Origin of the sequence: Muribaculum gordoncarteri (assembly GCF_004803695.1) — a bacterium.
Classification (GTDB): Bacteria; Bacteroidota; Bacteroidia; order Bacteroidales; family Muribaculaceae; genus Muribaculum; species Muribaculum gordoncarteri.
The window spans coordinates 1,960,829-2,191,514 of record NZ_CP039393.1; the positions used below are offsets into that span (position 1 = coordinate 1,960,829).

Consider the following 230,686-nt stretch of genomic DNA (forward strand, 5'->3'; position numbering starts at 1 on the left):
TTTATATTGTTGCATAATTTTTATTTAACAGCAAATAAGCAGCCCGCATTCATTAAGCGGCATAATCAAATGAAAGCACCGTCACCTGAACAGGATTGGCAACCTGCTCCCCGACTGTCCAAGGCGCCTGCCATTATGTTTCCTCAAATATTCTACTTATATTTGCAGAAATAAAAATAACCGCGAATGAAAGAGAAGTCCGACACGACGGCAAAGAATACCGTTAAACGAGCACATTCGTTCAAGACCAATCCACGTTTCAGGCTGTCGTTCATCAATGAAAATACATTCAACGAGGTATGGACAGTTAAAATGTCGCAGCGCAAAGTGGTGCTGGCATTGATTCTGTTACTTTCCGCGATAGGCTGCATGGTGGCGACACTCATAATATTCACTCCTATACGCACGCTGCTCCCCGGCTACCTGAAAGAGTCGCAACGGCAGGAGAACATATTCAACTCAATGCGCATCGACTCGCTTTCAACCGAAGTGAGCATACACAACGCCTACATCAGCAATCTTGAGCGAATACTCAACGACCGCATCGAAGAGGTGTCGCCGACCCACTATAACGATACAATATCCCCTGCCCCTACCGACTCGCTCATCGGAGCCACATCGGCCGAGAAGCAGTTTGTAAGACAATTTGAGGAGCGAGAGAAGTTCAACCTCAATGTGCTGTCGCCCATAGCGGCCGAAGGCGTGACATTCTTCACGCCGGTAAACGGAGCCACGATAATGTCACCCGACAACGACCGTCCGGCCGAAATAACGCTGATTGTGCCACGTAACGCGCCTGTGTCGTCGATTTACAACGGCTCGGTTGTCGACTGCTATTACACCGTAGGCCAAGGATACACATATATAATACAGCATCCCAACGGATTCATGTCGAAATATTCGGGCCTCGGCTCGGCTTTTGCCGACAAAGGACAGCACGTTGACACCGGCTCGGCGATAGGGCTTACCGGGAACAGCGCCAACTCGACGCAGAATCTCGTGACATTTGAACTTTGGAACAAGGGCACCCGGCTCAATCCCCGGGAATACATACCGTTTTGACAAATTTAAAATCCTACATTTTCATAATCGTAGAATTTCAGCTAAATTTGCATACTCATTATTATATATAGTAATCACAACGTGACACCCAAGAAACAAATAGCCGTATTAGGCAGCACAGGCTCGATAGGCGTGCAGACTCTCGACATAATATCGGAGTATCCCGACCGATTCAGAGCTTGCCTTCTCGTAGCCGGCAACAATGTCGACTTGCTTATAAAACAGGCCATAAAATATAGACCCGATCTTGCGATAATAGCAAACGAAAACCTCTATTCCCGATTACATGACGCGCTCAAGGACTACGGAATAGCCACCGCAAGCGGAGCCAAAGCCATAGCCGAAGCCATGTCACTGCCTCAAATCGACACCGTAGTGACTGCAACAGTGGGATACAGCGGACTCGAACCCACACTCCACGCAATTGAGGCAGGAAAGCAGATAGCCCTCGCCAACAAGGAAACACTCGTTGTGGCGGGAGAGCTTGTAACCGAGAAGCTGAAATCGTCATCATCAAAAGTCATACCCGTCGACTCGGAACACTCGGCGATATATCAGTGCCTCGTAGGCGAGAACAGAGAATCGATACGCCGATTGCTCATAACAGCGTCGGGCGGTCCGTTCCGCACCAAGACAATCGAAGAGCTTCAGAACGTTACTGTGTCCGATGCATTGTCACATCCCAATTGGTCAATGGGAGCAAAAATCACCGTAGATTCGGCGACTATGCTCAACAAGGCATTTGAGATAATCGAGGCTCACTGGCTCTTTGGCATATCGCCCGACAAGATCGAGGCCGTTGTTCATCCGCAATCGATAGTACACTCGATGGTCGAATTTGTCGACGGTTCGGTAAAGGCCCAGCTCGGATTACCCGACATGCACCTTCCAATACGTTATGCACTTGGTGAGGCCCACCGCCTGCCCACATCACAACGAGGATTACAGCTGAGCGACTACTCCCGACTGGAATTCTTCGCTCCCGACACTGAAAAATTCCCGATGATAAACCTTGCATATTACGCACTTGAACGCGGAGGCAACGTAGCGTGCATAATCAATGCCGCCAACGAAATAGCCGTAGCGGCATTCCTGAAACAACGCATAAGATTCGTCGACATTCCGTCGATAATCGAATCGTCACTTTCATCAATGCCCTACATAGCATCACCGAGCTATGAAGATTATGTCAACACAAATAGCGCGACAAGGCTCTACGCCGAATCACTGATACACTAATCCTACCCATCTACAATTTATAAACGACAATGGAAACATTTCTCATAAAAGCCGCCCAACTCATAGCCGCATTCGCCTTATTGGTAATCATCCATGAGTTTGGCCACTACATATTCGCCCGAATGTTCGGCATCAAGGTCGAAAAATTCTATCTGTTTTTCGACCCTTGGTTCTCGCTGTTCAAATACAAGCCCAAGAAAAAAACAACAAAAACCGACCCTAACGGCGAAGAGCGTGCCACATGGCGCGACACCGAGTACGGCATAGGATGGCTTCCCCTCGGCGGTTACGTGAAAATCGCAGGCATGATCGACGAGTCGATGGACAAGGAGCAACTCGCTCAGGAACCCAAATCGTGGGAATTCCGCTCAAAACCGGCCTATCAACGACTGCTCGTTATGGTGGCCGGCGTGCTGATGAACTTCATTCTTGCAATCATCATCTATGCAGGCATCGCATGGTATTGGGGCGAGAAATACATTCCCCTCGACAAGGCCTACGAAGGTATGGACTACGCCGAAGCGGCTCAGGAAATCGGATTCCGCAACGGCGACATACCCCTCTTCGCCGACGGAGAGAAGCTTGAAGTCGCCAAGGGCAACTATCTGCTTGAAATGGCCGAAGCCAAAACCGTGACCGTACTGCGCAACCACAAGGACACCGTCGACATAGCCATTCCCGAGAATTTCATTCTTCGCCTTAATGATGAAGAGCGCTTTCTCACCTACCGACTGCCGGTGTACATAGGCGACATAGTCAACGGTGAGCCGGCTAAGGAAGCCGGATTACAAAAAGGCGACCGAATAGTAAGTGTAGCCGGTGCTCCCACGTTGGCCTACACCGAGTTCACAGCCGAATTGCAGAAAAACGCCGGTAAGGACATAACGATGGGCATAATCCGCGACGGCAAGCCGATGGATGTAGCCATAACCCCCACTTCAGGTGGCAAAATAGGTATTCAGCTGAAACCGATAACCGACATATATCCGGTTGTCACACGCCATTACACATTCCTTCAGTCCATACCCAAGGGATGGGAAATCGGCACCAACCGCCTGTCGTCCTACGTAAGCTCGATGAAATATGTAGCCACAGCCGAGGGAGCCAAGAGCCTCGGAGGATTCGGCGCGATAGGCAGCCTCTTCCCCGACAAGTGGAACTGGCTGTCGTTCTGGGAGATAACGGCATTTCTGTCGGTAGCTCTCGCCTTCATGAACATTCTCCCCATTCCGGCTCTCGACGGCGGTCACATCATGTTTCTCATCTACGAAATCGTGTCGCGCCGCAAGCCGAGCGAAAAGTTCATGGAGTATGCCCAGATATGCGGCATGGCGTTCCTGCTGGTGCTCCTGCTCTATGCCAACGGCAACGACCTCTACCGATTCATTTTCAAATAAGCCCTATACATTACAATAACCATACAACATCATGTCATATCCTGTAATAACACTTCGACGAGGCAAGGAGCAATCGCTTGAACGACTGCATCCCTGGGTATTTTCAGGTGCCATAGCCAAGCAACCCGACGACATCGAAGAGGGCGACATCGTTAGTGTCGTCACAGGCGACGGCCGACAGATAGGCGTAGGCCACTATCAAATAGGAAGCATCGCAGTGAGAATCCTGGCATGGGGCGATGCCGAAATCGATGACAGGTTCTATGCCGAGCGCCTCAACGAAGCGTTCAAGATGCGCAAGACCCTCAACCTGATTCGACATGACAACAACGCCTACCGTCTTGTGCACGGCGAAGGCGACTTCCTGCCGGGACTCGTCGTGGATGTGTACGGCGACACTGCCGTGTTGCAGGCCCATTCACCGGGAATGCACTTTGCGCGTGACATAATAGCCCGCAATCTTGTGGAGCTTCCCGATGCCGGAATAAAGAATGTCTACTATAAGTCGGAGACCACCCTGCCCTACAAGGCACATCTTGACCCTCAGAACGATTACATAATCGGCAACTACTCGACCAATATTGCCGTTGAGAACGGACTTAAATTCCATGTCGACTGGCTTAAGGGACAAAAGACGGGCTTCTTCGTTGACCAGCGCGACAACCGCAAGCTGCTTGAAATGTATTCCCGAGGCCGCAATGTACTCAACATGTTCTGCTACACCGGCGGCTTCTCGGTCTATGCCCTGCGCGGCGAGGCCAATCTCGTACACTCGGTCGACAGTTCGGCCAAGGCCGTTGCGCTGACTGAAGCCAATGTGAAAATCAACTTCCCCACCGAAACGCGTCACAAAGCTTTTGCCGAAGATGCCTTCAAGTTCCTCGGCAACATGACCGACGACTATGACCTGATCATACTCGACCCGCCGGCATTTGCCAAGCACCGCAGTGCATTGAAAAACGCGCTCATAGGCTACCGCAAGTTAAATGCCAAGGCTTTTGAGAAGATCAAGCCCGGAGGCATCCTGTTCACATTCTCCTGCTCACAGGCCGTGAGCCGCGAGCAATTCCGACTGGCGGTGTTCTCGGCGGCAGCCCAGAGTCGACGCAAGGTGCGCATTCTGCATCAGCTGACTCAGCCGGCCGACCATCCGGTCAACATCTACCATCCCGAAGGCGAGTATCTGAAGGGACTGATACTTTATGTCGAATAACAAATCAATATCCAATATGTCAAAATTCACCAACATCACCACGGCTGCGGCCTTGGCACTGACAATAACATCATCAGCTATGGCAAAGGATTCATCGGACTTCGACTACGTAGTCGACCGTTTTGCCGACATCGAGGTTCTGCGTTACAAAGTTCCCGATTTTGAAAATCTGTCGTTACAGCAGAAGTTGCTCATATATCACCTCACCGAGGCGGCTATTGCAGGTCGTGACATCCTGTGGGACCAGAACGGCAAGTACAATCTTGAGATTCGCAAGCTTATCGAGTCGGCCTACACTAATTACAAAGGCGACCGCAACGACCCGCAGTTCAAGGCCCTTGAAAAGTATCTGAAGCAAATATCGTTTGCCAACGGACTCCATCACCACTACTCGATGGACAAGTTCTCGCCCGAGTTCTCGCGCGAGTTCCTGTTGAGCAACATCACCAATAAGCCCGCCAACATCGACACGCTCCTTTCGGTGATATTCGACCCGACGGTTATGCCTAAGAAGGTAAATCAGGCCGAAGGTCAGGATCTCATAGTAACTTCGTCGACCAACATCTACGAAGGCGTGACACAGCCCGAAGTCGAGGCCTATTATGCAGCGTTGAAGGATACTACCGACCTCACACCCATATCCTACGGATTGAATACGCGCAAGACCAAGGTCAACGGCAAGGTTGTCGAGCAGCCCTACAAGGTGGGCGGCCTCTACTCACCCGCCATCGAACGCATTGTTAGCGAGCTTAACAAAGCAGCCGAATATGCCGAAAATCCTGCACAGAAAGCCTACATCAAGAAGCTTGTAGAGTTCTACACAACAGGCGACCTGAAGGCATTTGACGACTATTCGATCATGTGGGCCGAGGAAACCGATTCACAAGTCGACTTCATCAACGGATTCATCGAAACCTACGACGATCCCCTCGGCATGACCGGCTCTTGGGAGTCAATCGTCAACTTCAAGAACAACGAGGCCTCGGCCCGCACCGAAACCCTGAGCAAAAATGCACAATGGTTTGAAAGTCACAGCCCCATCGACCCCCGATTCCGCAAAGAGGAGGTTAAGGGCGTATCGGCCAAGGTGATTACCGCCGCAATTCTTGCCGGCGACTCCTATCCCGCAACTCCTATCGGCATCAACCTCCCCAATGCCAACTGGATTCGTGCAGCTCACGGCTCTAAGTCGGTTACACTTGAAAACATAACCCAAGCCTACGATGAAGCGTCACATGGCGACGGATTCAACGAAGAGTTCGTGATTGACGAGCCTACACGCAAGCTTCTCGATGACTATCTGTTCATAACCGACAACCTCCACACCGACCTTCACGAGTGCCTCGGACACGGTTCGGGACGAATACTCCCCGGTGTAGACCCCGATGCATTGAAGGCCCACGGCTCAACCCTTGAGGAAGCGCGCGCCGACCTTTTTGCACTATATTATCTTGCCGATCCCAAATTGATTGAGCTTGGTCTTCTTGACAGCCCCGACGCTTACAAGGCTGAGTACTACAAGTATATGCTTAACGGCCTCATGACACAGCTTATGCGAATCGAGCCGGGTAAGGATGTAGAAGAGGCTCACATGCGCAACCGCAAACTGATTGCCGAATGGGTACTTGAGCACGGCAAGGCTGACAACGTAGTAGAGTATGTGACTATCGACGGAAAGACCTACATCCGCATCAACGACTACAAGCGCATGCGTGAGCTGATAGGTCAGCTTCTCGGTGAAATTCAGCGCATAAAGAGCGAAGGCGACTACGAAGCAGGACGCAATCTCGTTGAGAAATATGCAGTCAAAGTCGATCCGAAGATTCATGACGAAGTTCTCAAGCGTTACGCTCACCTCAGCATTGCACCCTACAAGGGCTTTGTCAACCCCGTCTACAACCTCGTCAAAGATGCCAACGGCAATGTCACCGATGTCACCATCACATACGGCGAAGGTTATCTGCCCCAGATGCTGCGTTACTCAAAGGATTATTCAACCCTTTCCAAGTAAATAACATCAACCCCATAAAAAATAGCGAGCCTGTGATGCATCACAGGCTCGCTATTTTTGCATAACCTCAACCGATTTCCACCCCGGTTGACAAGCCAATTTGATTATTTCACTGGACATTCACCGGTTATAACATGATATTTTCCTTATAACAGCACGCCATTTACAGGTAACAACCTGATACGCTTAGACTTAATCGTTAAATCGGTATTAAAATATTCAAATAAACCATCACCATTTTTTATTCTATTTACAAATAGGGAAGATTTTGCGCCTCCCTATTTACAATTAGGGAAATTTTTGGGCATTTCTATTTACAATTAGGGAAGATTTTTAGGTGATTGGAGTTGAATTTCAGTCAGAATTATGCTTGAGGATAATGTTGGCAACAGTACCCCACACCGATTTCATATAGCCTGTCGAAACTTATAGGCTATATATTTTATCGGTGTGAGCTAATTGCAGGAGTTAGAGTTTTTCTTTCAGGAAGTGGCCGGTGTAGCTTGCGTCACATGCCATAATCTCCTCGGGAGTGCCGGCTGCAACGATGTTGCCTCCAAGCTCGCCGCCCTCAGGACCTATGTCGATTACATGGTCGGCACACTTCACTACATCGAGGTTATGCTCGATTATAATAACGGTGTGACCTTGTGCAATGAGTCGGTTAAACGAGTCCATCAACGTGTTTATGTCGTGGAAATGCAATCCGGTTGTAGGCTCGTCGAAAATAAACATGGTAGGTTCGGGTTTCTCCTGAGCGAGGAAATAAGCGAGCTTAACACGCTGGTTCTCTCCACCCGACAATGTCGACGACGATTGTCCGAGCTTAATATATCCAAGACCGACATCCTGCAGAGGCTTCAACCGTCGCACAATCTTGCGACATATCGAGTCACTCGACTCACCGAAGAACTCCACAGCCTGATTTACGGTCATGTTAAGCACATCGTTGATGTTTTTGCCGTTGTAGGTTATTTCAAGCACATCGCTCTTAAAGCGTTGGCCGTGACATGCCTCACAGGGAATAACGATGTCGGCCATAAACTGCATCTCAATCGTAATCGTGCCTTCGCCCTTACACTCCTCGCAACGGCCGCCCTCGGCGTTAAACGAGAAATATCCGGGAGTGAATCCCATCTGCTTGGCTCCCTGCTGCTCCGAGAATAGTCGGCGCACTTCGTCGAAAGCCTTAAGATAGGTTGCAGGATTACTGCGTGACGATTTTCCTATAGGATTCTGGTCGACAAACTCCACGGCCGAAATGCGGTTAAGGTCGCCACCAAGTGCGCGATGCAATCCTGGAGCGTCACACGGGTTGCCCAGATGACGCACCATTGCACGGTAGAGAATGTCACGCACAAGCGTCGACTTTCCCGATCCGCTCACGCCGGTAACAACCGTCATCACACCCAGCGGAAATTTCACATCGATATTCTTGAGGTTGTGCTCCCTGGCACCCGTCACCTCAATGTAGTCGCGCCACTTGCGGCGAAGAGCAGGCACGGGTATCGACAGCTCGCCGTTAAGATAACGCACCGTATAGGAGTCGGTGGCGGTCATGAGCTTGTCGACATCACCCTGATATATTATCTCGCCACCGTGTCGCCCCGCCTCGGGACCCACATCGATAAGATAGTCGGCGGCACGCATTATCTCCTCATCGTGCTCCACGACCACCACTGTGTTGCCGAGCTGCTGCAACTTACGCAGCACGCCAATCAGCTTCATCGTGTCACGCGAGTGAAGTCCTATGCTCGGCTCGTCGAGAATGTAGAGCGAGCCCACAAGACTGCTTCCGAGCGATGTAGCAAGATTTATGCGCTGGCTCTCACCGCCCGACAATGTCGACGAAAGACGGTCGAGAGTCAGGTAACCCAACCCCACATCACACAGGAACCCGATGCGATTGTTTATCTCCACAAGCAATCGCGACGAAACGAGCTTGTCGTTATCGTCAAGCTTAAGAGCAGCAAACCACTCCTTCAAGTCGGTGACAGGCATCTTCACCAACTCCGAAATCGTGGCACCGCCCACCTTTACATATTCACTCTCCTTGCGAAGCCTCGATCCGTTACACTCGGGACAACGGGTCTTGCCGCGGTAACGTGCCAGCATGACACGATACTGTATCTTGTACTGGTTCTCCTCGACCATCTTGAAGAATCCGTCGATGCCCTTGAACCGTCCGTTACCGTGCCACAGCACATCCAGTTCGGACTGCGTAAGGTCGCAATAGGGGCGATGAATCGGGAAACCGATGTGGGGAGCCAGATGTATCAGCTCACGCTTCCACTCGCCCATCTTGTCGCCTCGCCAGCACATAACGGCATCGTCGTAAACCGACAATGACGGGTCGGGCACAACCAGATTGGGGTCAATGCCTATCACCCTTCCGAATCCCTCACACCGGGGACAAGCTCCATAAGGGTTGTTGAAGTTGAACATCAGCTCCGAAGGCTCGCGGAACACAATACCGTCGGCCTCAAATCGCTTGGAGAAGTCATGTCGGTGCAATCCGTCGGTTCCCCACACGAGAAGACTCATCTCGTCGTGTCCTTCAAAAAACGCCGTTTCCACCGAGTCGGCAAGTCGGCTCAGCTCATCACCCTCGTAGGCCACCGACAGACGGTCGACAAGAAGATCATAGCCCGAAGCCGTTTCAGGCAGATTGTCATCGGCGAGAAGATGCTCAATGTCAATGAACTCCCCGTCCTTGACAAGGCGCGAATATCCGCCTTTAAGCAGTACCTCAAGCTGAGTTCTGAATCGGCGCTTTTCAGGAAGCGTGACAGGAGTTATCACCGCCATGCGCGTGCCTTCGGGATAGCTGCGCGCCACGGCTATTACATCCTCCACGGTGTGCTTCTTCACAAGCTCGCCGGTGACAGGAGAGTAGGTCTTGCCTACGCGGCCAAACAACAATCGGATGTAATCGTATATTTCAGTCGAAGTTCCCACGGTCGATCGGGGATTTCGCGTATTTACCTTCTGCTCAATGGCTATGGCCGGAGGAAGCCCCTTTATAAAATCGGTTTCGGGCTTGGCCATCTTTCCGAGGAACTGTCGGGCATAAGCCGACAGGCTCTCGACATAACGGCGCTGCCCCTCGGCATAGAGCGTGTCAAAAGCCAACGACGACTTTCCCGAACCCGAAAGTCCGGTGATTACAACCAGCTTGTTGCGCGGTATCTCGATGTCGATGTTCTTAAGGTTGTTGACGCGTGCGCCCTTTACAAGAATATTACGTTCAGCCATTCTAAGAATGTGTTGTTTAAATTCAGTTAATCAGGATTGAACTTGCAAAGTTACACATAATATGACAAATTGAAGCATAAGGCCGCCACCGCATCACTACAAAAAATTTTAAGAGGGCTTAAATTTCGTTTTTTAACGGCCAAGCATTATCTTTGTATCTCTATTAGGTAAAAAAGATGACTGACGACATAATAAAGGCGTGCGAATTCCTGGAGCGTGGCAAAATCATACTATATCCCACTGACACGGTGTGGGGTATCGGTTGTGACGCCACCGACAGCTATGCGGTAAAACGCATCTACGAAATAAAGCACCGTTCCGACAGCAAGGCACTCATCGTGCTGAGCGACTCCATCGACAACATAGCCGACTATCTGGCCCCGCTAAGCAAGGAAACGGAACTGCTGCTTAACGACAGCTCACGCCCCACAACCGTGGTGACAAAAGCCTACATCGGTCTTGCTCCCGAGCTGCTCGCCGAGGACGGTACCGTGGGCGTAAGAATCACCCACGAGGAGTTCTCGTCGCAGCTGTGTCGACACTTCGGCCGTCCCATAGTGTCAACCTCGGCCAATGTAAGCGGCTACCCCACTCCCGCCACATTTGACGAGATAAGCGATGTGATAAAGGATACGGTCGACTATATATGCACATCGCGACGCGATGAAACCGAGGCCCGTCAGCCGTCAAGAGTCATCAAAGTAGAGGACAACGGAAATATCACAATACTACGACCTTGAAAGCGTCAGGTAACAATGTGGTCAGCGACAACGCTACCCTGTCGAGCAATCGGCGCACTCCGAATTTTCCCTATCGGAGCAATGTAGCCTACCGTCGGCTGAAGCGCGTTGTCGATATAGCAGTTGCATTGCCGTCCGCAGTGATAACACTTCCGCTCACAGTCGTGCTATGCGTCATCATAAGCCTGAACAGCAACGGCTCGCCGCTATTCAGGCAGCAACGCATAGGACTCGGCGCCAAACCATTTGTGCTCTATAAATTACGCACAATGGAGAAGGATGCCGAAATCGACGGGCCGTCACTGTCGGTGAAAAACGACCCGCGTGTAACCTCGGTGGGACGATTCCTGCGCAAGTATCATCTCGACGAGATACCGCAGTTCTGGAACATACTGAAGGGCGACATGTCGCTCGTGGGGCCGCGTCCCGAACGCGAATACTATCTGCGCCAACTGCGCATAGCCGAGCCCGACAGCAATCGCCTGCACGTGATGAAACCGGGAATCACATCGGCCGGAATGGTAAACTACGGATATGCATCCGACATCGAAAGCATGGTAGAGCGACTGCATCACGACCTGCAATATCTCGAAAACGCTTCGATGGGTCTTGACTTCAAGATAATGATGAAATCAATAAAAACAATTTTCAACGGAAAAGGCATCTGATGAAACAGTACATAAATAATTTGTCACACTCGTTCAGCTCGATGTTTCTCTCGCTTGTCATGTGGCGCGAGAAGCACGTAAAGGAGAGGACTTTTGTGATGATTCTTGCTTTTTTCACAGGAATACTGTGCGGATTCGCAGCCTTGATTTTCAAGTGGCTGATCCATTACATATCAAGTACCCTGCTGTTGAACATCGACACAACGGGTGCCAACTACATGTACCTTATATATCCGCTCGTGGGCATAGTCATCGTGAGCCTCTACGTGCGTTATGTGGTGCGTGACCACATTTCCCACGGAGTAACGCGTGTGCTCTACGCCATCTCCCAAAACAAGAGCCGACTGAAGGCCCACAACTGCTACACCTCGGTAGTGGCCAGCTCCATAACCATAGGCTTTGGCGGTTCGGTGGGAGCCGAGGGCCCCATCGTCTACACCGGCGCGGCCATTGGCTCCAATCTGGGTCAGGCGTTCCGTCTGTCACCGCGACTGCTCATGCTGCTGGTGGGATGCGGCGCAGCGGCCGGTCTGTCGGGCATTTTCAAGGCTCCGCTTGCAGGTGCGCTGTTCACCCTCGAGGTGCTCATGATCGACCTCACCACGGTGTCGGTGATGCCGCTCCTCATCTCATCCATCACCGCCGCAACGGTAGCCTACGTGTTTACGGGATATGATGTAGAGTTCTTCTTCACACAGAGCGAGTACTTCCTGCCGGCACGCATACCCTACGCCGTTGCGCTCGGAGTGCTGTGCGGATTTGTGTCGCTCTACTTCATCAGGGTCATCAACATGATGGAGGGCTTCTACAGCTCCATAAAGAACACTTGGATACGTGCCGTGACAGGCGGTGCCATACTCGCCATACTCATTTTCATATTCCCGCCTCTCTACGGCGAGGGTTACGATGTAATCACATTGATGATCAACGGCGATGCAGGTTCGGCGCTCAACGGCTCTTTCTTCTACAACGACCGCAACACGGCATGGGTAATTTCGCTATATGTGCTCGGCCTCACGCTCGCCAAGGCATTTGCCACTTCGTCGACCAACGGTGCCGGCGGTGTGGGCGGAACATTCGCTCCCGCACTGCACGTAGGTTCAATGGCCGGATTCTGTTTTGCGTTCACATTGAACCAATTGGGATTTGACATAGACCTGTCGGTAAAGAATTTCGCCCTCATGGGCATGGCCGGCGTTATGTCGGGCGTTATGCATGCACCGCTCATGTCGATATTCCTTACCGCCGAGCTCACCGGAGGCTATGAACTCTTCCTGCCGCTGCTCATTGTGTCAACAATATCCTACGGAACCATAAAGATATTCGAGCCCTACAGCATCTACGCCATTCGACTGGCCAAGCGCGGCGAACTGCTCACCCACCACAAGGACAAGTCGGTGCTGCGACTGCTCAAGATAAACTCAGTAATAGAGAACGACTTCATGCCGGTGACGCCCGACATGAATCTGAAATCGATGGTAGAGGTAATCAGCAAGTCCAACCGAAACCTGTTTCCGGTACTCGACGACCAGCAAAAGCTCGTGGGAGTCGTGCTGCTTGACGACATACGCAACATCATGTTCCGTCCCGACCTCTACAAGCGCATGTTCGTGTCCAAATTCATGTCAATGCCTCCGGCCACAATACGCATCGGCGACGCAATGGAAGAGGTAATGAAGACCTTTGACCGCACGGGAGCATGGAATCTGCCGGTAGTCGACGAGGAGGACCGCTACGTGGGTTTCGTGTCTAAATCAAAGATTTTCAACTCTTATCGCCGGGTGCTTCGTCACTACTCGGAGGATTGACAGTATCGTCAAGCGCAAACTGCGACACGCTGTAGCGTGACGTGAAGAAGCTTTGAGGCGATACCATGCGGGATATTCCGTAGGACACACCCGACACGATGGCAACCGGCAATATCAACGAATAGTTGCCCGTCAACTCCAAGGTAAGGAATATTGCAGTCATAGGAGCATGAATCGCTCCGGCCATGATTCCGGCCATGCCGAAGAATGCAAAGTCGCCGGTGTCGAGCCTGAGGTCAAGCGCGGTATTCATCACAAGGGCGAAAAACAGTCCGGCCATACACCCGGCAAAAAGCGTGGGGGCAAACTCACCGCCCACACCACCACCGCTGTTGGTGGCCGATGTGGCAAAACATTTGGCCAGAAGCACCGCTCCCACAAACGCCACCACTCCCCAAGGCGAAGAATCGACCTTATAAAAGAAAAGGCTGCCGTCGACCACTGAATGAAGATTGCCGTTAAGAACGCTTGAAATGGTGGTATAGCCTTCGCCGAAAAGAGGCGGCAGCAAGAATACGAGCACCGACACCGACACTCCCGCAATCAGGTTTTTGAGCCAAGGATTGTTCATGTTCTTGAAAAAGCGGTCGAACTTCTTCATGACTTCGGAATAATAGAGCGAATACAATCCGCAAAAGAGTCCAAGCAACAGCACATAAGGCATCATCGACATGTTGAACGGAAGAGGATGTGCATAATTGATGTCGAGCATACCGCCGTCGAGAATCAATGAAGTAATAGCAGCTGTGAGGCATGAAAGCAGAAGCGCCATCACCGATACGGTAGTCATGCCGAGCCCAAGCACCTCAAGCGTAAACAACATTCCACCCACAGGAGCCTTGAAAATGCCGGCTATACCGGCTCCCGCTCCGCATCCCACCATAATGAGCAGGTATTGGGGCGACACCCTGAACGCCTGACCGATATTGCTGCCTATGGCAGCCCCCGTATAGGCGATTGGGCCCTCCGAACCGGCCGAACCGCCAAGTCCGAGGGTAATTGAGCTTCCCACAATAGAATCATACATGAGCCTCGGCTTCATCCTCGCCTGTCGTGCCTTTATAGCATCCCTGATACGTGCCGTGCCATGCTCAAGATCATCATGGGAGATGTAACGCATATAAAGTGCGGCAAGAAATATACCGGTGAGCGGGAGAATGAGAAACGTGTAGTTGCTCTCGGTGACTTTGAATCCAGATAAGGCATAGCGCGAAATTAAGTCGATAATGCTCTTCATCAGATATGCGGCAAATCCCGAAACGAGTCCTATGACAAAAGCGACAATGAACAAAAATGTCACTTCAGGAATATAACGCTCACGCCAACTCTTAAGCGAATAGGTCATATCATGCAATTTCCGGTCGATATTTTCTCTGATTCCGCTCATCACATACTGCTATCTTCATTGAATATAAAACAACGATTGCCTGTGCAATGTTTTCATCGCCACGTAGATGCTGTGGCCGGTGTGTCATGGTACAAAAGGGGCTGCACCGTAGATTACGACGCAGCCCCTCGTTATAAGGTTGTCGAAGACGACGATTAATGATTCCTGATGTAGTCCACGATCCATGCACCCACTTCACGTGTACCGTAACGGCGGCCCGACTCGTTGATGTCGGGGGTGGTTACGCCCTTCTCAAGCGACGCGCCCACGGCTTCACGTATAATAGCGCCCTCGTTTTTGAGATCGAAGTACTCAAACAGCATTGCCACCGACAATATCTGGGCAAGCGGATTGGCGATATCCATTCCCTTAGCCTGAGGCCATGAACCATGGATAGGCTCAAACACCGGAGTACTCTCACCTGTCGAAGCCGAGGGAAGGAGTCCCATCGAGCCGGTGATAACCGAACCCTCATCGGTGAGAATGTCGCCGAACGTATTCTCGGTAACCATGACATCGAAGAATCGCGGATCCTGGATAATGCGCATTGCGGCGTTGTCGACATACATGAAGTCGGTAGTCACCTCGGGATATTGCGGAGCCATCTCCTGCGCGATTTTGCGCCAAAGACGCGACGACGCAAGCACATTGGCCTTGTCGACCACCGTAAGATGACGACGACGCTTCATCGCGTAGTCAAATGCCACACGGAGTATGCGCTCAATCTCATGACGGCTGTAGGCGTTGGTGTCGTAAGCCTTGTCGTCGTCCTGATACTTTTCGCCGAAGTACATTCCGCCGGTAAGCTCGCGGATGCACACGAAGTCGGCGCCCTCCACTATCTCGGGACGCAAAGGCGACTTGTGAAGGAGCGAACTGAACGTTTCCACGGGACGGATATTGGCATAGAGGCCGAGCTTCTTCCTCATGGCAAGGAGTCCCTGCTCGGGGCGCACCTTAGCTGTAGGGTCGTTGTCGTACTTCAAGTCGCCTACAGCCGAGAAGAGCACAGCATCGGCACTCTTGCACAATTTATAGGTTTCCTCAGGAAACGGGTCGCCTACACTCTCTATTGCGGCCGCACCCACAACTCCGTACTGGAAATCAACACTGTGGCCAAACTTTTGGCACACTGCGGCCATAACATCAACACCCTGAATTGAAATCTCGGGGCCTATGCCGTCGCCCGGCAATACTGCTATATTGAAATTCATCTTTATTTATGTCGTGTGATTAATAGTTGTCGCGTTTGCTCTCCCATGCCACGATGTCGTCCTTGCGTGTCAACAGATAGTCGATGTCGTCAAGGCCGTGCATGAGGCAATGCTTCTTATATCCGTTTATCTCGAATGATTCGGAATTTCCGGTCGACAGATTGGTTATGGTCTGCGCCGGGAGATCGACTTTCACCTCGGCCTTGGGGTCGGCATTTACGGTATTGAACAACTCATTCAGGAAAGCCTCGCTCACCACTACGGGTAACACGAAGTTGTTCAACTCATTGTTCTTGTGAATGTCGGCGAAAAAGCTCGACACCACTACGCGGAATCCGTAGTCGTGGATGGCCCATGCCGCATGTTCACGGCTCGAACCGCAACCGAAGTTCTTTCCTGCAAGAAGAATACGGCCCGAATAGATGGGGTTGTTCAGGGGAAATCCGGCAATGGGATTGCCCTCAGAGTCAAATCGCCAGTCGCGGAACAGATTATCGCCGAAGCCCTCGCGCGATGTAACCTTAAGGAAACGTGCCGGAATTATCTGGTCGGTATCTATATTTTCCATCGGCAGTGGAACGCAGGTGGAAGTGATGACATCAAATTTCTCTTTCATAGCTCTTCCTCATTATTAAAGTTTGCGGGGATCGGTGATAACTCCTGTGATTGCCGCAGCGGCTGCCACAAGCGGTCCGGCGAGTACTGTTCGCGCACCGGGGCCCTGACGACCTTCAAAGTTTCGGTTGGAGGTCGACACGGCAAGTTTTCCTGCGGGCACCTTGTCGTCGTTCATTGCAAGGCAAGCCGAGCATCCGGGCTCGCGCAACTCAAATCCGGCATCGGCAAGCACGCGGTCGAGTCCTTCAGCCTTTATCTGCTTGAGCACAGACCATGAACCGGGCACGAGCCACGCCGTAACGTTGTCGGCCTTGCGGCGACCCTTTACTATTGATGCGAAAGCGCGGAAATCCTCAACGCGGCCGTTGGTACAGCTGCCGAGGAACACGTAATCGACCGGCACACCCTCCATCTTCTGTCCCACCTTGAACTCCATGTAGTCAAGCGACTTATTGTAGGAGAGCAGTCCGGCTTCGTCGTCACCGTCGTAGGCCGGAATCGTTTCCGAAATTCCCATGCCCATTCCGGGATTGGTACCGAAGGTTATGCGGGGCTCTATATCGGCGGCATCAAACACCACTTCATTGTCAAATGCGGCATCGTCGTCGCTGCGCAACGTGCGCCAATAGGCCACGGCCTTGTCCCAGGCCTCGCCCTTAGGAGCATATTCGCGCCCCTTTATATACTCGAATGTAGTGTCGTCGGGGGCTATCATGCCGCCACGGGCACCCATCTCGATCGAGAGGTTGCACAATGTCATGCGACCCTCCATCGACAGGTTGCGCACTGCCTCGCCGGCATATTCCACAAAATAACCTGTGGCACCGCCGGTGGTCATCTTCGAGATGATGTAGAGGGCCATGTCCTTTGCAGTCACCCCGTCACGAAGCTTTCCGTTGACGGTTATTCGCATTGTCTTGGGCTTGGGCTGAAGGATGCACTGCGAGGCAAGCACCATCTCCACCTCGCTTGTTCCGATGCCGAATGCCACGGCTCCAAATGCGCCGTGGGTCGATGTGTGGCTGTCGCCGCACACTATAGTGTAGCCGGGAAGCGTAAGTCCGTTCTCCGGGCCTATCACATGTATGATTCCATTCTTGGGATGACAGAGTCCGAACAATGTTAGCCCGAATTCATCGGCATTACGCAAAAGAGTTTCAACCTGCTTGCGCGAAACGGGGTCGGCAATGGGCTGATCCTGGTGCATAGTGGGCACATTGTGGTCGGGCGAGCATATCGTACGCTCGGGTCGGAACACCTTCAATCCACGACGGCGAAGTCCGTCAAATGCCTGCGGTGTCGTCACTTCATGACAGTAGTGCCTGTCGATATAAAGCTGTGTCGAGCCACCTTCAATGACATTCACCGCATGGGCGTCCCAAACCTTGTCAAATAAAGTACGGGCCATATATCAGTCGTTATTGTGATTCGTTTTTATCAGTGTACAATTTTGTTTATCGCGTCGATGAAGGCCTCGGCACTTGCTGCTATGATGTCGGTGTTGGCCGAGAATCCGTAGTAGCTTACGCCCTCGTGCTCCACCGTCATGTGCACCTTGCCTATATCGTTGCTGCCCTTGTTGATTGCCTGAATGAGGAACTCCTTGACGAGCATGCGGCGATGTATTATCTGCTTTATGGCGGTTATGGCGGCGTCAACGGGGCCGTTGCCCGAGGCACAAGCCTCAAACTTTTCACCGGCGATGTCCAATCCCACCGAAGCAACCGACTTGACACCAACGCCCGATGTAACCTGAAGGAAGTCGAGCTTCAGTCGGTGAGAAGCCTTGTGGTGTTCGCCGGCAAGCATCATCACATCGTCGTCGTTGATCTCCTTCTTGCGGTCGGCCAGGCGAAGGAATCCTTCGTAAGCCTTGTCGAGCGCCTCCTTGCTAAGCTCGATGCCGAGCACGTGCAGGCGGTGCTTCAAAGCGGCACGACCCGAACGCGCTGTAAGCACGATTGAGTTCTCGTCGACTCCCACTTCCTTGGGATCGATGATTTCATAGCTCTCGCGATTCTTGAGCACGCCGTCCTGATGGATGCCCGAGCTGTGGGCAAATGCGTTGCGTCCCACGATAGCCTTGTTGGGCTGAACAGGCATGTTCATCAAGCTTGACACCATGCGGCTTATGCCACACAGCTTGGTGGTGTTGATGTTGGTCGTTATGTCGAGCTCCTTGTGGGAACGGAATATCATTGCCACCTCCTCAAGCGAAGTGTTGCCGGCGCGTTCGCCGATACCGTTAATGGTAACCTCGGCCTGACGGGCGCCGTTGGTTATACCCGATATGGTGTTGGCGGTAGCCATGCCCAGGTCGTTGTGACAGTGGGTGGCGATGGTGACGCGGTGAATGCCGTCGACATGCTCCATGAGATACTTGATCTTCTCGCCAAACTCCCACGGCAGGCAGTAACCCGTAGTGTCGGGAATGTTGACCACGGTCGCTCCGGCCTTTATGACGGCCTCGACAACACGTGCAAGATACTCGTTATCGGTGCGTCCGGCATCCTCGGCATAGAACTGGACATCCTCGACAAAGCGCTTGGCATACTTGACACAACCTATGGCACGTTCAAGTATCTCTTCGCGATTGGAGTTGAATTTATATTTAATGTGGTAATCCGATGTTCCGATTCCGGTGTGAATGCGCTTGCGCTTGGCATACTGCAACGCATCGGCTGCGACCTTTATGTCGTTCTCAACCGCACGTGTCAGCGCACATATAGTGGGCCATGTCACCGATTTTGAAATTTCAACCACCGAATTGAAGTCACCCGGACTCGATACAGGGAAACCGGCTTCAATTACATCCACGCCAAGCTCCTCAAGGGCCTTGGCAACCTCGATTTTCTCGACAGTGTTCAATTGACATCCCGGCACTTGCTCTCCGTCACGCAAAGTAGTGTCGAAGATAAACAGTCTATCGCTCATATATTAATTCTTGTTTTATTCTGAAAAAGTTTTGCAAAATTAGCACCATTATGCGACATAATCAAGCAAATACCGAACATTCGCACCATTTCCGCTATAAATTGCAATATTTAATGTCATTTTCCTTACGATTTGTTCACGGCAGCGTTATTTTAGCCAACGCAGCATATCCTTGAACGAAACCTTGCGGCCATACATCAATATGCCTATGCGGTAAATGCGTGACGCGAGGTAGACAAGGAGCAGCGCGGTGCCATAGAGCAATCCGAGGCTCAGCACAATCTGCCATGCGGGAACTTCGTAGGGCAGCCTTATCATCATCACAATCGGCGATGTAAACGGAATGAGCGAGCACACAACTCCGAGCTGACCGTCGGGGTTCTCCATGCACGACTGCCCCACAACCATTGCGATTATTATTATCATCATCACCGGCATGGTGTACTGATTGGCGTCGCTCTGCTGGTCGACAGCCGAGCCGAATGCGGCAAACAGCGATGCGTAGAGCAAGTATCCGCCAATGAAGTAGAGGACGAAGATGCCTATCAGTCTTACCCAGTTCACACCCATTATAGCCTGGATTATCTCGGAGGCTTCGCCCTGAGGCACATCAGGTATAGCACCGGCCGTCATGTCGGTAGCCGAGAACGCGCTTCCTATGCCAAGCACAAGCGACACGATGCTCACAAGCACAACCCACACTGCTATCTGGGTCAATCCCACCAATGCCACACCGAGTATCTTGCCGAGCATCAACTCTATTGGACGGCATGAGCTTACGATCACCTCAACGATGCGGTTGGTCTTCTCCTCAACCACCGAACCCATGATCATGGCTCCGTACATGAGTACAAACATATAGGTCATGAAGGCCAGTATCAGTCCCGTAATCAACGCTATCTCGCTCGATGACACCGACTCCTCGCCGTCCTCGTTCCAAGTGTGGCTCTTGACATTAACATTGACCTTGCAGGCCGATATTATATTGTTGAGCTCGGGTATGTTGTACGATGCTATGCGGTTGTCGGTCATGCTTGCGTTAAGACACTCCTCGATGCGCTCGGAGAGCGACATCTTTATGGGCTTCTCGGAGTAGACATTGACCGTAGTCATTGAATCGACATTGGCCGGAATCACAAGGAAAGCGTATATGTCGCCGTCGGCCTTGTCAAACTCACCCTTCATCGACCCGATTTCCATGTCGGGCATCACCTTGAAAGTGTAGTCCTCGTTGTCCTCAAACACGTTGCCATACTGTCCGCTGCGGTCAACTACCGCCACAAGCCGGGCATCCGACTTGTTGAACTCGGAAAGTATTATGGGGACGGCCATGAAAGCTATCATTATTATGGGAACGAGTATTGTCGTCACGATAAACGACTTCTTTGCAACAATCGACAAATACTCATGTTGCATCACTAAAAACAATCTATTTCTGTCCATCGCCTTGTGTTACTGTTTCGATAAAAATTTCATTCATTGTGGGTAATAGCTCGTCGAAGCCGAGAAGCGTGTATTCACGGTTGAGCTGGTCGACCACCTCACGCATAGTCACTCCGGGCTTTAGGCGTATCACGGCCACACTGCCCGACATGGGGTGCTTCTCTATCGACTCCAGGCTGTAGAGGCTCTCATTGGGAGCAAGTACAGGCTCGGCGATATGCAACGTAAACAGATTTTTCTTAAACTGCTGGCGTATTTCATGTACATTGCCCTGAAGCACCACCTTGGCGTTGTTGATAAGCGTTATGTCGTCACACACCTCCTCAACCGATGCCATGTTGTGGGTCGAGAAGAGTATAGTGGCGCCGTCGCGGTGCAGATTAAGAATCTCACGCTTCAGCTGCTCGGTGTTGACCGGGTCAAATCCCGAGAAGGGCTCGTCGAGAATCAGCAACCGGGGCGAGTGTACAACCGTGGAGATGAACTGCACCTTCTGGGCCATACCCTTGGACAATGTTTCAATCTTGCGGTTGCTCCACTCGGTAAGCTCAAAGCGTTCAAGCCAACGGAGGGCCGATGTGCGGGCATCGTTCTTCGACATGCCCTTCAGTCGTCCGAGATACACAATCTGGTCGAGCACCTTCATCTTCTTGTAAAGGCCTCGCTCCTCGGGCAGATAACCGATGTGACGCACTTCCGAAGCGGTCAACGGCTTTCCGGCAAGATATACTTCCCCGCTGTCGGGGCGGGTTATGTGGTTTAAAATTCGTATCAACGATGTCTTTCCTGCACCGTTGGGGCCAAGCAGTCCGTAGACTTGACCTTCGCCAACATCAAGTGTGACATGATCAAGAGCGCGATGACCGTCATACTGCTTGACCACATCCTTTACTTCAATAAAATTCATATTATCTATAACAAAATTACTTTTTTAATTCAAGACAGCTCCAACGCTCAAGCACTGTGTGACCCACATATTCCAGGCCATGCTTGCGGGCCTCGTCAAGCACGATCGCAATGTCGTCCTCATAGAATCCGCTCAGCAGCATCGTGCCGTCTTCCTTCAGGCGGGAGGCGTAGACTTGGAGGTCGCCCACGATTATGTTGCGGTTGATATTTGCAAGAAACAGGTCGACAGGCTCCACACCGGCGAGAGCCGAAGCATCGCCGAGCACTACATTGATTTCAGGGTGATGGTTCAACGACACGTTTTCGACGGCATTGACATGAGCAAACTCATCAATCTCTATAGCCGTCACTGGGCCGGCTCCGCGCATGGCGGCGAGAATGGCAAGGATGCCTGTGCCGGTGCCCATGTCGATTACCGAACGCCCCTCAAGAGGCAACTCGAGAAGACGGCGTATTATCAACGTGGTGGTCTGATGATGTCCCGTGCCGAAAGCCATTTTGGGGTCGATTACAATGTCATAGGGCATTGACGGGATATCGGCGTGAAACGAACTGTGGATCACGCACTTTCCATCGACAGTTATAGGCTTGAAATAGTTCTTTTCCCACTCCTGGTTCCAGTCACGCCCCTCAACGGTTTCACATTTCACCGTGACCGATGTGTCAAACGGCAGCTCGGCCGTCACTTCGTCAAGCACTTTCCTGTCAAAATCCTCAAGCTTTATGTAAGCGGTCATTCCGCACTCGTCGGGTACAAAGCTCTCATAACCATGTTCACACAACAACGCCGCCATGACATCGGTCATGGTTTCGTTACAAGGCGACATGTCGATGCGTACCTCGGTGTAATCATTCATTGCAAGTCAAAAATTTTTCCTGATTGATAATATTGGTGTCTATTTCTTGTGAAAGAATCGATATATCTTATGTATCTGCTTCCCGGCCTGAAATGCAAGCAGTGCATAGTCGAGCACTGAAAAGCCCGTCGACAGTTTCTTGAACAGATTTCCCGTTGATGACGTCATGGCCGCACTGCGGGTGTACATCTGCGAGGTCTTCGACATTATGCGTTCCTTCTCAACCTCGATTCTCACGTGATTGAGCGCACGCTGATAGCGCAACTCTTCGAGCGAGAAGCCCTGCCAGCCTTCGGTTTCGTTGTTGATATTCAAATTAGACTTCATGGCTTTTCAATCTCTTTGTTTTTAAAATCGGTGGGTGGAGTGAGAAACAGTCGCGACAGGAACCGCGCGATGGGATTGACAAACAGCGTGGTGCGCAGTAAAACAGCCACAACGCCAAGCAGTATATAGAATCCGCCGACAATCAAGAAGCACCAGGCGATGGGCAGCACCGACGCAAGCAGATAAACCACGGCTATCGAACAGAAAAACAGCGCACAGGCCGCAAGGATGAGAAGCACCACCGCCAGCACTCCGCTCGAGAGCAGCACCGTGGTCTTTTCGGTCGATATAAGCTTCAGGTTCTCGGCATATAGTCGGGCCAGCCTCATGGCATTGGCCAGTGTCGTCTTCAATTCTTCATTTTTATCGCCCATAATCAATAGTTGAAATTACATAGAGCGACATCGGCACACCTTGTCAGACGAGCCGATGCCGCTTATAAATTATTGAAATCTCGGCACTTCTATGACGGTTAGTCGTCAAGGTCGCGCGTAAGCTGTTCTACAAGTTCGTCTACATCGCTTTCGCTGCATATTATACCCTTGCTGCGAAGGAGTTCAACGATGCGCTTGCGCAGGTCGGCACCCTTTTCGGGAGCAAAAAGCAATGCGGCTCCGGCGCCTACAATGGCTCCGCCGAGAAATGCATATAGTATTCCAAGATTGTTGTTCATTGTTCTATTCAGTAAAGTATGTTATTAATTACTTGCCAATTTCTTCAACGATTTCGTCAGCGAGTTCTTCCATCTTGCTCTTGTGAAGCTTGATGCCCTTGCTCTTCAGGAACTCCATGATGTTGTCGCGTGTGGTGTCACCTTTTTCGGGAGCGAGAAGTAATCCTACTGTTGCACCGGCGATTGCACCGCCTATTACTGCTAAAACGATGTGTAATGGTTTCATTTTATTGATTATTTATTTGTTGATAATAGTATAACTATAGTAGTAACACTTAAAACCGAAAAAAGTAGCATCGACAGGTAAAAATTTTTACCCGAGTGTCACAGCAGTCCGTCAAAGTAGTCGTTGAAAAATTCCAGCTGATAGTCGGTAAGCTCGTTCCAGTACTTGCTGTCGTGTACTCCCGGACTGTCGATGAAGTGGTGCTTCACTCCGGCCTTTTTCAACGCTTTATGAAACTCCTCGTTGACTTCAAAGAAGAAGTCGTCGATTCCGCATGATATGATGATTGCCAGATTGGCCTTGGCGAAGTCGTCGATGTGGTTGGGCAATGCGTATTGCTCCCACCGCTCGGGAAACTTCGACTTCGGCCCTATGGCGTCATTCATGTTCCAGTTGTTGGGGAACGGTCTTATGTCGACTCCCCCGCTAAGGCTGCCCACGGCTCCGAATGTGTCGGGGTGACGCATCGCCAGCCACAATGCACCCTGGCCGCCCATGCTGTAGCCGGTTATCGCGCGCTTGTCACGTGACGGCAGCGTGGGGAAATTATCGTCGATATACTTCACGAGCTCCTTGGCGGTGAACGTTTCATATTGAAGGGCCGGATTCACGGGGCTGTCCCAATACCAGCTGTTCTCTCCGCTCGGAATCACGATTATCATGTCACGCTCATCGGCTATGCGCTTGATTTCGGGCTTTACACCGAGCCAGTTGTCACAGCCTCCGCCCCACCCGTGCAGCAGATACACCACGGGATGACGGCCTTCGGAGTCGGGTGTGATTACATTTACATCCACGTTTTTACCCATGACACGGCTCGGCACGCTCACCTTGCGCAATGTCGACGCACACATTCCGGGAATTATGGTCAGTAATAACAGAAGGGTCAGATATTTCCTCATTGTTTAAGATTGGTTTATTGCAAATTTAAATATAATATTCCACACTATACCAATAATTATACGTAAGTTTGTACAAAATTTTAATGGTATATGGCCACAAGCTTCCTCCAGATTGACAATCTCACTAAAAGTTACGGCGACAGGATGCTGTTTGACGGCGTCACGTTTGGCGTATATGAAGGCGACAAGATAGGCGTTATCGCAAAAAACGGAACGGGAAAATCGACACTGCTCAACATCATAGCCGGCATTGAAAGCGCCGACTCGGGCGATGTCACATTCCGCAACGGACTCAAGGTGGGTATTCTGGAGCAGACGCCGCGCTTCGCTCCCGGATCGTCGATTATGGACGCATGCCTGCTCGGCGACAACGCGATGTGTCACGCAATCGCCGAATACGAAACCGCTCTGCTGTCGGGCGACAACGACAGGCTCAACGAGGCAATACACGACATGGACGCCGCATCGGCATGGGACTACGAGGACAAGATGAAGCAGCTCCTCGGCCAACTGAATCTGCACGACATAACGGCGTCGACCGACAATCTTTCGGGCGGACAGGCCAAGAGAGTGGCTCTCGCCCGCGTGATTCTCGGCGAACCCGATCTTATAATCCTCGACGAGCCCACCAACCACCTCGACATCGAGATAATCGAGTGGCTTGAAAACTATCTGACACGCTCACGCGTGACATTGCTGATGGTGACCCACGACCGCTATTTCCTCGACCGTGTGTGCAACAAGATAATCGAAATCGACCGTCAGCAGATATTCACCTACGAAGGCAACTACGACTACTACCTGCGACGCCGACAGGAACGCATCGATGCCATAACATCGGAGATGGCAAAGGTGAAAAACACCCTGCGCAAGGAGCAGGAGTGGATGCGCCGACAGCCTCAGGCACGCGCCGGCAAGGCCAAGTATCGAATCGACGCATTCTACGACCTGAAGAAGCGCTCGCATGTCGACCTGTCGGACGACAACGTTGAGCTTAACGTGAAGTCATCCTACATCGGCTCGAAGATATTTGAGGCAAGGGGCATAAACAAGCGGTTTGGCGACAAGGTGATTCTCGATGATTTCAACTACACATTCGCACGTTACGAAAAGCTTGGAATAATAGGCCACAACGGAGCCGGAAAATCGACATTCATCAAGATGCTGCAAGGCATAGTGCCGGCCGACAGCGGCGAGTGGAACGTTGGCGAAACCGTGCGATTCGGCTACTACAGCCAGGAGGGCATCGAGTTTGACGACAACAAGCGCGTCATCGACGCCATCACCGAGATAGCCGAGGACATCGTGGTGAACGGCGATGTGCGTTACACCCCGATGCAGTTTCTCACCCACTTCCTCTTCTCGCCTACCGACCAGCAGAAGTATATCCACACCCTCAGCGGCGGCGAACGCGCCCGCCTTCACCTTGCGGCTGTGTTGATGAGGTCGCCCAACTTCCTGATACTCGACGAGCCTACCAACGACCTCGACATCATGACCCTCGGTATCCTCGAGGATTACCTCGCCAAGTTCAAGGGATGCCTGATCGTAGTGAGTCACGACCGATTCTTCCTCGACAGCATAGTCGACCACCTATTTGTGTTTGAAGGCGACGGTGCAATCAAGGACTTCCCCGGAGGCTACACCGACTATCGCACATGGCTCAATGCACAGCCCAAGCCTCAGGCCGAGGCCGAAAAGCAGGCAGCCAAAACTGTGCGCGAACGCCCCCGACGCAGCTCCGACAACCGCATGAGCTACAAGGAGATGCGCGAGTTTGAGGCTTTAACCGATGAAATAGAAAAGCTTAACACCGAGAAGGCTGCGCTCGACGCAGTGTTCAACAGCGGCGAGGTGGTCGACGACATTATTGAAAAGTCGGCACGATATGAAGAGATAAAGGCTTTGCTCGATGAGAAGGAGATGCGCTGGCTCGAACTCTCGGAGAAGGATCAGTAACGTGACGCATCAATGACGGCCGCGCCGTTCACGCAGTATCACATAAAGAATTACCGGGGCTCCCACAAGCGGCGTGACGGCGTTTATGGGAAGTATTGTGCTTTCAGGCAACACGCACACAAGATTGCACCCGAGTGCCACGATTGCGCCTGAAATCAAGGTGGCCGGCATCAGCACCCGGTGATTGTCGGTGCGGAATACCAATCGGGCTATGTGAGGCACGGCAAGGCCGATGAATGATATAGGCCCGCAATAGGCGGTGATGACGGCTGTAAGCAATCCGGTGGCAAGTAAAAGGAGGTTGCGCACACGACGCATGCTTATGCCGAGATTACGCGCATAGTTGGAGCCAAGGAGTATTATGTTCAACGGTTTTATGAGCAGGAGAGCCATCACTATGCCCGCCAGCGTCATCAGGGCGAACAGCGGCAACCGACTCAACGACACACCGTTGAAATTGCCCATTCCCCACATCACATAGCTGTGCACACCGTCGGCCGACGACATGTAGTTGAGCAGCGATATTACCGACGAGGTCATGTAGCCCACCATTATACCGGTTATGAGCAGCATCAGGTCGTTCTTAAGCCATGATGAGAACAGAAGCAGAAGCCCCATGATGAGCATACTGCCAGCAAATGCCGCCGCCATGACCGCAACGTAACCGCCCACCGAATAGCCGCCGGCACTTATCGTTCCGCCAAGAAACAGCATCACGATTGCAACTCCGAGGCTTGCGCCCGAATTGATACCGAGAATCGACGGGCCGGCAAGCGGATTGCGGAATGCTGTCTGCAGCATAAGTCCCGACACGGCCAGTCCGGCACCGGCAAGAAGCGCTGTGACAGCCTGTGGCAACCTGCTGCCCGTTACAATGAATCGCGCGGCACCATAATCACCGTCATGCCCCAGAAGTATATCCGTGACATCGGCTGCCGATATTGCCACCGAACCGAAGTAAAGGTTCATCACAAACAGCAGCAGAAGAGTGACAGTGAGTATTATAAACCGCATGACATCGTCTATTTTATGATTGAGAAATAGTGAGGCCAATCAGGATTGGTCAGCGACAGTTCGGGATGAATCACGCGCATCAGGTCGTTAAGCAGCCAGTGAGGATGAAACGGAACCTCCTCATAGTAGTGGCTGTAGTTGGTGTTACATCCATAGACCACTCCGCGTTTCCACGGCTCAAACTGCGAGTATATCGCATCGTCGGCGCTCAGCGAAGCGAGCGTCATGTCATCGGCCTGATTGTAACGAAGTATCCAGATGTCGGCATCCTGAGCGCCGGCAAGCACCTGCTCGGGCGACAGTGCGATGCTGCCCGACCGATTCTCATTGACTGAAAATGGATTGGCACCACCGGCATCGTTGAGGTAATGCGTCACGATGGAATTTACGCCCGGCACATACCACGCCTGGCCATACTTCTTGTCCATCATGACCTTGGGTCGGTGAGCAATAGAGTCAACCGCGCTCTTCAATGAGTTGTAGCTGTGTTCGGTTTCGTTGAACAGCTTTTCGGCTTCGTCGTAACGGCCGTAAAGCATTCCGTAGAACTTCATCCACTCGGCGCGACCGAGCGGAGTCGTTTCCATGTAGTCGGCACACTCGATCAAGGGTATTCCGAGCTGTTCAATCTTCCCGTAACCTCCCGAATTTTCGTAAGGCGACAACAATATCGCCTGGGGATGCAGCTCGATAATGCGTTCGATGTTGGGCGACATTCCGCTGCCGCAATCGGCGATAATGCCCGAGTCGATGCGCTCGGCAAGCCGCGGCGTATAGATGTACTGGGCGTCACACACGCCCGTTATGGCGTCGTCGGCTCCCAACTCGCTTATGAGGCTGCTGTGAACCGATGAATACACAAGCGAACTCTCAAGAGGTGTGCGCACGACAGTCCCCTCGGGCAGGTCGGAAGGCATCTCCATGTCCGAAGGCACCAGTATATATGTGTGCAACACCTTGGTGGTGTCCCACGGGTTACGCACCACAGCCACCGTGTAGTCGCCGGCATCCTTCAGCGTTATGTTTTCGGCATAACGTAACGGCACATCGGGCAACGCCTCAACAATGACATTCTTGCCTCCGCCGCTACAAGCGGCAAGAAGCAAGAATGAAAAACAATATAAAAACTTTAATAATCCGGTCATCAATTATCAGTTGAAGAATACGGCAGCCTTGGGATTCTGGCCTCCGCAATCAAATTTCTCTACAAAAGTACCATCTTTTTTGAAACGGTACACATTTCCGTTGCTTTTGTTGTAGAAAGTGGTAGCGATGTAGATGTCACCGTTTCCGGGATTAACCGAAATCATCGAGATACTTGTCGACAAAAGTTCGGCGGGAGCATCCTTCAAGAACGATGTGCTGTTCATAGTTCCGGTCTTCACGTTATAGGACGAGAAGGTGTTGACAGTCGACAACACATCGGGCCAGTTTGAGTAGTCGGTGCGTGAGTCAAGCAGGTAGACAACGCCGTCATTTGCAGCCATTTCAGTTGCATAACCGATGCGCGACACCTTGTTGCCGTTTTTCGGGTCAATCATCTGAAGCACATAGCTTTCAGCCGAGTAGTCCCATGAAATGAGGAACACCTTGTCATCTTCCTCAACCAGCTGGTTGGGATTCTGCGTCACCTCGATGCTCTCCTTTACTTTGAAGGTGTTAAGATCGATGACAATGACATTGTTCAGGTAGATGAAATTGCCGTCGACTATCTCGTAGGAGTTTGACACATAGAGCATGTCGTCACACACTGCCATGTTCTCAAGATTCTTGCCTATATTGGTGAGCTTGGACTCAATCTTCATGGTCGATGCGTTTATCTTGGCAACGATACCTCCATAGAACGAAGCGTATATGTAACCGTCCTCGGCGGCTATGGAGCGCACACCGCCCTTCAGCTCCGGATCGGCCGAGAACATTGTGCGGCCATCCTCGACGCAAGCGGCATTAACTCTCGAAAGATAGTTGGAGCCGTGTACGGCTATGAACACCTTGCCTTCATACTCTATCATGGCTTGTCCTGTATCGCCAAGACGGGCACCGTTCTGCTTGTAAAATATGTCGTCGATTATTTCACCGTCGTGATTGGGAGCGTAGAACTCAATTCCCGAGTTGTTCTCCGACTGAGTGCCCTGATTCATGATATAGGCGCGTGACTTCGGAAGCACGAGCTTCGAGCCGTCATCGTTCCAATCGTCGTCATCGTCACTGCTGCAAGAAGTAAATGCGGTTGCCATTGCAAGCACACCGAGCATACTCAAAAATAATTTTTTTGCTTTCATAAGGTTATTACGTTAAGTTGATTGTTATACTCTATCAAAATTTGAACGTACCTGTCACGCGCCATGACCGTCCGGGCATGGGATAGTACTTTATGACATCATATTGCTTGTCGGTGAGGTTTATTATTTCGCCCTGCAGGTCAAGGCTGTACCCGCGGAAGAGGAATTCATGCGACACGGTGAGGGTGTGCTCGGCATATCCGTCAATCTTATTCACGGGAATGTTCTGCGACAGGCAGTAACGCTTGCCCACCCCCACTATCGAATAGCCCACATCGACCCAGGGCATGTCGATGACAGCCGACACATTGCCGCTGTGCCTGGGAGTATAAGGCAGCTGATGCTTGTAGCTCTTTGAGTCGGGATCGGTAAGGTCGACAGCCTTCTGGAACGTGTAGGCTCCCGAAAGCGTCAGCTGCACCTTGCGGCTTAACGAGAATGCCGAAGCGAGCGTGATGTCGACTCCCGTCACATGCACCTTGCCGTAGTTGGCCATTGTCCATGCATAGGTTGTGGGGAAGGCAACAATCTTGTCGGTTACGTTATTGAAATATCCGTCGACGGTAAACGAGAGATAATCCATGAACGATGCCGGCAGAATGCTCCATGTCACACCTATATTATATTCATCGGCCTTCTCGGGACGCAGCTTGCGATTGCCGAGGCGATAGTAGTAGAGGTCGTTGAACGTGGGGGTGCGGAACGTGCTCTTGTACATTGCCCTGAAATAGAGCTGCTCGTCACGCCAAGGCTGCACACTCACCGACACTCCGGGCGAGAGCCGGCTCAGGTCGTCGGGCTTTTTACCCGATTTAACCCTTTCGTTGATGTAGGTTCCGAGCAACACTCCGTTGACGGTGAGCCCATTGCGGCGGTAACGCACATTGAGCGCGGTCAGTGAGGTGTAACGCGTAGGAAACGGACATTCGGGCATAGTGCTGTGGAGAGTGTTTATGGCGGCATCCTGTGCCAATGCAATCTGAAGGGGCTGCACGGGACGATACACGGCCGAAGCCGTCACGTAGTACTCGTTCTGGCGATGTGTCGCCGAATATACTCCGTCGGAATACTGCGGTCCGAGGTCACGGTCGCGGTTCCATCCGTAATTATACTTGGCCTGAGCCTGAAAGTTCCACTTGTCGGAAAACTCCTTTCGGTATTTCACCTGAACGAATGCGTTCTTGTCCCACAACGTTTCATCGGAAACGGGATTATACAATGTCACGGGCCCGGGCAATCCTCGCTTGGAGTAATAGTAGTAACCCTTTACCTGCAAGTTGCTGCTGTCGGCAAATGTGTGATACAGATTGCCTTCGCCGTGCCATGATGTTATCGCTGAATTGTTGCGTCGCTCCTCGGTGACATACTTTCCGTTGACAAGCCTGAAGGGATAGTTGCCGTCGGCTCTCATGTAATCGCCTTCGAGCGAAGTGACGGTGTTTTCGCCCAACTTCTGCCACCAACGCACTGCGGGAGTAATGTAGCCGAACGAGCCGCCCTTTATCTTCACCTGAAATGCCGACTTGTCGTCGCCGTCAAATACGGGCCGCTGGGTAACGATGCTCAGCACTCCGGCCGAAGCATAGAGCTTCGCGGGCTGTAGCAGATCCTCGTTCTGCCCGATGGCGAGCGACAGCATCGACACATTGTCGAGCGAAAAACGCCCTATGTCAATCTGTCCCGCCTGACAATTGCTTACAGGCGCTCCGTCGTAACTCACTCCGGTGTGGGCCGCACCCATGTTACGCACCGACACCGTCTTCAATCCTCCCACTCCGCCATAGTCACGCACATTGGCACCGGCAAAGCGTCGCACGGCGTCGGCCATGTTCTGGACACCCAGCCGGGTAAGCTCCGTTCCTGAAAGCGTCTGCACGGGGGCCGCCGTAGAAACCTTTATGGGAGAGCGTCGCGCCTCTATGACAACATCGTCAATGCGCTGCATCGTTATGGAGTCATCGGACACCGGTGCAACAGTAGCCTCCGCATTCAACGAATGCAGAACCATGCACACAAACAACGGCATGAAACACCGTGACTTCTTTAAGGTCAATTGCATTAAAAAGATAAATATGTGTTCTCTCGTCCTCGAAAGAGAATCATTACACAATGTGCAATTGGCAGGTCTTCGGACTTATTCCTGTCATCGGACGCCTTCCCAAAGCCGAAATAAGAGCTTCAGTGGCTCAAGATACCGATGCATTGCCGGAAATTACCGCAGCGGGACTGTCCGGGATTCTCACCCGTGTTCCCTTTTTATCGCAGCGCGCAGACAACGCGACAGCGAACCAATGCGAGCGCAAATTTATAACTTTTCCGCTAACTGTGCAAAAAAATCAAGGGCATCGAATTAATTCAACACCCTTGATTTCAAATAATTTATGGATTTACAGCCACTTATGCAAGCGAAGCTATAACCGATTTTATGTCCTGAGCCAGAGCATCGGCCTTCTCCATGGTCGACGCCTCGGAATAGATGCGTATTATAGGTTCGGTATTGGACTTGCGCAGATGAACCCAGCTGTCGGGGAAGTCAATCTTCACACCGTCGATGTCGGTTATCGTTTCGGAAGCGTAACGCTTCTTTACAGCCTCGAGTATTGCGTCGACATCAATGTCGGGGGTAAGCTGTATCTTATTCTTTGCTATGGCATATTCGGGATAGGTAGCCTTGAGCTCCGATACCTTCTTGCCGCTCTTGGCCAGCAGAGTGAGGAACAGAGCCACACCCACCAGTGCGTCACGGCCATAGTGGGATGCGGGATATATGACTCCGCCGTTACCTTCACCGCCTATCACGGCTCCGGTTTCCTTCATCTTTGTCACTACATTGACCTCGCCCACAGCAGCGGCCGAATATTCACAGCCGTGTCGACGGGTGACATCACGCAATGCGCGTGACGAGCTGAGGTTGGAAACAGTCGAGCCGGGAGTGTGGCTAAGCACATAGTCGGCCACGGCAACGAGAGTGTACTCCTCGACAAACATCTCACCGTTTTCCATCACGATTGCAAGACGGTCGACATCAGGATCGACAACAAAGCCTACATCGGCCTTACCGTCACGCATGAGGTCGGCAATCTGAGTGAGGTTTTCAGGGATGGGCTCGGGAGTGTGAGCAAACTTTCCTGTAGCCTCGCAATTCAGCTCAATGATGTTCTTCACACCGAGGACACGAAGCAACTGCGGAATAACGATGCCGCCCACCGAGTTGACAGCGTCGACAGCCACCGTGAAGTCGGCCTTGGCAATAGCATCGACATCAACGAGGTCAAGCGCAAGCACCGAGTCAATGTGACGACGATTGTAGGTTTCATTGCTATATACATGACCGAGAGCATCCACTTCGGCAAACGAATAGCCGTCGGCCTCGGCAATTGCAAGCACCTCCTTGCCCTGAGCGTCATTCAGGAACTCACCGTTCTCATTCAACAGCTTGAGGGCATTCCACTGCTTGGGGTTGTGCGAAGCGGTTATGATGATACCTCCGCAGGCCTTCTCCATGACTACGGCAAGCTCGGTGGTAGGGGTTGATGCAAGTCCGATGTTGACTACATCGAAGCCCATGCCGGTAAGAGTTGCTGTCACGAGGTCGCTGACCATCGGGCCTGAAAGGCGTGCGTCACGGCCAACAACTATCGTGCGTGACTTGCGAGTAGTGCTACCGCTTATGAAACGTGCGTAAGCAGCCGTAAACTTCACAATGTCGAGCGGACTCAAACCTTCGCCGGGACGGCCGCCGATTGTTCCGCGTATACCTGAAATTGATTTGATTAGCGACATGATTATATGTTTAGATTCAAAAAAGCGTTTACTATGCGTTAAATCTTGCTCTTGTAGTAGCGCACATTATAGAGATAAGGAATCACCGAAGCAATCTCATCGGTCAAGCCGTAGGCCGAACGCACAACGATGTTCACCTCGCAGCCGTAGCCGAGATAGTTCAAAGGCATCTGAAGCGCCTGCCCCCATGCCGACGAGCTTGAAGTGTGGAAATTGAGATAGCGGAACGATGCGTTGTTGTTGACATTCTCGGAGTTGTTCAACTCCTTTTCTAACTCGCCCGTGGCGGCATAAGTGTGAAGATTGTAACGCATAAAGCGGAAATATACCAGGTCGTCGGCCTTGGCACGGTTTTTCATGTCACCGCGATTGATAACCTGCATATACACCGAGCCGTCCTCGTCCATACGATAATAAGGAGCGTCCTTACCCACCTCAAACACTGAATCGGCAGGAACCGATCCAACTACGCGCTGATCGGCAAGAAATGCATTTATTGACTTGGTTTCTTTGTTAAGTCCGTCGGAATAGCTTTCATGATCGCTACATCCTATTGCCGAGAGGGCTATGAGCACTCCTGAAAACAATGAGATGAAAAAATTGCGAGTTATTTTCATATTTATTTCAAATTATATATAGTTTCAATTAAATCAATCGTGCAAATATCGGTCGTTTTCGGCAAGTGACGACATGAACACCTCAACCGCCTCATCGAGAGTGCCTTCAAACTCCCCTCCCGCGGCATTGACATGGCCTCCGCCGTTGAAATACTTCTCACACAGCTTGTTGACAGGGAAATCGCCCTTGCTGCGTGACGACACCTTTATATAACGCTTGTCGTCGCGCAAGAACACCGAGTAGGTCACCTCGGGTATAGCCAAAGGCACGTTTACAAGTCCCTCGGTGTCTCCCTTCTGATAGTCATAGTCGTCAAGCTCCTTCTGGGTCAATGTAATCAGCGCGGCCTTATGCTCGGGGAATATCTGCATCTTCGTTCCCACGGCATATCCGTTAAGGCGCAATGTCGACACTGTCTTGGTGTCCATTACACGCTTGTATATATCGTCCTTGTTGATTCCTTTGCGGATAAGCTCGGCAATCACCACATAGAGGTCGGGGTCGTTGGAGTTATAGGAGAAGTTGCCTGTGTCGGTCATCATGCCCGTATAGATGCACATCGCAGCCTTGCGGTCAATGAGGTTGAACAGCTCAAGACGGCACAAAAGCCTGAACATCAGGATGGCAGTCGACGACTGGTCGGGATGCGATATTATGACATCGGCAAAATCCTCGGGGTCCTGGTGATGGTCCACAAGCACTTTAGGAGCCGATGATGACGCAAGATCGTCGCGCATGTGGTCGACACGATACAACGAGTTGAAGTCGAGGCAGAATATAAGGTCGGCATCGCACAGCAACTGGCGTGCGAAGTCGGTATATTTTGAATAGGGCACAATATCCTTTGCTCCGGGAAGGAAGCGCAGAATCTGCGGCGGAATATCGGGCGTGACAACACGTGCCTCCTTGCCGATGGCCGCGAGAACGTGCATAAGTCCGAGCGACGAACCGATAGCGTCGCCGTCGGGCGACATGTGACATGTAATCACTATGCGTTCACTGCGGCCAAGCAGCTCACGCACAGCCTTAACCTTGGATTCTTGAATTATTTGTCGTAACATGCAAGAATGGCTTTCATAATTTTAAGGTGCAAATATACTCAAAACACTCGACATACACCACCAAAATTATACAAATACCGACTATTGTCAAGTGAATGTAAGTTAAACAATCGACATCAGCGCCGCTCCGAATAACTCTTTAGGCATTTTTAGTTAATGAAAAGGTTGATAATCTGATATTTTTTTGCGAAATTTGCAGTCAAAATGTATTTTCATACTTGAAACATATATATTATTAATTTATAACAACTTACTAATGAAGAAGAGTGCACTTCAAAAAGCTCGTGCGGCCTATCAGCCCAAGTTGCCGATAGTGCTCACCGGTGCGGTTAAGGCCGTAGAAGGCAAAGCCACAAATTCAGTTGCTGATCAGGAGGATATCCAAAAACTGTTTCCCAACACTTACGGTCTACCCGAAATACATTTCGAGAAAGGTCCTGCTGTAAAGTCAGCACCCATCAACGTAGGTGTAATTCTGTCAGGAGGTCAGGCTCCCGGCGGACACAATGTAATCAGCGGTCTTTTTGACGGAATAAAGAAGGTGAATCGCGACAGCCGTCTTTACGGATTCCTTATGGGTCCCGGCGGATTTGTTGATCACAAATACATGGAACTGACTGCATCATACATTGATGAATACCGCAACACCGGAGGATTTGACATCATCGGTTCAGGTCGTACAAAGCTTGAAACAAAGGCACAGTTTGACAAGGGTCTTGAAATTCTCAAGGAGCTCAACATCAAGGCACTCGTAATCATAGGCGGTGACGACTCCAACACCAACGCCGCCATCCTTGCCGAATACTACAAGTCGATCAACGCAGGCGTTCAGGTAATCGGTTGCCCCAAGACTATCGACGGTGACCTGAAGAACGAGATGATCGAAACCTCATTCGGTTTCGACACCGCAACCAAGGTTTACAGCGAAGTAATCGGTAACATCCAGCGCGACTGCAACTCATCGAAGAAATACTGGCACTTCATCAAACTGATGGGCCGCTCGGCAAGTCACATCGCCCTTGAGTGCGCACTCCAGTGCCAACCCAATGTGTGCATCATCTCGGAAGAGGTTGAAGCCAAGAAGGAAACCCTCAACGACATCGTAAACTCAATAGCCGACGTGGTAGCAGCACGTGCCGCCAACGGCAACAACTTCGGTAGTGTCCTCATACCCGAAGGTCTTATCGAGTTCATCCCCGCAATGAAGGCTCTTATCGCCGAACTCAACGACCTCCTCGCCGACAACGCCGAAGAGTTTGCCAAGATCGACCGTCAGAATCAGCTCAGCTGGATTGTTGACCGTCTGTCAAGCGAAAACGCATCTATATTCAACTCACTTCCCGAAGGCGTTGCCCGTCAGCTCTGCCTCGACCGCGACCCCCACGGCAACGTACAGGTATCGCTCATCGAAACCGAGAAGCTGCTCGGCGAAATGGTAGGCCGTCGCCTGAACGAGATGAAGGCCGAAGGACGTTACGTAGGCAAATTCGCTTCGATGTTCCACTTCTTCGGATATGAAGGCCGTTGCGCCGATCCTTCAAACTTCGACGCCGACTACTGCTACGCACTCGGATTCAACGCCGCTTGCCTCATCAACGCAGGAGTCACCGGTTACATGTCGAGCGTGCGCGGACTCACCAAGCCCTCGGTACAGTGGACAACAGGCGGTATACCCATCACCATGATGATGAACATGGAGCGCCGTCACGGTGCCATGAAGCCCGTTATACAGAAGGCTCTCGTAAGACTTGACGGAGCACCCTTCCTCAAGTATGCCGCTCAGCGTGACACTTGGGCAATCAACACCGACTTCATCTACCCCGGCCCCATCCAGTACTTCGGTCCGGCTGAAGTGTGCGACCAGCCCTCACTCACCCTTCGTTACGAGCACGAAAACCGCTAAACCCGTTGTGAGGTGACGCACACAAGTCACCCGCAGCGACAACGCATAAAACCCGACTCACAGCTTGCAGAGATCGCCCTCGGGGGAGCAATTCCGCTCTCGGGCGATCTCTTTTTATGTGCACATGACAATCTAATAGATGTTAAAACCGGTCGGACAGGGCCAAACATTTTCACAGCCCGGGGGTTTATATGGTAAATAATTAAACAACAACTATACCCGACTATGAATTTTATCTGGTTTATACTTATCGGCATCGTTGCCGGAGCTCTTGCCGGCAAGCTGATGCGAGGCGGCGGCTTCGGATGGATTCTGAATCTGCTGCTCGGTATTGCAGGCGGTGTACTTGGCGGATGGCTGTTCGGACTGTTCGGCATACATACCGACAGCATTATAGGAAGCCTCATCACCTCGACCGTAGGCGCCATTGTGGTGCTATGGATTGCGTCGCTCGTCAACCGAAGCATAAACAAGTGACGCCAATCCATGTTTTAACATTAAAATATAATTTATTATGAAGAATTGTCATCTATTTTTCACAGGCCTCATTCTCGGCGCCTTGACCGGTATTTACGCTGAGCGGTATTCACGCACAACCTCACGCGGACGCAAGATACGCCGAGAGGTTAACCGCACCTTGCGAGACCTATACGGTGACGCACGCGAGCGCATCGGCCGCGTAAAGGAATCGGTCGAAGACAAAGTCGACGAAATAGCCGACGCAGCAAAATAGCAGCTTTTTTATTTATGCAAATAGAGCGCGAAAGGCCTCCTCGACTTTAGCAACCTCGACTATCTTAATTTTAAGTCGGGAAGTGTCGAAGCCTTTCATATTGTTCTTAGGCACAAGAATTGTGCTGAAACCCAACTTTTCCGCCTCAAGCACTCGCTGTTCTATGCGAGTGATGGGGCGGATTTCTCCTGAAAGGCCCACCTCACCCGACATGCACACATCGCGCGGCACGGCCATGTCGACATTGGACGACAGAATCGCGCATATAACGCTCAAGTCGAGAGCCGGATCGTTGACCTTGAGTCCTCCCGCGATATTGAGAAACACATCCTTTTGGGCAAGCTTGAACCCCACCCTCTTTTCCAACACCGCAAGCAGCATGTTCATGCGCTTTGAATCAAATCCCGTAACCGAGCGCTGAGGAGTTCCGTAGGCGGCTGTCGACACCAGTGCCTGGGCCTCGATGAGAAACGGCCTGACACCCTCAAGCGTAACGCCGATGGCCATGCCCGAAAGTTCGCCGTCGTCAGATGACTGCGACAGGAGCAGCTCCGAAGGATTGGACACCTCGCGCAATCCGCGCTGCACCATCTCATATATGCCAAGCTCCGAAGTCGAGCCGAAACGATTTTTTATCGATCGCAATATACGGTACATGTAGTGACGGTCGCCCTCAAACTGAAGCACGGCATCGACAATGTGCTCCAACACCTTGGGCCCCGCAATGGAGCCCTCCTTATTTATATGTCCTATAAGAATCACCGGCGTGCCCGAAGACTTGGCGTAACGCAGCAGCTGAGCGGCACACTCCCTTACCTGACTCACACTGCCCGCCGACGACTCGATGACATCGGAAGCAATAGTCTGTATAGAATCGACCACCACCAATTCAGGTTCTACCTGCTTGATGTGACCGAGAATGTTTTCAAGCGATGTGTCACACACAATGTAGCAGTTGTCGCTGAGCCGCCCTATGCGGTCGGCTCTCATCTTAAGCTGACTCGCACTCTCCTCGCCCGACACGTAAAGGATGCGCTTGCCGCGTATCGACAGAATGTTCTGCAATACAAGCGTCGACTTGCCTATGCCCGGCTCACCGCCGATAAGCACTATCGAACCTGCCACAAGACCGCCGCCAAGCACCCTGTTGAGCTCCTCGCTGGGCATGTGTAGCCGCGTTTCCTGCCGTGTTTCTATCTGCGATATTGGCAGGGGAACAGCCTTGTTGTCACGCTCAAATGTCGCGCTCTTGCTACCCTTGACATTCACCCGCTCCTCTATCATGGTGTTCCACTCGCCGCAACCGGGGCATCGGCCTATCCACTTGGGCGACTCGTTGCCGCAGTTACTGCAATACCACATAGACTTTACCTTATTAGCCATACTCCTTAACAATAAAAAATCAATAAATACGACGACGGAACTCGGCTACGGTCACAGCCGCAGCCATTCCCACGTTAAGCGACTCACTTGTCACCGCTCCGGGAGGGAACGACGGAATGGTGAGCCTCGACGAAACAAGTCGCTCGACATCGGGCGATATGCCCTGGCCTTCGTTGCCGAACACTATCATGCCGCAACCCGACAGCTCGGAGCTGTAGATGTCGTCACCGTCAAGGAAAGTGCCAAACACCGGCACACCGTCAATCCGTCCAAGCAGATCGACAATCGACTCATAGCACACCTTCACCCTTGAAATGGCCCCCATGGTAGCCTGTACCACCTTGGGATTGTAGACATCGACAGTGTCGTGGCTGCATACAATCTGGCGAATGCCAAACCAATCGGCGATGCGCATTATGGTGCCGAGATTGCCCGGATCCTGAACGCGGTCAAGCACTATCGTGAGATTGTGCCTGAACTCCGACTCGTCCAGCTCATTGCTCGGGATGTCGTAGACGGCCATCACCTCGGGCGGAGTGGAGAGGTGACTCATGCGCTCCATGTCGGCACGCTTCACCGTCACCGGCTCCACGGCGCCGATTTCGGCATGATGACGCTCAATCCATGCCGATGTGGCAAATAGATAACGACATGAAAAATTGTGCAGCGTGTCGAGCACGCATTTAGTGCCTTCAGCCACAAACAGTCCGTTGTCGCGACGCGCCCGGGCGTTGTCAAGCGATGCAACAAGTTTGCGAAGATTGTTGGTGAGTTCGACCATGATAAATTAAAATTTCACACACGAAATTAGGCAAAAGTGCATATTCCGGCAAATTCTTGTTTAAAAAACATTTATAAATGTGTTTTTAAATATAAAAGGCTCCGACAACAGCCAAAATTATGTTATCTTTGTAAAGTTATTCTAAAGATACTTGTAAATTCCACGTTCAACTGATGCGTCATCGCTCATCCGCGACCAAACGCATGAGGCGATTTCGTTATTTCTACGAGTCTTTTTAGATTGTGTCTCTAATTATTATTTCTACTTTTTATCACCATTTTTATTACTCATGGAAGCAAAAACGAAACCAGACCTCGGATTTTGGAAATTATGGAATTTAAGCTTCGGGTTTTTCGGCGTACAGATAGCCTACGCGTTGCAAAGCGCAAACATATCGCGAATATTCGCCACTCTTGGAGCCGACCCTCATGAACTAAGTTACTTTTGGATTCTGCCGCCTTTGGCAGGCTTGATAATTCAGCCCATCGTGGGCACACTCAGCGACCGCACATGGAACCGTTTCGGTCGCCGTCTTCCCTACCTCTTGTTTGGAGCAATACTCGCCGTAATCGTCATGGCACTGCTTCCCAATGCCGGAAGCTTCCACTTCGCCGTGGCCGGCGCACTCATCTTCGGAGCATTCGCATTGATGTTCCTCGACCTGTCGATCAACATATCCATGCAGCCGTTCAAGATGCTCGTAGGAGACATGGTCAACGAGAAGCAGAAGGGCCTCGCCTACTCCATACAGAGCTTCCTGTGTAACGCAGGCTCGGTTGTAGGCTTCGTGTTCCCCTTCGTGCTGGCATGGATAGGCATAAGCAACACTGCCGAAGGCAATCAGGTGCCCGACTCAGTGACCTACTCATTCTATCTCGGCGCGGCCATCCTCATAGCCTGCGTCATCTACACCTTCTGCAAGGTGAAGGAGATGCCTCCCAAGGAGTATGCAGCCTACCACGGCATCACCAAGGAGCAGGACAATGAAAAGAGCAACTTCCTGCAGCTGCTTGTAAAAGCTCCCAAGGTGTTCTGGACAGTGGGTCTTGTACAATTCTTCTGCTGGGCCGCATTCATGTATATGTGGACCTACAACACCGGCGGTGTAGCCGAGCAGGCTTTCGGCTGGGACGCTTCGCAGGGCACCAAGGTAGCCAACTACCAGGAGGCTGCCAACTGGAACGGAATCCTGTTTGCAGTCCAGGCAATCGGTTCGGTAGTTTGGGCCGCCATACTTCCCAGCTTCAAAAATCGCCGCTTTGCCTACTGCCTCAGCCTCGTAATCGGTGGCATAGGATTCATCTCAACCCTCTGCTTACATGACAAATGGATGCTCTTCATCAGCTACTTCCTCGTGGGAACAGCCTGGGCCGCAATGCTCGCAATGCCTTTCACCATCCTCACCAACTCCATCTCGGGCAAGCACATGGGTGCATATCTCGGCCTGTTCAACGGCACGATAACCATACCCCAGATTGTAGCCGCAGCCCTCGGAGGTGCCGTGTTCGGACTACTTGGCGGTCAGCATCAGCTCAACATGATAGTGCTTGCAGGCGTACTGCTTATAGTAGGAGCCGTGTGTGTATTCTTCATCAAGGAAACCTACGCCGAGAAGCATGAACTGGAAACCGATCCTTACATCGACGAAAACGCCGAAATATAAAAATATGCAATCCCGTTGATTGCACAGTGTAAATTTATCAGTAGCCGCGGATTGGTCATAAGCCAATCCGCGGTTTCGTTTATTATCTAAAAGGAAAGAGGCGGCCATGCAAGCGACGGCTACATGAACATACTCAAAAGTCTATAAAAGAAAACGGTGCAGCTTCGTTGACCGAAGCCGCACCGATATTCGTCTTTGCTGATTAGCCGACAGGATTTATGCCTTTTCGTCGGGAGTTACGTTGATGAACTGGCGTCCATTCTTACCCTCGGTGAAGAGAACAACACCGTCAACAAGCGCATAGATTGTGTGGTCCTTACCCATACCCACATTAAGACCGGGGTGATGAACAGTACCGCGCTGACGCTTGATGATGTTACCTGCCTTAGCGTGCTGACCGCCAAAAATCTTAACGCCGAGTCGTTTGCTTTCCGACTCACGTCCGTTCTTAGAACTACCTACACCTTTTTTATGTGCCATTTCTTTAAGATTTTAATGGGTTAAGCTACTAATTCTTTAATCACAATCTTGGTGAAGTACTGGCGATGTCCGTTAAGACGGCGATAGCCTTTGCGTCTTTTCTTCTTGAAGACAAGTACCTTGTCACCCTTTACGAGAGGCTCAGCCACTTCGCAAACAACCTTTGCTCCTTCAACGGTAGGAGCACCAACTTTAACGTTACCGTCGGCTTCGCAGAGGAGAACGCGGTCAAACTCTACTGAGTCGCCCTGCTTCTTGTCCTCGCCGAGATAGTGAACATACAAGAACTTACCGGCTTCGGCCTTAAACTGCTGTCCTTGAATTTCTACAATAGCGTACATCTGTTTATAAAAAATATTACAGGTTAACTCCGTCAGGCGAGCAATCATGCATGATTGGCTTCTTTATTCCGGGCCTGCGCGGAAAAATAGCGCACAAAGTTACTACTTATTTTTCAATAATGCAACACCTTCAATGCACTCTATCAGGATTTTTCGCAATAAATTCCTTCCACGAGCGAGGGCCGCGTGCAATCTCGGGCTTTCCCGACTCATAGAAGTGGCACAATGCGGCTCCGAGCGCATCGGTGGCATCGAGCTCGGGAAGCAGGTTCTCGGCAGGGATGTTGAGGATGCGCCTCAGCATATCCTGCACCTGCTCCTTGGCGGCGGCACCGTTGCCGGTTATGGCCATCTTGATTTTTCGCGGCTCATACTCGGTTATGGATATGTCGCGGCTTATCGCGGCGGCCATGGCCACACCCTGGGCGCGGCCAAGCTTGAGCATCGACTGAACGTTTTTGCCGAAGAAAGGGGCCTCGATTGCCATCTCGTCGGGGAGATACTGCTCGATTATGCCCGTGACACGGTTGAATATGTGGCCAAGCCTCAGATAGTGACTGTCAAACTTGTTAAGCTTTATGACACCCATCGCTATCATGGCCGGCTTGGAGCCCTTGACGCCGAGGATTCCGTAGCCCATAACATTGGTGCCAGGGTCTATACCTATTATAATACGGTCCCACTCGGCAAGTGATTCGTTACGCTGCATCGTCACACAAGTTCCTCCATGAATGTGGTGAAATGAACCATGCGCTCGCCCCATCGCTTGGCGGCAGCGGAAAGAAGCTCGGGAGCGACAGCGTTGTCCCAATGCCGTGCCGCATCATCGTCGGCAAACCGAAGCTGAACGGCATAACCCGCACCGGCCTCAATCTCGACAAGCAGTCGCATAACCATCGACGACACATAGCCCGTCGACTTGACGGCAGCAGCCACATAACAATCGCGAGCCCACCCTTCAAATTCCGATTTGAGAGCGGGCTCCACGTAAAAGGTGGTGTTTACTATCATTGCAGATTGTTTATAAATCCGGTTGCAAACATGACAATCGTGTAGATGATGTTTACAGCCAAGCCCACTCCGACACCTATCAAAGTCCACTTCTTGGCATCGGCCGAAGCCTTATAGGCCTCATCGTAACGGCCGGCATTCCAAAGGCTGTTGACATTGGAGGCCTTCACGATACCCACGATACCGAAGGGCAGACAGCAGCAGAGCGTACACAGAATCGACTCCACGAGCCAGTTCTTGGGAGGAACGCCCATCGACATGGGATTGTCGCCGGCTGCATACTGAGGCTGCTGGTAGGGCTGCTGATATTGGGGTTCGCACGGAGGCACGGGAGGCATCGAGCCCTCAGCCTGGCATGCCGAGCTATAATCAACAGGAGGTACCGGAGGCATGGCTCCGCCGAGAGCGCAACGAATCTCCTCGATGCTGTCGGCGCGCTTCCAGTCGGCCATTCCGTCACACCACACAAGGTCATCTCCCTTCAACCCGCGAGCAACAAGCTGGTCAACCTCATAGGGTCCGACGGGCTTTTCATTTTCTACAACGTAATATCTCATAATTAAATTATTAATGTAATTTCAACTAATCGGCACATGTCAGCGCCTTGCCGCGAGCCTCTACTTTACGCTGCTTCAGGAATCGGGGCAGGAAAGCGAAGTGCCTCATCAGCGTGGGGAAGAAGCCGTAGTAATAGCACATTATCCTGAATCGCTCCATGAGCGAAGCCTTGCGATTGGCCGTGGTGACTCCCTCGCTCAGATAATCTATTATCACCGCAGGCACGTAGACATTGCGCCGCGAGCGCTGAAGGCACCTTATGCACCACTCGTAATCTGACGAGAACCTGTATTTCAGGTCATAGTCCTGAGCAAGCTTTCGCAACACTACAAATGCCTGATGACACACAACCATTCCCGTAGCAAAACTCTGCAGCGTCAACTCATCAGGCGCCGTGAGATGACGCGGAGCTATGAACCGACGCTCCGAATCGACAAGGTCAGTCTGCCCGTAGACGATTCCGGGATAGTCGTTGTCCATTATCGCCGAAGCGAGCTTCTCAAGCGTATCGGACGAGTGAAAAGCATCGCCCGCATTGAGAAATATCAGATAATCTCCCCGCGCCACTGCCATTGCCTTATTCATCGCATCATATATGCCCTTGTCGGGACTTGAGTAGATGCGAGCCTGAGGTATTCCTGCATCAATGGCCAGCTTGAGAGTCTTGTCCTTGGACACTCCGTCCATTATTATATACTCAAACAGCTTGCACGATTGTCCCGCTACACTTTCGAGAGTGGCAGGCAACGTAGAAGCGGCATTGTAAGTGACGGTTATGATTGAAAATAATGGAGCCATAATACAGCATAACGTGCTTTCGGTTCAGAAAGCAAATATAGCATAAAAATCGAATTCCATCAAAATATTTTCAGTATCTTTGCATCAAAATAAAATAAAACCAATAAACATGAAGCGTAAGATAGCGTTTTTCATCACTTTAATCTACTTTTCCATACTCAGTGCATCGGCACAAATAGTCAATCCCGTAAAGTGGACCTCGTCAATTGAAATGACCGACGGCGTTCACGGCACGATTGTGCTGTCGGCTAAAATCAACTCCGGCTGGCACATGTACTCCCACGACGTCGACCCCGACATAGGCCCCACCCCGCTGTCAATACAGTGGGACAAGCTCGACGGCGTGAAGCTCGACGGCGACTTCAAGGCCGACAAAGCGGTTCACACCGAATTTGACGAACTGTTTGGCGCCAACCTGAGCTGGTGGACCGAAAGCGTAGTCCTGCGCCAGCCCTTCACCGCCACAGCGGCCAAATTTGCAATCGAGGCAACGATACGCTACTCGGCCTGCAACAATGAAAACTGCATCCCGCCCACAAAGGAAACTGTGATATTGAGCGGAACAGCCAAGCTCCCCGCCGCACAGCCCGCGGTTGAGGAAAAAGCTGCACCCGACACCATAGAAACCGCCACTCTTGACGAGGTAATCGCCGACGACGAGGTGAAACCCGAAGTCGATGCCGACCGCCTGTGGGCGCCCGTCACCTACAGCGACTCCGACACCCACGACGACTATTCGTCGACATCGCTTTGGTACATATTCTTCGCATGCTTCATCGGCGGATTCGTGGCCCTGCTCACCCCCTGTGTATGGCCCATGATTCCCCTCACGGTAAGCTTCTTCCTCAAGAAGGGCAAATCAAGAGCCCGCTCGGTAACCGACGCATTTGTCTACGGACTCTCAATCATCGTCATCTACCTGCTGCTCGGCCTGCTCATAACTGCCATATTCGGCGCAAGCTCGCTCAACGCGCTCTCGACAAGCGCCACCTGCAACATCATCTTCTTCCTGCTGCTCGTAGTGTTTGCAATATCGTTCTTCGGAGCATTCGACATAAAACTCCCCGCTTCGTGGGCCAACAAGATGGACAGCTCGGCCGAGCGCACAACCGGCCTGCTGAGCATATTCTTCATGGCGTTCACCCTCACTCTGGTGTCATTCTCCTGCACAGGCCCCATCATCGGCACACTGCTCGTGGAGGCCGCAAGCACAGGCGACAAGCTCGGCCCGGCCGTAGGCATGTTCGGCTTCTCGCTCGCACTGGCAATACCCTTCTGCCTGTTTGCAATGTTCCCGTCACTGCTCCAGAGCGCACCCCGTTCGGGAGGATGGATGAACACCGTCAAGGTGGTGCTCGGCTTCATCGAACTTGCCCTTTCGCTCAAGTTCCTCTCGGTAGCCGACCTCGCCTACGGATGGCACATCCTCGACCGTGAAACATTCCTCGCCCTGTGGATTGTAATCTTCGCGCTGCTCGGAATGTATCTCCTCGGCAAGTTCAACTTCTCACACTACGGCCCCGCCAACTCAAGCATAGGCACCGTGCGATTCTTCCTCGCCATGGCATCGCTGTCGTTCAGCGTCTACCTCGTGCCCGGACTTTGGGGCGCACCCCTGAAGGGCGTCAGCGCATTCGTGCCGCCACTCTACACCCAGGACTTCAACCTCTACGGAGGCGGATTCACCGAATATGACGACTACGACGAGGGCATGGCCGCCGCCCGCAAGGAGGGCAAGCCCGTGCTTATCGACTTCTCGGGCTACGGCTGCGTGAATTGCCGCAAGATGGAAGGCAAGGTGCTCGACGACACCAATGTACACGCCATGATCGAAAACAACTTCGTGGTGATAAAGCTGATGGTCGACGAGAAAAAGAGCCTGCCCGAACCCGTCTACGTTGAAGAGAACGGAAAGAAAGTGCGCCTCGACACCTACGGCGATCGTTGGAGCTATCTGCAACGTTATAAATTCAACGCCAATGCACAGCCCTACTACGTTATCCTCAACGATGACGGAGAGTTGATTTCAGGCCCGTTCTCCTACGACGAAAACATCCCCAAATTCACCATGTTCCTTGAAAAAGGCATCAAAAACTACAAGGAATGAGGCAGTTGGAAATTATTGACAAATTTTTCATACAATAATAGCCGTAATTAGAATAAAACATTTAACTTTGCAACGTAAAGCAATAAACTAATTCGTATAATAATCTAAAATTTTAATTATCATGGCTTACGTAATCACTGATAAATGTGTAGCTTGCGGAACTTGTCTTCCCGTTTGCCCCGTTGAAGCAATCTCTGAAGGTGACATCTACCACATCGATCCCGACACTTGCATCGAATGCGGCAGCTGCGCTGAAGTTTGCCCCAGCGAAGCAATCGTTCCCGGAGAATAATAAACTGCACATATTACCGGAATACAAAAGCGGAATCGTCAACAGGCGGTTCCGCTTTTACGTTTCATAGCGTCAAGCGTGTGACATGCTCAATTATAGAAAGTTTACACGTTTTTTGTCTGAATTTTTTTGCGACATGGAGCGATTATGCTTATCTTTGCAGATGTAAAATGCCCATGAAAGGGCGCAACATAACCGAACTTTTAATTTATTCACTTAAATATCAACAAAACAATGGTAAGTTACAAAGATCTTGGCTTGGTCAACACCCGTGAGATGTTTGCTAAGGCTATCAAGGGTGGCTACGCAGTACCCGCTTTCAACTTCAACAACATGGAGCAGCTTCAGGCTATCATCAAGGCTGCTGCCGAAGATAAGTCACCTGTAATCCTTCAGGTATCAAAGGGTGCTCGCAACTACGCCAACCCCATTCTTCTTCGTTACATGGCACAAGGCGCTGTTGAATACGCCAAGACCCTCGGTTGGGAACATCCCCAAATCGTGCTTCACCTCGACCACGGTGACAGCTTCGAGCTCTGCAAGGACTGTATCGAACACGGCTTCTCGTCAGTGATGATTGACGGTTCTCACCTCCCCTACGAGGAAAATGTCGCCCTCACCAAGAAGGTAGTTGACTACGCTCACCAATATGATGTAACTGTAGAAGGCGAGCTCGGCGTACTTGCCGGTGTTGAAGATGAGGTATCATCTGACCACCACACCTACACCGACCCCGAAGAAGTTATCGACTTCGCTACCCGCACAGGTTGCGACAGCCTCGCTATCTCAATCGGTACTTCACACGGTGCCTACAAGTTCAAGCCCGAGCAGTGCACCCGCAACGCCGACGGCAAGCTCGTTCCCCCGCCCTTGGCATTTGACGTGCTCGACGCCGTTATGGAGAAGCTCCCCGGATTCCCCATCGTTCTTCACGGATCTTCATCAGTTCCCCAGGATGAGGTTGACACCATCAACAAGTATGGCGGCAAGCTTCCCGATGCAATCGGTATCCCCGAAGAAGAGCTCCGCAAGGCTTCAAAGAGCGCTGTTTGCAAGATCAACATCGACTCCGACAGCCGTCTTGCTATGACTGCAGCTGTTCGCAAGACTCTCTTCGAGCACCCCGAAGAATTTGACCCCCGCAAGTACCTCGGCCCGGCTCGCGACAACATGGAGAAGCTCTACAAGCACAAAATCGAAGCCGTTCTCGGCAGCAAGGACAAAGCTCTCTAATAGACCGCAATCCTTATGACATAGCCGGCTCCGCAGTTGATTCCGCGGAGCCGGTTTATTTTTACACCTATCGCTCAGGGTGACTTTGCAATGATAAGAGCCGGCTCTAAATCATGACATAAAAACTACGACATAATTATTCACGATTGTTTTGCATGACTTTTGCCATGTTTTTTGTAACTTTGCAAGTTGACCGACAACAATTAACATCTTGCCACCAATCACTGATATGACTGAAGAGGAACTAACCATATTACCTGAAGAAAAGCGCGAAACCGTTGAAACAAGCTATTCCGGCGACGACATCAAGACTCTCGACTGGAAGGAGCACATACGCCTGCGACCGGGAATGTACATCGGAAAACTCGGCGACGGCTCGCAAAACGACGACGGCATCTACGTGCTTCTTAAAGAAGTGCTCGACAATGCCATCGATGAATACATGATGGGATTTGGCAAGCAAATCGACATCGAAGTCAGTGAATACACGGTGGGGGTGCGTGACTACGGACGAGGCATTCCCCTCGACAAGGTGGTCGATGTGTCATCGAAAATGAACACCGGAGCAAAGTATGACTCCAAGGCGTTCAAGAAGTCGGTAGGACTTAACGGTGTCGGCATCAAGGCGGTAAACGCCCTGTCGACCGACTTCTACATCAAGAGCGTGCGCGACGGCAAGTCGATAGCCATCGAATACTCCTGCGGTGAAATAGTCAGCGACTCGGGCATAATGCCGAGCGACGAACCCAACGGAACTTTCGTGCGCTTCACCCCCGACAACTCAATATTCCGCGACTACCGTTACCGTGAAGAGTATGTTGTCCCCCTGGTAAAGAACTACACATTCCTCAACACCGGACTTTCGATATATCTCAACGGCAAGCGTTACTTCTCGCGCAACGGATTGCTCGACCTACTGAAAGAGAACCTCACCACCGAGCCGCTATACCCCATAATACACCTTAAAGGCAACGACATCGAGGCGGTGATAACCCACACCAAGCAGATAGGTGAAGAGTACTACTCATTTGTCAACGGACAGCACACGACTCAGGGCGGAACCCACCTGTCGGCTTTCCGCGAGGCTGTGTCACGCACCATCAAGGAGTACTTCGGCAAAAACTTTGAGTACTCCGACATTCGCAACGGCATCGTCGCCGCTATATCGATTAAAGTCGAGGAGCCGGTATTTGAATCACAGACCAAAACCAAGCTCGGCTCGCGTGACATGGGACCCGAAGGGCCTACGGTGGCAAAGTTCATCGGCGACTTCATCAAGAAAGAGCTCGACAACTACCTCCACATCAACCTCGACACCGCCGACATTCTGCAGAAGAAGATTCTCGAAAACGAGAAGGAGCGCAAGGCAATGGCCGGCGTCACCAAGGCCGTGAGGGAAAAAGCCAAGAAAATAGCGATCCACAACAAGAAGCTTCTCGACTGTCGCGTGCACCTGAGCGACCCCAAAGGCGACGAGGACAAGAAGGAAGCCTCATCGATATTCATCACCGAGGGTGACTCGGCTGCCGGTTCAATCACCAAGATACGCGATGTTGAAACCCAGGCCGTGTTCTCGCTCCGAGGCAAGCCGCTCAACACCTATGGAATGCCGCTTGTCGATGTCTACAAGAACGATGAGTTTGCGCTTCTTCGCGCAGCCTTGAACATCGAGGACAGCATCGACGACCTGCGTTACAACAAAGTAATCATAGCCACCGATGCCGATGTCGACGGAATGCACATACGCCTGTTGCTGCTCACCTACATCCTGCAATTCTTCCCCGACCTGATAAAGAAAGGCCATGTCTACGTGCTGCAGACCCCCTTGTTCCGTGTACGCAACAAGAAGACCACCCGCCGCGCAGGCACCCGCCAGTCAAAAAAGTCAGGCAAGGAATCAACCGATGACACGTATTATTGTTATACTGATGAAGAGCGTGTTACAGCCATCAACAAGCTTGGGGCAAATGCCGAGATAACACGATTCAAGGGCCTTGGTGAAATCTCGCCCGAGGAATTCCGCGGATTCATCGGTCCCGACATGCGACTCGACCGCGTGACGCTCCGCAAAGAGGATGCGGTGGCTGAGCTCCTTGAGTTTTACATGGGTAAGAACACTGTTGAACGACAAAACTTTATTATTGACAATCTCGTAGTTGAAGATGACTCCCAAATATCTTGAACGAATAGCCATATATCCGGGAACTTTCGACCCGTTTACTATAGGCCACAAATCGATAGTCGAACGTGGACTCACACTGTTTGACAAGATCATAATCGCAGTAGGAATCAACGACGCCAAGCGTTGCTATCGGCCCACCGAAGCTCGCGTGCGTCACATCGAAAAAGTAATGGCCGACGAGCCGCGCGTGGAAGTGATAAGCTACGACAGGCTCACAGCCGACGTGGCGCGTGACTGCGGAGCGCAATTCATTCTGCGAGGAGTGAGAACGGTTGCCGACTACGAGTATGAGCGCAACCTCGCCTATGCCAACCGACAGATTTCGGGAGTGGAAACAGTACTGCTCTACACCCTGCCCGAACTGCAATACGTAAGCTCCACAATGGTGCGCGACCTCGACCGCTACGGCTACGACATAAGCCAGTTTGTCCCCGACTCCGACCAACTAAGACAATAAGAAATACATTTATGAAATACCTGCTACTATTCGTTTCAGCACTCATCCTCGCCTCGTCAGGCATCAAGGCACAACAGAAATTTGAACTGACACCCGAGCGAAAGCTGCAATATGCCCAAGGGATAATCAACAACTACTATGTTGACAAAGTGGATGCCGACACGCTTGTCGACGAAGCAATCCGTGCAATGCTCAACACACTCGACCCCCACTCGGCCTACTCGACACCCGAGGAAACACGCGAGTTGAACGAGCCCCTCAACGGCAACTTCAGCGGCGTGGGAATACAGTTTAACATGGCAACCGACACCCTGTATGTGATACAGACCGTGGCCGGCGGCCCGTCGGAGCGTGTCGGCCTGTTGCCCGGCGACCGCATAATCGAGGTCAACGACACACTCATAGCAGGAGTGAAGATGAAAAACAACGATGTCATGCGACGCTTGCGCGGCCCCAAGGGCACCGTGGTCAACGTTGCTGTGAAACGTACCGGCGTGCCCGAGCTCATCTACTTCAACATAACGCGCGACGACATTCCCATCTACAGCGTCGATGCCGCCTACATGGCCGACCCCACCACCGGCTACATACGCATATCACGCTTTGCCGCCGAAACTCCCGAGGAGTTCCGCAAAGCCATGAACGACTTGCGCAAGCAGGGCATGAAGAATCTCATCATCGACCTTCAGGACAATGGAGGCGGTTATCTTAATGCAGCCCAGGAGCTGGCCGCGCAATTCCTGAAAAAGGGCGATCTTATAGTTTACACCGAGGCTCCGCGCACTCCGAGCTACACCTACGTGGCCGAGCGTAACGGCGACTTCCTCGATGGCCGCATCGTAGTGCTCGTCAACCAGTATTCGGCATCGGCAAGCGAGATTCTCGCCGGTGCGCTGCAGGATCACGACCGTGCGGTAGTCGTAGGCCGACGCACATTCGGCAAGGGCCTCGTACAGCGTCCCTTCCCATTCCCCGACGGCTCGATGATTCGCCTCACGGTGTCACGCTACTACACTCCGTCGGGTCGATGCATCCAGAAGCCCTACGTGAAGGGCGACATCGACGACTACATCGAGGACATCAAGCACCGATACGATGCCGGCGAACTGATGCACTCCGATTCGATACACTTCCCCGACTCGCTCCGTTACACCACATTGCGCAACAAGCGTGTCGTATATGGCGGTGGTGGAATCATGCCTGACCGCTTCTCTCCTCTCGACACCACATGGTACACCCCCTACTATCGTGACATCCTCGCAAAGGGTGCGCTCTACCAGTATGTATTGGGCTATGTCGACACTCACCGCCAGCAGCTAAAAGCCGAGTATCCCACCGAGAAGGATTTTGCCGAACGATTTGAGGTGACATCCGAAATAATGAACGGCCTCATTGAACAGGGCAAGAAAACCGATGTTGAATATAATGAAGAGCAATATAAACAGAGCGAAAACTACATGCGCACTGTGCTGAAAGCACTCATTGCTCGTGACATATACGAAAACGGCTCCTATTACCGGATTGCCAACGACCTCAACCCCATCTATCACGAAGGATTGAAAGTCATAAATTCACCCGACGAGTACAAAAAACTCCTCGGTGACTGACAACGGCAAAACGAGGTTGCCTAAAAACAAGATTAAGCATGAAAGAGAACATAATAAGCACCGAAACTTCTGAAAAGACCGTACTCGTGGGCCTCATAACCCCTCAGCAGAATGAGGCTAAGGCCAAGGAGTATCTCGACGAACTCGCTTTTCTCGCCGACACGGCGGGAGCGATCACCGAAAAGACATTCCTGCAGCGACTCGATTACCCCAACCCGCGCACCTATGTGGGAAAGGGAAAGCTTGACGAGATAAAGCAATATGTCGACGAAAACGAAATAGGACTCGTGATATTCGACGACGACCTCACCACCAAGCAGGTCGCCAACCTCGAGCGCGAGCTTCAGGTGAAGATTCTCGACCGCACGAGCTTGATTCTCGACATATTTGCAAAACGCGCACAAACCGCCAACGCAAAGACCCAGGTCGAACTCGCGCAATACCAGTATCTGCTGCCCCGACTCACCCGAATGTGGACTCACCTCGAACGCCAGCGCGGAGGTATCGGCATGAGAGGCCCCGGTGAAACGCAGATAGAAACCGACCGCCGTATAATCCTCGACAAAATATCACGCCTGAAAGCCGAGCTTGAAAGCATCGACAAGCAGAAGTCGATACAGCGCAAGAATCGCGGAAAACTTACCCGCATAGCATTGGTAGGCTATACCAACGTGGGCAAGTCGACATTGATGAACCTGCTCAGCAAGAGCGATGTATTTGCAGAGAACAAGCTTTTTGCCACTCTCGACACCACCGTGCGCAAGGTCATCATCGACAATCTCCCCTTCCTGCTCACCGACACCGTAGGATTCATCCGCAAGCTTCCCACCCATCTTGTCAACTCCTTCAAGTCGACCCTCGACGAGGTGCGTGACGCCGACATACTCGTCCATGTAGTCGACATAAGCCATCCGCAATTTGAGGAGCAGATCGACATCGTGAACAAGACACTCGCCGAGATATGCGGCAAGGACAGCGACAAGAAGATGATTGTGGTGTTCAACAAAATCGATGCATTCACCTACAAGCCAAAGGATGACGACGACCTCACCCCGCGCACTCGCGAAAACATCTCGCTCGACGAACTGAAAGCTACATGGATGGCCAAAATGAACGACGAATGCGTGTTCATCTCGGCCAAGGAGCAAATCAACATCGATGAACTGAAAAACAAGATTTACGAGAAAGCCAAGGAGGTGCACATAACGCGCTTCCCCTACAACGACTTCCTCTTCCAGAAATACGACGAAGGCGACGACCCGGGCTACAGCGAGCCGTCGACCTATAAGTAAACGACCACGTTTTATGTCAAACCATTGATTATCGATAATGGAATATCGCAATCTTCTTGAATATGAAATAGCACAGCTTGAAGCTTCGGGATGCACTGCCACTAATTGGAACACCGTAAGTGTAAAGGACGGATTCAATCCGTCATGCTATATCAGGGTGAATTTCTCGGGAAATGTCAAGTTGGGCAACACCCGGGATCTGTTTGTGCGCAACGGTGTTCCGGTAAGGAGCGGAATATACGACGCGACAATCCATAATTGTGAGATAGGCGACAATGTACACATAAGCAAAATTGGAGAAGCCATTGCCAATTACCGTATAGGCGACAACTGCTACATCGCCAATGTGAATGCTATGTTTGCCACCGGAGCGTCATCGTTTGGCAACGGATGCGAAGTGAATGTGATGAGCGAAACCGGTGCACGCAGTCTATATATATATGAGAGCCTCACCTCCCAGATAGCCTACCTGACGGTCATGTACCGCCACAACGAGGCATTCACTACCCGCATCAAGGCATTTGCGAAGGAGTATTCCGATCGACAGCGATGTGCCACCGGCCTTATCGAAAGCAATGTAACAATAGCGGGATGCGGAACGATAGCCGACACTATAGTGCGCACCGGCGCCTGCATCGAAGGAGCCACACGCCTTGTCGACGGCACGGTAGGCCGTGACTGCAAGGTGGGCGACAACGTGATAGCGTCGCACTTCATAATGGCGTCACAGGCAAGAGTCGACAGCGGCTCCACCATTGAGCGCGTATTTGTGGGACAAGCCTCGTCGCTCGCCAACGGATTCATAGCCCATGATTCGCTATTCTTTGCCAACTGCGCATGTGAATGTGGCGAGGCATGCGCTGTATTCGCCGGCCCACACACCGTGTCGATGCACAAATCGACCCTGCTTATAGGCGGAATGTTCTCGTTCTTCAACGCAGGTTCGGGAACCAATGAAAGCAATCACCTATATAAGCTCGGACCGGTGCATCACGGCATTATGGAGCGCGGATGCAAAACCGCAAGTAACGCCTACATCACCTGGCCGGCCCACATAGGCCCCTTCACCCTCGTGGCGGGCAGCCACACCTCCCATCCCGACACAACGGAGCTTCCCTACTCCTATCTCATGGAGCGCAAAGGCAAAAGCCTGTTGATTCCGGCCGCCAACCTGAAGACATCGGGCACCATACGCGACATCCTTAAATGGGGTAAGCGCGACCGCCGAAGCAGTGACATCGAGCGGCTCGACCTGATAAACTACGACGCACTCAACCCGCTCATAACATGGCGCGTATATCAGGCCATAAACACTCTCGACCGTTGTGAGGCAGACCCCGAATATCCGCTTACCCGAAATTTTACGATTGAGTATCACGCACTGCGCCGAGGTCGCGAACTATATGCCCTCGCCGCCGACTACTTCATGGGTGAATCGGTGGTAAACAAGCTGTTGTCGCTCGATTTCGACTCAGCCGTTCCCGTTGAGCAGCAGCTGAAGCCCGAATACTCGGGACTTGACCAGTGGATCGACCTTGCCGGATTGATTGTTCCGCGTAAAAAGGTGGGATTCATCATCGACGACATCGTGAACGGCACGATTAACTCGCTTGAAGGCATTGTTGAAAGGCTTAAAATGTTGTATGACAACTACGAGGCCATGAAGTGGAGCTTCGTAGTCAACAATCTGAGCAAGTGTTACAGCAAGAAGCTTGAAACCATGACATTGCATGATTTCATCGCTATAGCCAAGAGATGGAGCGAAAGCATTGCCGCCATATCCAAGTTCCGCAACCATGACGCAATGAAAGACTATTCCGAAAGCATGAAAGTGGGATTTGGTGTCGACAGCGACGGACAAAATGTAGAGGCCGACTTCATTGCCGTGAGAGGCCTGCCCGAACAGGACCCCAACGTGGACGAGATGAACCGCCACTACGACATTGCTCTCAAAAATGCCACAACGGCAATAAAGCGATTGGAAAAGGCTCTTGGTATTTAATCCAAAAACATTACCTTTGCATTAAATTACTAAACAAACAATAACTCACCGATGAACAAACTACTTTCGATTGCCCTTGTCGCAATACTCACGGCCATGGCCGCCGGTTGCGATTCAGGCTTGAAATGGAATGTAAACGGCTCAATCGAAGGAGCCGATTCAAAGACAATGATATTGCAGGCTTCCGACAACGGTCGTTGGTACACTCTCGACTCAATCACCACCGACAAAAGCGGAAATTTCAAATATTCTCACGACCCGATCGGCTATCCCGACATCTTCCGCCTCGTACTCGACGGCAAAAGCATATACTTCCCCATCGACAGCGTGGAAACCGTCAACATCACCTCGACTGCCGACGCTTTTGACTCCGACTACGAGCTGTCAGGCTCCACCGCCGCCGAGATGCTTATGGCCGTCGACAACCGCATCCGCAATTCGGCGTCGGTCAACGGCAAGACATCGGTAGCCAATGACTCAGTACTTAAGCGTGAGCTTGCCGGAATGCTTCTCGGCGATCCCGCAGGAATTGTGTCCTATTACATCATCTGCAAGAAAGTCAACGGACAGTATCTCTTTGACCCCGCCAATCCTCGCGACAACCGCATAGTGGGAGCCGTGGCCAACGCTTTCGACCAGTTCCGTCCCAACGACCCGCGCACCCGCTATCTCCGTCAGGTGTTCCTCGCCAACCGCCAGCTTGTCAGCCCGGCCGGCATCGACACAATGCTTGTCAACGAGATTAAGCTCTTTGACATAACCCTGACCGACAACAAGGGAAAGCCCCACAATCTTGAGGAGGTGACAAAGAACAACAAAGTGGTAGTGCTCAACTTCACCATCTACAGCGCCGAAGGCTCACCCGCCTTCAACCTCGACCTCGCAAAGGTGTATGAAAAGCGTCACAACCAGGGTCTTGAAATATATCAGGTAGCCGTTGACAACGACGAGTTCCAGTGGAAGCAATCGGCACGTAACCTCCCTTGGATCACCGTCTACAATCCCCCGTCGACAGGCTCGCAGATATTGCTTAACTACAACGTAAGCACTCTCCCCACAACCTACATCATCGCCAACGGCGAGCTTGTAGAACGCGTCGACGACATAACCAAGCTCGACTCGGCTGTTGCGCCCTATCTGTAACAAGCTTCGATGACAAAGAACCTCGTCATTTTCACATCCTCTTTCCCCTATTGGACGCCGACCGAGAGTTCTTTCATCATGCCCGAGCTTGACGCTCTTAGAAGTAAATTTGACAACATCATAATAGACCCGGAACGTGCGTCCGGGACTATTTGCAATTATGCGGAGGCGCTTCACGGCATCACTGTCGACGACAGCATGTCACGCCTGCCCTACTCCCGTCACCGGCTGCTCAAAGCGTCACATCTGCTTAACCCGAAGGTCATGTCACTCACGTTATCCGACCTGTCGACCTACAGTAATATCAACCAACTCGCTTCGGGAGTAAGCTTCAACATAAATGCAGTGTGTTTTGCCGGCTGCATAAAGCGGCTTATGAAGCGCCATGCCCTGCGACCCGACAACACGCTGTTCTACACCTTTTGGTTTGACCACATCACATCGGCGCTTGCGTTACTTTGCAACAAGCTTCCGCTTAACATCATCACCCGTGTACACGGTGTTGACCTCTATGACTTCCGCGTCACCTACCGGTCGGCAAAGTTGCGTGACTTCACAATGTCACGCCTGCTCAAGGTATATTGTGCAAGCGACACCGCACGCCGATACCTCATTGAACGGCATCCGTCACATTCGGCCAAGATAGCCATGTCACGCCTTGGATCGCCTGCCATACTGACCGACTCGCCCACCCCGGCAGGCAACGGCAACGACATTACCTTCTTCTCATGCAGCCGAATCGCAGCTGAAAAGCGTGTACACCTGAACTACAGGCTTATACGCACACTCGCTCTCAGTCGTCCCGACATGAATTTCCGTTGGATGCACATCGGCACCGGCGACAAACTCGCCTCACTGCTCAACGAAGTGACGCACCAATGTCCCGCCAATCTTAACGTGACAATAGAAAGCGACCGCATCGACAATGAAAACGTGCATCAGTTCTATCACGACAACCGTGTCGACTGGTTCATGCTCATGAGCGAAACTGAAGGCGGAGTGCCAGTAAGCATCTGCGAAGCCATGTCACACGGCGTTCCCGTAATAGCCGCGTCATCAGGGGCCATTCCCGAAATAGTCGACTCCTCGACGGGGGTATTGTTGTCGCACGACCCCGACGACAACGAATTTCTCACGGCTATCAACCGATTCATCAGCGACCGCGAAGCTGCAGGAAAGTTGCGCGTCAATGCGCGTGAACGTTGGCGCAACAGTTTCAACTCGCAGCAACTGCGTGACAGTTTTGCATCCGAAATATCACAACTACTGCCATGACAATGCGTCCCGAAGTATCAGTAATAACGGTCACATACAACCAGGCCGGAACGATAGCCCGCACTCTCGACTCAATACTTGCTCAGGAGTGTGACTTCGACTATGAAATCGTTATAGGCGAAGATTGCTCGACCGACGACACTCTTGACATCTGCCGCCGATATGCCGCCGCACATCCCGACAAAATCAGGCTGCTGCACAATACCGTCAACAAGGGCGTCATCGACAACTACTTCGACTGCATCATGGAGTGTCGCGGTAAATACATAGCCGACTGTCCCGGCGACGACTACTGGATTGACCGTCACAAGCTGCAAAAACATCGTGACATACTTGCCGCCGACCCCGATGTCACACTGGTGCATACGGCGTGGAACCGCCTGGACCACGCTACCGGCAACGTAACGCCGGCCGATGCCGATAACGCCAACGCCCGTTACCATAACCCCATAGCCGACGGTCGCTCGCTGCTCATCCCGCTGTTATGTCACACTCACCCTCCCGTGATTCATCTCGCCACGGCAATGTATCGCGCCGATACTATACGTAACGCTCTCATGACCGAGCCGCATCTTTTCCGCGACAAATCCTATCCTTGCGAGGACCTGCAGATAATGACCGCACTCGCAGCCTCAGGAAAAATCGGCTACCTGCCCGATGTCACGCTCAACTACAGCGTTGGCCACAGGTCACTCTCCAATCCGCTTGGATTCAAGAAGCAGCTTGACTATCAACTCGGCATATTCAAGCTGACATTAAAGCTGGCCGACCGTTACGCAATCGACCGCTCCCTCCTTCGTCCATTCATCGACGAAAGACTTCGCTACATGGCAACATTGTCATTCAACAGCCTCGACCGACCGCTGATGGATGCAATAATCGCATTGATGAAAGAGCATGAGGTGACATCCACCGTCAAAACAAACTTAATCAAGCTGTTGAGCCGAAATGTCATCCTATGGAAGGCAAGTGTAAAACTAAACGGACTGACACATCGCCATGAACAGTGAATCAAGGATGACAATCGTTGTTCCCGTACTAAATCGTGAGGCAACGTTACAGCGCACACTCGACTCGATATCGGGCCAGACAGCGCGTCCATTAAGCGTCATCATTGTCGATAACGGCTCAACCGACAATAGCCGTGACATAGCCTCGCGCTGGATGAGCCGTCACAAAGCATCCGACTTCGACATAACGCTGCTCGACATGCACGAAAAGGGAGTTTCAAAAGCCCGCAATCTCGGTCTTAGGGAGGCTGTCACGCCCTACATAATGTTTTTCGACTCCGACGACACAATGTCACCTCACCATGTCGAGGATATAATGACGGAGTTTGCAGCCGACCCTACACTCGATATCGTAGGGCGTGACGTGAGGCTCCACACTATTAACGGTAGCACTCGCACACTTCCCTTTGCCGACTCCGACCTGCTGTTTCAGCACATATTCTACAGCATCCTATCGACACAACGTTACGCCTTGCGGACATCACTGCTGCGCAAAGCCGGAGGCTGGAACGAAGATGCAACCGTGTGGACCGACTACGAGCTCGGCCTAAGGCTCATCGTGGAGAATCCCAAAGTAAAACGAATCGACCGAGAGCCTGCAGTGGATGTGTATCAGCAACCCGACTCAATCACCACCGACAGCTATTCAAAGAGGGACAAGGAGCTGATGAAGTCGTTCCTGATATGCAATGAAAAGCTCTCGGGCAACATGCCGTTGCGCGACCTGAAGATGCTCGACCTGAAAGGCATTGTCCTCGCCGGCAACCTCACCCGCGCCAAATCGCCCGAGGGACGACGATTGCTGGTTGAGATACTCGACTTCGCCAACGGCCCGTTTGAGAAAATCGAGCGATACGCATGCTATCTCTACACAGCACTTGGAGGTCGCGGCATACACCGCATAGCATATTTCCGTCACTCTCTTAAAAAATGTTTAAAATCACACCGCACTTGCCCCCTATCAAAATAATCACTATCTTTGCAAAGTAAACATTACACAAGAATTTATCTATAAGGGTCTCGCCTAACGGTTGAGATTCTTTAATTTTTTACTCAACTCTAAAATTGTTTTTACCATGGCCATCACCTACATGACTCGTGAAGGATACAAAAAGAAAATGGATGAAATCGCTTATCTTGAAACAGTTAAGCGACCCGAAATATCACGTGCTATAGCCGAGGCTCGCGACAAAGGCGACTTGTCAGAAAATGCCGAGTACGATGCAGCCAAGGAGGCTCAGGGAATGCTTGAAATGAAAATTTCACAGCTCAAGGATCTCGTTGCCAACGCTCGCATCATCGACGACAGCAAGCTGAACAATGAAGTGGTTCAAATTCTGAATAAAGTAAAAATCAAGAATATCGCCAACGGCATGGTTGTCGAATACACAATCGTAGCCGACAGCGAAGCCAATCTCAAGGAGAAGAAAATAGCGTCAAGCACTCCCATCGCACAGGGTCTTCTCGGCCACAAGATAGGCGAAGTGGTTGAAATACGCGTACCCTCGGGATTGATGAAGTTTGAAATTGTTGAAATATCATTCTAACAGATTATGGCATCGATATTCTCACGCATCGTAGCAGGCGAAATACCCTCCTACAAAGTTGCCGAGGATGACAAGCACTACGCTTTTCTCGACATTTCACCCGTAGCTCCCGGTCACACCCTGGTCATCCCCAAGAAGGAGGTTGACTACCTGTTTGACCTCGCCGACGACGAGTATGAATCGTTACAGCTCTTTGCCAAACGCGTTGCCGCTGCAATGAAATCAGCCCTCCCTTGCAAGCGCATAGGCGTGGCCGTAATGGGACTTGAGGTTCCTCACGCCCACATACACCTTGTGCCCATCAACAAGGAGAGCGACATGAACTTCTTCAAGGAGAAGCTCTCGCTCGACCCCAAGGACATGGCCGACATTGCCCAAAGCATTGCCAAAGCATTTAAATAACAATGAAATATCTTGTAATAGGTACAGGAGGAGTAGGCGGCAGCATTGCCGCTTTTCTTGCACTATCGGGGTGCGATGTCAGCTGCATAGCACGAGGTGAAGCACTTGAATCGATAAAAAAGCGCGGACTAATATTCCACTCCTCGCTGAAGGGCGAACACGCAATTCCCATAAAGGCATTCAGCGCCGAGGAGTACAACGACAAAGCCGATGTGATATTCGTAACCGTCAAGGGCTACTCCATCGACAGCATAGCGCCGGTAATAAGCCGCGCCTCATCGCCCGAAACGGTAGTGATACCGCTGCTCAATGTCTACGGCACGGGGCCGCGCATTGCCGCTCTGTCGCCCGACGCCAACGTGCTCGACGGATGCATCTACATCGTGGGCTTCAAGTCGGGCATCGGCGAAATAACCCAGATGGGCGACATATTCCACATCGTCTACGGCGTTCCCGAAGGACACTCGGTTGCGCCCGAAATTCTCGACCGAATCAACAGCGACCTGCGCCGTGCAGGAATAAAGGTGACGCTAAGTGACAACATCGACCGTGACACCTTTATCAAATGGTCGTTTATCTCGGCAATGGCGCTCACCGGAGCCTATTACGACATACCCATGGGCCCGATACAGCATCCCGGAAAGGAGCGTGACACATTCATCGGCCTGTCGCGTGAGAGCGCATTGATGGGAAGCAAGCTTGGAATCGACTTCGGATGCGACCTCGTGGAGCATCATCTCGAAGTGATCGACAGCCTCAACCCCGAAAGCACCGCCTCGCTGCAAAAAGACCTGAAAGCATGTCACGAAAGCGAAATCAAGGGACAGCTCTTTGACTTCATCGACCTTGCCCGTCGCCTCGGCATCGACACGCCGGTCTACGACACCGTCGCCAGCCACTTCCGGGAATTTGATGGTCACAGACTAAATACTCAGACAACATAGTATATCAGATTTTTACATTTGATGTTTTTGCCTGTCTATTAAGCTGATTATGTGAGAATTTTGTTATATCTTTGTACTTGAATCATAAACAAGGAGATAAAACTATGGCAATGACAATTAAAACATCCCCCGAACTTTGGGGCGAAGATGCACGAATCTTCACCGAGGAAGCGGAGCGCAATGGCAAATTGCCCACGCCAAAACTCTCAGAATCACAGCGTAAGGTACTTTATACCATGTTGAATAGCGCCAAGGACATTATATTCCCTCCCCGCAAAGGCTGACAATGGCAGAATATAGTTTCGTAGATAACACCTTCATGGTGCCTTATACCAAAGAGGTTGCAGATTACTGTGACCCTTTTTTTATGTGGCGATGACGACCTTGACGATTTTTTCAGTCACGATGTTTTTCTCTACGAGGAAGAACTCCTCGGCAAAACATATTGTTGGATAAATCGAGAGAATCAGCGTGAAATTGTGGCGATTGCAACTCTCTCCTACGACGGCATAAAGACCTATACCCTCGATAATCCATCCCGGAATGCTCTACAACGCAAGATACCTCAGCCCAAACGGCACCGCAGTTATCCTGCGGTATTGATTGGCCGCCTTGGTGTGAACAAAGCATTTCAGGGACAAGGATTGAATACGGGCACTCAACTTATGAATGCCCTCAAATACTGGTTTGTGGATGAGAATAACAAGGCGGCTTGTCGGTATATGATTGTGGATGCCTACAACACTGATTCAACTATCCATTATTATCTAAAGAATGGATTTAAACCACTATATAAGTCAGAACAGAGCGAGAAAGAGGCTTTCGGAATATCTGAAGACGATGTCCTGAGGAGCCGTGTCATGTTTTTCGACTTGAAGATGAAATGCAAATAAAAAATTTTCACATATCTCCACATTTAATTGTAGGAGTGAAAATTAAGTTGTATCTTTGCAGCAATGTGCGCACGCTTACATCGTGTTAATCATGCGCCAGAATTAATTAACTTATTTATTAACCCATTAAATGAACGAAGAATTAAAGAATTCGCCAATCGAAGATTTCGATTGGGACGCCTACGAAAACGGCGAAAACAACGGTGGCAAGAGCCGCGAAGAACTCACCAAGACCTACGATGAGTCGCTTAACACCGTTAAAGACAAAGAGGTAATCGAAGGTACCATCATCGCCCTCAACAAGCGCGAAGCGGTGGTTAACATCGGCTACAAAAGCGACGGTATCATCCCCGTCAATGAATTCCGCTACAATCCCGACATCAAGGTTGGCGATGTAGTTGAGGTTTTCATCGAAAACCAGGAGGACAAAAAGGGTCAGCTCATCCTCTCTCACCGCAAAGCCCGCATGTCACGCTCATGGGAGCGCGTAAATCAGGCTCTCGAAAATGACGAAATTATCAAGGGTTACATCAAGTGCCGCACCAAGGGTGGTATGATTGTCGATGTATTCGGCATCGAAGCCTTCCTCCCCGGTTCACAGATTGATGTAAAGCCCATCCGCGATTACGATATCTTCGTTGGTAAGACTATGGAATTCAAGGTTGTAAAGATCAACCAGGAATTCAAGAATGTTGTCGTTTCTCACAAGGCTCTTATCGAAGCCGAGCTCGAGCAGCAGAAGAAGGACATCATCTCCAAGCTCGAAAGAGGTCAGGTGCTCAAGGGTGTCGTTAAGAACATCACCACTTACGGTGTATTCATCGACCTCGGAGGCGTTGACGGTCTTATCCACATCACCGACCTTTCTTGGGGCCGCGTAAGCCATCCCGAAGAAGTGGTTAAACTCGATCAGGAACTCGATGTAGTAATACTTGACTTCGACGACGAGCGCAAGCGCATCGCCCTCGGTCTTAAGCAGCTCCAGCCCCATCCATGGGATGCTCTTGACGCTGACCTCAAGGTTGGTGACAAGGTTAAGGGTAAAGTTGTCGTTATGGCCGACTACGGCGCATTCGTTGAAATCGCCCCCGGTGTCGAAGGTCTTATCCACGTATCGGAAATGTCTTGGTCACAGCACCTCCGTTCAGCTCAGGACTTCATGAAGGTTGGCGACGAGGTTGAAGCAGTCATCCTCACACTCGACCGCGAAGAGCGTAAGATGTCACTCGGCATCAAGCAGCTCAAGAACGATCCCTGGGAGAACATCGAGGTTAAGTATCCTATCGGCAGCAAGCACACTGCCAAGGTGCGTAACTTCACCAACTTCGGCGTATTCGTTGAAATCGAGGAAGGCGTTGACGGTCTTATCCACATCAGCGACCTCTCTTGGACCAAGAAGATCAAGCATCCGTCGGAATTCACTCAGGTTGGCTCAGACATCGATGTTCAGGTTCTCGAAATCGACAAGGACAACCGTCGCCTCAGCCTCGGTCACAAGCAGCTCGAAGAGAATCCCTGGGATGTTCTCGAAACAGTGTTCACTGTAGGCAGCATCCACCCCGGAACCATCATCGAAATGCAGGACAAGGGCGGTGTAGTAGCACTTCCCTACGGAGTTGAAGGCTTTGCCACTCCCAAGCACCTCGTTAAGGAAGACGGAACTCAGGCACAGGTTGACGAGAAGCTCGACTTCAAGGTAATCGAGTTCAACAAGGACAACAAGCGCATATTCCTTTCTCACAGCCGCATATTTGAAGATGAGGCTAAGGCTGAGAAGAACGAAGCCCGCAAGGCTCGCCGTCAGGCCAAGAAGGAAGAGCAGCCCGCCCTTAACACTCCCATCGAGCGCACAACTCTCGGTGACCTCGAAGAACTTGCCGCTCTTAAGGAGAAGCTCTCAGGCAAGAAATAATCAAAGGATTAAAATAACATATCCTATAACGGGAGGCATGATGCTCAGGCATTATGCCTCCTTATTTATACAACCCGTAAAAACAACCCTACAATGGATATAACATCGACACTGCAGGACTATCATCTGCTCGGCCTCGTAATAGGAATATGCACATTCCTGGTCATAGGACTATTCCATCCCGTAGTAGTGAAATGCGAATACCGTTACGGCACATCATGCTGGTGGTGGTTTCTGCTATTGGGCTGCGCATGCACCATTCTGTCGCTGATCGTAAGCGACATCCTCGGCTCTACAATACTCGGAGTGGTGGGATTTTCTTCGTTCTGGACGATAAAGGAGATATTCGAGCAGCAGGAGCGTGTAAGGAAAGGCTGGTTTCCACGTAATCCAAAGCGCCGCTACCCATGGGATAACGACGCTTCGGTATAAGGTCAGGATTAATGTCACCAGCCGCCGCTGGCACCGCCGCCGCCGGTCATACCGCCGCCAAACGAACCGCCGGAGAAGCCTCCGCCGCCACCGCCGAATCCACGGCCACCGCCTCCTACAATCACCACCGGCGGCACCACTACCTTGGGGATGCTGTAGGGTATCTCGTTACGGTTGCCGCAGCTACGGCAGATGTACTCCTTGACACCCTGCCCCTCACGCCTCTCGGTGGGGCGTATTACGATGCGCTGACTGCGCATCGAGCAGGCGCGCGCACCGCATCGCGGACACACCGTATAGCTTGACGCACTGTTGATATAGGGCAATATGTCGGTTTCACCGCAGTGGTCACACAGCCACACATCGTAGTCGACCGAATTGATCTGCTCCTCGATGTCCTGCTGATGGGTGAGGTACTTGTTGTCGTTAGCTTCGTCGATACGATGCATCTTGTTGTGACAATTGGGGCAATTACGGTGACGCAATCTCAATCCGCGCATCGTGAGCCACAATATAAGATAGGATATGGCAGGCAATCCAAGACCGGCAAACACAAGTATAAGCGCGGGCATCTTCATCTTGCTGAGCACCTGATAGCGCTCGTATCGGTCAAGACGCCTCGTCTTGAACATCTCGTAAAGAAACCATACAAACAGCACCACGGCAAGTATGGCACCTATTGCAAGCCATCCCTTGAACAAATCGGCACCGCCGTTACCGCCGGCACCCTCATCATTACCGTACTTCGACATCAGCTCCTCGGTGGCTCCCGGGGTCGAGGTGATTCTCGCAATCTCGGTGAGCGAGGCTATCGTTCCGTTATCGTAATCGCCGTTACGGAAATGCGGAGCCATTATGTTGCGTATTATACGGCCGGCGAGAATGTCGGGCAACACACCCTCCATGCCATATCCAGTGCGTATCACGGCCTTTCGGTCGTCCTTGGCTATAAGCACGAGCATTCCGTTGTCATTGTCCTTCTTGCCTATACCCCACTTCGTAAACAGCTCGGTAGCAAATTCGTCGGGATCGCCGTCGACCGAGTTCACGGCCACCACCACAACCTCCGACGAGGTGTCACGCCACAACCGTGAAAGCGTGGAGTCAAGAGTGGCGACAGCCGCAGGCGAAAGCACGTTATCGGGATTGCTCACGTAACGCGTGCGGTTTGCGACATGCACGTTGGGTATCTCATCAACCTTGTAGGCTCCGGCAAGTCCCGACAGCACAGTCGCCACAAGGCATAACATCAATATTGCATAACGTTTCATTTCATTCTATATCTTAAATCATTAACCATAATAGGAGAGACATTGTTTACTTCACACCGCCGGCAGGCTCATGCCGTAGAGCTTACGGTAGAGGTCGAGAGCGTAGACATCGGTCATTCCCGAAATGTGGTCGAGCACGGCCTGAATCTTTCCGAACAGCGTAGGAGCCTCTATGTCATACTGCTCGGGCACCTTGCTCAACAGGAGCGACGAGTAGTTAAGCTCGGGATAACGCACGGCATGTATGAGCTTCTCCATCAGGAACGTTATGATGCGGTTACCGGCAAGTTCCACATCGACAACATCGCTCGCCCTGTATATCTTATCCCAGGCAAGCGCCGAGCAACGCCTGTAGCCCTCGCGCTCGTGAAGCGCGATGTTGTCAAGCAACGAGCCTTCAAATTCGCCGGCAAGTATGGCAGGTTCATTGTCGACAAACGTGCGGGCACACTGCTTTACAAGAGTGCCTATGACACATGAGCGAAGGTAACCTATCTTCTCGTTGGGATCCTCCACTTTATCCATCACATCGATCATGTGACGGCGCTTCTCTTCATCGAAAAATCCGAGAAACAGCCTGATCACCTCATCGGTGCCTACCACACGCAGCTTGTGGGCATCCTCGATGTCCATAACCTGATAGCAGATGTCGTCGGCCGCCTCCACGATGTAGACAAGCGGATGCCGTGCATAGCTCACCGCTCCGCAACCGGCATCGTTACGCATCTCAAGGCCAAGCTCTTCGGCTATGCGCTTGAATGTGTCAATCTCGGTGGAGAAGAAGCCGAATTTGCTCTTGCCTCCGGCCAGACGCGACTCATAGGGGTACTTCACAACCGAAGCAAGCATCGAATAGGTCATGGCAAAGCCGCCCTTGCGCCGGCCCTTGAACTGGTGGGTGAGCAACCTGAAAGAGTTGGCGTTACCTTCAAAGTTGATAAGGTCGGCCCACTGCGCCTCGGTCAGTTCGTTGCGTATCTCCGCTCCGGCCCCTTCGCTGAAAAATGTCGAAATGGCCTTCTCGCCCGAATGTCCGAAAGGAGGATTTCCAAGGTCATGGGCAAGACAGGCGGCCGACACAATCTCACCCATTGCCTCAAGCTTGTCACACCAAGGCTCGTCGCGATACTTCAGCCGGAGTTCACGGCTTATCTCGTTGGCAAGCGAGCGTCCCACCGACGCCACCTCCATGGAGTGGGTCAAACGGTTGTGAACGAATATGCTTCCCGGCAGGGGAAACACCTGTGTCTTATTCTGCAGGCGCCTGAACGGCGACGAGAAGACCAACCGGTCAAAATCGCGCTGAAAGTCACTGCGCGAACCGCTCTTGGGGTCATGATAATCCTCAAGTCCCAAACGCTTGTCATTGATGAGCCTGTCCCAATGCATCATATCACTGTCTTGTCATAAAATTTAAATCTAAGTTACCAAAAGTAATCCATTTTACAACAAAAATCGACTGTAAAACAATCATTTTTGCCATTGTAACACTCATCTCCTATAAATACCTATAAATATATGTGTGTCCTGATAGCTTTGTAAATTATTTTTAGTATCTTTGTGCGATTTTTTGTATTAGAAAAACTGACTAACATTTTTATGGCACAACCAATTAAGAAAACCATCGAGCTTGGTGATGGACGCACCATCACACTTGAAACAGGCAAGCTGGCCAAGCAAGCCGATGGAGCGGTAGAATTACGCATGGGCAATACAATGCTCCTTGCTACAGTAGTGTCGGCAAAGGAAGCCGGCGAAGGGGTCGACTTCATGCCCCTACAAGTGGAGTACAAAGAGAAATTTTCATCCAACGGCCGTTTCCCCGGCGGCTTCCTGAAGCGTGAAGGTCGCGCATCCGATTACGAGATCCTTACAGCTCGTCTTGTTGACCGTGTACTCCGTCCTCTTTTCCCCGACAATTATCATGCCGATACATTTGTCAACATCATCATGTTCTCGGCCGACGGAGTTGATATGCCCGACGCACTGGCCGGACTTGCAGCATCGGCAGCCCTTGCAGTAAGCGACATACCCTTCAACGGTCCTATTTCGGAAGTCAGAGTTGCACGCATCGACGGTGAATTTGTAATCAACCCCACATTCGAGCAGCTTGAAAAGGCCGATATGGAGCTCATGGTTGGTGCTACCTACGATAACATCATGATGGTTGAAGGCGAAATGAACGAAGTTTCAGAAGCCGACCTTCTTGCAGCCCTCAAGGCAGCTCATGACGCTATAAAAGTTCAGTGCAAGGCCCAGATGGAACTTGCCGAGGCCGTAGGCTCGACCGTTAAGCGCGAATATTGCCACGAAACCAACGATGAAGACCTCCGCAAGGATGTTCAAGAAAAGTGCTACGACAAGGCTTATGCCATTGCCAAGGCAGGCAGCGCCGACAAGCACCGGCGTAACGACTCATTCGATGCGATATGCGATGAATACATCGAATCAATACCCGAGGAAGAGCGCGAAGAGAAGGCTCCTCTCGTAAAGCGTTACTATCACGATGTTGAGCGCGAGGCTGTGCGCCGTTGCATCCTCGACGAAGGCATCCGTCTTGACGGACGCAAGACAACCGAAATCCGTCCCATCTGGATTGAAACCGACTACGTTCCCGGCCCTCACGGATCGGCAGTGTTCACCCGTGGTGAAACACAGGCTCTCGCTACCGTGACACTCGGCACCAAGCTCGACGAGAAGATTCTCGACGATGTGCTCAACCAGGGCAAGGAGCGCTTCCTCCTCCACTACAACTTCCCCCCCTTCTCTACAGGTGAGGCTAAGCCCGTGCGTGGCGTAGGCCGTCGTGAAGTAGGTCACGGCAATCTCGCTCACCGTGCATTGAAGAGAATGTTCCCCGACAACTTCCCCTATGTATGCCGCATCGTGAGCGACATCCTTGAGTCAAACGGCTCGTCGTCAATGGCCACCGTTTGCGCCGGTACACTTGCTCTGCTCGATGCCGGTGTCAAGATGAAGAAGCCCGTCAGCGGTATTGCAATGGGTCTTATAACCGACACCGACGGTGCTAAATATGCCGTGCTTTCCGATATTCTCGGTGACGAGGACCACCTTGGCGACATGGACTTCAAGGTAACAGGTACTCGTGACGGTATCACCGCAACCCAGATGGACATCAAGGTCGACGGACTATCCTACGAAGTTCTTGAGAAGGCTCTTCTTCAGGCTCGCGAAGGCCGCATGCACATCCTCGACAAGATCCAGGAAGCAATCGCCGAACCTCGCGCCGATTACAAGCCCCAGGTACCGCGCATAGTCACCATGACAATACCCAAGGACCTCATCGGTGCCGTAATAGGCCCGGGCGGAAAGATTATCCAGGGTATCCAGGAAGCAAGTGGTGCTACTGTTTCAATCGACGAAATAGACAACGAAGGCTACATCGAAGTTGCCGCCAACAACAAGGAAGCCATGGACAAGGCTCTTGAGATGATCAACGCAATCGTTGAGCTTCCCGAGGAGGGCAAGGTCTACACCGGTAAGGTACGTTCGATACTCGACTTCGGTGCATTCGTTGAATTCATGCCCAACCGCGACGGACTGCTCCACATTTCGGAAATAAGCTGGGAACGCCTTGAAAACATGGAGGCTTCAGGCCTGCATGAAGGTGACACCGTAGAGGTGAAGCTTATCGAAATCGACAAGAAGACCGGAAAGTACCGCCTGTCGATGCGTGCCCTTCAGCCCAAGCCCGAAGGCTACGTAGAGCCTCAGCGCGCACCCCGCGGACCCCGCAACAACAACGAGCGCGGCCCTCGTCGTGACGGCGATCGCCAGCAGCGTAACGACCGTGGTCCCCGTCGTAACAACAACCACCGCGAAGATTAATTTGCCATAACATAAAGTTAACTATAGCAGAAAGCGCTGTATCGGAATCGATGCAGCGCTTTTTCTATGCCGTCATCCGTCGTAACGCAACGACAGAAACGGCACATCCGGTCACGGCTGCGGCAAGGCCGAGCAGCAGCGACACATCGGTAAGAAACATCGTCAGCATAACGACAAGCATTGACACCGTCACCACCGCCATTGCAGCGTAACGCAATCTCAATCCGTATCTGACACGACACACCGTCATCACCGTCACGCAATAAACGGCATACCACAGGAAATAGGCTTTCCCGAGGGATTCAATACCCCACATTTCATAAAAGAGCGTATTCAACACCAAGTAGACGACAGCACTCACCGACTCACACACCACGTAGGCTTTTCCGTCACCTCGGGCAAGCATCACATAACCCATGCACCAGCTCACGCAGCGCAGCACGGTTCCCGCCATGGCCCATGTGACATACGGCAATATGGATTCAAACTCGGAGGAGTAAAGCATCTCCACAATCAATCCGCGAAACACGATGAACATCGACACACACGGCATCGCAATCCATGACAACGTGACGATTTCGTGGTTGGCATATACGCCCAGTGAACGTAGCGATCCGGCACGTGACGCAAGCCGAGGATAGTACTCCATGGCAACACCCACAAGCAGCAGTCCTATATATTTGTTGACAAGAGTGAATCCCGCCTGATAGAATCCGGCATCATCCACACCGCCCCGGTTATTGACATAGACGATGAAGATGTACTGCGACAACAATGTCACGAAGGCGGCTACCGTCATCCATGCTCCGAGGCAAATGAAGCTGCACCCCTTTGCAACGGTTTCACGCAATGTCACACCGCCGCTCGCAGCACCGGCTCCCTTATATCGCAACAGAAGTGCTGCGACAAGCGTCGACAGCGCATACACTCCGATCGACGGCACGATTGAATCAATTCCGAGAAAATAGAACAGCGGTACCGAGAGCAGCAATCCACCCACCGCTCCGGCAAGTGACGCTGCGGCCAACCGCCCCAACAGGCGCGAGCCTTGCAATATGGCCAACTCGCCGCCTGTGACCGAGCTGAAGAGCATGACCACCGACAGCCACACAAAACCGCCTGAATGAGCATCATCACCGAATGTAACGCGGCTCAACAATGGCGACAATGCAAGCGTGAGCAATGAACCGAAAAGACCGAGAACGGCAGCCCATCGCCTCACGACACCAATGATGCGGTGACGCATCGAAATGTCGTCGGCCCCGGCAATGTCACGCACCGATGAGTCACGCACATTCAATTGCGTGAGCGCCGACATAAGTTCTATAAATGAATTGTAGATACCTAACAGCCCTACACCTGCGGCTCCTATCCAAAGGGCCACAAGCTTGATGCGTACTACCGAACAGAGCAAAATCAAGACACGCGTTCCGCTGAGAAGCGTCATCGCACGCATCACCGATGCCGTCAACGGCCTCCGTGACCTTACTCCGGTTACTGCGTCACGCGCAATCATCTAACCCAAGCCGTGGGATTAAGTTTCTGCTTCTCCTGACGCAGCTCGAAGTGCAGAATTGAGCGATTTCCATCGTCGGGGTCGGAATAGATCGTACCTATGGTCTGTCCCTGCTTCAGTGCGTCACCTTTCTTGACATTGATGTTGCTCAGGTTGGCATATATGGTAAGGTATTTGCCGTGACGCACCATCACGATGGTGTTGTAACCGAGAAGACGGAACACTTCCGAAACAGTGCCATCAAACACCGCACGCGCAGTTCCTCCTGCCGGCACCTCTATGTCGATGCCGCCGTTGTCGGTAGTGACATGGGGCAAATCGGGATGCTTGTGCCTTCCGAACGGACGCACGATCTTATACTTTCCGTTGACCGGGAACAGAAGCCGGCCCTTATTGCTCTCGAAACTTCCGGTAAGCTTACGGCTTGTTTCAGCCATGGCGTAATTTGTTGCAGGCTTCGCTGCGGTTGATGCCGGCTTAGGTTGGGCGACAGCCTTGCGTTCAGGCTGCTCGGCCTTAGCCGGAGCCGCCTTGGCCTCCTGCTCTTTCTGTTGTTGCTTCTTGCGGGCATTCTCCTCGGCAAGCAGACGCTCCTGCTCCTTACGCTTCTCTTCGGCCTGACGACGTTTCTCCTCCTCGGCCTGACGGCGCTGCTCTTCGGCAATCAGTCGGTCAAGCTCGTTATCGAGGGCACGCGCCTGAGCCTCCTTCTGTCGCAGCACTTTCTTCAGCGATGCACCCTCCTTCTTCAGTTTGGCGACAAGAGCCGATGTTTCATTCTGCTTTTTCTCAAGGTCGTTTCGGGCGACATTCATCCGGGTAAGCATTCCCGATTTCACGCCCTGAAGGCGAGTGAGCTCGTCACGTTGCTTCTCAAGCCGGGCCTGCACCGCCTTTATCTCATCGTTACGGCGCTTACGCCACTTTGAAAATTCGCCCAAATAACGGAATCGCCTATAAGCCTGAGTGAACGACTCGGCCGAAAAGATGAAGGCAAGCTTATCCATCGATCCCTGCTGCGAATTTCGTATGCGCGTCACCGAACGCGCATAGCTGTCGCGTAGAGCATTAAGCTTGCCGTCAAGAGTGACGATCGAGTCATTTATATGTTTCATCGCGCTGTCGATAGAATCAATCTGATGATTTATCGACGCTATCGAGTCGTTCTGCTGACGAATCTCGGCCCCAAGAGTGTTCAGCGCATTCAACGTGCGTGATGTGGCCTTTGCATTTTCATCGAGTTGTTGCGAAGTCTTCTTTATGGCCTGAGCGTTGGCTTTCTGCTCCTGCTTGACGCTTGACACACTGCGTGTGCGCTTCCGGGCCGCCGACATGTCGACCGCCGAGAGAAGCATGACTATTATCATTAAGAAAACACTTCCGATTCTACAGCACTGCTTCATGACTAATCCTGAGCTACATTATTTATTACATCGGCCGCCTTGATGCGCTTATATCCGCGAGGCACCGTCCACTCCGATTCAATACCCTCATTCCATCGAGCATTATCCCACTTCCATGTAATCGACGCCTCTATCTTCTGCTTGGGATTGACAACCTTGATGTCGACATCGGGCGACACGGCGCCCACACCCTCGACATCGACAGGAGCCGAGTATCCGCATGAAGCGGTCAAATAACCGTTATTGTATCCCGCTACGAGATATTCAAGGAAATTGTCGGCGCACACACGGTAACCGTAGCTTGCCGGTGCTAAAGACGGAGCAAGCATTATGCTCCACGCATCACCTTCGATGAACTGCAATACCAGGTTGCGGGTATCGCGCGACAATGTGGAACCGCCGAGAACAAACGGACGCCCCATTATCAAATCCTGCACATTGCCCACGCTGAACTTAAATACGCGCGACACTTCAGCAAGGCTTTCCGACATATACACCTTCTTGGGCTTCACCACCACATGAACCGAGTCGACGGTGAGGTAGATGCGTCCCACCTCAAAGCCGAGCATGCGCAGCGATATGTCGATCGACTCGTCGTGAATCATCTTAGCCCGTCCCGATATGGAGAAACGCTGAGGCGATGACAACACGAAGCTGACCGGCACCGTGACATCGCTCCAATTGCCATAACCGTCGACAAGTGCGTCATAACGCTGAGTCAACGTGGCATTTTCAGGTAACGGCTCACCGGGCTTCAGACTTCGCTTTGAAGAGTGACAACCCGAGAATACAAGCAATGATATTATTGATAATGTGATGAAATGTGACAGCTTCATAATTGATGATTATTCATAGAAATAGGTCTTGTGCTTGACTTTGCGCTGCAGCAACTCGTTATCGGGGTCGAGGGCAAGAGCCTTCTCCCAGAACTCAAGAGCTTTCTGCGGCTCCCCGTTCATGAAGTATATGTCGCCGGCATGGTGATACAGCTCCTCCGAGGGATCCTCACTGTTGGCAATCGCCTTGTCGATATAGGCCATCGCCTCGGTGTAGTTCTTCTTGCGGAACATCACCCAAGCATAGGTGTCAAGCGAAGTAGCGTCGTCGGGACGCTCCTTTATGGTTCTCGCGCTCATCTCCTCGGCCTTGTCAAGGTCACGACCTTCGACGGCAAGGTAGTAGGCGCAGTTATTAAGTGCGAGCAGATTGTCGGGGTCGATGGATATAGCCTTGTCATAGTAGACAAACGCAGAATCACGGTCGCCCTTGGCGTAATACACATCGCCCATCGACGACATAATCTGCGAAACGGCTTCATAATCGACCGAATCGGTAAGCTCCATGGACTTGTTGAGATTGGAGAGGGCTTTGTCATACTCCTTCATGAGGTTGTAATCGGTTCCGAGCATCAAGTGTATCATCGCGCTTGACGGATGGTAGCGCAATGCCGTTTCACCCTTCTCAGCCGACTTTGCATAGTCGTCGGCCTGCATGTAGAGGCTCAAAAGCGTGCGCCAACGATCCTCGGAACTCGGATCGATGTCAAGTGCATAGCCAAGTTGCTCGGCCGCACCGGCATAATCCTCGATTGCAATAAGATAGGAGCAGTAGAGGTCGTGAATGTCAACCTCATGGGGATGCTGGTCGAGCAGTGTTGCAAAGAGCTCCTGAATGCGTCCCTGCTGGCTGGGGTCGTCATACAGCTCCCTGATATAGCCGGTGAGGAGTTCAAGCTTGGCATCAAGCTCAAGGCTTTCACGGCTCAAGGCACGGAACACCTCTTTGTCGTAGTTGACGCTGTCGCCTATTGACTTATAGAAGTTGGCACGTGAGTAGTAGGCAAGTCCCGATGTGGAATCCAGGTCACACGCCTTATCGAAATAGGTCAATGCCGAATCGTTGTCGGAGAACATGGCAAACACATTTCCGGCAAACACGTTGTTCTCAACGCTGTGAGGCGCCGACTTCAGCAATGAATATACCTCCTTGTAGATGGATGCAGTGTCCTGCGATGAGAGAAAAGCCCTGATTTTGCTTGTGGTAAGCGGAATGTTCTTTCCCTGTGTCTTCTCTATACGGTCGTACACACCTATGGCCCTGGCGATTTTGGACGAATCGCCCGAAGAGGCAAGAGCCTCGGCCAACTTATAGGAAATCTCCATCTTGTGGGGATATATCGAGTCGAGTGTAGTCCACACCTTCAGTGCCTCGTCACGCGAGCCAAGACGGTCGTTTATGCTTCCGTATACAAAATTGCTGTAGAAATCGGCCGGAGCCTCGTTGAAGTGTCGCTTCATCAGGTCGTAACCATTCTTAAACATGGTTGAATCATCGCCTGAGGTCATAACGGTGTAATAGCCGAGGAAAAATCCCACATCGCTGTTTGACGGATCCAGTTGATAGGCCCGTGACAACAGGTCATAGTAGGCATCCTCCTTGTCGATGGCATGTTGGCGCAAAGCCTCCATAAATATATAGTCGGCTTTCAATTCATCGGAATTAGGCGTGACATCGGCCTTTTTCCCCGCAGTCACAAACAGCGGCACGACAATGGCCGCCAACGCAACCGACAATGTTATTTTACGAAACGACAGCTTCATATTCCCAATCACTCTAATCAGTTAATCCCCGTGTGTCCGAAAGCACCATCTCCGCGTGTAGTCTGGTCGAGTCGTTCAACCGGCTCCCACTCCACGCGTGTGTACTCCTTTATTACCATCTGGCATATACGCTCACCGTCGTTAATCACAAACGGTTCGTCGGAAAGATTGATGACAATCGCGCCTATCTCGCCACGGTAGTCCGAATCGACGGTTCCGGGAGTATTTACAAGAGAAATGCCCTTTTTAAGAGCCAGTCCCGAACGAGGTCGCATCTGGCACTCGTAACCGTGAGGCAGCTGGATATACAATCCGGTAGGAATCAACGCCCTCTGCATAGGCTGCAGCGTCACCGGCTCTTTCAAGCATGCTCTAACATCCATTCCGGCCGACGAGGGCGTTTCGTAGGCGGGCAACTCAAGACCCGACCTGTTGATTATCTTCACCTTGATTCTCTCCATGATTCTCAATAAATAAATTGTTATGCGAAAATAGTTAAAAAGCTCCACTTTTCGGGCACTTTCAATCCATTTTTTAATAGAACGCCCGAGCAGTCACATTAGTTTAAAATAAGCAAAGCGCGAGATCGCCATTGAAAGGCGATCCCGCGTATGCTCTTCAAATAGTCTACAGCACCGGTAGTGTTTACTTTTCGCTTACCTTGTTGTAGCGTGCGTTCAAGCCCTTTATAACCTCATCGGTTATGTCGAGAGCAGGATTGAAATATACGCCGGCATTCTTGAACAGAATAGCGTCGTAACCCTTCTTGGCATTGTAATCCTTGATGAAGGCTTCAATCGAGTCATTGAGCTGAACCTGCTGCTGAATCATCTCCTGCTCGGCTTCGCGCTGAAGGCTTGCAAGATAGTTTTCGGCCTCGGCCTGCTTCTTGTTGAACGACTCTACATCGGCCTTATAGCTTGCCTCGCTGAGATAGCCGTTGTTGTTGACCTTCTGCTGGATTGACGAACCGAGCTTCTGGAGTTCAGCACCGCGAGTGCGCTGAGCGTTGTCGATTTTGCTGAACGAACGCAACTGAGCTTCCTTGAAATCCTTAGCCAGATTGTAGTGAGCCGCAATCGAATCGCCGTCAATGTAACGGATATTGAGAGTTACGGCAGGAGCGCTTTCTACTTTCGTTTCAGTTTTTGTAGCATCGGCAGAGCCATTATCGGAACACGACACGGCAAGAACCGCCAAAATAAGCATTAGTGACTTGGCACAAAGTGCAAAATTCTTCATTTTAAATATTGTAAGGATGTTTTTTGTTGTTGAGTAATCATTTTTTCTTCTCATCACGCAACGCACATGTCACATTTTTGTCGCGCAACGCCGGGACGTCGTGCACATGACCGGAAGGAAACCGGCCACCTTTGACAAAAAACACCTTGACGCCGAGGAGCAAAACAGCCAAAGTGACAAAAATCACAGATATTACTACGATTCTCACTGTGTAATTACGTTTTTACAGTGCAAATATAAGAAAGGAATCAGAATTTTGGTAATATCTAAATTTTATTTTGTAACTTAGAGTGCGAAATGTAAAGATTTTAACATTTTTACACATTGCAACGAGGTTTGAATACCCAATAATTAACTACATCAGTATAAATTTTTCGATTATGACAATCAAGGATCTCCAACCGGCTCTCATCTGGTCCATATTCGATGAGATAACCAAAGTTCCCCGTCCCTCTAAGAAGGAAGGAAAGATACGCGAATATCTGCTTGAGTTCGCTAAAAAGCACAATATACAGGCCAAGACCGACAAGGTGGGCAATGTCGTTATGAGCAAGCCCGCAACTCCGGGACACGAAAACGCCCCCACAGTAATACTCCAGGGTCACATGGACATGGTGTGCGAGTCAAACGACAAGAACTTCGACTTTGAAAACAACCCCATCACCACTATTATAGACGGAGAGTGGCTGCACGCCGACGGAACCACACTCGGAGCCGACAACGGTATAGGCATGGCCGCCTCTCTTGCTGTCATGGCCGACAACTCGCTTGAGCACGGCCCCATCGAGGCACTGTTTACAGTCGACGAGGAAACCGGAATGACCGGAGCCAACAATCTCGGCGAAAACATGATGAACGGCTCGATACTCCTCAACCTCGACTCGGAGGATGACGGTGAGATATTCATCGGTTGCGCAGGAGGCATCGACACTACCATCACATTTGAGTACAAGCGTGAGATGGCCCCCGCCGACTGCCATTGGTTCCACATCGACATAGCCAACCTCAGCGGCGGTCACTCGGGAGGCGACATCCATGAAGGACGCGCCAACTCCAACAAGCTTCTTGCTCGTTTCCTCTTCAACATCTCGAAGGAGAAGCCCATCGTGCTTAGCGAAATCAGCGGCGGCAACCTGCGTAACGCCATTCCGCGTGCAGCCCATGCAATCGTGGGTGTGCATTCGTCACGCAAAGAGGACATCATTGTGGCATTCAACCACTACGTTGCCGATGTAGAGAACGAATACAAGGCTACCGACCCCAACATGTCGCTCACAATCAAGTCAATCGACAAGCCTGAATATGCCATCGATTCCGACACAACTACCCGTCTTATACGTGCGCTCTATGCATGTCCCCACGGTGTCATATCAATGAGCCACGACCTCGAAGGTCTTGTTGAAACTTCAACCAACCTTGCATCGGTAAAGATGCAGCCCGACTCCACCATCCTCATTACAACAAGCCAGCGCAGCTCGGTTGAGTCACGCAAACTGGACATCGCCAACCAGCTTGAGGCTCTCTTCCTGCTTGCCGGAGCAAAGGTAACTCACGGTGACGGATATCCCGGATGGGCTCCCAACATGGACTCTACAATAATGAAGATAGCAAGCGACGCATACGAGGAACTCTACGGTGTAAAGCCTGCCATCAAGGCAATCCATGCAGGACTTGAATGCGGACTATTCCTCACCAAGTATCCGCATCTCGACATGGTGTCGTTCGGTCCCACCCTGCGCGGTGTTCACTCTCCGTCGGAGAAGATGCACATCCCGGCAGTTGAACGCTTCTGGAATCAGCTTACACTCATATTGAAGAAAGTAGCCGAACTGAACGGCTAACGCATACGACACACCGACAACGCCACGCGTGAACATCAACACCCGTGGCGTTGTTTTATCCCCTAAAAAATCATCCCATGAAATGTATGCTTGAAAAATATTTTTTGTCACTTACAAGAGCCTTGCTGATTCTCACACTTGTCACATCGTGCTCACGCTCCCATGCGCGAAGCACCGTACAGGCACAAAGCAGCGATTCCGCAACAGTAAAGGAAGAGGTGGAGATCATCGATCCAACCGTAATACATCGCCTCACCGATGACGACTACAAGCAAGCCGCCCACGAACTCGGAATAGATGTAGCATCGATAAAAGCGGTAATCGAAATCGAAGCCGGACAGACACATCAGGGATTTTACAAGCCGAATCAGCCGATAATCAACTTCGACCTTACAATGTTCAAGAAGTGGGCTGCGCGTCACGGAATAAAGCTCGGCAAATACTCAAGAAGCAACGCCGTTGTCTTCGCCCGTCCCAACGCCAAAAAGTACGGCTCCTACCAGGCCGCGCAATACGAGCGCCTGAAGTCGGCGCTTTCAATCGATTCCATCGCGGCAATCGAGGGAACATTCTGGGGCATGTTCCAGATAGGAGGATTCAACTGGAAGAAATGCGGCACAGAATCGCCCGTGGACTTCGCCCGCCGAATGTCGACATCGGAGAAAGAGCAGCTTGAACTGTTTGTCAACTTCCTGAAGTCAAACAATCTCGTCAAATACCTTAAAGCCAAAAACTGGGCCGGATTTGCGTTACGTTACAACGGCCCCTCCTACGCCAAGCGCGGCTATCACACCCGCCTTGCAAAAGCCTACAGCAAGTATAAAAAACAATCAAAAAAGTAATATCCGGTGTGCGACAATATCGTCGCCAATTCGATATTTTGTGTATATTTGCGATGTTGTTAAACCTCTAATTTCATTATTGCAATGAACAAAGCCAAACTATACCTTTCGATGGCATTCTGCATTATTGTGGGAATCGCGGTAATAGCGGGTGCATTCATAGCCATACCATATTATAATGTATGGCAACAAGAGATGTCGGGTCGTGCCGAGTTTGCAAAAGCCGAGCAGAACCGCAAAATCAAGATAGAAGAGGCCAAGGCCAACCTTGAAGCCGAGAAGCTCAACGCACAAGCCGAAATAGAGCGTGCCAAGGGAGCCGCCGAAGCCATAAGAATAGAAAACGGCAGCCTCACCCCTACCTATATCCAATATCTCTGGGTAAGGCAGCAGAACGACCTCAACGACAAGACTGTAATATACGTTCCCACCGAATCCAATCTGCCCATTCTCGAGTCGGAGCGTCTTGCACGCTGACGACCGCGTTACATTCTAAGGCAAGAAACGTTTAAGTTCATCGAGTGACATCGCCCTACGCTCGGCATAGAGGCGACGCTGCTCATTGTCGACATCGCCCACGACGAAGTAACGGCTGTCGGGATGCGATATAATCAATCCGGTTGTAGAGGCGGCAGGCGACATGGCGCCGCTCTCGGTCAATGTTATGCCCATATCGGAATATCGGAGCACGCGGTCGGTGAGGAAAATCAACGATTGATCGGGCAGTGACGGATAGCCGATTGCCGGGCGTATGCCTTTGTAGTACTGTTGAAGCACGTGACGCTCGCTGAGCGACTCGTCGGGAGCGTATCCCCACAACTCCACCCTTACCTTTCGGTGCATGACCTCGGTAGCCGCTTCGACAAGTCGGTCGGCAACGGTCTGATAGAGTATGGCGCGGTAGTCGTCGCCTTCGTTCCTGTAACCTTCGATTATGCGTTCAATGTCACGCCCCACCGTAACGGCAAACATTCCCATGCTGTCGCGCAACTTGCCGTCACTCTCTACAGGCGCAATGTAATCGGACAACGCAATGCAGTGACCGTCACGCTCCGAGGGTCGTTGCTGACGCAATGTAGCTATGCGCAACGTTTCTCCATTATGATTGAACAGGATGTCGTCATCACCATCGGATGCGGCCTCGACAAATGCCACCTTCGCCTTGATGCCGCCCACGATGTCACGCTGAAGCCTGTCGAGCACGCGACCAGCCTCCTTAAGCAACTGCATGGCTTCAGCCGCCTTGTTGACCTTATCGGTAGGAACCGACGCCAGCCACTGTGCGCGACAATGGTCGCAACCTTTTATATCCATGACCGATGCCAATGAAGCATCGATCTTCCAAGCCGAGAGGAAAGCTCTCCAATTTATAAACTCACGCGCCTCGGCAATGTCGATGTTCAGCTCATGAACACCGGGGTGAGCTACGGAATAGCAAGGATAGGACAACCGGGGACGCCTTGAACGGGCCACGCTTAAAGGCAACAGCCCTGCACCACCCGAATGTGCTCGACGCAACTCAGCCTGAGAGTCACGCAACCGGGCCACTTCCGCTTCATCACCGAGTCGACGGACGGCAGCCGGCATCATTGCAGCGTCACGTGTGTATAGCACAGGGCCGCTGTAGCACGGAGCAATCTTCACGGCAGTGTGCAGCTCCGATGTTGTGGCACCGCCGATAAGCAACGGTATCTTCATTCCCTTGCTCTCCATGAGGCACGCAACATTGCACATCTCCTCAAGTGACGGAGTGATCAATCCGCTGAGACCGATGAAGTCGGCATTTTCCGCTATCGCTTTGTCAACAATATCCTCGGCGGGCACCATAACGCCCATGTCGATGATATCGTAGCCGTTGCAGTTCATGATGACGCCAACGATGTTCTTGCCTATGTCATGAACATCGCCTTTCACTGTCGCAATCACCATCTTGCCGGCCTTGGAGCTCTCCTTGCCGCGACGCTCACGCTCGATGAAAGGGGTGAGCCATGCCACGGCCTGCTTCATTGTACGGGCGCTCTTGACCACTTGCGGCAGGAACATCTTTCCTGCGCCAAACATCTCACCAACGCTGTTCATTCCCGCCATAAGAGGGCCTTCAATCACCTTCACGGCCGAGCCGAGCATCGTCATTGCATCGGACAGGTTACGCTCCATTCCGTCGACAACGCCTTTTACGAGCATGCGCTCCACACGCTTGTCGGGCGTGAGCGACTGCTCCTCGCTTGAAGAATCGGCAGCAACCGTCACGTTGCCCGACTTTATCTTTTCGGCAATAGTCACGAGGCTTTCGGTCGCATCGTGTCTGCGATTCAACAGCACATCGTCGATAGCCTCACGAAGCTCATCGGGAATGTCGTCGACAGGCATGATGGCTGCCGCGTTCACGATGGCCATGTCCATACCCTTGGCTATGGCGTGGTACAGGAAAAGTGCGTGCATGGCCTCACGCACGCTGTTGTTGCCACGGAATGAGAATGACAAGTTGCTCACGCCTCCGCTCACTTTGGCTCCCGGCAGATTGGTCTTTATCCACTCCACGGCCCTTATGAAATCGAGAGCGTAATCGGCATGCTCCTCGATGCCGGTAGCAACGGCGAGGACATTGGGGTCAAAGACGATGTCACATCCCTTGAAGCCCACCTTCCCGGTGAGCAGTCGGTAGGCACGGTCGCACACTTCGATGCGTCGCTCAAAGGTATCGGCCTGACCTTTCTCGTCAAAGGCCATGACGACCACAGCCGCGCCCATCTCCTTTATGTCACGCGCCTTCTTAATAAAGCTATCCTCACCCTCCTTAAGGCTGATGGAGTTTACAATGGGCCGCCCCTGCACACACTTCAGTCCGCCGATGACTACGTTCCAGTCGGAAGAGTCAATCATCACCGGCACACGTGCCACATCGGGCTCAACCCCTATGCGTGAAAGGAACAATGTCATACATGCCCGGGCATCGAGCATGGCATCGTCCATGTTTATATCGATTATCTGGGCTCCCGCATCGACCTGGTTACGGGCAATGTCGATTGCCTCGTCAATGTTGCCCTCCTTTATCAATCGCAGGAACTTGCGGCTGCCGGCAACGTTACAACGCTCGCCCACGTTAACGAAGTTAAGCCGAGGGGTGACACATAACGGCTCAAGACCTGCAAGTGTCATCTCGGGTTCAACCTCGGGGACGATGCGCGGAGCATATTGCTTGCACAGCTCGGCGAGCGCCTTAATGTGCTGCGGCGTGGTGCCGCAACATCCGCCAACGATATTCACCCAACGGCGTTGGAGCATGACACGCATTTTGTCGACCATCATTGATGGAGTTTCGTCATACTCTCCCATCTCATTAGGCAGTCCGGCATTGGGATAGACGCTTACAGCGTAAGGATAGGGCAGCAAAGCCTCGACATACTTCATCATGGCATCGGCACCAAAACCGCAATTAAGTCCAATCGACATCGGCTCGCCAAATGACATGGAAGCAACGATTGCCTCCAGAGTCTGTCCCGACAGGGTTCGGCCCGACTCGGTAAGTGTCACCGACAGCATCAAAGGCACTCTCACTCCTACAATCTCCATGGCCCTTCGAGCCGCCCATATCGCAGCCTTGGCATTAAGGCCGTCATATATAGTTTCGATGAGCAGAGCGTCGACACCTCCTTCAATCAGCGCCTTCATCTGCTCAATATATGTTTCGGTCAACAGATCCCAGTCGACAACGCCGGCCGAGGGGTCGTCGATACCCTGCCCCATCGTAAGCGACTTGCTCGTTGGGCCTACGCTTCCGGCCACCCAACGCATCGCACCGGGATGCTGCGTCATGTATTCATCGGCAGCCTCACGCGCAATTTTCGCCGCGGCATGATTAAGCGCCGTCACATCATGCTGAAGACCGTAATCGCCAAGCGACACGGCATTGGCATTGAACGAGTCGGTTTCTATAATCATAGCCCCCGCCTCAAGGTATTTGCAGTGAATATCCTTAATCACATCGGGGCGCGTCAGCACAAGCGCGTCATTGCAGCCCTTCAACAGGGCATCGGAAGCGGCGTAACGTTCACCCCTGAAATCATTTTCCGACAAGCCGTAACGCTGAATCATCGTACCCATGGCACCATCCAGCACCAACACTTCACGGCCCGCGGCCTCCATCAACTTAACGGAGCTCTCCTTATAAGACAAAGACTCTATTCCTAACATTGTAACAAGACTTTATAGGCGTAAAATTACGCATAAAAACATTCACGGCAAAAATTCATTTGCGCTTACGCGAGAAAAACGAGCGCATAATCTCGGCACACTCCTCCTCCATGACTCCCGAAACGACCACCGACTTAGGGTGAAACGGAGTGCGTGACGTGAATGTGGTGAACCCTCGCTTTGTGTCGGGGGCACCGTAGACAATACGCTTCAGCTGACTCCAGCCTATCGCTCCGGCACACATAATGCAAGGTTCGACCGTGACATAGAGCGTGCAGTCGTCAAGATATTTCCCGCCCAGATAATTGGCGGCAGCCGTGATGGCCTGCATCTCGGCATGGGCCGTGACATCGTTCAACTTTTCGGTGAGATTGTGACCTCGTCCTATTATGCGACCCTTGCTCACCACAACGGCGCCAATGGGCACCTCATCCTCCTCGTAAGCCCTGCGAGCCTCGTCAATAGCCACTTTCATGAAATGGCGATCCTCATCATTTTCAATCATAATAAATCGAGGGACATGCCCTCATAAGCAATTATAGTGTTTGGAAATATCTCTTTGGCCTCTTCAAGATGCTTCGCCTCGTCAATGTAACGCTTGGAAAAGTGTCCGAGCACAAGGCGGTTGGCGCCTGCAAGCCGAGCTATTCGCGCAGCCTCGGCAGCAGTAGAGTGACCTCTTGTGCGAGCCTTGTCGGCATATTCGTCGGTATATGTCGCCTCGTGGTAGATAGTGTCGACACCTTCCACCGCAGCCGCTACGCGCTCATCGTAGACAGTGTCGGAACAGTAGGCGTAACTTACCGCAGCATCGGCCGGCAATGTGAGCCACTCATTGGGTATCACACGGCCGTCATCAGTAACGAAGTCGGCACCGCCCTTTATGGCCTGATATTGGCGTATCGGCACATTATAGAACCGCACCATGTCGCCTCGCAGATGACGCGGCTTTGGCTTCTCGGCAAACACAAATCCCGAGCATGGCACGCGGTGATATAGCGGGAATGACCTCACGACAAGCGAGTCATTCTCAAAAATCACCTCATTGCCTCGCGGATTGATGACATTATAGTGAATCGTGAATGGAGTTTCACGACAGAAAAAGTCAAGCATGGTCTTGAAAATCTCGACACCCTCCTTGAATGTATGTATCGTTATGTCGCCTCCCTCACGCCCGGTAAGCGCCAGTGTCGACACAAGGCCGGGTAATCCGAGGCAATGGTCGCCGTGCAGATGCGAGATGAAGATGTGGGACAGCCGCGAGAATTTAAGGCGTTGACGACGCATCGACAACTGAGCCCCCTCGCCACAATCGATCATAAACAGATTGTCGCGAAAGTCCAGCACCTGACAACTCGGCAGATGTCGCAAGGTGGGTGTCGCGGAACCGCATCCTAAATAATTTATTTGAAATTTTGCCATATCCGCAAAGTTAATGCTTTTATTGAAAAATAGAGCCTGAGCCTTGACATTTCATTACAGCCCTTAATAATGAATTTTTATATACAAATGTAAAAAAGCAACAGCTTAGATGGCTCATTTTGCCGTATTCTGGCCCATATTAACATTATTAAGGTTAATTTACGATAAAAAGTTAACCTTTGGTTTGGATATAAATGAATTATAAATTATTTTTGAATCAGTTTTTTCATAGGATTAGATTTTTAAGGTTTACAAGCGGTGCGGTCGTCGTGAGATGATCGCATCGATCTTTTTATAGGGTAGCTCCGACATCAGAACGGCTTGCGATACTTGTCGGGGTTGGTATCGTCGAGAATGCTCAGATAGGACGCATAACGCGACTGCGAAATGTAGTGATCATCAAGCGCTTTCAGCACCGCACATCCCGGCTCGTGGGTGTGAGTACAGTTGCCGTACTTGCAATCGGCCGAAATCTTGAATATCTCGGGGAAAAAGTGGGCAATCTCATGCTTGTCAAAGTCAATGGTACCGAATCCCTTTATGCCCGGAGTATCGATAATCCATCCCCCTTCAGGGAGCGGAAACATCTCGGAAAACGTGGTGGTGTGCATACCCGTATCGTGCATGTCGGAAATAGAACCTGTCCTCAAGTCAAGGTCGGGCAACAACGCATTTATTATCGTAGATTTCCCCACTCCCGAATTTCCCGAAAACAGCGATATCTTATCCTTCAAACGCTCTCTCAATTCAGTCATGCCTTCACCGGTAAGAGCCGAAATTTCCAATACATCATATCCTATCGTGCGATATAACGATGCCACGGCCTCGCAATACTCCTTATCTTCGTCATCGGTGAGCAAGTCCACCTTATTTATAAGCAACACGGCAGGCACCCTATAGGCCTCGGCCGTAGCAAGGAAACGGTCGATAAATGTTGTAGAAGTAACCGGATGAGCCAATGTAACGACAAGAAAGGCACAATCAAGATTGGCCGCTATTATGTGCGACTCCTTGGAGAGGTTGCTTGCACGCCTTATTATATAGTTTTTACGCGGTTGTATGGCAGTTATGAAAGCGTTACCGTCGGGATTGACCGATATTGTCACACGGTCGCCCACAGCTACAGGATTGGTAGTGCGAATTCCCTTCAGACGGAAATTCCCCTTTATCTTACAATTGACATCCTCGCCGTTATCGGCGTGAACCACATACCAACTTCCGGTATTCTTTATAACCAAGCCGTCCATATAAAAATATTAAAGTCTATTCACCTATTACCGTAGCGACAATTTTGCGGGAACCTCCGTAATCGCGAAACTCACACAGGTATATGCCCTGCCATGTACCGAGATTCAACCGCCCGTCGGTAATGGGAATCGTAAGTGACGCTCCCACCATCACCGACTTGGCATGAGCCGGCATGTCGTCATCGCCTTCAAGAGTGTGAAGATAATAAGGAGCATTCTCGGGCACGAGCCTGTTGAAAATCTCGTTCAAGTCGTGACGCACATCGGGGTCGGCGTTCTCATTCAGGGCAAGCGCCGCCGAAGTGTGCTTTACGAGCAGATTCAACAATCCTTTCCTGGGCAGGACCGGGAGCTGACGCAATATATCGCCCGTCACGAGATGGATTCCGCGACGCCGCGGAGCAAGAGCAAATTCTGTTTGTTCAATCATAATGTCGCAAAGGTAACAAAATTTCCAACTGCTACCAAAAACGCGTCATAGCGATTGATAGTTCGACTCATGTATATTCAAATTTGCAATATTTACACTATCGAAAACTTTTATGAGTGAAATTTGTTAATAAGTTGAGTTATAAATTGCAAAATATATGTAATTTTGTAGCTATTATTGAGAAATATCATTATGTCTAACATTAAAATAACCCAACAATGAACATTGACACTATTGGCACAAATGCCGGTTCCGTATGGAATGCACTTAATGAAGCTGATGCTCTTGGCTTGAAGCAGATTAAGAAGATAACCAAGCTGAAAGACAAAGAGCTTTATGCAGCCTTAGGATGGCTCGCACGTGAAGGTAAAATCCTCATCGCCGAGGGCGAAGACGAGAAAGACCTTATTGTTTCACTTGCTCAATAATGAATTTATATCCATTATAAACCCTTATCAGGAAGGCGATTGACCGTAAGGGCAAATCGCCTTCTTTTACACCACCTCTCCCAGATCGATTATATTGTAATTTGCAATGTCATCACTTATGTTAAATCACTTTAAATTTGGCACATAGTCCAATTTTGCAAGCGATTTTGATTAACTTTGTCCGTTTTTTTTCACATCTCAAATTTTATTACAATAATAACAACATTATGAACATTGCTAAATCGATTTTAAACTTTGCCTTGCTCGCATGTTGTGTGCTTTTTACAGGATGCAACAGCGATGACGATTCTCCTCTCACATTTTACGGAGATGAGTACTCGGTAAGAGTGGGGGTAAACGAGGGTATTCCGTTTACGGGCGGAACCAACGATCTGTCGGTAAAGGTAGCCAATCCCTACCTTCTTGAAGCATCCATAAGCCAGCTTAAAGGTCTTGTGGTAACCGGCAAGGCTGTAGGACGCACCTCCATCGCCGTAAGCGACAACGGAGTCACTCCACCCGTCAACAAGACACTAAAAGTGAATGTAGTGCCGATGAATCTTGCATTCGTCGTAACGGACAACCAGAGCGGTATTTCAATCTTCAACGCAGGAAACGGCATATTCCTTGCCAAGGAAGGCTCAAACTATAATTTCTATGTAGTAGAGCGCAACTCTTCACTTGACAAGATACACGCCAAAGGCACCTACAGCTTCTCGGTAGAAAGCGGCCGTCCCTACATCACAATGAACTTCCTGGACAAGGGCCAGTCAATGAGCGTAAAATTCTCGCTTGACTCAACTCCGCTCGGACTGTTGAGCATTCTGCAGCGTTATCTCGATCCTGAAACACTGAAGGACTTCAAGAATGACAACGCATCAAGCGACGGCCAGTACCTTATGATGTCGGATGTTACAGCATCTTCAAAATACATCAGGGCAGCATTCTCACCCGTTTACGTGTTGCCTCCGAGTGTATTCGGCATATAAACCACAACCTAAACTGATTCTACAGGCAAGGCGGTTCACAGTCTTTGCCTGTAGAACCTGACAACTACGAGGGATTTTATTTTTTGGACTATTTATCTTGTCTTTTATGGTGCTATTTACCAAGCCTATAACATCCGGGCGCAATTTAATCATGCTGCTCGTTTTGTTTTCACTTACATTTGAGAGTTGCAAAAAAACAGAAACGACACTTCCTGTCGTGGCTGTCGAGCCATCGCAGGAAGACGATGTTGAAATATACGGAGAATATGTGGGTCGTGTGCGTGCACAACAATTCGTAGAAGTAAGAGCGCGTGTCGAAGGTTATCTTGAACGAATGCTCTTTGAGGAAGGCACATACGTAAACAAGAACCAGGTGCTGTTCATTATCAACCAGGACCAGTACAAGGCCAAGGTTGACAAAGCACGGGCACAGTTGAAAAAGGATGAGTCGCAAGAGCAGAAAGCCAAGCGCGACCTCGACCGAATAAGACCGCTCTATGAGCAGAATGCAGCAAGCCAGCTCGACCTCGACAATGCAATAGCCGCCTACGAAACGGCCAAGGCATCGGTGTCGATGAGCAAGGCCGACCTCGCCCAGGCCGAACTTGAACTTGGCTACACGACAGTGCGCTCGCCACTGTCGGGACACATCAGCGAACGTAACGCCGACTTAGGTACACTTGTAGGCCCCGGCGGAAAATCGCTTCTCGCAACCATAGTAAAGAGCGACACCGTGCTTATCGACTTCAGCATGACCGCACTCGACTACCTTAAGAGCAAGGAGCGCAACGTTGACCTTGGCCAACAGGATGCGTCACGCTCATGGCAGCCCTACGTAACAATAACGCTTGCCGACAACACCGTGTATCTGCACAAAGGGCTTGTGGATTTCGCAGAACCGCAGGTCGATCCCAACACCGGAACATTCTCGGTGAGAGCCGAGATGCCCAATCCCGAACGCGCAATCCTGCCGGGACAGTTCACCAAAGTAAAGCTGCTGCTCGATGTACGCGAGCACGCCACCGTTGTGCCCCGCAAGGCGGTGACGATTGAAAAGGGCGGAGCCTACGTGTATGTGATGCGTCGCGACTCGACAGTGGAGAAACGCTTCATCGAGGTAGGCCCCGAATTTGAAAACAATGTAGTGGTAGAACGCGGTGTTGTTCCCAACGAAAACATCGTGACAGAGGGCCATCACAAGCTGTCGCCGGGCATGAAGGTGCGTGTAGGCACCGTTCCCGCCGAACATCAGGCCGCAACAAAAAACAACGATTCACTTCCCACAGCCACCGAATAACAAAAGCCTATGAAAGTAAGCTTCTTTATTGACCGACCTGTCTTTTCGATGGTTCTGTCAATCCTGATTGTAATAATAGGAGTGATAGGATTGACAATGCTTCCCATCGACCAATATCCGCAAATCACGCCTCCCGTGGTTAAGATAAGCGCGTCATATCCCGGGGCAAGCGCACTGACGGTGTCACAGGCCGTGGCCACACCTATCGAACAGGAACTCAACGGTACGCCGGGAATGCTCTACATGGAGTCGTCAAGCTCCAACTCGGGAGGCTTCTCGGCAACAGTGACATTTGACATCTCAGCCAATCCCGACCTTGCCGCCGTAGAGATACAGAACCGCATAAAGCTCGCCGAATCGCGACTCCCGACCGAAGTCGTGCAAAACGGCATATCGGTCGAGAAACAGGCCGCAAGCCAGCTGCTTACGCTGTGCCTCACCTCGACCGACCCTAAATTTGATGAGATATACCTGAGTAACTTCGCGACACTCAACGTAGTCGACCTGCTGCGACGCATTCCCGGTGTGGGACGAGTTTCCAACATCGGCAGCCGATACTATGCAATGCAGATATGGGTACAGCCCGACAAGCTCGCCAACCTCGGCATCACAGTTGCCGACCTGCAAAAGGCGCTTAAGGACCAGAACCGCGAGTCGGCCGCCGGAGTGCTTGGACAGCAGCCCGTTACAGGACTTGATGTGACAATCCCCATCACCACGCAGGGACGACTTTCGTCGGTGAGCCAGTTTGAAGAGATCGTGGTGAGAGCCAATCCCGACGGTTCGATCATACGCCTCCGCGATGTGGCCCGCATATCGCTTGAAGCGCAGTCCTACAATACCGAGAGCGGAATAAACGGCGAAAACGCCGCTGTGCTTGCCGTGTACATGCTTCCCGGAGCCAATGCCATGGAGGTTGCTGACAAGGTAAAAGCCGCCATGGTCGACATAAGCAAGAACTTCCCTGACGGATTGAGCTACAGAATACCCTTCGACATGACCACCTACATTTCCGAGTCAATCCATGAAGTGTACAAGACGCTCTTCGAGGCTCTCGCACTGGTTATATTTGTCGTGTTCCTGTCGCTGCAAAGCTGGCGAGCCACGCTTATTCCCCTTATAGCCGTGCCCATATCGCTGATCGGAACATTCGGCTTCATGCTCATATTCGGCTTCTCGCTCAACATCCTTACCCTGCTCGGTCTTGTACTCGCCATAGGTATAGTGGTGGACGACGCCATAGTGGTGGTCGAGAATGTCGAACGCATAATGGACGAGGAGCATCTGCCGCCCTACGAAGCCACACAGAAGGCGATGAAGAGCCTCACAAGCCCCATCATCGCTACCTCTCTGGTTCTGGCTGCCGTATTTGTCCCGGTAAGCTTCCTCGGCGGAATCACGGGACAGCTCTATCGTCAGTTCACCGTAACCATCGTGGTGTCGGTGCTCCTTTCAGCCGTGGTGGCATTGACGCTAAGCCCCGTTATGTGCTCGCTAATACTTAAGCCCAGTACGCCCAACGAGAAGAAGAACATCGTATTCCGCAAAATCAACCAATGGATAAGCACCGGAAACAACCGTTACATCCAGATAATATGCCAGACACTGCGCAACAAGAAGCGCGTTATGGCGGCATTCGGTGTAATGATTGCGTTGATTTTTCTCATAAACCGGCTCATGCCTACGAGCTTCCTCCCCATTGAGGACCAGGGTTACTTCAAGGTAGAGCTTGAACTTCCCGAAGGTGCGACACTCGAAAGGACACGCCAGGTAACCGAGCGTGCAGTGAGCTACCTGATGGCCAATCCGGCAGTAGAGTACGTGCAAAGTGTGGCCGGAAGCAGCTCACAAGTGGGCACAAGCCAGGCACGCAGCGAACTGACCGTGATACTGAAGCCTTGGGAAGAACGTGACGATGAAACAATCGACGACATAATGGAGGTGGTGAAACATGACCTCGCCGAATATCCCGAATGTAAAGCCTATCTGTCGCGTCCGCCGGTAATTCCCGGACTCGGAACCTCGGGCGGATTTGAGATGCAGCTTGAAGCGAGAAGCGACGCCACCTTTGACGACCTTGTCAACGCCACCGACACCCTACTCTACTATGCGTCACAGCATAAGGAGATTACGGGTCTGTCATCGTCGCTTCAAGCCGACATTCCGCAACTCTACTTCGATGTCGACCGCGACAAGGTGAAGTTTGCAGGCGTTCCGCTCGCCGATGTATTCGCAACGATGAAAGCCTATACAGGCTCGGTCTATGTCAACGACTTCAATATGTTTAACCGCATATACCGCGTCTACATCCAGGCCGAAGCCCCCTACCGCGAGCATCGCGAAAACATAAACATGTTCTATGTAAGAGGCAGCGGCGACTCCATGGTTCCGCTCACCTCGCTAGGCAACACATCCTACACCACAGGTCCCGGCAGCATAAAGCGATTCAACATGTTTAACAGTGCCGTAATCAGGGGTGAAGCGTCGAAAGGACACAGCTCGGGACAGGCCATGGAGATTCTCGAAGAGATTGCCCGCGAACACCTTCCCGAGAACATAGGCGTTGAATGGAGCGGACTATCCTATCAGGAGAAACAGGCCGGAGGCAAGACCGGACTTGTGCTGTCGCTTGTATTTCTTTTCGTATTCCTTTTCCTTGCAGCCCTTTACGAGAGCTGGACGGTGCCGGTAGCCGTGTTGCTGTCACTGCCCGTAGCTGCATTGGGCGCCTATCTCGGAGAGTGGATGTGCGGCCTTGAAAACGACATATATTTCCAGATAGGTCTTGTAATGCTAATGGGTATGGCCGCCAAGAACGCAATCCTTATCGTAGAGTTTGCCAAAGAGCAGACCGACAAGGGCGACGATGCCTACGAAGCGGCACTCTTCGCCTCAAAGCTGCGATTCCGCCCCATCCTCATGACTTCGCTGGCGTTCATTCTCGGAATGTTGCCGATGGTCATCGCCTCGGGTCCCGGATCGGCCAGCCGACAGGCCATAGGCACGGGCGTGTTCTTCGGAATGATATCTGCCGTCGTATTCGGCATCCTGCTTGTGCCCTTCTTCTTCGTAATCGTATATCGCTCAGTCGCCAAGTTCAAGGTGATACGCCGAGGCATAAAATTACCTTCGTTCAAAAAATGATTCACTGTATATGAAATCCAAATTGCTACTTTCGATAATCGTCGTGACACTTATGAGCTCATGCAAGCTCGGACATAAGTTCTCACAACCCGACCTCTACCTGCCGCAGAGCATCGACACGATGCAGGTCGAGGAGGCGTCGATCGCCGACATGCAGTGGTGGCAGATATACACCGACACCACCCTGCAAGCCTTGATAAACAAGACTCTTGAAAACAACAAGGACCTCAAGATAGCCGCCGCACGCATCGCCCAGATGGCGGCCATGAAGCGCATCGACAACGCCAACATGCTGCCACAGCTCAACGGCAACATCTACGCACAAAAAGAGGCGCTGAATTATGGCGGCGACCACTACAAGAACGATCCCGAAGCGGGCATAAAGGCCACAATAACATGGGAGGCCGACCTGTGGGGCAATCTGCGATGGACGCGCGACAAAGGCATAGCGCAATACCTTGAAAGCGTGGAAAACCGCCGGGCCCTGACGGTGAGCATCATTGCACAGGTAGCGCAATCCTACTTCGAGCTCGTGGCTCTTGACAACGAGCTTGCAATCGTGCGCCGCACACTCAATGCACGAAAGGAGGGCGTGAGGCTTGCAAAACTGCGCTTTGAGGGCGGATTGACTTCGGAAACGCCCTATCAACAGGCGCAGGTGGAGTATGCCAAAACCGCCACCCATATTCCCGTGCTTGAGCGCGACATCACCCTTAAAGAGAATGAGATAGCCTTTCTTGCCGGAGAGTATCCCCGTCACATCGACCGAGTGCGTGAACCGAGCACGATACTTCTCCCCGAATCGCTTCCGATAGGCCTGCCGTCGACGCTGCTTGAACGCCGTCCCGACATACGCGCCGCCGAGCAGAAGCTTATAGCCGCCAACGCCGCAGTGGGAGTGGCATACACCAATATGTTTCCCCGGCTTTCGCTAACGGCCACCGGCGGAGTCGAGAGCGATGATTTCAGCAATCTGTTCAAATCGCCCATGTACTACCTCAGCTCCAATCTGCTTGGTCCGATACTTGACATGGGACGCCGACGCAGCGCCTACAAAGCTCAGATTGCCGCATACGAGCAAGAGTGCTACAGCTACGAGAAGTCGGTGCTCACCGCATTTAAGGAGGCTCGTAACGCAATCGTCGACTTCAACAAGGTCAAGGAGATTCATGAGTCGATGGTGCAGCTTGAACGCTCGGCCAAAACCACAATGGACATAGCTCAGCTGCAATACATCAACGGAGTGATCGGCTACATCGATGTGCTCGATGCCCAACGTAGCTACTTTGACGCCCAAATAGGTCTTAGCAATGCCGTGTGCAGCAAGCAACTTGCGCTCGTACAGCTATATAAGGCTCTCGGCGGAGGATGGTAACAACACATAGAAACAACGAGTGGGATTGTTCCATTAAGGATTCAATCCCACTCGTCATTTTTTTATTAACTTCGTTAAGGAAGTGAATTACCAACCGTTGTAGTGGATGTTTTCGGGTTTCCACTTGTCCTTGGGATGGTGTTCACCGGCGGGGTATCCCATCGGCACTACCGCAAGAGGCATTATAGAAGCCGGCATTCCAAGAACTTTACGCACCGCATCGATGCGGCTTTCATCGGGATAAACAGCGGTCCAAACGGCACCTACACCAAGGGCATTGGCTGCGATGAGCATGTTTTCGGTAGCAGCCGAAACATCCTGAATCCAGAATGCCTGTCCGTCACCTTCGAGTGCCTTGTCCAGGTCGCCGCAAGGAATGATGGCAAGCGGTGCGTGCTTGAGCATCTTGGCGTAAGGAAGACCTTCGGCAAGGCTGTCGAGAATTTCACGCTTATCAATAACTAGGGATACTCAGTTAATTGCCAACTAATTGTTTGCCAAAGTCGTAGATATTTTGTAACTTTACAATGAACCCCCGATGGACCCATCACGGGCTTATTCGGGGGTAATTCTTAAAATAATTGTACGTGAAGTTACGAAAAATATCCGAGATTACGGCCACGTTGCCGTTTACCGAGTTCGATTTCATGCAAAAATATCGCGAGAGTTTTGCCGTAAGCGAGCTCGGGCGCATCCATGCGCAATTGCCATTGAAAGAACTGGCAGAGAAAATCCGTTCGCATTTTCCCAAAACGCATCCTCAGGGCAACACTCCGATGTTCCCGCCGGAGGGAGAGGTGGCGCTGATGTTTCTCAAGCCATATACCGGACAGTCGGATGACGGCCTGATCGAGATGCTCAACGGCAGTATACACATACAGATGTTCTGCGGGGTGCTCATAGATCCGGCCAACCCCATAAAGAACGGCAAGATAGTCAGTGCTATCCGTCAGCGTATAGCCGGAGCTCTTGATATCAAAGAACTACAGAAATTGCTGTATGACAAGTGGGGCGGTTTGTTAAAAGACAAGAACCTGTGCCTGACCGACGCCACCTGTTACGAGAGCCATCTGCGATTCCCGACAGATGTAAAGCTGTTGTGGGAATGCTGCGAGTGGATTCAATCACTTATAAAAAAGACCTGCAAGGCGTTGAAGGAACGGTTGCCACGCAACAAGTATCGTGATATTGACCGCGACAGACTCACCTATGCCAAGCATCGCAAGCACACCAGGGCGGCAACCGCCAAACTCCGCCGTCGATTGCTCGGCCTGCTTTCCAAACAGATAGGTCAATGGAACAGAATCTGCAAGATACACACCGTTGACATCACGCTCACCGCAGAGCAAAGCAAGCGTCTCAGTGCATTAAAAGAGGTGTATCGCCAGCAGAGCGCACTTGCTCAGAAAAAGGAGGTGAAACACCGTATCGTCAGCATAGACCGTCCGTACATCCGTCCTATTGTCAGAGGCAAGGAGAACAAGCGAGTGGAGTTCGGAGTCAAGGTCAACAACATCCAGATTGACGGAATTTCATTCATCGAACACCATTCCTTCGAAGCCTTCAACGAGGGCGTGAGATTACAGGAGTGTATTGAATATCAACAGGAACTGACCGGTATCAAAGTGACCAGGGTAGGGGCAGACACCATCTATGCCAACAACGACAACCGGCGGTATTGCACCGAAAACGGCATGACGACCTGTTTTGTCCGCAAAGGCCCGAAGCCCAAGGATGAAGATGCTGACATAAGCACAGCCCGACGAATAATCGGGACACTGCGCTCTACCGCCATGGAGGGCAGTTTCGGTAATCAGAAACAACACTACAGCGTTGGCCGGATAGCGGCACGCAACTCCCGCAGCGAAACCCTGCTGCTCTTTTTCGGCATCCACATGGCAAACGCCGCAACACTTGCCGCCCGACAACTCGCCATCGAAGAAAAAGAGAAGCAGTTACAAAAACAGCGAGCGTGAAAAATCATACTGTCATCTCATCTCCGAAGCACATCGGAGGCGAATCAGTGTATCCCTATTTGTCCGAAATGTCATATTTTATCGCCGAGAATTGAAAATTTGCCCTCATAATCAAAACAGCACCGCCATAGGGCGACCACGCTCCATTTTCAGCTTGATAAATCAAGCCATTAACTGAATATCCCTAACTACAAACGCCCACGGCTGACGATTGACAGCGGTGGGAGCCGACATTGCCGCACGCAGAATCATGTCGACAGTGTCCTTTGCAATCGCACGCGAAGCATCGTACTGGCGCACACTCGTGCGGGTATATATGGCGTCAAGAGCCTGATTGGATTCAACAACGGGAGCTTTCTCGCTTGATGTCGAATTGTTACAACTTGTAGTGGTCAACATTGTTGCAATTGTTAAGATGGCAATAGCCAATTTAGTTAATTTCATAATTTATCTTGTTATTTATAATGATGATGATTGCTAATTTGTTCACAGGCCATAAATTTAACGAATTTATCTTTAATACCCAATTTAATACCGAGAATCATGATTTATGAGTAAATTTGCATCAATATTCTCAGACAAAGAAATGGCAACACGCAGAAAAAGCAACAACAATACACGACGAAAGAAAAAATCGGGAAAAAACGGTCTTAGCAGAACGACAAAGTCATATTTCGCTTCACTGTGCACCCTTGTACTGGTGCTCATCGCATTGGTGTCGAAAAGTTTCTCGGGATGCAAGACACTAAACGGAGGATTCCTGTCGCACGGGCACATCCCCGACCTTGAACGGGTAGTGACGGCCAAGGGTACACCCGAACAGATTGTTAGCTACGAGGGCATGACGATTTCCTATAATCCGGCAAAGCATGTACCCAACTGGGTGGCATGGGAGCTGACCGCCGATGAAACCCGGGGCAAGGAACCTCGTGCTCAGAACTTTCAGGCTGACGAATCGGTAGCGGGATGCGCCGATCCTTGGGACTACTCCTATTCGGGATATGACCGCGGACACATGGCCCCGGCAAGCGACATGAAGTGGAGTCGAAATGCCATGAAGGAGTCATTTTACATGACCAACATCTGTCCGCAGGTGAAATCGTTTAATTCGGGCACATGGAAGCGACTTGAGGAGAAGTGCCGCACATGGGCGCAATGCGACAGCGCAATTGTAATCATAGCCGGCCCCGTATTGACCGACAGCATTACCGAATCGATAGGCGACAACCGGGTGGCTGTGCCAAAGCGTTTTTTCAAGATAATAGCGTCGCCCTATGCCAACCCTCCGCGAGGCATAGCGTTTATCCTCAACAACGGCAAGAACAAGGGCGGACTGCAGGAAGCCGCCGTGAGCATCGACAGCGTGGAATCGCTCACCGGTCATGACTTCTTCAGCACCCTGCCCGACGACATCGAGCGGCTTGTGGAGTCGCAATGCCGTTTCCACTATTGGAGTACACTAAAACCCACCGAAAAATGACAATTCACGACAATAACGACACGATATGCGCCATATCAACTCCTCACGGGGTTGGTGGCATAGCCGTAATACGCATAAGCGGCCGCGATGCCATAGCCGTAGTTGACCGACTGTGGAAAGGCCGCCGGCTGTCGGAATCGGCAAGTCACACCGCCCACCTTGGCACAATAGTCGACGACAATAGCGAGATTCTCGATCAAGCCGTGGCCACGGTGTTTCGCGGCCCCAACTCATTTACGGGTGAGGATGTTGTCGAGCTGTCGGTCCACGGTTCAAAATGGATACAGCGCGAAACGATAAATCTGCTTGTACGCACGGGATGCCGCATAGCCGATGCCGGCGAATTCACACGCCGTGCATTCGCTTCAGGCCGGCTCGACCTTGCCGAGGCTGAAGCCGTGGCTGATGTCATTGCATCGTCGTCGCGTGCGGCCCATCGGGTGGCGATGCGACAGATGCGCGGCGACTTCTCGGGCCGATTGAATTCACTGCGTGAGCAATTGCTGGAACTGGCTTCACTTCTTGAACTTGAGCTTGACTTCTCGGAGGAGGATGTAGAGTTTGCATCGCGTCGGAAGCTGCTCGACCTCGCCGACGAAATTCACAGTGTGGTAACGCGCCTTGCCGCAACATTTGCTACCGGCTCGGCACTGAAGGAGGGTATTCCGGTGTCGATTGTGGGTGCCACAAATGTTGGCAAATCAACGCTGCTCAACCGATTGCTGCACGACGATCGGGCAATCGTGAGCGACATACACGGAACGACCCGTGATGTAATCGAAGACACGATGGAGATAGGCGGCGTGCTGTTTCGCCTAATCGATACGGCAGGTCTTCGTTCGACCACTGACACAATAGAGGCATTGGGCATCGAACGCACCATCAACAAGCTGAAGAATGCATCGATAATATTGTGGATGGTCGATGCGACCGCCGGACAAGAGAACGCAGCGAAATCATGGGCTGAAATAGAATCACATCTATCGCCCGAACAACACCTCATAGCGGTGGTAAACAAGATTGACGCCGGCAACATAGACATAACTTCGCTTCTGCCCGAAGGGACCACGGTAATAAAGCTGTCGGCACGAAACGGCGAAGGCATATCGGCTCTCGAACAAGCCCTGGTGAATGCATCGGGCACAGGCGACCTGTCGCACAACGACATCATGGTGACAAATGCCCGCCACTATGAGGCTCTGACTCACGCCGCCAATGCCATAGCCCGCGCAATCGACGGACTAAAAGCCGGCCTGTCAGGCGACTTCATCGCCCAAGACATACGCGAAACCCTCCACTACCTCGGCGAAATCACCGGCACCATCACCACCCCCGACATCCTCGCCACCATCTTCTCCCGCTTCTGCATCGGAAAATGACGTAATTGTCACAATCCGTCACAATCCGTCACAATCCATTAGTACAGCGTGCTTTACGGCACGCTTTTTTCATGCCCTTACTGATGGATTCTAACGGATTCTGACCCCTTTTTCGCCCATTTTTGTATCCCGGTTGTATTTCGTCATCGACCGGGACCGAAAGCGCGAGATAAGTGATGGAGGATTTACACGTCAGTACACGTCGATACACGCCCATACACGCTTTTGGCGAAATAATTGGCGAAATAACCACTTATATAAAGCCAGTATGAGCAGTAACATTCAAATTGAAAAAGTCTGTCAGTGGTGCGGAAAAAACTTCATTGCCCGGACTACTCAGACTGCGTACTGTTCCAAACGATGCGCTGAACATGCCTATAAGGATAGAAAGCGCAAAGAGAAAATGGAACTGTGCAAAGAAGAGGTGCGTCGAGTTCAGACCGGGATGAAAGAAATTGACGAGAAAGAATTTCTCACTCCCCGTCAGGCAGCTCAGTATCTTGGTCTTTGCTATAAGACCTTTTACATCTATATCAATAAAGGTGTAATCAAGGCATGGAAACTCAACCGTAAGACCCTTGTCAAGCGAAGCGATATTGACACTCTATTCGCTGCGACGGAACGGACAACCATTGCACGAGAGGAAACTCCAATTTCTGAGTTTTACACTACACAGGAAGTTCTTGACAAATATCAGGTATCTAACGGCTGGTTTTGGAAAGTCTGTAAAGAAAAGAAAATCCCCAAGACCGTGTATCGTGGGAAAAACATGTGGAGCAAAGCCCATGTTGACCGGGCATTTGCAAAGAAACCAACTCCGGAGGGAATCACAGAGTGGTACACTGTTGCTGAAATCCAAGAGAAATTCGGGATGACACTATCAGCCATATACAACCTTGCTTCCAAGGAAGGAATTCCGAAAACTAAAGTCGGTAAAGAAGTACGCTATTCAAAGAATCATTTTGATGTGGCTAAAGGTGTGGCGGAACCTGAACCTCCGGCTGAATACACGATAGCAGAGGCTATGGTAAAGTTTGGCATGACCAGAGACCAGCTCTATCACTATGTCAAAACCTATAAGATAACCCGTACCAAGAGAGGCAAGTTTACCTATCTCTCCCGCAAAGAACTGGATGATTTGCTTGCGCCACCTACGATTTAGCCGAATCCGGCTATAGTGGCGCGATGGTGGCTGATTCCACCATGCAAACACTACCGAACTTTGCGTCAAACTTTTAACTCTTTCAAGATACAATGAATACCTGCACTAAAGTTTTCCTTCGTAAAAAGGAAATATCGGGCGACCGCATATCGCTCTACCTCGACTTCTATCCCCCAATCCGAAATCCTCACACCAACAGGCTCAGCCGCCGTGAGGGTCTGGGAATATATCTCTAGGGGCATCCGGCAAATGCCCGTGAACGAGAGTTCAACGCCTCCATGATGGAAAAGGCGGAGGCTATCCGTTGCCGTCGCTTCGAGCAGTTGCTCAACGAGCAGTTTGATTTTCTCGACAAGGAGAAACTGCGTATGGACTTCCTCGCCTACTTCAAGCAGAAGTGCCGTCAGAAATATCAGAAATGGGATTGCTTCTGCGCCATTTCACTATCTATTGTAAGGGCAAATGCACTTTCGGCGACCTTACTGTGGATTTCTGCAATGGCTTCCGCACATATCTTCTCTCCGCCCAGCGTCAGCGCAACAATGGCAAAGGGCCAATATCCCACAATTCTGCTGCGGGCTACTGGTCAACATTCCGCGCTCTGCTGAAAATCACCTATCAGGAGAAATATATCCGCGAAAATCTCAATGACTTTCTGGAAAAGATTGAGTGGAAGGAGGTCAAGAAGGAGTTTCTTACACTCGCAGAAGTCAAGCAGCTTGTCGCCACTCCCTGCAAGATACCCGTACTCAAACAAGCTGTGCTGTTCAGTTGCATGACAGGGCTACGAATCAGCGACATCCTGCAACTCTCATGGAAACATATCCAGATGGGTCAGGACGGAGGCTATCTAATCCGTCTCTGCACCGAGAAAACGGAAGAAGAAACGAATCTCCCAATCAGTGATGAAACACTGGCTCTGTGCGGAGAGCGTTCAGAAGGCCTTGTTTTCAATGGTCTGAAACGCCACATGGTCAACCATCCTCTGAAAGAGTGGATAAAGTCCGCGGGATTAACCCGACGCATCACTTTCCATGTGAGAAGACATATCAAATTTTCTTTCTTGCTAAAATTCAAGCACTTGCAAATTTTTGCAGCTTGACAGGTAACGATTTAGAAACCAGCGAAATTCTGTGTTTCACTTCGTTTTGCAGTAATTCAAAAGAACGCTTTTCCTAAATGCAAAGGTAATATTATTTTTTGAATAATAAACCTTTGCAGATAGTCAAATTCAATAAAATCGGCTATGGTTGCTTGAATTTATATTTAAGTCCATACTCTTCAAGTTTACTGTATAGTGCCGACCTGCTTATTCCCAACAGTTCGGCGGCAAGGCTCCGATTGCCGTTCGCTTGTTTCAACGCACGCATTATCCGTTCCTTATCCTCTGCATCATTGCGCAGGGCGAAACTGACGGGTGAGGTCGGTTTCGTCACGGCAAGTTCCAGATGCTCTTTCGTTACAACACCTTCTTGCGCCTGCAATACCGCACCCATGATTTTCTGCCGAAGTTCCCGCACGTTGCCCGGCCATGTGTGGATCAGCAATGCTTTACGGGCTTCGGGACTGAATCCGCCCACATTACACTCCAGTTCCTTGTTGGCAATCTCACGGAAGAACTCTGCCAACGGCATAATGTCTTCCTGACAGTCACGCAACGACGGCACGCTTATCACGAAGTCGTGCAGACGGTAGAGTAAATCCTGCCGGAAACGCTTTTCACTCACTGCCGCCTCCAGATCCTCGTTGGTGGCGGCGATGATGCGGACATTGAAACTTCTGTCCGAATTGTCACCGACCGGGCGATAACGTCTCTCTTGTATGGCACGGAGCAACATCTGTTGGGTTTCCAACGCGAGGTTGCCCACCTCGTCCAGAAACAACGTGCCACCTTCCGCTTCATGGAAATACCCTTTCTTGGTGCTGTCTGCACCTGTAAACGCTCCCTTGACGTGTCCGAAGAATGCCGACGGCGCAAGTTCTTTTGAGAGTGAACCGCAGTCAACCGCCACGAAGGGTTTGCCCGCACGTTTGCTCTTGTCGTGTAGGTAATGGGCGATATGCTCCTTGCCCGTGCCGTTCTCTCCGAATATCATCACACTCATATCGGTAGCGGCTACCAACCTTATGCGATGCATGATTTTCTGAAAGGCGGAACCTTCACGGACGAACACGGGCATACGGCGGTGTCCCATCTGACGCTCCTTCTGTATGGAACGGAGAAGTGGAATGAGTTTGTCCTCTATCAGTTTTTTAGGTATATAGTCTATCGAACCGAGTTTCATGCTCTCCACGGCAGTATGTACTTCGGCATAGTCGGTCATGATGATGAACGGCTGCATCTTTCCTTCCTTGCGCATCCAACGCAGCATGTCTATACCGTTGCCGTCAGGCAGGCGCAGGTCGGCAACTACTATGTCATTATCCGTTGCCTGTTGCAGATGTTTCTTCGCTGTCGATAGGTGGTAAGCTTTCACGGTATGGTAGCCCTCCCGTGCCAGCAGGTTGCAGACATATTCGCAATACACGATGTTGTCCTCCACCACGATTATTCTGGTCTTATCCATTTTCGTATTTTCTCCTTTCCTCTTTTGCCAGCCGGATTATTTCCGCGCCCTTATTCAATACTGCGGTAACAGCATGGCTTAACTCACTTTCTTCCGGTATAGCCTTTCCATGAAGCAATCCGTAAAGTTCCCTCAGCGGTTGGTCGGCACGGAGTACCTCCCACGAGCTACGCAAGTGGTGTGTCAAGGCATCAAGTTCTTGCAGGTCGTTTCGCGTTGCCGCATCCTGCATCAAGCGCATTTCCTTTTCAGTTTCCGTTATCAGTTTCTCCAGCATGACGGCCTCATTGCCGTATGACAGCAAGGTGGATAAGTCCGGCTTTCCGTCCAGAGTTTCTTTTATGCCGCACTTGTCCGAGACCTCCATCAGCTCCGATATGGAGAACGGCTTGAACAGGCATCCGGCAAAGCCTTTTGCCAAAAGTTCCTCCGCATCGCAACTGCCCGAAGCGGTTGCCACGACCACGGGGATTATCTATGAATTGCCCACGTTGGACGAACGCAGAAGTTCCAGCAACTCGAAACCGTTTATACCGGGCATATTCAAATCTGTCAGCAGCAGATTATATTCTTTCCGGCGTAGCATCTCCATCAGTTCCGCCGCATCGGTGCAAGTATCGCAGTGTATTCCCTCTTGGGCGTACATCTCTTTCTGCATCAGGAGCAACACCTCGTCATTGTCGATGGCGATGACATTGAGGTTTCTGTCTTTTCTGTGAATATACGTCTGTATTACTTGCTCCGGCACATCATCAGCTTTTTGCATCGGTATTTCCACCATGAAACGGCTTCCTTTCCCTTTTTCACTGTTCAGTCTGATTTTTCCATGAAGCATCGTCACGATATTATGAACGATGGCAAGTCCAAGTCCGAAACCGTCCTTTGCGGCGGCATTTGAGAGGCGTTCAAATGCGTCGAACACATGGTGCTGTTCCTCTTCGGTCATGCCCGTACCGGTGTCCTCGACGGTCAGTGTCAACACTCCGTTGGTATAGTCGGAAGTCAGTGACACACCACCTTTCTCTGTGAACTTGATGGCGTTTGACAGCAGGTTGTTACCGATTTGAACTATTCGCTCTTTGTCGGTCAATACAACAGCATCATTCCCGTTCTTCATGGTCAAGGACAGTCCCTTGTTCATGGCAACGGACATGAACTCCGTTTCAAGGATGTGCGTGATTGCTGAAATTCTGCAAGGTTGCATTTTGGGCTGTTCCTTGCCGTTATCCAAGCGGAAGAAGTCCAGCAGAGTGTTGAGCATAGCCCGCATACGGTCGGAGGATTGTTGTATGCTTTGAAGGAAATGCACATTGTTCCCATTGCTGCACTCTTTTTGCAACAGTTCGGCATAGCCTGTTATTGCCGTCAGCGGTGTACGCAACTCGTGGGTAATAGTATATACCGCTTTCTTTCGGGAGGTTATGAGTACCTCATTTTGTTGCACGGACTGTTCCAATTGCCCTATCAAATCCGTTGTCTGGCGTTTGTATCGTTTGATGCTCTTTGCATCATGGTGTATGATGATATAAGAAATGACCAACAGCAAAAGGACAAATCCCATCAAGCCGCCTATCTGCATAAATGATTTTTCACGCATGGCGGTTATCTCGGCTTCCCTGCTTTGTAAATCAGATTGTACCTTCTTTTCGATTTGGCAAATCAATCCTCGCAGTTGTCTGTTAAGTTCGGCATTACGAGCCGCAAGACTGTCGGCTTGTTCCGACAACCGACGGCTTTGTGCTTTCTGTTCGCTGACCATGTTTCTATCGGGAGAACGAAGCGTAGTCGTTGTTGTCAATGGCTTCGTTTTCTCTTTTTTACCGAATATGCCCAAGAATCCTTTGCGCTTCGGTTTCTTGGGCTGTTCCTGCACAATCTTCTGCACAATCACCGGTTCTTGGCTGGCTATCTTCCTGTTGATGGATTGTTGCTCATCCATTAACCGGACAATCTGGAATATCTGCCGTTCCTTATACTCCAAAAGACTGCGCACGCTGTCAACACGCTCAATTTTGTGAGTTACATTGAAACTGCATAATATACTGTCCAATGCAATACGTTGGGCATGGTAATTCTCCAAATCTGTTTCGTCCCAATCCAATATAGTTTCTCCCAACAAAGAGAACTCTATCAGTCGGATATGAATACGGTTTACATCCTTCCTGAATTCATTTATACGTCGATTGCCAACCTCCAATGCTTCCACTTCCTGCCATTCATGATGCCAAGTGTAGGCAATACATCCGATTAACAATGCAATAAGTGTATAGCCGAAAGCGACCGCTTTCTGAAGATGTTTCACTGTATGTTTACATCTATGATATTGACAGAAAAAAATTAATTATTTTGTTTTTCCAATTTTTGCAAATCCATTTGCATAGTTTCCTATAATATTGTGATTATCATCACAAATATATCCATTGAAGTAATATCCTATGAGTATTTTATTTTCGGTGAAAATATAGCCATTGGAATAGTTTCCAATCATTTTACCCTGGGTGTTAAATACATATCCATTTCGATAGGTAATCAGAGAAGTTTTATATGAGCATGAGTATAAGCATAAAACACTCAGAGTTAGCAACAATGTCCTCATATCATTTTTGAATTAGTATCTGAATCTTGATGTATCTATTCCTTTTATCTCCTTTTTCTTATATCCGCCAAAACAATAACTGAAATGCAAAGTAAATGAACGTGAATAAAATCCGCTGTTCATATCCAAGTGTTGCCCCTTAAAGCGGACTTTTGTTGCAGGCATTCCTGTATCAAATATGTCATTGCAACGGGCTGATAAACTCAATTTGTCATTTGCAAAATTCCATTTTAATCCGGCAGTGAGATTAAAAATAGATTCTATATCAAATGTCCCTTGTATGACAGGAGTCTGTACATTCCCTATCAACTCGAAAGATAAATTCTTGTTTACTTTAAACGTGTTATCCAATGTGCCGCTAAATACCCATTTCCTCCGATTGAAAGGAATGTCGAAAAAATCATCACAGCGTTGGTGCATTTGCATTCCGACTAAGGAGAATCGGGAATCCAGCCAGTTTCCTGCTTTAAAGGGTACTATGATATTTGCTCCCCATAGCTGCATATAGTTCCAGTTTGTATTTTTATAGATCAGTGCCAGCCTGTCGGTAGATTGATAGGCGGCTTGTGTGAAATAATCCGATGTATGCGTGAAAAACAGACTGAAAATATACTTCTTCATGAAGATATAACTTCCATTCAGATTATAATTCGTCATCGGCTTCAAATTCGGTGTACCCCACAATTCTGTATATCCATTAAGATAACTGACGGAAGACTGCATATCCCAATAACTTGGATAGGTTTTATCCGTAGATAATGACAATTGAAACAGATGTTCCGGTGTTTTAAAATAGGTCAATGATGCTTGTGGAAAGACTGCCCATTTATGATAATTGCCAATCGTATAATACTCTCCTGTAGCAGAAACGGATAAAGATGTACCTGTTGCATAGTTTTTGCTCAACGACACATAAAAACTGGCAGTTTGTTCTCTCAGATTGGAATATGTATTTTGTGTTTGAATGTCACCTGTCACTTTATCGTAAGTTTGGAAATCAAGATCTTTGGCAAATCGATAGGAAACTCCATAACCCAAATTCCATCCTTTGGATAAAGAGTGTTTCCCGTCTACATAAATAGAATAGCGGTCTATCTTTTGTCCGCCAACCATAGAGAAACTACTCTGATTTCCATTTTGATAATCAGTATGTAAACATTGATTATTATTGGAAGTATAATAGGTATAGTCACCTCCTATTTCAAGACCGAATCCTGAATGATATTGCAATGTGACATTGTGCATTTGATTGTCAATATATTTATCAACATTACCGGTTTGGTAATTGCCTGATGTCCGGCTGTTATTATATTGGTCAGGGGTATAACTACCTGTGTAGGCAATATTGATATTGTTTTTATCGTTGAAATTATATTCAAAAGCGGCTCTAAGGTCATGCTTCCAATACTTGCTGCGCAACTGTTCATTTTGTGTGATAGAATGGAGTTCTTCTTTTAGCGTATGCTTGGAATCAAGGTCTATGTACTCCATTTTTTTTACGTTATTTACTCCATACATTACATCAAAAGCCATTTTAGGAGTTGACAACCGAAAGTTCCCGTTCATTCCCCCGTCATTGAAGTATTGGTTTTTATAGTCAGCACTTATCTCACCCTGAAAAGAGTAGTCGTTTGAACGCTTTAAAACAACATTAATAGCCGCGCCCCGTACATGATATTCAGGAGGCGCACTGTACATCACTTCCACTTTTTCCACACGATTAACCGGAGTATTGCGCAAAATCGTTTCAAGTTGTCCGGCATCCATTGTTGTTGGTTTGCCATTTAGAATAATCGTCAGTTTCCCGGCTCCTGCCAAAGTCAGTATTCCTCTCTCTTCTTGTACTCCCGGTATCTTTGTCAATGCTTCATAAGCATTGTTTACAAGTTGATTTTGGGTAAGGACAGCAAGATTATACCCTAAAAGTCCATTCTTCACTTTAACAAAAGGACGTTCTGCCTTTATAATAATTTCATCCAAAGCATAGTCTTTAGGTTGAAGTTGAATAGTTCCGACATCATTTCCCTTACCTGCCATTTGTTTGGTTTCATATAAAATGTGTTGTATTATCAAACGGTATTCTTCCTGTTGGCTATTAAAAACGAATATACCGTCAGTATTAGAGATGGATGCGGCTATATAGGTCGAATCCATCGCTTGCAGAATAATAGTCGCTCCGTCTATCGGTAGTTGTTCGGCATCTATTATTTTACCGCTAATCATTTGCCCATAAACAGTCGTTTGGGAGCAAACGAACGATAGGAAGAAAAATGTAAGTACTTTAATTTTGCGTAACTGCATCATACGAATTCAGTTGATTACAAGAAATCTATCAATCCAATATGTATTTCGGAATGGATACAAAGCTTATTATTCCTCTTATTCGATAGTCTGTATCAGGAACGGTCAATATCATAGTCATATCTATGGGAGCAGGTGATTTGGTCAAAGCATTGTTTATAAGCCTTTCCCAATCGACGCCTAAGTAGGCTTGAATGACTTGTAGCACGTACGAAGAACTGGCTTCTTCGCCATACAGTTCTATTTGGAAATCATAGAACTTCGACGCAGTAGTTCCAGCATCAGCGGGATTGTGTTTGTATAAGCGTAAGTTGGGAATAGCGTATTTAGTGGGTGCCGCACCTGTGTCGGCATTCTGCGTGATGAAGAACTCGTAACCGCTGTCTTTTAGTATAGGCTTGTTATATATGTTATCTTGGTCGAACAGATAGTAGTCCTGAGCTTGATTGTTCACTAAAAAGAGTGTGGTGCCTGCCGGCAATATCGGGTAGTTGCTGTCATTGATAACGTATGCAAGGTAGCAATCTGTTACTTTCACTTCAATAGTTTCTTTATCTCCTGTCACATTGTCTATAATGGACAGCATGGTACTTCCTTTCTGTTTTCCGAACAAAGAGACAACACCTCCCGGCTTGTCTGCATATAACTTGCCATTATAAGTGGCTTGCAAAATATTTTCATCTTCTATCGCCAAACTAATATCCCCACTACCATTTGTTATGTAGATGCTGTTAGTTTCTTGTCCTAATCTTACCTCATAGTAAGTATCTCCAAGACAGAACGGAGTAATCGCTTCATTTTCGTTATTATCATCACTGCAACTTGTCAGTGACCATATGCTTAGCAGCAATGCTATATGCCAGAATTTAAGTTGGTTCATATTACTTTTTTTGGTTGTTATAATCAGTGCAAAGTTACGGGCATTAAACGAAACAACTCTCAAACTAAGTTGAGAGTTGCACAGAAGGGTATTTTTTCGGAGATGCTATTTCTCTCCAAAAGTAATCTCCTTGCGAATACGGCTAAGATATGTTGGCGTTATTTGCAGATAAGATGCCAATTCTTTAAGTGTGATGTTTTGCAGTATATCAGGGCAACACCTTAATAAATGGATATAATGTTCCTTTGCAGACAGACGATACATATTCAGAAAACTATCGTATGCCTGAATGAAAAATCCGTCCGATATAGCACTATGCAGCTTAGGTTCTTTCTCGAATAGTTCATCCACAATGTTTCGGTTACATACATAAACTTCAGAATCCTTTGCCGCTATAATATCTGCTGCAACAGGAGTATTCATCACCAGACTTGAATAATCACCTATCGGAGTATCACAAAATGAAAATCCGGTAATATGAATATTACCCTCTGAGTCTATCACAGAATACTTGAAATATCCGTGTTTAATGAATCCCCATACACATTTTGTGGTTTCTCCACGATGAAGAAAATATTCACCTTTTTTGTATGAGCGTAACTTACCCTCTTTGGTGCATAGTTCGCGCCAAAAGTTCAAATCAATTTTATCTATATAGAGATTGAATTTATCCATATAATAGTCTGTATGACATCTATTTGCAAAGGTAGTGATTTTATTTCAAACTATCTATAACATAACATGTAAATGAAGCCATTCAGACTACAATTCACTCTAAATGGCTTCTTGGGACTATTAAAATTTTACATTTTCATTCCTATCGGTCGGTTCTCATCCTTGACATACAGCCCCGGACGCACGATTGTGACATGGTCGGCAATGAAATTGCCCGTGGGAATTCGTTCACTTGCCGGACTGCTTATCAAAGGAGCATTATGCCATGGAATCGTCCCATCTTTGTTGCCACTTAGCCTCCATCTCCCTCGAAAGCTCCACAATCTCCCGGCTCAGTTTCACGAGGTCGATGGTACACTTCTCCAGCTTGTAGAGCAACACCATCGCCTTTTTCTCCGAAAAGTGGATGCGCAGCTCTTTAACGACCTGATTGTAGTTCGTGCCTATGCAGCGGAACTGGACATGGAAATCCGACAGCTTGGTGTAGTAGTCCAGCATCGTCTTGTCCACCTTCAGCACCTTGAACTTCTGTCCGAAGAAGTGCGCTTTTAGAAAGACTGCTTTCGCATACACGTTCGATTCCTCGTACATCGTCAGGAACCTGTTCCATTCCACATCGTCGAAGCGCACCATCACGCAGTGCGTCTTCGGGTTCAACTTGGGATTTCTCCCGTACTTAGTCTTCTTTTTCATACTTCTTAATTCTTTTAATTTTATGGCTTGTCTATTGCTTAATCTTTGATTAAAGAACCCCGAAATTATCCGACTGCGGAGGATAATTCTGCCCACGGCGGTGAAGGCATTTTCAGTTACTTAGAATTATTCGGGTAACTGAAAATATACCTTATCTAATTTTATTGTTTATAACTGTGCTGATATACAGTGTTATACAAAATTGATGGTGTACTCGTGGTGTACTAATTAGTTGGAGAAATCAAAAAACGGATGTCCGATTTTGGGATATTTAAGGGTTGTTAGTTATATTTAATTCGATTCTTTTTCTCATAGTCGCAGTAGATTTGAGGCTCTGAACGGCTGTTCATTGAGAAAAAATCGCTAATTTTGCAGTCGGATTGACACAGGTCATTCCACTACATTTTGGAAACGAAGCATTATGTTTATCTTATGGTAGGAAACCTGAGAAACTTTCAACCGAGCAGAGAAAGCATAGTGGTTCTCACGCATATAGCGTGGGCTGCTACTGTTATATCTGCTCACAGGCTTTCTCAGGGCCTCCTATCAAGACGTGACATAGTTGCTCACGCTTCTTGTAGGGTAAATTATTAACCGAATGATTATGCGTAAAGTAATACTATCTTCGTTGTTTCTTATTCCTCTTTTGGGATATTCTCAAACAGAAATTCCGGATAGCATAGAGGGAAAAGAACTTAATGAGGTCGTTGTGGAGGCTTCTAATCAGCGGACTTCATCAACATCTTCCACTTACATTCCGATGTCGCGGCAAAAGAATACAGCTTCGGATGCTATATCGCTGTTGAGTCAGATGGCAATACCCCAGCTCAATGTTGACCCTGCAAGTCAAAATGTAAAGACTGTTTCGGGTCAGGCCGTTTCAATATTTATAGACTATGTCGCTGCCTCTGCTCAAGATTTGAGCGGAATGCGCACAACTGATGTAAAGAAGGTCGAATATCTCATTTATCCCACTGACCCGCGATTCAGAGGGGCGCAATATGTCATAAATTTCGTAATGCAGAAATATGAATGGGGTGGCTATACAAAACTTAGTGCAGACAAATGGTTTGGCGTCAATCGCTCGGAGGCCTCGGTTTATTCAAAATTTTCCTACAAGCGAATGACCTTTGACCTCTATGCGGATGAAATTTATCTGACAAACCGACACACAGGGACACAGTCAACCGAAACTTTTCGTTTCCCGGATTTATATGGTAAGGGGCCGCAGACCGTTGAGAGAGTTTCCATTCCCGCTGCTCTCCGTTACCGAAACAATAGCAATGACATAACGTTTCGTGCATTATATAATACAGACAAGACACAAATCTCCAATACGCTGTCGTTGGCATTCACCTCTATACCGCGTAATGATGCCACAACATCACTGACATATGCAAATGATTTCTTACCCGGTTCGACAGCTAAGTCAGTCGCCTCAAGCAATAACTTCAGTCTTAATTATAATTTTGAGATTTATCGCTCCTTCGGCGAGAAATTGGGTATGAACATAGAATCACGTTATAATTACGACCATAACACATCAAATTCGGATTACACAGACAATGATTTCCGTATTATCAATGATGCGAAAGAGGATATGCACTATGTGAGTGCCACGCCATGCCTCGTATGGAATCCCAATAATCATAACAGTTTGATGCCGTATATGCACGCTGAATATTCGACAACCAAAATAAATTATTTTGGGAATTCGCCGTCGCATCAGGATTACGACATCTGGGGATATATGGCAGGCGTGAAATACACTTATCAGCAAAGCCAATGGTCTGCGGGCGGTCTTGTGGGCTGGGTATATGCTGACGTAGATCTATCAGGCACACGAATAAAAGACAATTATCCACAAGGAAACGTTTTCGGCACATATTCTCCCAACGATAAGAATCAGGTTGAAATCACATACGCTTTTGGCAAGCAGGTTCCCGATACTTACCAAAAGAGCCCTAATATGCTTCAGCAGGATGAATTGATGTGGTATGCCGGAACTCCCGGACTTGACAACTATTGGAATCATAGGGCCGATGCTACATATACATGGCTTCCGAACAATAAATGGCAACTTTCTCTGAATGGGGCTTATTTCATAGCAGACAACCGTGTAACCTCTATTTATACTCCCACAGCTCCGAATGGCACGATGTTGCGGCAATATCTCAACGATGGTAATTTCAGCTGGACTACGGTAACGGCAAACGCCACTGCTAAATTTCTCGGAGGCAAACTAATTGCACGGGTTAGTCCCATGTACACGCACTATTCCACGACAGGCGAATACGCGCAAAAGATGGACGGACTACAATGCACGGCACAACTCACATGGTATTTCGGCAATTTTTACCTTTTTGGATGGTATACCACTCCACGGAAAGACCTCAGCCAGACATCCGGAATAAAGGATAGGACACCATCACGATACCAGCTTCAAATTGGATATGGCAAAGGGGCTTGGAGAGCATCTGCGACAGCTTACAATTTTCTTCGTTCAAGCTGGGAATCATCCCGTGAGACACTAACCAGCCAATACTATCAGTTTGACAGACGCACATATGGAACAGCGCAGCATATGCGTTTCCAATTCTCTGTAACTTATACTTTCGGATACGGTAAAAAGATACAACGGGGTAATGAAGTCAGTGGCTCTGGTACTGGACAGAGTGCAATTCTTAAATGAAGGAGCTGATTTGAATTAACCATTATAGAGCCACTGAGAAAATTTGACTGTTCTCAGTGGCTCTTGTAATGTGTACGGTTGTTTATCTTATTCCGAAGCCTCGCTTTATGGTCTGTGTCAGCCGTTGCCATTGGTCTTTGAGCCATTGGAATATCCGGGTGCCATTGACATGGAGATGGAATTTGTTGTCCGTGGGGTCTCGCTTGATTTGTACCTTTGCCCCCGAAGCGTCCACCTCTCTCCGCTGGAACGGATAATAGAGTGTCGTGCCTGACTTTAAGACATATTCATTCATTGAGAGAAGCCCCTTTATGGAGTTGTCATTCAATCCCACGTCCTGACATTCCTCTATCGCCGGAAGCATGGCAACCGCATCGGGAAAGAACTTGACGAAGTTACCAATCTTCCATTCATAGCTGCGGACGGTGTCTGCCTCATGTTCTTTCTGCCGTCTCAGGCTATCCGATAGATTGGATATCTCACGGTGTAAATCCCGCTCCCGCGCCTCTGCACGGTCTTTCATCTCGCTGATTTCATTATCCTTTCTGACAATCTCGGCTTCAAGTCTCTTGGTCTTGCTCCCGGTGAATATATTGGCGATGTTGCTGCCGAGTTCCTTGCGTTGCGCATCCCGCTCGGCTTTCGCCTCGTCGCGCTCACGGATGGCGTTTCGGGCTTCTTTTCTCGCCTCATCAGTCTGTGCCTCGTATGCCTTTTTCTCGGCGGTCAGCCTGTCGGTATCCTCTGCAAGTCCTTTCCGTTGCTCCGCAAGTCTGACGGATTCCTCCGACAGTCCAGCGTTGGTGTCGGCAAGCGATTTGTTTTCGGCGGCGAGAGAAGAATTAGCCTCGGTCAACCGAGTGTTTTCGGAATAAAGTTCGTTGTTCTGCTGCCGTATTTCCTCGTTGACCTGCGTGAGCATTTTCTTCCGGGTGTCAAGGGCGGTTGTCCGGCACTCAAGGCTCTCCACCTTGCTCTCAAGAGATTTTTTCTCTTTGTCGAGCTTTCTTTTCTCAATGGAGAGATTGCCGATGTCTTCTTCAAGACCTTTCTTCTTCACCATGCAGTCGCGGTAATATTCGTGCTGCCCGATGTGGCGCGCCTCGGAACCACGGATACCACGCTCCAGACCGTATTTCGCCATAGCCTCGGCATAGATGTCCTGATAGCGGCTCATCTTTCCGCGCTCCATTATGTCGTCGGCGCACAGCCTCGGACGGTTGGCGGCTTTTGTGCGGTAACGCTTCTTTGCTGTCGCCTCCCTCGCTTTCTTCTTTCTCTCGGCGGTCACTATCGGAACGACGGCGATGTGAAGATGCGGAGTGCGCTCGTCCATGTGCAGTGCGGCTCCGACAACATTGTCGCCGCCGAATGTGTCGCGCGCCCACTTTATGTTGTCGGCAATCCACTCGTCGAGCTTGCCGCTGTCGATGATTTTCTGCATACCTTCGTTGTCGGAGGTCATAACCAAGTTGAGGCACCGAACCTGCCTGTCGGAGATTTTGCGGGTAATCCCTGCATTGGATATACGGTGTTCGACAGCCGCCGCAAGCCCGGTTATCCCGTCGGGATATTCGACCAGATTGTAGCGGTTGAGATGCGTCCTCGCCAGGTCCGCGTTTTCGGGATGGGCGGTGCGCTCGATATGCTTGGCTATCGAGTTCAGTGACGAGTTCGCCTTGATGATGTGTAACACTGCGTAGCTCATAGGCGGACGAGTTTAAGTTGCGGAGCAATCGGAGTGTACGGCTTTCTGTTAAGCCGTTCCGGGGTTTCCAAAGGGGTTGACCTCTTTGGCATATTGGGGACATTTTCAGCGTATCGGAACGATATGCGGCTCGGAAAATTCCCTAATATGCTAAGGAATTTCCGGATGGCGTAATTTCCGTGCCGCCACTGCACGGATGGTACTGCACTGCCATAGCAGTGATGCACCGCTATAACCACTGCACTGAATGCAATGGTTTCTTCAATGAAAAAAGAATGTTTCACGGGATTTCAGTTTTGGATTTACCCCCTGGCACTTTCGGCATTTTGGCATAAAGGGGATGCCTCGGCATATCCGTCAGAAATGCCAAAGTGCCAAAAATGCCAAGGGGTGGATAGGTTATAACTTGGTGTAATTTCCGTGGGTGTTGCGGATGAAAAGCACTCCCTTTCTGTCTCTGAGAAACCTCTTGAAACTGCGCTCAGGCATACCGCATTTCCCGGCGATCGCCACACCCTCTGCGGTAGTGAAGCCGTCGGGAAGCTCCGAGAGAACCGAGAGCTGCATCTCAGTCAGGGCATCCTCGCTGATGATGCCCTGCACCTTTGAGGCACTTATGCGAAAATACTCCGCAAGACGTATCGCCCTCTCCACCGTATCCACCTCTATCATTTTCTTTTCACTGCCGCACGCCCAGTCGGAGAGGGCCAGCAAGAGAGAAAAGCGGATAGCGTAGATTTCGAGTTTGCTTGCTATGGAGGTAAGGGTATCGCTGCCGTCAGCGTTGCAACGGTCGGTCTGCTCGTTCTGCCACTGATAGAGGCGGTCAAGAGCGTCCGATGAAAAAGGAACATCCTCGGATATTATTTCACCGTCTGCATCCACCTTGGGAACAATGTCGATAAGCCGGGAAAGGATGCCGCGCCACTCTGCCGCGATGTCAAAAGAAGGCATCCGGCAGCACCGGTTCCATTTAGGCTTCGTCTGGTCGGACGGGAATACATAGAGTATGCGCTCCATGAATCCGTTGGCGTTGCGGTTCCCGGCGGCAAGGTCGGTCAAAACCTTCGGCTGGATAGTTCCGATTACGCAAAGGAACGGATTGCGGATAAACACGCCGCTCTGACTGCCTTTGCGGTCGGACATGGCAACCTTGTGGTTGAACACCGACATCCAGAACTCCGATTCAGAGCCGTTGTTGTAGCGGTTGAAGTTCTTGACCCATCCGGCAAGCTCGTCATACATCAGAATCAGTCCACGACAGTTTTCCGACAATATGCGGTGAACCGCCTCGTTGGTCACATCCTGCATCATGAAGCGGATGCGGTGCGGCTCGACGGGATTGAGGTCGTAGCCGTTTGGAACACGTTCTTTCGGCGGCAGCTCCATCGCAGCATTGTAGCGTTTCAACGCCTCTGCGAACTGTGCCGCTTTCTCCGCGTCGTGGTCGATGAGCGGTTGCATGACATAACTCAGCGGATGGCTCTTGCACACTCCGGGACATCCGACAAGGGCAACGAAAAGAATAGCATATTCTTTCCATCCTGCCATAGCCTCGGCGTGATGGGTGTTGCCTATTACCGCCGCCATTGCCGAAAGCATCGCTCCAGCCATGTAGTCAACAGGGAAACCGAGAGTGGCGTTTGCCTCCTTGATGATTTCCTGTAATCTTGACGGCAGGACATCAATCGGGAACTGATTGGTTTTCTTGCTGTTGTCTGTGTCTGCAATCAAGCACTCGGAGGTTGACGGAGGTACAGACTGACTGTTCAGTCGGTCAGGAGCATGATTTGTCACTTCCTCATTTTCGTGACAAGTCACTTGTGTATCTGTGATTGCAGGTGTATCACTGACATCATTGGCTTTCTTTTTGACGGAGGTTTTCTTCTCATTGCCTTTTGGCTTTGAGGCTGCCTTTACTGATGATTCGGTTTCTTTTTTCATCGGCTACCTCCTTTCTTCTTCGGTCTGTCTTCCGCATTCAGCACGCCTACGGCTTTGCCGTTGACAAGTCTGCTTTCAGCCCAGCTCAGCAACTCTGATTCCTTGAAGTGAAGCTTATTGTTGAATTTCCAGTGCGGTATGGTGCCGTTGCTCGTTTCCTTGTAGAGCTGCCCGATTTTCATGGGATAGCCGTTTTCGTTCAGGAACTCGAGTGCTTCGGTCACTTTCAGCCCATCGGGATCCCGCTTTTTTGATTTTGCGGAAGCGTTGGTGAGTGTCGCCAGCACTCCCGATTCAGCAAGGCAGTCCTTGACCGCGTCTTTCAGGAGGCGCTTCAGAACCTCGATGAAAGGAAGATTCAGGTAATCTGTAATTGTGTTCATTTGGATAGGGGGATTAGTGGTTTGGGGATTTGTCTTCTTCTCACACATCAGTTTTCGGATGATAAGTGATATGCCGTATGTTCAACATACTCTTGGTGGGTGTCGTCAGGTCATAGTGATAGCGTCTGTCAGCCCGATGACTACACCCGGAGGATTAAAGGCTGGCGGACACTGCAAAATTAATATCGGACTTGCGTCCTTCTGATGTGCGTAAAGGCGAATATCATTGAAATGTCGACGGACTATATGTTTTGGTTGCCCTTCCGGACGGGCAATAAAAAAGCGGGGCCGCGCCGATATGTCTTTCTAACATGCCTTTGGCGAGGTCTCGTTATTATGTTTTCAGTCCTTTCCTGATATGTCTCCGATTAATGAATAATCGCCCTTGTCGCAAGGGGTGTGGCAGGGGTGCGTCAACCGTCACCGCCCTGCCGGGTCGGTGCTTCGCGTTGCCGCGAGGGGTCATGGCTACTGCCACCTAACCGCTTTGATATTTTTCCAACAAAAGAAAAAACGGAATTGTTCAGCGATGTCCGGTTTATTCCGGCGATTGCCGATGTGTGTCTTTCTTTCCTGACGGATATGATTCCGTCACGGCTGCGAAGTTACGAAACGGTTTCGATATATGCAAGTTTTTTGAACCCCGGAGGGCCAATCTGCGTCATGAAGCCGTTTTTGAGAGCCTCAATGAAAGCAATATCCACGAAATTAAATGGCATTTATTCGGTTGCAGACTTGCTGCACATGGTCAAGTCCATAAAGCAAAGAATGGCTGTCAATTCCCATCCACATAAACAGCTTATGAAGATTCTGATAAGCATTGAGGATATATGAGGTTCCGATTTGAGGCTGTCTTCTCGCAAAACAGATAGGTTCATGGTGTGCTATTCGGTTTCGGAGGATATTGATACCGTCAAGTTCATTGAACATATAAGCATTGTTGTATTGCACCTCTGCCGATGAACGAGGCTTGTTAGGGAATATTCGGAGAAGAATCTGCCCTGTGGCACGATACTGAGGATTGGCAAACATATATTTCCAGACTCCGAACTCCATTTCTGCAAGAAGTTTATGATGAGTGTATTCGCCAGTCCTGTTCAGACGGTTGAAAGCCTTGGTGATTATTCGCGCACTATCCCGGCAACTGGAAATATCGAATATGCCTCCCGCCAATACGGAATCACGTAGCCAGTTCTCTCCGAACCGGGTTGTTAGCTCGCGGTCAATGGCATTTCTTAACGCCACCTCGAAACAACTCAATAAAGTAAACACTTCCTGTGAAAGATGAAGATTCAACCGATAAAGCGACATGGCTTTTCGGGTGTCATTATCGCAGGCAGCAACATATCTGTTGAGCCTTTCCGGGGACAATATATTCTGAAAATCGGCGAATTTCACTTGCTTTACAATCTTTTATGAGCCAGAATTTGTTTTAATCAAAAGAAAGCACTACTTTTGCAGTGTTGATTCCCGGTAGCCCCTGACTCGTCAAGCTATCGGGTTTAGTTTTTTTGTATCTGCAAAGATAATCATTTTCATCGGATTGGGCAACAGAGAGAAAAAGGACACCGGGTATCCCTCCCGATGTCCAACCACTAATCCGCGTCAGGATGAAACAATAACATGATGACTGCGAATCTTGATGCAAAGGTAGTGTTTTTCAGCCGTATGCACAACTCTATAACAACAGAAAGCGCCAAAGCACCGGAAATGCCATGGGCTATTTTGCCGTTTCCGTGTCAAACGCGACTTTTCCGAGTTTGTTTATGGCTTTCTGCTTCCGCTGGTCGATCACATGCAGATATTTCTCCGTCATCTTTATGCTGGCGTGTCCGAGAAGAGAGGATACTGTCTTTATGTCGGTTCCGGCATTCAGAAGATTTACGGCGAAACTGTGCCGGGCGCAGTGCCATGTGATGCTCTTCTTTATTCCGGCGTTCTTCACCCATCGGGCGAGATGTTTTCTCGCCGTACCCTTGTGGGGCAGATCGAATATTCTCTCCCTCGGGTTGTCATCATCCTTAGGCTGTCCTATCAGCTTTATAAGCTCATCGTTGAGCGGCGTCACGACTGCGGCATGTGCGCTGCGTCCCGCGCTTTTCTTCTGGTTGAACCTCATCACCATGCTCTCGTAATCGACATTGGCGAATGTCAGTTCTGAAACATCGCAGTACCGCAGTCCGGTGAAACAGCAGAAGATGAATGCCCGCTGCACCTCACGGTGTTCGCCGTCATATCGGAACGCCGCGAGGGTGTTTATCTCTTTCGGTGTGAGAATCTCCTTCAGCATAATGTTTGTGTCGTACACGATGCGGATTCCACGGCAGGGATTCTTTTTTATCAGTTCTTCATCAACCGCATCGGCAAGCACCTTCTTGAACCAGTGGTAATTCTTTCGCGGCCCCTCTCCGGTGCATTTCTTCCGGAGATAGTTGGTGAATCCGAGAACCATGTCCGGAGTGACGGCATCCATCGGCAGGACATCCTTGTATTTTGAGAACTGTGGAGTTAGCTCAAGATACTCGATGAAGCGTGTCAGAGAATATTTGTAAGACCTGCGGACTGGCAGTGTGAACGCTTCGTTGTCCCGGTGTTGCCGGAAGTACTTGAGGAAGTTACTCTCCTTCTCCCTTTTCAGGCGGTAACCCTTTCGGTCTTCAAGCATCTCCTGCTCTTTCTCAAACCGTATCTTCTCGGCGAGGGCGATGGTGTTCTTGTTCTGCTGCCGTTCCTGAGCCGAGCGGGGATGAACCCACACATACAGATTAAGAGCCTCCTTCTTGCGCAGGTGCTGCACCTTGTATTTAAGTTTTCCTTTCATCGCCCCGGATTCATACACGACATGGTTGCCGTCATCGTCATAGACGGGCGATTCGCTACGGCCGAGATAATACTCCAGCCATAGACTCGCGCGTCCGTCTGACATCTCCCTCTGGATGAGCTTGGGATTTTGTTTCTGTTTATTTGGCAGTCTGCCCATAATGAATTAATTTTGTGTTTGTGGAGCAAAGGTAATAACAGGTTGTGAGACACGAAAATCACCCACAACATCTATTAACAATCGAAATGGGCAAATGGTGTACTTATGGTGTACTAAATGCGAAAAAAGATACAATCAGAAGAAACTGAATAGAAAGCCTGATTTATCTAATATACTGATAGTCACTGATAATAGTTATAACGGATTATATCGGTTTTCCCTATGAAAAGACATACCTTGCTGTGTCTTTGAGGACACAAAAATCCTCCGCCTGTCGGATTTGTTTCCGGGTGTACTCACTCATCTTGGGTATCGGTTAAGCCGATGAAGTGTATTCACCAGCCCAACCGACTTTCTGTAATCCCGTCAGAGCTTGCGCCACTGCTCGATGTCGTTCCGATAGGTGTCGAGGTGCAGGCGGACGAGGTTTTCAATCAGCCCCGATGCGCTCATGCCCTTTCCTCCGAGGAAGCGGACAACCCTGTCGAGTTCGTCACGCACCGTCTCGCTGACGAACACGGGCTTGCGGTTGACAAGTTTCGGGACTTTCAGGTAGGTGGCGCGGTACTCCTCCAACGACAACCTGCGCTGCTTGCTGCTGACACGCTTCTGCAGCATTGCCGTTTTCTCGACCGCCTCACTTGACGGTTCATCCGCCATAGCGGTCTCCGTTTCCTCCGTAACGGTATTGCCGGGCAGTTCCAGCTCATCCGGCTCCAGACCGATACGTCTGTAGATGTCATTCATCGACTTGGGAGTGTAGGATTCCCTGCGTCCCATCTTTTCCACGATTTCACGAGCCTGCTGCTCTGTAATGTTTGGTTCTCTCTTCATTGTAAAAAACAAATTGATTAAGTTATTAACTGTGGTCTTGGTAAACACCTTGACCGATTATCGGGAGCAAAGTAAGGTGCTTTAATACAGTCAGTCAAGCACTTGGATTCTCTTAGGCAATTTTGTGTGGTTTTGCATTATGGCGGTTGATAAAGCGGTGAGGACTTCACCGTTTTGCCGGATGTATATGCCCGAAAGGGCAAAGACTCAATTGTAGGCGAATTTGAATTAAGTCCTTATTTTTCCCCTTGCCACCTTTCTATTTTTTAGAATTAAGAGGATAACCGCTGCCTCCAGCCAATGCCAACCTCTACCACCCTGTGCCACTTGCTGCCAGACCTGATTGAAACCATTGCCGGATGCCGGATTATGTATTTCTTTGCAGGAGAAGGAATGATAGCCGCCAAAGGGAAGTCAGCATCCCGGACAATGACTGCCGTATCAGCGCAACACGCTTCCACTTTCGGGGAACCTATTGTCAGGTAACAGATTATATATTCCTTTGCGGCAAAAGAAACAGTAACAACTAAAAGAAAGACAATATGGAAATCGTATCAATCGAGAGAAAGACCTTCGAGGAACTGGTCGCCAAGTTCGACCGCTTCGTCAGCCGTATGGATGCCATCTGCCATCGTCACGGCGAAAAGAAAATGAGCGAGTGGATGGACAATCAGGACGTGTGCCGGATGCTCAACATCAGCCCCCGAACCTTGCAGACGCTTCGGGACAACGGCACGTTGGCTTATTCGCAGATAAACCACAAGACCTATTACCGTCCCGAAGACGTGCAACGCATCGTTTCCATCGTGGAGGACAGGCGAAAAGAAGCAAAGTTCAAAGGCAGAACAATCTGATAACCGAATAGAGTAATAACAATAATTCCACTAAATCCAAAGTAATATGAACGAACTGATTAACAAAGACAACGAGTGGATAATCCACTTCTTGGGCAGCCTTGACCGTCTGCTGGACAACGTAGAGCATCTGACCGCAAACTACCGCCCGACACTGAACGGGGAGCGTTTCTTCACAGACAAGGAAGTGTCGGCACGGTTGAAAGTGAGCCGCCGGACGCTTCAGGACTACCGCAACGAGGGACGTATAGCCTACATTCAGTTGGGCGGCAAAATCCTCTACCGTGAATCCGACATCGAAAGGATGCTGGCTGACGGCTACCAATCCGCCTACCGACTGAAGGCAACCTGATTTTCTTGAAGGAGCGCAGTTTGCCGTCTGCCCTATGTTTGCGGCAGCAATGGAACTTCGGCAAAAAGACAAAAGGAACGGCTTACAGATGAAGCATCAATGTTTAGCTTCGTCTGTAAGCCGTTCCTCTATTTCTTCTGATTTCCCGCCAGTCGCTTGTTTCCGTTGCCGGATGCCTTTCAAGCGTGTGGATGGCAGTGGCAAGGTTTTCGGGCGGAATACGCTCAAACCCGTTTGAGGAAGATTCTGCCTGAAACGGCTCTGCCGCCTGACCTTGCCAATGCCGTCAAAGCCACACGCTACCTTTGCATCCGAGCATCGGGAACAGGTGGCTGACGGGATGAACCTCAACTATACCATAGGTTACTGCCCTTACCGCAAGAGAAGAACAATGTTGTCGGACTTCCTTTCTTGGAGGCGCAGATTTCATTTATTACGAACCGTCTGAACTGAAAACTTTCTTTACTGCATATCCTGAATGCAATGGCTATAATCATTTCAAGGTTATACACATCATAGCTGATGCCGTCAGTTTGCTTGATATACTTCATTGTATAAGTTTCACTCAATTCCTTGTTCTTGTAGATTGCCCGTATCGCCTTGCGGATGTCGCACGAGAACACCCCAAACAGGTCGGCTATCTCAAACTGGGTCATCCACACGGGGGCAGTTGGTACGGTGACCACCCCCGTTTCACTGATTGTTATTATTCCTCTGTTCATAATTCATCTATTTTATAATGGTTATTTACTATTCTCTTTCTTTTCGCCAGCCGATATTTTCTTTCTCCGCTCCATCAGTTTGTCCATATCCTTGGAGATTTTATCGTCTGTTATCCGTGCATATCCCTGTGTCGTCCTGATATTGGAGTGTCCCATCATCTTGGCGATGCTCTCAATGGGTATGTCCGCTGAAATCAGGAAAGTGCCGAAGCTGTGCCGACTTTGATGATAGGTCAAGTTATCCTCTTTTCCTATGGTTATTCCCAACTCGTGAACCTCAAACCATAGGGCATCACGGTTGGGAAGAGGAAACACGGGCTTCTCATCATCAGTTGTGTTATACAGCGACAATATCTGTTCCGCTATGGGATGTAAGGGTATGAACGCCTCCACTTTTGTCTTCTTGCGGTTGATGCGGATGTAGCGTCTGCCCTCCGCATTCGTCCCGATATGATGGGGATGCAGCAGTTGTATGTCTGCATACGCCAGTCCAGTCAGGGTCGAGAAGATGAAAGCCCGTCTTGCCAGTTCCATCCGCTTGTCATACATCGGTGTGGAAAGTATCTTCTTGAACTCATCACGGCTGATGTACCTGTGTCTTGCCTCAGGTTTCGTTTCATATTCCAAATCCTCGCAGGGGTTCACACGGATAATCTCCTTATCGACTGCAAGGTACAATAATCGGTTCAGCCAACGCAGACAATGGTTTGTTTGGGAAACTCCGAAGTTCTTGCATTTCTTCAAATGGGCTTTGTAGGACTTGCCGAAATCCTCCGTCACTTCTTCAAGAGGAATGTCCTTTTTCCCGGTTGACGCTATAAAGTCCGTCAGGTATTTCTGGTAGTACATTGAAGCCCGATAGGAAGAAGTGGAATCAATCTCTTCGGAATGTTTCTTCAACCGCTCACGTTCCCATTCTCCCATTTGCAATAAGGTAGTCGGATGAATGTTGTTCAAGGATATGTGGTTTTTCAGCATTTCGGCACTGACCACGCCTTGCGATTTCAGTATCTCGGTGTAGGCTTCTTCCGTCAGACGCAGATATTCCCGTAAACGGTTGTTCTCCCTGATAATCTTTATCTCATTCTTCCTGCCGTTCCAGTCTTCTGGGCGGCAATAGATACCTGTGCTTATGACTGTCTGCTTGCCGTCAATGGTTATACGGCAAAGTACGGCGGTCGTACCGTCAGTCTTGACTTTGCTGCGGTTGATATAGGGCAATAGTGAAAAAGTGCTTCGCATATTGTTGTTGGGTTTATAGGGTGAGTTTGAAATCTTGGGTCGCTTCTATGAACTTGTCCATGTCCTCGAACAGTTTTTTCGGACTGACACGGGCATATACCTGAGTGGTGGAAATATCGGAGTGTCCCAGCATCCGACTGATGGTCTCGATAGGCACACCCGCTTCGAGCGTGATTAACGAGGCGAAACTATGCCTTGCCTGATGATAGCACAAATCATCCTTGATACCCGCCAGTGCAGCTAACGCCTTCATGTGCCTTCTGAGATTTGACCAGCGCAGTAAAGGAAACAGGGTGTCCCTTTCCTCACTGTGATACTTCTCAATCAGAACAATCGCTTCCGGCAACAGTTTTACACTGGCACGAAGTTCGTTTTTCTTTCTCCGATACTTCAACCACAAAGCCCCGTCCTCATCCGTACATAGGTTCTCACGAGTAATTGAGACAACATCTGCATAACAGACCCCGGTGTAACACCCGAAGAGAAACATATCCCTTGCCAATATGTGGGATTTACGGTAAGCAGGTATTTCCACATCACGGATTTTTTCAAACGATTCACGGCTCAATGCCCGTGGGGTTTTATCTGACTGCTTAGGCAGGGTGAAATGCTGGAAGTGGCTCCTGTCTGCATAACCTTCCTTATAAGCCAGACGGCATATCTTCTTCAAGATAGCAAGATGATGGCGGACGGTATCTATCGCATATCCCTTGTTTTCCATGGCGAATGTCTGATAGTCGTGGATGAATTGTTCTGTAAGCTGCCCGAATGCCAAATCCTTGACCTTGTACTGATGCTCGATGAACTCGCCAAGTGTCAGGCGCATATAGTGATAGCCGGGATAAGTCCCTTTCGCACGGTCAATGCCAATACGGGCTTTTAGGTCGTCACAGACAACGTCCGTCATTCGCATGAGGGTCATTTGTGTTTCCATGCTGCCTTGAAAATGATTCTTCACATCGGTGGCATCGAAATCTACTTTACGGCTCACAAGATTGTCAAAGGCGTTGTTCACCGCCAACAGCAACTTCTCTATTTTGGCATTGGTTTCCACCGCCTCCCTGCTCTTGCCGTTCAGACGGCTTTCACGGGGATTCCACAATTCGGGTGTGCAGGACAGCTTGCAACCGAACTGCGCCATCGTGCGATTCACGGTGATACGTCCCATGATGGGAGCCTTGCCCGACTTGTCCAGTCCGCTCTTTTTGAGGTAGAGCAACACCTTGAATTTCACTACTTTCATACGCTTATATTTTTAAGTGCAAATTTACTTGCCATATAAGCGTCCCTTGATATGCAAAACACTGTGTATGAGTGCAAACAAAACGGTGAGGATTTCTTTTTATCGCTTTCCGTTACCTGTTCCCGTTTCGGTAACTGCCCGGCTAACGGTTTGGTAACTGAACAACCTCAATATTCCGTTGTGGTTTGCATTTTCTCAACTTGGCAGAATACTGAAATGTCGCTTATTTCTAACGGTTTACGTTTAATTTTTACCTGTTCGCTGTCGCTTGCTTTGCCGTGTATATTCCACACGATGCGCCACAGCTTCGCCACGCTCCTTGCCGCCAACGGCATCGACATCCTCACAATAAGCAAGATGCTCACCCATAAGAGCGTCAAAAATACACAGATCTACGCGAAAGTCGTGGATGAACGGGCAAGAGAGGCAGCCAACGTAATATCGTTGAAATAAGCGGATTACTACGGAATTATAACTGATATACTGATGAAGTCAATGTTTGTTGGAATAAGAATTATTTCGTAAATTTACCACCATGAAAAAATACTGTCAATTCTTCGGGCATTATAAATGGGGCGATTTAGGACAAACGTTCCATGATAGAGATTATTATAGATATATCTTTAACATTATTTTTCATCAAGCTGAATATCGAGTTAAACGAGATATATCAGATTGCTTTTATGATAAAGTTGATGATTTTGCCTTTTGTGGGTCATATGAAAAGTGGGATAAATCAGGCGCATTAAGTACGACATATTTATTTGCTATTATAGTAGATAAAAAGGTCGGAGTGATTGATCAGAATATGAATCAATTAATAGCTCCTGAATATGAGGAATTGATTACACCTATAGAATCTGATGGCATCTTTGTCCTCAAAGATAGTAACAAAAACTGGGGTGCAATTAACGCTATAACAGGACAAATTATTATCGAATTTGGTAAATACCCTTATATTTGGGGCTTTGACCATAATCATACACTCGTTTGTTATGATTATGAATCAGACAATACTGAAAATACCAAACGATTTATAATTGATAATCAAGGCAGAATAATAAAATCATCAACTAAGTATTTCACAATTTTCCCATTTTATAACAATGGCAGCAAATTCATAGTGGTGAAAACTAAAAAAGATGATTTATCTGGTTGTATGATAATTAATAGAAATATTAATCTGCTCGACAAAGAGAATCCCAATCATTGGTATCATCCGGATTTGGAAACTGTCAAGCCTCCGCTCAATTATTCACAAAACTACTATGGAGCTGTTCCGTATGATAAAATGGACGCATATGAAGATGACCCTGACGCTCTATGGAATACCGATTAGTATTATTATGGAGATCAGCCAGCAGCAATATGGATCAGCCCTTGCCCGTATAGAAGAATTGTTGCCTCTTGTATCTGATGATACTCCGTCAGACAACCCCGATGTCGTTGAACTAATTAAAGTTTCCGAGATTGTAAGGGAATATGAGCTAAAACATTATCTCATCGGAGGATTCGAGCAAGAATAACCTTCACGAATTTATTTTGAGTGCCATTCCATTGATTTGGAGTGGCACTTAATTTTTCCGGTGAACATCATTGGGGTTGTGTTCGTTATAAAAACTGATGAAATTTTTACAATAATTAAACACTGAATGAAAAACGGACACCTCCCCGACCACTGGCAGATATGGCTCTGGATAGGCATAGCTGCCCTGATTCTCGCCGCAGTTGCCCGCCAATATGCAATCGACATCAGAGGAATGAGTGGCTTTAACGCCAATCTTATCTTCCTCGGTGTTTTTGTTGTATTCGCTCTGCTGTATCTCGCTTTCCAAGAGTTTATTTCCCGTACTCTTGGCACGGCATTAGTAAAATGTTTTGAAAAGCTGTTCAAATGGCTTGGCTTCAAACAACGTGAGCCGGAAAAGATTGAACCTGTATCCATCCCGGAAGAAATCACTGACGCACCTCCGGCTCCGGTCCCGATTCAACAACCACAATCGCCTATCACACCCGAGACGGCACCACAGAACGGTATAGTCAAGATTGAGACTCCGACACCGAAGAAAATCGTCATTGACTACGAGGGTCGGCGTGAGGAAGCAAAGAAACGTCAAGAGGACAGAGCCTATGAAAAAGAGGCGAATGTAATTCTCTATGTCGGTTATACGATGTCTCCATTCGTTGACAAGGATGTCGTAGAGAAGATTATCAATATCGTGACTGAGTTTATCCATACCTCCGGCGTACCTGATTTCTCTGAGGACATGGCAATTCGACTCCCGGCTGAACTTACCACATCCGACATGATGCACTTTGGCTGGAACATAGCCAAACCTTTCAATAAGTATAATCTGCACACTGCACATTTTCTTAAACAGGCGTTCCCCTATACATTTAAGGATGTCGAAGTATGCACCATCGAGAGAAAACTGACCTGTAACGGCGCTCAGGGCAGAATAAAAATTGATAAAAATGTTGGCAGCTTCAAAATCCCTGATGAAAAGGCAGAGGTGGAAACGCCCACCGAAGATGTAACTGTAAAGACGGTTTCAGAAAAACAGCAATCCAAGCCTAAAAAGACATCCAAATCCACCAAAAAGCCCAAGAAAGCAATGAGCGCGATGAGCGCAATGGAGGCGGCAATGATGGACATGGGAATTGCACCATACAACCCTGGTGATGAAATAGTTGAAGAGCCTGACAGATATGGCTATGACACCGGGTGGTGATATGGTGGACTGACGGTGGGAATGGTACAGATTCCGGTGCTCAATTCCACCATTTAAACACTTCCGTACTTTACTGGCGAATTCACATTAAAGTGGGTTCGCCAGCTTATATGTTGAACAATGTAATCACATTCGATGAACTGCCGGGTGCAGTGTCATCGCTGGTCAGCCTCGTAAGAGAACTGGCCGATGAGGTGAGGGAGCTTCGCGCTCAACTCGCCTCCGAGAGAAACAACCCTAAGTCAAACGCAAAATTCATAGGCATCGAAAAAGCCTGTGAAATTCTCGGAAAGGCAAAGTCCACAATCTATCGCCTCGCCAAAGAAGGAAAACTGCCGGCCTACAAAGTTCCGGGCGAAAAAGAGTGGCGCTTCGTCGAAAGCGAACTCGTGACCCATGTAACGGAGAACAAGCGTCAGTCATCCGTCCTCTCCTTTGCCGAGATGGAAGCGGAGATCAGCCGTGGCACTCGTGGCAAATCAACTTATCGCCGTTAGCCTATGGAGAAATCTGTTGACCCGATGCTCGTACTCGGCAAGGCAGTTGATATGAGTGTAAAAGTCCGGGGCGGGGATTTTCCGCTTGGCGCATTGCCGATGAAAATTCAGAGAATCGTCAGGGAGGCTAATGACTGTTACGGATATCCGGTGGATTATCTTGCAGGGGCTATGCTTGTGGCTGTCGGTCTCGGTATCGGCAACACCCATTTCGCCCGGCTCAAAGGGAAATGGGATGAGAGTGCCATACTTTTCATGGCTCTTGTCGGAAGGCCGGGCGCCTGCAAGTCGCATCCGTTGAATTTCGCAATCAGACCGTTCACCGAGCTGGACGGTGTGGCAACACGCGCTTATGTCAAGGCGTGTGAGGAATACGAGCGTCAGCGCGAGTTACCGATAAAGGAACGCTCAGAGCCGCATCCCGTCGCCCCTGTATGCAAACGGTTCCTGATTTCAGATGCGACACCCGAAGCGATGTTGCTTATCCACTCGCAGAATCTGCGCGGCATCTGTATGTGGAATGATGAACTCGCGGGCTGGTTCAAGAACTTCAACCGATACAACAAAGGTTCTGATGAAGAATACTGGCTAAAGCTGTTCAACGCAAATCCATCATTCTCTGACCGCAAAGGAGTGAAGAATTCGGTATATATCAGCCGCCCTTTCATCTCGGTGGTGGGGACTATCCAGAACGGTATTCTCAACGAACTTGCGCAGGGAAGCCGCACATCAAACGGTTTTATCGACCGCTTGCTGTTTGTCATGCCCCACAATCAGGACAAACAGCCGTGGAGCGACAAAGAGCCAACTTTCGATATAGAAGCGGAATGGGCGGAGATAATAGAAAGGCTCGTCGCTATTCCATACGAAACGGATACAGACGGAAATGTCATAGCTAACATCCTACCCTTTGCGCCGGATGCGAAGACAAGACTCTACGAATGGCAGCGTCGGAACACTGAGGAATGTAACCGGGAGGAATGTGACGCACTTAAAGGCGTTTACAACAAATTCGATTTCCATGCCATACGTTTCTGCCTGATATTGCAGATGGCGCGTTGGGCCTGCGGTGAGGCCGACAGAACGGTTATAGATCTCCTTTCGGTGGAAAATGCCATATCGCTCGTGGATTATTTCAAGGCGACCGCCAGAAAAGTACATGGCATCATCAGCGAAATGTCGCTGACCGAGCAGCAGAGAGCCATCATCGCTGCGCTTCCCGACTGTTTCACGACCGAAGAAGGGATAGCCGTGGCGAGGGAGAACGGTATGCCGGGACGCACGTTTCAGGACTTTCTCAAACGGTCTGTTTCGTTAGGCACATATTTCCAGCGTGAGAAACATGGGCATTATTCCAAACTCTGACATCTGCGCTTTCTGCATTTTCCGCATTTTGAGCCGACAAAATGCGGGTTGCGCAGAAAATGCAAGCAAAATCTTTGAGAATCTATGAACGCACACCGATTCATTCTCCAGCCCTATAAGGGAGTTGGTAGCCGACATTGTTGCCCTGCCTGTCATAAAAAGCGTTGCTTTAGCCGATATATCGATACCGAGAAACAAATCTCGTTTCCTGATGATGTTGGCAGATGCGACCATGAGCAGAGCTGCGGCTACCACCTGACACCGAAGGAATATTTTGAGCATAATCCGGAGGCTAAGCCCTTGCACTCTGATTTCACAGCTCCGTCAGCATGGCGAGCCAAGCCGACCGAGCAGCGAAAGCCGACATCGTTCATCGCGGCAGAGACTGTTGCACAGACTCTGCACGGCTATGAGAAGAACAATCTCTATCTGTTCCTCCGCTCCAAGTTCGGAGCCGAGGACGCTCTCCGGCTGATGAAAGATTATCGCGTCGGCACCTCGAAGCACTGGCCGGGGTCATGCGTATTTTGGCAGACCGACATCAAAGGCTGTGTACGCACTGGGAAAGTCATGCTCTACGATGCCGACAACGGCAAACGTGTAAAGCACCCGTTCAACCATGTTACATGGGTTCACTCGCTGTTGAAGTTGCCCGATTTCAATCTGCGTCAGTGCTTTTTCGGTGAACATCTGTTGCCGATGAACAGAGGCAAGCCGGTTGCCATTGTCGAGAGCGAAAAGACGGCACTTGTGGCAGCTTATTATCTGCCCGAATATGTGTGGCTCGCTTCCGGCGGTAAAAACGGTTGCTTCAATTCCGATGCTCTCCGTGTTCTCCGAGGCCGTCAGGTAATTCTGTATCCCGACATCGGCGCGACCGACCAATGGCGACATAAACTGAGTTTGCTCCGCGATCTCGGTATCGAGACAAGTATCTTCAACTACCTTGAAGAAGTTGCCACCGATGACGAGCGAACAGCCGGACTTGACATAGCAGACTACCTCCTGCAAATCGAGCCTGACCAAGCTGTGCTGCAATCTATGATACGCCGAAATCCGATTTTGCAGAAACTCATTGATGACCTGCAACTCACTCTCGTGTCAGTCGAACGGTATGACCCGGATACTGATGCTATTCACAAACCCTCAAACACTGAAAAACAATGATTGCGAAAAAATCTCCGTCAACAACCGCATCCAAGTCAACCAAGTTGACAGATGCGACCAAATCCAAAGTATCAACTCTTAATCCCGATTTTATTATGGAATCAGATAACTCTATCAACTCCACTTCCACAGTTAACAGCGACAACACTGTTAACTGTACCTCTCCTACCAACGCTGACAATCTGTTTGGCAACGAGCAGGCAGCAACCGAGGCAACAGCCATAATTGCCACAACAGAGCCGCCGAAGCAACAGCGAATCGGCAAGCAACAGCGCAAATCGGACTTCGCCGAGTTCAAGGCAACCTATCTTGTGCCGTCAAAGCTGTCAAAGCGTCATCCGGTAAACATCGATGACAGCGTATGGGAGAAGCTTGAACGCATCGCCCGCATCCTCGGTGACCGCGACACTACTGTCGGCAGCTATATCAACGCCATCCTGGTCGAGCATTTAACAGTATATGCCAACGACATCGAAATCTGGCGTAAACTATGAAAAATTACTATCTGACATCTCATAGGTCTAACGACATTCCGACCCATAGACCGTTCGGTAGTCCGACCTTTCCACCTAAGGTACGTTGGTACCTCAGTACCTACTTCAGTACTAAATAACGTTAGTATTAAACCGACCGCAGGGAGTGGTTATCGTCAGCGCACAACTAATTCACGTCAGTGGGTTAGTTGGGGATGCAAGGGTATGTTTCGGGAGGTAAAAAATTCCCCACCCGAAACCCCTCGCATCCCGAAGGAGGCTCTCTGTTCCCTGCGGTCACCATCCCCAACCCAACGAATGAGAAAGTTCAATCAGGACGCTCCCGGTGTGAAACTCCGTGGGCGACCAAAGAAAGAATCCAGTGATAAGAGAGACCGAAAAGTCTCCGTGAATTTTACCGATGCGGAGGAGCGTGAGGTGAAAGCCAAAGCTGCGGCTGCCGGTGTCAGCATTGCCGAGCTGCTTAGAATTTGCGTCTTCCGGCTCTCCGTTGTCGGTCGCCTCACCGATTTTGAACGCGAGGCGATACGCGAACTGATGTATCAAGGCAAGAATCTAAACGCTCAGGTCAAGGCGTGTCAGGCTAACGCATGGCCCTCGACAAAGCGAAAGGCAGAGACCTGTCTCGATGGAATTTTAGCCACACTCGGCAAGTTGAAAACATCAAATTCCTCATTGTTATGATAGCAAAAATACTCGCAAAAGGAGCCGCAGCCGATATTGTTGGCTACGTCATGCGTGAGTTTCACGACAAGGAACAGTTCACCCCCGACACTTGGCGAGTGATAGATTCCGATGGAATTCTCGGCAACGATTACCGCCGAATTGTGGACAGTTTCGACATCGGAGCGAGTCTCAACAAGAGAATCAGCAAGCCCATCGGACACATAGCCGTGAGTTTCGACAAAGCGGATTTGCCCCGTCTCACCGATGAGTTCATGGTGCAGCTGGCGAAAGAATATATGGAAAGGATGGGCATCCGGGACACGCAATATCTGATAGTTCGTCATCTCGAGACCGGCTCTCCGCACTTTCATATCGTCTATAATCGCGTCAATCTCCACGGTAAAGCCATCGATGAAAGTAACAATTTCGACAAAAGCCGTGATGCGACCAAGGCTATCAAACTGAAATACGGACTGACTTTTTCGCCGAAAAAGAAGCTGTATGAGGATGCTATTGCCGAGATGAAGCCTAAGATTCAGGCGGCGATGTACCGTTGCAAATCGTGGGACGAGTTCCGTCGACGCCTCAGTCCAGCCGGGATAACAGTCGAATTTTACAACGACCGCGATACCGGAAAACCGCAGGGCATACGGTTCTCCGACGGCGAATTTACCTTCAACGGCTCGAAAATTGACCGCGCTTTTTCATACAAGCGTCTCGACAAATTCTTTGCCAAGAATGCCGGAATAAAAGAGACACAGCCTCAGCAAACGGCACCGATTTCTGTAACGGCAAAAGTTAAGGAATCGCCTGTGGCGAATATCGTAGAGAGCATAATCGAAACCGGATGTCAGGCTTTGGGCGGACTGTTCCAAGTCGGGCCCGGCTATGATCCCGAGGAAGAAGCTTTTATCCACAGAATGAAAAAGAAACCCAAAAAGAAGAAAGGAAGATCACTATAATGGCAGACATGTATTCCATCGTCAAGAAACAGGATGAGAAGATTGACGGCCTTCTCAAAATTGCGAAAGAGAACAAGGATTTGCTCACTGACATTGATACCCGGCTGGCATCAGCTCCTGAGCAGACGTTAGCCGAACCTGCGGTGCCCGACAAAATTCAAGTCGAGCTGCCTTCGAGCATCGCCACTAACGAGTCGGTGAAAAAGCTCGTTGAGGCCGCACTCGCCAAGCAGAAAATTGATGCACTCAAAAGCCTTGACTTCTCGCATTTCCCGAAAGAACTGGCGGAGGCTTTCGCCAAAGCCTTCAAGGACGGTCTCGACAAGAATGTGAAGAATGCACTTCACGACGGCATCCGGAATGAGTTCACAAACCAGATAACCGGACTAAATGAATCGGCAAAACGGCTTACAGACCGAATGTATAGCATCGTCAATGGCGCTATATGGGCGGCAATTCCCAAATGGGTGTATGCCGTTGCCGGAGCCTTATTGCTTATCACAGTCGGTCTCGGCATCTGGTGCTATAATCTCAACAAGGAGAACGATCATCTTCAGAAAGTCGAGTGGCTATATCGTTACGAGCGTGTGAGCTACGACGCCGACGGCATCCGCAACATGATGCTCCGAGAAGAGGCGATGATGGTCGGCAACCGTCAGGAGCAGGATAGCATCAAAGAGATGACAATCCGACTTGAACGCCGAAAGAATGCCGACCGCACCCATGTTTATTTCCGACCGTCTGACCCATGGACTCCAGAGTCCAACAATCACCTTTGGTAAACTTCAAACTTCACAAACCCCATGAAAGCAAACTTTTTCATCCCCATCTCGGCAGGTGCTCAGATGAGTATCAAGGCCTTCTACTATGACTTCTGTCAGTACATGGTAGAGAACTATTCTGCAACTCCCGACCAGCTCATGCTCGACTGGAACTGCGTCGGCGCAACCGCACGATACCACGGACAGAACCGAGCATTCGAGTTCCGCCTGTGGGAACATTCTGACGGACATCTCGGAATCCCCGACATGACCGTCATCGTTTCCGTGTTCTATATCTCCGGACTCTTGGCGAATCCACAGGCAGAAGCCGATGCCGTATCTTTATGGTTACGCGATGCGGCAAAAGCTAACGGATTCCGCCACATCGCCGACGAGAGCCACGGCCCCACGGACGCACCGAATCAGGTACCCGGATGCAAAATCGCTTGTTTAACCCTTTAACACCCACTCCACCCATGCAAGAAATCAAATCCACAACCCGCGACGCCATCGTGGACTTCTTCCTCGACTTCCGCGCCAATGAGCGCAAAGCCAAGCTTGCTTGAGCTTTGCCGAATGCAGCCGAGATTGGCTGAAAGCACTTCCGTTCCTATATCTCCGAAGTGTTCGGAGCCAACCCCGATGATGCCACACTCGACTGGAATTCCGTCGGAGCCTGCATCCACCACTTCGGCGAGGACCGCACTATACAGTTTCGCCTATGGGAACGTTCAGAAGGTCATCTCGGAATCCCTGACATGACCCTCATAATCATCCGCATCAGTTTCCGAGGCGCACAAAATGTCATTCGCGCCGAAATGACCGCGTAGCAGCGGCGAGTCTGGACCGAGCCAACATTTCATCCACTGGCTGAAACAGACCGCCAAGTCGCACGGGTTGGCTCGGACAAGCCATCGCCTCTGCTTCGCGGTCCTCCACTTCGCCGACGAAGACAGCCTGCATCCGCCTCTAACTATCCATATCCCTCCCATAACCCTTTGACTGCCGCCCCGACAAGACCCTCTCTTGCCGGGGCGGCTCATTATGTCTTGTGGCATTATGTCATTATGTCATGTTATGTTTCTCGGCTCATTCGATTGCAATGTCAGAACTTTTTTGTAATTTTGTAATTGATGATTAAAGTCTGAAAACAAGCTTATACACTTCATTAATAATTTATAACTTATAGCATTCATCATTGGCTGGCAACCTTCAGATTTGTGCTAATTAACATCTCTTTTTATAATGATTTTCCTCTCCCATAATTGGAAAGACAAACCTGTTGTTGAGCAAGTAGCACTTCGACTCAGAAAAATATTTGGACAAAACAATGTTTTCTACGATTCTTGGTCAATACAGCCCGGCGATGGTATCATAGACAAAATGAATGAAGGACTATCAAATTGCCAATACTTCTTTTTCTTTGTCTCTGCAAATAGTGTGTCAAGTAGTATGGTGAAAATGGAGTGGCAAAATGCAATCTTTAAAGCTGCTCAAAATGCCATAAAATTTATCCCTATCCGTATGGATAACTCTCCTATGCCGATATTACTAACCCAAAGTCTCTATATTGATCTATATTCTCAAGGAATAGAGGTTGCGGTTAGACAGATTGTTGATGTTATCCAAGGGAATAACACATATCAGACTCCAACAACTCAATTCCACAATCTTGTTGCAGAAAAACAACATATAGGGAACAAATTAAGAATAACATGTAGAGCATTGCATTTTCTAGAACCTATCTCTTCCTTTTTGTTTTGCACTTTGAATGACACCAAAGATGTCACAGTTGAAGTTCTAAATGAAACAATGCATATAGGCGGTGATCAAAACGGTGTTCCTCTAAACTCTGGATTAAAGGTGAATACTTTTATGAGAGGTGTTGAGCATGGCACAACACCAGACATGCCGTTTATTGTAGAATTTGATATATCTAAAGTCCCTGATTTCGACATTATAATGGTAATGCATAAATCTAGTCATGAAAGATTCGATGCCATACCGTTAAAGATCATTAGATAGGACAGAATGGCGGATGTGTTGACACCGGAACAAAGAAGCCAGAATATGGCGGCTATCAAGGGGAAGGATACGAAGCCAGAGATGATTGTGCGGAAATATCTTTTCTCTCGAGGTCTGCGGTTCCGTGTTCAAGTCAGAAGGTTGCCGGGCACTCCGGATATTGTTCTGCCAAAGTACAAGACAGTCATTTTCGTCAACGGATGCTTCTGGCATGGGCATGAGAGATGCAAGTATTTCCGGCTGCCAAAGTCCAATGTCGGGTTCTGGGAAGAGAAGATAGAGCGCAATGTTGCCCGCGATGCCCGCAACGAAGCGGAGCGAAAGCCCTTGGATGGCGCGTTGTCCAGGTATGGGAGTGCGAAATCAAGACCGTTGCACAGCGAGAGGAATATCTCAAACGCCTTTATGACCGCATTGTCAATCCGGCCCAATCATACCTTATCGGATCCAACATGGATGAACTATCCATAGCTGCCGAGCCTGAATCAGAGCGAATTTATGGAGACAACAACCATTCTTAACCTTGGTGTGTCTGTTTTTTGCCCATGACGATTATTAACTTTGTCAACGAAAGCCGAAGTCTCGAATAATTTTCGTAACTTTGTAATATAAACCGCGCTTGCGCTGACAAAGACCTCATCGACGAAAGTCGCTTTGCCTTAGGCAAAGATTCTATGTAAGTAATAACTTATATACATCATATTAAGGAGCTTCCTTGTGGCCGCAAAGGGTTTGGTCGCCCGTCAGCCTACATAGAAGTTCTTTCTACTTCGGGTAATGCACTACATATTACAACCAGGATTTAAATCAACCAATGGACAAATAGAAATACTCGATTCTGATTCCCTTTGTTATATTGTGAAAAATAATAGCAAGGGGGCTACTGGAGTCCGAACAATTTCACGATCACTATTAAACGAATATGTAGACTATTTTGAAAAATACCCAAGCAATACAGCCGCACAAGCAAGAGAAGATCTCGCCGGCAGAACTAATATTGATAAATTTGAATACGGTTATACCTCCACCCTGACCACAATGGCAAAAATGGTGACTGGAGAACTATTATGCTCATCAGACAAAGCCATAGCTGCGGCTTCATTTAATCCAGTTAAGCGAATTGATGAACCGCTGCAAATTATCTATTACGGTGCACCGGGAACTGGAAAGTCGTTCACCATCGACAATAAGACCGACGATGGGAACTCGGTGCGCACTACGTTCCACCCTGACAGCGACTATGCTTCATTTGTAGGTGCGTATAAGCCGACGATGGAGAACGTACCTATTAACTCTATTAACGGTGAGTCCGTTCAGTTTGCCACAGGCAAAAACGGGCATCCTGGTACGGAAAAGAAAATCGTCTATAAATATGTGCCACAAGCTTTCTTGAAAGCATACGTGGCAGCATGGAACGACCTGACCAAGCCTTATTTCCTCATTATCGAGGAAATAAATCGTGGCAACTGCGCTCAGATTTTCGGCGACCTTTTCCAACTGCTTGACCGTAACAATGCTGGCAGCTCATCGTATGCCATTCATGCAGACGAAGACATAACGCAGTTCCTCAGTGGCGATGATAAAGGTTTTGCTTCTCTTTCTGACGACCAGAAAGATACTATCCGTGCTTTTGTTTTGCACAAAGATAACGGCAAAACACAAGCTCTCGGTCAAGACATTCTCGACGGCAAACTTCTACTCCTTCCGCCCAATCTCTATATCTGGGCAACGATGAACACAAGCGATCAGTCGCTTTTCCCCATCGACTCCGCTTTCAAACGTCGTTGGAATTGGAAGTATATGCCCATTGAGTACCACCCAATCGATAAGAAAACGCAACAGCCAATAGACTGGAATTTCCAAATTGGAGACAACATCTATTCATGGGGGCAGTTCCTTAGCAAAATCAATCCAGAAATATATACGCTTACTGAATCGTCGGACAAGCAGATGGGATATTTCTTTGCCAAGGCTGATAATGCCACCGGTATTATTTCGGAAGACGTATTCTTGAACAAGGTATTGTTCTATCTTTGGACAGACGTGTTTAAGGATTTTGATGTGTCGAGCGAGCTTTTCAAGAATAAGGATAAAAATCGCTCATTCATTTTTACTGACTTCTTCGATAAAGACCAACCACACGCGCTTGCCAACTTAATGGCCAACTTCAAACTCGATATTGTAGATGTTGACATTAACTCAATTAAGGACGAAGATTCTTCAGAAGGAGAAGCCTTGGAAAATAGTCAAAGTCAGCGTGATTTATCTCGCTACTCCATAAATGGTGAGGGTAAGAATAACAAGCGTCAGACCGTACTGCGCTCACTGCGAAAGTACGTTGAAGCTAACCCCTCGCTTACCGCCGCCGAAGTAATCGACAAATGGAATAGGGTGAATCCTCAAATCCCTTATTTCATTCTTTCGGCATCAGAGTATGAAGCTAGAATTGCGGATTTACCCAACCAACGCGACCGTTTTTGGTCTGTCGCAACCGGAGATGGAGAGAAGGTTTATATTACGAATCAGTGGAATGCAAACCGTATCAATGAGCTTATGCGTCTGGTCAACAGTTCTGACCTTGGCTTAAATATAGAAAAAGTGCCAGAATGAAACTTCTGATTGAGGAATACCAGTATGATGTGTCTGATGTAGCAGATGTTCTTGACGGGCTTTTCACCCTTCAGGACGTTGAGCAACGTGTATCAGTCAGTTACGTTGGGTATTACTATAATCCTCATGAAAGAGTCAAGGACGTAGTTTTCATTCTCCCCAAAGTTCTTATTGACGAACAGGGAAAGGTGTTCGGTGAATATGAGCCTCAAAACCTTATTCATCTCGATGAAGCAAAGATTGACGAGAGACACCGAAAGTTTCTCTATGAATTTGCCGTGTGGATTCACCGGGCAATCGTGGTCTATAATGAATCGCACGAAAAAAATGAGATTGTACTCCATCGACAGATAGAGGACGAGGGCAAAGGAACACACAAGAAAAAAAGCAACACACTTCTTGATGTTATCTTGTCGCTAATCCGCTTCAACAAGGAAAATCAGCAGTTCTTCACTTTTATACTTAAGAACCTGCACTCCGGCTTTAACAAAATAAATTGGGGTAAGACCATCGCCCGAACTACCGCCATTGTTCAAGACAGCACCCCGACGTACCTTAACCCGGTAAACAAAAAACGTCAGGTGAATTTCGACGAAGAACTCATTGTGATTTTCTTCTCTATTCTGCAATACATATCTGACACATACGGTTTCCGCTCCAATATTAACTTCGGATTCAAGCTCATCACTGGAGCTATGTTCAAACGATACCTCGATGGCTTCGGGCGTACACGCCTACGTCAGATAAAATATAAGTATTTCTCTGATACCGCCATTAAGCTGTGGGATTTATGTTATGCCTTCTTCGATAAGACATACAAAATTCGTGTCAATACATCGCAAAGTGAATATTTGCTTGTAAAATCCTTCCACATCGTATTTGAGGCGATGATTGACGAACTTATCGGTGATACAAACATACCGCGCGGATTGAAAGAACAGGACGACGGCAAGCTCGTAGACCATTTCTATACTTACGACGGACTACTAATCGATGATAAAGCCGACGATGATATTTATTACATCGGCGACTCCAAATATTATAAAATCGGCAACTCGCTCGGTAAGGAATCCATCTATAAACAACGCACTTACGCACGTAATGTTATCCAATGGAATCTCGATATATGGCTCAATGGCAATCCAAACATGGCTGACCCGTTTGAGCGCATTCAGCTTTTTGATGAAGTTACTGAGGGCTACAATGTAATCCCCAATTTCTTCATTTCTGCTTCTATCGACAAGAAAACATTGTCGTATGAAGACTATACCGAGCCGCATCCCAATCAGCCGCCTGTCAGCCGTCAGTTCAAAAACCGACTATATGACCGCGACACGCTGCTGCTCTCGCATTACGATGTCAACTTCCTATTTGTGCTCGCACTTTATGCCCGAAATAATGCCGGGGCAAAAGCCACATGGCGGCACAGCGTCCGCGACAAGTTCCGTCGCGCCGTGCAGGATATGCTCAAAGAAAAGTTTGAGTTTTACGCATTGGCAGCACACCCTGATGTCAATGCCTCGGCCTACTTCAAAGCGCACTTTCAAGAAACCCTCGGCAAGACTTTCCGACCATACGAGAATCAGAATCTTTTCTCACTTGCGTTAGACAAATCATATCCTGAAGACAACAAACGACTTCGGGCATTGCTCGGCGAAAACTTTTATGTTGTTCCTGTCGAACTCGGTAAAGACCCGACCGTTCAGTTAGAAAAAGAGCGAAAAGATAAAGGTATAGTAAATAGTCCTGATGGTATGGGTAAATTCCTTACCTGTCTTGTGCGCAAGGAAGAAACTGGAGAAGACGGTCGAAAAAATGTCGCAAAACTTTATCAACTGTTCTACAACCATGAGGCAGAGGGTGCTACTTATGTTATGCTTAATATGCCAGGAGGTGACATTTCCGAAGCCAAGTACCTTTTGCCTCTTATCGACAACACAATCGACGGATATTATGACATTGAGCGCATCTCGTTCGGTACACGCACAAAGGTAATGAAGGACGGGCAATCAATCCCGAATTACCCCACCCTCCGTATAAAGATTGGTGCATATCATCCACTCGAACGCCGTTGCACGGAAGGCATCGTTCCCCGCATGGCAAATCAAATTTGGACACTCCAGTACCTCAAAGAGCACATCTTTAATAAGAACAGTACCTACACCACTGACGAAGATGTTCATTTCGCCCGAGAACCAGAGACTTCTTACGGACTTAAAGAACAGGAGGAATGGGATTGTATTGAAGGATTATAATCATGAAAAGGCACTATGAAAGTATATATACTTGGAAGAAATAATGATGACAAAGGGTCGCAGTTGGAAGAACTGACACGTCAATTATTAGAATATCAAGGATTCTCTAATATCGCAAAGGACACGCAACACTCCGGGGCAAATGAAATTGATGTAAGAGCTGAAAAGAAAGATTACGTAGGAATTCGTGACATAAAAACACCTGTTATATGTGAATGCAAAGCATATAACAGGCCGATTGATATGACCGATTGGCTTAAATTTATTGGAAAACTATACATTGAACGAAAAAAAGGCCACGAAGCAAAACATACTATAGGATTGATGATATCCCTATTTGGAGCAAATGGTTGTGTTCAAGGTTCATTTAGGGATGATTTTGCAGATGACGAAAGGATTCAACTGATTACTAACGACGAACTATATTACATCCTTTCTAAGTTATATTCCATAAATAAGGCAACCACAGTAAAAGAGCACCTTAACCACAATCACAAAATTCAATGTTGGGATATTGATATTGCGTATTTTGAAAAGAAGTGCTATCTCATTGTCTCGTTAGACAATTCCAAATATACTATTTGTAATACCTCTGGCGAACTTATGAAAAGACATGAGGTTGAAGAAATAGTACCCTTGATTAATACATGGACCAGTTTTAGTCAAGAAATGTATGAGGATGTCTGGTCTAATGAAGAAACAACGGCTCTATTGAGGATTATTGAGAGCAGTATGTTAACTGGTTTGTTTTCACTCGGTAATCTCAGCCTTGATGATGTTCAAAAACACATCATTTATTCTGATAGTAAAGAATCTGTTCCCAAGGAACAATTAAAAGAAGCAGCATTACATTCGAGATATATCTCTATTGAGGATAATAATACATTGTCTTTGACAGAGATAGATGACGTCATTCCATTTATTAACCATGTCTACAAGATAGGAATGCAAGTAGACCTTTTCTCTTCTGAAAAATTCCAGAACATGATAGACCTGAAGTTAATGGAGCAAATCAAACTTGTTCAATATGGTCTTGATTTGGACAACCAAGAAAGAGATGATTGTATGTTTTTGATAAAACATTCTCCTTCCGCATTATTATACACGATTAATGCAGATGAATTCCTTCATTCATATAAAACAATTGCGACAACTAATCCTGATATAAAGAGGCTGATGCACAATCATTTCTTTCGACAACTGGTAAAATTGTTTGAGGAAGACTTCTCCAATCCAGTATTCAGCTCTATGATGAGAAATAAATTCTCAATAGCAGAATTTAACAACCGTACTACAATATGTTTACAAACAAAAGAAGACAAACGACAAATTTCTTTTGAGCAGAAACTTTTATTAGTACCGATGCAGGGATTTCAACAGCCTATACTATTGTCCCATATTTTAGAGAAATAGTTATATTATGGCGAAGAAGTTTGAGATACGAAATAGCACGGCGGAGTTCCTGATCTTTCAGATTGAGGGTAAGGAAGATGGAGTGCAGGTTGTGTACCATAATGAATCTGTGTGGTGTACGCAGAAGGCTATGGCGCAGTTGTTTGACTGCTCTTCTGACAACATCGGACTTCATCTGAAAAATATTTACGAGACCGGCGAATTGCTTCAGGAGGCAACTACCGAGAATTTCTCGGTAGTTCAAACCGAGGGTGAGCGTCAGGTGAACCGGAAGCTAAAGTTCTACAATCTTGATGCCATCATAAGTGTTGGTTATCGGGTAAACAGTATACGTGCCACGCAGTTCAGGCAGTGGTGTACGTTTGTTTTGCGTCAGTTTGCCATCCGTGGATATGTGATTGACAAGAAGCGTATGGAGAACGGTTCGTTTATTGGCGAGGACTATTTCGAGCATTTGTTGGCTGAGATACGAGAGATTCGCCTCAGCGAGCGACGTTTCTATCAGAAGCTGACGGATATTTATGCTACTGCCATCGACTACAACCGAGATGCGCCGACCACCCGACTGTTCTTTAAGAAGGTGCAAAATAAGATGCACTATGCAGTTCATGGTCATACTGCCGCTGAACTGATAATTGACCGGGCTAATGCCGAAAAGGAGCATATGGGTCTCACAACATGGGAGAATGCTCCCAAGGGGAAGATTGTTAAGCCGGATGTCAGCATCGCCAAAAATTATCTCAAAGAGAGTGAACTGGAGGATATGGGACGAATTGTCAACTCTTTCCTTGACTTGGCGGAAGATATGGCTAAACGTCATATTCCTATGACAATGGAGGACTGGGCTAAGCGTATTGATAAGTTTCTTGATCTTACCGACCGTCCCGTTCTGACGGATACCGGACATGTATCGGCCGAACAAGCTAAAGAATACGCTGAAACTGAGTTTGAGAAATATCGCGTCATTCAGGACAAGCTCTTTCAATCTGACTTTGACCGCTTCAACGATGGCAATCTTATCCCTTTAGACATAGAATAACAATTCCATGACATACGAAGAGAAATATCAGGAGCTTGTTGAGTTATCACACAGCGATAATCCAATGATAAGAGAACAAGCGGATGCGTGGCTTGTCAGTATCGGTCTGCAAGATGCGGCAGAACTGAAGGTGTCCGCATATTTGCTTGATTTGGTAATCAGTAATGTCAAAGGCGAGATTTCTCGTGATGAAGTGAGTCAAAGATTAAGGGAGCATTATGGGGATAATTTATATGATGAATCCCAAAACTTGCTTGATGGAGGTTATGAGATTTTACCACCCGATTCTCCGAAGATAAAAGAGATAGAGGATTACAACCGTAAACTCCGTCCGGCTTTGTATGCAGAACTTGATAAAAAGAGGAATAGAAGAAAGTTATAATGAAAGCATTGACATATACGAAGCCGGGACGGTTTGCGCTGATTGAGAAACCGAAGCCGGAGATTTTGAACCCAAAGGATGCCGTGGTGAGGGTTACTCTTTCAAGTATCTGCTCGTCAGACCTTCATATTCTGCATGGGGCTGTGCCTCAGGCGGAGGTCGGCATTACTGTGGGACATGAATTAGTTGGCGTCGTTGAGGCTGTCGGTTCGGATGTCTCCAAGGTAAAGCCGGGAGACAGAGTTGCCGTGAATGTCGAGACTTTTTGTGGTGATTGCTTCTATTGCAAACGTGGATACGTGAACAACTGCACATCCGGTGGATGGATGCTTGGTTGCCGCATCAATGGCGGTCAGGCGGAATATGTCCGTGTGCCGTATGCCGATAATGGCCTTACTCCGATTCCCGACAACGTGAGCGATGAACAGGCTCTGTTTGTCGGCGACATCCTCGCTACCGGTTATTGGGCTGCCACGATTTCCGAAATCTCCGAGGAAGACACTGTACTTATCATCGGTGCCGGACCGACGGGATTATGCACATTGGAATGTGTTCAGCTGTATAATCCACAAAGGATAGTAGTTTGCGAAGCCGATGAGAGCCGTCGAAGATTTGTACGCCAGCATTATCCGGATGTCAAGGTAATTGAGCCGACAGAATGCCTTGAAGTACTTAAGTCATTGACAGAGGATCGAGGGGCCGACCGCGTCATTGAAGTTGCCGGTGGCGAGGAGTCGTTTGAACTCGCATGGCGGTGCGCCCGTCCCAATGCCATCGTTACGATTGGCGCACTCTACGAAACGGAACAGATATTGCCCCTTCCGTGGATGTATGGCAAGAACCTGACGTTCAAGACCGGCGGTGTCGATGCCTGCGACTGCGACAAAATCATGCAGCTGATTTCCGAAGGCAAGATTGACACCACCCATCTGATAACCCACCGCTTTCCCCTAAGCCGCATTCAAGAAGCCTACGACCTCTTCGCCAACCGCTCCGACAACGTCATCAAAACCGCCATCCATCCGGATTGAAGAGCATAGTCAAAAACTTTATAAACAGAAAGACGACGGCGTCTCGTTAGCAGACAAGACGCCATCGAGAAGGTAAATACTTAGTTCGATTCGATCTGCCTTTGAATCTTGTGTCGTACCTCATCGAAAGACAGAGGCATAAAGTTATTGTTGTCTACCCCGACATCAAGTTGTGTCGGGAAGAGGTACTGAAGGCGTCCGGCGTCAATCCCGGTGTTCGATGGGCGGGTATGCACATGACCGAACAGTTGCCATACATCGTTATGATAGCCACCATCAAAGCACAGATAAGGAAAGTGATTCAGATAGATTTTCTTTTTGCCGACCTGAATGCACATTGACATTGCAACGTGCTCGAACCTGTCTATGAATCCTTGCCGGATATTCTTGAGGTCATGATTACCGAGAACGAGATAGATTCTGCCGTTTAGACGGTCAAGAATCTTATTCCACTCTTCAGCTCCACCGAGACAGAAGTCTCCGAGATGGAAGACTATATCATCAGGCTCAACCACATTGTTCCAGTTAGTGATGATTGTTTCGTTCATCTGCCCTACAGTCTTGAAAGGGCGATTGCAATATCGCAGTATGTTGGTATGATTGAAATGTGTATCGGAAGTGAAAAACAACCGGTCACCGTCAAATTTGAAATTCATTGTCATTTATTTCTATTACAGCATCCCGGCGGAAATCGGCCTGTTCACCATGAAAGGTGTAACCAAGCTGATTACAGATGCACCGGGTATTGCCGATGGTTTTGTTTATGTTTCGATGCGAATGGCCATATATCCAGTATTCGATACGGCTACTGGCAATAAAGTCGCCAAGTTCGGATGTAAAGGCTCCATTTATCGGGCTACCCTTGAACTCGTTTGCCATAAGCTCGAACGACGGTACATGGTGAGTGGCGACTATGATGTGCTTGGCCTGACTTTCCGCCACACTTCTCTCGATAAACTCACGGCAACGCTCATGCTCCTGATTGAAACGCTGGGCCGAGAGACGGAACTGTCCGTTTCTGATACGATGAAAGTCAGTTACTCCGCGTTCGGTCTGATACTCATCATAAGGATGAATCTTTGCCCAAAGAGTCGATGCGATGAGATCGATGTTGGGAGCCAACTGAATCACACAGTTATAGCAAGTTTTTACATTCGGACATATTTCTTGCTGCCAGCCTTCGTGAAGGTCGTTGATGTCGAAACTCTTGTATAACTCGTGGTTGCCGGGAATTACGATAGTCTGATGGAAAGACTCTGCACACCAGTCCCAGAAGGGATGATGTGCGTAATTGTCATCTCCCAGATAGCCGATATCTCCGGCTAATAATAGAACATCGCCGACAGTTATAAGCGGATTCTCTTTCAGCCAACGGCTGTTTTCATGAAACTCCAAGTGGAGGTCAGATGCGTATTGTATTTTCATATTTCCTTATTGCTGAGTTGTTAAGCGAGAGGACTTACCTTCTCAAGCTTATTCCATTTAGTGTTTGCGACTATTTCCTTGATAACAACCTTGCCGACTTCGTCCGCATAAGGGAGTTTCATCTGGCTACCGATGTCATCGCCCTGCATATATCGATACGCATAAGGGGTAATCTCTACGTAGTCGGTTTCCTTCAAGATTCCGAGAATATGATCGACTTCTCCCAATTCAACCGAGATTCCGGCATCAGACAATCCTATGACAGCTCGAAAGCAATCATCAAGATTCCAATAGCTACCGGTGCCGACATAAAAATGCCATTGACCATTGGTATATGTAGGGTACAAGTGAACTCTCGCATACACCACATCAAAGCCGTGATAAGGTGAGACATCGGACTTCCATCTTCTGAAATCATCCTCAGAATCAAGATTATATTCTCTTGCCTCGTGCCCTTTGCTTGAATGCCTGAAGACTTCGACATCATCTCCCGACATCTTGCCATATACAGCTTCGTATGCTATACGCCAATAGTGCATATAACGTCTGAGGGTCATCTCAGAGAACAGAGTAGGCTCGACCTGATTCTCGTATAAGTTGATTACCCGAGGTATATCGATTCCGTCATAGCTATTGTCAGGAATCAAAGAGTTCAGGACTGACCTCTTTATCAACCCTTCTCTCCGGTAGTAACTCAAATATTTCTCAACATACGAATTATATTGTTCGGGCGCAGACAAGATGTTGTCAACGAGTCCGGCAACATACTTCTCGATTTTTGAGAATATTTCGGCGAGTTCATCCTCATAGAAACAATGGCGGGAATTACAATCCTCCTTGTCACAAAATACATGGTGGTCATAAGTGTCTCCGGTGATATAGAGATAATGGCGATTCTTATAGGTTGATACCGACAACCTATACCACTCCCATCTTTTACCCTTGACCTCAAACCAAAGACTTCTCCTCTCATCATCGCCCATAGGAGCCAGACGACTCATCGAGCCATGTATGCTGCGTATGATATCGGCACACTTCCCCGAAACGACGGTCACATCAAGACCGCGACTGTCGGGGAGGTAGAGGATGTCTGACTGAGTCAGAGCATTCTGGCGATATAATTTCTTTTGATCATTAAACTTCATTTTCATTCGGGTTATGCGTCCTAAGACGCGATTATTGAAATGTGCGTCCGCAGCTAATCGCGACGGAGAAGGTTATATCGGTTTGGACACAAAAAAACGACTGTCGGGAAGCTTGGTAAGGACTTTCCGACAGTCGTTATATCTCAGTAGTCTGTATTTGTAGACTAACTTATGTCAGTTGGGTTACTGAAACGAAACGGTCGGACAGCTCCGCAATATGATGTGCCTGTTGTTGACGGCATAAGCACACATGCATTGCGTTCAAAGCCTTTTAAGCTTTGAATACCTTTGATGATTAGTATGTTGCAATGCTGTCTTGCCATTTGTCTCTTTTTTTGTGGCCGCAAAGTTAATACTTTTTCACAAATCCACCAAAAAAATTTTTCACAAGCGACAGAAGTATGATATACTATACTTTATTCGACCAATTTCAATACCAACTATAACAGAATGGTCGAAAGTATGATTTATTATACTTTCATTTGGCAGTTTCAGAAATTCTCCTTATTTTTGCGAAAAAGTTTATTATGTCAGACTATGAAACTGATGGATATAATGAAACAGCGTAGGGAAACGCTTTCCCTCACCCAACAGGATCTTGCTGAAATGTCGCAAGTGGGTCTTGCTACAATCAAGGATATTGAGCGTGGCAAGGGTAATCCTGCACTTAGCACCGTGAAGAAAATTCTTGATGTTCTTGGCATTGAGATTGAATATCGTATAAGGCACACCGTATGAAACAGCTTGAAGTATATTTCAATGAAATAAAAGCCGGCATATTGACGGAGAAGCATCCGGGAATCGGATATTCTTTCCAATATTGTAAAGATTATCTTGACTCTCCCATGCCCCCGATTTCTGCGACGCTACCCAAAAGAACAGATGCTTTTTATTCTGAGTACTTGTTTCCTTTCTTCTCTAATATGATTCCGGAGGGAGCAAACCGCCGTGTGATTTGCCGCTCGTTGAAAATTGATGAACAGGATTTTTTCGGACTGCTTGAAGCGATGGCCGACAGAGATTTTATAGGAGCCGTTAATGTAAGGAGGATTACCAATGATTGAAATAAAGAACTGTCCTTCTTCTCTTGCTGAGGGATTTAACACTTATAGCCCGAAATACGCCAAATTACTATTTGGTAAAACAAAAGTGAATCCGGTACTTGGATTTGACATTGACGAGTTCCGGAATGTCGGCGAGATTGCGGATGCCATGCACCGCATATCGGTTTCAGGCGTTCAGGAAAAATTTCCGGCTATTATAAATGCAGATGCAATCAATATAGCAGGCGACAATGAGCGTTCTACGCATATATTGAAACCCGCGCCCTGGGACAAGACTCTTCGTGACCGCAAGATGATTCCTGCCAACGAACATCTTACTATGCAGATTGCCTCACAGATTTACGGAATACAGACCGCAGCAAATGGTCTTTGTTTTACGCCCAAAGGACAACCGGTATATATTACACGCCGTTTCGACATCCTCCCCGACGGGTCAAAACTCCCGATGGAAGATTTCGCCTCGATAATAGGCAAGAATGAACAGACCGCCGGACTCCAGTTCAAATACAACGGTTGCTATGAGGATATTGCCAAAGCGATTAGGGCAAATGTCGCCGCGTGGATGGTTGATATGGAGAGATTCTTTGAACTCGTGGTTTTCAATTACATTTATGCGAATGGCGATGATCACCTTAAAAATTTCTCGTTGATTCTGAATGGGCACGATTACCGTCTGGCTCCTGCTTACGATCTAATCAATACAAGTTTACATGTCAATGGCGATGACTTCGGTCTTGACAGCGGACTGTCATCTGATATAGAAAAGAGCGACGTTTACGATAGAACCGGTCATCCCTGCCGTCTGGATTTTGAGAAATTCGGAGACAAAATTGGCCTGGTAAAAAAACGTATTGATAGAATCCTAAACAAATACACCGCTTTACCAGAAGGTGCAAAGCGACTTGTTGACCATAGTTTTCTCACCGACAAACTGAAACGCAATTATGTCCGCATCGTAAACGAGCGAATAAACCGTTTCAACAGATTTTCAGAATAATATCAATTTAGCCCATACAAAAATGTCAAAAGCAAAACTAAAAAAATATATGTCGGCTCTATCAAAAGAACAGGTTGTCGATATTATGTTCCAGTTATACGATGCGAGCAAGGAAGCGAACGCATGGCTTGAGTTTTATATGGAACCCAATAGCGATGCCGAGCTTGAAAAATACAAGAAGGCAATACGCAACCAATTCTTTGGCCGCAATGACTGGCCTAAAGATCCGAGTTTCAGAGAATGCAATAAACTGATAACCTCATTCAAGAAACTTGTACCTGCCCCACATGCCATTGCCGACCTGATGCTCTACTATGTGGAACAAGGATGCAGCTTGACTGCACAATTTGGCGATTACGACAATCCGTTTTATACCGCTCTTGAAAACAATTTCAACAAAGCGGTCAAATTCATATCTTCCAACGGACTGATGCCCGAATACTCGCCACGCATGAAAAAGATGATTAAGTCTGTGGAGTGTTGTGGATATGGCTTTCCAGATACATTGTGGGACATCTACTACGAATACGCAGAGGATTGATTAAATTCTTTTTAAGGCCTGGATTCTTCAATTGAGTAGAACGAGAGTTACACTTTTTCAAACGAATAACCGAGGGATTGCTACACTTTTTCAAACGAATCGATAATGACCTCGTATCGGCCGTTTGCACATCTTAGTTAAAACAGCTATATTTGCGGGTACAAAAACACAGGCCTGGGAGGGTCTGAAAATGCGATTTTCAGAAGGTAAAAACAGAGCATTTTCGGGCTTTTGTATCCGAAGGATTGCAAACCGTTGAGCGACAGAATGTTCTACGCACTGCGTCGGCAAATAGACAACATCTGGTTATCAACAACTTACCCATTACAAGTAACAAAAATAACATCATTTTTGATGCATTTTTGTTGCGCTGGTTGTTGCTGATTTTGGAAGAGTTTTTCTGGGCAAGAAAAAAAATCTAATATTTAATGCTAAACATAGTTTTCATCCAAATTTAAGTATCTCACGCTTGTAAAAGTACAATTTACAGTGCTTTTACTTGTGATTATCGACATTTTCGGCATAAGCATAGGCATAAGCATAGGCATAAACATAAACATAAACATAAACATAAGCATAGGCACAAACACAAGCACAAATATCCGAAAGCACATAAAAATTTGAGAAATTTTTTCACTACGCAAATAGGCTGCATTCAGCATGTATAACTTTGCAGTGTCAATCTTCAGCTCATTGATTGAAGGAAGATAAACAAAGGAAGCATGGGTGAGCGGTCGAAACCAGCCCTCTGCTAAGGGGCCGAGCCTCTTTAAGGCTCCGAAAGTTCGAATCTTTCTGCTTCCGCATCCATGGACACTTGGCAGACATGGTGTATGCGCAGGACTGAAAATCCTGAGAATGTGGTTCGAGTCCACAAGTGTCCACGAATATATGCAGGTATAGCTCAGTTGGTAGAGCGTCGGTCTCCAAAACCGAAAGTCGAGGGTTCAAGTCCTTCTGCCTGTGCCAATATACTACAATGCGTAGCAATCACCGATTCAAAATCACTTAATGATTAAGGCTTCCGTAGGACCCTAAAAGTGTTCACGGAAGCCTTCTTTATTGATATATCAACAGTATCTTTAGCCGTTCGCCAACCTGTTCCAGAATATCACCCATATCCTCTATGGAAGCATCTCCTTTTTGATGTATCATTCTAATGGCCTTAGCTACGAGCTCATACGTTTCTTCGATTATCGGGGATTCGGTTATAGAGTAATCAGAATCCTCATATCGGTAATACTTGTTGTCATACACCTCTATCGGGGCATTGTAGCCCAATTTGTCTGATCGCATCACTTGAATGTCAGCCTGAACGGTTCTCACTGAAACGCCTCCGGTTATACCCTCCATTTCGTAAAGGGCTTCCGAGCAAGCTTCGACAAGATCATCCAAAGTCCATCTCCGATACTTGTTTCTCAAGCATCGGTCGATTGTTTTGTATCTTAATAACGCATTCTTGTTTATTGGCATGGTAATTATAAAATTCAATCATATATGAAAATTTTTACGTTGTGCCATGCCGTGACAATAAGGAGCATGTGGCCATGACAGGGCACAAAAAAATCGGAAAGCTTTCAGAGCTTCCCGACTATCTCCTTATCGTCTAATGCATTGTCAGACTTCAGATGCAACTGCAATATCGCCGAAACCGCCCCTCAAGCAAGCTATAAAAGCCCTTAAATCGAAAGCTATAGCAACTTACGCTGCAGCTGCTGTAGCTACGGCGGCGCCAACTTGACGATATGTTATGTTGCAACATCGGCATTATTTGAATTTTATTTTTCAGAATTTGGATGCAAAGTTAACGGTTTTTCAGCGCTACGACAAATCCCAAGCTGAAATCAATGACAAAATTATAATCAAGCTACGCATCCTATCTGCGTAGCCTATTGAAAGTTTCAATATTTTGTCACAATTCCTCCAAGACAATCCTGATGGAAATTGTTCCATCAATCCTCAAAATTTATAGCCCAAAGAAATTTCTTTATGACAGAAAGCAACAACATGAAGCGGTTTTATGTTAAACGAATAGACAAGTTCATATATTCGTTTTCTACGAATGATTCTGAGCACAACTAATAATCAAAACAAGAAATGAATCTATTATATTACCCGTATATAAATCTACCTGATACAGAATGGACTATCCGCACCTTGCTCTATCACGACAATGTAAGCGCTATTGTGCCGGCTCAATACTTTCATGAACCTGAGCGATATGAACCCTTCATGAGAGAGGCGGTTCAAAATGAGCTGATTACTCCGGTTAACCCCATGAATGTTCTTGATAATCCGTGGGAGGTTTCAAGAATGTTTGACGAGTACCTGAATCAGAACAAAAGCATATTGAAACGGCGAAGATTACCAATTCAAAGAAACGGAATCAGTCACATCCATGCGGGAAAATACTCATTCAGAGAAAATGGGATTCACATGCACGACGACAAACTTAACGATGGCGTTTTCTATAACCTAATTCAGATGGGATTAGCTGAACAGATCGATGATTATTGGTATGGTGTGGAGCCTAAAACCGCCTATGAACTTATGACTTTTCTTACTTCAGTAGTTGCCTGCAAAATAGATTATCAACCGGTCACAGATCGGATAACCGGCAAATGTTTTTCTACAATATATGCACAAAACAAAGATGTTGAATTACGGACAAGACAATACAAAAGAGATTTAATACTCAAAGAAATGATACCATATCCTAAACAAATAGATTTGACACATCTTAGACGATTTAAGGACAGGCATCATGATTTACTTACCGCATTCAGCAATAAGGTAGAGCAAATAGCTCTAAATCCGACAATTACCCCTGAATCACCACTATTCACAATGGTACTTGACGAAATGAAGGCTGCTAAAGAAGAGCTATCAGCACGAATGAACGAAAGCCATCTTGGGGACATCGTTTTTGGCACAATATGCGGAACCATAGCAGCAGGATTGGGATTCTTGGCCTCACCCGTATTAGGTGCGATTCCGGGACTGTTAAATGCCATATACTCAGCATGTCGAATTGAGCGCCCGGAAAGCACAATCGATCAAACGGGATTAAAATATCTGGCCTTAGTTGACAAAAGATTAAGGCGGAAATCTCGATAATCCCATCCGCCATCAATTTTAGCCCCCGTTCCCTACTCGATTCCGGGTCAAACGGAAATGTTCGCAATTCTATTGCTCATCTCAGAATTATTGACTACATTTGTATCATAATATTAGCAGTATTATGATACAAAATATTAATAATAACAATATATTATCTGTATTAAAAAGTTTTACTCTTGATAATTCAGATGATATAGCCAGAGAAGTTGCTGAAAATTTCCGTAAAAGGCGCGTTGAAAAAAACATTACACGACAACACATTTCCGAGCTGTCGGGAGTGCCTTTGTCTACCGTCGCCCGATTTGAGCAAAAGGGGCTTATTGCCTTTGAATCGCTTGTAAAGTTGGCGATGGCTTTGGGATATGCTTCAGATGTCCGCAATCTATTCGGCAAATCCAAATTTGACACAATGGAAGAGCTTGACATGATTCGCAGCAAAAGTGGCAACAAAAGGGCATACGTTAAAAATAAGAAGAAATGAGAAAAACCGAAAAGCTTAAAGTAATGTTTCGCGGACAGACGGTGGGCACATTGTCGCTTACGCCCGACAATCGTCTGAATGTCTTCGAGTACGACAAATCATGGATTGCCGACGGTTTTAGCATATCTCCACTTGAACTGCCGCTAAAGCCGGGTGTATTCATCGCCAAGCCCCAGCCGTTTTACGGTAATTTCGGCATTTTTGAGGATAGCCTTCCCGACGGATACGGCCGCTATCTTCTTCACAAGGCATTGCTGCGAAAAGGGGTCAACGATTCCGATTTGTCATCATTGGACCGGCTCGCAATTGTAGGCGACAACGGCATGGGCGCACTCACCTATTCACCTTCAATTAATATTGAACCTAAGGAACCTATAACCGATTTCGACCGACTTCAACAAACGGCCCTCGAAGTGCTCAAAGAGCAACAGGATAGCGATGCCGGACTGTTGCTCTACAATAGCGGAAACAGCGGTGGCGCTCGCCCGAAAGCGGTATTTTCGGATTCCGAAGGGCACTGGATTATCAAATTCAGACATACATACGACCCGACAGATAAAGGGCTTCAAGAGTATCGATATAACAAAATCGCTCAAAAATGCGGAATTATAGTACCTGATTTCCGCCTCGTTAACGGACGATATTTCGCATCTCGACGGTTCGACATCGACAGTGAAGGAAATCGCCTTCACACTGCAACAGCAGGAGGACTGTTGTGCATATCACTTCGTGAACCGTTTATGGATTACTCAAATCTTCTTGCACTTACCGGCTACCTGACTCAAAACCGTGAAGATGTGGAGCAAATGTATCGCCGTATGCTGTTCAATTATCTCACCGACAATAAAGACGATCATTGCAAGAATTTCAGTTTTTATGTGGCCAAGGATTCCGATACAAAAGCATGGCAATGGCGGCTTGCACCGGCCTACGACCTCACGCTATGCACCGAAGGATATAACGGCGAGCACGCAACCTCAGTCAACGGCACAGGCCAGCCACGATTGTCAGATTTTATCGCAGTTGGCACAAAAATCAAGCTACCGGAGCCCCGATGCCGTGAAATTATAGATGAAGTTCATTCCTGCTGTCGCGACTTAATTCGCTACAACATACCAACATAGCGAAATAGCCCATCCGGCACATCAATTGAATCCAATTTTAATTAATACTATCATGATACTTGATTCAGACACAAATGTCATCTATTTTTCAGAACTCGTACTTAATATACTCGGTGGTTTAGGAATAGTAACCCGAATTCGTGAAAATAACATTTCTGTTAAATTCATTCCTGCCACAGTAGATATATGGGCTCGCGATTATATGCCGATACAGATTGACGATCAAAAGTTTATCGGTTATGAATATTGCCCCGATTACCTCTACCCCAATTTTTCCTCAAGGATAACCAATCAAGCAAGAGTCTGTGACAAAATGGGATTTGATACTTTTGCAAGCGGCCTGATTATTGACGGAGGGAATGTTGTCAAGACATCAAAAGGCATTATTATGGTTGATAAAGTCTTTAATGAAAACAGTCATTTATCACGGATAGAACTTATCAACCAACTTGAAACAGCCTTTCAATCCGAAATCATATTCCTTCCATGGGATCGCAGCGAATATTATGGCCATGCCGACGGCATTGTCAGAGAAATATTCGACGGGACTGTCCTGTTAACCAACTACCATCGTTATTCTAAGAAATATTCCTTACAATTTGAACAAATTCTTAGTAGATATTTCGATGTAAAAATACTCGACTTTAATGTCGAGAAGCAACATAAGCATAATTGGTGCTATATCAATTTTCTTCGTATCGGCAATACAATATTTCTGCCGCAACTCACACCAATGCGCCCTTCTATAAATAGAGAATGCACCGGTGATGATGTTACCGCCGACAAAACCGAATATATACCTTCAGAAAAAATCGTCGAAGAAGATGCACAAGCCGTAGAACAATTCCGATATTATATGCCTGATTGTCAGATAATCCCCATATCATGTCCTCAGATTGTCAAAGAAGGCGGCGCACTAAACTGTATTTCATGGAATATAAAAGCTCCTAAACTGCCTTAAATCTATATTCATTGTCAAACACAGCTTTAGCCATATCCGCAGTAGATGTCTTAAGGTTAACTCTGTCAATTTCAGGCAGGCGTTTTATCCATTCCTCAATCTTGTCTTCACGTGTCTTACCATTTGGAACAGTTATCCACCTTGGAAGTTTCGTTATATTTTTTCCAAATGAATCGTCACACTCAACAATATGCGGATAAGAATCCGGTGTAGGATTAAATGCGTCAAAATGATCCCAAAGAGTATACACACATTTCAACGGACCGATTATAGGTTGCGCACCGGCCTTATGTTCGCATATTCCTCGAATCAGAATTCCGCCAAACACAATGTCATCACTTTTAAAGCTCAAATCCACACCACTTTGGTGGAAAAACCATTGTCCGCCATTTTCAAAAATCCTAGGATAGGCTATTACATCGGGATGCGTTGGAGAAAATAAATAAAATTCAATCTCGGTAATTTCATATAGCCTTTCGTTCTTGGCGATTAGCACATGGTTCAATAATATATCTGCAATTGACTGAAAAAACGCTCCGTAATCTTCGGGTTCATTGAAGCCAAGCAAATCCAGTTTGTCTTTTAGCTGTTCAATATAATTCTTCATAATCAGTTTTTATTGCAAATATAAGAAATCTTCGGCATTATACCCGCCTATTCTGCATGGCCTTCTTGGGGCAGGAGCGCACACATTTTCCACACTCAATACATTTGTCATGGTCTACTATCGGGTAGCCGTCGTCACCTTGCGTTATGGCACCCACCGGGCAAATACGTATTAGCGGACACACATGATCATGCGGACACAGCTTTCTATCAACTTCTATCATTGGTTTATAATGGTTTGAGGTTTGATTTTCATTATCTTCAACGGGCATGAAACGACACATTTGCCACATTTTATACAGTCGGCATTAAGGTAGCCCACCGCTTCTCCCCGGCTGTCGTAGGGAGTGAGCTGCATAGGGCACACTCTCGCGCAACTCTTGCACTTCATCTGACACGACGCATCCACATTAACGCTTGTGAAAGCCTTTGGCAACGGAGTCTTCTTCGGCGTAACCCATGATGAAAGAGTACCCATCGGACAGAACGAACACCATGTGCGCGGCGCATAGATAAACGACAATGTAACTCCTACAATCGTGGTGACAAGAATGATGGTCCAGAAAACTCGTCCTATGGCGTTCCAGTCGCCCCAAGCAAAATACATCTGCACGCCAAACATGGTGAAGATAAAAAGCACCATGAAAATACGGAATTGCCGAGTGCGAACAAATGCTGGGATAGGCTTGTGGGGTGAATATTTAGCCAGCAGCCTGTCATACATATTCCCTCTGGGACAGGCGTTTCCACACCACCATCGACCGCGACTCACCGCGAAAGCCACCGGAGCGATCATGCACACCAACGCCAACAATCCTATCACCGGATAGAAATATCCTATCGCAAGATATGCCAACAATATCCAATATAATGAATACCCTTTAGTCGGGAAATATCGGTGAAATCTCTTCTTTTTCGTGATTACTTCTGTTTTCATGTTGCAAAATTACTGCCGCCGCGATAGACCGACAACAGATTTTGGCTATCTTTGCATTGAATTTATCTATCATGACACTACAGCAGCTAAAATACATCATCGCCATCGACCGCCATCGCAGCTTTGCGAAAGCAGCCGCCGAACTCGACATCACACAACCCACATTGAGTGCCCTGCTCCTAAAACTGGAAGAGGAGCTCGGTGTAAAAATATTCGAGCGAAGCAATCGAAGCGTTGTCCCCACCTCCATTGGCCGGATTATACTTCTTCAGGCACAGACAGCAATAAGCGAAGCCGACCGAATCGAAGAAATTGTCGCCGAACAAAAAGGAGCGGTTTCCGGGCCGTTATCAATCGGCATAGGGCCAACGATAGCACCTTACCTAATGCCTTGGTTCATTAAGAAATATACCGATGCCCATTCCGAAGTCAAACTCTCCATAAACGAGATGAAAGGTGATGCCATAATTGAGGCTCTCCGCTTTGGCAATATTGACATAGGAATAGCCATGAGCGGCCACGCCGTGACAGGAGTCAAGGAAATACCGCTATATACCGAGTCGTTCTTCGTATATATGGCCAAAGACTGCCTCATGAAGCAGCCGGCATTCAATCCGGCCGATCTCGTTCACGAAAAGATGTGGATCATGAAGGAATCACAATGTATGCGCGAAAGCACGTTCAGCTTCTGCAAGGCACGCAGTATCGGACGACACATCTATGAAGCCGGAAGCATCGAAACCCTTATACGCATCGTCGACATCAACGGCGGTTTTACTATAATCCCGGAAATGCACCTCCCCTTTCTGTCGGAATCGCAAAGGGAGAATGTGCGACCTATCGAAGGCCGATTTGTTTCAAAGCGAAGTATTTCGATATACCTTAGAGCTGATTTCATTCGCCTGAACATGCTGAAAAGCGTCATTCACGCATTACAGTCGATCATCCCCAAAAAGATGATCAGTCCTGAATTGTCGCAACTCTCCACCACATAATCCGCTATATATCAATAGTTCAAATTCTCAAAAAGCATCTACATCATCCAATTTGCAACATAATCTCGAGCTAAAAAATAAGCCGACAAAAAATAAATTTGCTCAATAATTAAGTTTTTGGCATCTTTGCATTGTGGATTTGTATTAGACGATAAAATTTCATTTCCTAATACAACCCTAAAATAGGGATACTCAGTTAATTGCCAACTAATTGTTTGCCAAAGTCGTAGATATTTTGTAACTTTACAATGAACCCCCGATGGACCCATCACGGGCTTATTCGGGGGTAATTCTTAAAATAATTGTACGTGAAGTTACGAAAAATATCCGAGATTACGGCCACGTTGCCGTTTACCGAGTTCGATTTCATGCAAAAATATCGCGAGAGTTTTGCCGTAAGCGAGCTCGGGCGCATCCATGCGCAATTGCCATTGAAAGAACTGGCAGAGAAAATCCGTTCGCATTTTCCCAAAACGCATCCTCAGGGCAACACTCCGATGTTCCCGCCGGAGGGAGAGGTGGCGCTGATGTTTCTCAAGCCATATACCGGACAGTCGGATGACGGCCTGATCGAGATGCTCAACGGCAGTATACACATACAGATGTTCTGCGGGGTGCTCATAGATCCGGCCAACCCCATAAAGAACGGCAAGATAGTCAGTGCTATCCGTCAGCGTATAGCCGGAGCTCTTGATATCAAAGAACTACAGAAATTGCTGTATGACAAGTGGGGCGGTTTGTTAAAAGACAAGAACCTGTGCCTGACCGACGCCACCTGTTACGAGAGCCATCTGCGATTCCCGACAGATGTAAAGCTGTTGTGGGAATGCTGCGAGTGGATTCAATCACTTATAAAAAAGACCTGCAAGGCGTTGAAGGAACGGTTGCCACGCAACAAGTATCGTGATATTGACCGCGACAGACTCACCTATGCCAAGCATCGCAAGCACACCAGGGCGGCAACCGCCAAACTCCGCCGTCGATTGCTCGGCCTGCTTTCCAAACAGATAGGTCAATGGAACAGAATCTGCAAGATACACACCGTTGACATCACGCTCACCGCAGAGCAAAGCAAGCGTCTCAGTGCATTAAAAGAGGTGTATCGCCAGCAGAGCGCACTTGCTCAGAAAAAGGAGGTGAAACACCGTATCGTCAGCATAGACCGTCCGTACATCCGTCCTATTGTCAGAGGCAAGGAGAACAAGCGAGTGGAGTTCGGAGTCAAGGTCAACAACATCCAGATTGACGGAATTTCATTCATCGAACACCATTCCTTCGAAGCCTTCAACGAGGGCGTGAGATTACAGGAGTGTATTGAATATCAACAGGAACTGACCGGTATCAAAGTGACCAGGGTAGGGGCAGACACCATCTATGCCAACAACGACAACCGGCGGTATTGCACCGAAAACGGCATGACGACCTGTTTTGTCCGCAAAGGCCCGAAGCCCAAGGATGAAGATGCTGACATAAGCACAGCCCGACGAATAATCGGGACACTGCGCTCTACCGCCATGGAGGGCAGTTTCGGTAATCAGAAACAACACTACAGCGTTGGCCGGATAGCGGCACGCAACTCCCGCAGCGAAACCCTGCTGCTCTTTTTCGGCATCCACATGGCAAACGCCGCAACACTTGCCGCCCGACAACTCGCCATCGAAGAAAAAGAGAAGCAGTTACAAAAACAGCGAGCGTGAAAAATCATACTGTCATCTCATCTCCGAAGCACATCGGAGGCGAATCAGTGTATCCCTATTTGTCCGAAATGTCATATTTTATCGCCGAGAATTGAAAATTTGCCCTCATAATCAAAACAGCACCGCCATAGGGCGACCACGCTCCATTTTCAGCTTGATAAATCAAGCCATTAACTGAATATCCCTAAAATAATAAATCTGACATAAAATACAAGACAAAACGAAAAACACACAATATATATAGTCCGGCCCATGTCACAGTTGGCATGGGCCGGACTACTTTTTCAACCCACCGAAACCTAAATGCACCCCTCATCAGGCCCATAAAGCGATTTTGATTGAAAAACCGCTCCACAAAGATTAAATTTTATACTCCTTTATAGGAAATATTCACTAATTTTGTAAAATAGTAATTATGCTTCTTAGTGTCTTCGTTATTATGTGGAAAAAGTCTTGCCATGACAATGAATAATTTCGGGGATACCTATATATTATTTATTAACTTTATTAACAACCAAGTATCCTAATGAACTTTAACACTTTCATCAACTGCTCCCTTGTGGGATTGGCGCTCACCACGTCAGTGGCCGCCTTCTCGGCAACAACCAAGCAATCCAAGGAAGTGCGTGCCATCATCGACAAGGTTAACACCTATTGGCAGAGCAACAACGCTCCCGAGGTAAGAGCCTTTTGGGACAATGCCGCCTATCACACCGGCAACATGGAGGCCTACTTCCTCACAGGAAATGACGCCTACCGTGAATACTCCGAAAAGTGGGCCGAGCACAACCAATGGAAAGGCGCCAAGAGCAACGACCGCGCCAACTGGAAATATAGCTATGGCGAAAGCGATGACTACGTACTCTTTGGCGACTGGCAGATATGCTTCCAGACTTATGCCGACCTCTACAACATCCTGCCCGACGACAAGCGCATTCGCCGCGCACGTGAAGTTATGGAATATGAAATGTCGACACCAAAACACGACTACTGGTGGTGGGCCGACGGACTCTACATGGTTATGCCTGTAATGACCAAACTTCACAAAATCACAGGAAACAAGCAATACCTCGACAAACTTTATGAATACATCACTTATAGCGACAGCATAATGTTTGACCCCGAGGAGAATCTATACTACCGCGACGGTAAATACGTATATCCCAAGCACAAAAGCGCCAATGGCAAAAAGGACTTTTGGGCTCGAGGCGACGGATGGGTTCTCGCCGGACTCGCAAAGGTGCTTAAAGACCTGCCTGCCGAATATGAACACCGAAAATTCTTTGAGGACAGATACCGCAACATGGCCGACGCCGTTGTCAAGTCGCAGCGTCCCGAAGGCTACTGGTCGCGCTCAATGCTCGACGAAGAGCACGCCCCCGGATACGAAACAAGCGGTACGGCATTCTTTACCTACGGCCTGCTGTGGGGCATCAACAACGGTTATCTGAATGATCCTAAATACCTCGATGCTGCTCAGAAAGGCTGGAACTACCTAAAGAATGTAGCCCTGCAGAAGGACGGCCGAGTTGGTTACGTTCAGCCCATCGGCGAAAAAGCAATCCCCGGACAGGTAGTCGACTCCAAATCAACAGCCAACTTCGGTGTAGGTGCATTCCTCCTCGCCGCATGTGAATATGTACGTTTCCTTGAAAAGGAGAGCAACGAAGACCGAGCCTACTGGGTCGACCTGCTCTATAAGATGGCAGCTCCCGTGCTAAGCAACATGGCCGAAGGCAACCTACAGAAAAACATGATTGTCGAGGTAAGCCCCAACTGGGACGGACGCAACAAGGGCGTAACCTACATGGAAACATTCGGACGCCTCATGGCCGGCATTGCTCCCTGGCTTTCCCTACCCGACGATGAAACCGACGAAGGCATGAAGCGTAAGCAGCTCCGCGACTGGGCTCTTAAAAGCTATCGCAATGCCGTTGACCCCGAGAGCCCCGACTACCTGTTGTGGCGAGGTCACGGTCAGGCGCTTGTCGACGCAGCTTATATAGCCGAAAGCTTTCTTCGCGGTTACGATGCACTGTGGGTGCCTCTTGACGACACCACCAAGAGCCGCTACATCGAGGAGTTCTCACAGTTGCGCCGTGTCGACCCTCCCTACACCAACTGGCTGCTGTTCTCATCAACCATCGAGGGACTGCTCGCAAAGGCCGGAGCGCAATACGATGAATATCGCGTAAACTCAGCCATCCGCAAAGTCGAAGAGTGGTACACCGGCGACGGATGGTATGCCGACGGACCCGAATTTGCATTCGACTACTACAGCAGCTATGTGTTCCACCCCATGTACCTTGAAACCCTTCAGGCTCTCAAGGACTCAAAGGCCTACACCCGCATCCACTACAGCAACTACTATAACCGCGCTCTCCGCCGTGCTCAGAAATACAGCATCGTGCTTGAACGACTCATTTCACCCGAAGGTACGTTCCCTGTATTCGGACGCTCAATCCCTTACCGCATGGCCACAATGCAGCCTCTCGCCCTCATGGCTTGGTACGAAAAGCTTCCCGCCGGACTCACCAACGGACAAGTGCGCTCGGCTCTTACCGCTGTAATGCACCGCATGTTTGACGACAAGGAAAACTTCAACGAAGGCGGCTTCCTCACCATTGGATTTGCAGGCCGCCAGCCCAATATCGCCGACTGGTACACCAACAACGGCAGCCTCTACATGACATCACTGTCATTCCTTCCTCTTGGCCTTCCTGCCACTCACCCTTTCTGGACCGATGCGCAACAACCATGGACAAGCCAGAAAGCGTGGTCAGGACAGCCCTTCCCCAAGGATCATCACTGGGGAGAAACCGAGAAATTCAAAGATTTATTTTAACACCGATTTTTTATAGACCAATATATTATGGTAAATTTTTCACTTGAAGGAAAAGTGGCGTTAGTAACCGGAGCCGCTTATGGAATTGGACTCGCAATCGCTCAGGCATTTGCTGAAGCCGGAGCTAAAATAGTATATAACTGCTCACGCCGTGAAACACTTGAACGCGGAGCTGCCGCCTACAAGGAGCTTGGCATCGACGCCAAGGGCTATCTTTGTGATGTAACCGACGAGGAATCGGTAAAGGCTATGGTAGCCGACATCGAAGCCACCGTAGGCACAATCGACATCCTTGTCAACAATGCCGGTATAATCAAGCGCATACCTATGGAAGAGATGGCCGCCGACGAGTTCCGTCGTGTGATTGATGTCGACCTCGTTGGACCGTTCATCTGCTCAAAGGCCGTCATTCCCGGCATGAAAAAGAAAGGACACGGCAAAATCATCAACATCTGCTCAATGATGAGCGAGCTCGGCCGCGAAACAGTATCGGCCTATGCAGCAGCAAAGGGCGGATTGAAGATGCTCACCCGCAACATAGCATCGGAATATGGCGAATTCAACATCCAGTGCAACGGTATCGGTCCGGGCTACATCGCAACAGAGCAGACCGCTCCCCTGCGTGAACGCCAGCCCGACGGAAGCCGCCACCCCTTCGACTCATTCATTATCGCAAAGACTCCGGCAGCTCGCTGGGGAACTCCCGACGACCTCAAGGGTCCGGCCGTATTCCTCGCTTCCGACGCTTCCGACTTCGTCAACGGACATGTACTTTATGTCGACGGAGGCATCCTTGCTTACATCGGTAAACAGCCCAAGTAATGAATGCATTAACAAAGATATTCAGCTGCCTCGCAATAGGCGTGGCAGCTGTAGGGTGCAGCAACTCAACCAAGAGCATCACAGTCACCAATCAGCTCGACATCGACCGCTTTGACGAAATCACCGCCGTCGACATGGCCTCACTGAACCTTCCCGCAGGCGAGAGCTTCGTGATTGTCGATTCCGAAGGCAATGAAGTGCCCTATCAGCTCACCTACGACAACCTGCTCATATTCCCGGCAACCGTAGCCGCCAACAGCAGCTCCGACTATACCCTTCGTCCCGGCACTCCCGCTCCCGTCGACACCCTCGTCTACGGTCGCCTGTTTCCCGAGCGCAAGGACGATATGGCCTGGGAGAACGACAAGAGCGCCTATCGTGCCTACGGCCCGGCCCTGCAAGCAAGCGGAGAACGCGCCTTCGGCTACGACATCTGGACAAAGTCGGTCGAAACCCCGATTCTCGAGCACCGTTACTATGAGGACCGCGTGAATCGCGTTTCATTCCATGTCGACCACGGCAACGGAATGGATGTCTATGCCGTCGGTCCCACTCTTGGAGGAGGCACAGCCGCTCTCCTTGTCGACAACGACAGCATCGTCTATCCCTACTGTTTCAAGGAGTGGGAAGTCCTCGACAACGGCCCGCTGCGCTTCACCACCCGTCTTGTCTACAACCCGTTGACAGTGGCAAGCGACACCAATGTAGTTGAAACCCGCGTCATTAGCCTTGATCGTGGTTCACACCTCAACCGCACGACTGTCAGCTACTCGGGACTCTCCGCTAAAGGCCGTGTGGCTCCCGGCATAGTCGTTCATCGACAGAACCCCGACGGCTACTCGATCGACGCCGAAAACCACTACATGGCCTATGCCGACTCTACCGACAATGCCGCCAACGGCAACGGCGTGATATTCGTTGGCGTAATGGTTCCAGGCGAATTCGACGACATGATCAACAAGCCGCTCAACGCCCCCGTAGGCGATGCCGTAGGCCATCTTCTCGCACCGGTGGAATACACCCCCGACTCCCCCTTCACCTACTACTGGGGTTCAGGATGGAGCAAAGGCGATGTAGCCACTATGGACGAGTGGGAGGAGGAACTGAAAAGCGCCTATCGCAAGTCGCAAAGCCCGTTGAAAGTCACCGTAAAATAAATTCGCAGAGCAATGGAAGAAGTTTTCAAATATATAATCGGACTTGGTGCTGCGGTGATGATGCCTATAATCTTCACCGTGCTCGGATTGTGCATCGGCATCAAGTTCGGCGACGCTCTTAAAAGCGGCCTTAAGGTGGGTGTAGGATTCGTGGGACTGTCGGTAATCACCGCCCTGCTCACATCGAGCCTCGGCCCGGCTCTCGACACGGTAGTCAGCATCTACGATCTGCAGCTGCATGTATTCGACATGGGCTGGCCCGCTGCCGCAGCCGTTGCCTACAACACGGCCGTGGGAGCATTCATCATCCCCGTGTGCCTCGGAGTCAACCTGTTGATGCTCTTCACCAAGACTACACGCACGGTCAACATTGACCTCTGGAACTACTGGCACTTCGCATTCATCGGAGCAGTTGTCTACTTTGCATCCGGATCGCTTGCATGGGGATTCTTCGCCGCCATTATATGCTATGCCATCACGCTTATAATAGCCGACATGACCGCCAAGAAATTCCAGGATTTCTACGAGGGCATGGACGGCATTTCGATTCCTCAGCCATTCTGCGGAGGATTCGCCCCCTTTGCATGGATTATCAACAAGGGTCTTGACCGAATTCCGGGCTTCGACAAGCTGAATGTCGATGCCGAAGGCCTGAAGAAAAAATTCGGTCTTCTCGGCGAACCCCTCTTCCTCGGAGTGATTGTAGGAATAGCCATCGGCTGCCTTACTTGCAATTCATGGGCCGAAATAGTCGACCGCATACCTTACATACTCGGACTCGGAATCAAGATGGGTGCCGTTATGGAACTCATTCCTCGTGTCACTGTGCTTTTCATCGAGGGACTGAAGCCCATAAGCGATGCTACGCGCAGCCTCATCGCACGCAAGTTCCGCGGAGCCGAGGGATTGAACATCGGCATGAGCCCGGCGCTCGTCATCGGTCACCCCACCACCCTTGTGGTGTCGTTGCTCTTGATTCCCGTCACCATCGCGCTTGCGGTATTCCTGCCCGGCAACCAGTTCCTTCCCCTCGCCTCGCTTGCGGGAATGTTCTACGTGTTCCCCCTCGTTCTCCCCTTCACCCGCGGTAATGTCGTAAAGACATTCATCATCGGTCTTGTAGTCATCGTCATCGGTCTGTACATGGTCACCAATCTGGCTTCATGGTTCACGCTTGCAGCCAAGGATGTATATGTCGCCACAGGCGACAGTGCCGTAGCGATACCGCAGGGATTTGAGGGTGGAAGCCTTGATTTTGCATCAAGTCCGCTCGCTTGGATAATATTCCAATGCTGTCAATCGTTAAAATGGATAGGTGCCGGAATCCTTGTCATCTTCACGATGGGGCTTATGTGGTACAACCGAGTGCTCATAATCCGCAACCAGCGTGCAATGATTAAGGACAATTCCGAGCGCATTGAAACGACCGAATAATATAACTTACATTATATAATATATTAAGAAACGAAAAAAAGTCATTAGCTATGAGTAAAATAGTTACATTAGGCGAAATCATGCTCCGTCTGTCGCCCGAAGGCAACAGCCGGTTTGTTCAAGTCGACTCATTCGATGTCATTTGGGGTGGAGGTGAGGCAAATGTCGCAGTCAGCTGCGCCAATTACGGCCACAACGCATACTTTGTCAGCAAACTTCCCAAGCACGAAATAGGACAGGCTGCCGTAAACGCACTCCGCCGCTACGGCGTGAACACCGACTTTATTGCACGCGGAGGCGACCGCGTGGGCATCTACTACTGCGAAACAGGAGCCTCGATGCGTCCGTCAAAGGTCATCTACGACCGCGCTCACTCGGCAATCGCCGAAGCAAAGCCCGAAGACTTCGACTTTGACGCTATTATGGAAGGTGCCGACTGGTTCCACTGGAGCGGAATCACACCGGCCATAAGCGATGCTGCAGCCGAGCTTACTCGCCTTGCCTGCGAAGCGGCCAAGCGTCACGGTGTAACTGTATCGGTCGACCTCAATTTCCGCAAGAAGCTGTGGACTACCGAAAAAGCTCAACAGGTAATGCGTCCGTTGATGAAATATGTCGATGTGTGCATCGGCAATGAAGAGGATGCCGAACTATGCCTCGGATTCAAGCCCGATGCCGATGTCGAAGCCGGTGAAACTTCAGCCGAAGGCTATCGCGGCATCTTCCGCGCAATGGCCGAAGAGTTCGGATTTAAATATGTCGTGTCGACTCTCCGCGAATCATTCTCGGCAACCCATAACGGTTGGAAGGCTATGATCTACAACGGCACCGACTTCTACGAGTCGCGTCGCTACGACATCAACCCCATCGTTGACCGCGTAGGTGGCGGCGATTCATTCTCAGGCGGCCTTATTCACGGTCTTCTCACCATGTCGACCCAAGGTGAGGCGCTCGAGTTTGCGGTAGCCGCATCGGCACTTAAGCATACAGTTCCCGGCGACTTCAACCTCGTCAGCATAGCCGAAGTGGAGGCTCTTGCCGGAGGAAACGCCAACGGACGAGTACAGCGATAGTATTATTCATTTAACAATAACCCGATAATACGAAAATTACTGATTATATGGCACGTTTTGATAAAATAGATGTATTGGCCAAGATGCGCATAACCGGCATCGTACCCGTGTTCTACCACTCCAATCCCGAGATTGCCAAGCAGGTGGTAAAAGCCTGCTACGACGGTGGAGTGAGGGCATTCGAGTTCACCAACCGTGGTGACTTCGCCCACGAGGTATTTGCCGAAGTTGTCAAGTATGCAGCCAAGGAGTGTCCTGAACTCGCCGTAGGTGTGGGTTCAGTGGTTGACCCCGCTACCGCCGCACTCTATCTGCAGCTTGGAGCCTGCTTCGTCGTTGGCCCGCTCTTCAATCCCGAAGTGGCACGCGTCTGCAACCGCCGTTCAGTACCCTACACCCCCGGATGCGGAACCGTGTCGGAGGTAGGTGCTGCCCAGGAGTGCGGATGCGACCTCTGCAAGGTATTCCCCGGCGATGTCCTCGGCCCGAAATTCGTTAAGGGACTCACCGCCCCCATGCCCTGGTCAAAGCTCATGGTAACAGGAGGCGTCGAGCCTACACGCGAAAACATCTCGGCTTGGTTTGCCGCAGGTGTCTACTGCGTGGGAATGGGTTCTAAGCTGTTCCCCAAGGACAAGATAGCAGCTGCCGACTGGCAATACATATCCGACAAGTGCGCTGAAGCGATTGGATATGCCGCTGAATGTCGCACCAAATAACTACATTACAAAACAACCCAAAACTCAACTGCTATGAAATCTTTATTCATGTCAGCTCTGATTGCAGCTTCAATTGCCTTTGGAGCAAGCGCACAGTCGACAAGCTATACCATTTTGAGAGCATGTCATCCCGATGATGTCAAGAACTACGACACCAACCAGCTTCGCTCTCACTTCACTATGCCCAAGGTCATGGAAAATGATAAGATAAACCTTACCTACTCAATGTATGACCGACTCATTTTCGGTGGCGTGGTTCCCGTTGCAAAGACGGTGACACTTGAAACTATCGACCCGCTGAAGGCCGAATACTTCCTTGAACGCCGCGAACTCGGAGTCATCAACACCGGCGGCCCCGGCATAGTAAGTGTTGACGGCAAGGACTATGAGCTCAACTTCAAGGATGCCCTCTATGTGGGCCGTGGCAACAAGAATGTCACTTTCCGCAGCAAGGACGCGGCCAATCCTGCTCGATTCTACATCAACTCGACTCCGGCCCACAAAGCCTATAAGACCCAGCTCATAACGATCGACGGTCGCAAAGGCTCCATAAAGGCCAACTCTTTTGCAGCAGGTTCGATGGAGGAGAGCAACGACCGCGTAATCAATCAGCTCATCGTTGCCAATGTGCTTGAGGAAGGCCCCTGTCAGCTTCAGATGGGACTTACCGAACTCAAGCCCGGTAGCGTTTGGAACACCATGCCGGCTCACACTCACGACCGCCGCGTGGAAGCCTACTTCTACTTCAACGTTCCCGAAGGTAACGCAATCTGTCATCTGATGGGCGAGCCTCAGGAGAACCGACTCATCTGGCTCCACAATGAGCAGGCCGTAATGTCGCCCGAATGGTCGATACACGCCGCTGCCGGAACGAGCAACTACATGTTTATTTGGGGTATGGGTGGTGAAAACCTCGACTATGGCGACATGGACAAGGTCACCTACCTCGAAATGCGTTAGGCTTTTATAGCGTTTCAACTATTTATAGTGGGGAGGCTGTGTCTTAATTGAGGCACAGCCTCCTTCTGCTTTCGGGCATATCGGCATACTCCCGGTCGGTGCCGCGCAAAAGAATTAGGCTGCGTCGCAAATTCACAATTACGACGCAGCCTTCATCTAATTCCGCTCAGTAAAAAACTATTCTTCAATCAATCTCAAAAATAAAAAGCGGTGACATTAATTTTGGGTAGATACTAAAATATCATATACATCTCTTCATGTAATCTCTTATTTCAAGACAAGCGTGTCGATAATGGTTTTCGACAGTGCGAGCCGACAGCTTCAACCGGCAGGCGATTTCGTTGCATGTCATGAGCCCGAAACGCTTCATCCTGTAGGCGGCTCTTCTCTGCGGCGACAACCGAGCTATGATGTCACGCTCAAGCGATGCGATATCTTTCGCTATCGCGAGGCAATCGGCCGATTCGGTTTCCCGCGACGACACATTATAATACATGTAGTCGTAACACTCCTGCCTTACTTGATGGCGACGCAGATAGTCACATATCAGGTTCCTGGCGATTTTATACATGAAGAACTTTATTGTCGCTTCATTTATAAGCATCCTGTAATCGAGAATCCGCAAGAACACATCCTGAGTCAAGTCCTCGGCTTCCGCTCTGTTGTTTATGGCCGAGTGTATGTAACGCAATATCCCGTCACGATGACCCACGTATGCCTTGGCAATCACATCATCCGATGAATCACTCCGAAAACACTGGCATTCGGGCATTACACCGGCGATGTTGTTTGTTTCCATTGGTCTTGCGATTTAGATTACAATCGCAAAGATATTACAATAATCACAATCTATGCATTTTTCCTGTAGCCTAAGCATCTCACTATATTATCTTAGACATAATGCAATATTCACTGCTGATTATAAGCGCATTAATTTACATGATACACTTTGACTCAAATTATTTGAGCCGTATGTTACATCGATTCCTGCTTGACTGTGTTACATTTGCCCTACAATAAGGCCCTATTCCCTGTTGTTTTTACCTATGCTCTTTACGTATTCGCTCGGCGATATGGAAGTGGCTCTTTTAAAATAGCGGAAAAACGATGCACGTGAACTGAATCCGCATTTGGCGGCGAGTGCGCTCAATGTGTACTTTTCACTTTCAGGTTCACTCACGAGTCTTTTAAACTCCTCTATGCGGTAATTGTTGATGTAGTCGTAATAATTGGTGTTGAGATACTGGTTGAACATGTAGGACAGTGCCGGAGGTGTCGTGTTGACAAGCGAGGCAAGTCCGGCAAGTTTCAGGTCGGGGTCGGTATACGCCTTTGACTTGCGCATGATCTCCTCTACGTTTTTAAGCAACTGACGGCACTCGTCATCGCTCATGTTGAAGTTACGGTATTTGCGTTCAACCTGCACATTGTCGGCCTGAGCATCACTGCCTGCGTCATTATCCTTACGCTCTTTGCGATGCTTCAGCTTCACCCTTATTACCGCTGCCGCGCCAAAAATCGATAGCGCAATCACAATCACCCACAGCCATGCGCTGTTGTCACGCGCCACAAATATATCAAGCGTCACTTCGCTTTTCTCTTCATTGGGGTATCGCAACACAAGTGTGTGATGTCCGCTTCCAAGGTCGGTACACAATATTGAATGCTGCCCCTCGACTACACTCCATGTCTTGGCATTGTCAAGCTTGTATTGGAACACCTCATCGCCGGGGTGTGAGTAATTGAACCCTGACACCTTCACGGCAAGATTCACCTCTCCCACATTGTCAAGGCGCATCTCGTAGCTGTTGTCACCCGTTCTATCCAATTGCCCGAATGAGTCAATCCCGTTGACCGAGGCATCGGTTATCGCAATCATGTAGGGACGCTGACGCTCCGTTACATTGTCTATGTCAACAGTGACGAGTCCCTGTGAGCTGCACAGCCACAACCGGCCATCGTCATCCATGTCGCTTCCCGAGTGAAAGAACGTTTGACTGAGCAGTCCGTCATTGAAGTTGTAGGAGTAAAACACCTTGTTTCCGTCCCATCGATAAAGTCCGTTGGTCGTTATGAGCCATATCCAGCCCTCCTTGTCGATGAGCATGTCCATATCCTTGTTGTCAAGCGGCACCGGAGTTGTCAGCGTTCCGAAATTCTTTATCTCCGTATCCGACCCAAACAGCTTGTTCTTGTCATATATAAACAGCAATCGGCCGTCGCCTGTTTCGCATATCCTCCTCACCCTTGTGTTATGGATGAACTTGTCGGGCAGAATGTCACCTACAAGTTGCCGTGACTCGGCATCCCACAGGCACAGCCCCTTCTCGCCGCATATCCACCCTCGCCCGGTCGAGTCAAAGAATATTCCGAATATGTTGCCTTCGGGCAGCTTCGAGTTCAGTCGGTTGTAATATACGTTGTTTCCGTCACGCTCATGTCGGAACAATCCGTTGGAAGTGCATATCCACAGGTCGCCGTCACGGTCGATTTCAAAGTCAAATATATGGCCGTTCTTGAATGTATCGTCATAACCCGGCTCAAAGTCGCTTAATGTCAACCGCTCGGGGTCAAACACATACAACCCGCCTCCGTAGGTACCTATCAGATACTTTCCGTCATAACGAATGCTCGACACAACCATAGGCGATCTCATGTCCGATGCATAGTAACGCTTGAACGTGCCGTTGTCCTCGTCTATAAAGCAGAATCCGTCACGAAATCCTATCAGCCTGCGGCTTCCGTCGGCAAGAATCGTTCGCGTAAGCACTCCCTCGGTATCAAGATGCGGCGGATAGGCGTATGTTTCAAATAAAGAGTTACTATACATCGTAAAGTCTACACCGAGCTGATAGAAACCGAGCCACATCTGCCCCTCGCGGTCACGTAACGCCGAATATACCGAATTGGAGCGTATGCTCTTGCCGTGACTACCCGACATGTCGTAGCTGTCGACAACCGCCCCGCTCTCCATGTCTACCACCTGAAGTCCGTTTCCGTCGGTAGCCACATATAGCCGATTTCCGTCGCCAAACATGTCCATTACCACGTTTGACCCCACATCGGCATAGCCCGACAGCGCGTCACGCTTAAGGTCGTAACGCCAAAGTCCTTGATTGCGGGTTCCGAGATAGAGCATGTCGTCACGTTTATATATCGCGCTGTATGTCATGTTGGAATCTCCGAGCTTCTCAGCCTTGAAACCGTCGTCCATGTCAAGCGAATAAACGCCTTGGTCAGTAGCCACGTAAAGCCTGCGTGAGCCATCATCGACAGTCATGTCATTGACCTTGTTGGCCGATGACAACACATTGCTCTCTATTGCTATATTGCACAGCTTGCCGTTACGCATCATGAACAGCCCCTCCTCTCCTCCTATGTAGAAGTTGCCGTTTCCATCATTGGCAAAGGCATTTACCGACTTAGTGATGTGATTCTCGCCATATCTTACAAGCTCCGTCGAATTTTTGTCAAGACGCCATAAGCCGCCACCGGTACCCACCCAAAGGCAGTTGCCGTCGGTTTCACCTATCGCCCCTATCCACTTGGCGCTCTCCTCATCGCCGGTAATCGGGAAGTGACGCATATTTACGCCGTCAAATCGTTCAAGTATCGAAGTCGTGCCAAACCATATATACCCGAGCGAGTCCTTGTAGATAACGCTCACCGTGGCATCACGAAGCCCGTCACCTTGAGTGATCGACCTCATCATGCGGTCATGCGAGTTGGCCCGTGCGATCAACGGCATGACAAGCATGACGGCCAAGACCGCTATGCGGCTCACCCACATCGCCAACAGGCTTCTCGATATATAGTCGGTAGTCAATTTCATTAAACTATATTGCACACTATGCCGATGACACTGCGTCATCATCACGCTCATTGCGCCTAATCGTAAAGTTATAATGAGATTTTCAAATGACATAATTTATAACGCTCTTTTTATCAAAAAGTGATAAATTTGTATTTAACAATTATTATCACTCGATGGACTGAGTATATTCATCACTTCATTCGTATTAATCCATAGAATCACATCACCATGCGCAAAACAATAACCACAATCATCATCACATTATTGTCGCTCTTCTGTGCTTCGGCCGTTCACGCCATTAAGCATCCGTCGTTGCTATTCACTCCCGAAAGGGTGGCTGCCGCCCGCAAGGCGATGAAAAACGACACCGTTCTGGCCAACGGATGGAAAAGCATAAAGGCCGAGGCCGACAATCAACGGCTGAAAGGCGACCTACGCCGTCTGGAATACCTCGCCCTCGCCTACATGATGACCGACAGCTCCAAATACGCCGACAAGATAAAGGAGATACTGCTGAACACCGCCAAGGTCAAGTCATGGGGCGACCGTGAAATGCTTGCCCGTAATCCGGCCTGGCGCAGCGAATTGCAGATGGCTCACAAGAGCTTCCAAGTCGCTGTGGCCTATGATGTCATATACAATAAGCTCACTCCCGCCGAGCGCATGGAGATAGCCCGAGGCATGTACGATCTCGCAATCGAGCCTTTGCTCGGCGACTGGATACTTGAACCCACTCGCATTCACTCTCTCAACTCAATGGGCCACAACTGGTGGACATCCTGCGCGGGAATGGGCGGCCTGCTCGCACTGTCCGTATCCAACGAGTTGCCCGAAGCCCGCAAGGGCGCCGAGGCCCTGATTGAGGTGCTTCCCGAATGGTTTGACTTTGCAGGCGATGTCCTGCAACGCAAGCCCAAGACATTCGACGAGTCGGGAGGAATGTACGAGAGCATCAACTACGCAAGCTTCGGCGTATGTGAAGCACTGCTGTTTCGCATGGCTTGGCTCAACTCCCATCCCGGAGCGAAAATCGACGACATTCCACACATTCATCTTATATCCGATTTCTTCGTCAACGTGTGCTATCCGCGCTCGGGACAGCTCTACAGCATCAATTTCGGCGACAGCCACAAAAACGTTACCGGCGAAAGCTCGATGATACTTGCCTATCAAATGGGCGATGAAAATCCCAATACGTTATGGTACATCAACCAGATCGAGCCGGGACAACACCGCGAAGGATATCCGCGCAACACTCCCATGGGATTTCTCTACACTCCTGACCTCTCCAAGGCACCGTCAACGCCTAATCTTTCCAACTCCCGCCTGTGGAAGGATTTCGGATGGGCTACCATGCGCGATTCATGGCACAAGAACGCAACCATGCTTGCCGTAAAGTCGGGCATGACTTGGAATCACTCCCATGCCGACGCCAATTCCCTGATCCTCTTCCACAAGGGTGTCGACATAATCAAGGATGCGGGCAACTGCAGCTACGCGAAACCACAGTATCGAAATTACTTCTTCCAAAGTGACGCCCACAATGTCGTAAAATTCAACGGCGAGGGTCAGTCGCGTCACCAGCAGTATCACGGCACCATGCTTCCCGGAAGCATGAGCAACCTGCTCGACGGAGGCAATATAAAATATGTGCTCGCCGACGGCACCGTCCCCATGTCGCAATGGATGATTCGCAACTTCCGTCACTTCCTCTGGATCGACAATGTCATCTACGTTATCGACGACCTGTTGAGTCACGAGCCGGGAAAATTTGAGTGGATATGGCATCCTGGAGGCGATGCCGTGAAGCGAGGATTTGACCTTGAGATAACCAACGGCAACTCATCGGCACTGATTCGCCCGCTTTATCCCCGTCAGCTGGCCTACAGCGACTTCGTTCATGACTATCCCGACGATCTCTATTGGGAAGTACACGAAGCGCCCGCCGAAAATATGCAGGACACCGAAAAGTACTGGTCATTCCACCTGCCGGGCATTACCGACCGAGTGAAAGGCGTAACGGCTATAATACTTAAAGACAGCGTCACCCAAGAGGAGCTTCCCGTCATCACTCGCCGTGAAGGCAAGGACTGGATAGGCCTTCAGGTGAAGCACAACGGCAAAGTGACCGACCTCTACATCAATCAGCTTGCCGACGGACGACTTATGCATCTCAACTCCTGGATCGAGGCCGACGGATGGTCGACCGATGCCTATATGCTGGCTGTCAGCTATCCCGAAGGCTCAAATCCTGCCGATGCCAAGGAGATTTTCATCGGCCACGGAAGCGCGTTACGCCGCAACGGCGATGTCTACTTTTCATCGCTGTCGAAGCTGAACCTCATAGCCGACGAAAACGACGGCAAACTCGACATTCAGGTCACGGGCCAGCCCCGCATCAACCTAAAGTTGAAGTCGTCGCCCTCGTCGCTGACTGTCAACGGCATCAACACCCCGGTAAAGAAGACCGGCAACCTCGTAAATATAAAGTTATACAATAAAAAATAACATCGACATGAACCACCTACGCTCTATCTTGACTACCCTGTTAGGCTCTTTGGCCTTTATTGCCGGCGCCGAGTTGAATGTATATCCCACCGGCTCTCCCAACATGCCCCACAACGACGACTTCACGGTGAAGGTGAGGACAATAGGCGGCGAGTGGCACGACCTCTTTGAGTACAAGGTTCAGGTCGACATGGACAATCCTCAGGATGCGTCGATGGTACAGTTTGACATGGACGAGCCTGTGGAGGTTATGGTCAAAAAAAAACAACGGCATCTTCTCGCAAGTCGACATCCGTCCGCTGCGTAACGCCATAACCTGCGACCGCAAGGGCAACACCGTGACATTCCGCATCGACGAGCCTAAATACCTTTCGGTCGAATTTGACGGCGACAGACTTCACAACCTGCACCTCTTTGCCAATCCCGTAATGACCGAAACCTACACCGAGTCAAGCGACAATGTACTCTACTTCGGTCCGGGCGTACATCGTCCTGGCGACCTGCCCAACAATCAGATAAGGATACACTCCAACACCACGGTGTTTCTCGCTCCCGGAGCGGTGATAAGAGCGAAGTTACTCATTGACAACGCCGAGAATGTCAGGATAATAGGTCGCGGAGTGCTCGACCATCCCATCCGGGGAATCGAAGTTACCAACTCGCGCAACGTTGAAATCGACGGCGTAACGGTTGTGAATCCCGACCACTACACGGTGTTTGGCGGAGGCAGCTCCGACATACGCATACGCAACCTCAAGTCGTTCAGCATCAAGGGCTGGAGCGACGGCATCGACATGATGTGTTGCAGCAATGTCGACATCGACAACGTGTTCATGCGCAACAGCGACGACTGCATAGCCCTCTACAACCACAGGTGGGACTGGAAAGGCGGCTCATCCAACATCACGGTGAAAAACTCGGTGCTGTGGGCCGACATAGCCCATCCCATCAACATAGGAAGTCACGGCGACCCCGACAATGAAGCCGGCGAGGTGATTGAGCATCTGCGCTTCAACAACATCGACATTCTTGAACACGACGAGGACGACCCGCCCTATCGCGGTGCGATGTGCATCGTTGTGGGCGACAACAACATTGCACGTGACATAACGTTTGACGACATCCGCGTCGAAAGCATCCAGGAGGGTATGCTATTTCACCTTGAAGTGCAGTTCAACCCCAAGTACAACAAGACTCCCGGCCGTAAAATCGAGAATGTAACGTTCCGCAACATAACCTACAACGGCTACGGCGAGGCGAAGTCGGAGATATTGGGCTACAGCGCCGAGCGTGATGTTACCGATGTGACATTTGACAACGTATCGGTCAACGGCGAGAAAGTCACAAGCCTTAAGGACTTCGTAACCAACAGCTTCATCAGTGACATCAAATTCAAATAATCCTCAGCTCACGCAACGCCAATGTCACCATCACATCACCATCACCGAATCTTGACAGTGACAATCATCGCGCTCGCGGCATTGTTGTGCCCGGCATCGTCTAATGCCGATGACTATGTGTCACGCGTGTGGGTTGCCGACCAAGGCGACGGAACCTACATCAATCCCATAATCCACGCCGTCGAGGGGCCCAAGTTCTACAAGCGAAACGGCTACTACTATATTCTCGCACCGGCTGGAGGTGTGGATAAGGGATGGCAGATTGCCCTGCGGTCACGCTCGCCTTTCGGCCCCTACGAAATGCGCCGCGTCATGGAGCAAGGCGACACCGACATCAACGGCCCGCATCAGGGCGGACTTGTCGACACCAACTCCGGCCAATCTTGGTTCATCCACTTCCAGGACAAAGGACTCTACGGACGCGTGCTTCACCTTAATCCCGTCACATGGGTCGACGACTGGCCCGTCATAGGCTCCGACAGCGACAATGACGGATGCGGAAATCCCGTAAGCCGATACAGCAAGCCCGATGTCGGGCGCACCTATCCCGTAACTACTCCCGCCGAAAGCGACGACTTCAACTCAACCCGGCTCGGGCTGCAGTGGGAGTGGCACGCCAACTATCAGCCCGAATTCGGATTCCCGACACCCTACGGTTACATGCGAGTCTACGGACACGAACTTTCGGAAAATTTCGTCAGTCTGTGGGAAGTTCCCAATCTGCTGCTTCAGAAATTTCCCGCCGAAGAGTTTACCGTGACGGCCAAAGTGAAGATATCGAGCAAAGCCGACGGCCAGCAATCGGGACTTATCGTGATGGGACACGACTACTGCACCCTCGGACTGGAAAAGAACGGTGAGAAATTTGACTTGGTGCAGACCGTGTGTCACGACGCCGAACAGGGAGGAGCCGAAACACGTACACTCGTCACCGACATGTCACCGTCACGCCGATACGAAGCCGGCCTACACCCCAACTATGAGCGTGACATCTACCTCCGGGTGCGGATGGACAAGGGAGGCAAATGCACATTCAGCTATAGCCTCGACGGCCTGAAATTCATCGACACCAAAATTCCGTTTACGGCGCGACAAGGCAAATGGATAGGCGCCAAAACAGGCATATTCAGCATTCAGCCCAATGGAGTCGACCGTGGATGGATCGACATTGACAGCTTTATCATTGACCGAAACTAATAAGAAACCTTTTAATCACAATGACACTACCAAAACTACAATCTTTCGCAATCGTTTCGATGTTCGCCTTTTGCAGCTGCGCATCGTCAGGCGTAACGGCATCGTCGGAACCCGATGTCGACAACGACCTTGATTTCTGCGACCGTCACGTGCGCGCATCTCTTAACGATTTGAAAAACGAAGCAGGCTACATCGATTACTCGATGATGCCGCGCAACATCGCTGCGGGCGACACCACCTGGCATTGCCGCAAATCATCACCCGAAGAGTGGTGCAGCGGATTCTGGCCCGGCGTACTGTGGTATGCCTACGAAGCGACCGGTGACTCCGCCCTGCTCACCGAAGCCGACCGCTTCACCCTCAGGCTCGACACCATAATCAACAGCCGCCCCTACGACCACGACATCGGCTTCCTGATTCAGTGCAGCTACGGCAACGGCTACCGCCTCACCCGAAAGCCCGAATACAAGGAAGCGCTGGTCAACGCCGCCGACTCGCTTGCAACCCTGTTCAACCCCAAAGCCGGCACTCTGCTGTCATGGCCGAGAAACATCGACATGTTTGGCGGCCACAACACGATAATCGACAACATGATCAATCTCGAGCTGCTGTTTCACGCAGCCGCCGAAGCCCACAGGCCCTATCTCTATGACATTGCCGTGAAGCATGCCGAAACTACAATGAAGCACCATTTCCGCCCCGACTACACATCCTATCACGTAGCTGTCTACGACCCTGAGTCCGGTGAATTCCTGCGTGGATGCACCCACCAGGGCCTTGCCGACGACTCCATGTGGGCAAGAGGACAAGCCTGGGCTATCTACGGCTACACAATGGTGTACCGTGAAACCGGCGACACGAAATTCCTTGACTTCGCACAAAAAGTGACCGATGTCTACCTCGACCGCCTGCCCGAGGACAAGATTCCCTACTGGGACTTCAACGACCCCTCGATTCCTGAAACACCACGTGACGCTTCGGCTGCGGCAATCGTGGCGTCGGCACTGATCGAACTAAGCACAATGGTCGACGGCGAGAAGAGCGTCACCTATCTCGATTCGGCCAAGAAAATGCTCATGTCACTTGCATCTGACTCCTACCGGGCGCCCGACAACGTTCCCGCCTTCCTGATGCACTCGGTTGGCAACATGCCCGCAGGAAGCGAAATCGACTACTCAATAATATATGCCGACTACTACTATATCGAGGCATTGAACCGCCTGAAAAAGCTTGAAACTCCCCTGTTGTCCTGAAATAATCATCCCGAAACATAATCAAAGTAGAGAGTCATGTCATATTGCCGTTGACATGACTCTTTTTGATTTCAATTACATAGCAAACCTTTCACATTAATAGCAAAATGTCAAAATGCTATTCAAAAACACAATTAATTAATTTTAATTAAGGAATTAACACCCACAAAGCCACAAACAGCTATGCACCACCCGTTAACCCGACGCAGACACTCGCCCACTACAGTTAAATTAGTTATATTTTTAACAATAATCACACTAAATCAGTTAATATCATTTAAAAATAGGGGGGGTCGTTAATTATTTTAAATTTTATTTTGCTACATTTGCTTCGTCTTTATGGAATATTGTTGCACAACATCAATTTATACTAACAATTTGCTAATCACATTTAATTAACCCATTACTCAAACTCAAAGTATGAAAAAGTTATTTTTAATGCTTGTGGCAGTTATTACTATGGTGAATGCGTCGGCTCAGGACATGCGCACCATCCAAGGTACTGTCGTTTACGCAGGCGATAACGAACCTCTTGTAGGTGCTACCGTTATCCCTGCAGGAGGAGGAAGCGGTGTCGCAACCGATCTGGACGGAAAGTTTATACTCCGCATTCCCGCTTCTGTAACTAAAATCAATGTTTCCTATGTGGGAATGGTGACCCGCCAGGTCGATGTGTCGTCATCGCCCATGACGATTGCGCTGCAAAATTCCGACAATCAGCTCAACGAAGTGGTAGTCACCGCATTCGGTGTGAAGAAAGAGCGTAAAGGACTCGGATATGCAGTGCAGGACCTCAATGCCGAAGACCTAAACACCGACGGAACCACATCGCTTGCAAGTGCTATGCAGGGTAAGCTCACCGGTGTCGACATCCGTCCATCTTCAGGCGCTCCCGGTGCATCAAGCCAGATTATCATACGTGGTGCCCGCTCATTCGACGGCAACAACCAGCCGCTCTATGTAGTCGACGGAATGCCCATCGAATCGACCCCCGACTACGGCACAGGCAACTCCGTGACAGGTGCCAACATCGCCGACCGTTCGATCGACATCAACCCCGAGGACATCGAGTCAATCAACGTGCTTAAGGGTCAGGCCGCTTCGGCTCTCTACGGTATACGCGCATCCAACGGTGTGATCGTCATCACCACAAAGCGCGGACGACTCAACTCAAGCCGCCCCACCATTACCGTTTCCACCAACCTCTCGGCCGAAGTTGTGTCACGCAAGTTTGAGCGTCAGTCGGTATATGCACAGGGTAACTACCTCGAAGCCTACAACCCCGGAAGCTCTATGACATGGGGTCCCAAGATTACCGACCTTCCCAACGATCCCGTCTACGGAGGCAACAGCCAGGGACACTCGGGCATGTACCGTAACCCCAAGCGTGAGCAGGCCGGACTCGACGGATGGACTACTCCCGAAATCTACGACAACGTAGGTGACTTCTTCAACACCGGATTCACCGAAAACACTAATTTCAGCATAAGCCAGCGAACCGACCGCGCAAGCTACTCATTCGGTCTTAACAACTCCTATCAGGACGGTATCATACCCTCAACCGGCATGACCCGATGGAGCGCACGCGGACTCGTCGACTGGATAATCAGCAATGAGTGGAAGACAGGTTTCTCAGGCAACTATGCATCTACCAAAATCACCTCGGCCCCCGGAGCCAACGACGGTATCATGAACGTTGTCTACTCAGCTCCGTCGGAGTACAATCTCGCAGGAATTCCCTTCCACGCTCCCGGTCAGCCTTCAAGCCAGATTTCGTTCCGCTCAACCAACTTCAACAATCCCTACTGGTGGGCCGAGAACAACCAATATCTCCAGCACACCAACCGATTCTTCGGTAATGCCTATGTAGAGTATCACCCCACAATCAACTGGGGCGAGAACTATGAGCTTTGGTTCCGCGAACAGGCAGGTATCGACTCCTACACCTCCAACTACAGCGATGTAATGGAAGTGGGTTCGGCAAGTAACGCCAACGGTTCAATCGACAACTACGGAGTTTCACGCAACGTGTTCAACAACCTTTTCACAGCCAACTTCACAGCTCGCTGGGGCGAAGACTGGGACTTCGACGCAATGCTCGGTAACGAAATCAACCAGAACGACTCACGCTACTGGAGCTATTCAGGCACCAACTTCAACTTCTACGGAATGCCTGTAATCGGCAACGCTACAAGCTTCCAGAGCAGTGAATACAACTTCAAGACACGCACAGTGGGCTTCTTCGGCAGCTTAAGCCTCGCTTGGAAGCAGATGCTCTTCCTCACGGTCACCGGCCGTAACGACTACGTGTCGACAATGCCCCGCAACAACCGCTCATTCTTCTACCCCTCAGTGTCACTTGGATGGGTATTCACCGAACTTGACGCACTCAAAGGCAACGACCTCTTCACATTCGGAAAGCTGCGCCTCTCCTACGCACAGGTTGGTCAGGCAGGAAGCTACTACGAAAACTTCTACTACACACCCAGCTATAGTTCGGGCATGTATGCCTACAACCCCGTTACCTACCCGATAAAGGGTGTATCGGCCTACGTTCCCTACTACGTGCTCTACGATCCCGACCTCAAGCCCCAGAACACCGAGAACATTGAAGGAGGTTTCGACCTGCGCATGTTCAACGACCGTGTTCGTCTTGAATACACCGTATCCTACCAGAATGTAACCGACCAGATTTTCTCGGTGCCCACCGCAGGTTCTACAGGTTACCAGTACCTGATGACCAACGCCGGAAAGATGCGCACATGGTCCCACGAAATCGGTCTTAACGTGGCTGTGCTCCAGCACCGTGACTACGACCTCAACCTCGGTGTAAACTTCACCGCAGTCGACAACAAGGTTGTGGAACTTGCCGAAGGCGTAGAGTCGATCATGCTCGGCGGATTTGTTGAGCCTCAGGTTCGCGCACAGGCAGGCAACACCTACCCCAACATCTACGGTTACGCATTCAAGCGTGACGAAGCCACCGGAAAGCTCCTCCTCAGCGAAGGTCTTCCCCAGGGCACTTCCGACAGCCAGGACCTCGGCAACTGCTCGCCCGACTTTGTAATGGGCTTCAACCTCGGCGGCCGCTACAAGAGAGTTTCACTCTCAACCACATGGAGCTGGCAGCAGGGCGGAAAGATGTATCACGGAACCAACATGACGCTCAACTACTTCGGTGCCACCAAGGAGTCAATCCCCTTCCACGAAGGCACAATGGTTGTCGACGGCATCGATGAAGCCACAGGACAGCCCAACACCGTGGAGGTGCTCAAGCAGGACTACTACCAGGCCTACTATGATGTAACCGAATCAGGCGTATATGACATGAGCTTCCTCAAGCTTAGAGATGTCACCCTCACCTACAAGTTGCCCAAGATCGGCAAATTTGACATCGATGTATTCGGATTTGCACGCAACGTACTCATCTGGGCCAAGCTTCCCAACTTCGACCCCGAGGCATCGCAAGGCAACAGCAACATGGGCGGTTACTTTGAACGCTTCTCAGTTCCCAACACCACCTCTATAGGCGGTGGACTCAAAGTGACATTCTAATATTCACAATGTATAAACTTGATTAATAACACAAGACAATGCTTAAGAAATTTCTATATATGGCTTTACTCGGCGCTGTAATGACCTCATGCTCCGAGAACCTGATGGATGAAATCAACAAGGACGAGTCCAATCCGCCGGCATCGAGCGTTAACGCCAAGTTTCAGATAACCGACGCAATCGTCGGAACTGGCTATTCGACTTGGGGCGGTGCCTACGCATGGTATGTGGCCTCTTTCACCGAACAAATATTCGGAACAGGCAACAACCAGCTCATGAAAGCCGAACTGCGCATGCGCTCCGAAACAGCTGCAAGCTCGACCTACAACAACGAGTGGAATGCCACCTACGGCAACCTCATGAACATCAAGCAGATAATCGAGAAATGTGAAGAAGGCGGCGTCAACAGCGGCCAACTCGACCTCAAGGGAATGGCACAGGTGCTGTGGACACTTAGCTTCGAGGCTCTTACCGACCTGCACGGCGACATACCCTACTCTGAAGCTCTCGGAGGAAGCCGTCAGCCCAAGCTCGACTCACAGGAGAGCATCTACACCGACCTGCTGAAGAGAATCGACGACGCAATCGCCAACATCAAGGCTGCCGAAGCGGCCGGAATGAACAATGCCGCCGGACAGGACTTGCTTTACGGAGGCAACCTGACCAAGTGGAAAGGCTTTGCCTACGCCGTGAAAGCGCGTCTGCTCCTCAACACGCTCTACCGCAATCAGTCGGTGCTTCCCGATGTGCTTGCCGCCGCCAACGAAGCCTTGTCGGCCGGATTTGACGGAGCTGAACTCACGATATTCAACGGCGTGGACTGCGACAACTCATGGACGGCCTACAACTGGAGCCGCTACTACAGCGGTGCCTGCGGAACAGTGGCCGAACTGATGGCCGAGCGTAACGACCCGCGATATGATGTATATGCTTGCGACCTGTTTGGAACAGGCATTGAGTATGCACCTGCAGGCGACGATGTACTCGCCAAGAGCACCGAAACCGTAGGATTCCCCACATGGCTTGAAAACGGAGCCGCTACACTGCACCTGCTGAGCAAGAGTGAATTGTACTTCATCGTCGCCGAAGCAAAGGCCCGACTCGGACAGGACGCTTCAGCCGAACTCGCCGAAGCTGTAACCGCCTCATTTGAGGATTACGCGCTGAGCGACGGCGGCATGATCGGATTTGACCCCTCGTCGGCTGCCGACTACATCGCTTCAATCGGCTCGGCCTCACTCGCCGAAATCATGGTGCAGAAATACATTGCACAGGCACGTGACGAGCAGATTCAGACCTACAACGACATCCGTCGCTGCAAGGCTCTCGGTCAGGAATTCATTACATTGCAAAATCCCAATAACACCTCGGGAGGACAAAACCAATGGCCGCTCCGTCTGCCCTACGGCAACAGCGATGTGGTTTCCAATCCCAACGTATCCGCGGCATTTGGCAGCGGAAATGAGGCCGGCAACTATCTATTCACTGAAAATGTATGGCTTTTCGGTGGTTCTCGATAACCTGCCACCGATGTCGTAACTATTCATTTCATACTAAATAGATTAGACGACGAAAGCCATTTGATGTGAATCAAGTGGCTTTCTTGTATCCGAGAGGCATCAATCCCCGTGATTGTATGCAGGCATTAAAAGGGGGGGCTCAACTCTAAACCGCCCCTTGCTTATTATTTCTCGCTTTGGAGTATCTTCTTAACCTTCTCCGACGCCATTATCATGGCATCCTGAAGTCTTATTATCTCTTCACGATGGATTTTGTTTAACTGAAGTTCTACAAGATCCTCGATTACCTTCTTCACCTCTTCAAGCGAATACTCGGCAAGATTTATCTCCTCTTTGGCCAAAGCCCTCTCGAGCAATGATTTCTCTTTTTTATGTCCCATAATTATTATAATGATAGATTTGAACTATCGTTATAACAATAATCGCGGTGACCTGTTATCGTGGCATCCCGTTTTTTATTCCATTTTAACACATCATCGACCCGCGGCATCACCCACTCCTTAATAAAAAGCAACTCTTTCACATATAATTCTGAACATAAACCGTCGCCCGGTCGTTTCATTTCAAATAATTAACTCAAAAAATTATGAATAATCTTACAAAATCTATTTTTGGCCTATGTGCCATGTGTGGCGCGCTTGCCATGTCGTCATGTTCCGACAACAATCCGTACATAGGTTCTTGGGTGGCTAACAATCAAAGCGACATAACATCGCAGTTCCCCTCGGCCACAAGCGTGACATCGGTAATGTCTATCGACTTTGCCGACAATGAGCAGAAGACCGACGGTGTTGTCAACATATCCAATATATATGACATAAACGAAACTACAGCATCGGCCGACAGCGTCTACAATATACAATTGAAAGCGACAGCCTCAATCTCAGGCACATGGACACCCGATGTAGACGATAGTGACGACCTGCTGCTGACATTTGACAACTCTTCACTGAAGATCGACATCGACCGCGACGGCATGACGGTGGTTCAGGACAACGGTAACGCTCCATCGGCAGCATGTCTTGACTCGATTGTCAACACCGCCGTGACAAGGTGGAGCCGTGAACTGACTCGTGCTTTCCGCGAGGAGCTATCACGCTATTCTGTGATCAACGACATTGAGGCCAAGAACGAAGGCAAGATGCTCGAATTTGAGATTCAATCTCCCGAAACCGAAGTGTACTTCCGCAGGGTTGAGCCTTGATGATTGACGCCGACACCGATTAACATATTTTTTTCACACTTCAAAACTTTTATCGGAAAATCGGCGTTATATCAATGAACGTTACAATTATTTATTTATGAATGGGAAAATGCGATTGTTAATGGCGATACTTATTGTCTATCCCTTGAGCATTGCAGCTCAGGGGATAGACGATATTATCAAGTCTTTGAAAAATGTTGAATGTTACGAATCAACCATGAAATATCAGGTGCTCATGTCGCTTCAGGCCGATGTGTCCTACACCGTGAAGCTCAACTCCATGAACGCTCCCGGCGACTCGCTCGCGCCATGTGACTACCTTATCAACTGGACGCTTGCCACTCCCGACGGCGAAAGCACCGGTTTCTCGGCCTATTATGACGGTAACGCCTACAACTTCCGTGGCGACCGACTGCTGGAATATCACTACGAGTGGGACTCTATTCCGTTCCGCCCGCGCGGACGCTCGGCTGCCGCCCTCCCCGGTGTGCAGCGCTCGGCCCAGTTCACGACTCTGCTGCCTCAGTTTATCGCCGAGGAGCTGCAGACCATCGTCACAAGCCCCGACTACACCTACTCGTTCCACACCGACACCGTTGTGGCCGACCGCCGTTGCAACGCTCTCGAAGCTGTAATGACAATGGGAGGCGAGGTGTATAAGGAAATTACCTATGCGTTTGACCCCGTAACCTCAATGCCCCTATACTCCGAAATCGAGAACAATCCCGGCGCACTTGCCGAGCAGACCCTCATTTCCGACTACTCCTACGCGGCCGACAAGGCACCTTGCGCCGAGATAAGCGAAGAAGGACTTCGCGAGATGTACCCCGAGATATTTGAGAAGTACCGCGAAAGCAACTACGCCATCGAGAATCTTCCGCAGCAGCGGTTGCCGGCATTCTCGCTGCCTACCACAACAGGCGAGCGCTACTCAAGGCTGCTCGGCGACAAGTTCCGCACACCCACCATCATCGTGCTCATCGACCCGGCGTCGACATTTGCCCGCGCCACGGTCAACGACATCCGCAAAGGTGTCGAGGCACTCCCCTACAATGCCGATGTCATCTGGGCATTCGTGAGCAATAACGCCGACACTATCGACGAAATCATCCCGCAGCCGCTCATGGGAGAGCACATACTCATGAGTGCCAAGTCGCTCGCACGCGATTGTGGAGTGAGCTCCTACCCCGTTTCAATAATCGTGGGTACCGACGGCGTTGTCAACGATGTGATACTCGGATACAACAATGACCTCACTTCGGTTGTTATACAAAAGATGGCTCTTGCAGCAAAGAGCCGCTAACATTGTATAACCTAATATAATAACTAAATGGAAACCGTATATTTTAAAGGTAACGCCTGCCACACCGGCGGCAATATGCCTTCGGTAGGTGACAAGGCACCTGAATTTTCAGTAGTCGACCCCGAACTCAAGGAGCTGCACATAAGCGACTTTCCCGGAAAGAAAATCGTATTGAACATATTCCCCAGCCTCGACACTCCCGTGTGCGCTACAAGCGTAAGGAAGTTCAACGAAAAGGCTGCCGAAAAGAAGGACGCGATAGTGCTCTGCGTATCTATGGACCTGCCCTTCGCAGCCCAGCGCTTCTGCACTGTTGAGAACATAAAGAACGTTATACCGGCATCGGCATTCCGTTCGCCCGAATTTGCCAAGGAGTACGGCGTAGAGCTCGTCGACGGTCCCCTGAAAGGTCTTTTGGCCCGCGCCGTGGTCATCATCGATGAAAACGGAAAGGTAATCTACCGTCAGCTCGTCGATGAGATAACCAACGAGCCCGATTACGAAGCCGCATTGAAGATGTTATAAATCATTCTCCTCTCCCATTATCCGAAATTCAAGTATATGGAGCCGCAGCCTGCTGTCAGGGTTGCGGCTCTATTTATTTGTAACGGTTAATGATGTCGACAATGTCACGCGCATCATCGGTCGATGTGCACCACGGGCTTATAGGCAGGCTCACTACATGGTCGGCAAGGTACTCGGCCACGGGACACTCGGCATCTATGACTCCCCGATAGCACGGTTGCCTGTGAGGCGGCACGGGATAATGCACCATAGTCCCCACTCCGTGAGCGGCCATGTAATCGATGAAACGCTGCCTTCTGTCTTCCACCGTCACCACATATTGGTGATAGACATGTCCGTGACATGAGGCGTCGGCCGGCGTCACCATGTCGTTGCGCATCGTGTCGTAGATTGCCGCAAGCTCGCGACGGCGGTCGATCTCCTCTCCGAGTCGGCTGAGCTTTACCGACAGCATCGCCGCCTGTATCGTGTCAAGGCGGCAATTGAACCCCGCATAGCGGTTCATGTCACGCGCCGTCATGCCGTAGTTGCGCAGAGCGGCTACCACCGAGGCGAGTTCATCGTCATCGGTCGTAACGACACCTCCGTCGCCAAGCGCTCCGAGATTCTTGGTAGGATAGAAGCTGAACGCCGCGGCATCGCCAAGCGAACCCGTCACGCGGCCGTCGACACTTGCGCCTATGGCCTGCGCATTGTCCTCTATTATCTTAAGGCCATGTCGCGCTGCAATGTCACGCATCGCCGCGTCGTAGCATGGACGGCCATAGAGATGCACTGTCACTACAGCCTTGGTGCGTGATGTCACGCTGCGCTCTATCAATCGGGAGTCAAGGTTCATGGTCACGCGGTCGGGCTCCACAGGCACCGGTACAAGCCCGTTATGCGTTATGGCAAGCACGGTCGCTATGTAGGTGTTGGCCGGATATATCACTTCGTCACCGGGCGACATGACGCCCATCTCAATATAGCCGCGCAATATGAGCCTCAGGGCATCAAGTCCGTTGCTCACCCCCACGGCATGTCGCACTCCGCAATAAGCCGCCAATTCCGATTCAAACCGCTCAACCTCATCGCCGCCGATGTAACGCCCGCCGTCGATGACACGGGCACACGCCTCCTTCAGCTGCGCAGCATAACGCTCGTTGACCCTTCCAAGATCGAGAAACGGATATCGCAATCCACCGTCCATCATCGCAATCCCCTGAATCTCAAATATTCGTCATAGTCACGTATATACTCATCCTCCGAGTACAGCTCCGATGACACGACAAGACATAACGATTCGACATTGAACTCGCCGAGCCAAAGGCCCGCCGGCATATATAGAGCACGCCTCGGGGAGTCGAGCGTGTAGACAGCCTTGTCGACACCGTCGTCAAGACTCACCGTCACGCTGCCATTCAATGCCACAAGCACGTGACGGGCCGTGCGGTGGGAGTGGCAGCCACGCACCGCTCCTGCCGGCACATTATATATATAATAAACTTCCTTGATTTCAAACGGCACCTCGGTCATCGACCTGATATACGACAGGCAGCCCCGGGAGTCGCTTGCGGTGGGAACTTCTATAAATCTTACATCATTCAATCCCATTATCGATCATTTTTTTATAATCGATGCAATTTAACGATTTTTCTCATGAAATACATTCACTGATAATCAAAAAAAATGTCCCCCAAACCTTAAATTTGGAGGACATTTTTTCATTGAGTCATTGCCTGCGATATTTTTAGTCGTCGGAATCGTCATTCAGATCAGCACAGACCCTTGTCTTGGCCATGCTTCAATACAGCTTCACAGATAAAATCGGTAATGCTGTCGACCTGTTGCAGAACCGCGTGGACAGTCGCAGGAGCGTTAAAGCCATAGCGCTTTACAGTAGACTTCTTACGGCCGGCACCGGGACGCCGCCCGCCTCTTTTCTTTGCAGATTCTTCCATAATTTCGCCTAAAACTAATAGCACAATTAACTTAATGTAAGTGTCTTTCTATGTTTAAACCAGAAAACATTTGCAAATCTACAAAAAAACTTATTTAACACGACATTTTTTAATATTTTTTTCTATCTCATTCATGGTCAATATGAAAACACGCAAATATTATCCCGTATTGTTAACCTTATTTAACATAGATGGCGCGTTTTCAGCCCCGCTTTCACCATTTTTGGGTCAAGGATTATAAAGGTCCTTATTGTAAAATTGCATGATTCCCGATATGTGTTCGAGAGCCTGCCGGGCGGGACCGTCGGGGTCAAGCTCGGCGGCCTTGTAGTAATCGTTTATTGCCTCGCGCCTCCTCCCGAGCTTCCAGTTGAGCCTGGCTCGTTCAAGATAGCAGGCGACATTGCATAAATCGGCCTCAATCGCATCATTCAACCCAACAATAGCGGCCTCAAATTCGTTCTTATCAATAAGATGTCGTATTTCCGAAGGGATTTCCATCGCCATAAAATTTTTGCTTTAACTTATAAACGAATGAAACGCCTTTTTATTTTCGCAGCGCTCCTTTTATCAGCCATGCTCACTTGGAACCTCAATGCGTCTGACCGATACACATTGCTCGACCTCATGGGCAGTGCCAAGCCCTATCCCGCACCCGACTCACTGCTCACCCACCCCGATTCGCTCCAAGCGGTAATGATAAATCATGTGGGACGACACGGTGCCCGATTCCCGGCAAGCGATGAAAGAGCGATGACACTGCTCGACATACTGCAGAAAGCTGAAAAGGCCGGCACTATAACCCCGACAGGGCGCATGCTGCTCGAGCTCACCTACAATGTGGTCATGTATAGCACCGGACGCTGGGGAACCCTCGACCCGCTCGGAATGGCCGAGCAGCGAGGCATTGCAAGCCGAATGCGCGAAACCTATCCGCAGCTGTTTGACGACGGCACCGTGACGGCAATTTCTTCCTACGTGCCGCGATGCATCATGAGCATGTATTCATTCACCCATGAGCTGGCATCGATCAACAACCACATCGACATATCGACCAACTCGGGACGCGTCAACTCGCCGCTCATGCGTCCGTTTGACCTCAACAAGGAGTATGTCGACTATCGCAAGGATGGCTCCTGGAAACCCGTCTACGACAGCTACTTCGACAGTCATGCTCCGGCCAATCCCATAATCAGGGCCATAGGAGCCGACTATCCTATCGACCGCAAGCAGGCGCAGGAACTGTCAATGACCGAGTACGGGCTGCTTGCCGGATTGAGGGCAATGAGCATCGACGGGCACATAACGGCCTTTTTCAGCATCGAGGAGCTCAACGCGCTGTGGGCGTGCAACAATCTGAAGCAATATCTGCAACGCACGGCGTCGTCACTGACGACACTCCCCGCCTCGATAGCGTCAAAGTTGCTCGACAACCTCATCACCACGACCGACGACTTCATTGCCGGGCGCAACGATTCGATTAAAGTGATGTTGCGGTTTGGACACGCCGAAACCATGATGCCGCTGCTGTCGCTTATGCGTCTTCCGGGATGCTACTACGTGACCGACGACATGGAGAGCGTTGCGCAGCACTGGCACAACTTCCACGTTGTACCCATGGCCTCCAATCTGCAGATCATCGTGTTCCGCTCCACTTCGGGCCGCTACTACGTGCGCTTCGACCTCAACGAATGTCCCGTGCCACTGCTTCCCGACGACAGCCGCATCTACATCCCTTGGGATGAGGCAAAGGCCCGACTCAAATACTGCCTCACCGGTCAGGAGTAGCAAGGCGTTGCGCTATGTGTCGTCTGAACAGGTATAACACCACTACTCCCGTCAGGGCGAAACCCGCGCCTATCAATGACGAATAGCGCACTCCCGCACCCGAATCGACAGGAAATCCGCCAAAGAGAGCGCCCAAGGCGTTACCGAGATTAAACGCTATCTGCACCATGGCTCCGCCCATAAGCTCTCCGCCGGGCGAATACTTGATGAGCAGCAACTGCATGGGCGGCGACACGGCAAACAACGCTGCCGCCGAAAGACACACCATAGGCACGCTCACCCAGCGACACTGTGCCCACAGGAACAGTGACATTAGTGCTACAAAAATCACAATCTCGATGTAATAGGACATGCGCGGCGGCGTAAAGCGGTCGCTCAAGGCTCCGCCATAGTAAGTGCCGATGCACATGCTCGCTCCCACAAGCAGCATAAGCACCGGAATGAACCCCATGCTCAGTCCCGTGACATCGGTAATCAACGGCGTGACATAGCTGTACATACTGAACACACCGGCATTGCCGAGCATCGTTGCCGCAATGAGCAACCAGGGTTCACGCTTCTTAAGGAATCGGAACTGGCCTTTTATATTGGTGGGAGGCAACGGTGCCATGCGGGGCACCATAAGCCACAGGCCCAGCAGCGTTATCACGCCCCAGCCCACTACAAACATGAATATGTAACGCCATGAAAGAGTGTTGCCTATCAGACTGCCAAACGGCACGCCAAGCAGATTGGCGACAGTCATTCCCATACACATAAGCGCCACGGCCGATGTAGCGCGGTTAACGCCCACAAGCCGGCTCGCCACCAACGCGCCGGTGCCGAAATAAGCACCGTGAGGCAACCCCGATATAAATCGCATGATTAAAGCCACAGTATAGTCGCTCGACAACGTAAAGCCGAGATTGCCCGCAATGTAGACAACCATCAACATTAACAATATACGCTTCAACGGCCAGTTGCGGGTAAACAGTACAATCAACGGAGCACCGACGCACACACCCAAGGCATACGCCGAAATAAGGTGTCCGGCCGAAGCTATCGACACGCCGAACTGAGCCGCCAGCTCGGGCAGAATGCTCATCATGACATACTCCGTTATGCCGAGCCCGAATGTTCCCAGCGCAAGGGCAAACAATCCTTTCTTCATAGGTTGAACAACAAATCAAATGAAAATCGCCTGCAAAGTTAGCGATTTAAATCCAATCCGCCATTTCCTTAATCACTTAACTCATATTCTTTAGGAATAATTTGAGTTATAGCCTCATCTATAAGACAAAGCTTTCTAACAGTCCAATTGTTAAATTCACTCGCTTCTTCAACCAACTCCTTAAATCCTTCAATTTCTTCCGGCATTCTAAAACCCATCCTTAACCCAGTAAATATCAACAGTTTGCCTAACTGGAAAAAGTCATTGAAATATTGAGAGTCAACTTTATTCATAAACATAATCACATTACCACATATTGCCCTATAATTATGCAGAAATGCATTATTAGGGCCATAATAATGGCCGACTCCAACCAGATTTATTTTAGCTTTAGTTTTCCACTCATTTTCATTTTCAAATCCCAGCCAATCTTCAACAAAAGGCATTTCTCCATCATGATAGGATGAAAATTCATTAGCAGCCAAGAGCAACAGTGTATTTACTGATAGACTTTGTGGATTTTTGATATCCATAAGCTTAACATTTTCACAATATGGCATTATATATTTATATTGTTCAGGGAATGAAATATTAAATGCCATTTCAGAAAAATATTTTATATAAATATCCGAAAAATACAAAAATGGGTATAAATTTATAACTGCGAAAAAATGCTCGTAGTCTTTATTAGCTACATGATTTAAAGCGGCTGATATAAATAGGAATTTAGCAATACTGTGTTTTATATCTAACACATCTTCAGGTGTTAATTGTCGGATATCTCGTCTTAACATCGACAATTGTTCAATGGTTTCTCTTACACTGCGATTATAATTCTCTCTAATCCATTCCGCGTCTTTTTCATTCAAGCTCATACCTTCCGATAACATAACAGCAGCTTTTAAAATTTCAAAATAAAGCTTTGCTTCACGAATTTTTATGCTATCTCCTATTTGTTCGGAATTTGCAGTTTTATACAAAATCTCCAGTATTTGAGATGAGTATTTATATAACAGCTTTCCTTCATGTATTAGCATCCACACCTCAATAGAAGGATTGATATCATTCCCTTTCCATTGCTTTGATAATATTAACTCTTCTAAGTCATTTACTAAAACAGAGTTTCCCCACTCAGCAAAACCATAATCAACAATTAAATTGCCTGTCTTAGAATCCCTAATGCCAATTTTATTTTCGCTATTTTTTGCCATTATAGGTTGCCATGGATTGCGTAGATTCTTTATACTATCATCAGCATAGTTTAATATCAATTGATCCTCAGCAACAAGCATAGGCTTATATCCAAGTTGCAAAACTACCAATATGGCCAATATTTCTCCATTTATAACTAAAGGCCATTGAAATTTCCGATATTTCTCTTTACCTTTCTTAATCCATAATAATTTATATAATGCAATTATTGCCACAATCAAAGCGGTAAACCTTATTGCGACATCCAATTTGGGATTTGGGTAAATAAACCAAGCATCTAACGCCAATACCAATAGTACACCTAAATATACACAATACGGTTTTGTGAATTTAGGCTTAATATAGACAGTAAGTAATGCGATCGGGATTAAAAACAGTCCCCATGCCGAGCTCTCCGATTTAAGATAACCATTAAAACCTTCAACTGGAAATATACAATAGAAAAACACTATTGTCAGCATTATCGTCAAACATAACATAGGAACACTCAGATTCAAAGCTTCATTGCGTTTACGAGATCCTATTAAGCCGTAAACAAGAGCACCCAATAGCACATAGTAACACACAAAAGCCATCCAATTTCCGGTATCCATCACTATGTGATATGCCTTATAAAAGCTTTCTGCAGATAGAACAATCGAACCAAATGCCAACAACAGCGTCAATCCACAATAGATAAATGTTTTCTTCCATCCCGAAAAAGCGTTATTCACAGCCATTGAACCGCAAAAGACCGTCAAGATTATTGACGACAGATTGGCAAATGATTTCAAGGCTTCAATACCGCCATTATATATACCATTGAATATCATTGCCCCCACATCATGCGTTAGATAAAGGAACGCAAATATAAGAAAAGGAATCGACAGAATCATACTAATCATCCTCTTCATCGACATCTCGGCGATTTGCTTCTCTTTTTCAGCCGATATTCGACGATTCTCCAATTCCGCTTTTTCCTTTTCCCACTCCTCAGTTCTTGTACGTATACGTTCGGCCACTACTTTAGCAAGCGAATCGTGCACAAGCTCGACATAGTCTTCTCCGTTTACAGGAGCACATTTGATAAGACGCTCCTTTTCCAACGCCATGCGATAATCGGCAAAATCAGCCTTTTCAAGCTCCGATGAAGTGGTCTTTATCCTAACGCGACGGCCTCTTGAGTCCACAAGCGCGTTCTCAATCGCCTCCTGTGTCTTCTCCGGAACGCCACACCGTTCAATAGTCCGCACATAATAATCGGCCACGAGATTTGACAGGTTCTCGCCCGACAACAAATCAACAGCTCTGTCATTTTCACTAATGGATGTCGCCACTATCGAAAGTAACATAGCAGAAACAATTGGCAGATTACGTTCAGTTTTGTCAAGTTCCTCAACCGACCGTCCTGTTATGAATGACAAAATCTTTTTCTTTTCTCCATCAGGAACATTAGAAAGCAACGACATTACTTCCCAAGCCTCATCGATTGTCAGCGGCTTAAGATTGTATCGGTTATTCTTTATCGCAGGTATGAAATATCGCTGTACTCCCCAATAATCCAGATCGCCGATGTATTCATTGCGCATAGCCAACAACACCTTGAAGTTCTTCTGCTCCGAAATAACAGGGAACTTCTCCTTATCAGGCAACTTGGCACGTACACGGTCAACAATTCGGGCCGGGCACGAATTCTCTTCAAGTCCGCTGAACCACCGGAAAAAGCTATCGGTCCATTCAGGATTTATCGGTCGAGTTATAACCTCTTCAAACTGGTCAAATATAATAATGGGCTTTAATGGAATGCCGTAAAAATCAAATGAATAATTACGCAACAGCCACCACGCGTTATTGTAAAGCTGAAGATTGCGGTCGAGCGTGTTTAACATCTCATCATTACTTGATGCGACAACCCTAAGCGGCAAATCCTTGTGATCCGATGAATAATCTATAAGTGCTTTTATACTTGTAAGTTTTTCGCCTTTAACCTTGTCATCTTTAAGTTTCTGCTTATTATATGGATTGATCGCCTCCGCGATTGAATCGCACAACAATTTATTAAAGTCGGGCGACTTACTTTCAAATAATTTATCGGTAATAACTATAGGCACAGGGATGAATCCTGCGCTTTTTAGCTTGGGCAACAATCCCGCACTTATCAACGAGCTTTTTCCCTCACCCGATTCAGAATGAAGCACCACAATGTCATTGCGCTTCAACATTGACAATATATCGTCGATAGCTTGAGAGCGACCCTTGAAAATAGCCGCATCTTTTTCAGTATAGGAAGCCAATCCTATGAATGATGTATTTTTCATAGCAATTATTTACAAATTTCAATATCGTTATCACTAAAATCGGGATTTAACACCTTCATGTTTATATGGTAGAAAACCGCGCTTATATCCGGGAAGTTCTTTGCCATCTCTTCGATTAATTTTGTATCCAAAGGACTGCCATTTTTCCAGACCCTGCCGTCAATTACCAACGGGAGGGAAAATACAGCGTCTTCAGGCAACGATTTAATTCTTTTAGCAGCCTCTATGACCTCGACTTTTACATGAGAATCCTCAAAAACCTTGCTCCAAAAATTCTCGGTAACCACAGGGATGTATAACTTGGACTTATAAATCGCCTTTATGTAGCGATTCACATAGTTTTCGCCATATTTTATCGCCTCCTTGTCGAAAAACACATTATTCAATTTGCGGCTGAGTACGTTGTATATCCTCTCCGCGATGTCATAGTCCTCGCCTGCGTATGAAATGAAAGCGTCATAACTTTCGCAATCAGCCTTCGATTCAGTGCTAATCATTTTGTCACGATCCTTAATTCGAGAGGTTATCTCAGCCAAAATTTCATCAACAGCCTGATCGGTATCAAAATGATAACATTGCAGGAAATCGAAGAATCCCACATTTGAATCAGTGTGGCTTAACCAATACTTCTGCACTTCACCTGCTTGATTCTGAAAGGGGAACCACAAAAAGCGAAAAATCCAGTCGGGCAAATGACTTCCCAAGACCATAAGTCGCCCCGGCTTTTCAGCAAGATAGTTATAAAGATTGTTACATGAATAATCGCCACCTTGTATATTGTGCAGGAACTCAAGCAACGAATCCTCGTCACACACCCACTTCCAGCCATCGGCCGCTTTGCCGAATATATGGTAAACCGTATTTCCGAGCGACGAAATGTCATCCTTATTACGCCCCTGGCTCACACTCGCCGGACTATAATAAAACGAATTGTAGTTTACTCCACGGACACTTAATGCATTCTCTATAAGCGAGAACGGCGATGTGGTGATTATCAATCGCGGTTTCATTGCAGCAAGAAAATCGAGAACCGATTCCCTTAACCGCAATCTGCCGTTATCGCGTACCTCATCCACTATTTCCCGAAATTCATCTTTAAACCTAACAGCATCCATCGAGGCTTTGGCTCGCGTAAATATATAATAAATTTCAGCTGAAGATTCGCATTTTACATTACGTAATTCGGGAATCTCCTCACACAACTGTTGCACGACATAGGACAACAGCGTGACATCTCCGTCAGGAGTTTCAACTATAAAAGCATCATCCCCGATTAAAGGGACAATTGAATTACTATTGGTTACAACCGACTTTATGTTACGCTCCTGAGCTCGAGAAAATGGCATAAGGTTATATGATTGGTATTTTTACAAAAATAATAATTCTTTATTATTCTCGCAAATACCAATAACCGCATAATCAATGCCGATGCTGATTTGAGGCGTTGAGGGAGTTGGGGTTACATGAGTTCCTTGACCAGGAGGTAGAGGAGGGCGGCGAGGACGCCGCCAAGAAGCGGGCCTACGATGGGTACCCAGCTGTAGCTCCACTGGCTGGAGCCCTTGCCCTTTATCGGCAATATAGCGTGGGCGATGCGCGGCCCCAGGTCACGTGCCGGATTGATGGCGTAACCCGTCGTGCCGCCGAGCGACATACCAATCACCACAACGAGCAGGGCCACAGGTAACGCGCCCACACTGCCGAGTCCCACCTCCGAGGAGTTCTCCTTGTCGCCCATAAACAGAATAACGAGCACAAGAATGAACGTACCCACGATTTCGCATATCATGTTACGACGATAATTCTTTATGGCAGGAATGGTGGCAAACACACCGAGCTTGGTTTCGGCCTCAGCCGTGGCATCGAAGTGATCCTTATAAAATACGTAGACAATAACGGCTCCAAGTATTCCGCCGGCAATCTGCGACACGATGTAGGGCAGCACATACTCCCACGGGAACTTACCCGCAGCGGCAAGCCCCAACGTAACGGCCGGATTAAGATGCGCTCCGGTATAAGGCCCGGCGATGAGCACACCGCACATAACGGCAAGACCCCATGCAAGCGTCACCACCACCCATCCGGCTCCCTCGCCCTTGGACTTGCGCAGCGACACACACGCCACCACGCCGCAACCAAGTAACACGAGAACGAATGTGCCTATGAACTCAAAAAGGCATTGGACTAAAAGCGAAACTTTCATGACTACACTACTTTATCGGATATTCGGTAAGTACCCGGTTCACGGCGTTGTGCCATCCCTCGATTTCACTCGCCACCTTGGCAAGATCGCCCGACGGAGAGAACACCTTCTCAACCTGCCACTGAGAGCGCACTTCGTCAAGGTCACTCCAATATCCCACGGCGAGTCCGGCAAGATAGGCCGCACCAAGCGCGGTGGTTTCGGTGATGCGCGGACGCATGACATCGGTATTCAATATGTCGCTCTGGAACTGCATCAGCAGATTGTTGCGTGACGCTCCGCCGTCGACCTTCAGATTGGCGATGGGCAGTTCGGCGTCACGTTCCATCGCCTTCACTATGTCATAGGTCTGATAGGCAATTCCCTCAAGAGCGGCACGTGCTATGTGGGCGGTCGTGGTTCCTCGGCTGATGCCCGATATGGCGCCACGGGCATACTGATCCCAATATGGCGCGCCAAGTCCGGTGAGTGCCGGCACGAAATACACCCCGTCGGTGTCGGGCACCGACTCGGCAAGTGCCTCCACCTCGGCCGACGATGTTATGCACTTCAATGAGTCGCGCAGCCACTGGATCACCGAACCGCCGACAAATATCGACCCCTCGAGAGCGTAGGTCACCTTGTCGCCAAGCTTCCACGCAATGGTGGTGAGCAGCTTGTTTTTCGACTCTATGGGACGCTCACCGCTGTTCATCAACAGGAAGCATCCCGTGCCGTAGGTGTTCTTAACCGAACCGGGTTCAATACACATCTGTCCGAACAGTGCGGCCTGCTGGTCGCCGGCACTTCCCGATATGGGCACATGGTGGGCAAAGAGGGTCGATGTAGTGTGACCGTACACCTCGCTCGACGACTTCACTTCGGGCATCATCGACAACGGAATGCCAAACATATCAAGCAGTTCCTTGTCCCACTCGAGAGTGTGGATGTTGAAGAGCATCGTGCGTGACGCATTGCTGACATCGGTCACGTGAATATCGCCGCGGGTCAATCGCCACATGAGCCATGTTTCGACGGTACCAAACATCAGCTTACCCTCGTCGGCACGCTTGCGCGCTCCGGGAACATTGTCGAGAATCCACTTGATTTTCGTCGCGCTGAAGTAGGCGTCAAGTATCAGTCCGGTCTTGCTACGTATCATCTCCACCACTCCCTCGCGGCGAAGCTGGTCGCAATACTCCGAAGTGCGCCTGTCCTGCCACACGATTGCGTTATATATCGGCTCCTCGGTGTCACGGTCCCACACGATTGTGGTTTCGCGCTGGTTGGTTATGCCTATCGCGGCTATGTTCTTTCCGTTTATGTCGATCTTCGATATAGCCTCGGCTATTACCGAAGCCTGCGAAGCCCATATCTGATGAGGATTGTGCTCAACCCATCCCGAGCGGGGAAATATCTGTTCAAATTCACGTTGCGCCACAGAGCATATCGAACCCTTGCGGTCAAATACGATGGCACGCGAGCTGCTTGTGCCTTGGTCGAGCGACAGGATGTATTGTTGTTCCATAATTTTTCATTAACCCCTCACTATCGAGAGCTGATTTAAAGTAACTATGATTCAGGGAAGGACACAACACCTTCCTTATAGTTAGGAACAACCCATAACCATTAAAGGTTCCGTCACATAATGTAGTTAAGACCCTTAATACACATTTAATAACATCAATACCGACTTATTGAACAATCAGCCCTTTAACTCCGACAGCTCAGTCGAGGTCGGAGTACACTTTGCGTCGGCGAAGGTAGTAGTCGACAACTATGTCAGGCGACTTGGGCAGCAGGTCGACATCGGGGTGGCTCGTGTAGTTGGCGCGCATCTTCCGGAAGTCGCGATGAGCGCGCAACACGGCCGAAGCATCGGCAAAGTCAAGCGACACGACAAACTTCACCCACGCAAGCGCATCATACAGCCGACGCACCAGCAGACGCTTCTTTCGCGACGAGTCGGGCAGATTCTTGTGCAGGAGCAACAGGTTGTTGCGGAAATTAAGATAGGTCTTGCGCGGATTGGAGGGCGGCAACGTACCGCCGCCGAGATGAAACACGACGCTTTGCGGAATCACCACCACGGCATATCCAGCAAGCTTTATGCGCCAGCACAGGTCAATCTCCTCCATGTGGGCGAAGAAGTCCTTGTCAAGACCGCCCACCTTGACATACAGCTCACTGCGCACCATCAACGCCGCACCCGAGGCCCAAAACACGGGAATCACCATGTCATACTGGCCCGAATCGCGCTCAACGGTGTCGAATATGCGACCGCGGCAATAGGGATAGCCGTTACGGTCAAGGAATCCGCCGCATGCTCCGGCATATTCAAATGACTTGTGATCGGCATAAGAACGAATCTTGGGCTGACAGGCACCCACATCGGGGTGCGCCTCCATGTAGTCATAGAGCGGATTGAGCCAACCCGTGGCAGGCGCGACATCGCTGTTGAGCAGCACCGTATAGCGATAATCGGTGGCCGCTATGGCCCGGTTGTAACCCTCGGCAAACCCATAGTTACGGTCAAGCTTCACCACAATGACGTCGGGAAACGACCGCTCAAGCAGCTCGAGCGAACCGTCGTCACTGCCGTTGTCGGCCACGATCACATCGGCAATTGTGTCATCGGTGGCCGAAATCACCTGCGGAAGATACTTGGCGAGCATCTTCTCGCCGTTCCAGTTAAGTATTATTACAGCTACGGGCTTTTCCATTAGTCACAATGTTCATCGGTTGAAGGATACTGCACGGGATATTTCCATCGCTTGTGGGTCCACAGCCATATCGACGGATTGCGCTCTATCGTCTGCTGAAGCAACCGGGCGTAGACATCGGTAATGGCAAACTGCGGCATCGAGTCGGGATTGTCGGTTATAAGCCGCAGCGTGAGCTTGTAGTGTCCTCGGCTCGGCTTTTCGACATCCCAGTAGAAGGCCACAAGATTGAGGCGGCGCACAATCGTTTCGGTGCCCGTTATCATGGCAGTAGGATGATTCAGGAACTTGACCACGTGCGTGACATCGCCGGCACTCGGTTTCTGGTCGCTCATGAATCCCGTGACGCTCAACACGCCGTCACGCTTCAACAGCAGCAGGTCGCGAAACACCATGCGCTTGTCAAACGACACCGAGCCGAAACGGCTGCGAAGCTTCAGAAAATAAGCGTCAAACCACTTGTTGGTCAACGGTCGGTAGACCTGGGCGTACACCACTCCGTTGGTGGGGTTGTTACGTGCCCACAGGGTTATCGAGGTACCCCACTCCCAGTTGCCGCAATGCGAGAAATACACTGCCACCGAACGCCCCTGCTCCACGTAACGGTCAATCTGCTCGACACCCTCGATTACAGTGTGTCGGCGCATCTCGTCGTCAGTTATGTGGTTCATCTTTATAGTTTCAAAGAAGTAGTCGGCGAAATTCCGGAAAAACTGCCGGCATATAGCCTTGTGCTCCTCAGGGCTCTTATCGGGAAACGAGTCGGCAATGTTTTTCAACGCCACCTTGCGGCGATAACCCACCACATGATAGAGCAACACAAACAGAATGTCGCTCAACACATAGAGCATCCCGAACGGCAGGCGTGATATGCCGCCAAACAGCCATCCCAACGGTTTATATTGCCAATATTTCATAATTCAATGCGTCCTTTCATCATGTCACCATTGTCGATTACCTCACCGAGCATCACCGGCACCACCTTGTTGGCATATTCGGCAACCGGCTTCACCTCCACCTTCAGATAGTTGTCGGTGAACCCCGTCATGGGACGGCGCGGACGCTGATGCTCAAGCAGCACCGGGCGCACCGTTCCGCTGAAACGCGAAGCGAAGTCGGCAAGCTTATGCTCCGAGATGCGCAGCATCACATTGGTGCGGCGATGCTTCACCTCCTGCGGTACCACGTAGTCGATGTCGAGCGCACGTGTACCGGGACGCTCCGAATAGGGAAACACATGCAGACGCGAAATGTCGAGCGACTCCACATAGTCGCGCGAACGCTCAAAGAGTTCGTCGGTTTCGCCACGCGCCCCCACAATCAGGTCGACACCAATGAAAGCGTGAGGCATCACCTCGCGTATTCGCTCGACGCGATGGCGAAACAGCGCCGTGTCGTAGTGACGGCGCATAAGCCGCAGCACCTCGTCGGAGCCCGCCTGAAGCGGTATGTGGAAGTGCGGCATGAACCTCCGTGACGAGGCCACCCACTCAATCATCTCGTCGGTAAGCAGGTTGGGCTCTATCGACGAGATGCGGTAACGCTCTATGCCGTCAACATTGTCAAGCGCCTTTATAAGATCGAAGAACGTGTCGTCACGTCCCTTGCCGAAGTCGCCTATGTTTACACCCGTCAGCACAATCTCCCGTCCGCCTTCCTCGGCCACCTGCCGGGCCTGGTCGACGATGGATTCGATAGTGCCCGAGCGGCTGCGGCCGCGGGCCTTGGGTATTGTGCAGTAGCTGCACCAATAGTCGCATCCGTCCTGCACCTTCAGGAAGTAACGCGTGCGGTCGCCGCGCGAACACGAGGGATCAAACTTGCGTATATCGGTAAGCGGAGTTATGTAGGATTCGGTACGGCGGTTTTCAAGCCAGCGGTCAAGATAATCGAGAAGCTCAAGCTTGCGGTCGGTTCCGGCAACGATGTCTACGCCGTGAATGGCCGCAATTTCATCGCTTTTGAGCTGGGCATAGCATCCCGTAACCACGATTACAGCCTCGGGATAGAGCCGCGCGAAACGATTGATGGCCTGTCGGCACTTCTTGTCGGCCACATCGGTTACACTGCATGTATTAACCACAACTATGTCGGGAGTTTCGCCCGACTGCACCCTGCGTATGCCCTTCTCTGAAAACATTCGGGCGACACTGGATGTCTCGGAAAAATTGAGCTTACATCCGAAAGTGTGAAACAAAGCGGTGCTATTGCCAAATGTCGAATTGTCAATCATGGTGCAAACTTAGCAATTTTTATCCTGTTATCGCTTTTAATCAAACTATTTTTATGCCGTATTTGTACTATTATAAGCATATTTTGTACTATTTTTGCGAAAAAGACAGATTAAAAACCGGATTAATGAGCACTTCTGAAACCCTAACCGAGATTTATGCACGCAGTTTCCGTGACAACTGGACATTGCCTGCTTTGACCGACTACAGCACCGATAAGACCGACACCTATGCCCAGATGGCCAAGGGAATCGCACGCATGCATCTGATGTATGAGATGACAGGCGTGAAAAAGGGCGACAAGATAGCCCTTATCGGCAAGAACTCTCCCGGGTGGATAACCGTGTTCATGGCCACCATCACCTACGGCGCAACCATAGTGCCCGTGCTTCAGGACTTCAATCCCGTCGACGCACAGCACATCATAAATCACTCCGAGTCTATTCTGCTGTTTGTCGACAACAACATCTGGGAGTCATTCGAGTTTGAGAAGATGCCCAAGGTAAAGGGTGTGATATCGCTCACCGACGGGAAGATACTCGCCGAGCATCCGCTCAACGAGCGCAAAATCGAGCGTGAGCTGAAAAACCTGACCCGCAAATTCAAGAAGCGCTATAAAAAAGGATTCTCCTCCGACGATGTGAACTACCCCATCATGAACGACGACGATATAGCCGTGCTCAACTACACTTCGGGAACCACCGGATTTTCCAAGGGTGTCATGCTCACCTATCGCAACCTGTGGGGCAACGTGACATTCGGCATCCACTCCCGGCTCCATTTCCAGGGCTCGCGATGCCTCTCATTCCTGCCGCTCGCCCATGCCTACGGATGTGCATTCGACATGCTTGTGCCGCTCGCCACCGGAACCCACATAACCGTTTTCGGCAAGATACCCTCTCCCAACCTGCTGCTTAAGGCACTCTCGCAAGTGCGCCCCAATCTCGTAATCTGCGTCCCGCTGATTCTCGAAAAGATATACCGCAAGCAGATTCTCCCCATGATTACCAAGAAAGCCATGCGGTGGGTGCTCGCCATCCCCGGCATCGACAAGGCCTTCTACTCAATCATACGCCGCAAGCTCGTCGAAGCCTTCGGTGGCGAGTTTGAGGAAATAATCGTGGGCGGCGCGCCGCTCAACCCCGAGGTCGAGGAATTCCTTAGCCGCATAAAATTTCCATTCACTGTGGGATACGGCATGACCGAATGCGGGCCTCTGATCAGCTACACCCCGTGGCGACAGTTTATAGTAGGCTCATCGGGACGAACTCTCCCCGGACTCATGCTAAGCAAAATCGAAAGCCCCGACCCCGAGAACATTCCGGGCGAGATATGCGTAAGAGGAGTAAACGTGATGAAGGGCTACTACAAGAATCCCGAAGCGACGGCCGCAGTGCTCGACGAGGAAGGATGGCTCCACACCGGCGATATGGGCACACGCTCCGAAGATGCCACGATATTCATAAAAGGCCGCTATAAGACCATGATTCTGTCATCCAACGGACAGAACATATATCCCGAAGAGATCGAGGCAAAGCTCAACAACATGCCCTTCGTGTCGGAGAGTCTTGTCGTGGAGCGCAACAAGCGTCTTGTGGCACTCGTGTATCCCGACTATGAAATGATGGACCAGTACGGACTGACTTTGGAAGAGCTTCCAAAGGAGATGGACAACATACTCGTTGAGCTAAACAAGCTCGTGGCACCCTACGAAAAAGTCGACCGCATACAGCTCATAGCCAACGAATTTGAGAAGACACCCAAACGCTCGATAAAGAGGTATCTCTACAACGCATAAGATAAATAACAATAAGAGCCGCTCTTAGGGCGGCTCTTATTGTTATCTGCTTTCGGTCGGCCCCGACTTGTCGGCCTCGGCAGGCTGCGATTCATCGGTTTCGGGTGCCGGATTACTTATGTAACGCTCGTAGTAGGTCATTATAAGGGCAGTTACCGGCAGTGCTATAATCATGCCTATTATCCCCAGCAGACTGCCCCACACCGACAACGACAACAGTATTATGGCAGGATTCAGCCCCATCTCCTTTCCCATGATGTGGGGAGTTATCACGTAGTCGCATATACACTGGCTCACCACATAGACCAGCAGACACTTGCCCATCTCGGGCAGAAACTCCACCGAACCGCCGAGCGAATATACAAAGCAGATGGCGGCGACCGGAATGAGCGTCACATACTGAAAATAGGGTATCATGTACAATATCCCCACTATTATACCCATAGGAATGGCAAGCGGGAGCCCCACGATTGAAAACCCGATGCAGTAGAACACGGCGGCACACATAGCCACAACTCCCTGACCGCGGAAATAGTGGTTCATGCTGTTCTCAACGTCACGCACCACAACCATTGTGCGCGGACGATACTTGTGAGGTATGATAAGCTTGAACCCGCGCGAAATCTCAGGATAGTCGATGAGAATGAAGAGGATGTAGATCAGCGTCAGCAACCACGACAGAATCTCCATGACTACGCCTATCGACTCCTCAAGCAGCGACGACCCCTTGCTAAGCAACGCCTCGATGTGAGTGCCGTCGAGCATTCCGCTGATATTGTCGGGGTTGAAGTACTTGTTTATGAAGTCCACCACCGTTACGTAGAACTTGGGAAGCTTCACCTCGCCCGACGACACGCTCTTCAGTATGTCGCCCAGCGTGTTCAGCTCCTTAATCACCGACGGCAGGAATATGTAGACCACCAAGGCTATGACCACCGTCACATCGACGAGCGTGAGTATCGACGGGATTACACGCCCCTTGGTGCGGGTGAGCCGGCGGTTCATGTCGACTATGGGTTGAAGTATATAGGCGATGAAGCACGCAACAAAAAATGGCAGCAGCACATTGCTGAGATAACGCACCAGATATATGAGCGCCGCAGCTATGGCAAGACCGATTACAAGCCGCATGATGCGGTCGACGGTCCAATATCGGGATGAAACTTTTGATGGCATAAATAAATAGTCGCGTTAAATTATGTTATTTAAACAATTCCGCTCTCGCCACTGTTCACTTTCAAGGTTGCTTCAGTAATAATGGATGCCATTACCCCAAATGTGACAATTACTTCCAATATAATTATGTGAAAGTTTGGATAGTATTGAAATTATCCCATCTTTTACAGTCCAAAAACGAGCAAACCCTTTTGTACATTGGCGTGAAGCCATGTGCAAAAGGGTCTATATATGTAGCACTGGAATGGGGTTATCTATATTTAACCTTTTTTAATATTAGCAATAATCTGTTTGATTTTCTGACGAGTAACAATCTCGGTGTCGAGTCTGAAGCCGGCTTTGGCATGTAGGTCATCGGTAAGATCATCCCGTGTGAAGTTAGGCTTGTAGCCTTCTCCCTTGACTATGTTCATAGTCATTGACCGTAGTTTCTCAATTATAGCGGAGGATGTGTATTTATAGTTCAGTTCCTTTTCCATTATTCTGAAGAGCAGTAGTGTGATAAAGCAGACAATGAAGTGGGCCCTTATGTGTTCCGCCGTCCAGACGAAGACGGGTCGACCCTTGAAGTCAGTCTTGATGACCCTGAAGGCATCCTCCGACTCCCAGCGGTTATGGTTCAGTTCGATGATTTTCGTCACATTGTCAGACAGATCCGTACATATCGCATAGAAGCCGTCATATTTTTCTTCTTCTGATATGGCGTCAAGATTCAGGGAGACGGTTCTGAATACCGCAACCTCGCCGTCTTCTGTGGCGTAGGTCTCGGAAAGGAACCTGTCAGGGCTCTTATAAGATTTGGTCAATGTCCTGTTTCCACGTGCATTGCTGTCAGCCTTGTCAATCTCGCGTTGACGCAGGAATCGGAGGTAGTCGCGGTATTTGTATGAAAATGTCACAATCAATCTTTGAGAGAACTTTGTCTTTTCATTGACAATCCAACGCTCGCGATAAAAAGTGCGGTCTCCGTAATAACGGGCAGTATCGGCATCAGTCAGGTCAAACTCCAGTTCATCCTCGTCTGCATCCCGGTACCGCTTGTCTTTTTGTACCGTGTCGGACTTTACAAGTTTCCATCCTGTCGGTTCCAGACACCAGTCCCTGAGATTATCCTCCAGTTTCTTTATTGACTGCACCGTTATGAATGATCTTTCTGCTGTGGAGTTATATGACCGGTTGCCTTCAGAAGAGAGACCTCCGTCTGTACAGACTACAATCTTGCTGACCCCCATCTTCTCAACTATAATCTTTTCAGTTGGAATCAAGGTAGTCTGTTCGTTGGCATTGCCGGGATTGATGCACATCGCAACCGGCATGCCGGAGTTGTCGATGAACATACCCATCTGTACGATGGGGTTCGGTCGATGTTCCTTGGAGACTCCGTACTTGCGTATACGTTCATGAACGTTCCCTTTTTTGTCTGTCACATAGTCCGGATCGGCAGATTCTCTCTCGAAAAAATAGTTGGTGCAGTCATAGTACATGACGGTCGTATCCCGTTCGACAACCTTTGACGAATTAAGGAAAAGTCTCTTCTGGATGTATTCACCGTGTCTGTCCAGGATATCCAGACTCCTGTAGATATGCTGTTTTTCTATATCAAAAGGCTCGATATAGCTTCCGCTCCTGCGATAATTACCTAGTTTTGAAGCCGGTCTCAAAAGCCGTTCGTAGACCATCAGCTCCAGAACTTTGTTGAAATCGAAGTCGAACTTATGTTTACGTGAGATTGCCTCGCATATCCTGTCCATCCCGACCTTATGGTACAGCCGTTTAAGAAACAGATATCCGCTCTCGCAACTCTGAGCCTCGCCTTTTTCAATAAGCTTTGTGGGCGACAGACGTGATATTATCACCTGCCGGCCCTCCTTCTCCTGTGCCGTAAGCCTGGCGATATATCCCCTGGCCCATTCAACAGGATCTCTGTCTCCGCATCTCTGACGAACTTCCTCAAGCGTTCCAAGGCGCTCATGGATTCTTGAGGTACTTTTGCCGTTCTTGTCCCTGTATGCCTTCTGTACATAAAGGATGGAAGTCTTTTTTGTCTTGGTTATTTTCAGCTTCATATTATGCCGCCCTGCCGTTGATTGCTACACGGTGCTACAAAGATAGTAATAAAATTTGACACGTGCAAGCGTGCCAGCAAAAAAGATTCATGAAAATGCAACTGTCAAACTACCGAACTTGGGAAGCTTCACCTCGCCCGACGACACGCTCTTCAGTATGTCGCCCAGCGTGTTCAGCTCCTTAATCACCGACGGCAGGAATATGTAGACCACCAAGGCTATGACCACCGTCACATCGACGAGCGTGAGTATCGACGGGATTACACGCCCCTTGGTGCGGGTGAGCCGGCGGTTCATGTCGACTATGGGTTGAAGTATATAGGCGATGAAGCACGCAACAAAAAATGGCAGCAGCACATTGCTGAGATAACGCACCAGATATATGAGCGCCGCAGCTATGGCAAGACCGATTACAAGCCGCATGATGCGGTCGACGGTCCAATATCGGGATGAAACTTTTGATGGCATAAATAAATAGTCGCGTTAAATTATGTTATTTAAACAATTCCGCTCTCGCCACTGTTCACTTTCAAGGTTGCTTCAGTAATAATGGATGCCATTACCCCAAATGTGACAATTACTTCCAATATAATTATGTGAAAGTTTGGATAGTATTGAAATTATCCCATCTTTTACAGTCCAAAAACGAGCAAACCCTTTTGTACATTGGCGTGAAGCCATGTGCAAAAGGGTCTATATATGTAGCACTGGAATGGGGTTATCTATATTTAACCTTTTTTAATATTAGCAATAATCTGTTTGATTTTCTGACGAGTAACAATCTCGGTGTCGAGTCTGAAGCCGGCTTTGGCATGTAGGTCATCGGTAAGATCATCCCGTGTGAAGTTAGGCTTGTAGCCTTCTCCCTTGACTATGTTCATAGTCATTGACCGTAGTTTCTCAATTATAGCGGAGGATGTGTATTTATAGTTCAGTTCCTTTTCCATTATTCTGAAGAGCAGTAGTGTGATAAAGCAGACAATGAAGTGGGCCCTTATGTGTTCCGCCGTCCAGACGAAGACGGGTCGACCCTTGAAGTCAGTCTTGATGACCCTGAAGGCATCCTCCGACTCCCAGCGGTTATGGTTCAGTTCGATGATTTTCGTCACATTGTCAGACAGATCCGTACATATCGCATAGAAGCCGTCATATTTTTCTTCTTCTGATATGGCGTCAAGATTCAGGGAGACGGTTCTGAATACCGCAACCTCGCCGTCTTCTGTGGCGTAGGTCTCGGAAAGGAACCTGTCAGGGCTCTTATAAGATTTGGTCAATGTCCTGTTTCCACGTGCATTGCTGTCAGCCTTGTCAATCTCGCGTTGACGCAGGAATCGGAGGTAGTCGCGGTATTTGTATGAAAATGTCACAATCAATCTTTGAGAGAACTTTGTCTTTTCATTGACAATCCAACGCTCGCGATAAAAAGTGCGGTCTCCGTAATAACGGGCAGTATCGGCATCAGTCAGGTCAAACTCCAGTTCATCCTCGTCTGCATCCCGGTACCGCTTGTCTTTTTGTACCGTGTCGGACTTTACAAGTTTCCATCCTGTCGGTTCCAGACACCAGTCCCTGAGATTATCCTCCAGTTTCTTTATTGACTGCACCGTTATGAATGATCTTTCTGCTGTGGAGTTATATGACCGGTTGCCTTCAGAAGAGAGACCTCCGTCTGTACAGACTACAATCTTGCTGACCCCCATCTTCTCAACTATAATCTTTTCAGTTGGAATCAAGGTAGTCTGTTCGTTGGCATTGCCGGGATTGATGCACATCGCAACCGGCATGCCGGAGTTGTCGATGAACATACCCATCTGTACGATGGGGTTCGGTCGATGTTCCTTGGAGACTCCGTACTTGCGTATACGTTCATGAACGTTCCCTTTTTTGTCTGTCACATAGTCCGGATCGGCAGATTCTCTCTCGAAAAAATAGTTGGTGCAGTCATAGTACATGACGGTCGTATCCCGTTCGACAACCTTTGACGAATTAAGGAAAAGTCTCTTCTGGATGTATTCACCGTGTCTGTCCAGGATATCCAGACTCCTGTAGATATGCTGTTTTTCTATATCAAAAGGCTCGATATAGCTTCCGCTCCTGCGATAATTACCTAGTTTTGAAGCCGGTCTCAAAAGCCGTTCGTAGACCATCAGCTCCAGAACTTTGTTGAAATCGAAGTCGAACTTATGTTTACGTGAGATTGCCTCGCATATCCTGTCCATCCCGACCTTATGGTACAGCCGTTTAAGAAACAGATATCCGCTCTCGCAACTCTGAGCCTCGCCTTTTTCAATAAGCTTTGTGGGCGACAGACGTGATATTATCACCTGCCGGCCCTCCTTCTCCTGTGCCGTAAGCCTGGCGATATATTCCCTGGCCCATTCAACAGGATCTCTGTCTCCGCATCTCTGACGAACTTCCTCAAGCGTTCCAAGGCGCTCATGGATTCTTGAGGTACTTTTGCCGTTCTTGTCCCTGTATGCCTTCTGTACATAAAGGATGGAAGTCTTTTTTGTCTTGGTTATTTTCAGCTTCATATTATGCCGCCCTGCCGTTGATTGCTACACGGTGCTACAAAGATAGTAATAAAATTTGACACGTGCAAGCGTGCCAGCAAAAAAGATTCATGAAAATGCAACTGTCAAACTACCGAGCACATTGCTGAGATAACGCACCAGATATATGAGCGCCGCAGCTATGGCAAGACCGATTACAAGCCGCATGATGCGGTCGACGGTCCAATATCGGGATGAAACTTTTGATGGCATAAATAAATAGTCGCGTTAAATTATGTTATTTAAACAATTCCGCTCTCGCCACTGTTCACTTTCAAGGTTGCTTCAGTAATAATGGATGCCATTACCCCAAATGTGACAATTACTTCCAATATAATTATGTGAAAGTTTGGATAGTATTGAAATTATTACGTAAATTTGCAGTCGATTTTTTGCATAGGTGTGCCCATACGGCAAAAATACCGGCAAAACACTATAAACATTTACAATGATAACAATTACATTTCCTGACAAGAGCTCAAGGCAGTATGAAGCCGGCACGACTCCGCTGCAGATTGCCGAAAGCATAAGCCCGCGCTTGGCCCAAGACATTCTTGCGGCCACAGTCAACGGTGAAGAGTGGGACATAAGCCGTCCCATCAACGATGACGCCGAAATAAAACTCTTCAAGTGGGATGACCCGGAAGGCAAGCACGCTTTCTGGCACAGTTCGGCCCACCTTCTCGCCGAAGCTCTCCAAGAGCTTTACCCGGGCGTGAAGTTCGGTATAGGACCTGCCATTGAAAACGGATTCTACTACGACATCGACCCCAACGGTCACACCATAACAGCCGCCGACTTCCCCAAAATCGAAGCCAAGATGATTGAGCTCGCTCAAAAGAAAGAGCCTATTGTCAGAGCCGACATAGCCAAAGCCGATGCGATGAAAATGTTTGGCGACCGCAACGAGGAGTACAAGTGCGAGCTTATCAGCGAACTTGAGGACGGCCACATAACCACCTACACCCAGGGTGCGTTCACCGACCTGTGCCGCGGTCCCCACCTTCCCAACACCGCCCCCATCAAGGCTGTGAAGATAACTTCGCTTGCCGGCGCTTACTGGCGCGGCGACGAAAAGCGCAACCAGCTCGTGCGCGTCTATGGCATAACATTCCCCAAGAAGAAGATGCTCGACGAGTATCTCGTGCTCATGGAAGAGGCCAAGAAGCGCGACCACCGCAAGCTCGGCAAGGAGATGGAGCTATTTGCCTTCTCGTCAAACGTTGGTGCCGGACTTCCCCTCTGGCTTCCCAAGGGTGCCGCTCTCCGCGACCGTCTTGAGCAGTTCCTGCGCAAGATTCAGAAGCAGTACGGCTACCTGCAGGTAATCACACCCCACATAGGCAACAAGATGCTCTACGTGACCTCAGGTCATTATGCAAAATACGGCAAGGACTCATTCCAGCCCATCCACACTCCCGAGGAGGGCGAAGAGTACCTGCTCAAACCGATGAACTGCCCTCACCACTGCGAGATATTCAAGGCGTTCCCCCGCTCCTATCGCGAGCTCCCCTTGCGACTCGCCGAATTCGGAACGGTCTACCGTTACGAGCAGAGCGGTGAGCTTCACGGACTCACCCGTGTGCGCGGATTTACTCAGGACGACGCACACATATTCTGCGCCCCCGAGCAGATCAAGGATGAGTTCCTTAAGGTTATGGATATCATATTCTACATCTTCAAGGCTCTCAAATTTGACAACTACGAGGCTCAGATTTCACTTCGCGACCCCAAGAACAAGGAGAAATACATCGGTTCCGACGAGAACTGGCACCTTGCCGAGCAGGCCATCATCGAAGCTTGCGCCGAAAAAGGGCTGAAAGCCCGCACCGAACTTGGCGAGGCAGCCTTCTACGGCCCGAAGCTCGACTTCATGGTCAAGGACGCAATAGGCCGCCGTTGGCAGCTTGGAACAATTCAGGTCGACTACAACCTTCCCGAACGCTTCCAGCTCGAATACACCGGAGCCGACAACCAGAAGCATCGCCCCGTGATGATTCACCGCGCACCCTTCGGTTCGATGGAACGCTTCGTGGCCGTGCTCCTCGAGCACACCGCCGGACGATTCCCCTTGTGGCTCGCCCCCGACCAGGCTGTGGTGCTCCCCATCAGCGAGAAGTTCAACGACTACGCCTATCAGGTTGCAAAGGAGCTTAACGCCGCCGATGTAAGGGCAATTGTCGACGACCGCAACGAGAAAATCGGAAAGAAAATCCGCGACAACGAGCTTAAAAGAATACCTTATCTGCTCATTGTTGGTGAAAAAGAAGCACAAAATGGTGAAATTTCCGTAAGAAAACAAGGCGAAGGCGATAAAGGTACGATGAAAATTGCTACCTTTGCAGAATATTTGACCGACGAAGTCAACAATATGGTAAATCAATAAAACTACTGAATGGATAACAAACCTGGAAATCAGCCGCATCGCGGCACCCCGCAGCGTAAAGGAATGCCTCAAAAAGAGAAAGACCCTTATGCAATCAATGAACGCATCAGAGCCCGTGAGGTACGCCTCGTCGGCGACAATGTGGAACCGGGAATATACTCCATTCAGGAGGCTCTCCGTCTGGCCGAGGAAGAAGGTCTTGACCTAATCGAGATTTCGGCAAGCGCCAATCCCCCCGTGTGCAAGATTCTGGACTATCAGAAATTCCTCTACCAGCAGAAGAAACGCCTTAAAGAGCAAAAAGCCAAGTCAACCAAGGTGGTTGTGAAGGAAATCCGATTCGGACCCCAGACCGACGACCACGACTACAACTTCAAGCTCAAGCACGCTATGGAATTCCTCAAGGAGGGAGCCAAAGTAAAGGCCTACGTATTTTTCCGCGGACGCTCAATCCTTTTCAAGGAACAAGGCGAAGTGTTGCTGCTTAAGTTTGCAACCGCCCTTGAGGACTTGGGTAAGCTTGAGCAAATGCCGGTGCTTGAAGGCAAGAGAATGACTATCATGATTTCGCCCAAGAAAAAGTAATCGCAACCAATCAAAGCCGATTCAGAAATATTATATAAACTCGAATTAATTAAAAATTAAAGAAATGCCTAAGGTAAAGACTAATTCCGGTGCCAAAAAGAGGTTCGCCCTTACCGGAACAGGAAAAATCAAAAGAAAACATGCCTTCAAAAGTCACATCCTGACCAAGAAGACTAAGAAACAAAAAAGAAACCTCACCCACTTCTCTACAGTAGCTAAGGCTGACATCCACAATGTCAAGGAGCTGCTCGCAATGTAGTAGGCAGAGGACTCCGATGAGTTTCACCGTTTTTAATTCGTGATTTCTATAATCGTTATTATTAACCGAATGCACAGCTAAAAACCAAAGAGCAATTAAGCCGCTGACATTCAAAAAACATTTTACAAGATGCCAAGATCAGTAAATCATGTTGCTTCAAGAGCACGCCGAAAGAAAATCTTAAAACTCACCCGCGGATACTTCGGTTGCCGCAAGAACGTTTGGACCGTAGCCAAGAACACTTGGGAAAAGGGTCTTACCTACGCTTACCGCGACCGCAAGGACAAGAAGCGCAACTTCCGCGCTCTCTGGATTCAGCGTATCAACGCTGCCGCCCGTCAGGAGAACCTCTCCTACTCTAAGTTGATGGGACTTATCCACAAAGCAGGTATCGAGATCAACCGCAAAGTGCTTGCCGACCTCGCCCTCAACAACCCCGCAGCTTTCAAGGCTGTAGTTGACAAGGTGAAGAACGCATAAATAATTGCGACATCTTATAGAGTCAGGACATCATCCCGCCATCGGGACGGTGTCCTGACTTCTTTTTAAGACTCTCTGAATGACACGCATATCACGCACATCGTATCACAACGACTACTATTAGCCCCGTTTTGCTTGCAAATAATAATTATTGTACTTAAATTTGCATCAAACCATAAAAATCACAAATAATAACCGACAATAAACCAACATTAATTACATGGCAGTAAAATTCTACAAATCGGAAAATCAAGTACCCCTGGAAATGCACAAGGTGAGAGTGGTACAGAAACTCAACCTCTTGCCGGTAGAGAAGCGACTTCAGGCAATCCAAGGGGCCGGAAACAATACATTCCTTCTTCAAAACAAGGACATATACATGGACATGCTCACCGACAGCGGTGTAAACGCGATGTCGGACGAGCAGACGGCAGCAATGTTCACGGCCGACGACTCCTACGCGGGAAGCGAAACATTCAACCGCCTGCGCCGCGCGGTCAAGGAGGTGTTCGGAACCGAATATCTGTTGCCCGCCCATCAGGGACGAGCATGCGAGAACATTCTGGCCGAAGCATTCGTGAAGCCCGGCTCGGTGGCAATCATGAACTTCCACTTCACCACAACCAAGGCCCACATAACGCGCTGCGGAGGCGAAGTAGTCGAAGTGGTCGACAGCAAAGGTCTGCAGCCCCAGAGCGACGACCCGTTCAAGGGCAACTTCAATCTCGATGTGCTCAAGGAAACCATCGAGCAGTACGGCCCTGAGAATGTGGCATTCGTGCGCGTAGAGGCCGGCACAAACCTCATAGGCGGACAGCCCGTATCGCTCGAGAACATGCTTGCCGTGGCCGATGTGTGTCACAAATACGGCGTAATGAGCGTGCTCGACGCCTCGCTGCTTCAGGACAACGTGTACTTCATGAAGACCCGCGAAGCCCAGTGCAAGTACATGACAACAAAGCAGATATACCATCTGCTCGCCGACAAGATGGACATAATCTACTTCTCAAGCCGAAAACTTGGATTCGGCCGAGGCGGTGCCATCACCAGCCACAATGAGAGCCTCATGAAAAGCCTCATGGAGTTCATTCCCCTCTACGAAGGCTTCCTCACCTACGGCGGTATGGATGTAAGGTCGATCGAGGCCGTGGCCGTTGGCCTTTACGAATCGCTCGACATGGACTACATAAGCCAGGGTCCCGAGTTCATCCAGTACCTCGTAAAAGAGCTCGACGACTACGGAGTGCCCGTAATCAAGCCCGCCGGCGGACTTGGAGCCCACCTCAACTGCTCGGAGATACTGCCCGAGTTGCCCCACAACCAATATCCTGCGGCAGCCGTTGCAGCCGCGCTGTACATAGCCGGCGGTATCCGAGGCATGGAGCGCGGAACAGTGTCGGAGCAGCGCGAGCCCGACGGCTCGGAGCGTTATGCCGAGCTTGAGCTGCTGCGCCTCGCCATGCCGCGCCGAGTGTTCACGCTCAGCCAGGTGAAATACTGTGCCGACCGCGTAAAATGGGTTTGGGACAACCGCGACCTCATAGGCGGTCTGCAATGGACCGAAGAGCCCAAGGTGCTGCGATTCTTCTTCGGCCGCATGAAAGAGATAGGCCACTGGCAGGAGGACCTCGCCGAAAAATTCCGAATGGACTTCGGCGACAGCCTGTAACAATCCATCCACACACAGCAAGAGGCAGCTCATTCCGAGCTGCCTCTTGTCGCATACCGGCGGCATATTGCAAAATAAAAGGCGGAATGTCGACCGACAATCCGCCTGTGGTATCAATTTTAATTATGGGCCGTCCTTAGTGGGGCGACAGGCTCCAATGCTGTTTTTAGCGATAGTCCTTCAATGTCTGCTGCAAGCGCTGACGGGCGAAGAAGATGCGGCTCTTAACCGTTCCGAGGGGAAGATTCATCTTTTCGGCGATTTCATTGTACTTGTAGCCGGCAACGTGCATTGAGAAGGGAATGCGGTAGTCATCGCTGAATGAGTTGATGGCTGCAGTGATCTCCTTTGCGGCAACCGAACCTTCGGGAGTTTCAAAACCCGAATCCTGCGGAAGGTTGAGGTGATAGAGATCCTCGGTCTGATCCATGATTGTAGCCGAGCGAACGACCTTGCGGTAGTTGTTGATGAAGATGTTACGCATGATGGTGAACACCCATCCCTTGAAGTTTACATTGTCCACATACTTGTCCTCGTTGTCGAGAGCCTTCAAAGTAGTGTCCTGAAGAAGATCGTAAGCATCGTCACGGTTGGAAGTGAGGATATACGCAAAATTCAGTAGATTGCTTTGCAATCCGAGAAGCTTAGCTTGAAAATTAGTAGAACCCATAATTGATAATTTTTGATGTTGATGTTGTTTGATACATTTGCTACACAAACGTGTTACAAATCGATTACGATGCAAATATACGCAATATTTTTAATATGCAAGAATTTTGTGAAATATTTTTTAGTTAAAATGATAGATTTAACATTTTAGCACATTCATATCATTGATTATTAATATTTTATGATTTTATATGCCATGTTTCACTCTTGTTACATTGCATTACACATCCTGTCACACACCCCTAAATTCATGCCAAATGCCTGATAAGCACATAATTGTAACACGTTTGCAACATCTTAAAATTTCGTTACATCGGTGAACTTCCCGACAACATAGATGTTGCAATAAATAATGCGACATATAATAATGAGAAAGATAGAGTGTTCATAACCTAAATATATTTAGTATCTTTGTGTCGTATAAGTTTCAGTTCCAAATGAATTCACAGGAGAAACAAAGCTTGCTCGACAAGCGCTATCTACGCATGGCAAGAATCTGGTCGGAAAATTCCTATTGTCAGCGTCGCAAGGTAGGAGCCCTTTTAGTAAAGGACCAAATGATAATCTCGGACGGGTACAACGGCACTCCGGCCGGATTTGAAAACGTGTGCGAGGACGAAAACGGAGTCACAAAACCCTACGTGCTCCACGCCGAAGCCAACGCCATCACCAAGGTGGCCCGCATAGGCAACAGCAGCGAAGGCTCCACCCTCTACATCACAGCCTCGCCGTGTCTTGAATGTTCCAAGCTCATAATCCAGGCCGGCATCAAGCGCGTGGTCTACAACGACCTCTACCGCATACAGGACGGACTCGAGATACTGCGCCGCGCCGGAGTCGAATGTATCCACATAGCTGAAATAGATTGACGACACACCCACATTGATATATGAAGAATAGCAAAAACACAATCGCATGGATTCCGATAGTCATAGCCCTGTCGCTCATCGGGGGTATATGGCTGGGACTGCACTTCAGCACCAAGGTTTCGCACACATCGGGACAGCGGAAGCTCGACAACATACTCGGACTCATTGAAAGCGACTATGTCGACGAGGTCGACATAGACTCCATAATCGAATTGACCATACCCAAGCTCATGGCCAACCTCGACCCCCACTCTACCTATATTCCCGCGTCGGAACTTCAGGCAGTCAATGAGGACCTCGACGGCTCGTTCAGCGGCATAGGCGTGTCATTCACCATGCTCACCGACACCGTCACCATTAACGAGGTAATACCCGGCGGCCCCTCCGAGAAGGTGGGAATCATGCCCGGCGACCGCGTCATCACAATCAATGACTCGCTTGTAGCCGGTCAGGGAATCGTCAACACCGACATCGTGAAGATGCTTCGAGGCGAGAAAGGCACCACCGTTAATCTCGGCATAAAGCGCAACAACAGCAAAAATCTCCTTACATTTGAGGTTACGCGCGGCGACATTCCCGTGAATACGGTCGACGCCGCCTATCTCATAAATCCCACCACCGGATATGTCAAGGTCAACAAATTCGGACGCACCACCTACAGCGAGTTCTTCACCTCGCTCGTGAAGCTCAAGGCGGCCGGAGCACGCAACTTCATCCTCGACCTGCGAGGCAACGGCGGCGGATTCATGGAGATGGCGATAATGATGGCCAATGAATTCCTCCCGGCCAACAGCCCCATCGTCTACACCCGCGGACGCAACGACGACGATGAAAGCCGCGTGTTCAGCGACGGCACAGGATCGTTTATCGACTCCGAACTCGTAGTGCTCATCGACGAGTACTCGGCAAGCGCGAGCGAAATCTTCGCCGGAGCCATGCAGGACAACGACCGCGCACTCATCGTGGGCCGACGCTCATTCGGAAAGGGACTCGTACAACGACAGACAACGCTGCCCGACAGCAGCGCTATACGACTCACCGTGTCACGCTACCACACACCCTCGGGACGCTGCATCCAGAAGGACTACCAGCTCGGCAAGCGAGGCACCTATGAGCAGGAGATTCTCGACCGCTACGACCACGGCGAATTCTACAACTCCGACAGCATCAAGTTTAACAAGGATCTACAGTACACCACCGCAGGCGGCCGCACCGTCTACGGAGGCGGAGGCATAATGCCCGACTTCTTCGTGCCCAACGACACGGCCGGCATATCAAGCTACTACATCAACGTGCTCAACGCCGGACTGCTGCAACGATTTGCCTTCGAGTACAGCGACCGCTACCGCGAACGACTGAGCGCGGCCAAAAACGTAAACGAAATACTCGCCCTGCTCCCGCCCGACGACGAGCTGCTGCAGCTCTTTGTAAGCTATGCCGCACAGAACGGCATCCCGGCTCGATGGTACTACATCAACATTTCCCAAGGATTGATTGTTAATTACCTGAAGGCTTTGATTGCAAGCGACATTATCGGTCGACAAGCCTACTACGAGGTTGCCAACACAATCGACCCGGCATTCATCCAGGCGGTAACGCATCTCGAACAAGGCGACGCGGCGGTTCCGATAACAGCTCAAGGCAAAGTCAACTGACACAACACCCAAAAGCTGATTACGATGAAAAAGGAAGAAATACGCAGCCGCATAAAGGCTCACAAGGCACTTCTGTCGGAGCAAGAGCGTCGACAGGCTGCCGAGGCTGCATTCTCGATGCTTGAAAAGTCGGTAGCGTTCATGATGGCCGACAAGATATTGATGTACCACTCCCTGCCCGATGAGCTGTCGACAATCGACTTCATCGACAAGTGGCACACCCGCAAGCACTTCTTCCTGCCGCGTGTCAACGGAGTCAACCTCGATGTGCTGCCCTACGACCGCACCCGACTCCAATACGGCGCATTCCACATCGAAGAGCCCACAGGCGACGACATCGAAAACATCGACAACATCGAGCTGATAATCGTGCCCGGAATCGCCTACGACAACCGGGGCAACCGCGTGGGTCGCGGCAAAGGCTATTACGACCGCCTGCTGAGCCGCACCAAAGCCACCAAGATAGGCATAGGCTACGACTTCCAGCTCGTCGATGAAATCGACAGCGAGCCCCATGACATCACGATGGATATCGTGATCACCGACTCACGCATCATAAACATCAAATCACGCAACAAGCACAACGGCTGAACAAAATGGCACTGATATATTCCAACACTAAACTCTGCGATGTAATCAACAATGAGCCTTCGGTGATTCCCGTAATCAACCGATTCGGAATATATCTCGGCACGGGCGACAGCTCGATCGAGGCCGTGTGCCGCAATCACGGGCTCGACACCGAGTTTTTCCTCACCATCCTCAACACCTTCATCAACGAGAGCTACTTCCCCGAGGAAACGCTCATGTCGTTCAGCGCCCATGAGATAATCAGCTATCTGATAAAGACCAACAACTACTACACCAAGTTTCAGCTCCCCAACATACAGCGACATTTCAAGCTGCTGCTCTCGTCGAGCGACGGCAACAACAATAATCTCGAACTGATGCTGCGATTTTTCGAGGGGCTGAAAAACGACATAGTAAAACGCATCGACAACGACACCGCACAATGGTTTCCGGCAATCATCGCAATGGAAAACGGACAAGCCCCCTCGACGCCCTTGTGTCTTGACGACGAAAGCACCACGATAGAGGATAAACTGAGCGACCTCAAAAACATGTTTATCATGCACCTATCGGGCCAATACGACCTCAACCTTTGCTATGGCGTGATCGTTGCCATCATCACGCTTGAGAAGGACATCCGACAGAACAACAGGATACGCAACCGCATCCTGCTGCCCATAAGCCGCTCACTTCTTTCTCAATTAGACAAATAGCCGGTCATGACGGTCAACATAGTACTCGACAGCACTTTATGCGCATTGGGGCTGAAGTACATTCTCAGCGAATACTTCGACATCAACGCCAACATAATCGCCGACAACTCGACACCTGAAGCCGGCGACACTTCGTCGGTGCTCTACATCGTCACTCCGGCCCGCTACTGCGCCAATCTCGACTTCTTCATAGCACGCCGCTCGCGCTGCATCGTCACCGGTACGGCCGAGGGAATGCTCGACCCGGCAGCCGATGAATCGCAGATTGTCGACCGTCTGCGCCAACTGCTTAAAAGTCACGACAATTCACAGTCGGGCCAGGCAGCCACGCTGTCGCAGCGCGAAGTGGAGGTGTTGCGGCTTGTAGCGCTCGGACTGATAAACAAGGAGATCGCCGACCGGCTGAACATCAGCTTCAACACCGTGCTGTCGCATCGCAAGAACATCACCGCCAAGCTCGGCATAAAGAGTGTGCCCGGACTCAGCGTATATGCCATGATGAACGGCTATATAAGCGAGGCCGACCTCAACAACAAAACCAATCAGTCACGTTAAGCAAAAATATGTTAACACGTTGGCTCTATTATGCCAACTGTCGTAACTTTGCAAGCCAAACAAGTCTATAAATGATCTCGATAAACAACCTGTCAGTTGAATTCAGCGCCAAGAGCCTCTTTGACAACATCAGCTATGTCATCAACAAGAAGGACAAGATAGCCCTCGTGGGCAAGAACGGCGCCGGAAAGTCAACGATGCTCAAGATAATAGCCGGACTTCAGCACCCCACATCGGGTTCGGTGGCGGTTCCACAAGGCGTGACCATAGGTTATCTGCCTCAGCACATGACCATCTCCGACTCCTTGACCGTAATCGAGGAGGTGCGCAAGGCTTTCTCCTCGATCGACGAGATGCACGCGCGTTTCGACCGGCTTAACGAACAGCTTGCCTCGCGCACCGACTACGACAGCCCCGAGTACCAGAAGCTGATCGACAACATCACCACCCTCACCGAGCACATCGCCATGGCCGAAAGCGAAAACTGCGAGGCCGAAATGGAGAAGACCCTCATAGGACTCGGATTCAAGCGAAGCGACTTCAATCGCCCCACGGCCGAGTTCAGCGGCGGATGGCGTATGCGCATCGAGCTGGCCAAGCTGCTGCTTACGCGTCCCGATGTGCTGCTGCTCGACGAGCCCACCAACCACCTCGACATAGAATCGATCCAATGGCTTGAAAACTTCCTGATAACCAAAGCCAACGCGGTAGTACTCGTGTCGCACGACCGTGCGTTCATCGACAATGTTACCAACCGCACAATCGAGATTTCGCTTGGAAAGATTTATGACTACTCGGTCAACTACTCAAAGTATGTGGTGCTGCGTCAGGAGCGGCTCGAACAGCAGCGACGCGCCTACATGAACCAGCAGAAGCAGATTCAGGACACCGAAGAGTTCATCGAGCGTTTCCGCTACAAGGCCACCAAGTCGGTGCAGGTACAGAGCCGCATCAAGCAGCTGGCCAAGATTGAACGCATCGAGGTCGACGAGGTCGACACATCGCACCTCAACCTGCGATTCCCGCCTGCTCCCCGCTCGGGCGACTACCCCGTCATAGCCGACAACGTGGGCAAGGCCTATGGCGACCATCAGGTGTTTGACCACGCCACATTCACCATCAAGCGCGGCGAAAAAGTGGCCTTTGTGGGCAAAAACGGCGAAGGCAAGTCGACGCTCGTCAAGTGCATCATGAACGAGATTCCCTATACCGGCTCGCTGAAGATAGGCCACAATGTCAAGATAGGATACTTCGCCCAGAACCAGGCTCAGCTGCTCGACGGCGAGATCACCGTATTCGACACTATCGACCGCGTTGCCGTAGGCGACATACGCACCAAGATTCGCGACATCCTCGGCGCGTTCATGTTTGGCGGCGAGGCATCCGACAAGAAGGTCAAGGTGCTGTCAGGCGGCGAGAAGACCCGACTCGCAATGATACGCCTGCTCCTTGAGCCGGTCAACCTGCTCATTCTCGACGAGCCCACCAACCACCTCGACATGGGTACAAAGGACATCCTAAAGCAAGCCATAAAGGAGTTCAACGGCACGGTAATCGTTGTGAGCCACGACCGAGAATTTCTCGACGGGCTTGTCGAAAAAGTATATGAGTTCGGCGACGGCAAGGTCAAGGAGTGCCTTGGCGGAATCTATGAGTTCCTTGAAAAGAAAAAGCTGTCGTCGCTCAACGAGCTTGAGAAGTCGCAGCCGGCCACCCGTCAGGAGAGCGCAAAGGCTCCTGCTGCATCCGACAAGAAGGAGCGTACGCCCGAAGCCCCGGCCGATGAGAAGGCTGTGCGCAAGCTGAGCTATGCCGAGCAGCGCGAACGCGACAAGATGCTGAAACGCGCCGAGCGCAAAGTAAAGGACGCCGAGGAGGAGATAGCCCGAATCGAGCAGGAAATAGCCGATGTCGAAGCCCGCATATCGACCGGCGAGGTAGAGCCCGAGATATTCGACACCCACGCCGCGCTAAACAAGAAACTCGACAACGCCATGAGCCTGTGGGAACTTGCCACAATCGAGCTTGAGGATTTCAAGAAATCCTAAGACCCTTTCCACTCATGCCTGTTAAAGCGGTCTTCATTACCCGACCGCCCTACTCTATACGCTTCATGGCTGCCATGAGGCGTTTTTTTGTCAACAATCGATGAATATGCGCCCGATGCCCCTCCCTTGACCGCTGCGGCGGGGCGATTGGTCGTTGTGGCACCTGACTGCCCGGCACGAGGGTTTTGCACCGCACGAGGGGTCTTCTCGACCTTATCGGCAGCCGCTTGCCGCTCCATTGCGGCGAGGCGCTCAGCCTTCTTGCGCGCACGGTAACGGCGCTGATGCTCGCGGGCTATGCGACGACGCCTGATTGTGGGATAAATGATCATAAACAACGAGCGCACAAGGTCGTCCTTGATAGTGCCTATCAAATCGCTGTGGTTATGATTCTGGTAGTAATCAATCCAGTAGTATATCTCGCTGTGATAGTACACCGGTATCTGATTGATGGCATCGACCCAAAGTTGGTCAAACTTCAGCTTGTAGACTCTCTTGCTTTTCTTGGTTTCGTTGTTTTCCATGACATTATCTTTTTCTGCAAAGATAATGCGCCGAAGCGCCCGATTTCACCCCATAATGTCGCGAAGCCATTTAACATAAACAACAATTTGCAACGTACGGTACGTTAAAATGCGCTAATATCATCATACTAATCAATCACATTCAAAAATAAAATGTTATAGGATATATATAAAATATGGCATCTGCCAACGGTATTAATGATCAATGACACATGACATATCCCAAATATACATCATAACTAAAACTTAAAATTTCACTAAAATGGTCGACAAAGATTTCCGCTATGGCGATGCCAAGACTGACACATTCGGCTCAGATGCCATGTTACAACCCTCTCCGGTAGAAAAGATTCCTGACGGACCCACAACTCCCGAGATAGCTTATCAGATGGTAAAGGACGAAACATTCGCCCAAACCCAACCGCGTCTTAACCTTGCAACATTCGTAACCACCTATATGGACGAATATGCAACCAAGCTCATGAACGAGGCTATCAACATCAACTATATCGATGAAACCGAATATCCTCGTGTAGCCGTAATCAACGGCAAGTGTATAAACATAGTAGCCAACCTGTGGAACTCTCCCGAACAGTCCAAGTGGAAAACAGGAGCCGTAGCCATAGGTTCTTCCGAAGCTTGTATGCTCGGCGGTATCGCAGCATGGATTCGCTGGCGTGAGCGTCGTCAAAAAGAGGGCAAGCCGTTTGACAAGCCTAATTTCGTAATATCGACAGGCTATCAGATAGTATGGGAAAAATTTGCCCAGCTTTGGCAGATTGAAATGCGTACAGTGCCTTTGACTCTTGAAAAGACCACTCTCGACCCCGAAGCAGCAATTAAGCTTTGTGACGAAAACACCATCTGCGTAGTTCCTATCCAAGGTGTCACCTGGACCGGCCTTAATGACGATGTAGAAGCTCTCGACGCAGCTCTTGACGCTTATAACGCAAAGACCGGCTACGACATTCCTATTCATGTCGACGCCGCTTCAGGAGGCTTCATACTTCCGTTCCTTAACCCCGAAAAGAAGTGGGACTTCCGTCTTAAGTGGGTTCTGTCAATCAGTACTTCAGGCCACAAGTTCGGCCTCGTATACCCGGGTCTTGGTTGGGTAGTATGGAAGGACAAGCAGTATCTTCCCGACGTGATGTCATTCAGTGTCAACTATCTTGGAGCCGAAATACGCCAGGTGGGCTTGAATTTCTCTCGTCCGGCCGCCCAGATTCTCGGACAGTACTATCAGTTCATCCGCTTGGGCTTTGAAGGCTACAAGAATGTACAGTACAACTCGCTTTCAGTGTGCAAGTATATCCATGAGCAGATAGCACAGCGTGCTCCGTTTGTCAACTATTCACCTGATGTTCCCAATCCTTTGTTCGCATGGTTGATGAAGCCTGAATATCAGAAGACCGCCAAGTGGACCCTCTTTGACCTTCAGGACAAGCTTGCTCAGAAGGGATGGATGGTACCTGCTTATACAATGCCTGCCAATATCGAAAACATCGTAGTAATGAGAGTTGTGTGCAAGCAGGGCTTCAGCCGCGACATGGCCGACCAGCTTATTGCCGACATAGACTTCGCCGTCAATGAGCTCAACGCTTTGGAATACCCGACTCCAACACGTATAGCCATGGAGAAGAATGTTCCATTGACGGCCAAGACATTCAACCACACAGGACGTCCGGCACCAGCCGCTAAATAACTAATTCATTCAAGCCGCCGGTGACTATGGTTCATTCGACATGGTCACCGGCAACTTGATTAAAGCACATCCCCCGATTATGAACAAGACTATAACAGTTGCCCAAATCAGGCAGGCGGCACAAGAGGCCTTCGACGAGAGTCGCAATCTAAAAGGCGGAGCCAATGCCGATTATATTCCATATCTGGCCAACATAGACTCCAATCTGTTTGGGCTGAGCATAACGCTGCTCGATGGCCAGGTCATAAACATAGGCGATACCGATTACAAGTTTGGCATCGAATCAATATCAAAGGTTCCTACAGCCATACTCGCCATGCAGCAGCACGGCACGGCAACTGTACTTAAAATGATTGGAGCCGATGCCACCGGACTTCCGTTCAATTCGATATTCGCAATTCTGCTTGAAAACGACCATCCGTCGACACCTCTCGTCAACGCCGGGGCTATAACCGCCTGCTCGATGATCACCCCAAAAGGCGACTCTGACGCCAAGTGGAAAGCAATCGTCGACAACATAACCAAGCTATGCGGCTCAGCGCCCCAACTTATCGACGAGCTCTACAAGAGCGAAAGCGACACCAACTTCAACAATCGCGCAATAGCGTGGCTGCTCAAAAACTACAATCGAATATATGACGATGTACCCATGAGCCTCGACCTATACACGCGTCAATGTTCACTTGGAGTCACGACTTCACAGCTATCGGTCATGGCGGCCACAATCGCCAACAACGGATGCAATCCATTGACAGGCGACAAGGTTTTCGACCCCGACATCACTCCCAAAGTAACTTCCCTCATAGCCACCGTAGGTTTCTACGAACACACCGGCGACTGGCTTTATACCTCAGGATTGCCGGCTAAAAGCGGAGTGGGTGGCGGAGTGCTCGGAGTGTTGCCCGGCATAATGGGAATAGCCGCATTCGCTCCACCGCTTGACAGCGCAGGAAACTCCGTGAAGGCTCAGGCTGCAATAAAGTCATTTGCCAACAAACTCGGTCTTGGAATATTCAACGGCAATAACATCACTATTCAAAAATGACAACCTAACAATTAATTATATTCAATATGGCTAACTCTAATATTAAAGCGGTCGCTAAACTCGGCGTAGGCACCCTGATCATGTTGAATGTCGTAGCCGTAGTGTCACTTCGAGGACTTCCCGCCGAAGCTGAGTACGGCATCAGTTCCGCATTCTATTATCTTTTTGCCGCATTTGTATTTCTGATTCCTGTTTCATTGGTATCTGCCGAGCTGGCGGCGATGTTCCCCTATCAGCAAGGCGGTATGTTCCGCTGGGTGGGAGAGGCATTCGGCGAGAAGCTCGGATTTCTCGGCATCTGGCTGCAATGGATCGAAAACACCATCTGGTATCCTACCGTATTGACATTCGGAGCTGTGGCTCTGGCTTTCATCGGCATGAACCATGGCGCTGACTCTGTGCTTGCATCCAATAAGATTTACTCGCTCGTTGTTGTGCTTGCCATCTACTGGCTTGCCACATTCATATCGCTGAAAGGCATGGGATGGGTAGGAAAAATTTCCAAGATAGGAGGTATGGTAGGCACCATAATACCTGTAATCATCCTCACCATTCTCGGAGTGATATACTTGTGTGTGGGCGGTACTCCTCAAATGAATCTTCACGGCAACTTCATCCCCGACCTCTCAAAGTTTGACAACATCGTCCTTGCTGCATCAATATTCCTGTTTTATGCCGGCATGGAGCTGTCGGGCGTACACGTACGCGAGATTAAAAATCCTACCGTCAACTATCCTAAGGCCGTGTTCCTCGGAGCATTGATCACCGTGCTTATATTCATATTCGGTACATACGCCCTCGGACTTATCATCCCGGCAAAGGACATCAACCTTGTACAAAGCCTTCTTGTAGGATTTGACAACTACTTCAGCTATTTCCACATCAGTTGGCTTTCGCCCGTCATGGCAATAGCCCTCGTGTTTGGAGTGCTCGCAGGTGTTCTGACATGGGTTTCCGGACCATCCAAAGGTATACTTGCCGTAGGTAAGGCCGGTTATCTGCCCCCATTCTTCCAGAAGACAAATAAGAACGGCATTCAGCGCAACATCCTTCTCATTCAGGGAGGCGCAGTAACCCTATTGTCGCTGCTGTTTGTTGTCATGCCGTCGGTTGAAAGCTTCTACCAGATTCTGTCACAGTTGACCGTGCTCCTTTACCTTATAGCCTATCTGCTTATGTTTGCAGCCGCCATATATCTTCGCTACTCGATGAAAAAGGCGAAGCGCCCCTTCCGCATAGGCAATCACGGCAACTGGCTCATGTGGCTGGTAGGTGGCATTGGATTTGCAGGTTCACTCCTTGCATTCGTACTCAGCTTCTTGCCTCCGGGCCAGGTTGCCATAGGTTCAAATACGATTTGGTACTCGGTACTTATCGGCGGAGTAGTCATATTTGTTGTAGCACCGTTTATCATTCTGCGATTCCGCAAACCGTCATGGGTGGCAAAGGGATCTGACTTCGTGCCTTTCCATTGGCAGACCGACCCTGCTTCACAAGCCCGACTCGCCGAAGCCGAAGCTCAGTTCGAAGCATCAGAGGGAATCGCCGCGCCTACTGCAAAGCCTGCTGCTGATCCAACAGCAGAGCCCGACAAGACTTCAACAAAGTCATAAAACAATGAAATCACAGCAAGATACCGATGGATTCATCCATCGGCATCTTGCCTTTATTTATAAAAAGCTCTCCTTGATATGCAATTCAAAACAGGTACAGGCTCAACAGTTTCGGTGATGACGGCAATAGCCTTGTGGTCGCTGTCGCTCGGAGTTGACCTGCCGGGATTGGCGGTGACACCGATGCTTGACAGGTTGGATTCAATTTTCCCCAATGCCTCGGAACTTGAAGTACAGCTGCTTACCGTACTTCCCAATTTACTTATAATCCCCTTTGTGCTGCTTTCAGGACGGCTGTCGATGTCCAATCACAAGACCATTGTGATTACTACCGGTGTAGCTCTCTATGTCCTGTCGGCAATACTCTATATATTCTCCAACACAATGACCGAGCTGATAATCATCAGCGCGTTGCTCGGTTGTGCCTGCGGATTGATACTGCCATTCTCCACCGGACTTATAGCCAACGTGTTTACCGGCAGCTACCGAGTCACTCAGATGGGCATAGTGTCGGGTATCGGCAACGGAGCACTTGTAGTGGCTACCTTCATCGTGGGCCTCATAGCATCGATCGACTGGCACATGCCGTTTCTCGTCTATCTGTTGCCGGCCATATCGCTGTTTCTGCTCCCCTGGATCTACAAAGCTGCCGACAAGACCCCGGCTGCAACTATCGAGCCTGCACCTGTTGACGCGACCGATCCCCACAAAAACGAAGACAGCAAGAAATGGGACGGATTCTATATCATGCCCACTATAAAGCTGCTTGGAAGTTACTTCTTCTTCATCTATGTAATGAGTGTAATTCCCTACTACGGCCCTTACCTGATGACCCCTGACAAGCTAAGCACCACACAGATAGGTACGGTGATAGCCCTGCTCTATCTCGCAATGTTCCTTTCAGGTATATCGCTGATAAAGACACTGCGAATCGTGCGTGACAACACTTACTGGATTGCTTGCGCCACGATAAGCATAGGAATGCTCGCTTTCATTCTCGTACACTCGTTTGAGCTATACTGCCTCGGCGCACTGCTGGTAGGATTCGGAGTGGGCACACTTCAGCCTGTGATATACGACAAGGCCACCGAGATTGTCGACTCGCCCCGACGCATGACAATGGCTATGGCGGTGATTCTTACAGCCAACTATCTGGCCATATCGCTGCTGCCCATAATCAACGACTTCTTCGCACGGCTTTTCGGATGCAAGAGCAGCCTGATATTCCCGTTCCTATTCGCACTCGTGCTCATCGTAGCAGCAACCGGAGTAGCATTCTACAACCGCCGCGGCTTCATCTTCGGCATCCGCAACTCTTACTACAGCTAACCCCAAGCCCACCCCAAAACCGGACACTCCAAAGCGTAATATTTATCCTAAAATGCATATATTGAAGATATTCCGTGCGCAAGGTTTATGCCGAGATACCGCCCCCGGGTGGAATATTCGCTAACGCCGGTGGGGCGGAGCCTGATGCCCATAATCGGTGACATGATCAACTGGGCGCTATCAAACTTCGCCACAATTACGGCACGAACGAAGAAGCCCCTAAGATAAGGTTAGAAGAGAAAGGACTGTCGGTGACATGGCGAAATTGGCAAAAGATAGGTTTCGGCAACGGTGCGGAGCTAAAAAGGCGATTTTCCAGGCTCAATCTTTTGCAAGATAACAAAATTCAGCTACTTTTGCAGATAGCATAGCATCAATACATTCTCATATTTCAAAGCAGAACAAAAGCCATGATAAAATATAACAATACAGGCATCGTTTACGTATTATCCAATCGGGCAATGCCGGGTTTAGTAAAAATCGGTATGACCACACGCCCCGAGCTGGACGCACGCCTTAAGGAACTTTACACAACGGGAGTTCCTGTACCGTTTGATGTTGAATATGCCTGCGAAGTCAAGGCTTCCAATTGTGCCAAGATAGAGAAAGCTCTCCACACGGCATTTGAACCCAACCGCATAAATGCTAACCGTGAATTTTTCCAGATAAAAAAGGAACAAGCTATCGCGATACTTGAAATATTCAACGAGAAGGATGTCACGACCGAAGTAAGCGATGAAATGGACAACAATCTCAATCCCGACGATATAGCATCCAAGATCAAAGCTACTAAGCATCGTCCGCCTCTGAATTTCAGCCAGATGGGCATACCCGTAGGCAGTACCCTCACCTACAATGCCGATCCTTCAATAGCAGTAACCGTGATTGGGGACAAACGGATTGAATATCTCGGAGAAGAGATGTCGCTTACAGCCGTTACATCAAAACTATTGAACATCACATACGGCGTTCAACCTACACCGCGATGGAGCTTTAACGGCACTAATCTACAAGAAATCTACGACACCACCTACCCCATAGAAGAATAATTTTATCTAACTGGATGACAACAACTTATAGGTAAATCGTCCAAAAGCACACATATAAACATCAGAGAATTATCGACAAAAAGCGACATATATTGCTAAAGTATTATGTATAATTTGCATGATACTCACTTTTCTCATTTTGTATAGAGTACCACCATGTGAAGTGGTTGTTTCCATTTTGGGGAATCCTCGAAGTAATGGCCGGTGCATAAGCCGAATACCAGATAAATCAGTTTCTCAACGAATGTCGAATAGAACAAGTCGTTCTGCACAAAATCTAGCACCTTTCGTATGCCTCCTTCGTCTTTCACGCCTTGCAAACCGCCACCGCTG

200 protein-coding genes, 3 tRNA genes, 6 pseudogenes and 1 riboswitch (1 of these 210 only partly in view) are annotated in these 230,686 nt (G+C 49.5%); of the genes and pseudogenes, 119 read left to right on the forward strand and 90 right to left on the reverse strand.

Annotation, left to right across the window (positions count from 1 at the left end; translation table 11 throughout):
* Positions 1-186: 186 nt before the first annotated feature.
* The 5 genes from E7746_RS08705 to E7746_RS08725 all read left to right on the forward strand — a co-directional run bounded on the left by E7746_RS08705 (position 187) and on the right by E7746_RS08725 (position 6,922).
* Complete coding sequence (locus E7746_RS08705; protein ID WP_136410556.1) at positions 187-1,062, forward strand: murein hydrolase activator EnvC family protein; 876 nt, start codon at positions 187-189, stop codon at positions 1,060-1,062.
* An 81-nt stretch (positions 1,063-1,143) separates the two neighbouring features.
* Positions 1,144-2,301 carry a 1-deoxy-D-xylulose-5-phosphate reductoisomerase gene (locus E7746_RS08710; protein WP_136410557.1) on the forward strand — a complete coding sequence of 386 codons (1,158 nt, stop codon included), beginning with the start codon at positions 1,144-1,146 and terminating at the stop codon, positions 2,299-2,301.
* Positions 2,302-2,330: 29 nt separating this feature from the next.
* A complete protein-coding gene (gene rseP, locus E7746_RS08715) occupies positions 2,331-3,698 on the forward strand; it encodes an RIP metalloprotease RseP (protein WP_136410558.1) in 1,368 nt (455 codons plus the stop codon).
* 31 nt (positions 3,699-3,729) lie between these two features.
* Positions 3,730-4,911, forward strand: coding sequence for a class I SAM-dependent rRNA methyltransferase (locus E7746_RS08720; RefSeq protein ID WP_123396449.1), 1,182 nt, complete (start codon positions 3,730-3,732; stop codon positions 4,909-4,911).
* Between the two features lie 16 nt (positions 4,912-4,927).
* Entirely contained in the window at positions 4,928-6,922 is a 1,995-nt protein-coding gene (locus E7746_RS08725) for a dipeptidyl-peptidase 3 family protein (RefSeq protein WP_370271128.1), read from the forward strand.
* A 468-nt stretch (positions 6,923-7,390) separates the two neighbouring features.
* On the opposite strand, the gene uvrA is transcribed toward E7746_RS08725, so the two are convergent.
* A complete protein-coding gene (gene uvrA, locus E7746_RS08730; protein ID WP_136410559.1) occupies positions 7,391-10,177 on the reverse strand; it encodes an excinuclease ABC subunit UvrA in 2,787 nt (928 codons plus the stop codon).
* Positions 10,178-10,353: 176 nt separating this feature from the next.
* Between uvrA and E7746_RS08735 the strand changes: the two genes are divergently transcribed.
* Genes E7746_RS08735 through E7746_RS08745 form a run of 3 tightly spaced genes read left to right on the forward strand, consistent with a single transcriptional unit; the run spans position 10,354 to position 13,393 of the window.
* The gene (locus E7746_RS08735; protein WP_136410560.1) at positions 10,354-10,917 is read left to right on the forward strand and encodes an L-threonylcarbamoyladenylate synthase; all 564 of its coding nucleotides are present in this window, start codon (positions 10,354-10,356) and stop codon (positions 10,915-10,917) included.
* Entirely contained in the window at positions 10,914-11,585 is a 672-nt protein-coding gene (locus E7746_RS08740) for a sugar transferase (RefSeq protein WP_123396446.1), read from the forward strand. Before E7746_RS08735 ends, E7746_RS08740 begins: the two co-directional genes overlap by 4 nt.
* A complete protein-coding gene (locus E7746_RS08745; protein ID WP_123396445.1) occupies positions 11,585-13,393 on the forward strand; it encodes a chloride channel protein in 1,809 nt (602 codons plus the stop codon). The genes E7746_RS08740 and E7746_RS08745 overlap by 1 nt, the downstream gene beginning before the upstream one ends.
* Here the strand turns inward: E7746_RS08745 and E7746_RS08750 are convergent.
* The 13 genes from E7746_RS08750 to E7746_RS08810 all read right to left on the reverse strand — a co-directional run bounded on the left by E7746_RS08750 (position 13,350) and on the right by E7746_RS08810 (position 24,883).
* Complete coding sequence (locus tag E7746_RS08750; RefSeq protein ID WP_168184343.1) at positions 13,350-14,738, reverse strand: chloride channel protein; 1,389 nt, start codon at positions 14,736-14,738, stop codon at positions 13,350-13,352. The two genes, E7746_RS08745 and E7746_RS08750, sit on opposite strands and share 44 nt — an antisense overlap.
* Positions 14,739-14,935: 197 nt before the next feature.
* A complete protein-coding gene (gene leuB, locus E7746_RS08755; RefSeq protein ID WP_123396443.1) occupies positions 14,936-15,994 on the reverse strand; it encodes a 3-isopropylmalate dehydrogenase in 1,059 nt (352 codons plus the stop codon).
* Positions 15,995-16,013: 19 nt separating this feature from the next.
* Complete coding sequence (gene leuD, locus E7746_RS08760) at positions 16,014-16,610, reverse strand: 3-isopropylmalate dehydratase small subunit (protein WP_136410561.1); 597 nt, start codon at positions 16,608-16,610, stop codon at positions 16,014-16,016.
* A 15-nt stretch (positions 16,611-16,625) separates the two neighbouring features.
* Positions 16,626-18,020: a 3-isopropylmalate dehydratase large subunit gene (gene leuC / locus E7746_RS08765; RefSeq protein ID WP_123396441.1), complete on the reverse strand. Its 1,395-nt coding sequence runs from the start codon at positions 18,018-18,020 to the stop codon at positions 16,626-16,628.
* Positions 18,021-18,049: 29 nt separating this feature from the next.
* On the reverse strand, positions 18,050-19,546 hold the full coding sequence (locus E7746_RS08770; RefSeq protein WP_123396440.1) for a 2-isopropylmalate synthase: 1,497 nt from the start codon (positions 19,544-19,546) through the stop codon (positions 18,050-18,052).
* A 147-nt stretch (positions 19,547-19,693) separates the two neighbouring features.
* Entirely contained in the window at positions 19,694-20,989 is a 1,296-nt protein-coding gene (locus tag E7746_RS08775; protein WP_123396439.1) for an ABC transporter permease, read from the reverse strand.
* On the reverse strand, positions 20,976-21,896 hold the full coding sequence (locus tag E7746_RS08780) for an ABC transporter ATP-binding protein (RefSeq protein ID WP_136410562.1): 921 nt from the start codon (positions 21,894-21,896) through the stop codon (positions 20,976-20,978). The genes E7746_RS08775 and E7746_RS08780 overlap by 14 nt, the downstream gene beginning before the upstream one ends.
* Before the next feature lie 16 nt (positions 21,897-21,912).
* Complete coding sequence (gene prmA / locus E7746_RS08785; RefSeq protein ID WP_136410563.1) at positions 21,913-22,755, reverse strand: 50S ribosomal protein L11 methyltransferase; 843 nt, start codon at positions 22,753-22,755, stop codon at positions 21,913-21,915.
* Between the two features lie 39 nt (positions 22,756-22,794).
* Positions 22,795-23,082, reverse strand: a complete 288-nt coding sequence (locus E7746_RS08790; protein ID WP_136410564.1) for a hypothetical protein — start codon at positions 23,080-23,082, stop codon at positions 22,795-22,797.
* Positions 23,079-23,456 (reverse strand): phage holin family protein, encoded by a 378-nt coding sequence (locus tag E7746_RS08795; protein ID WP_136410565.1) that lies wholly within the window; start codon positions 23,454-23,456, stop codon positions 23,079-23,081. Before E7746_RS08795 ends, E7746_RS08790 begins: the two co-directional genes overlap by 4 nt.
* A 98-nt stretch (positions 23,457-23,554) precedes the next feature.
* Positions 23,555-23,755 (reverse strand): YtxH domain-containing protein, encoded by a 201-nt coding sequence (locus E7746_RS08800; RefSeq protein WP_123396434.1) that lies wholly within the window; start codon positions 23,753-23,755, stop codon positions 23,555-23,557.
* A gap of 28 nt (positions 23,756-23,783) precedes the next feature.
* Entirely contained in the window at positions 23,784-23,981 is a 198-nt protein-coding gene (locus tag E7746_RS08805; RefSeq protein WP_123396433.1) for a YtxH domain-containing protein, read from the reverse strand.
* Positions 23,982-24,079: 98 nt separating this feature from the next.
* Complete coding sequence (locus E7746_RS08810) at positions 24,080-24,883, reverse strand: alpha/beta hydrolase (protein WP_136410566.1); 804 nt, start codon at positions 24,881-24,883, stop codon at positions 24,080-24,082.
* Between the two features lie 90 nt (positions 24,884-24,973).
* On the opposite strand from E7746_RS08810, the gene E7746_RS08815 reads away from it, so the two are divergent.
* Positions 24,974-26,842: an ABC-F family ATP-binding cassette domain-containing protein gene (locus E7746_RS08815; RefSeq protein ID WP_136410567.1), complete on the forward strand. Its 1,869-nt coding sequence runs from the start codon at positions 24,974-24,976 to the stop codon at positions 26,840-26,842.
* A 9-nt stretch (positions 26,843-26,851) separates the two neighbouring features.
* Here E7746_RS08815 and E7746_RS08820 read toward each other — a convergent pair whose 3' ends face one another.
* The 7 genes from E7746_RS08820 to E7746_RS08850 all read right to left on the reverse strand — a co-directional run bounded on the left by E7746_RS08820 (position 26,852) and on the right by E7746_RS08850 (position 35,600).
* Positions 26,852-27,856, reverse strand: a complete 1,005-nt coding sequence (locus E7746_RS08820; RefSeq protein ID WP_123396430.1) for an iron ABC transporter permease — start codon at positions 27,854-27,856, stop codon at positions 26,852-26,854.
* An 8-nt stretch (positions 27,857-27,864) separates the two neighbouring features.
* Positions 27,865-29,001 carry an ABC transporter substrate-binding protein gene (locus E7746_RS08825; RefSeq protein WP_136410568.1) on the reverse strand — a complete coding sequence of 379 codons (1,137 nt, stop codon included), beginning with the start codon at positions 28,999-29,001 and terminating at the stop codon, positions 27,865-27,867.
* A gap of 6 nt (positions 29,002-29,007) precedes the next feature.
* Positions 29,008-30,138, reverse strand: coding sequence for a YncE family protein (locus tag E7746_RS08830; protein ID WP_136410569.1), 1,131 nt, complete (start codon positions 30,136-30,138; stop codon positions 29,008-29,010).
* Between the two features lie 34 nt (positions 30,139-30,172).
* Complete coding sequence (locus E7746_RS08835) at positions 30,173-32,197, reverse strand: TonB-dependent receptor plug domain-containing protein (RefSeq protein ID WP_370640280.1); 2,025 nt, start codon at positions 32,195-32,197, stop codon at positions 30,173-30,175.
* 43 nt (positions 32,198-32,240) lie between these two features.
* Positions 32,241-32,446: riboswitch (cobalamin riboswitch) on the reverse strand.
* A gap of 89 nt (positions 32,447-32,535) precedes the next feature.
* The gene (glmM, locus tag E7746_RS08840) at positions 32,536-33,921 is read right to left on the reverse strand and encodes a phosphoglucosamine mutase (RefSeq protein WP_136410570.1); all 1,386 of its coding nucleotides are present in this window, start codon (positions 33,919-33,921) and stop codon (positions 32,536-32,538) included.
* A gap of 38 nt (positions 33,922-33,959) precedes the next feature.
* Positions 33,960-34,538, reverse strand: a complete 579-nt coding sequence (locus E7746_RS08845; protein WP_136410571.1) for a DUF4827 family protein — start codon at positions 34,536-34,538, stop codon at positions 33,960-33,962.
* Between the two features lie 33 nt (positions 34,539-34,571).
* Positions 34,572-35,600 carry a DHH family phosphoesterase gene (locus E7746_RS08850; RefSeq protein WP_136410572.1) on the reverse strand — a complete coding sequence of 343 codons (1,029 nt, stop codon included), beginning with the start codon at positions 35,598-35,600 and terminating at the stop codon, positions 34,572-34,574.
* 256 nt (positions 35,601-35,856) lie between these two features.
* Between E7746_RS08850 and E7746_RS08855 the strand changes: the two genes are divergently transcribed.
* The 3 genes from E7746_RS08855 to E7746_RS08865 all read left to right on the forward strand — a co-directional run bounded on the left by E7746_RS08855 (position 35,857) and on the right by E7746_RS08865 (position 38,236).
* A complete protein-coding gene (locus E7746_RS08855) occupies positions 35,857-37,503 on the forward strand; it encodes a diphosphate--fructose-6-phosphate 1-phosphotransferase (RefSeq protein ID WP_136410573.1) in 1,647 nt (548 codons plus the stop codon).
* A gap of 225 nt (positions 37,504-37,728) precedes the next feature.
* Positions 37,729-37,980, forward strand: a complete 252-nt coding sequence (locus E7746_RS08860; RefSeq protein WP_136410574.1) for a GlsB/YeaQ/YmgE family stress response membrane protein — start codon at positions 37,729-37,731, stop codon at positions 37,978-37,980.
* Positions 37,981-38,017: 37 nt separating this feature from the next.
* Entirely contained in the window at positions 38,018-38,236 is a 219-nt protein-coding gene (locus E7746_RS08865; RefSeq protein ID WP_135947279.1) for a YtxH domain-containing protein, read from the forward strand.
* 12 nt (positions 38,237-38,248) lie between these two features.
* Here the strand turns inward: E7746_RS08865 and radA are convergent, their stop codons facing one another.
* Positions 38,249-39,619, reverse strand: coding sequence for a DNA repair protein RadA (gene radA, locus E7746_RS08870; RefSeq protein ID WP_136410575.1), 1,371 nt, complete (start codon positions 39,617-39,619; stop codon positions 38,249-38,251).
* A gap of 19 nt (positions 39,620-39,638) precedes the next feature.
* Positions 39,639-40,400, reverse strand: a complete 762-nt coding sequence (locus tag E7746_RS08875) for a TrmH family RNA methyltransferase (RefSeq protein ID WP_136410576.1) — start codon at positions 40,398-40,400, stop codon at positions 39,639-39,641.
* 289 nt (positions 40,401-40,689) lie between these two features.
* On the opposite strand from E7746_RS08875, the gene E7746_RS08880 reads away from it, so the two are divergent.
* Positions 40,690-42,063 carry an SLC45 family MFS transporter gene (locus E7746_RS08880; RefSeq protein ID WP_136410577.1) on the forward strand — a complete coding sequence of 458 codons (1,374 nt, stop codon included), beginning with the start codon at positions 40,690-40,692 and terminating at the stop codon, positions 42,061-42,063.
* A 216-nt stretch (positions 42,064-42,279) separates the two neighbouring features.
* Here the strand turns inward: E7746_RS08880 and rpmA are convergent, their stop codons facing one another.
* From rpmA to E7746_RS08910, 6 genes are all read right to left on the reverse strand, one after another.
* Positions 42,280-42,543, reverse strand: a complete 264-nt coding sequence (gene rpmA / locus E7746_RS08885) for a 50S ribosomal protein L27 (protein ID WP_123396417.1) — start codon at positions 42,541-42,543, stop codon at positions 42,280-42,282.
* A 20-nt stretch (positions 42,544-42,563) separates the two neighbouring features.
* On the reverse strand, positions 42,564-42,884 hold the full coding sequence (gene rplU, locus E7746_RS08890; protein WP_123396416.1) for a 50S ribosomal protein L21: 321 nt from the start codon (positions 42,882-42,884) through the stop codon (positions 42,564-42,566).
* Between the two features lie 130 nt (positions 42,885-43,014).
* The gene (ruvC, locus tag E7746_RS08895) at positions 43,015-43,593 is read right to left on the reverse strand and encodes a crossover junction endodeoxyribonuclease RuvC (protein ID WP_123396415.1); all 579 of its coding nucleotides are present in this window, start codon (positions 43,591-43,593) and stop codon (positions 43,015-43,017) included.
* Positions 43,594-43,595: 2 nt separating this feature from the next.
* Positions 43,596-43,895: a DUF4286 family protein gene (locus tag E7746_RS08900; RefSeq protein WP_135947275.1), complete on the reverse strand. Its 300-nt coding sequence runs from the start codon at positions 43,893-43,895 to the stop codon at positions 43,596-43,598.
* Entirely contained in the window at positions 43,892-44,452 is a 561-nt protein-coding gene (locus E7746_RS08905) for a CD225/dispanin family protein (RefSeq protein WP_123396413.1), read from the reverse strand. The genes E7746_RS08900 and E7746_RS08905 overlap by 4 nt, the downstream gene beginning before the upstream one ends.
* A gap of 25 nt (positions 44,453-44,477) precedes the next feature.
* The gene (locus tag E7746_RS08910) at positions 44,478-45,251 is read right to left on the reverse strand and encodes a glycosyltransferase family 2 protein (protein ID WP_135947274.1); all 774 of its coding nucleotides are present in this window, start codon (positions 45,249-45,251) and stop codon (positions 44,478-44,480) included.
* A 109-nt stretch (positions 45,252-45,360) separates the two neighbouring features.
* Here E7746_RS08910 and E7746_RS08915 point away from each other — a divergent pair, with 109 nt between their 5' ends.
* The 19 genes from E7746_RS08915 to E7746_RS09005 all read left to right on the forward strand — a co-directional run bounded on the left by E7746_RS08915 (position 45,361) and on the right by E7746_RS09005 (position 65,981).
* Positions 45,361-47,358, forward strand: coding sequence for a protein-disulfide reductase DsbD family protein (locus tag E7746_RS08915; RefSeq protein ID WP_135947273.1), 1,998 nt, complete (start codon positions 45,361-45,363; stop codon positions 47,356-47,358).
* 121 nt (positions 47,359-47,479) lie between these two features.
* A complete protein-coding gene (locus E7746_RS08920) occupies positions 47,480-47,650 on the forward strand; it encodes a DUF362 domain-containing protein (RefSeq protein ID WP_016562641.1) in 171 nt (56 codons plus the stop codon).
* A 234-nt stretch (positions 47,651-47,884) separates the two neighbouring features.
* Positions 47,885-48,883 (forward strand): class II fructose-bisphosphate aldolase, encoded by a 999-nt coding sequence (locus tag E7746_RS08925; protein ID WP_123396409.1) that lies wholly within the window; start codon positions 47,885-47,887, stop codon positions 48,881-48,883.
* A gap of 229 nt (positions 48,884-49,112) precedes the next feature.
* Positions 49,113-51,065, forward strand: a complete 1,953-nt coding sequence (locus E7746_RS08930; protein WP_135947272.1) for a DNA topoisomerase IV subunit B — start codon at positions 49,113-49,115, stop codon at positions 51,063-51,065.
* Complete coding sequence (coaD, locus tag E7746_RS08935) at positions 51,046-51,522, forward strand: pantetheine-phosphate adenylyltransferase (RefSeq protein ID WP_123396407.1); 477 nt, start codon at positions 51,046-51,048, stop codon at positions 51,520-51,522. The genes E7746_RS08930 and coaD overlap by 20 nt, the downstream gene beginning before the upstream one ends.
* A gap of 11 nt (positions 51,523-51,533) precedes the next feature.
* Positions 51,534-53,129 (forward strand): S41 family peptidase, encoded by a 1,596-nt coding sequence (locus tag E7746_RS08940; RefSeq protein WP_135947271.1) that lies wholly within the window; start codon positions 51,534-51,536, stop codon positions 53,127-53,129.
* A 38-nt stretch (positions 53,130-53,167) separates the two neighbouring features.
* A complete protein-coding gene (hflX, locus tag E7746_RS08945; protein WP_123396405.1) occupies positions 53,168-54,421 on the forward strand; it encodes a GTPase HflX in 1,254 nt (417 codons plus the stop codon).
* Positions 54,422-54,458: 37 nt separating this feature from the next.
* Positions 54,459-56,423 (forward strand): DUF4954 family protein, encoded by a 1,965-nt coding sequence (locus E7746_RS08950; RefSeq protein ID WP_136410578.1) that lies wholly within the window; start codon positions 54,459-54,461, stop codon positions 56,421-56,423.
* Positions 56,424-56,474: 51 nt separating this feature from the next.
* Positions 56,475-57,566 (forward strand): DUF4369 domain-containing protein, encoded by a 1,092-nt coding sequence (locus E7746_RS08955; protein ID WP_136410579.1) that lies wholly within the window; start codon positions 56,475-56,477, stop codon positions 57,564-57,566.
* A gap of 9 nt (positions 57,567-57,575) precedes the next feature.
* Positions 57,576-58,841: a glycosyltransferase gene (locus E7746_RS08960; protein ID WP_136410580.1), complete on the forward strand. Its 1,266-nt coding sequence runs from the start codon at positions 57,576-57,578 to the stop codon at positions 58,839-58,841.
* 2 nt (positions 58,842-58,843) lie between these two features.
* Complete coding sequence (locus E7746_RS08965; protein WP_168184344.1) at positions 58,844-59,851, forward strand: glycosyltransferase family 2 protein; 1,008 nt, start codon at positions 58,844-58,846, stop codon at positions 59,849-59,851.
* Positions 59,841-60,821, forward strand: a complete 981-nt coding sequence (locus tag E7746_RS08970) for a glycosyltransferase family A protein (protein ID WP_136410582.1) — start codon at positions 59,841-59,843, stop codon at positions 60,819-60,821. The genes E7746_RS08965 and E7746_RS08970 overlap by 11 nt, the downstream gene beginning before the upstream one ends.
* A 106-nt stretch (positions 60,822-60,927) precedes the next feature.
* Positions 60,928-61,398, forward strand: coding sequence for a transcription elongation factor GreA (gene greA, locus E7746_RS08975; protein ID WP_123396399.1), 471 nt, complete (start codon positions 60,928-60,930; stop codon positions 61,396-61,398).
* Positions 61,399-61,404: 6 nt separating this feature from the next.
* Positions 61,405-61,800 carry an HIT family protein gene (locus E7746_RS08980; protein WP_123396398.1) on the forward strand — a complete coding sequence of 132 codons (396 nt, stop codon included), beginning with the start codon at positions 61,405-61,407 and terminating at the stop codon, positions 61,798-61,800.
* Between the two features lie 2 nt (positions 61,801-61,802).
* Positions 61,803-62,744, forward strand: coding sequence for a ketopantoate reductase family protein (locus E7746_RS08985; protein ID WP_136410583.1), 942 nt, complete (start codon positions 61,803-61,805; stop codon positions 62,742-62,744).
* Positions 62,745-62,848: 104 nt separating this feature from the next.
* Positions 62,849-63,028: a hypothetical protein gene (locus E7746_RS08990; protein ID WP_136410584.1), complete on the forward strand. Its 180-nt coding sequence runs from the start codon at positions 62,849-62,851 to the stop codon at positions 63,026-63,028.
* Between the two features lie 69 nt (positions 63,029-63,097).
* Positions 63,098-63,637 (forward strand): GNAT family N-acetyltransferase, encoded by a 540-nt coding sequence (locus E7746_RS08995; protein ID WP_238337161.1) that lies wholly within the window; start codon positions 63,098-63,100, stop codon positions 63,635-63,637.
* 130 nt (positions 63,638-63,767) lie between these two features.
* A complete protein-coding gene (gene rpsA / locus E7746_RS09000) occupies positions 63,768-65,549 on the forward strand; it encodes a 30S ribosomal protein S1 (protein ID WP_123396396.1) in 1,782 nt (593 codons plus the stop codon).
* Between the two features lie 93 nt (positions 65,550-65,642).
* Positions 65,643-65,981 (forward strand): DUF4491 family protein, encoded by a 339-nt coding sequence (locus E7746_RS09005; RefSeq protein ID WP_123396395.1) that lies wholly within the window; start codon positions 65,643-65,645, stop codon positions 65,979-65,981.
* Between the two features lie 14 nt (positions 65,982-65,995).
* Here the strand turns inward: E7746_RS09005 and E7746_RS09010 are convergent, their stop codons facing one another.
* Both E7746_RS09010 and dgt read right to left on the reverse strand, forming a co-directional pair.
* Positions 65,996-67,252, reverse strand: coding sequence for a TPM domain-containing protein (locus E7746_RS09010; RefSeq protein WP_136410585.1), 1,257 nt, complete (start codon positions 67,250-67,252; stop codon positions 65,996-65,998).
* A gap of 51 nt (positions 67,253-67,303) precedes the next feature.
* Positions 67,304-68,644 carry a dGTP triphosphohydrolase gene (dgt, locus tag E7746_RS09015; protein ID WP_136410586.1) on the reverse strand — a complete coding sequence of 447 codons (1,341 nt, stop codon included), beginning with the start codon at positions 68,642-68,644 and terminating at the stop codon, positions 67,304-67,306.
* A gap of 207 nt (positions 68,645-68,851) precedes the next feature.
* Between dgt and E7746_RS09020 the strand changes: the two genes are divergently transcribed.
* On the forward strand, positions 68,852-71,101 hold the full coding sequence (locus E7746_RS09020; protein ID WP_136410587.1) for a polyribonucleotide nucleotidyltransferase: 2,250 nt from the start codon (positions 68,852-68,854) through the stop codon (positions 71,099-71,101).
* Positions 71,102-71,165: 64 nt separating this feature from the next.
* On the opposite strand, the gene E7746_RS09025 is transcribed toward E7746_RS09020, so the two are convergent.
* The gene (locus E7746_RS09025; RefSeq protein ID WP_168184345.1) at positions 71,166-72,485 is read right to left on the reverse strand and encodes an oligosaccharide flippase family protein; all 1,320 of its coding nucleotides are present in this window, start codon (positions 72,483-72,485) and stop codon (positions 71,166-71,168) included.
* A 7-nt stretch (positions 72,486-72,492) separates the two neighbouring features.
* Between E7746_RS09025 and E7746_RS15335 the strand changes: the two genes are divergently transcribed.
* The gene (locus E7746_RS15335; protein WP_262709694.1) at positions 72,493-72,621 is read left to right on the forward strand and encodes a hypothetical protein; all 129 of its coding nucleotides are present in this window, start codon (positions 72,493-72,495) and stop codon (positions 72,619-72,621) included.
* Here the strand turns inward: E7746_RS15335 and E7746_RS09030 are convergent.
* The 5 genes from E7746_RS09030 to E7746_RS09050 form a co-directional block, all read right to left on the reverse strand.
* Positions 72,614-73,972: a murein hydrolase activator EnvC family protein gene (locus E7746_RS09030; RefSeq protein ID WP_168184346.1), complete on the reverse strand. Its 1,359-nt coding sequence runs from the start codon at positions 73,970-73,972 to the stop codon at positions 72,614-72,616. The two genes, E7746_RS15335 and E7746_RS09030, sit on opposite strands and share 8 nt — an antisense overlap.
* A 50-nt stretch (positions 73,973-74,022) precedes the next feature.
* Positions 74,023-74,856: a DUF4292 domain-containing protein gene (locus tag E7746_RS09035; RefSeq protein WP_123396389.1), complete on the reverse strand. Its 834-nt coding sequence runs from the start codon at positions 74,854-74,856 to the stop codon at positions 74,023-74,025.
* A 9-nt stretch (positions 74,857-74,865) separates the two neighbouring features.
* A complete protein-coding gene (locus E7746_RS09040) occupies positions 74,866-76,620 on the reverse strand; it encodes a tetratricopeptide repeat protein (protein WP_123396388.1) in 1,755 nt (584 codons plus the stop codon).
* 17 nt (positions 76,621-76,637) lie between these two features.
* Positions 76,638-77,072: a dUTP diphosphatase gene (gene dut / locus E7746_RS09045; RefSeq protein WP_136411329.1), complete on the reverse strand. Its 435-nt coding sequence runs from the start codon at positions 77,070-77,072 to the stop codon at positions 76,638-76,640.
* Positions 77,073-77,265: 193 nt separating this feature from the next.
* A complete protein-coding gene (locus E7746_RS09050; protein ID WP_168184347.1) occupies positions 77,266-77,862 on the reverse strand; it encodes an OmpH family outer membrane protein in 597 nt (198 codons plus the stop codon).
* Positions 77,863-78,242: 380 nt separating this feature from the next.
* Here E7746_RS09050 and E7746_RS09055 point away from each other — a divergent pair, with 380 nt between their 5' ends.
* From E7746_RS09055 to E7746_RS09065, 3 genes are all read left to right on the forward strand, one after another.
* Positions 78,243-79,703 carry an aminoacyl-histidine dipeptidase gene (locus tag E7746_RS09055; RefSeq protein WP_123396385.1) on the forward strand — a complete coding sequence of 487 codons (1,461 nt, stop codon included), beginning with the start codon at positions 78,243-78,245 and terminating at the stop codon, positions 79,701-79,703.
* An 86-nt stretch (positions 79,704-79,789) separates the two neighbouring features.
* Positions 79,790-80,545 (forward strand): N-acetylmuramidase family protein, encoded by a 756-nt coding sequence (locus E7746_RS09060; RefSeq protein WP_168184348.1) that lies wholly within the window; start codon positions 79,790-79,792, stop codon positions 80,543-80,545.
* A gap of 111 nt (positions 80,546-80,656) precedes the next feature.
* Entirely contained in the window at positions 80,657-81,022 is a 366-nt protein-coding gene (locus E7746_RS09065) for a hypothetical protein (protein WP_123396527.1), read from the forward strand.
* A 15-nt stretch (positions 81,023-81,037) separates the two neighbouring features.
* Here the strand turns inward: E7746_RS09065 and metH are convergent, their stop codons facing one another.
* The 5 genes from metH to E7746_RS09090 all read right to left on the reverse strand — a co-directional run bounded on the left by metH (position 81,038) and on the right by E7746_RS09090 (position 87,838).
* On the reverse strand, positions 81,038-84,739 hold the full coding sequence (gene metH / locus E7746_RS09070; RefSeq protein ID WP_136410590.1) for a methionine synthase: 3,702 nt from the start codon (positions 84,737-84,739) through the stop codon (positions 81,038-81,040).
* A gap of 55 nt (positions 84,740-84,794) precedes the next feature.
* Entirely contained in the window at positions 84,795-85,244 is a 450-nt protein-coding gene (locus tag E7746_RS09075; protein WP_136410591.1) for a nucleoside deaminase, read from the reverse strand.
* Entirely contained in the window at positions 85,241-86,161 is a 921-nt protein-coding gene (locus E7746_RS09080; RefSeq protein WP_136410592.1) for a ribonuclease Z, read from the reverse strand. The genes E7746_RS09075 and E7746_RS09080 overlap by 4 nt, the downstream gene beginning before the upstream one ends.
* Before the next feature lie 311 nt (positions 86,162-86,472).
* Positions 86,473-87,408 (reverse strand): ribosome small subunit-dependent GTPase A, encoded by a 936-nt coding sequence (gene rsgA, locus E7746_RS09085; protein ID WP_136410593.1) that lies wholly within the window; start codon positions 87,406-87,408, stop codon positions 86,473-86,475.
* 16 nt (positions 87,409-87,424) lie between these two features.
* On the reverse strand, positions 87,425-87,838 hold the full coding sequence (locus tag E7746_RS09090) for a secondary thiamine-phosphate synthase enzyme YjbQ (RefSeq protein ID WP_136410594.1): 414 nt from the start codon (positions 87,836-87,838) through the stop codon (positions 87,425-87,427).
* A gap of 218 nt (positions 87,839-88,056) precedes the next feature.
* Here E7746_RS09090 and E7746_RS09095 point away from each other — a divergent pair, with 218 nt between their 5' ends.
* The 5 genes from E7746_RS09095 (at position 88,057) to E7746_RS09115 (ending at position 95,071) form a co-directional block, all read left to right on the forward strand.
* On the forward strand, positions 88,057-88,266 hold the full coding sequence (locus E7746_RS09095) for a winged helix-turn-helix domain-containing protein (RefSeq protein WP_123396526.1): 210 nt from the start codon (positions 88,057-88,059) through the stop codon (positions 88,264-88,266).
* Between the two features lie 227 nt (positions 88,267-88,493).
* Positions 88,494-89,255 carry a pilus assembly protein N-terminal domain-containing protein gene (locus tag E7746_RS09100; protein WP_136410595.1) on the forward strand — a complete coding sequence of 254 codons (762 nt, stop codon included), beginning with the start codon at positions 88,494-88,496 and terminating at the stop codon, positions 89,253-89,255.
* Between the two features lie 151 nt (positions 89,256-89,406).
* On the forward strand, positions 89,407-90,552 hold the full coding sequence (locus tag E7746_RS09105) for an efflux RND transporter periplasmic adaptor subunit (RefSeq protein ID WP_238337162.1): 1,146 nt from the start codon (positions 89,407-89,409) through the stop codon (positions 90,550-90,552).
* A gap of 9 nt (positions 90,553-90,561) precedes the next feature.
* The gene (locus E7746_RS09110; protein WP_136410597.1) at positions 90,562-93,696 is read left to right on the forward strand and encodes an efflux RND transporter permease subunit; all 3,135 of its coding nucleotides are present in this window, start codon (positions 90,562-90,564) and stop codon (positions 93,694-93,696) included.
* 10 nt (positions 93,697-93,706) lie between these two features.
* On the forward strand, positions 93,707-95,071 hold the full coding sequence (locus tag E7746_RS09115) for an efflux transporter outer membrane subunit (RefSeq protein WP_136410598.1): 1,365 nt from the start codon (positions 93,707-93,709) through the stop codon (positions 95,069-95,071).
* An 87-nt stretch (positions 95,072-95,158) separates the two neighbouring features.
* On the opposite strand, the gene E7746_RS09120 is transcribed toward E7746_RS09115, so the two are convergent.
* Complete coding sequence (locus E7746_RS09120; protein ID WP_317130904.1) at positions 95,159-95,530, reverse strand: nitroreductase family protein; 372 nt, start codon at positions 95,528-95,530, stop codon at positions 95,159-95,161.
* Between the two features lie 128 nt (positions 95,531-95,658).
* On the opposite strand from E7746_RS09120, the gene E7746_RS09125 reads away from it, so the two are divergent.
* Complete coding sequence (locus tag E7746_RS09125) at positions 95,659-97,047, forward strand: DDE transposase (RefSeq protein WP_136409462.1); 1,389 nt, start codon at positions 95,659-95,661, stop codon at positions 97,045-97,047.
* A 162-nt stretch (positions 97,048-97,209) separates the two neighbouring features.
* Here E7746_RS09125 and E7746_RS09130 read toward each other — a convergent pair whose 3' ends face one another.
* Positions 97,210-97,491, reverse strand: a complete 282-nt coding sequence (locus E7746_RS09130) for a nitroreductase family protein (protein ID WP_136410600.1) — start codon at positions 97,489-97,491, stop codon at positions 97,210-97,212.
* Positions 97,492-97,633: 142 nt separating this feature from the next.
* On the opposite strand from E7746_RS09130, the gene E7746_RS09135 reads away from it, so the two are divergent.
* The 4 genes and pseudogenes from E7746_RS09135 (at position 97,634) to E7746_RS09150 (ending at position 102,247) form a co-directional block, all read left to right on the forward strand.
* Complete coding sequence (locus E7746_RS09135) at positions 97,634-98,527, forward strand: DNA/RNA non-specific endonuclease (RefSeq protein WP_168184349.1); 894 nt, start codon at positions 97,634-97,636, stop codon at positions 98,525-98,527.
* On the forward strand, positions 98,524-99,906 hold the full coding sequence (gene mnmE, locus E7746_RS09140; RefSeq protein WP_136410602.1) for a tRNA uridine-5-carboxymethylaminomethyl(34) synthesis GTPase MnmE: 1,383 nt from the start codon (positions 98,524-98,526) through the stop codon (positions 99,904-99,906). The genes E7746_RS09135 and mnmE overlap by 4 nt, the downstream gene beginning before the upstream one ends.
* 268 nt (positions 99,907-100,174) lie before the next feature.
* Positions 100,175-101,068, forward strand: a complete 894-nt coding sequence (locus E7746_RS09145; RefSeq protein ID WP_136410603.1) for a helix-turn-helix domain-containing protein — start codon at positions 100,175-100,177, stop codon at positions 101,066-101,068.
* A 92-nt stretch (positions 101,069-101,160) separates the two neighbouring features.
* Positions 101,161-102,247 (forward strand): annotated as a pseudogene (locus tag E7746_RS09150) (tyrosine-type recombinase/integrase).
* Between the two features lie 65 nt (positions 102,248-102,312).
* On the opposite strand, the gene E7746_RS09155 reads toward E7746_RS09150, so the two are convergent.
* The 7 genes and pseudogenes from E7746_RS09155 to mobA form a co-directional block, all read right to left on the reverse strand.
* Positions 102,313-103,635 (reverse strand): sigma-54-dependent transcriptional regulator, encoded by a 1,323-nt coding sequence (locus E7746_RS09155; RefSeq protein ID WP_027201744.1) that lies wholly within the window; start codon positions 103,633-103,635, stop codon positions 102,313-102,315.
* Positions 103,628-105,937 (reverse strand): annotated as a pseudogene (locus tag E7746_RS09160) (hybrid sensor histidine kinase/response regulator). The gene E7746_RS09155 and the pseudogene E7746_RS09160 overlap by 8 nt, the downstream one beginning before the upstream one ends.
* Before the next feature lie 39 nt (positions 105,938-105,976).
* Positions 105,977-106,123, reverse strand: coding sequence for a hypothetical protein (locus tag E7746_RS15130; protein WP_157517392.1), 147 nt, complete (start codon positions 106,121-106,123; stop codon positions 105,977-105,979).
* Between the two features lie 120 nt (positions 106,124-106,243).
* Positions 106,244-108,535, reverse strand: coding sequence for a TonB-dependent receptor domain-containing protein (locus E7746_RS09165; protein ID WP_034502598.1), 2,292 nt, complete (start codon positions 108,533-108,535; stop codon positions 106,244-106,246).
* A 28-nt stretch (positions 108,536-108,563) separates the two neighbouring features.
* Positions 108,564-109,412, reverse strand: a complete 849-nt coding sequence (locus E7746_RS09170; protein ID WP_027201741.1) for a hypothetical protein — start codon at positions 109,410-109,412, stop codon at positions 108,564-108,566.
* A gap of 105 nt (positions 109,413-109,517) precedes the next feature.
* Positions 109,518-110,087, reverse strand: a complete 570-nt coding sequence (locus tag E7746_RS09175; RefSeq protein ID WP_027201740.1) for a Crp/Fnr family transcriptional regulator — start codon at positions 110,085-110,087, stop codon at positions 109,518-109,520.
* Between the two features lie 258 nt (positions 110,088-110,345).
* Positions 110,346-110,780: a conjugal transfer protein MobA gene (gene mobA / locus E7746_RS09180; protein ID WP_121737300.1), complete on the reverse strand. Its 435-nt coding sequence runs from the start codon at positions 110,778-110,780 to the stop codon at positions 110,346-110,348.
* A gap of 604 nt (positions 110,781-111,384) precedes the next feature.
* On the opposite strand from mobA, the gene E7746_RS09190 reads away from it, so the two are divergent.
* Complete coding sequence (locus E7746_RS09190) at positions 111,385-113,472, forward strand: TonB-dependent receptor (RefSeq protein ID WP_136410604.1); 2,088 nt, start codon at positions 111,385-111,387, stop codon at positions 113,470-113,472.
* An 82-nt stretch (positions 113,473-113,554) separates the two neighbouring features.
* Here the strand turns inward: E7746_RS09190 and mobV are convergent, their stop codons facing one another.
* The 6 genes from mobV to E7746_RS09220 all read right to left on the reverse strand — a co-directional run bounded on the left by mobV (position 113,555) and on the right by E7746_RS09220 (position 121,321).
* A complete protein-coding gene (gene mobV, locus E7746_RS09195) occupies positions 113,555-115,180 on the reverse strand; it encodes a MobV family relaxase (RefSeq protein ID WP_136410605.1) in 1,626 nt (541 codons plus the stop codon).
* 399 nt (positions 115,181-115,579) lie between these two features.
* On the reverse strand, positions 115,580-117,124 hold the full coding sequence (locus E7746_RS09200; protein ID WP_136410606.1) for a DUF3987 domain-containing protein: 1,545 nt from the start codon (positions 117,122-117,124) through the stop codon (positions 115,580-115,582).
* Entirely contained in the window at positions 117,121-117,507 is a 387-nt protein-coding gene (locus tag E7746_RS09205; protein ID WP_136410607.1) for a helix-turn-helix domain-containing protein, read from the reverse strand. Before E7746_RS09205 ends, E7746_RS09200 begins: the two co-directional genes overlap by 4 nt.
* Before the next feature lie 708 nt (positions 117,508-118,215).
* Entirely contained in the window at positions 118,216-118,905 is a 690-nt protein-coding gene (locus E7746_RS09210) for an Abi family protein (RefSeq protein ID WP_136410608.1), read from the reverse strand.
* A gap of 322 nt (positions 118,906-119,227) precedes the next feature.
* Positions 119,228-120,487, reverse strand: a complete 1,260-nt coding sequence (locus E7746_RS09215; protein WP_136410609.1) for a tyrosine-type recombinase/integrase — start codon at positions 120,485-120,487, stop codon at positions 119,228-119,230.
* Positions 120,488-120,853: 366 nt separating this feature from the next.
* On the reverse strand, positions 120,854-121,321 hold the full coding sequence (locus E7746_RS09220) for a DUF3408 domain-containing protein (RefSeq protein ID WP_121737299.1): 468 nt from the start codon (positions 121,319-121,321) through the stop codon (positions 120,854-120,856).
* 542 nt (positions 121,322-121,863) lie between these two features.
* Here E7746_RS09220 and E7746_RS09225 point away from each other — a divergent pair.
* Both E7746_RS09225 and E7746_RS09230 read left to right on the forward strand, forming a co-directional pair.
* Complete coding sequence (locus tag E7746_RS09225) at positions 121,864-122,175, forward strand: helix-turn-helix domain-containing protein (RefSeq protein WP_057329350.1); 312 nt, start codon at positions 121,864-121,866, stop codon at positions 122,173-122,175.
* Between the two features lie 46 nt (positions 122,176-122,221).
* Positions 122,222-122,527: a helix-turn-helix domain-containing protein gene (locus tag E7746_RS09230; RefSeq protein WP_057329351.1), complete on the forward strand. Its 306-nt coding sequence runs from the start codon at positions 122,222-122,224 to the stop codon at positions 122,525-122,527.
* Between the two features lie 347 nt (positions 122,528-122,874).
* Here E7746_RS09230 and E7746_RS09240 read toward each other — a convergent pair whose 3' ends face one another.
* Genes E7746_RS09240 through E7746_RS09250 form a run of 3 tightly spaced genes read right to left on the reverse strand, consistent with a single transcriptional unit; the run spans position 122,875 to position 125,734 of the window.
* The gene (locus E7746_RS09240; RefSeq protein ID WP_057329352.1) at positions 122,875-123,249 is read right to left on the reverse strand and encodes a hypothetical protein; all 375 of its coding nucleotides are present in this window, start codon (positions 123,247-123,249) and stop codon (positions 122,875-122,877) included.
* Between the two features lie 21 nt (positions 123,250-123,270).
* Complete coding sequence (locus tag E7746_RS09245; protein WP_121773633.1) at positions 123,271-124,491, reverse strand: site-specific integrase; 1,221 nt, start codon at positions 124,489-124,491, stop codon at positions 123,271-123,273.
* A gap of 13 nt (positions 124,492-124,504) precedes the next feature.
* Positions 124,505-125,734 (reverse strand): site-specific integrase, encoded by a 1,230-nt coding sequence (locus E7746_RS09250; protein ID WP_121737513.1) that lies wholly within the window; start codon positions 125,732-125,734, stop codon positions 124,505-124,507.
* Positions 125,735-125,950: 216 nt separating this feature from the next.
* Between E7746_RS09250 and E7746_RS15290 the strand changes: the two genes are divergently transcribed.
* The 21 genes and pseudogenes from E7746_RS15290 to E7746_RS09355 all read left to right on the forward strand — a co-directional run bounded on the left by E7746_RS15290 (position 125,951) and on the right by E7746_RS09355 (position 145,133).
* A complete protein-coding gene (locus E7746_RS15290) occupies positions 125,951-126,187 on the forward strand; it encodes a tyrosine-type recombinase/integrase (protein WP_238337164.1) in 237 nt (78 codons plus the stop codon).
* An 82-nt stretch (positions 126,188-126,269) separates the two neighbouring features.
* Complete coding sequence (locus tag E7746_RS09260) at positions 126,270-127,073, forward strand: WG repeat-containing protein (RefSeq protein ID WP_136410610.1); 804 nt, start codon at positions 126,270-126,272, stop codon at positions 127,071-127,073.
* Positions 127,074-127,080: 7 nt separating this feature from the next.
* Positions 127,081-127,260, forward strand: a complete 180-nt coding sequence (locus E7746_RS09265; RefSeq protein WP_136410611.1) for a hypothetical protein — start codon at positions 127,081-127,083, stop codon at positions 127,258-127,260.
* Positions 127,261-127,386: 126 nt separating this feature from the next.
* Positions 127,387-128,466 carry a hypothetical protein gene (locus E7746_RS09270; RefSeq protein ID WP_136410612.1) on the forward strand — a complete coding sequence of 360 codons (1,080 nt, stop codon included), beginning with the start codon at positions 127,387-127,389 and terminating at the stop codon, positions 128,464-128,466.
* A 110-nt stretch (positions 128,467-128,576) separates the two neighbouring features.
* Positions 128,577-128,963 (forward strand): helix-turn-helix transcriptional regulator, encoded by a 387-nt coding sequence (locus E7746_RS09275; RefSeq protein WP_136410613.1) that lies wholly within the window; start codon positions 128,577-128,579, stop codon positions 128,961-128,963.
* Between the two features lie 3 nt (positions 128,964-128,966).
* Positions 128,967-130,328 carry a DUF3987 domain-containing protein gene (locus E7746_RS09280; RefSeq protein WP_136410614.1) on the forward strand — a complete coding sequence of 454 codons (1,362 nt, stop codon included), beginning with the start codon at positions 128,967-128,969 and terminating at the stop codon, positions 130,326-130,328.
* A gap of 84 nt (positions 130,329-130,412) precedes the next feature.
* A complete protein-coding gene (locus E7746_RS09285) occupies positions 130,413-131,495 on the forward strand; it encodes a DUF6371 domain-containing protein (RefSeq protein WP_136410615.1) in 1,083 nt (360 codons plus the stop codon).
* A 95-nt stretch (positions 131,496-131,590) separates the two neighbouring features.
* Positions 131,591-131,989: a DUF3408 domain-containing protein gene (locus tag E7746_RS09290; RefSeq protein ID WP_168184351.1), complete on the forward strand. Its 399-nt coding sequence runs from the start codon at positions 131,591-131,593 to the stop codon at positions 131,987-131,989.
* 297 nt (positions 131,990-132,286) lie between these two features.
* Positions 132,287-132,673, forward strand: a complete 387-nt coding sequence (locus E7746_RS09295) for a plasmid mobilization protein (RefSeq protein ID WP_136410617.1) — start codon at positions 132,287-132,289, stop codon at positions 132,671-132,673.
* The gene (locus tag E7746_RS09300) at positions 132,670-133,617 is read left to right on the forward strand and encodes a relaxase/mobilization nuclease domain-containing protein (protein ID WP_168184352.1); all 948 of its coding nucleotides are present in this window, start codon (positions 132,670-132,672) and stop codon (positions 133,615-133,617) included. Before E7746_RS09295 ends, E7746_RS09300 begins: the two co-directional genes overlap by 4 nt.
* Entirely contained in the window at positions 133,617-134,399 is a 783-nt protein-coding gene (locus E7746_RS09305; RefSeq protein ID WP_136410619.1) for a hypothetical protein, read from the forward strand. The genes E7746_RS09300 and E7746_RS09305 overlap by 1 nt, the downstream gene beginning before the upstream one ends.
* A gap of 21 nt (positions 134,400-134,420) precedes the next feature.
* The gene (locus tag E7746_RS09310) at positions 134,421-134,840 is read left to right on the forward strand and encodes a hypothetical protein (RefSeq protein ID WP_136410620.1); all 420 of its coding nucleotides are present in this window, start codon (positions 134,421-134,423) and stop codon (positions 134,838-134,840) included.
* Between the two features lie 161 nt (positions 134,841-135,001).
* A complete protein-coding gene (locus E7746_RS09315; protein ID WP_136410621.1) occupies positions 135,002-135,208 on the forward strand; it encodes a hypothetical protein in 207 nt (68 codons plus the stop codon).
* A gap of 415 nt (positions 135,209-135,623) precedes the next feature.
* Positions 135,624-136,403 (forward strand): toll/interleukin-1 receptor domain-containing protein, encoded by a 780-nt coding sequence (locus E7746_RS09320; protein ID WP_136410622.1) that lies wholly within the window; start codon positions 135,624-135,626, stop codon positions 136,401-136,403.
* Positions 136,404-136,409: 6 nt separating this feature from the next.
* Positions 136,410-136,924, forward strand: a pseudogene (locus E7746_RS09325) (very short patch repair endonuclease).
* 256 nt (positions 136,925-137,180) lie between these two features.
* Positions 137,181-139,013: a 5-methylcytosine-specific restriction endonuclease subunit McrB gene (locus E7746_RS09330; protein WP_136410623.1), complete on the forward strand. Its 1,833-nt coding sequence runs from the start codon at positions 137,181-137,183 to the stop codon at positions 139,011-139,013.
* Positions 139,010-141,268 (forward strand): LlaJI family restriction endonuclease, encoded by a 2,259-nt coding sequence (locus E7746_RS09335; RefSeq protein WP_136410624.1) that lies wholly within the window; start codon positions 139,010-139,012, stop codon positions 141,266-141,268. The genes E7746_RS09330 and E7746_RS09335 overlap by 4 nt, the downstream gene beginning before the upstream one ends.
* A 15-nt stretch (positions 141,269-141,283) precedes the next feature.
* Positions 141,284-142,681: a restriction endonuclease gene (locus E7746_RS09340; RefSeq protein ID WP_136410625.1), complete on the forward strand. Its 1,398-nt coding sequence runs from the start codon at positions 141,284-141,286 to the stop codon at positions 142,679-142,681.
* Between the two features lie 7 nt (positions 142,682-142,688).
* On the forward strand, positions 142,689-143,720 hold the full coding sequence (locus E7746_RS09345; protein ID WP_136410626.1) for a virulence RhuM family protein: 1,032 nt from the start codon (positions 142,689-142,691) through the stop codon (positions 143,718-143,720).
* Between the two features lie 7 nt (positions 143,721-143,727).
* Positions 143,728-144,102, forward strand: coding sequence for a hypothetical protein (locus E7746_RS09350; RefSeq protein WP_136410627.1), 375 nt, complete (start codon positions 143,728-143,730; stop codon positions 144,100-144,102).
* The gene (locus E7746_RS09355) at positions 144,102-145,133 is read left to right on the forward strand and encodes an alcohol dehydrogenase (protein ID WP_136410628.1); all 1,032 of its coding nucleotides are present in this window, start codon (positions 144,102-144,104) and stop codon (positions 145,131-145,133) included. Before E7746_RS09350 ends, E7746_RS09355 begins: the two co-directional genes overlap by 1 nt.
* 80 nt (positions 145,134-145,213) lie before the next feature.
* Here E7746_RS09355 and E7746_RS09360 read toward each other — a convergent pair whose 3' ends face one another.
* From E7746_RS09360 to E7746_RS09370, 3 genes are read right to left on the reverse strand one after another with little or no spacing between them, the layout of a single operon-like run.
* Positions 145,214-145,789, reverse strand: a complete 576-nt coding sequence (locus tag E7746_RS09360; RefSeq protein ID WP_136411332.1) for a metallophosphoesterase — start codon at positions 145,787-145,789, stop codon at positions 145,214-145,216.
* The gene (locus E7746_RS09365) at positions 145,773-146,558 is read right to left on the reverse strand and encodes a metallophosphoesterase (protein WP_136410629.1); all 786 of its coding nucleotides are present in this window, start codon (positions 146,556-146,558) and stop codon (positions 145,773-145,775) included. Before E7746_RS09365 ends, E7746_RS09360 begins: the two co-directional genes overlap by 17 nt.
* Positions 146,559-146,578: 20 nt before the next feature.
* A complete protein-coding gene (locus tag E7746_RS09370) occupies positions 146,579-147,703 on the reverse strand; it encodes a hypothetical protein (protein ID WP_168184353.1) in 1,125 nt (374 codons plus the stop codon).
* Between the two features lie 537 nt (positions 147,704-148,240).
* Here E7746_RS09370 and E7746_RS09375 point away from each other — a divergent pair.
* The 7 genes from E7746_RS09375 to E7746_RS09405 all read left to right on the forward strand — a co-directional run bounded on the left by E7746_RS09375 (position 148,241) and on the right by E7746_RS09405 (position 151,274).
* Positions 148,241-148,441, forward strand: a complete 201-nt coding sequence (locus tag E7746_RS09375) for a helix-turn-helix domain-containing protein (RefSeq protein ID WP_136410631.1) — start codon at positions 148,241-148,243, stop codon at positions 148,439-148,441.
* On the forward strand, positions 148,438-148,767 hold the full coding sequence (locus E7746_RS09380; protein ID WP_104404290.1) for a HipA N-terminal domain-containing protein: 330 nt from the start codon (positions 148,438-148,440) through the stop codon (positions 148,765-148,767). Before E7746_RS09375 ends, E7746_RS09380 begins: the two co-directional genes overlap by 4 nt.
* Positions 148,760-149,764, forward strand: a complete 1,005-nt coding sequence (locus E7746_RS09385; RefSeq protein WP_136410632.1) for a HipA domain-containing protein — start codon at positions 148,760-148,762, stop codon at positions 149,762-149,764. Before E7746_RS09380 ends, E7746_RS09385 begins: the two co-directional genes overlap by 8 nt.
* A 22-nt stretch (positions 149,765-149,786) precedes the next feature.
* On the forward strand, positions 149,787-150,305 hold the full coding sequence (locus E7746_RS09390) for a DUF6155 family protein (protein WP_136410633.1): 519 nt from the start codon (positions 149,787-149,789) through the stop codon (positions 150,303-150,305).
* A gap of 716 nt (positions 150,306-151,021) precedes the next feature.
* Positions 151,022-151,109: transfer RNA gene (locus tag E7746_RS09395), tRNA-Ser, on the forward strand.
* 7 nt (positions 151,110-151,116) lie between these two features.
* A tRNA-Phe gene (locus tag E7746_RS09400) sits at positions 151,117-151,189 on the forward strand.
* A 9-nt stretch (positions 151,190-151,198) separates the two neighbouring features.
* Positions 151,199-151,274 (forward strand) — tRNA-Trp (locus E7746_RS09405).
* A 227-nt stretch (positions 151,275-151,501) separates the two neighbouring features.
* Here E7746_RS09405 and E7746_RS09410 read toward each other — a convergent pair.
* A pseudogene (locus E7746_RS09410) lies at positions 151,502-151,778 on the reverse strand (hypothetical protein); the annotation flags it as partial.
* A 624-nt stretch (positions 151,779-152,402) separates the two neighbouring features.
* Between E7746_RS09410 and E7746_RS09415 the strand changes: the two are divergent.
* From E7746_RS09415 to E7746_RS09430, 4 genes are all read left to right on the forward strand, one after another.
* A complete protein-coding gene (locus tag E7746_RS09415) occupies positions 152,403-153,422 on the forward strand; it encodes a kinase (protein WP_136410635.1) in 1,020 nt (339 codons plus the stop codon).
* Positions 153,423-153,546: 124 nt separating this feature from the next.
* Positions 153,547-153,906, forward strand: a complete 360-nt coding sequence (locus E7746_RS09420) for a helix-turn-helix domain-containing protein (protein ID WP_136410636.1) — start codon at positions 153,547-153,549, stop codon at positions 153,904-153,906.
* A complete protein-coding gene (locus E7746_RS09425) occupies positions 153,903-155,030 on the forward strand; it encodes a type II toxin-antitoxin system HipA family toxin (protein WP_136410637.1) in 1,128 nt (375 codons plus the stop codon). The genes E7746_RS09420 and E7746_RS09425 overlap by 4 nt, the downstream gene beginning before the upstream one ends.
* A 52-nt stretch (positions 155,031-155,082) precedes the next feature.
* Positions 155,083-155,991, forward strand: coding sequence for an agmatine deiminase family protein (locus E7746_RS09430; protein WP_136410638.1), 909 nt, complete (start codon positions 155,083-155,085; stop codon positions 155,989-155,991).
* On the opposite strand, the gene E7746_RS09435 is transcribed toward E7746_RS09430, so the two are convergent.
* The 3 genes from E7746_RS09435 to E7746_RS09445 are packed head-to-tail and all read right to left on the reverse strand — an operon-like array spanning position 155,978 to position 157,534.
* Positions 155,978-156,598 carry a hypothetical protein gene (locus E7746_RS09435; RefSeq protein WP_136410639.1) on the reverse strand — a complete coding sequence of 207 codons (621 nt, stop codon included), beginning with the start codon at positions 156,596-156,598 and terminating at the stop codon, positions 155,978-155,980. The two genes, E7746_RS09430 and E7746_RS09435, sit on opposite strands and share 14 nt — an antisense overlap.
* A 37-nt stretch (positions 156,599-156,635) precedes the next feature.
* On the reverse strand, positions 156,636-156,890 hold the full coding sequence (locus tag E7746_RS09440; protein ID WP_317130893.1) for a DUF362 domain-containing protein: 255 nt from the start codon (positions 156,888-156,890) through the stop codon (positions 156,636-156,638).
* Positions 156,818-157,534 carry a 4Fe-4S binding protein gene (locus tag E7746_RS09445; protein ID WP_136410640.1) on the reverse strand — a complete coding sequence of 239 codons (717 nt, stop codon included), beginning with the start codon at positions 157,532-157,534 and terminating at the stop codon, positions 156,818-156,820. The genes E7746_RS09440 and E7746_RS09445 overlap by 73 nt, the downstream gene beginning before the upstream one ends.
* Before the next feature lie 71 nt (positions 157,535-157,605).
* Here E7746_RS09445 and E7746_RS09450 point away from each other — a divergent pair, with 71 nt between their 5' ends.
* The 9 genes from E7746_RS09450 (at position 157,606) to kduI (ending at position 169,236) form a co-directional block, all read left to right on the forward strand.
* Positions 157,606-158,529, forward strand: coding sequence for a LysR family transcriptional regulator (locus E7746_RS09450; RefSeq protein WP_136410641.1), 924 nt, complete (start codon positions 157,606-157,608; stop codon positions 158,527-158,529).
* Positions 158,530-158,837: 308 nt separating this feature from the next.
* Entirely contained in the window at positions 158,838-160,226 is a 1,389-nt protein-coding gene (locus E7746_RS09455; protein WP_136409462.1) for a DDE transposase, read from the forward strand.
* A 526-nt stretch (positions 160,227-160,752) separates the two neighbouring features.
* Positions 160,753-163,071, forward strand: coding sequence for a DUF2264 domain-containing protein (locus tag E7746_RS09460; protein WP_136410642.1), 2,319 nt, complete (start codon positions 160,753-160,755; stop codon positions 163,069-163,071).
* A gap of 27 nt (positions 163,072-163,098) precedes the next feature.
* Positions 163,099-163,893: a gluconate 5-dehydrogenase gene (locus E7746_RS09465; protein WP_123396290.1), complete on the forward strand. Its 795-nt coding sequence runs from the start codon at positions 163,099-163,101 to the stop codon at positions 163,891-163,893.
* Complete coding sequence (locus tag E7746_RS09470) at positions 163,893-165,050, forward strand: DUF4861 domain-containing protein (RefSeq protein WP_136410643.1); 1,158 nt, start codon at positions 163,893-163,895, stop codon at positions 165,048-165,050. Before E7746_RS09465 ends, E7746_RS09470 begins: the two co-directional genes overlap by 1 nt.
* A gap of 12 nt (positions 165,051-165,062) precedes the next feature.
* Complete coding sequence (locus tag E7746_RS09475; RefSeq protein WP_136410644.1) at positions 165,063-166,484, forward strand: PTS galactitol transporter subunit IIC; 1,422 nt, start codon at positions 165,063-165,065, stop codon at positions 166,482-166,484.
* Between the two features lie 50 nt (positions 166,485-166,534).
* On the forward strand, positions 166,535-167,557 hold the full coding sequence (locus E7746_RS09480; RefSeq protein ID WP_136410645.1) for a sugar kinase: 1,023 nt from the start codon (positions 166,535-166,537) through the stop codon (positions 167,555-167,557).
* 47 nt (positions 167,558-167,604) lie between these two features.
* Positions 167,605-168,276 carry a bifunctional 4-hydroxy-2-oxoglutarate aldolase/2-dehydro-3-deoxy-phosphogluconate aldolase gene (locus E7746_RS09485; RefSeq protein ID WP_123396286.1) on the forward strand — a complete coding sequence of 224 codons (672 nt, stop codon included), beginning with the start codon at positions 167,605-167,607 and terminating at the stop codon, positions 168,274-168,276.
* A 33-nt stretch (positions 168,277-168,309) separates the two neighbouring features.
* Positions 168,310-169,236: a 5-dehydro-4-deoxy-D-glucuronate isomerase gene (gene kduI / locus E7746_RS09490; protein ID WP_136410646.1), complete on the forward strand. Its 927-nt coding sequence runs from the start codon at positions 168,310-168,312 to the stop codon at positions 169,234-169,236.
* 241 nt (positions 169,237-169,477) lie between these two features.
* On the opposite strand, the gene E7746_RS09495 is transcribed toward kduI, so the two are convergent.
* Positions 169,478-170,035 carry a sigma-70 family RNA polymerase sigma factor gene (locus tag E7746_RS09495; protein ID WP_136410647.1) on the reverse strand — a complete coding sequence of 186 codons (558 nt, stop codon included), beginning with the start codon at positions 170,033-170,035 and terminating at the stop codon, positions 169,478-169,480.
* Between the two features lie 225 nt (positions 170,036-170,260).
* Complete coding sequence (locus tag E7746_RS09500) at positions 170,261-173,068, reverse strand: two-component regulator propeller domain-containing protein (RefSeq protein WP_168184354.1); 2,808 nt, start codon at positions 173,066-173,068, stop codon at positions 170,261-170,263.
* Between the two features lie 210 nt (positions 173,069-173,278).
* Between E7746_RS09500 and E7746_RS09505 the strand changes: the two genes are divergently transcribed.
* The 6 genes and pseudogenes from E7746_RS09505 (at position 173,279) to E7746_RS09530 (ending at position 184,483) form a co-directional block, all read left to right on the forward strand.
* On the forward strand, positions 173,279-175,558 hold the full coding sequence (locus E7746_RS09505) for a heparinase II/III domain-containing protein (protein ID WP_136410649.1): 2,280 nt from the start codon (positions 173,279-173,281) through the stop codon (positions 175,556-175,558).
* A gap of 7 nt (positions 175,559-175,565) precedes the next feature.
* Positions 175,566-176,958 (forward strand): annotated as a pseudogene (locus E7746_RS09510) (glycosyl hydrolase family 28 protein).
* A gap of 126 nt (positions 176,959-177,084) precedes the next feature.
* Positions 177,085-178,155, forward strand: a pseudogene (locus E7746_RS09515) (beta-xylosidase family glycoside hydrolase); the annotation flags it as partial.
* Between the two features lie 59 nt (positions 178,156-178,214).
* On the forward strand, positions 178,215-179,408 hold the full coding sequence (locus tag E7746_RS09520) for a glycoside hydrolase family 88 protein (RefSeq protein ID WP_136411333.1): 1,194 nt from the start codon (positions 178,215-178,217) through the stop codon (positions 179,406-179,408).
* 420 nt (positions 179,409-179,828) lie between these two features.
* Positions 179,829-182,963 carry a SusC/RagA family TonB-linked outer membrane protein gene (locus E7746_RS09525; RefSeq protein WP_136410651.1) on the forward strand — a complete coding sequence of 1,045 codons (3,135 nt, stop codon included), beginning with the start codon at positions 179,829-179,831 and terminating at the stop codon, positions 182,961-182,963.
* 38 nt (positions 182,964-183,001) lie between these two features.
* Positions 183,002-184,483 carry a SusD/RagB family nutrient-binding outer membrane lipoprotein gene (locus E7746_RS09530; protein WP_136410652.1) on the forward strand — a complete coding sequence of 494 codons (1,482 nt, stop codon included), beginning with the start codon at positions 183,002-183,004 and terminating at the stop codon, positions 184,481-184,483.
* A 164-nt stretch (positions 184,484-184,647) separates the two neighbouring features.
* Here E7746_RS09530 and E7746_RS09535 read toward each other — a convergent pair whose 3' ends face one another.
* Positions 184,648-184,863 carry a hypothetical protein gene (locus tag E7746_RS09535; protein ID WP_123396281.1) on the reverse strand — a complete coding sequence of 72 codons (216 nt, stop codon included), beginning with the start codon at positions 184,861-184,863 and terminating at the stop codon, positions 184,648-184,650.
* 206 nt (positions 184,864-185,069) lie between these two features.
* Here E7746_RS09535 and E7746_RS09540 point away from each other — a divergent pair, with 206 nt between their 5' ends.
* The 3 genes from E7746_RS09540 (at position 185,070) to tpx (ending at position 187,515) form a co-directional block, all read left to right on the forward strand.
* Positions 185,070-185,687, forward strand: a complete 618-nt coding sequence (locus E7746_RS09540) for a hypothetical protein (protein WP_136410653.1) — start codon at positions 185,070-185,072, stop codon at positions 185,685-185,687.
* A gap of 121 nt (positions 185,688-185,808) precedes the next feature.
* A complete protein-coding gene (locus E7746_RS09545) occupies positions 185,809-186,990 on the forward strand; it encodes a hypothetical protein (protein ID WP_136410654.1) in 1,182 nt (393 codons plus the stop codon).
* A gap of 27 nt (positions 186,991-187,017) precedes the next feature.
* Complete coding sequence (gene tpx / locus E7746_RS09550; RefSeq protein ID WP_136410655.1) at positions 187,018-187,515, forward strand: thiol peroxidase; 498 nt, start codon at positions 187,018-187,020, stop codon at positions 187,513-187,515.
* A 73-nt stretch (positions 187,516-187,588) separates the two neighbouring features.
* Here the strand turns inward: tpx and E7746_RS09555 are convergent, their stop codons facing one another.
* The 4 genes from E7746_RS09555 to E7746_RS09570 all read right to left on the reverse strand — a co-directional run bounded on the left by E7746_RS09555 (position 187,589) and on the right by E7746_RS09570 (position 189,956).
* Positions 187,589-188,707, reverse strand: coding sequence for a DegT/DnrJ/EryC1/StrS family aminotransferase (locus tag E7746_RS09555; protein WP_238337166.1), 1,119 nt, complete (start codon positions 188,705-188,707; stop codon positions 187,589-187,591).
* Positions 188,704-189,108, reverse strand: coding sequence for a sugar 3,4-ketoisomerase (locus E7746_RS09560; protein ID WP_136410656.1), 405 nt, complete (start codon positions 189,106-189,108; stop codon positions 188,704-188,706). The genes E7746_RS09555 and E7746_RS09560 overlap by 4 nt, the downstream gene beginning before the upstream one ends.
* A gap of 161 nt (positions 189,109-189,269) precedes the next feature.
* Positions 189,270-189,455 (reverse strand): hypothetical protein, encoded by a 186-nt coding sequence (locus E7746_RS09565; protein ID WP_123396276.1) that lies wholly within the window; start codon positions 189,453-189,455, stop codon positions 189,270-189,272.
* Between the two features lie 228 nt (positions 189,456-189,683).
* A complete protein-coding gene (locus E7746_RS09570; protein WP_168184355.1) occupies positions 189,684-189,956 on the reverse strand; it encodes a hypothetical protein in 273 nt (90 codons plus the stop codon).
* A 75-nt stretch (positions 189,957-190,031) separates the two neighbouring features.
* On the opposite strand from E7746_RS09570, the gene E7746_RS09575 reads away from it, so the two are divergent.
* Entirely contained in the window at positions 190,032-191,243 is a 1,212-nt protein-coding gene (locus E7746_RS09575) for a histidine-type phosphatase (RefSeq protein WP_238337167.1), read from the forward strand.
* Here E7746_RS09575 and E7746_RS09580 read toward each other — a convergent pair.
* The 8 genes from E7746_RS09580 to mtaB all read right to left on the reverse strand — a co-directional run bounded on the left by E7746_RS09580 (position 191,227) and on the right by mtaB (position 203,040).
* Complete coding sequence (locus tag E7746_RS09580; RefSeq protein WP_135947219.1) at positions 191,227-192,393, reverse strand: MFS transporter; 1,167 nt, start codon at positions 192,391-192,393, stop codon at positions 191,227-191,229. The genes E7746_RS09575 and E7746_RS09580 overlap by 17 nt on opposite strands.
* Positions 192,394-192,461: 68 nt before the next feature.
* Positions 192,462-195,902: an nSTAND1 domain-containing NTPase gene (locus E7746_RS09585; protein ID WP_136410658.1), complete on the reverse strand. Its 3,441-nt coding sequence runs from the start codon at positions 195,900-195,902 to the stop codon at positions 192,462-192,464.
* A 5-nt stretch (positions 195,903-195,907) separates the two neighbouring features.
* Positions 195,908-197,248 (reverse strand): toll/interleukin-1 receptor domain-containing protein, encoded by a 1,341-nt coding sequence (locus E7746_RS09590; RefSeq protein WP_136410659.1) that lies wholly within the window; start codon positions 197,246-197,248, stop codon positions 195,908-195,910.
* Positions 197,249-197,361: 113 nt separating this feature from the next.
* Entirely contained in the window at positions 197,362-198,105 is a 744-nt protein-coding gene (locus tag E7746_RS09595; protein ID WP_135947216.1) for an MIP/aquaporin family protein, read from the reverse strand.
* A 7-nt stretch (positions 198,106-198,112) separates the two neighbouring features.
* On the reverse strand, positions 198,113-199,612 hold the full coding sequence (gene glpK, locus E7746_RS09600) for a glycerol kinase GlpK (protein ID WP_136410660.1): 1,500 nt from the start codon (positions 199,610-199,612) through the stop codon (positions 198,113-198,115).
* Positions 199,613-199,811: 199 nt separating this feature from the next.
* Positions 199,812-200,807, reverse strand: a complete 996-nt coding sequence (locus E7746_RS09605) for a glycosyltransferase family 2 protein (protein ID WP_135947214.1) — start codon at positions 200,805-200,807, stop codon at positions 199,812-199,814.
* Complete coding sequence (locus tag E7746_RS09610; RefSeq protein WP_123396267.1) at positions 200,807-201,724, reverse strand: lysophospholipid acyltransferase family protein; 918 nt, start codon at positions 201,722-201,724, stop codon at positions 200,807-200,809. The genes E7746_RS09605 and E7746_RS09610 overlap by 1 nt, the downstream gene beginning before the upstream one ends.
* The gene (gene mtaB / locus E7746_RS09615) at positions 201,721-203,040 is read right to left on the reverse strand and encodes a tRNA (N(6)-L-threonylcarbamoyladenosine(37)-C(2))-methylthiotransferase MtaB (RefSeq protein ID WP_123396266.1); all 1,320 of its coding nucleotides are present in this window, start codon (positions 203,038-203,040) and stop codon (positions 201,721-201,723) included. The genes E7746_RS09610 and mtaB overlap by 4 nt, the downstream gene beginning before the upstream one ends.
* A gap of 125 nt (positions 203,041-203,165) precedes the next feature.
* On the opposite strand from mtaB, the gene E7746_RS09620 reads away from it, so the two are divergent.
* Positions 203,166-204,836 (forward strand): AMP-binding protein, encoded by a 1,671-nt coding sequence (locus tag E7746_RS09620; RefSeq protein WP_136410661.1) that lies wholly within the window; start codon positions 203,166-203,168, stop codon positions 204,834-204,836.
* A gap of 42 nt (positions 204,837-204,878) precedes the next feature.
* On the opposite strand, the gene E7746_RS09625 is transcribed toward E7746_RS09620, so the two are convergent.
* The 5 genes from E7746_RS09625 to E7746_RS15135 form a co-directional block, all read right to left on the reverse strand.
* Positions 204,879-206,012: an AI-2E family transporter gene (locus tag E7746_RS09625; RefSeq protein WP_136410662.1), complete on the reverse strand. Its 1,134-nt coding sequence runs from the start codon at positions 206,010-206,012 to the stop codon at positions 204,879-204,881.
* Between the two features lie 260 nt (positions 206,013-206,272).
* On the reverse strand, positions 206,273-208,078 hold the full coding sequence (locus E7746_RS09630; RefSeq protein ID WP_136409411.1) for an IS1634 family transposase: 1,806 nt from the start codon (positions 208,076-208,078) through the stop codon (positions 206,273-206,275).
* An 87-nt stretch (positions 208,079-208,165) separates the two neighbouring features.
* Positions 208,166-208,546: an AI-2E family transporter gene (locus tag E7746_RS09635; RefSeq protein WP_136410663.1), complete on the reverse strand. Its 381-nt coding sequence runs from the start codon at positions 208,544-208,546 to the stop codon at positions 208,166-208,168.
* A 260-nt stretch (positions 208,547-208,806) separates the two neighbouring features.
* Entirely contained in the window at positions 208,807-210,612 is a 1,806-nt protein-coding gene (locus tag E7746_RS09640) for an IS1634 family transposase (RefSeq protein WP_107681949.1), read from the reverse strand.
* Between the two features lie 87 nt (positions 210,613-210,699).
* Positions 210,700-210,843 carry a hypothetical protein gene (locus E7746_RS15135; protein ID WP_168184357.1) on the reverse strand — a complete coding sequence of 48 codons (144 nt, stop codon included), beginning with the start codon at positions 210,841-210,843 and terminating at the stop codon, positions 210,700-210,702.
* Positions 210,844-211,078: 235 nt separating this feature from the next.
* Here E7746_RS15135 and thrS point away from each other — a divergent pair, with 235 nt between their 5' ends.
* The 5 genes from thrS to E7746_RS09665 all read left to right on the forward strand — a co-directional run bounded on the left by thrS (position 211,079) and on the right by E7746_RS09665 (position 216,009).
* Positions 211,079-213,016 carry a threonine--tRNA ligase gene (gene thrS, locus E7746_RS09645; RefSeq protein ID WP_136410664.1) on the forward strand — a complete coding sequence of 646 codons (1,938 nt, stop codon included), beginning with the start codon at positions 211,079-211,081 and terminating at the stop codon, positions 213,014-213,016.
* Positions 213,017-213,079: 63 nt separating this feature from the next.
* Positions 213,080-213,601, forward strand: a complete 522-nt coding sequence (gene infC / locus E7746_RS09650) for a translation initiation factor IF-3 (RefSeq protein WP_123396515.1) — start codon at positions 213,080-213,082, stop codon at positions 213,599-213,601.
* Between the two features lie 64 nt (positions 213,602-213,665).
* Positions 213,666-213,860, forward strand: coding sequence for a 50S ribosomal protein L35 (rpmI, locus tag E7746_RS09655; RefSeq protein WP_123396262.1), 195 nt, complete (start codon positions 213,666-213,668; stop codon positions 213,858-213,860).
* Between the two features lie 129 nt (positions 213,861-213,989).
* Entirely contained in the window at positions 213,990-214,340 is a 351-nt protein-coding gene (gene rplT, locus E7746_RS09660; RefSeq protein ID WP_123396261.1) for a 50S ribosomal protein L20, read from the forward strand.
* Positions 214,341-214,560: 220 nt separating this feature from the next.
* Entirely contained in the window at positions 214,561-216,009 is a 1,449-nt protein-coding gene (locus tag E7746_RS09665; protein ID WP_136410665.1) for a tryptophanase, read from the forward strand.
* Positions 216,010-216,175: 166 nt separating this feature from the next.
* On the opposite strand, the gene E7746_RS09670 is transcribed toward E7746_RS09665, so the two are convergent.
* Positions 216,176-216,679 (reverse strand): RNA polymerase sigma factor, encoded by a 504-nt coding sequence (locus E7746_RS09670; protein ID WP_123396259.1) that lies wholly within the window; start codon positions 216,677-216,679, stop codon positions 216,176-216,178.
* A 436-nt stretch (positions 216,680-217,115) separates the two neighbouring features.
* On the opposite strand from E7746_RS09670, the gene E7746_RS09675 reads away from it, so the two are divergent.
* The 6 genes from E7746_RS09675 to E7746_RS09700 all read left to right on the forward strand — a co-directional run bounded on the left by E7746_RS09675 (position 217,116) and on the right by E7746_RS09700 (position 223,088).
* Positions 217,116-217,547: a dCMP deaminase family protein gene (locus tag E7746_RS09675; protein WP_136410666.1), complete on the forward strand. Its 432-nt coding sequence runs from the start codon at positions 217,116-217,118 to the stop codon at positions 217,545-217,547.
* Between the two features lie 20 nt (positions 217,548-217,567).
* Positions 217,568-219,202, forward strand: a complete 1,635-nt coding sequence (locus tag E7746_RS09680; protein WP_136410667.1) for a S41 family peptidase — start codon at positions 217,568-217,570, stop codon at positions 219,200-219,202.
* Positions 219,203-219,226: 24 nt separating this feature from the next.
* On the forward strand, positions 219,227-219,793 hold the full coding sequence (locus tag E7746_RS09685; RefSeq protein ID WP_136410668.1) for a 5-formyltetrahydrofolate cyclo-ligase: 567 nt from the start codon (positions 219,227-219,229) through the stop codon (positions 219,791-219,793).
* Between the two features lie 5 nt (positions 219,794-219,798).
* Entirely contained in the window at positions 219,799-220,485 is a 687-nt protein-coding gene (locus tag E7746_RS09690; protein ID WP_136410669.1) for a helix-turn-helix transcriptional regulator, read from the forward strand.
* Between the two features lie 6 nt (positions 220,486-220,491).
* A complete protein-coding gene (locus tag E7746_RS09695; protein WP_136410670.1) occupies positions 220,492-221,040 on the forward strand; it encodes a LuxR C-terminal-related transcriptional regulator in 549 nt (182 codons plus the stop codon).
* Between the two features lie 71 nt (positions 221,041-221,111).
* Complete coding sequence (locus tag E7746_RS09700; protein WP_136410671.1) at positions 221,112-223,088, forward strand: ABC-F family ATP-binding cassette domain-containing protein; 1,977 nt, start codon at positions 221,112-221,114, stop codon at positions 223,086-223,088.
* On the opposite strand, the gene E7746_RS09705 is transcribed toward E7746_RS09700, so the two are convergent.
* Positions 223,085-223,612, reverse strand: coding sequence for a hypothetical protein (locus E7746_RS09705; RefSeq protein ID WP_136410672.1), 528 nt, complete (start codon positions 223,610-223,612; stop codon positions 223,085-223,087). The genes E7746_RS09700 and E7746_RS09705 overlap by 4 nt on opposite strands.
* A 262-nt stretch (positions 223,613-223,874) precedes the next feature.
* On the opposite strand from E7746_RS09705, the gene E7746_RS09710 reads away from it, so the two are divergent.
* From E7746_RS09710 to E7746_RS09735, 6 genes are all read left to right on the forward strand, one after another.
* Positions 223,875-225,317 carry a glutamate decarboxylase gene (locus tag E7746_RS09710; protein ID WP_136410673.1) on the forward strand — a complete coding sequence of 481 codons (1,443 nt, stop codon included), beginning with the start codon at positions 223,875-223,877 and terminating at the stop codon, positions 225,315-225,317.
* Between the two features lie 79 nt (positions 225,318-225,396).
* Entirely contained in the window at positions 225,397-226,362 is a 966-nt protein-coding gene (gene glsA / locus E7746_RS09715) for a glutaminase A (RefSeq protein ID WP_136410674.1), read from the forward strand.
* Positions 226,363-226,388: 26 nt separating this feature from the next.
* Positions 226,389-227,975 carry a putative glutamine/gamma-aminobutyrate antiporter GadC gene (gadC, locus tag E7746_RS09720; RefSeq protein ID WP_136410675.1) on the forward strand — a complete coding sequence of 529 codons (1,587 nt, stop codon included), beginning with the start codon at positions 226,389-226,391 and terminating at the stop codon, positions 227,973-227,975.
* A gap of 78 nt (positions 227,976-228,053) precedes the next feature.
* Positions 228,054-229,304 (forward strand): MFS transporter, encoded by a 1,251-nt coding sequence (locus E7746_RS09725; protein ID WP_136410676.1) that lies wholly within the window; start codon positions 228,054-228,056, stop codon positions 229,302-229,304.
* Positions 229,305-229,391: 87 nt separating this feature from the next.
* On the forward strand, positions 229,392-229,532 hold the full coding sequence (locus E7746_RS09730; RefSeq protein ID WP_238337168.1) for a winged helix-turn-helix transcriptional regulator: 141 nt from the start codon (positions 229,392-229,394) through the stop codon (positions 229,530-229,532).
* 182 nt (positions 229,533-229,714) lie between these two features.
* Positions 229,715-230,353, forward strand: a complete 639-nt coding sequence (locus tag E7746_RS09735; RefSeq protein WP_136410677.1) for a GIY-YIG nuclease family protein — start codon at positions 229,715-229,717, stop codon at positions 230,351-230,353.
* A 134-nt stretch (positions 230,354-230,487) separates the two neighbouring features.
* On the opposite strand, the gene E7746_RS09740 is transcribed toward E7746_RS09735, so the two are convergent.
* On the reverse strand, positions 230,488-230,686 hold the 3' portion of the coding sequence (locus tag E7746_RS09740; RefSeq protein WP_136410678.1) for a hypothetical protein. Its footprint extends 68 nt past the window's final position; the window shows 199 of its 267 coding nt (coding positions 69-267); the start codon falls outside the window, past its right edge; its stop codon occupies positions 230,488-230,490.

Coding starts and splice junctions, on each gene's coding strand:
- E7746_RS08705 (WP_136410556.1), top strand. CDS start 187: ATGAAAGAGAAGTCCGACACGACGGCAAAGAATACCGTTAAACGAGCA.
- rseP (WP_136410558.1), top strand. CDS start 2,331: ATGGAAACATTTCTCATAAAAGCCGCCCAACTCATAGCCGCATTCGCC.
- E7746_RS08720 (WP_123396449.1), top strand. CDS start 3,730: ATGTCATATCCTGTAATAACACTTCGACGAGGCAAGGAGCAATCGCTT.
- E7746_RS08725 (WP_370271128.1), top strand. CDS start 4,928: ATGTCAAAATTCACCAACATCACCACGGCTGCGGCCTTGGCACTGACA.
- uvrA (WP_136410559.1), bottom strand. CDS start 10,177: ATGGCTGAACGTAATATTCTTGTAAAGGGCGCACGCGTCAACAACCTT.
- E7746_RS08735 (WP_136410560.1), top strand. CDS start 10,354: ATGACTGACGACATAATAAAGGCGTGCGAATTCCTGGAGCGTGGCAAA.
- E7746_RS08745 (WP_123396445.1), top strand. CDS start 11,585: ATGAAACAGTACATAAATAATTTGTCACACTCGTTCAGCTCGATGTTT.
- E7746_RS08750 (WP_168184343.1), bottom strand. CDS start 14,738: ATGACCTATTCGCTTAAGAGTTGGCGTGAGCGTTATATTCCTGAAGTG.
- leuB (WP_123396443.1), bottom strand. CDS start 15,994: ATGAATTTCAATATAGCAGTATTGCCGGGCGACGGCATAGGCCCCGAG.
- leuD (WP_136410561.1), bottom strand. CDS start 16,610: ATGAAAGAGAAATTTGATGTCATCACTTCCACCTGCGTTCCACTGCCG.
- leuC (WP_123396441.1), bottom strand. CDS start 18,020: ATGGCCCGTACTTTATTTGACAAGGTTTGGGACGCCCATGCGGTGAAT.
- E7746_RS08770 (WP_123396440.1), bottom strand. CDS start 19,546: ATGAGCGATAGACTGTTTATCTTCGACACTACTTTGCGTGACGGAGAG.
- E7746_RS08775 (WP_123396439.1), bottom strand. CDS start 20,989: ATGGACAGAAATAGATTGTTTTTAGTGATGCAACATGAGTATTTGTCG.
- E7746_RS08780 (WP_136410562.1), bottom strand. CDS start 21,896: ATGAATTTTATTGAAGTAAAGGATGTGGTCAAGCAGTATGACGGTCAT.
- prmA (WP_136410563.1), bottom strand. CDS start 22,755: ATGAATGATTACACCGAGGTACGCATCGACATGTCGCCTTGTAACGAA.
- E7746_RS08790 (WP_136410564.1), bottom strand. CDS start 23,082: ATGAAGTCTAATTTGAATATCAACAACGAAACCGAAGGCTGGCAGGGC.
- E7746_RS08795 (WP_136410565.1), bottom strand. CDS start 23,456: ATGGGCGATAAAAATGAAGAATTGAAGACGACACTGGCCAATGCCATG.
- E7746_RS08800 (WP_123396434.1), bottom strand. CDS start 23,755: ATGAACAACAATCTTGGAATACTATATGCATTTCTCGGCGGAGCCATT.
- E7746_RS08805 (WP_123396433.1), bottom strand. CDS start 23,981: ATGAAACCATTACACATCGTTTTAGCAGTAATAGGCGGTGCAATCGCC.
- E7746_RS08810 (WP_136410566.1), bottom strand. CDS start 24,883: ATGAGGAAATATCTGACCCTTCTGTTATTACTGACCATAATTCCCGGA.
- E7746_RS08815 (WP_136410567.1), top strand. CDS start 24,974: ATGGCCACAAGCTTCCTCCAGATTGACAATCTCACTAAAAGTTACGGC.
- E7746_RS08820 (WP_123396430.1), bottom strand. CDS start 27,856: ATGCGGTTTATAATACTCACTGTCACTCTTCTGCTGCTGTTTGTGATG.
- E7746_RS08825 (WP_136410568.1), bottom strand. CDS start 29,001: ATGACCGGATTATTAAAGTTTTTATATTGTTTTTCATTCTTGCTTCTT.
- E7746_RS08830 (WP_136410569.1), bottom strand. CDS start 30,138: ATGAAAGCAAAAAAATTATTTTTGAGTATGCTCGGTGTGCTTGCAATG.
- E7746_RS08835 (WP_370640280.1), bottom strand. CDS start 32,197: ATGCAATTGACCTTAAAGAAGTCACGGTGTTTCATGCCGTTGTTTGTG.
- glmM (WP_136410570.1), bottom strand. CDS start 33,921: ATGTCGCTAATCAAATCAATTTCAGGTATACGCGGAACAATCGGCGGC.
- E7746_RS08845 (WP_136410571.1), bottom strand. CDS start 34,538: ATGAAAATAACTCGCAATTTTTTCATCTCATTGTTTTCAGGAGTGCTC.
- E7746_RS08850 (WP_136410572.1), bottom strand. CDS start 35,600: ATGTTACGACAAATAATTCAAGAATCCAAGGTTAAGGCTGTGCGTGAG.
- E7746_RS08855 (WP_136410573.1), top strand. CDS start 35,857: ATGAAGAAGAGTGCACTTCAAAAAGCTCGTGCGGCCTATCAGCCCAAG.
- E7746_RS08860 (WP_136410574.1), top strand. CDS start 37,729: ATGAATTTTATCTGGTTTATACTTATCGGCATCGTTGCCGGAGCTCTT.
- E7746_RS08865 (WP_135947279.1), top strand. CDS start 38,018: ATGAAGAATTGTCATCTATTTTTCACAGGCCTCATTCTCGGCGCCTTG.
- radA (WP_136410575.1), bottom strand. CDS start 39,619: ATGGCTAATAAGGTAAAGTCTATGTGGTATTGCAGTAACTGCGGCAAC.
- E7746_RS08875 (WP_136410576.1), bottom strand. CDS start 40,400: ATGGTCGAACTCACCAACAATCTTCGCAAACTTGTTGCATCGCTTGAC.
- E7746_RS08880 (WP_136410577.1), top strand. CDS start 40,690: ATGGAAGCAAAAACGAAACCAGACCTCGGATTTTGGAAATTATGGAAT.
- rpmA (WP_123396417.1), bottom strand. CDS start 42,543: ATGGCACATAAAAAAGGTGTAGGTAGTTCTAAGAACGGACGTGAGTCG.
- rplU (WP_123396416.1), bottom strand. CDS start 42,884: ATGTACGCTATTGTAGAAATTCAAGGACAGCAGTTTAAGGCCGAAGCC.
- ruvC (WP_123396415.1), bottom strand. CDS start 43,593: ATGCAGCGTAACGAATCACTTGCCGAGTGGGACCGTATTATAATAGGT.
- E7746_RS08900 (WP_135947275.1), bottom strand. CDS start 43,895: ATGATAGTAAACACCACCTTTTACGTGGAGCCCGCTCTCAAATCGGAA.
- E7746_RS08905 (WP_123396413.1), bottom strand. CDS start 44,452: ATGAGATATTACGTTGTAGAAAATGAAAAGCCCGTCGGACCCTATGAG.
- E7746_RS08910 (WP_135947274.1), bottom strand. CDS start 45,251: ATGGCTCCATTATTTTCAATCATAACCGTCACTTACAATGCCGCTTCT.
- E7746_RS08915 (WP_135947273.1), top strand. CDS start 45,361: ATGAAGCGTAAGATAGCGTTTTTCATCACTTTAATCTACTTTTCCATA.
- E7746_RS08920 (WP_016562641.1), top strand. CDS start 47,480: ATGGCTTACGTAATCACTGATAAATGTGTAGCTTGCGGAACTTGTCTT.
- E7746_RS08925 (WP_123396409.1), top strand. CDS start 47,885: ATGGTAAGTTACAAAGATCTTGGCTTGGTCAACACCCGTGAGATGTTT.
- E7746_RS08930 (WP_135947272.1), top strand. CDS start 49,113: ATGACTGAAGAGGAACTAACCATATTACCTGAAGAAAAGCGCGAAACC.
- coaD (WP_123396407.1), top strand. CDS start 51,046: ATGACTCCCAAATATCTTGAACGAATAGCCATATATCCGGGAACTTTC.
- E7746_RS08940 (WP_135947271.1), top strand. CDS start 51,534: ATGAAATACCTGCTACTATTCGTTTCAGCACTCATCCTCGCCTCGTCA.
- hflX (WP_123396405.1), top strand. CDS start 53,168: ATGAAAGAGAACATAATAAGCACCGAAACTTCTGAAAAGACCGTACTC.
- E7746_RS08950 (WP_136410578.1), top strand. CDS start 54,459: ATGGAATATCGCAATCTTCTTGAATATGAAATAGCACAGCTTGAAGCT.
- E7746_RS08955 (WP_136410579.1), top strand. CDS start 56,475: ATGAACAAACTACTTTCGATTGCCCTTGTCGCAATACTCACGGCCATG.
- E7746_RS08960 (WP_136410580.1), top strand. CDS start 57,576: ATGACAAAGAACCTCGTCATTTTCACATCCTCTTTCCCCTATTGGACG.
- E7746_RS08965 (WP_168184344.1), top strand. CDS start 58,844: ATGCGTCCCGAAGTATCAGTAATAACGGTCACATACAACCAGGCCGGA.
- E7746_RS08970 (WP_136410582.1), top strand. CDS start 59,841: ATGAACAGTGAATCAAGGATGACAATCGTTGTTCCCGTACTAAATCGT.
- greA (WP_123396399.1), top strand. CDS start 60,928: ATGGCCATCACCTACATGACTCGTGAAGGATACAAAAAGAAAATGGAT.
- E7746_RS08980 (WP_123396398.1), top strand. CDS start 61,405: ATGGCATCGATATTCTCACGCATCGTAGCAGGCGAAATACCCTCCTAC.
- E7746_RS08985 (WP_136410583.1), top strand. CDS start 61,803: ATGAAATATCTTGTAATAGGTACAGGAGGAGTAGGCGGCAGCATTGCC.
- E7746_RS08990 (WP_136410584.1), top strand. CDS start 62,849: ATGGCAATGACAATTAAAACATCCCCCGAACTTTGGGGCGAAGATGCA.
- rpsA (WP_123396396.1), top strand. CDS start 63,768: ATGAACGAAGAATTAAAGAATTCGCCAATCGAAGATTTCGATTGGGAC.
- E7746_RS09005 (WP_123396395.1), top strand. CDS start 65,643: ATGGATATAACATCGACACTGCAGGACTATCATCTGCTCGGCCTCGTA.
- E7746_RS09010 (WP_136410585.1), bottom strand. CDS start 67,252: ATGAAACGTTATGCAATATTGATGTTATGCCTTGTGGCGACTGTGCTG.
- dgt (WP_136410586.1), bottom strand. CDS start 68,644: ATGATGCATTGGGACAGGCTCATCAATGACAAGCGTTTGGGACTTGAG.
- E7746_RS09020 (WP_136410587.1), top strand. CDS start 68,852: ATGGCACAACCAATTAAGAAAACCATCGAGCTTGGTGATGGACGCACC.
- E7746_RS15335 (WP_262709694.1), top strand. CDS start 72,493: ATGCGTACTACCGAACAGAGCAAAATCAAGACACGCGTTCCGCTGAGA.
- E7746_RS09030 (WP_168184346.1), bottom strand. CDS start 73,972: ATGCTTCTCTCGGCGGTCGACATGTCGGCGGCCCGGAAGCGCACACGC.
- E7746_RS09035 (WP_123396389.1), bottom strand. CDS start 74,856: ATGAAGCTGTCACATTTCATCACATTATCAATAATATCATTGCTTGTA.
- E7746_RS09040 (WP_123396388.1), bottom strand. CDS start 76,620: ATGAAGCTGTCGTTTCGTAAAATAACATTGTCGGTTGCGTTGGCGGCC.
- E7746_RS09050 (WP_168184347.1), bottom strand. CDS start 77,862: ATGAAGAATTTTGCACTTTGTGCCAAGTCACTAATGCTTATTTTGGCG.
- E7746_RS09055 (WP_123396385.1), top strand. CDS start 78,243: ATGACAATCAAGGATCTCCAACCGGCTCTCATCTGGTCCATATTCGAT.
- E7746_RS09060 (WP_168184348.1), top strand. CDS start 79,790: ATGCTTGAAAAATATTTTTTGTCACTTACAAGAGCCTTGCTGATTCTC.
- E7746_RS09065 (WP_123396527.1), top strand. CDS start 80,657: ATGGCATTCTGCATTATTGTGGGAATCGCGGTAATAGCGGGTGCATTC.
- metH (WP_136410590.1), bottom strand. CDS start 84,739: ATGTTAGGAATAGAGTCTTTGTCTTATAAGGAGAGCTCCGTTAAGTTG.
- E7746_RS09075 (WP_136410591.1), bottom strand. CDS start 85,244: ATGATTGAAAATGATGAGGATCGCCATTTCATGAAAGTGGCTATTGAC.
- E7746_RS09080 (WP_136410592.1), bottom strand. CDS start 86,161: ATGGCAAAATTTCAAATAAATTATTTAGGATGCGGTTCCGCGACACCC.
- rsgA (WP_136410593.1), bottom strand. CDS start 87,408: ATGGACGGCTTGGTTATAAAGAATACCGGAAGTTGGTATGTGGTTCAC.
- E7746_RS09090 (WP_136410594.1), bottom strand. CDS start 87,838: ATGATTGAACAAACAGAATTTGCTCTTGCTCCGCGGCGTCGCGGAATC.
- E7746_RS09095 (WP_123396526.1), top strand. CDS start 88,057: ATGAACATTGACACTATTGGCACAAATGCCGGTTCCGTATGGAATGCA.
- E7746_RS09100 (WP_136410595.1), top strand. CDS start 88,494: ATGAACATTGCTAAATCGATTTTAAACTTTGCCTTGCTCGCATGTTGT.
- E7746_RS09105 (WP_238337162.1), top strand. CDS start 89,407: ATGCTGCTCGTTTTGTTTTCACTTACATTTGAGAGTTGCAAAAAAACA.
- E7746_RS09110 (WP_136410597.1), top strand. CDS start 90,562: ATGAAAGTAAGCTTCTTTATTGACCGACCTGTCTTTTCGATGGTTCTG.
- E7746_RS09115 (WP_136410598.1), top strand. CDS start 93,707: ATGAAATCCAAATTGCTACTTTCGATAATCGTCGTGACACTTATGAGC.
- E7746_RS09130 (WP_136410600.1), bottom strand. CDS start 97,491: ATGAAATTAACTAAATTGGCTATTGCCATCTTAACAATTGCAACAATG.
- E7746_RS09135 (WP_168184349.1), top strand. CDS start 97,634: ATGGCAACACGCAGAAAAAGCAACAACAATACACGACGAAAGAAAAAA.
- mnmE (WP_136410602.1), top strand. CDS start 98,524: ATGACAATTCACGACAATAACGACACGATATGCGCCATATCAACTCCT.
- E7746_RS09145 (WP_136410603.1), top strand. CDS start 100,175: ATGAGCAGTAACATTCAAATTGAAAAAGTCTGTCAGTGGTGCGGAAAA.
- E7746_RS09155 (WP_027201744.1), bottom strand. CDS start 103,635: ATGGATAAGACCAGAATAATCGTGGTGGAGGACAACATCGTGTATTGC.
- E7746_RS15130 (WP_157517392.1), bottom strand. CDS start 106,123: ATGATTGGAAACTATTCCAATGGCTATATTTTCACCGAAAATAAAATA.
- E7746_RS09165 (WP_034502598.1), bottom strand. CDS start 108,535: ATGATGCAGTTACGCAAAATTAAAGTACTTACATTTTTCTTCCTATCG.
- E7746_RS09170 (WP_027201741.1), bottom strand. CDS start 109,412: ATGAACCAACTTAAATTCTGGCATATAGCATTGCTGCTAAGCATATGG.
- E7746_RS09175 (WP_027201740.1), bottom strand. CDS start 110,087: ATGGATAAATTCAATCTCTATATAGATAAAATTGATTTGAACTTTTGG.
- mobA (WP_121737300.1), bottom strand. CDS start 110,780: ATGAAAAAGAAGACTAAGTACGGGAGAAATCCCAAGTTGAACCCGAAG.
- E7746_RS09190 (WP_136410604.1), top strand. CDS start 111,385: ATGCGTAAAGTAATACTATCTTCGTTGTTTCTTATTCCTCTTTTGGGA.
- mobV (WP_136410605.1), bottom strand. CDS start 115,180: ATGAGCTACGCAGTGTTACACATCATCAAGGCGAACTCGTCACTGAAC.
- E7746_RS09200 (WP_136410606.1), bottom strand. CDS start 117,124: ATGAAAAAAGAAACCGAATCATCAGTAAAGGCAGCCTCAAAGCCAAAA.
- E7746_RS09205 (WP_136410607.1), bottom strand. CDS start 117,507: ATGAACACAATTACAGATTACCTGAATCTTCCTTTCATCGAGGTTCTG.
- E7746_RS09215 (WP_136410609.1), bottom strand. CDS start 120,487: ATGGGCAGACTGCCAAATAAACAGAAACAAAATCCCAAGCTCATCCAG.
- E7746_RS09220 (WP_121737299.1), bottom strand. CDS start 121,321: ATGAAGAGAGAACCAAACATTACAGAGCAGCAGGCTCGTGAAATCGTG.
- E7746_RS09225 (WP_057329350.1), top strand. CDS start 121,864: ATGGAAATCGTATCAATCGAGAGAAAGACCTTCGAGGAACTGGTCGCC.
- E7746_RS09230 (WP_057329351.1), top strand. CDS start 122,222: ATGAACGAACTGATTAACAAAGACAACGAGTGGATAATCCACTTCTTG.
- E7746_RS09240 (WP_057329352.1), bottom strand. CDS start 123,249: ATGAACAGAGGAATAATAACAATCAGTGAAACGGGGGTGGTCACCGTA.
- E7746_RS09245 (WP_121773633.1), bottom strand. CDS start 124,491: ATGCGAAGCACTTTTTCACTATTGCCCTATATCAACCGCAGCAAAGTC.
- E7746_RS09250 (WP_121737513.1), bottom strand. CDS start 125,734: ATGAAAGTAGTGAAATTCAAGGTGTTGCTCTACCTCAAAAAGAGCGGA.
- E7746_RS15290 (WP_238337164.1), top strand. CDS start 125,951: ATGTCGCTTATTTCTAACGGTTTACGTTTAATTTTTACCTGTTCGCTG.
- E7746_RS09260 (WP_136410610.1), top strand. CDS start 126,270: ATGAAAAAATACTGTCAATTCTTCGGGCATTATAAATGGGGCGATTTA.
- E7746_RS09265 (WP_136410611.1), top strand. CDS start 127,081: ATGGAGATCAGCCAGCAGCAATATGGATCAGCCCTTGCCCGTATAGAA.
- E7746_RS09270 (WP_136410612.1), top strand. CDS start 127,387: ATGAAAAACGGACACCTCCCCGACCACTGGCAGATATGGCTCTGGATA.
- E7746_RS09275 (WP_136410613.1), top strand. CDS start 128,577: ATGTTGAACAATGTAATCACATTCGATGAACTGCCGGGTGCAGTGTCA.
- E7746_RS09280 (WP_136410614.1), top strand. CDS start 128,967: ATGGAGAAATCTGTTGACCCGATGCTCGTACTCGGCAAGGCAGTTGAT.
- E7746_RS09285 (WP_136410615.1), top strand. CDS start 130,413: ATGAACGCACACCGATTCATTCTCCAGCCCTATAAGGGAGTTGGTAGC.
- E7746_RS09290 (WP_168184351.1), top strand. CDS start 131,591: ATGGAATCAGATAACTCTATCAACTCCACTTCCACAGTTAACAGCGAC.
- E7746_RS09295 (WP_136410617.1), top strand. CDS start 132,287: ATGAGAAAGTTCAATCAGGACGCTCCCGGTGTGAAACTCCGTGGGCGA.
- E7746_RS09300 (WP_168184352.1), top strand. CDS start 132,670: ATGATAGCAAAAATACTCGCAAAAGGAGCCGCAGCCGATATTGTTGGC.
- E7746_RS09305 (WP_136410619.1), top strand. CDS start 133,617: ATGGCAGACATGTATTCCATCGTCAAGAAACAGGATGAGAAGATTGAC.
- E7746_RS09310 (WP_136410620.1), top strand. CDS start 134,421: ATGAAAGCAAACTTTTTCATCCCCATCTCGGCAGGTGCTCAGATGAGT.
- E7746_RS09320 (WP_136410622.1), top strand. CDS start 135,624: ATGATTTTCCTCTCCCATAATTGGAAAGACAAACCTGTTGTTGAGCAA.
- E7746_RS09330 (WP_136410623.1), top strand. CDS start 137,181: ATGCACTACATATTACAACCAGGATTTAAATCAACCAATGGACAAATA.
- E7746_RS09335 (WP_136410624.1), top strand. CDS start 139,010: ATGAAACTTCTGATTGAGGAATACCAGTATGATGTGTCTGATGTAGCA.
- E7746_RS09340 (WP_136410625.1), top strand. CDS start 141,284: ATGAAAGTATATATACTTGGAAGAAATAATGATGACAAAGGGTCGCAG.
- E7746_RS09345 (WP_136410626.1), top strand. CDS start 142,689: ATGGCGAAGAAGTTTGAGATACGAAATAGCACGGCGGAGTTCCTGATC.
- E7746_RS09350 (WP_136410627.1), top strand. CDS start 143,728: ATGACATACGAAGAGAAATATCAGGAGCTTGTTGAGTTATCACACAGC.
- E7746_RS09355 (WP_136410628.1), top strand. CDS start 144,102: ATGAAAGCATTGACATATACGAAGCCGGGACGGTTTGCGCTGATTGAG.
- E7746_RS09360 (WP_136411332.1), bottom strand. CDS start 145,789: ATGAATTTCAAATTTGACGGTGACCGGTTGTTTTTCACTTCCGATACA.
- E7746_RS09365 (WP_136410629.1), bottom strand. CDS start 146,558: ATGAAAATACAATACGCATCTGACCTCCACTTGGAGTTTCATGAAAAC.
- E7746_RS09370 (WP_168184353.1), bottom strand. CDS start 147,703: ATGAAGTTTAATGATCAAAAGAAATTATATCGCCAGAATGCTCTGACT.
- E7746_RS09375 (WP_136410631.1), top strand. CDS start 148,241: ATGAAACTGATGGATATAATGAAACAGCGTAGGGAAACGCTTTCCCTC.
- E7746_RS09380 (WP_104404290.1), top strand. CDS start 148,438: ATGAAACAGCTTGAAGTATATTTCAATGAAATAAAAGCCGGCATATTG.
- E7746_RS09385 (WP_136410632.1), top strand. CDS start 148,760: ATGATTGAAATAAAGAACTGTCCTTCTTCTCTTGCTGAGGGATTTAAC.
- E7746_RS09390 (WP_136410633.1), top strand. CDS start 149,787: ATGTCAAAAGCAAAACTAAAAAAATATATGTCGGCTCTATCAAAAGAA.
- E7746_RS09415 (WP_136410635.1), top strand. CDS start 152,403: ATGAATCTATTATATTACCCGTATATAAATCTACCTGATACAGAATGG.
- E7746_RS09420 (WP_136410636.1), top strand. CDS start 153,547: ATGATACAAAATATTAATAATAACAATATATTATCTGTATTAAAAAGT.
- E7746_RS09425 (WP_136410637.1), top strand. CDS start 153,903: ATGAGAAAAACCGAAAAGCTTAAAGTAATGTTTCGCGGACAGACGGTG.
- E7746_RS09430 (WP_136410638.1), top strand. CDS start 155,083: ATGATACTTGATTCAGACACAAATGTCATCTATTTTTCAGAACTCGTA.
- E7746_RS09435 (WP_136410639.1), bottom strand. CDS start 156,598: ATGAAGAATTATATTGAACAGCTAAAAGACAAACTGGATTTGCTTGGC.
- E7746_RS09440 (WP_317130893.1), bottom strand. CDS start 156,890: ATGTGGCAAATGTGTCGTTTCATGCCCGTTGAAGATAATGAAAATCAA.
- E7746_RS09445 (WP_136410640.1), bottom strand. CDS start 157,534: ATGAAAACAGAAGTAATCACGAAAAAGAAGAGATTTCACCGATATTTC.
- E7746_RS09450 (WP_136410641.1), top strand. CDS start 157,606: ATGACACTACAGCAGCTAAAATACATCATCGCCATCGACCGCCATCGC.
- E7746_RS09460 (WP_136410642.1), top strand. CDS start 160,753: ATGAACTTTAACACTTTCATCAACTGCTCCCTTGTGGGATTGGCGCTC.
- E7746_RS09465 (WP_123396290.1), top strand. CDS start 163,099: ATGGTAAATTTTTCACTTGAAGGAAAAGTGGCGTTAGTAACCGGAGCC.
- E7746_RS09470 (WP_136410643.1), top strand. CDS start 163,893: ATGAATGCATTAACAAAGATATTCAGCTGCCTCGCAATAGGCGTGGCA.
- E7746_RS09475 (WP_136410644.1), top strand. CDS start 165,063: ATGGAAGAAGTTTTCAAATATATAATCGGACTTGGTGCTGCGGTGATG.
- E7746_RS09480 (WP_136410645.1), top strand. CDS start 166,535: ATGAGTAAAATAGTTACATTAGGCGAAATCATGCTCCGTCTGTCGCCC.
- E7746_RS09485 (WP_123396286.1), top strand. CDS start 167,605: ATGGCACGTTTTGATAAAATAGATGTATTGGCCAAGATGCGCATAACC.
- kduI (WP_136410646.1), top strand. CDS start 168,310: ATGAAATCTTTATTCATGTCAGCTCTGATTGCAGCTTCAATTGCCTTT.
- E7746_RS09495 (WP_136410647.1), bottom strand. CDS start 170,035: ATGGAAACAAACAACATCGCCGGTGTAATGCCCGAATGCCAGTGTTTT.
- E7746_RS09500 (WP_168184354.1), bottom strand. CDS start 173,068: ATGAAATTGACTACCGACTATATATCGAGAAGCCTGTTGGCGATGTGG.
- E7746_RS09505 (WP_136410649.1), top strand. CDS start 173,279: ATGCGCAAAACAATAACCACAATCATCATCACATTATTGTCGCTCTTC.
- E7746_RS09520 (WP_136411333.1), top strand. CDS start 178,215: ATGTTCGCCTTTTGCAGCTGCGCATCGTCAGGCGTAACGGCATCGTCG.
- E7746_RS09525 (WP_136410651.1), top strand. CDS start 179,829: ATGAAAAAGTTATTTTTAATGCTTGTGGCAGTTATTACTATGGTGAAT.
- E7746_RS09530 (WP_136410652.1), top strand. CDS start 183,002: ATGCTTAAGAAATTTCTATATATGGCTTTACTCGGCGCTGTAATGACC.
- E7746_RS09535 (WP_123396281.1), bottom strand. CDS start 184,863: ATGGGACATAAAAAAGAGAAATCATTGCTCGAGAGGGCTTTGGCCAAA.
- E7746_RS09540 (WP_136410653.1), top strand. CDS start 185,070: ATGAATAATCTTACAAAATCTATTTTTGGCCTATGTGCCATGTGTGGC.
- E7746_RS09545 (WP_136410654.1), top strand. CDS start 185,809: ATGGCGATACTTATTGTCTATCCCTTGAGCATTGCAGCTCAGGGGATA.
- tpx (WP_136410655.1), top strand. CDS start 187,018: ATGGAAACCGTATATTTTAAAGGTAACGCCTGCCACACCGGCGGCAAT.
- E7746_RS09555 (WP_238337166.1), bottom strand. CDS start 188,707: ATGATGGACGGTGGATTGCGATATCCGTTTCTCGATCTTGGAAGGGTC.
- E7746_RS09560 (WP_136410656.1), bottom strand. CDS start 189,108: ATGGGATTGAATGATGTAAGATTTATAGAAGTTCCCACCGCAAGCGAC.
- E7746_RS09565 (WP_123396276.1), bottom strand. CDS start 189,455: ATGGAAGAATCTGCAAAGAAAAGAGGCGGGCGGCGTCCCGGTGCCGGC.
- E7746_RS09570 (WP_168184355.1), bottom strand. CDS start 189,956: ATGGAAATCCCTTCGGAAATACGACATCTTATTGATAAGAACGAATTT.
- E7746_RS09575 (WP_238337167.1), top strand. CDS start 190,032: ATGCTCACTTGGAACCTCAATGCGTCTGACCGATACACATTGCTCGAC.
- E7746_RS09580 (WP_135947219.1), bottom strand. CDS start 192,393: ATGAAGAAAGGATTGTTTGCCCTTGCGCTGGGAACATTCGGGCTCGGC.
- E7746_RS09585 (WP_136410658.1), bottom strand. CDS start 195,902: ATGAAAAATACATCATTCATAGGATTGGCTTCCTATACTGAAAAAGAT.
- E7746_RS09590 (WP_136410659.1), bottom strand. CDS start 197,248: ATGCCATTTTCTCGAGCTCAGGAGCGTAACATAAAGTCGGTTGTAACC.
- E7746_RS09595 (WP_135947216.1), bottom strand. CDS start 198,105: ATGAAAGTTTCGCTTTTAGTCCAATGCCTTTTTGAGTTCATAGGCACA.
- glpK (WP_136410660.1), bottom strand. CDS start 199,612: ATGGAACAACAATACATCCTGTCGCTCGACCAAGGCACAAGCAGCTCG.
- E7746_RS09605 (WP_135947214.1), bottom strand. CDS start 200,807: ATGGAAAAGCCCGTAGCTGTAATAATACTTAACTGGAACGGCGAGAAG.
- E7746_RS09610 (WP_123396267.1), bottom strand. CDS start 201,724: ATGAAATATTGGCAATATAAACCGTTGGGATGGCTGTTTGGCGGCATA.
- mtaB (WP_123396266.1), bottom strand. CDS start 203,040: ATGATTGACAATTCGACATTTGGCAATAGCACCGCTTTGTTTCACACT.
- E7746_RS09620 (WP_136410661.1), top strand. CDS start 203,166: ATGAGCACTTCTGAAACCCTAACCGAGATTTATGCACGCAGTTTCCGT.
- E7746_RS09625 (WP_136410662.1), bottom strand. CDS start 206,012: ATGCCATCAAAAGTTTCATCCCGATATTGGACCGTCGACCGCATCATG.
- E7746_RS09630 (WP_136409411.1), bottom strand. CDS start 208,078: ATGAAGCTGAAAATAACCAAGACAAAAAAGACTTCCATCCTTTATGTA.
- E7746_RS09635 (WP_136410663.1), bottom strand. CDS start 208,546: ATGCCATCAAAAGTTTCATCCCGATATTGGACCGTCGACCGCATCATG.
- E7746_RS09640 (WP_107681949.1), bottom strand. CDS start 210,612: ATGAAGCTGAAAATAACCAAGACAAAAAAGACTTCCATCCTTTATGTA.
- E7746_RS15135 (WP_168184357.1), bottom strand. CDS start 210,843: ATGCCATCAAAAGTTTCATCCCGATATTGGACCGTCGACCGCATCATG.
- thrS (WP_136410664.1), top strand. CDS start 211,079: ATGATAACAATTACATTTCCTGACAAGAGCTCAAGGCAGTATGAAGCC.
- infC (WP_123396515.1), top strand. CDS start 213,080: ATGCCTCAAAAAGAGAAAGACCCTTATGCAATCAATGAACGCATCAGA.
- rpmI (WP_123396262.1), top strand. CDS start 213,666: ATGCCTAAGGTAAAGACTAATTCCGGTGCCAAAAAGAGGTTCGCCCTT.
- rplT (WP_123396261.1), top strand. CDS start 213,990: ATGCCAAGATCAGTAAATCATGTTGCTTCAAGAGCACGCCGAAAGAAA.
- E7746_RS09665 (WP_136410665.1), top strand. CDS start 214,561: ATGGCAGTAAAATTCTACAAATCGGAAAATCAAGTACCCCTGGAAATG.
- E7746_RS09670 (WP_123396259.1), bottom strand. CDS start 216,679: ATGGGTTCTACTAATTTTCAAGCTAAGCTTCTCGGATTGCAAAGCAAT.
- E7746_RS09675 (WP_136410666.1), top strand. CDS start 217,116: ATGAATTCACAGGAGAAACAAAGCTTGCTCGACAAGCGCTATCTACGC.
- E7746_RS09680 (WP_136410667.1), top strand. CDS start 217,568: ATGAAGAATAGCAAAAACACAATCGCATGGATTCCGATAGTCATAGCC.
- E7746_RS09685 (WP_136410668.1), top strand. CDS start 219,227: ATGAAAAAGGAAGAAATACGCAGCCGCATAAAGGCTCACAAGGCACTT.
- E7746_RS09690 (WP_136410669.1), top strand. CDS start 219,799: ATGGCACTGATATATTCCAACACTAAACTCTGCGATGTAATCAACAAT.
- E7746_RS09695 (WP_136410670.1), top strand. CDS start 220,492: ATGACGGTCAACATAGTACTCGACAGCACTTTATGCGCATTGGGGCTG.
- E7746_RS09700 (WP_136410671.1), top strand. CDS start 221,112: ATGATCTCGATAAACAACCTGTCAGTTGAATTCAGCGCCAAGAGCCTC.
- E7746_RS09705 (WP_136410672.1), bottom strand. CDS start 223,612: ATGGAAAACAACGAAACCAAGAAAAGCAAGAGAGTCTACAAGCTGAAG.
- E7746_RS09710 (WP_136410673.1), top strand. CDS start 223,875: ATGGTCGACAAAGATTTCCGCTATGGCGATGCCAAGACTGACACATTC.
- glsA (WP_136410674.1), top strand. CDS start 225,397: ATGAACAAGACTATAACAGTTGCCCAAATCAGGCAGGCGGCACAAGAG.
- gadC (WP_136410675.1), top strand. CDS start 226,389: ATGGCTAACTCTAATATTAAAGCGGTCGCTAAACTCGGCGTAGGCACC.
- E7746_RS09725 (WP_136410676.1), top strand. CDS start 228,054: ATGCAATTCAAAACAGGTACAGGCTCAACAGTTTCGGTGATGACGGCA.
- E7746_RS09730 (WP_238337168.1), top strand. CDS start 229,392: ATGCCGAGATACCGCCCCCGGGTGGAATATTCGCTAACGCCGGTGGGG.
- E7746_RS09735 (WP_136410677.1), top strand. CDS start 229,715: ATGATAAAATATAACAATACAGGCATCGTTTACGTATTATCCAATCGG.